This is a genomic window from Nitratireductor arenosus (assembly GCF_009742725.1).
In the GTDB taxonomy this organism is placed as follows: Bacteria; Pseudomonadota; Alphaproteobacteria; order Rhizobiales; family Rhizobiaceae; genus Mangrovimarina; species Mangrovimarina arenosa.
Genome location: NZ_WPHG01000001.1, coordinates 579,858 through 809,398, shown reverse-complemented (window position 1 = coordinate 809,398; position 229,541 = coordinate 579,858). Strand labels below are relative to the sequence as shown.

Annotated in this window: 203 protein-coding genes, 2 tRNA genes, 1 other RNA gene and 8 pseudogenes (2 of these 214 cut by a window edge); 118 read left to right on the top strand and 96 right to left on the bottom strand. The window is 63.7% G+C overall.

Features of this window, described 5'->3' with window-relative positions:
- From GN330_RS03850 to GN330_RS03825, 6 genes are all read left to right on the top strand, one after another.
- Positions 1-1,074, top strand: partial view of an AMP-binding protein gene (locus GN330_RS03850; protein WP_156711323.1) — the 3' portion only. The gene continues 834 nt to the left of window position 1, outside the view; only the last 1,074 of its 1,908 coding nucleotides appear in the window; its start codon lies off the left edge, out of view; the stop codon is at positions 1,072-1,074.
- 85 nt (positions 1,075-1,159) lie between these two features.
- Positions 1,160-1,948, top strand: coding sequence for an SDR family NAD(P)-dependent oxidoreductase (locus GN330_RS03845; protein WP_156711322.1), 789 nt, complete (start codon positions 1,160-1,162; stop codon positions 1,946-1,948).
- Positions 1,949-2,049: 101 nt separating this feature from the next.
- Positions 2,050-2,241, top strand: a complete 192-nt coding sequence (locus GN330_RS03840; protein ID WP_156711321.1) for a hypothetical protein — start codon at positions 2,050-2,052, stop codon at positions 2,239-2,241.
- A 36-nt stretch (positions 2,242-2,277) separates the two neighbouring features.
- On the top strand, positions 2,278-2,889 hold the full coding sequence (locus GN330_RS03835; protein ID WP_156711320.1) for a DJ-1/PfpI family protein: 612 nt from the start codon (positions 2,278-2,280) through the stop codon (positions 2,887-2,889).
- Between the two features lie 53 nt (positions 2,890-2,942).
- Positions 2,943-3,317 carry a VOC family protein gene (locus GN330_RS03830; protein ID WP_156711319.1) on the top strand — a complete coding sequence of 125 codons (375 nt, stop codon included), beginning with the start codon at positions 2,943-2,945 and terminating at the stop codon, positions 3,315-3,317.
- A 307-nt stretch (positions 3,318-3,624) separates the two neighbouring features.
- Positions 3,625-4,344 carry a helix-turn-helix transcriptional regulator gene (locus tag GN330_RS03825; protein WP_156711318.1) on the top strand — a complete coding sequence of 240 codons (720 nt, stop codon included), beginning with the start codon at positions 3,625-3,627 and terminating at the stop codon, positions 4,342-4,344.
- A 60-nt stretch (positions 4,345-4,404) separates the two neighbouring features.
- On the opposite strand, the gene GN330_RS03820 is transcribed toward GN330_RS03825, so the two are convergent.
- The 3 genes from GN330_RS03820 to GN330_RS03810 form a co-directional block, all read right to left on the bottom strand.
- Positions 4,405-5,595 carry a vWA domain-containing protein gene (locus GN330_RS03820; protein WP_156711935.1) on the bottom strand — a complete coding sequence of 397 codons (1,191 nt, stop codon included), beginning with the start codon at positions 5,593-5,595 and terminating at the stop codon, positions 4,405-4,407.
- Positions 5,596-5,706: 111 nt separating this feature from the next.
- Complete coding sequence (locus GN330_RS03815; RefSeq protein WP_343040233.1) at positions 5,707-6,150, bottom strand: GNAT family N-acetyltransferase; 444 nt, start codon at positions 6,148-6,150, stop codon at positions 5,707-5,709.
- Between the two features lie 100 nt (positions 6,151-6,250).
- On the bottom strand, positions 6,251-7,090 hold the full coding sequence (locus tag GN330_RS03810; protein WP_156711316.1) for an AAA family ATPase: 840 nt from the start codon (positions 7,088-7,090) through the stop codon (positions 6,251-6,253).
- A gap of 136 nt (positions 7,091-7,226) precedes the next feature.
- Here GN330_RS03810 and ssrS point away from each other — a divergent pair.
- The 4 genes from ssrS (at position 7,227) to rcdA (ending at position 11,115) form a co-directional block, all read left to right on the top strand.
- Positions 7,227-7,382: non-coding RNA, 6S RNA (ssrS, locus tag GN330_RS03805), on the top strand.
- A gap of 138 nt (positions 7,383-7,520) precedes the next feature.
- On the top strand, positions 7,521-8,105 hold the full coding sequence (locus GN330_RS03800; protein WP_156711315.1) for a 5-formyltetrahydrofolate cyclo-ligase: 585 nt from the start codon (positions 7,521-7,523) through the stop codon (positions 8,103-8,105).
- Between the two features lie 462 nt (positions 8,106-8,567).
- Positions 8,568-10,208, top strand: coding sequence for an acyl-CoA synthetase (locus GN330_RS03795; protein ID WP_343040230.1), 1,641 nt, complete (start codon positions 8,568-8,570; stop codon positions 10,206-10,208).
- A gap of 379 nt (positions 10,209-10,587) precedes the next feature.
- A complete protein-coding gene (gene rcdA, locus GN330_RS03790; RefSeq protein WP_156711314.1) occupies positions 10,588-11,115 on the top strand; it encodes a protease adaptor protein RcdA in 528 nt (175 codons plus the stop codon).
- 4 nt (positions 11,116-11,119) lie between these two features.
- Here the strand turns inward: rcdA and GN330_RS03785 are convergent, their stop codons facing one another.
- Positions 11,120-11,896 carry a sulfite exporter TauE/SafE family protein gene (locus GN330_RS03785; protein WP_246188488.1) on the bottom strand — a complete coding sequence of 259 codons (777 nt, stop codon included), beginning with the start codon at positions 11,894-11,896 and terminating at the stop codon, positions 11,120-11,122.
- 115 nt (positions 11,897-12,011) lie between these two features.
- On the opposite strand from GN330_RS03785, the gene ruvC reads away from it, so the two are divergent.
- From ruvC to GN330_RS03765, 4 genes are all read left to right on the top strand, one after another.
- A complete protein-coding gene (ruvC, locus tag GN330_RS03780; protein WP_156711313.1) occupies positions 12,012-12,536 on the top strand; it encodes a crossover junction endodeoxyribonuclease RuvC in 525 nt (174 codons plus the stop codon).
- A complete protein-coding gene (ruvA, locus tag GN330_RS03775) occupies positions 12,533-13,153 on the top strand; it encodes a Holliday junction branch migration protein RuvA (RefSeq protein WP_156711312.1) in 621 nt (206 codons plus the stop codon). Before ruvC ends, ruvA begins: the two co-directional genes overlap by 4 nt.
- Before the next feature lie 43 nt (positions 13,154-13,196).
- Complete coding sequence (gene ruvB, locus GN330_RS03770) at positions 13,197-14,234, top strand: Holliday junction branch migration DNA helicase RuvB (RefSeq protein WP_156711311.1); 1,038 nt, start codon at positions 13,197-13,199, stop codon at positions 14,232-14,234.
- A 72-nt stretch (positions 14,235-14,306) separates the two neighbouring features.
- On the top strand, positions 14,307-14,861 hold the full coding sequence (locus tag GN330_RS03765; protein WP_156711310.1) for a pyridoxamine 5'-phosphate oxidase family protein: 555 nt from the start codon (positions 14,307-14,309) through the stop codon (positions 14,859-14,861).
- 55 nt (positions 14,862-14,916) lie between these two features.
- Here the strand turns inward: GN330_RS03765 and GN330_RS03760 are convergent, their stop codons facing one another.
- Positions 14,917-16,170 (bottom strand): glycoside hydrolase family 5 protein, encoded by a 1,254-nt coding sequence (locus GN330_RS03760; RefSeq protein WP_156711932.1) that lies wholly within the window; start codon positions 16,168-16,170, stop codon positions 14,917-14,919.
- A gap of 61 nt (positions 16,171-16,231) precedes the next feature.
- Here GN330_RS03760 and ybgC point away from each other — a divergent pair, with 61 nt between their 5' ends.
- The 11 genes from ybgC (at position 16,232) to GN330_RS03705 (ending at position 28,903) form a co-directional block, all read left to right on the top strand.
- The gene (gene ybgC / locus GN330_RS03755; protein WP_156711309.1) at positions 16,232-16,696 is read left to right on the top strand and encodes a tol-pal system-associated acyl-CoA thioesterase; all 465 of its coding nucleotides are present in this window, start codon (positions 16,232-16,234) and stop codon (positions 16,694-16,696) included.
- A 240-nt stretch (positions 16,697-16,936) separates the two neighbouring features.
- Positions 16,937-17,647 carry a protein TolQ gene (gene tolQ / locus GN330_RS03750; protein WP_156711308.1) on the top strand — a complete coding sequence of 237 codons (711 nt, stop codon included), beginning with the start codon at positions 16,937-16,939 and terminating at the stop codon, positions 17,645-17,647.
- Between the two features lie 17 nt (positions 17,648-17,664).
- On the top strand, positions 17,665-18,120 hold the full coding sequence (gene tolR / locus GN330_RS03745) for a protein TolR (protein ID WP_156711307.1): 456 nt from the start codon (positions 17,665-17,667) through the stop codon (positions 18,118-18,120).
- Between the two features lie 32 nt (positions 18,121-18,152).
- A complete protein-coding gene (locus GN330_RS03740; protein WP_156711306.1) occupies positions 18,153-19,214 on the top strand; it encodes a cell envelope integrity TolA family protein in 1,062 nt (353 codons plus the stop codon).
- Between the two features lie 89 nt (positions 19,215-19,303).
- Positions 19,304-20,593, top strand: coding sequence for a Tol-Pal system beta propeller repeat protein TolB (gene tolB, locus GN330_RS03735; RefSeq protein WP_246188548.1), 1,290 nt, complete (start codon positions 19,304-19,306; stop codon positions 20,591-20,593).
- Between the two features lie 220 nt (positions 20,594-20,813).
- The gene (gene pal, locus GN330_RS03730) at positions 20,814-21,311 is read left to right on the top strand and encodes a peptidoglycan-associated lipoprotein Pal (RefSeq protein WP_156711304.1); all 498 of its coding nucleotides are present in this window, start codon (positions 20,814-20,816) and stop codon (positions 21,309-21,311) included.
- 230 nt (positions 21,312-21,541) lie between these two features.
- Entirely contained in the window at positions 21,542-22,378 is an 837-nt protein-coding gene (ybgF, locus tag GN330_RS03725) for a tol-pal system protein YbgF (protein WP_246188487.1), read from the top strand.
- A complete protein-coding gene (gene tilS, locus GN330_RS03720) occupies positions 22,372-23,706 on the top strand; it encodes a tRNA lysidine(34) synthetase TilS (protein ID WP_197435023.1) in 1,335 nt (444 codons plus the stop codon). The genes ybgF and tilS overlap by 7 nt, the downstream gene beginning before the upstream one ends.
- Positions 23,707-23,823: 117 nt before the next feature.
- Complete coding sequence (gene ftsH / locus GN330_RS03715) at positions 23,824-25,764, top strand: ATP-dependent zinc metalloprotease FtsH (RefSeq protein WP_156711302.1); 1,941 nt, start codon at positions 23,824-23,826, stop codon at positions 25,762-25,764.
- A gap of 206 nt (positions 25,765-25,970) precedes the next feature.
- The gene (locus GN330_RS03710) at positions 25,971-27,269 is read left to right on the top strand and encodes an adenylosuccinate synthase (RefSeq protein WP_156711301.1); all 1,299 of its coding nucleotides are present in this window, start codon (positions 25,971-25,973) and stop codon (positions 27,267-27,269) included.
- A 71-nt stretch (positions 27,270-27,340) separates the two neighbouring features.
- Positions 27,341-28,903: a hypothetical protein gene (locus GN330_RS03705; protein ID WP_156711300.1), complete on the top strand. Its 1,563-nt coding sequence runs from the start codon at positions 27,341-27,343 to the stop codon at positions 28,901-28,903.
- 40 nt (positions 28,904-28,943) lie between these two features.
- On the opposite strand, the gene rpoH is transcribed toward GN330_RS03705, so the two are convergent.
- Both rpoH and GN330_RS03695 read right to left on the bottom strand, forming a co-directional pair.
- Positions 28,944-29,855 carry an RNA polymerase sigma factor RpoH gene (gene rpoH, locus GN330_RS03700; RefSeq protein ID WP_156711299.1) on the bottom strand — a complete coding sequence of 304 codons (912 nt, stop codon included), beginning with the start codon at positions 29,853-29,855 and terminating at the stop codon, positions 28,944-28,946.
- A 175-nt stretch (positions 29,856-30,030) separates the two neighbouring features.
- Positions 30,031-31,044 carry an RluA family pseudouridine synthase gene (locus tag GN330_RS03695; RefSeq protein WP_156711930.1) on the bottom strand — a complete coding sequence of 338 codons (1,014 nt, stop codon included), beginning with the start codon at positions 31,042-31,044 and terminating at the stop codon, positions 30,031-30,033.
- 104 nt (positions 31,045-31,148) lie between these two features.
- Between GN330_RS03695 and GN330_RS03690 the strand changes: the two genes are divergently transcribed.
- The 3 genes from GN330_RS03690 (at position 31,149) to GN330_RS03680 (ending at position 32,000) form a co-directional block, all read left to right on the top strand.
- Entirely contained in the window at positions 31,149-31,544 is a 396-nt protein-coding gene (locus tag GN330_RS03690) for a fimbrial protein (protein WP_156711298.1), read from the top strand.
- Positions 31,545-31,551: 7 nt separating this feature from the next.
- On the top strand, positions 31,552-31,794 hold the full coding sequence (locus GN330_RS03685; RefSeq protein WP_197435022.1) for a VOC family protein: 243 nt from the start codon (positions 31,552-31,554) through the stop codon (positions 31,792-31,794).
- Positions 31,795-31,924: 130 nt separating this feature from the next.
- Positions 31,925-32,000, top strand: a tRNA-Glu gene (locus GN330_RS03680).
- A gap of 72 nt (positions 32,001-32,072) precedes the next feature.
- On the opposite strand, the gene GN330_RS03675 is transcribed toward GN330_RS03680, so the two are convergent.
- The 4 genes from GN330_RS03675 to GN330_RS03660 all read right to left on the bottom strand — a co-directional run bounded on the left by GN330_RS03675 (position 32,073) and on the right by GN330_RS03660 (position 35,492).
- A complete protein-coding gene (locus GN330_RS03675; protein WP_156711297.1) occupies positions 32,073-32,765 on the bottom strand; it encodes a hypothetical protein in 693 nt (230 codons plus the stop codon).
- The gene (locus GN330_RS03670; protein ID WP_156711296.1) at positions 32,762-33,328 is read right to left on the bottom strand and encodes a sigma-70 family RNA polymerase sigma factor; all 567 of its coding nucleotides are present in this window, start codon (positions 33,326-33,328) and stop codon (positions 32,762-32,764) included. The genes GN330_RS03675 and GN330_RS03670 overlap by 4 nt, the downstream gene beginning before the upstream one ends.
- A gap of 177 nt (positions 33,329-33,505) precedes the next feature.
- The gene (locus GN330_RS03665; protein ID WP_156711295.1) at positions 33,506-33,883 is read right to left on the bottom strand and encodes a hypothetical protein; all 378 of its coding nucleotides are present in this window, start codon (positions 33,881-33,883) and stop codon (positions 33,506-33,508) included.
- Positions 33,884-34,067: 184 nt separating this feature from the next.
- The gene (locus GN330_RS03660) at positions 34,068-35,492 is read right to left on the bottom strand and encodes a S8 family serine peptidase (protein WP_156711294.1); all 1,425 of its coding nucleotides are present in this window, start codon (positions 35,490-35,492) and stop codon (positions 34,068-34,070) included.
- Between the two features lie 134 nt (positions 35,493-35,626).
- On the opposite strand from GN330_RS03660, the gene GN330_RS03655 reads away from it, so the two are divergent.
- Positions 35,627-36,532 (top strand): DMT family transporter, encoded by a 906-nt coding sequence (locus tag GN330_RS03655; RefSeq protein WP_156711293.1) that lies wholly within the window; start codon positions 35,627-35,629, stop codon positions 36,530-36,532.
- A 13-nt stretch (positions 36,533-36,545) separates the two neighbouring features.
- Here the strand turns inward: GN330_RS03655 and serA are convergent, their stop codons facing one another.
- From serA to GN330_RS03620, 7 genes are all read right to left on the bottom strand, one after another.
- Positions 36,546-38,144, bottom strand: coding sequence for a phosphoglycerate dehydrogenase (gene serA, locus GN330_RS03650; RefSeq protein WP_156711292.1), 1,599 nt, complete (start codon positions 38,142-38,144; stop codon positions 36,546-36,548).
- Positions 38,145-38,268: 124 nt separating this feature from the next.
- Complete coding sequence (locus tag GN330_RS03645; protein WP_156711291.1) at positions 38,269-39,444, bottom strand: phosphoserine transaminase; 1,176 nt, start codon at positions 39,442-39,444, stop codon at positions 38,269-38,271.
- A 195-nt stretch (positions 39,445-39,639) separates the two neighbouring features.
- Entirely contained in the window at positions 39,640-40,512 is an 873-nt protein-coding gene (locus GN330_RS03640) for an outer membrane protein (protein ID WP_156711290.1), read from the bottom strand.
- 206 nt (positions 40,513-40,718) lie between these two features.
- Positions 40,719-41,549, bottom strand: a complete 831-nt coding sequence (locus tag GN330_RS03635; protein ID WP_156711289.1) for an outer membrane protein — start codon at positions 41,547-41,549, stop codon at positions 40,719-40,721.
- A gap of 276 nt (positions 41,550-41,825) precedes the next feature.
- Complete coding sequence (glmM, locus tag GN330_RS03630) at positions 41,826-43,178, bottom strand: phosphoglucosamine mutase (protein ID WP_156711288.1); 1,353 nt, start codon at positions 43,176-43,178, stop codon at positions 41,826-41,828.
- A gap of 144 nt (positions 43,179-43,322) precedes the next feature.
- Positions 43,323-44,429 carry an SO2930 family diheme c-type cytochrome gene (locus GN330_RS03625; RefSeq protein ID WP_197435021.1) on the bottom strand — a complete coding sequence of 369 codons (1,107 nt, stop codon included), beginning with the start codon at positions 44,427-44,429 and terminating at the stop codon, positions 43,323-43,325.
- An 11-nt stretch (positions 44,430-44,440) separates the two neighbouring features.
- Entirely contained in the window at positions 44,441-45,679 is a 1,239-nt protein-coding gene (locus GN330_RS03620) for a parallel beta-helix domain-containing protein (protein WP_156711287.1), read from the bottom strand.
- Between the two features lie 139 nt (positions 45,680-45,818).
- On the opposite strand from GN330_RS03620, the gene GN330_RS03615 reads away from it, so the two are divergent.
- Together GN330_RS03615 and GN330_RS03610 are read left to right on the top strand one after the other, a co-directional pair.
- Entirely contained in the window at positions 45,819-46,436 is a 618-nt protein-coding gene (locus tag GN330_RS03615; protein ID WP_197435020.1) for a TetR/AcrR family transcriptional regulator, read from the top strand.
- 92 nt (positions 46,437-46,528) lie between these two features.
- Positions 46,529-47,140, top strand: a complete 612-nt coding sequence (locus GN330_RS03610) for a LysE family translocator (RefSeq protein WP_156711285.1) — start codon at positions 46,529-46,531, stop codon at positions 47,138-47,140.
- Positions 47,141-47,270: 130 nt separating this feature from the next.
- Here GN330_RS03610 and GN330_RS03605 read toward each other — a convergent pair whose 3' ends face one another.
- Entirely contained in the window at positions 47,271-47,585 is a 315-nt protein-coding gene (locus tag GN330_RS03605) for a YciI family protein (protein ID WP_156711284.1), read from the bottom strand.
- Between the two features lie 111 nt (positions 47,586-47,696).
- Positions 47,697-48,272, bottom strand: coding sequence for a peroxidase-related enzyme (locus GN330_RS03600; protein ID WP_156711283.1), 576 nt, complete (start codon positions 48,270-48,272; stop codon positions 47,697-47,699).
- Between the two features lie 108 nt (positions 48,273-48,380).
- Here GN330_RS03600 and GN330_RS03595 point away from each other — a divergent pair, with 108 nt between their 5' ends.
- Together GN330_RS03595 and GN330_RS03590 are read left to right on the top strand one after the other, a co-directional pair.
- The gene (locus tag GN330_RS03595; RefSeq protein ID WP_156711282.1) at positions 48,381-53,165 is read left to right on the top strand and encodes an NAD-glutamate dehydrogenase; all 4,785 of its coding nucleotides are present in this window, start codon (positions 48,381-48,383) and stop codon (positions 53,163-53,165) included.
- A 34-nt stretch (positions 53,166-53,199) separates the two neighbouring features.
- Complete coding sequence (locus GN330_RS03590; RefSeq protein WP_156711281.1) at positions 53,200-54,597, top strand: MFS transporter; 1,398 nt, start codon at positions 53,200-53,202, stop codon at positions 54,595-54,597.
- 24 nt (positions 54,598-54,621) lie between these two features.
- Here the strand turns inward: GN330_RS03590 and purH are convergent, their stop codons facing one another.
- From purH to htpX, 4 genes are all read right to left on the bottom strand, one after another.
- Positions 54,622-56,238: a bifunctional phosphoribosylaminoimidazolecarboxamide formyltransferase/IMP cyclohydrolase gene (gene purH / locus GN330_RS03585; protein ID WP_156711280.1), complete on the bottom strand. Its 1,617-nt coding sequence runs from the start codon at positions 56,236-56,238 to the stop codon at positions 54,622-54,624.
- Between the two features lie 102 nt (positions 56,239-56,340).
- Complete coding sequence (locus GN330_RS03580) at positions 56,341-58,047, bottom strand: heparinase II/III family protein (protein ID WP_246188486.1); 1,707 nt, start codon at positions 58,045-58,047, stop codon at positions 56,341-56,343.
- Positions 58,048-58,129: 82 nt separating this feature from the next.
- On the bottom strand, positions 58,130-59,536 hold the full coding sequence (locus tag GN330_RS03575) for an RsmB/NOP family class I SAM-dependent RNA methyltransferase (protein WP_425487149.1): 1,407 nt from the start codon (positions 59,534-59,536) through the stop codon (positions 58,130-58,132).
- Positions 59,527-60,549: a zinc metalloprotease HtpX gene (htpX, locus tag GN330_RS03570; protein WP_156711277.1), complete on the bottom strand. Its 1,023-nt coding sequence runs from the start codon at positions 60,547-60,549 to the stop codon at positions 59,527-59,529. Before htpX ends, GN330_RS03575 begins: the two co-directional genes overlap by 10 nt.
- A 109-nt stretch (positions 60,550-60,658) precedes the next feature.
- Here htpX and GN330_RS03565 point away from each other — a divergent pair, with 109 nt between their 5' ends.
- The 3 genes from GN330_RS03565 (at position 60,659) to GN330_RS03555 (ending at position 63,084) form a co-directional block, all read left to right on the top strand.
- Entirely contained in the window at positions 60,659-60,889 is a 231-nt protein-coding gene (locus tag GN330_RS03565) for a DUF1674 domain-containing protein (RefSeq protein WP_156711276.1), read from the top strand.
- A 171-nt stretch (positions 60,890-61,060) separates the two neighbouring features.
- The gene (locus tag GN330_RS03560; protein WP_246188485.1) at positions 61,061-61,456 is read left to right on the top strand and encodes a thermonuclease family protein; all 396 of its coding nucleotides are present in this window, start codon (positions 61,061-61,063) and stop codon (positions 61,454-61,456) included.
- Between the two features lie 269 nt (positions 61,457-61,725).
- Positions 61,726-63,084, top strand: a complete 1,359-nt coding sequence (locus GN330_RS03555; RefSeq protein ID WP_156711274.1) for a vWA domain-containing protein — start codon at positions 61,726-61,728, stop codon at positions 63,082-63,084.
- Positions 63,085-63,531: 447 nt separating this feature from the next.
- Here the strand turns inward: GN330_RS03555 and GN330_RS03550 are convergent, their stop codons facing one another.
- The 4 genes from GN330_RS03550 to GN330_RS03535 all read right to left on the bottom strand — a co-directional run bounded on the left by GN330_RS03550 (position 63,532) and on the right by GN330_RS03535 (position 68,268).
- A complete protein-coding gene (locus GN330_RS03550; protein ID WP_156711273.1) occupies positions 63,532-63,888 on the bottom strand; it encodes a hypothetical protein in 357 nt (118 codons plus the stop codon).
- 155 nt (positions 63,889-64,043) lie between these two features.
- Positions 64,044-65,999 (bottom strand): acetate--CoA ligase, encoded by a 1,956-nt coding sequence (gene acs / locus GN330_RS03545; RefSeq protein ID WP_156711272.1) that lies wholly within the window; start codon positions 65,997-65,999, stop codon positions 64,044-64,046.
- A 107-nt stretch (positions 66,000-66,106) separates the two neighbouring features.
- The gene (locus GN330_RS03540) at positions 66,107-67,279 is read right to left on the bottom strand and encodes an acyltransferase family protein (protein ID WP_156711271.1); all 1,173 of its coding nucleotides are present in this window, start codon (positions 67,277-67,279) and stop codon (positions 66,107-66,109) included.
- Positions 67,279-68,268, bottom strand: a complete 990-nt coding sequence (locus tag GN330_RS03535; RefSeq protein WP_156711270.1) for a sterol desaturase family protein — start codon at positions 68,266-68,268, stop codon at positions 67,279-67,281. The genes GN330_RS03540 and GN330_RS03535 overlap by 1 nt, the downstream gene beginning before the upstream one ends.
- Before the next feature lie 240 nt (positions 68,269-68,508).
- Between GN330_RS03535 and GN330_RS03530 the strand changes: the two genes are divergently transcribed.
- Positions 68,509-68,781, top strand: coding sequence for an usg protein (locus GN330_RS03530; protein ID WP_156711269.1), 273 nt, complete (start codon positions 68,509-68,511; stop codon positions 68,779-68,781).
- Positions 68,782-68,821: 40 nt separating this feature from the next.
- Here the strand turns inward: GN330_RS03530 and GN330_RS03525 are convergent, their stop codons facing one another.
- Entirely contained in the window at positions 68,822-69,484 is a 663-nt protein-coding gene (locus tag GN330_RS03525) for a YggS family pyridoxal phosphate-dependent enzyme (RefSeq protein ID WP_156711268.1), read from the bottom strand.
- Positions 69,485-69,622: 138 nt separating this feature from the next.
- On the opposite strand from GN330_RS03525, the gene leuS reads away from it, so the two are divergent.
- The 3 genes from leuS to GN330_RS03510 all read left to right on the top strand — a co-directional run bounded on the left by leuS (position 69,623) and on the right by GN330_RS03510 (position 73,820).
- Positions 69,623-72,262 carry a leucine--tRNA ligase gene (gene leuS / locus GN330_RS03520; RefSeq protein WP_156711267.1) on the top strand — a complete coding sequence of 880 codons (2,640 nt, stop codon included), beginning with the start codon at positions 69,623-69,625 and terminating at the stop codon, positions 72,260-72,262.
- Positions 72,249-72,812: an LPS assembly lipoprotein LptE gene (lptE, locus tag GN330_RS03515; protein WP_246188484.1), complete on the top strand. Its 564-nt coding sequence runs from the start codon at positions 72,249-72,251 to the stop codon at positions 72,810-72,812. The genes leuS and lptE overlap by 14 nt, the downstream gene beginning before the upstream one ends.
- A gap of 90 nt (positions 72,813-72,902) precedes the next feature.
- Positions 72,903-73,820, top strand: a complete 918-nt coding sequence (locus tag GN330_RS03510) for a 1-acyl-sn-glycerol-3-phosphate acyltransferase (RefSeq protein ID WP_156711266.1) — start codon at positions 72,903-72,905, stop codon at positions 73,818-73,820.
- 145 nt (positions 73,821-73,965) lie between these two features.
- Here GN330_RS03510 and fsa read toward each other — a convergent pair whose 3' ends face one another.
- Entirely contained in the window at positions 73,966-74,619 is a 654-nt protein-coding gene (gene fsa / locus GN330_RS03505) for a fructose-6-phosphate aldolase (protein ID WP_156711265.1), read from the bottom strand.
- A gap of 93 nt (positions 74,620-74,712) precedes the next feature.
- On the opposite strand from fsa, the gene GN330_RS03500 reads away from it, so the two are divergent.
- The 12 genes from GN330_RS03500 to GN330_RS03445 all read left to right on the top strand — a co-directional run bounded on the left by GN330_RS03500 (position 74,713) and on the right by GN330_RS03445 (position 87,861).
- Positions 74,713-76,896, top strand: coding sequence for a primosomal protein N' (locus GN330_RS03500; RefSeq protein ID WP_156711264.1), 2,184 nt, complete (start codon positions 74,713-74,715; stop codon positions 76,894-76,896).
- Positions 76,897-76,973: 77 nt separating this feature from the next.
- Complete coding sequence (locus GN330_RS03495) at positions 76,974-77,318, top strand: ASCH domain-containing protein (protein ID WP_156711263.1); 345 nt, start codon at positions 76,974-76,976, stop codon at positions 77,316-77,318.
- Between the two features lie 88 nt (positions 77,319-77,406).
- Positions 77,407-77,859 carry a hypothetical protein gene (locus GN330_RS03490; protein WP_156711262.1) on the top strand — a complete coding sequence of 151 codons (453 nt, stop codon included), beginning with the start codon at positions 77,407-77,409 and terminating at the stop codon, positions 77,857-77,859.
- 64 nt (positions 77,860-77,923) lie between these two features.
- Positions 77,924-78,319, top strand: a complete 396-nt coding sequence (locus GN330_RS03485) for an AGROH133_08824 family phage infection protein (protein WP_156711261.1) — start codon at positions 77,924-77,926, stop codon at positions 78,317-78,319.
- A 220-nt stretch (positions 78,320-78,539) separates the two neighbouring features.
- Complete coding sequence (locus GN330_RS03480) at positions 78,540-79,100, top strand: F0F1 ATP synthase subunit delta (RefSeq protein ID WP_343040225.1); 561 nt, start codon at positions 78,540-78,542, stop codon at positions 79,098-79,100.
- The gene (gene atpA / locus GN330_RS03475; protein WP_156711260.1) at positions 79,100-80,629 is read left to right on the top strand and encodes a F0F1 ATP synthase subunit alpha; all 1,530 of its coding nucleotides are present in this window, start codon (positions 79,100-79,102) and stop codon (positions 80,627-80,629) included. Before GN330_RS03480 ends, atpA begins: the two co-directional genes overlap by 1 nt.
- A gap of 19 nt (positions 80,630-80,648) precedes the next feature.
- Positions 80,649-81,536: a F0F1 ATP synthase subunit gamma gene (locus tag GN330_RS03470; protein ID WP_156711259.1), complete on the top strand. Its 888-nt coding sequence runs from the start codon at positions 80,649-80,651 to the stop codon at positions 81,534-81,536.
- Positions 81,537-81,603: 67 nt separating this feature from the next.
- Positions 81,604-83,169 (top strand): F0F1 ATP synthase subunit beta, encoded by a 1,566-nt coding sequence (atpD, locus tag GN330_RS03465; protein ID WP_156711258.1) that lies wholly within the window; start codon positions 81,604-81,606, stop codon positions 83,167-83,169.
- A gap of 98 nt (positions 83,170-83,267) precedes the next feature.
- Positions 83,268-83,675, top strand: coding sequence for a F0F1 ATP synthase subunit epsilon (locus GN330_RS03460; RefSeq protein WP_156711257.1), 408 nt, complete (start codon positions 83,268-83,270; stop codon positions 83,673-83,675).
- Positions 83,676-83,992: 317 nt separating this feature from the next.
- Positions 83,993-86,509, top strand: a complete 2,517-nt coding sequence (locus GN330_RS03455; protein ID WP_156711256.1) for a heavy metal translocating P-type ATPase — start codon at positions 83,993-83,995, stop codon at positions 86,507-86,509.
- 73 nt (positions 86,510-86,582) lie between these two features.
- A complete protein-coding gene (cueR, locus tag GN330_RS03450; protein WP_156711255.1) occupies positions 86,583-86,981 on the top strand; it encodes a Cu(I)-responsive transcriptional regulator in 399 nt (132 codons plus the stop codon).
- A 94-nt stretch (positions 86,982-87,075) separates the two neighbouring features.
- Complete coding sequence (locus GN330_RS03445; RefSeq protein WP_343040224.1) at positions 87,076-87,861, top strand: formyl transferase; 786 nt, start codon at positions 87,076-87,078, stop codon at positions 87,859-87,861.
- A gap of 43 nt (positions 87,862-87,904) precedes the next feature.
- On the opposite strand, the gene GN330_RS03440 is transcribed toward GN330_RS03445, so the two are convergent.
- The 11 genes from GN330_RS03440 to obgE form a co-directional block, all read right to left on the bottom strand.
- Complete coding sequence (locus tag GN330_RS03440) at positions 87,905-88,429, bottom strand: RNA pyrophosphohydrolase (RefSeq protein ID WP_156711254.1); 525 nt, start codon at positions 88,427-88,429, stop codon at positions 87,905-87,907.
- Positions 88,430-88,438: 9 nt separating this feature from the next.
- Complete coding sequence (locus GN330_RS03435) at positions 88,439-89,593, bottom strand: divergent polysaccharide deacetylase family protein (protein ID WP_156711253.1); 1,155 nt, start codon at positions 89,591-89,593, stop codon at positions 88,439-88,441.
- An 88-nt stretch (positions 89,594-89,681) separates the two neighbouring features.
- Positions 89,682-91,007 (bottom strand): S41 family peptidase, encoded by a 1,326-nt coding sequence (locus GN330_RS03430; protein WP_156711252.1) that lies wholly within the window; start codon positions 91,005-91,007, stop codon positions 89,682-89,684.
- Positions 90,997-92,331 (bottom strand): murein hydrolase activator EnvC family protein, encoded by a 1,335-nt coding sequence (locus tag GN330_RS03425; protein WP_156711251.1) that lies wholly within the window; start codon positions 92,329-92,331, stop codon positions 90,997-90,999. Before GN330_RS03425 ends, GN330_RS03430 begins: the two co-directional genes overlap by 11 nt.
- 150 nt (positions 92,332-92,481) lie before the next feature.
- On the bottom strand, positions 92,482-92,964 hold the full coding sequence (gene rlmH, locus GN330_RS03420) for a 23S rRNA (pseudouridine(1915)-N(3))-methyltransferase RlmH (protein WP_156711250.1): 483 nt from the start codon (positions 92,962-92,964) through the stop codon (positions 92,482-92,484).
- 10 nt (positions 92,965-92,974) lie between these two features.
- Positions 92,975-93,349: a ribosome silencing factor gene (gene rsfS, locus GN330_RS03415; protein WP_156711249.1), complete on the bottom strand. Its 375-nt coding sequence runs from the start codon at positions 93,347-93,349 to the stop codon at positions 92,975-92,977.
- A 116-nt stretch (positions 93,350-93,465) separates the two neighbouring features.
- Positions 93,466-94,785, bottom strand: coding sequence for an MFS transporter (locus tag GN330_RS03410; protein WP_156711248.1), 1,320 nt, complete (start codon positions 94,783-94,785; stop codon positions 93,466-93,468).
- Between the two features lie 166 nt (positions 94,786-94,951).
- On the bottom strand, positions 94,952-95,533 hold the full coding sequence (locus GN330_RS03405; protein ID WP_156711926.1) for a nicotinate-nucleotide adenylyltransferase: 582 nt from the start codon (positions 95,531-95,533) through the stop codon (positions 94,952-94,954).
- 47 nt (positions 95,534-95,580) lie between these two features.
- Positions 95,581-96,867, bottom strand: coding sequence for a glutamate-5-semialdehyde dehydrogenase (locus tag GN330_RS03400; RefSeq protein ID WP_156711247.1), 1,287 nt, complete (start codon positions 96,865-96,867; stop codon positions 95,581-95,583).
- An 18-nt stretch (positions 96,868-96,885) separates the two neighbouring features.
- On the bottom strand, positions 96,886-98,037 hold the full coding sequence (gene proB, locus GN330_RS03395; protein ID WP_156711246.1) for a glutamate 5-kinase: 1,152 nt from the start codon (positions 98,035-98,037) through the stop codon (positions 96,886-96,888).
- On the bottom strand, positions 98,037-99,086 hold the full coding sequence (gene obgE / locus GN330_RS03390) for a GTPase ObgE (RefSeq protein WP_156711245.1): 1,050 nt from the start codon (positions 99,084-99,086) through the stop codon (positions 98,037-98,039). The genes proB and obgE overlap by 1 nt, the downstream gene beginning before the upstream one ends.
- A 133-nt stretch (positions 99,087-99,219) precedes the next feature.
- Here obgE and GN330_RS03385 point away from each other — a divergent pair, with 133 nt between their 5' ends.
- The gene (locus tag GN330_RS03385; RefSeq protein ID WP_156711244.1) at positions 99,220-100,089 is read left to right on the top strand and encodes an endonuclease/exonuclease/phosphatase family protein; all 870 of its coding nucleotides are present in this window, start codon (positions 99,220-99,222) and stop codon (positions 100,087-100,089) included.
- 148 nt (positions 100,090-100,237) lie between these two features.
- Here GN330_RS03385 and GN330_RS03380 read toward each other — a convergent pair whose 3' ends face one another.
- The 3 genes from GN330_RS03380 to GN330_RS03370 form a co-directional block, all read right to left on the bottom strand.
- Positions 100,238-100,825: a GNAT family N-acetyltransferase gene (locus tag GN330_RS03380; RefSeq protein WP_156711243.1), complete on the bottom strand. Its 588-nt coding sequence runs from the start codon at positions 100,823-100,825 to the stop codon at positions 100,238-100,240.
- Between the two features lie 117 nt (positions 100,826-100,942).
- Positions 100,943-101,212: a 50S ribosomal protein L27 gene (rpmA, locus tag GN330_RS03375; protein WP_156711242.1), complete on the bottom strand. Its 270-nt coding sequence runs from the start codon at positions 101,210-101,212 to the stop codon at positions 100,943-100,945.
- A 78-nt stretch (positions 101,213-101,290) separates the two neighbouring features.
- Complete coding sequence (locus GN330_RS03370; RefSeq protein ID WP_156711241.1) at positions 101,291-101,953, bottom strand: 50S ribosomal protein L21; 663 nt, start codon at positions 101,951-101,953, stop codon at positions 101,291-101,293.
- A gap of 249 nt (positions 101,954-102,202) precedes the next feature.
- Here GN330_RS03370 and GN330_RS03365 point away from each other — a divergent pair.
- Positions 102,203-102,292 (top strand) — tRNA-Ser (locus tag GN330_RS03365).
- 388 nt (positions 102,293-102,680) lie between these two features.
- Here the strand turns inward: GN330_RS03365 and GN330_RS03360 are convergent.
- From GN330_RS03360 to GN330_RS03340, 5 genes are all read right to left on the bottom strand, one after another.
- Positions 102,681-104,366, bottom strand: a complete 1,686-nt coding sequence (locus GN330_RS03360) for a recombinase family protein (RefSeq protein ID WP_156711240.1) — start codon at positions 104,364-104,366, stop codon at positions 102,681-102,683.
- The gene (locus GN330_RS03355) at positions 104,363-104,785 is read right to left on the bottom strand and encodes a DUF2924 domain-containing protein (RefSeq protein ID WP_197435019.1); all 423 of its coding nucleotides are present in this window, start codon (positions 104,783-104,785) and stop codon (positions 104,363-104,365) included. The genes GN330_RS03360 and GN330_RS03355 overlap by 4 nt, the downstream gene beginning before the upstream one ends.
- Positions 104,782-105,063, bottom strand: coding sequence for a DUF3489 domain-containing protein (locus tag GN330_RS03350; protein ID WP_156711239.1), 282 nt, complete (start codon positions 105,061-105,063; stop codon positions 104,782-104,784). Before GN330_RS03350 ends, GN330_RS03355 begins: the two co-directional genes overlap by 4 nt.
- 251 nt (positions 105,064-105,314) lie before the next feature.
- The gene (locus GN330_RS03345; protein WP_156711238.1) at positions 105,315-106,223 is read right to left on the bottom strand and encodes an ImmA/IrrE family metallo-endopeptidase; all 909 of its coding nucleotides are present in this window, start codon (positions 106,221-106,223) and stop codon (positions 105,315-105,317) included.
- A gap of 26 nt (positions 106,224-106,249) precedes the next feature.
- The gene (locus GN330_RS03340; protein ID WP_156711237.1) at positions 106,250-106,591 is read right to left on the bottom strand and encodes a helix-turn-helix domain-containing protein; all 342 of its coding nucleotides are present in this window, start codon (positions 106,589-106,591) and stop codon (positions 106,250-106,252) included.
- Positions 106,592-106,762: 171 nt separating this feature from the next.
- On the opposite strand from GN330_RS03340, the gene GN330_RS03335 reads away from it, so the two are divergent.
- Positions 106,763-108,079 (top strand): site-specific DNA-methyltransferase, encoded by a 1,317-nt coding sequence (locus tag GN330_RS03335; RefSeq protein WP_343040221.1) that lies wholly within the window; start codon positions 106,763-106,765, stop codon positions 108,077-108,079.
- Positions 108,079-109,035: a DUF5681 domain-containing protein gene (locus GN330_RS03330; protein WP_156711235.1), complete on the top strand. Its 957-nt coding sequence runs from the start codon at positions 108,079-108,081 to the stop codon at positions 109,033-109,035. The genes GN330_RS03335 and GN330_RS03330 overlap by 1 nt, the downstream gene beginning before the upstream one ends.
- 16 nt (positions 109,036-109,051) lie before the next feature.
- On the opposite strand, the gene GN330_RS03325 is transcribed toward GN330_RS03330, so the two are convergent.
- Together GN330_RS03325 and GN330_RS03320 are read right to left on the bottom strand one after the other, a co-directional pair.
- Positions 109,052-109,303 (bottom strand): DUF6552 family protein, encoded by a 252-nt coding sequence (locus GN330_RS03325; RefSeq protein ID WP_197435018.1) that lies wholly within the window; start codon positions 109,301-109,303, stop codon positions 109,052-109,054.
- The gene (locus tag GN330_RS03320) at positions 109,293-109,997 is read right to left on the bottom strand and encodes an SDR family oxidoreductase (protein ID WP_156711234.1); all 705 of its coding nucleotides are present in this window, start codon (positions 109,995-109,997) and stop codon (positions 109,293-109,295) included. The genes GN330_RS03325 and GN330_RS03320 overlap by 11 nt, the downstream gene beginning before the upstream one ends.
- Before the next feature lie 99 nt (positions 109,998-110,096).
- On the opposite strand from GN330_RS03320, the gene GN330_RS03315 reads away from it, so the two are divergent.
- Entirely contained in the window at positions 110,097-110,969 is an 873-nt protein-coding gene (locus GN330_RS03315; RefSeq protein WP_156711233.1) for a LysR substrate-binding domain-containing protein, read from the top strand.
- Positions 110,970-111,295: 326 nt separating this feature from the next.
- Here GN330_RS03315 and GN330_RS03310 read toward each other — a convergent pair whose 3' ends face one another.
- Positions 111,296-111,820 (bottom strand): TetR/AcrR family transcriptional regulator, encoded by a 525-nt coding sequence (locus GN330_RS03310; protein ID WP_156711232.1) that lies wholly within the window; start codon positions 111,818-111,820, stop codon positions 111,296-111,298.
- A 71-nt stretch (positions 111,821-111,891) separates the two neighbouring features.
- Here GN330_RS03310 and GN330_RS03305 point away from each other — a divergent pair, with 71 nt between their 5' ends.
- The 6 genes and pseudogenes from GN330_RS03305 (at position 111,892) to GN330_RS03285 (ending at position 118,484) form a co-directional block, all read left to right on the top strand.
- Positions 111,892-112,962 (top strand): alcohol dehydrogenase family protein, encoded by a 1,071-nt coding sequence (locus GN330_RS03305; RefSeq protein WP_156711231.1) that lies wholly within the window; start codon positions 111,892-111,894, stop codon positions 112,960-112,962.
- Positions 112,963-113,405: 443 nt separating this feature from the next.
- Entirely contained in the window at positions 113,406-113,594 is a 189-nt protein-coding gene (locus tag GN330_RS03300; protein WP_156711230.1) for a type II toxin-antitoxin system Phd/YefM family antitoxin, read from the top strand.
- A gap of 3 nt (positions 113,595-113,597) precedes the next feature.
- Entirely contained in the window at positions 113,598-114,431 is an 834-nt protein-coding gene (locus GN330_RS23380) for a site-specific DNA-methyltransferase (RefSeq protein WP_197435017.1), read from the top strand.
- Positions 114,432-114,488: 57 nt separating this feature from the next.
- Positions 114,489-115,151 (top strand): annotated as a pseudogene (locus GN330_RS23375) (DNA methyltransferase); the annotation flags it as partial.
- A gap of 11 nt (positions 115,152-115,162) precedes the next feature.
- Complete coding sequence (locus tag GN330_RS03290) at positions 115,163-117,790, top strand: DEAD/DEAH box helicase (protein WP_156711229.1); 2,628 nt, start codon at positions 115,163-115,165, stop codon at positions 117,788-117,790.
- A 202-nt stretch (positions 117,791-117,992) separates the two neighbouring features.
- Entirely contained in the window at positions 117,993-118,484 is a 492-nt protein-coding gene (locus tag GN330_RS03285) for a helix-turn-helix domain-containing protein (RefSeq protein ID WP_156711228.1), read from the top strand.
- 81 nt (positions 118,485-118,565) lie between these two features.
- On the opposite strand, the gene GN330_RS03280 is transcribed toward GN330_RS03285, so the two are convergent.
- On the bottom strand, positions 118,566-119,255 hold the full coding sequence (locus GN330_RS03280; protein ID WP_197435016.1) for an HNH endonuclease: 690 nt from the start codon (positions 119,253-119,255) through the stop codon (positions 118,566-118,568).
- 471 nt (positions 119,256-119,726) lie between these two features.
- Between GN330_RS03280 and GN330_RS24185 the strand changes: the two are divergent.
- Positions 119,727-120,092, top strand: a pseudogene (locus GN330_RS24185) (transposase family protein); the annotation flags it as partial.
- Positions 120,091-120,366 (top strand): annotated as a pseudogene (locus GN330_RS23665) (transposase); the annotation flags it as partial. The pseudogenes GN330_RS24185 and GN330_RS23665, both read left to right, overlap by 2 nt.
- A gap of 98 nt (positions 120,367-120,464) precedes the next feature.
- Here the strand turns inward: GN330_RS23665 and istB are convergent.
- The 4 genes and pseudogenes from istB to GN330_RS03255 form a co-directional block, all read right to left on the bottom strand.
- Positions 120,465-121,199 carry an IS21-like element helper ATPase IstB gene (gene istB, locus GN330_RS03270; protein WP_156711924.1) on the bottom strand — a complete coding sequence of 245 codons (735 nt, stop codon included), beginning with the start codon at positions 121,197-121,199 and terminating at the stop codon, positions 120,465-120,467.
- Positions 121,200-121,204: 5 nt separating this feature from the next.
- Positions 121,205-121,624: pseudogene (locus tag GN330_RS03265) on the bottom strand (IS21 family transposase); the annotation flags it as partial.
- A 118-nt stretch (positions 121,625-121,742) separates the two neighbouring features.
- Positions 121,743-121,904 (bottom strand): annotated as a pseudogene (locus GN330_RS23660) (transposase); the annotation flags it as partial.
- 39 nt (positions 121,905-121,943) lie between these two features.
- Positions 121,944-122,672 carry a helix-turn-helix transcriptional regulator gene (locus GN330_RS03255; protein WP_197435015.1) on the bottom strand — a complete coding sequence of 243 codons (729 nt, stop codon included), beginning with the start codon at positions 122,670-122,672 and terminating at the stop codon, positions 121,944-121,946.
- A 102-nt stretch (positions 122,673-122,774) separates the two neighbouring features.
- Here GN330_RS03255 and GN330_RS03250 point away from each other — a divergent pair, with 102 nt between their 5' ends.
- The 4 genes from GN330_RS03250 to GN330_RS03235 are packed head-to-tail and all read left to right on the top strand — an operon-like array spanning position 122,775 to position 131,214.
- Positions 122,775-123,035 carry a hypothetical protein gene (locus GN330_RS03250; protein WP_156711226.1) on the top strand — a complete coding sequence of 87 codons (261 nt, stop codon included), beginning with the start codon at positions 122,775-122,777 and terminating at the stop codon, positions 123,033-123,035.
- A 28-nt stretch (positions 123,036-123,063) separates the two neighbouring features.
- On the top strand, positions 123,064-126,354 hold the full coding sequence (locus GN330_RS03245; protein WP_343040217.1) for a TM0106 family RecB-like putative nuclease: 3,291 nt from the start codon (positions 123,064-123,066) through the stop codon (positions 126,352-126,354).
- Positions 126,351-126,683, top strand: a complete 333-nt coding sequence (locus tag GN330_RS03240; RefSeq protein ID WP_246188482.1) for a DUF4357 domain-containing protein — start codon at positions 126,351-126,353, stop codon at positions 126,681-126,683. Before GN330_RS03245 ends, GN330_RS03240 begins: the two co-directional genes overlap by 4 nt.
- A complete protein-coding gene (locus tag GN330_RS03235; protein ID WP_156711225.1) occupies positions 126,676-131,214 on the top strand; it encodes a sacsin N-terminal ATP-binding-like domain-containing protein in 4,539 nt (1,512 codons plus the stop codon). The genes GN330_RS03240 and GN330_RS03235 overlap by 8 nt, the downstream gene beginning before the upstream one ends.
- 240 nt (positions 131,215-131,454) lie before the next feature.
- On the opposite strand, the pseudogene GN330_RS23655 reads toward GN330_RS03235, so the two are convergent.
- From GN330_RS23655 to GN330_RS03170, 14 genes and pseudogenes are all read right to left on the bottom strand, one after another.
- Positions 131,455-131,685 (bottom strand): annotated as a pseudogene (locus GN330_RS23655) (integrase core domain-containing protein); the annotation flags it as partial.
- A gap of 123 nt (positions 131,686-131,808) precedes the next feature.
- Positions 131,809-131,970 (bottom strand): annotated as a pseudogene (locus tag GN330_RS23650) (transposase); the annotation flags it as partial.
- Between the two features lie 100 nt (positions 131,971-132,070).
- Positions 132,071-132,187, bottom strand: a pseudogene (locus GN330_RS03225) (ATP-binding protein); the annotation flags it as partial.
- Positions 132,188-132,287: 100 nt separating this feature from the next.
- Positions 132,288-133,037, bottom strand: coding sequence for an SDR family NAD(P)-dependent oxidoreductase (locus GN330_RS03220; RefSeq protein ID WP_156711223.1), 750 nt, complete (start codon positions 133,035-133,037; stop codon positions 132,288-132,290).
- Between the two features lie 47 nt (positions 133,038-133,084).
- Positions 133,085-133,948: an amidohydrolase family protein gene (locus GN330_RS03215; RefSeq protein WP_156711222.1), complete on the bottom strand. Its 864-nt coding sequence runs from the start codon at positions 133,946-133,948 to the stop codon at positions 133,085-133,087.
- The gene (locus GN330_RS03210) at positions 133,945-134,862 is read right to left on the bottom strand and encodes a dihydrodipicolinate synthase family protein (RefSeq protein ID WP_156711221.1); all 918 of its coding nucleotides are present in this window, start codon (positions 134,860-134,862) and stop codon (positions 133,945-133,947) included. The genes GN330_RS03215 and GN330_RS03210 overlap by 4 nt, the downstream gene beginning before the upstream one ends.
- Before the next feature lie 57 nt (positions 134,863-134,919).
- On the bottom strand, positions 134,920-135,942 hold the full coding sequence (locus GN330_RS03205) for a LacI family DNA-binding transcriptional regulator (RefSeq protein WP_156711220.1): 1,023 nt from the start codon (positions 135,940-135,942) through the stop codon (positions 134,920-134,922).
- 33 nt (positions 135,943-135,975) lie between these two features.
- Positions 135,976-136,482, bottom strand: coding sequence for a DUF3830 family protein (locus GN330_RS03200; RefSeq protein ID WP_156711219.1), 507 nt, complete (start codon positions 136,480-136,482; stop codon positions 135,976-135,978).
- 227 nt (positions 136,483-136,709) lie between these two features.
- Positions 136,710-137,045, bottom strand: a complete 336-nt coding sequence (locus GN330_RS03195) for a RidA family protein (protein WP_156711218.1) — start codon at positions 137,043-137,045, stop codon at positions 136,710-136,712.
- Positions 137,046-137,120: 75 nt separating this feature from the next.
- Positions 137,121-137,963, bottom strand: coding sequence for a fumarylacetoacetate hydrolase family protein (locus tag GN330_RS03190; RefSeq protein WP_156711217.1), 843 nt, complete (start codon positions 137,961-137,963; stop codon positions 137,121-137,123).
- A 95-nt stretch (positions 137,964-138,058) separates the two neighbouring features.
- The gene (locus GN330_RS03185) at positions 138,059-138,841 is read right to left on the bottom strand and encodes a substrate-binding periplasmic protein (RefSeq protein ID WP_156711216.1); all 783 of its coding nucleotides are present in this window, start codon (positions 138,839-138,841) and stop codon (positions 138,059-138,061) included.
- Positions 138,842-138,918: 77 nt separating this feature from the next.
- On the bottom strand, positions 138,919-139,692 hold the full coding sequence (locus GN330_RS03180; protein ID WP_156711215.1) for an amino acid ABC transporter ATP-binding protein: 774 nt from the start codon (positions 139,690-139,692) through the stop codon (positions 138,919-138,921).
- Between the two features lie 2 nt (positions 139,693-139,694).
- On the bottom strand, positions 139,695-140,360 hold the full coding sequence (locus tag GN330_RS03175; protein WP_156711214.1) for an amino acid ABC transporter permease: 666 nt from the start codon (positions 140,358-140,360) through the stop codon (positions 139,695-139,697).
- 12 nt (positions 140,361-140,372) lie between these two features.
- Complete coding sequence (locus GN330_RS03170) at positions 140,373-141,143, bottom strand: amino acid ABC transporter permease (RefSeq protein ID WP_197435014.1); 771 nt, start codon at positions 141,141-141,143, stop codon at positions 140,373-140,375.
- A 222-nt stretch (positions 141,144-141,365) separates the two neighbouring features.
- Here GN330_RS03170 and GN330_RS03165 point away from each other — a divergent pair, with 222 nt between their 5' ends.
- Positions 141,366-142,103, top strand: a complete 738-nt coding sequence (locus tag GN330_RS03165) for a maleate cis-trans isomerase family protein (protein ID WP_156711212.1) — start codon at positions 141,366-141,368, stop codon at positions 142,101-142,103.
- A 1,033-nt stretch (positions 142,104-143,136) separates the two neighbouring features.
- Here GN330_RS03165 and GN330_RS03155 read toward each other — a convergent pair.
- Positions 143,137-144,030: a LysR family transcriptional regulator gene (locus tag GN330_RS03155; protein ID WP_156711210.1), complete on the bottom strand. Its 894-nt coding sequence runs from the start codon at positions 144,028-144,030 to the stop codon at positions 143,137-143,139.
- 106 nt (positions 144,031-144,136) lie between these two features.
- On the opposite strand from GN330_RS03155, the gene GN330_RS03150 reads away from it, so the two are divergent.
- The 4 genes from GN330_RS03150 to GN330_RS03135 all read left to right on the top strand — a co-directional run bounded on the left by GN330_RS03150 (position 144,137) and on the right by GN330_RS03135 (position 148,475).
- Entirely contained in the window at positions 144,137-145,375 is a 1,239-nt protein-coding gene (locus tag GN330_RS03150) for an NAD(P)/FAD-dependent oxidoreductase (RefSeq protein WP_156711209.1), read from the top strand.
- Positions 145,317-146,417 (top strand): Bug family tripartite tricarboxylate transporter substrate binding protein, encoded by a 1,101-nt coding sequence (locus GN330_RS03145; RefSeq protein WP_197435013.1) that lies wholly within the window; start codon positions 145,317-145,319, stop codon positions 146,415-146,417. The genes GN330_RS03150 and GN330_RS03145 overlap by 59 nt, the downstream gene beginning before the upstream one ends.
- 79 nt (positions 146,418-146,496) lie before the next feature.
- The gene (locus GN330_RS03140; protein ID WP_156711208.1) at positions 146,497-146,979 is read left to right on the top strand and encodes a tripartite tricarboxylate transporter TctB family protein; all 483 of its coding nucleotides are present in this window, start codon (positions 146,497-146,499) and stop codon (positions 146,977-146,979) included.
- Positions 146,976-148,475 (top strand): tripartite tricarboxylate transporter permease, encoded by a 1,500-nt coding sequence (locus tag GN330_RS03135; RefSeq protein WP_156711207.1) that lies wholly within the window; start codon positions 146,976-146,978, stop codon positions 148,473-148,475. The genes GN330_RS03140 and GN330_RS03135 overlap by 4 nt, the downstream gene beginning before the upstream one ends.
- 299 nt (positions 148,476-148,774) lie before the next feature.
- On the opposite strand, the gene GN330_RS03130 is transcribed toward GN330_RS03135, so the two are convergent.
- Positions 148,775-149,689 (bottom strand): LysR family transcriptional regulator, encoded by a 915-nt coding sequence (locus GN330_RS03130; RefSeq protein WP_156711206.1) that lies wholly within the window; start codon positions 149,687-149,689, stop codon positions 148,775-148,777.
- Between the two features lie 99 nt (positions 149,690-149,788).
- Here GN330_RS03130 and GN330_RS03125 point away from each other — a divergent pair, with 99 nt between their 5' ends.
- The 8 genes from GN330_RS03125 (at position 149,789) to GN330_RS03090 (ending at position 156,229) form a co-directional block, all read left to right on the top strand.
- On the top strand, positions 149,789-150,112 hold the full coding sequence (locus GN330_RS03125) for a 2Fe-2S iron-sulfur cluster-binding protein (RefSeq protein WP_156711205.1): 324 nt from the start codon (positions 149,789-149,791) through the stop codon (positions 150,110-150,112).
- A gap of 66 nt (positions 150,113-150,178) precedes the next feature.
- Positions 150,179-150,595 (top strand): hypothetical protein, encoded by a 417-nt coding sequence (locus tag GN330_RS03120; RefSeq protein ID WP_156711204.1) that lies wholly within the window; start codon positions 150,179-150,181, stop codon positions 150,593-150,595.
- 293 nt (positions 150,596-150,888) lie between these two features.
- On the top strand, positions 150,889-151,326 hold the full coding sequence (locus GN330_RS03115; protein WP_156711203.1) for a RidA family protein: 438 nt from the start codon (positions 150,889-150,891) through the stop codon (positions 151,324-151,326).
- Between the two features lie 36 nt (positions 151,327-151,362).
- Positions 151,363-152,394: a TRAP transporter substrate-binding protein gene (locus GN330_RS03110; protein WP_156711202.1), complete on the top strand. Its 1,032-nt coding sequence runs from the start codon at positions 151,363-151,365 to the stop codon at positions 152,392-152,394.
- A 35-nt stretch (positions 152,395-152,429) separates the two neighbouring features.
- Positions 152,430-152,921: a TRAP transporter small permease gene (locus GN330_RS03105; RefSeq protein WP_197435012.1), complete on the top strand. Its 492-nt coding sequence runs from the start codon at positions 152,430-152,432 to the stop codon at positions 152,919-152,921.
- 13 nt (positions 152,922-152,934) lie between these two features.
- Complete coding sequence (locus GN330_RS03100) at positions 152,935-154,209, top strand: TRAP transporter large permease (RefSeq protein WP_156711200.1); 1,275 nt, start codon at positions 152,935-152,937, stop codon at positions 154,207-154,209.
- A gap of 130 nt (positions 154,210-154,339) precedes the next feature.
- A complete protein-coding gene (locus GN330_RS03095; RefSeq protein WP_197435011.1) occupies positions 154,340-155,233 on the top strand; it encodes an LLM class flavin-dependent oxidoreductase in 894 nt (297 codons plus the stop codon).
- Positions 155,234-155,248: 15 nt separating this feature from the next.
- Entirely contained in the window at positions 155,249-156,229 is a 981-nt protein-coding gene (locus GN330_RS03090) for an NADPH:quinone oxidoreductase family protein (RefSeq protein WP_156711198.1), read from the top strand.
- 25 nt (positions 156,230-156,254) lie between these two features.
- Here GN330_RS03090 and GN330_RS03085 read toward each other — a convergent pair whose 3' ends face one another.
- Complete coding sequence (locus GN330_RS03085) at positions 156,255-156,950, bottom strand: Crp/Fnr family transcriptional regulator (RefSeq protein WP_156711197.1); 696 nt, start codon at positions 156,948-156,950, stop codon at positions 156,255-156,257.
- A gap of 257 nt (positions 156,951-157,207) precedes the next feature.
- Here GN330_RS03085 and GN330_RS03080 point away from each other — a divergent pair, with 257 nt between their 5' ends.
- The 12 genes from GN330_RS03080 to GN330_RS03025 all read left to right on the top strand — a co-directional run bounded on the left by GN330_RS03080 (position 157,208) and on the right by GN330_RS03025 (position 172,509).
- Positions 157,208-157,948 (top strand): enoyl-CoA hydratase-related protein, encoded by a 741-nt coding sequence (locus GN330_RS03080; RefSeq protein WP_197435010.1) that lies wholly within the window; start codon positions 157,208-157,210, stop codon positions 157,946-157,948.
- Positions 157,949-157,950: 2 nt separating this feature from the next.
- Positions 157,951-159,144, top strand: a complete 1,194-nt coding sequence (locus GN330_RS03075; protein WP_197435009.1) for a CoA transferase — start codon at positions 157,951-157,953, stop codon at positions 159,142-159,144.
- A 49-nt stretch (positions 159,145-159,193) separates the two neighbouring features.
- Positions 159,194-159,781, top strand: a complete 588-nt coding sequence (locus GN330_RS03070) for a VOC family protein (RefSeq protein ID WP_246188479.1) — start codon at positions 159,194-159,196, stop codon at positions 159,779-159,781.
- Between the two features lie 34 nt (positions 159,782-159,815).
- On the top strand, positions 159,816-161,900 hold the full coding sequence (locus GN330_RS03065) for a hydantoinase/oxoprolinase family protein (RefSeq protein WP_197435008.1): 2,085 nt from the start codon (positions 159,816-159,818) through the stop codon (positions 161,898-161,900).
- Complete coding sequence (locus GN330_RS23645; RefSeq protein ID WP_281349376.1) at positions 161,897-163,588, top strand: hydantoinase B/oxoprolinase family protein; 1,692 nt, start codon at positions 161,897-161,899, stop codon at positions 163,586-163,588. The genes GN330_RS03065 and GN330_RS23645 overlap by 4 nt, the downstream gene beginning before the upstream one ends.
- A 52-nt stretch (positions 163,589-163,640) precedes the next feature.
- On the top strand, positions 163,641-165,566 hold the full coding sequence (locus GN330_RS03055) for an AMP-binding protein (RefSeq protein ID WP_156711192.1): 1,926 nt from the start codon (positions 163,641-163,643) through the stop codon (positions 165,564-165,566).
- Between the two features lie 44 nt (positions 165,567-165,610).
- Positions 165,611-166,018 carry a rhodanese-like domain-containing protein gene (locus GN330_RS03050; RefSeq protein ID WP_156711191.1) on the top strand — a complete coding sequence of 136 codons (408 nt, stop codon included), beginning with the start codon at positions 165,611-165,613 and terminating at the stop codon, positions 166,016-166,018.
- A 43-nt stretch (positions 166,019-166,061) separates the two neighbouring features.
- Complete coding sequence (gene npdG, locus GN330_RS03045; protein WP_156711190.1) at positions 166,062-166,754, top strand: NADPH-dependent F420 reductase; 693 nt, start codon at positions 166,062-166,064, stop codon at positions 166,752-166,754.
- A 7-nt stretch (positions 166,755-166,761) separates the two neighbouring features.
- Positions 166,762-167,520 carry a coenzyme F420-0:L-glutamate ligase gene (cofE, locus tag GN330_RS03040; protein WP_156711189.1) on the top strand — a complete coding sequence of 253 codons (759 nt, stop codon included), beginning with the start codon at positions 166,762-166,764 and terminating at the stop codon, positions 167,518-167,520.
- Positions 167,517-168,494, top strand: coding sequence for a 2-phospho-L-lactate transferase (cofD, locus tag GN330_RS03035; RefSeq protein WP_156711188.1), 978 nt, complete (start codon positions 167,517-167,519; stop codon positions 168,492-168,494). The genes cofE and cofD overlap by 4 nt, the downstream gene beginning before the upstream one ends.
- Positions 168,491-171,394, top strand: coding sequence for a 5-amino-6-(D-ribitylamino)uracil--L-tyrosine 4-hydroxyphenyl transferase CofH (gene cofH / locus GN330_RS03030; RefSeq protein ID WP_156711187.1), 2,904 nt, complete (start codon positions 168,491-168,493; stop codon positions 171,392-171,394). The genes cofD and cofH overlap by 4 nt, the downstream gene beginning before the upstream one ends.
- A 98-nt stretch (positions 171,395-171,492) precedes the next feature.
- The gene (locus tag GN330_RS03025) at positions 171,493-172,509 is read left to right on the top strand and encodes a fumarylacetoacetate hydrolase family protein (RefSeq protein ID WP_156711186.1); all 1,017 of its coding nucleotides are present in this window, start codon (positions 171,493-171,495) and stop codon (positions 172,507-172,509) included.
- A 49-nt stretch (positions 172,510-172,558) separates the two neighbouring features.
- Here the strand turns inward: GN330_RS03025 and GN330_RS03020 are convergent, their stop codons facing one another.
- Positions 172,559-174,952 carry a transketolase gene (locus GN330_RS03020; RefSeq protein WP_156711185.1) on the bottom strand — a complete coding sequence of 798 codons (2,394 nt, stop codon included), beginning with the start codon at positions 174,950-174,952 and terminating at the stop codon, positions 172,559-172,561.
- Positions 174,953-175,017: 65 nt separating this feature from the next.
- Positions 175,018-176,310 carry a 4-aminobutyrate--2-oxoglutarate transaminase gene (gene gabT, locus GN330_RS03015; RefSeq protein WP_156711919.1) on the bottom strand — a complete coding sequence of 431 codons (1,293 nt, stop codon included), beginning with the start codon at positions 176,308-176,310 and terminating at the stop codon, positions 175,018-175,020.
- A 915-nt stretch (positions 176,311-177,225) separates the two neighbouring features.
- Between gabT and GN330_RS03010 the strand changes: the two genes are divergently transcribed.
- The 7 genes from GN330_RS03010 to GN330_RS02980 all read left to right on the top strand — a co-directional run bounded on the left by GN330_RS03010 (position 177,226) and on the right by GN330_RS02980 (position 183,729).
- Positions 177,226-178,092, top strand: a complete 867-nt coding sequence (locus GN330_RS03010) for a branched-chain amino acid ABC transporter permease (RefSeq protein WP_156711184.1) — start codon at positions 177,226-177,228, stop codon at positions 178,090-178,092.
- A 65-nt stretch (positions 178,093-178,157) separates the two neighbouring features.
- The gene (locus tag GN330_RS03005; RefSeq protein WP_197435007.1) at positions 178,158-179,027 is read left to right on the top strand and encodes an ABC transporter permease subunit; all 870 of its coding nucleotides are present in this window, start codon (positions 178,158-178,160) and stop codon (positions 179,025-179,027) included.
- A 30-nt stretch (positions 179,028-179,057) separates the two neighbouring features.
- Positions 179,058-180,314, top strand: a complete 1,257-nt coding sequence (locus GN330_RS03000; RefSeq protein WP_156711182.1) for an ABC transporter substrate-binding protein — start codon at positions 179,058-179,060, stop codon at positions 180,312-180,314.
- A gap of 13 nt (positions 180,315-180,327) precedes the next feature.
- Complete coding sequence (locus GN330_RS02995) at positions 180,328-181,044, top strand: ABC transporter ATP-binding protein (RefSeq protein ID WP_156711181.1); 717 nt, start codon at positions 180,328-180,330, stop codon at positions 181,042-181,044.
- A complete protein-coding gene (locus GN330_RS02990; protein WP_197435006.1) occupies positions 181,022-181,756 on the top strand; it encodes an ABC transporter ATP-binding protein in 735 nt (244 codons plus the stop codon). The genes GN330_RS02995 and GN330_RS02990 overlap by 23 nt, the downstream gene beginning before the upstream one ends.
- On the top strand, positions 181,753-182,667 hold the full coding sequence (locus GN330_RS02985; RefSeq protein ID WP_156711179.1) for an NAD(P)-dependent oxidoreductase: 915 nt from the start codon (positions 181,753-181,755) through the stop codon (positions 182,665-182,667). Before GN330_RS02990 ends, GN330_RS02985 begins: the two co-directional genes overlap by 4 nt.
- 27 nt (positions 182,668-182,694) lie before the next feature.
- Complete coding sequence (locus GN330_RS02980; RefSeq protein ID WP_156711178.1) at positions 182,695-183,729, top strand: NAD(P)-dependent oxidoreductase; 1,035 nt, start codon at positions 182,695-182,697, stop codon at positions 183,727-183,729.
- 129 nt (positions 183,730-183,858) lie between these two features.
- On the opposite strand, the gene GN330_RS02975 is transcribed toward GN330_RS02980, so the two are convergent.
- From GN330_RS02975 to speB, 3 genes are all read right to left on the bottom strand, one after another.
- A complete protein-coding gene (locus GN330_RS02975) occupies positions 183,859-184,938 on the bottom strand; it encodes a helix-turn-helix domain-containing protein (RefSeq protein WP_246188477.1) in 1,080 nt (359 codons plus the stop codon).
- Positions 184,939-185,239: 301 nt separating this feature from the next.
- Entirely contained in the window at positions 185,240-186,028 is a 789-nt protein-coding gene (locus GN330_RS02970; protein WP_156711177.1) for a carbon-nitrogen hydrolase family protein, read from the bottom strand.
- A gap of 73 nt (positions 186,029-186,101) precedes the next feature.
- Positions 186,102-187,064, bottom strand: a complete 963-nt coding sequence (speB, locus tag GN330_RS02965; protein ID WP_197435005.1) for an agmatinase — start codon at positions 187,062-187,064, stop codon at positions 186,102-186,104.
- Between the two features lie 533 nt (positions 187,065-187,597).
- Here speB and GN330_RS02960 point away from each other — a divergent pair.
- A complete protein-coding gene (locus GN330_RS02960; protein ID WP_156711175.1) occupies positions 187,598-188,701 on the top strand; it encodes an FAD-dependent oxidoreductase in 1,104 nt (367 codons plus the stop codon).
- 1 nt (position 188,702) lies between these two features.
- On the opposite strand, the gene GN330_RS02955 is transcribed toward GN330_RS02960, so the two are convergent.
- The 8 genes from GN330_RS02955 to GN330_RS02920 all read right to left on the bottom strand — a co-directional run bounded on the left by GN330_RS02955 (position 188,703) and on the right by GN330_RS02920 (position 196,806).
- On the bottom strand, positions 188,703-189,200 hold the full coding sequence (locus GN330_RS02955; protein WP_156711174.1) for a RidA family protein: 498 nt from the start codon (positions 189,198-189,200) through the stop codon (positions 188,703-188,705).
- A 69-nt stretch (positions 189,201-189,269) separates the two neighbouring features.
- A complete protein-coding gene (locus tag GN330_RS02950; RefSeq protein WP_156711173.1) occupies positions 189,270-190,235 on the bottom strand; it encodes an ABC transporter ATP-binding protein in 966 nt (321 codons plus the stop codon).
- Entirely contained in the window at positions 190,232-191,224 is a 993-nt protein-coding gene (locus GN330_RS02945; RefSeq protein WP_156711172.1) for an ABC transporter ATP-binding protein, read from the bottom strand. Before GN330_RS02945 ends, GN330_RS02950 begins: the two co-directional genes overlap by 4 nt.
- Positions 191,221-192,357, bottom strand: a complete 1,137-nt coding sequence (locus tag GN330_RS02940; RefSeq protein WP_156711171.1) for an amidohydrolase family protein — start codon at positions 192,355-192,357, stop codon at positions 191,221-191,223. Before GN330_RS02940 ends, GN330_RS02945 begins: the two co-directional genes overlap by 4 nt.
- Positions 192,354-193,151, bottom strand: a complete 798-nt coding sequence (locus GN330_RS02935; protein ID WP_197435004.1) for an ABC transporter permease subunit — start codon at positions 193,149-193,151, stop codon at positions 192,354-192,356. Before GN330_RS02935 ends, GN330_RS02940 begins: the two co-directional genes overlap by 4 nt.
- A gap of 46 nt (positions 193,152-193,197) precedes the next feature.
- Positions 193,198-194,118, bottom strand: coding sequence for an ABC transporter permease (locus tag GN330_RS02930; RefSeq protein ID WP_156711169.1), 921 nt, complete (start codon positions 194,116-194,118; stop codon positions 193,198-193,200).
- A gap of 13 nt (positions 194,119-194,131) precedes the next feature.
- Positions 194,132-195,736 carry an ABC transporter substrate-binding protein gene (locus GN330_RS02925; protein WP_197435003.1) on the bottom strand — a complete coding sequence of 535 codons (1,605 nt, stop codon included), beginning with the start codon at positions 195,734-195,736 and terminating at the stop codon, positions 194,132-194,134.
- A gap of 56 nt (positions 195,737-195,792) precedes the next feature.
- Positions 195,793-196,806 (bottom strand): pyridoxal-phosphate dependent enzyme, encoded by a 1,014-nt coding sequence (locus tag GN330_RS02920; protein ID WP_156711167.1) that lies wholly within the window; start codon positions 196,804-196,806, stop codon positions 195,793-195,795.
- 149 nt (positions 196,807-196,955) lie between these two features.
- On the opposite strand from GN330_RS02920, the gene GN330_RS24070 reads away from it, so the two are divergent.
- From GN330_RS24070 to GN330_RS02890, 6 genes are all read left to right on the top strand, one after another.
- On the top strand, positions 196,956-197,750 hold the full coding sequence (locus GN330_RS24070; RefSeq protein WP_343040207.1) for an IclR family transcriptional regulator: 795 nt from the start codon (positions 196,956-196,958) through the stop codon (positions 197,748-197,750).
- A gap of 82 nt (positions 197,751-197,832) precedes the next feature.
- Complete coding sequence (locus GN330_RS02910) at positions 197,833-198,819, top strand: LysR substrate-binding domain-containing protein (RefSeq protein ID WP_156711166.1); 987 nt, start codon at positions 197,833-197,835, stop codon at positions 198,817-198,819.
- 120 nt (positions 198,820-198,939) lie between these two features.
- Positions 198,940-199,977, top strand: a complete 1,038-nt coding sequence (locus tag GN330_RS02905; protein WP_156711165.1) for a TAXI family TRAP transporter solute-binding subunit — start codon at positions 198,940-198,942, stop codon at positions 199,975-199,977.
- Between the two features lie 13 nt (positions 199,978-199,990).
- Positions 199,991-201,946 carry a TRAP transporter permease gene (locus GN330_RS02900; protein ID WP_156711164.1) on the top strand — a complete coding sequence of 652 codons (1,956 nt, stop codon included), beginning with the start codon at positions 199,991-199,993 and terminating at the stop codon, positions 201,944-201,946.
- A gap of 161 nt (positions 201,947-202,107) precedes the next feature.
- Positions 202,108-202,941 (top strand): alpha/beta hydrolase, encoded by an 834-nt coding sequence (locus tag GN330_RS02895; protein WP_156711163.1) that lies wholly within the window; start codon positions 202,108-202,110, stop codon positions 202,939-202,941.
- Positions 202,942-203,202: 261 nt separating this feature from the next.
- Positions 203,203-204,948, top strand: a complete 1,746-nt coding sequence (locus GN330_RS02890; protein ID WP_156711162.1) for an amidohydrolase — start codon at positions 203,203-203,205, stop codon at positions 204,946-204,948.
- 156 nt (positions 204,949-205,104) lie between these two features.
- On the opposite strand, the gene GN330_RS02885 is transcribed toward GN330_RS02890, so the two are convergent.
- From GN330_RS02885 to GN330_RS02860, 6 genes are all read right to left on the bottom strand, one after another.
- Positions 205,105-205,272: a Flp family type IVb pilin gene (locus GN330_RS02885; protein ID WP_246188475.1), complete on the bottom strand. Its 168-nt coding sequence runs from the start codon at positions 205,270-205,272 to the stop codon at positions 205,105-205,107.
- A 136-nt stretch (positions 205,273-205,408) separates the two neighbouring features.
- Positions 205,409-205,693 (bottom strand): hypothetical protein, encoded by a 285-nt coding sequence (locus tag GN330_RS02880; protein WP_156711160.1) that lies wholly within the window; start codon positions 205,691-205,693, stop codon positions 205,409-205,411.
- A gap of 155 nt (positions 205,694-205,848) precedes the next feature.
- Positions 205,849-206,268 carry an 8-oxo-dGTP diphosphatase MutT gene (gene mutT, locus GN330_RS02875; protein ID WP_156711159.1) on the bottom strand — a complete coding sequence of 140 codons (420 nt, stop codon included), beginning with the start codon at positions 206,266-206,268 and terminating at the stop codon, positions 205,849-205,851.
- Positions 206,265-207,041 carry a GNAT family N-acetyltransferase gene (locus GN330_RS02870; protein ID WP_343040206.1) on the bottom strand — a complete coding sequence of 259 codons (777 nt, stop codon included), beginning with the start codon at positions 207,039-207,041 and terminating at the stop codon, positions 206,265-206,267. Before GN330_RS02870 ends, mutT begins: the two co-directional genes overlap by 4 nt.
- 173 nt (positions 207,042-207,214) lie before the next feature.
- Complete coding sequence (gene argJ, locus GN330_RS02865; protein WP_156711158.1) at positions 207,215-208,456, bottom strand: bifunctional glutamate N-acetyltransferase/amino-acid acetyltransferase ArgJ; 1,242 nt, start codon at positions 208,454-208,456, stop codon at positions 207,215-207,217.
- A gap of 24 nt (positions 208,457-208,480) precedes the next feature.
- Positions 208,481-209,341, bottom strand: a complete 861-nt coding sequence (locus tag GN330_RS02860) for a peptidylprolyl isomerase (RefSeq protein ID WP_156711157.1) — start codon at positions 209,339-209,341, stop codon at positions 208,481-208,483.
- A 243-nt stretch (positions 209,342-209,584) separates the two neighbouring features.
- Here GN330_RS02860 and secA point away from each other — a divergent pair, with 243 nt between their 5' ends.
- The 8 genes from secA to phoB all read left to right on the top strand — a co-directional run bounded on the left by secA (position 209,585) and on the right by phoB (position 223,149).
- A complete protein-coding gene (gene secA, locus GN330_RS02855; protein WP_156711156.1) occupies positions 209,585-212,311 on the top strand; it encodes a preprotein translocase subunit SecA in 2,727 nt (908 codons plus the stop codon).
- 204 nt (positions 212,312-212,515) lie between these two features.
- A complete protein-coding gene (locus GN330_RS02850; RefSeq protein WP_343040204.1) occupies positions 212,516-216,241 on the top strand; it encodes a PAS domain-containing hybrid sensor histidine kinase/response regulator in 3,726 nt (1,241 codons plus the stop codon).
- 511 nt (positions 216,242-216,752) lie between these two features.
- Positions 216,753-217,757: a substrate-binding domain-containing protein gene (locus tag GN330_RS02845; RefSeq protein WP_156711155.1), complete on the top strand. Its 1,005-nt coding sequence runs from the start codon at positions 216,753-216,755 to the stop codon at positions 217,755-217,757.
- Positions 217,758-217,872: 115 nt separating this feature from the next.
- Positions 217,873-219,261 (top strand): phosphate ABC transporter permease subunit PstC, encoded by a 1,389-nt coding sequence (gene pstC / locus GN330_RS02840; RefSeq protein ID WP_156711154.1) that lies wholly within the window; start codon positions 217,873-217,875, stop codon positions 219,259-219,261.
- Positions 219,254-220,858, top strand: coding sequence for a phosphate ABC transporter permease PstA (gene pstA, locus GN330_RS02835; RefSeq protein WP_246188474.1), 1,605 nt, complete (start codon positions 219,254-219,256; stop codon positions 220,856-220,858). The genes pstC and pstA overlap by 8 nt, the downstream gene beginning before the upstream one ends.
- A gap of 13 nt (positions 220,859-220,871) precedes the next feature.
- Positions 220,872-221,687, top strand: a complete 816-nt coding sequence (gene pstB, locus GN330_RS02830) for a phosphate ABC transporter ATP-binding protein PstB (protein ID WP_156711153.1) — start codon at positions 220,872-220,874, stop codon at positions 221,685-221,687.
- A 40-nt stretch (positions 221,688-221,727) separates the two neighbouring features.
- Complete coding sequence (gene phoU, locus GN330_RS02825) at positions 221,728-222,441, top strand: phosphate signaling complex protein PhoU (RefSeq protein ID WP_156711152.1); 714 nt, start codon at positions 221,728-221,730, stop codon at positions 222,439-222,441.
- 18 nt (positions 222,442-222,459) lie between these two features.
- Positions 222,460-223,149, top strand: coding sequence for a phosphate regulon transcriptional regulator PhoB (gene phoB, locus GN330_RS02820; RefSeq protein WP_156711151.1), 690 nt, complete (start codon positions 222,460-222,462; stop codon positions 223,147-223,149).
- 18 nt (positions 223,150-223,167) lie between these two features.
- Here phoB and GN330_RS02815 read toward each other — a convergent pair whose 3' ends face one another.
- From GN330_RS02815 to GN330_RS02805, 3 genes are read right to left on the bottom strand one after another with little or no spacing between them, the layout of a single operon-like run.
- Positions 223,168-224,874, bottom strand: a complete 1,707-nt coding sequence (locus GN330_RS02815; RefSeq protein ID WP_156711150.1) for an FG-GAP repeat domain-containing protein — start codon at positions 224,872-224,874, stop codon at positions 223,168-223,170.
- Positions 224,871-226,310, bottom strand: coding sequence for a cytochrome c family protein (locus tag GN330_RS02810; RefSeq protein WP_156711149.1), 1,440 nt, complete (start codon positions 226,308-226,310; stop codon positions 224,871-224,873). Before GN330_RS02810 ends, GN330_RS02815 begins: the two co-directional genes overlap by 4 nt.
- The gene (locus tag GN330_RS02805; RefSeq protein WP_156711148.1) at positions 226,307-227,554 is read right to left on the bottom strand and encodes an ROK family transcriptional regulator; all 1,248 of its coding nucleotides are present in this window, start codon (positions 227,552-227,554) and stop codon (positions 226,307-226,309) included. Before GN330_RS02805 ends, GN330_RS02810 begins: the two co-directional genes overlap by 4 nt.
- A gap of 203 nt (positions 227,555-227,757) precedes the next feature.
- On the opposite strand from GN330_RS02805, the gene xylF reads away from it, so the two are divergent.
- Together xylF and GN330_RS02795 are read left to right on the top strand one after the other, a co-directional pair.
- Positions 227,758-228,798 carry a D-xylose ABC transporter substrate-binding protein gene (gene xylF / locus GN330_RS02800; protein WP_156711147.1) on the top strand — a complete coding sequence of 347 codons (1,041 nt, stop codon included), beginning with the start codon at positions 227,758-227,760 and terminating at the stop codon, positions 228,796-228,798.
- A 167-nt stretch (positions 228,799-228,965) separates the two neighbouring features.
- Positions 228,966-229,541 carry the 5' end (the start) of a sugar ABC transporter permease gene (locus GN330_RS02795; protein ID WP_156711146.1) on the top strand. Its footprint extends 735 nt past the window's final position, so only the first 576 of its 1,311 coding nucleotides appear in the window; it begins with the start codon at positions 228,966-228,968; its stop codon lies off the right edge, out of view.

Genomic DNA, 229,541 nt, shown 5'->3' with positions numbered 1-229,541 from the left:
GGGGAGGTGTTCTGGGCGGCCTCGGATGTCGGCTGGGTGGTCGGTCATTCCTACATCGTCTATGCACCGCTCCTGCATGGCTGCACGACGGTGCTCTTCGAAGGCAAGCCGGTGGGTACGCCGGACGCCGGCACGTTCTGGCGCGTCATCGCCGAGCATGGCGTCGTTGCGCTGTTTACCGCGCCGACCGCCTTCAGGGCGATCAAGGGACAGGATCCGAAGGGCGAACATGTCGGCAAATACGATCTGTCGAAGTTCCGCACGCTGTTTCTGGCCGGCGAACGAGCCGATCCCGAAACCATCAAATGGGCCGAGCAGAAGCTTGGCGTGCCGGTGATCGATCATTGGTGGCAGACCGAAACCGGGGCGCCGATCTCCAACAACCCGATCGGACTCGGGCAATTGCCGGTCAAATATGGGTCTCCGGCCGTGCCGATGCCGGGCTACGACATGCGCGTGCTCGACGATGCCGGCCACGAGTTGGAAGCCGGCACGCTCGGCAATGTGGTGGTCAAGCTGCCGCTGCCGCCCGGTTGCCTGCCGACGCTGTGGAACGCGGACGATCGTTTCAGAAGCGCCTATCTCGATGAGTTTCCCGGTTACTACAAGACGGCCGACGCCGGTTATATCGACGAGGATGGCTATCTGTTCATCATGGCGCGCACCGACGACATCATCAATGTCGCCGGTCACCGGCTGTCCACCGGCGGCATGGAGGAAGTGGTAGCCGAACATCCCGACGTCGCCGAATGCGCGGTGATCGGCATCGCGGATGCGATGAAGGGCCAAGTGCCGTGTGGTTTCGTCGTCCTCAACTCTGGTGTCGCGCGCGGGGCGGGCGATATCGAAAGCGAGGTCGTCAGGCTGGTGCGCGACAGGGTCGGTCCGGTCGCCGCGTTCAAGTCGGTGGTCGTCGTGAAGAGGCTGCCGAAGACACGTTCGGGCAAGATCCTGCGCGGCACGATGCAAAAGATTGCCGACAGGCAGGCCTGGATGATGCCGGCCACGATCGACGATCCCGCGATCCTCGACGAAATCACCGCAGCGCTCAACGAGCGTGGCATCGGCATTTGACTGGACGCGTCCGGTCGTGCGGGCCTCTGGCCGGGCGCGGTGTCGGCGATTATAAGGCCGGCTGACGAATTGCAAGGAGCGCATCATGCCGCTTGACGGGAAAATCGCGATCGTGACCGGCGCCGCCGGGGGAATCGGCTACGCCATCGCCGAGCGCTTCCTGCGTGAAAAGGCAAAAGTGGTGATCGCCGACATCGATCCCGAAAAGGGCGAAAAGGCGGAAAAGGACCTGTCGCCGCTCGGCGGGGTTCGCTTCGTGAAATCCGATGTCGGCAAGCGGCTCGACGTGCACAATCTGGTCGCCGCGGCGATCGACGGGTTCGGCGACATAGACATCCTGATCAATAATGCCGGCATCGCCCACGGCGCCGACTTCCTCGACCTCAGCGAAGAGGATTTCGATCGCGTGCTTGACGTGAATTTGAAAGGCTCCTTCCTCGTCGGACAGGCCGTCGCGCGCCACATGGTGGACAAGGTCAAGAGCGGCGGCGCTCCTGGCGCGATCGTCAACATGTCGTCCATCAACGCGGTGTTCGCGATCGCCAATCAGGTGCCTTATTCGGTATCCAAGGGCGGCGTGAACCAGCTTACCAAGGTGATGGCGTTGTCGCTTGCGCCCTACGGCATCCGCGTCAACGCGATCGGACCGGGTTCGATCATGACCGATATGCTTTCCAGCGTGAACGCCGATCCGGCGGCAAGGAACCGTATTTTGTCGCGCACGCCGCTCGGCCGGATCGGCGAGCCGTCCGAAATCGCTTCGGTCGCCGCCTTCCTGGTATCCGACGACGCCAGCTACATCACCGGGCAGACGCTCTACGCCGATGGCGGGCGGTTGCCGCTCAACTATACGGTGCCGGTCGCCTCCGACTGACCGGCCGTGCCGACCCGGCGGTCGCCTAGAGGATCCTGACGCTAGGCTGTCAGCAGCCCTGTGCGATCATACCTCCATCGAACACTCGACGGAGGCACGCCATGTCCATCTCCAACGCACTCGTCCACAGGGTCGGCCACTATGCGAACCGCTGGCGCGCCATGCGCGATCGTGCCCGCACGACGCGTCTGATCGCTGCATTGCCGCAGCATATCCGCAAGGATATCGGCTGGCTCGACATCCCGCTCGCCGATTTCATCCGCCACGACGGCGATGGACCGTCCCGGTTCTGACGGCAGGCGAAACCGGACGGTGCGGGTGAGGGCGGCATGAGCGGCGAAAAGACGATCGGCTTCGTGTTCGTCGAGCGCTTTGCCGACTGGGAGTACGGGCTGCTGGCGGCTTCGGCGGTCGAGTGGTTCGGCGCCAGCGCGGTCGCGATGAGCCCCGGCGGTAAGGCCGTGCGTTCGATCTCGGGCTTTCGCGTTTGCTGCGAGCGCGGGCTCGACCAAGCCGACGCGCAAGGACTCGACGCGCTCGTCATCGTCGGTTCGGACCGCTGGATGGACGCAGACGCTCCCGATCTCCGCGCGCTCATGACCGCCGTTGCCCGAGGAGACGGAGTGGTCGGCGGCATTTGTGGCGGCACGCTGGCTCTGGCGCGCGCCGGACTTTTCGAAGGCCACCGCCACACCAGCAATGGCCGGGTCTGGATCGCCGATCATCTGCCTCATTATCCCGGCGAGGAACTTTATCAGGATGTGCCGCTTGCGGTGGCGCATGGCAAAATCGTGTCGGCGCCCGGCGCGGCGCCGGCGAGTTTCGCGCTCGCCATGCTCGGGGCGCTCTATCCACAGGCCCATGAACAACTCGCCGCCATGCGGGCGATATTCGCACGCGAACATCTGCATGGCGACGATCACATGGCCCCGCTCTCCTGACATGATGTTGTCAGGAGGAACGTGGCATTCTCCCCCAACCGAAAGGAAAGACCATGACAAGCTTTGTCCCCGAAAACGCCGTGGTGTGGGCTGAAATCCCGGTTACAGACATGGATCGTGCCAAGGCTTTTTACGGCGCGGTTCTGGACAATATGCCGGCCGACCAGAACGACGGCCCCAACCCGGTGGCGGTATTCGTGTCGAAACAGCAGAGCGCGGTTGCCGGCCATCTCTATCCGGGCAAGCCCGCCGCCTCGGGCAGCGGAAACACGATCCATCTGGCTGCCGCGGCGCCGCTCGAGGACGCGCTCAAGCGTGTCGCCGACAATGGCGGTACGGTGGTGTCGCCGGTGATCGACATTCCGGCCGGCCGTTTCGCTTATTGTCTCGATCCCGACGGCAACAGCATCGGCATTTTTTGCGCCTAGGCAACAATCGAGGAATGGCGGCGGATCGCATGGGCGGTTTCGATCGAGTGGTCAGGATAGTCGCATGCGAGGCCGGTTCCCTAGGGTCGGTGATCGCGTCCGGCGCGCAGGTGACAGGACCGGCCGATCCCGGCTATCATCGGCCTGCCGTTGCCGGGATCGCGTATGACGCGCCGGAACGGGGGGCTCCGATCGGTAAGGTCGCGTCATTGCGGCGCGTGATCGAGATGAAGACGTTCGCGATGAGGCGGCCCGGCTCAGGGTTCTGTCCTATCGGCGGACGCTGCAGCCAAGAGGGCCTGCCCGCATGAGACGTGCCGACCGCCTGTTCCAGATCGTCCAACATTTGCGCGGTGGCCGGCTTGTCACCGCCCGCATGCTGGGAGAGTGGCTTGAAGTGTCCGAACGTACGATTTACCGCGACATCGCCGACCTGCAGTCGACCGGTGTGCCCATCGATGGCGAAGCTGGTGTCGGCTACATCATGCGGTCGGGCTATGAACTGCCGCCGCTGATGTTCACGCGCGACGAAATCGTGGCGCTTGTCGCCGGGGCGCGCATGGTGCGCGCCTTCGGCGGAGCGGCCATGGCGCGCTCGGCCGAGGAGGCTCTGGTCAAGATCGGCGCGGTGCTGCCCGATAATGAGCGCGAACGTATCGCACGCACCGAAATTCACGCACCGCTCTACGTGGTGAGCCAGAACGACCGCGAATCAATCGACGTGGTCGAGCGCGCGATCGAGGCGCGTTCGGTGCTGACGCTGGATTATCGCGACGAGGCCGGCCGCGGCACCATGCGCGACGTGCGTCCGCTCGGTCTGTGGTTCTGGGGCAAGGTATGGACGCTTGTCGCATGGTGCGAGATGCGCGGTGATTTCAGGGCTTTCCGCATCGACCGAATCGCGAGCCTTAACGCCGGCGGCCGCACTTTCAAGCCCGAGCGCGGCAAACAGCTTGCCGATTTCTACCGCACCATCGAGGTGCGCGAGGGGATGCCGCGCAGCATCGACGAGAAGAAGCCGGCCTGAGCGTTCCATGGACCTGAGCGTCGCATTGGAAGATCCCCGACGGGGGCCGCTGCCGGACGATCAGTGTTTGCGCGAGAGCTCCCTCGTCGCGGATTCCAACCCGGCGAGCGTCAGCGGATACATGCGCTCGGAAAAGATCTCGCGGATCATCTGGATCGAATGCGTGAAGCCCCAGTGCTTCTGCGTAACCGGGTTGATCCAGACGGCATTCGGCCATTGGTTGAGCACACGCTGCAACCACACGATCCCGGCTTCCTCGTTCCAATGCTCCACTGAGCCGCCCGGATAGGCGATTTCATAGGGGCTCATCGAGGCGTCGCCGACGAAGATCACCTTGTAGTCATGACCGTATTTGTTGAGCACGTCGTGGGTGGGCAACACTTGGGAATGACGGCGGCGATTGTCCTTCCACACGCCCTCGTAGAGGCAGTTGTGGAAGTAGAAATATTCGAGCTGGCGGAATTCGGCGCGCGCGGCCGAAAACAATTCCTCGACCACCTTGATGTGGTCGTCCATCGAACCGCCCGCGTCGAAAAACATCAACAGCTTGACCGCGTTGCGGCGTTCCGGCCGGGTCTGGACGTCGAGATAGCCGTGCTCGGCGGTGGCGTGGATCGTGCCGGGAAGGTCGAGTTCTTCGTCGGCGCCCTCGCGTACCCAGCGCCTGAGCCGCTTGAGCGCCACCTTGATGTTGCGCGTGCCGATCTCGACCGAATCGTCGAAATTCCTGAATTCGCGCTTGTCCCAGACCTTGACCGCGCGGCGGTGGCGCGATTCGTGCTGGCCGATCCTGACGCCCTCGGGATTGTAACCATAGGCGCCGAACGGCGACGTGCCGGCGGTGCCGATCCATTTCGAGCCGCCCTGGTGGCGGCCCGTCTGCTCCGCCAGCCGCTTTTTCAGCGTTTCCATCAGCTTGTCGAAGCCCCCCATCGCCTCGACCAGCTTCCTTTCCTCTTCTGTCAGATGCTTTTCGGCGAGCCTGTGCAGCCATTCCTCGGGGATGTTTGCGACATCGACCGCGCCTTCGCCCGAGACCGCCTCGACGCCCTTGAAGACATGTGAAAACACCTTGTCGAAGCGGTCGATATGGCGCTCGTCCTTCACCAGTGTCGCGCGGGCCAGGTAATAAAACCCTTCGACATCGTAGTCGACGAGACGGGCGTCCATGCCCTCCAGAAGGGTGAGATATTCGCGCAGCGAGACCGGCACGCGCGCGGCTTTCAATTCGAGGAAAAAGGGGATGAACATGGCGTGAAAATAGTGTGCCTTGACCGTGTTGTCAGCCCGCAAACGTGCCGAAGGCGCCTTCTTCGGACATGCCCGGTTCCGCGGGTGGCCGCCGTACGGGCAGGTCTCGTCTCAGCGCTGATATTTTATGAATGGGGTCTGCCTGGCGATGCGGTCGTAGAGTTTGCGTGCCGTCTCGTTGAAATCCTGCGTCATCCAGTAGACGGCGGCGGCGTCGCGCCGGTCGGCCTCGGCGTAGACCGCTTCGATTAGCGCTCGGCCGACGCCTTTGCCGCGCATATCCGGATCGGCGAAAAGGTCCTGCAGATAGCAGGTGTTCTTGTCGGACCAGCAGGTGCGGTGGAAAATGTAATGGACCAGCCCGACCGGCTTGCCGTCGCAAAGCGCGAGCAGGCCGTTGGGTTCGAATGCGCCGGGATCGAACAGGCGCTTCCAGGTCGCGGCATAGACCGCCTCTGGCACCGTGGTTTCATAAAAAGCGAGATAGGCGGTCCACAGACGCCGCCAGTCGGCATGGTCGGATTGTTGCAGCGGGCGAATGGCAATGTCTGTCACGGTCGATCTTCTCCCTGCCCGTTTTGCGGTAGTTTCCCGCCACCTGTCGGGGTGGGAAAGATCCAGCCGCGCGGCGATGCTTGCGCCTGTGCGGCCGGGCCTAACCCTGCCGGCGCGCCATGAAGGCCAGCCGTTCGAACAGATGCACGTCCTGCTCGTTTTTCAGCAAGGCGCCGTGCAGTTTCGGCAGCGCGTTTTTTGGGTCGGCGCGCAGATCGGCCGGGTCGACGTCGTCGGCGACCAGCAGCCTGATCCAGTCGAGCGCCTCGGAGGTCGACGGTTTTTTCTTCAGGCCGGGCACGTCGCGGATCTCGTAGAACTGGTTGAGCGCGGCGCGCACCAGGTTCTGCTTGATGCCCGGATAATGCACGTCGACGATCCGGGCCAGCGTCTCGGCCTCGGGGAAGCGGATATAGTGGAAAAAGCAGCGGCGCAGAAAGGCGTCGGGCAGCTCCTTCTCGTTGTTGGAAGTGATGACGACGATCGGCCGATGCCTAGCGCGCACGGTTTCGCCGGTCTCGTAGACGAAGAACTCCATACGATCGAGTTCCTGCAGCAGGTCGTTGGGAAACTCGATATCGGCCTTGTCGACCTCGTCGATCAACAGCACGACCTTCTTGTCGGCGGCGAAGGCCTCCCACAGCTTGCCGCGCTTGATGTAGTTGGCGATGTCGTTGAAGCGCGTGTCGCCGAGCTGGCTGTCGCGCAGGCGCGAGACGGCGTCGTATTCGTAAAGGCCCTGTTGTGCCTTGGTGGTCGATTTGACGTGCCACTCGATCAGGTCGAGGCCGAGGGCGGCCGCCATCTGGCGCGCCAGCTCGGTCTTGCCAGTGCCCGGCTCGCCCTTGACGAGCAGCGGCCGCTCGAGCGCAATCGCCGCGTTGACGGCCACCATCAGATCCTTGTCGGCGACATAGGCCGACGTACCTTCGAAACGCATATTGTCTTCCCGGATGATTGTTCAGGTTTGACGCAAACCGTACGGAGACATGGGTTTTGGCGCAAGGTCCGGTAATGAGGGAAATGCGATGCAACGGCTCTGGCGGAACCGGGGCCCGAGGCCTATATTCGCCCGTGACGGTCTGCGCCTCGCGGCAGGAGTAACATTCCCCGGGGCCTTATTGATCCCAAGGGAGCTGTCCCTGTTTGGACCCGTGGGTCCTTTCATACGGCGCCCACCTACTTTGTAGGCACCCGGGATCAACCTCTCCACCGGTGTGTGTGGATCGTCGCGACGCCCCAACGCTGCCGGCCAAGGCTGGCTACGTGCTGGTGCAAACTCTCCGGCCCTCCCCGACATGTCCCGGTACGCCTATCCGGTCTTGACCGTCGGCGGGCCGTCAGTTTGGCTGTGCCGGAGGTGGACGAGCATGGCTTCGCCACAGGAACAAAAGCAGGCTCTTCGAACGGCCGCGCTCGCGCGGCGCGATGCGCTCGACCCGGTCTATCGCGTGGAGGCATCGTTGCGCATCGCAGAACTCGGCGCGGCGCTCCCGGTCTCGGCCGGCGATGTCGTTGCCGGTTACTGGCCGATGCGCTCGGAAGTCGACGTGCGGCCGCTGATGTTCGGCTTGCGCGAAAGACATGCGCGGCTTTGCCTGCCGGTCGTTCTGGGCGAAACCACGATCGCATTTCGCGAATTGCTGCGCGGCGTACCGCTTATCGAGACAGGTTTCGGCACGATCGGGCCCGGCGCGGAGGCGGTGGTTCTGGATCCCACAGTCTTGCTCGTCCCGCTTGCCGCCTTCGATCGCCGCGGCCATCGGATCGGCTACGGCGCGGGCCATTACGATCGGGTGATCGCCCGGCTGCGGGAGAGCGGCGTCGCGTCGCGTCTGGTCGGAATCGCCTTCGACTGCCAACAGGTCGAGGCCGTACCGGACGAGCCTCACGATATCATCATCCCCGACATCCTGACCGAAACCGGCTTGCACACCGTGATGTCCTCTCCCTAGGCCTGGTGGACTGTTATGCATTGGCGCATGGTATGAGGCGAAATCATTCAGCTTCAGGAGCCCGGCCGAAAATGGAACTGCCCGTCGTGGAGGCTTTGCGGCGCAGACGTGGTCGATTTTGGTCCTGTCTATTCGAGACGCGGCGGATTTCGAAGTTGCGGTCTGGTTTATCAAGCTTGCCCGACGAAACGTTGGGGTCGCCGCTTCGCCAGCCAGCCGCCCGAAGGGCCGAGGCGGAAAGGTGTCTCAGCCGGGGGCGCGGCAGGCTTCTGATTTCGCCTGTCAAGCCGCGATCGGCCGACCTGGGACGTTCTCACCCTGGGCGGTTCGCGCCCGCCTCACGGTGTCTGTACCGCATCGCTGCGCGCTCCTCGCCAGACCACGAAATCCCGGCGGTCAAGCGATTCCATTTAACAATGAACGGCACTAATCTCTCGGCAACGACAAATCGGGGAGATCGACGTGCCAGGCATTTTCGAGACCGGCCTTGACCGCAACGCGGCCAATTTTCAGCCGCTGACGCCGCTTTCCTATCTGGAACGCGCGGCGATGACTTTTCCCGACCAGACCGCGATCATTCATGGTGCCGTGCGTACGAGCTACCGCGACTTCTTCGCCCGTTCGCGCCGGTTGGCCGCGGCGCTGGCGACGCACGGCATCGGCAAGGGCGACACTGTCTCGGTGATGTTGTCAAACACGCCGGCGATGCTGGAAGCCCATTTCGGCGTGCCGATGGTCAAGGCGGTGCTGCATTCGCTCAATACGAGGCTCGACGCCGCCATCGTCGCCTTCCAGCTCGACCATGCCGAAACCAAAGTGCTGATCGTCGACCGGGAATTCTCGTCGGTGGTGAAGGACGCGCTCGCCCGGACCGAGGTGAAGCCCCTGGTCATCGACTATGACGATCCCGAGCACGGCGCCGACGCGCCGCATCCCAAGGGTGAGTGCATCGGCGCGCTCGATTACGAGGCGTTCGTCGCTTCGGGCGACCCCGAGTTCGCCTGGTCGATGCCGGATGACGAATGGGACGCGATCTCGCTCAACTACACGTCCGGCACCACCGGCAATCCCAAGGGCGTGGTCTATCATCATCGCGGCGCGGCGCTGATGGCTTATGCCAACACCATCCATGCCGGCATGGGGCAACATCCGGTCTATCTGTGGACGCTGCCGATGTTTCACTGCAACGGCTGGTGCTTTCCCTGGACGCTGGCCGTTCAGGCGGGAACCCATGTGTGCCTGCGCTGGGTGCGTGCCGGGGCGATGTATGACGCGATCGCCGACCATGGCGTGACCCATCTGTGCGGGGCGCCGGTGGTGATGTCGAGCCTGCTCAATGCGCCCGACGCGGAAAAGCGCGCGTTTTCGCAAACAGTCACCTTCAACACCGCCGCCGCGCCGCCGCCCGAGGCGGTGCTGTCGGGCATGGCCGATGCGGGTTTCGTCGTCAACCATCTCTACGGGCTGACCGAGACCTACGGTCCGGCGGTCGTCAACGAATGGAAGCGGGAATGGGACGCGCTCGACAAGGGCGGGCGCACATCCAAAAAGGCCCGGCAGGGCGTGCGCTACGCCGCGCTGGAAAACCTGACCGTGATGGATCCGCAGACGATGGACAAGACGCCGGCCGATGGCGAGACGATCGGCGAGGTGATGTTTCGCGGCAATATCGTGATGAAGGGTTATCTGAAAAACAGGCAGGCGACCGACGAGGCGCTGGCCGGCGGCTGGTTCCATTCCGGCGATCTCGGCGTGATGCATCCGGACGGCTACATCCAGCTCAAGGACCGGTCGAAGGACATCATCATTTCCGGCGGCGAGAACATCTCCTCGATCGAGGTCGAGGATGCGCTCTACAAACACGCGGCCGTCGCGTCCTGCGGTGTCGTGGCCAGGGCGGACGACAAATGGGGCGAGACGCCGGTCGCCTATGTCGAATTGAAGCCGGGCAAGACGGCGAGCGAGGCGGAGATACTCGCGCATTGCCGGACGCTGCTCGCGCGCTTCAAATGCCCAAAAATGGTGGTTTTCGCCGAGATTCCGAAAACCTCGACCGGCAAGATCCAGAAATTCCGCCTGCGCGAGATGGCGAAGTCGTTGTGACGGGCAGCCGCGGCCCAAAGCCGCGCGCCGTTCAGGCGCCTGCGTCCAATATAGGACTTTCCCTTCTCCGTTAACCTGACGTTAAGCTTTATAGGTGTTTACTAAATTCATCCAGTTTTGCTGGATTCTTACCGAGCGGCTGGGTCTGCTCTGTTTGACGCCTCCCTGTTAAACTCCTGAGAGCCGCTTTACGCGGCTCTTTTTTTGTCCGATTTCGGGACTGGCGCGGGCTTCGGCGTTAACCCTTTGTTAAACATCGCCTTGCGTTCGCCGGGGAGAACGCGCAATTTCTGCCTCCGGGACCGTTAGGTCGCCGACCTGATCGGGCTATATGCATTGGCCACTGGTCGGAAGCAGTCGAGCGTACGGGGTGACATCCATGAGTAAAGCGGTAAGAGGCGACGAGAATACCATCAATCTCGCCGAACGCAGGCTGTTTTCGCCGTCGTTCAAGCCGCTTTACGACGAAGGCATGGGGCTCGTCGAAAAGACAGCGGAATATCTCGACGGGCCGGGCCGGGCCGAGGCCAAGAAGCTGTCGCGGCTGGCGGCCACGCTCTATGCCGCCGAATCGATGCGGCTGACGACACGGCTGATGCAGATCGCGTCCTGGCTATTGTTGCAGCGGGCGGCCAATTCCGGCGAGATGACGCGCGAACAGGTTGCCTCGGAAAAGTCGAAGGTCCGGCTCGATACTGCTTCGGCCCACGATCAGGCGGAAGGCTGGTGCGAACTGCCGGAGGATTTCCGCGCGCTGGTTTCGCATTCGCTTAATCTGCAGGGACGGGTGCGTCGGCTCGACGATGAAATTTATGGCGGCGGCGCCGACCCGCTCGCCGGTGCCGGCATGACCAATCCGGTTTCCGACCAGATCACGCTCCTGAACACCGCGTTCGCCCGCGGTTGATTGGTCAGTCCGCGACCGGCCGGCCGAGAGCGGCAAAAAGCGGATCGGCGGCCGGCAGCGCCAGCAGGGCGGCGGCTGCGATCAGGACGAAGGTCACGCGGCGGTAAATCTTGTCGTTTGCCAGGCCGAAGAGGCGCGAACCGATCAAGAGGCCGACGAAATAGGGGCCGGCGGCGGCGATGCTCAGCAACACCGCTTGACGCTCGAACAGGCCGGCCACCCAGATATTGGCGATCGAGAGGGCTTCCGTAAGGAAAAACAGGGCCATCAGATTGGCGCGCACGATCAAGCGCGGCAGGTGCGAGGCGAGCCAATAGATGATGACCGGCGGCCCGGGAATAGACGCGATTCCCGACAACAACCCGGCCACCGACCCGACCAGCAGCGACGTGACGGTGGTGCGCGGGCCGGCGTAGCGCCACCCCTTCACCAAGGCCGTCGCGCATAGCAGGATCGCCACGCAGATCAGCCAGCGTAGCATCGTGGGGTCGCCCCATTTCAAGATCTGGATCCCGACCGGCAACAGCAGGCTGAGCCCGGCCAGAACCGGCAAGACCTCGCGCCAGCGCGCGATCTTGAGCGCGGGGATCGTCACCGGGACGATCGGCAGCGTGTCGATCAGCACAACGATGACCAGCGCTGCCTTCGGCCCATAGAGCGCGGCAGCGACGGGCACTACGATCATGCCGGTGCCGAAGCCGGACATTCCGCGGGCAATGCCGCCGACAAGCACGGTGCCAAGCAGAATGGCGAGCGACAGGTCGAAGTCGGGGAGGGGCAAGTGGCGTTCCGGTGCTGTGGGTGTGGATGCGGGAATCGCAGCGAAGGCGGCAATTTCGTTTCTCGTTTGTTCACATTCGGCTGGCAATGGTCCTGCGTCAGATTAAGGTGGGGCCATGGCTAGCACGATTCGTATCATCGGTATCGATCCGGGGCTGCGCCGCACCGGCTGGGGGCTGGTCGAGGCGGCGGGCAACGCGCTGCGGTTCGTTGCCGCCGGCACCGTGCGCTCGGATGCCTCGGCGGCGCTCGCGGTTCGCCTTCGCCAGTTGCATGACGGGCTCACGGAGGTGATGCGTGCGCTCGAGCCGGACGAGGCAGCGGTGGAGCAGACTTTCGTCAACCGCGATGCCACGGCGACGCTGAAGCTCGGCCAGGCGCGTGGCGTGGCCATGCTTGTGCCGGCGCTTTCGGGCCTTTCGGTCGCCGAATATGCGCCGAACGCGGTCAAAAAGACGGTGATCGGGGTCGGTCACGGCGACAAGAAGCAGATCCACATGATGGTCAAGGTGTTGATGCCCAAGGCGACTTTCGACAGTGAGGACGCCGCCGACGCGCTCGCGATCGCAATTTGCCATGCCCATCATCGCCAAAGCGTGCCGGCGCGGCTGGCTGCAGCCTATGCGGGCGCGCGGGCATGATCGGCAAGCTCAAGGGAACGCTCGACGAGGTTGGCGAGGACTATTGCGTGGTCGACGTGCACGGCGTCGGTTACGTCGCCTTTTGCCCCGCCCGCGTGCTTGCCGGCCTGCCGGGGCCTGGCGAGGCGGTGACGCTCTATATCGAGACCTATGTGCGCGAGGACATGATCAGGCTCTACGGCTTCACCTCCGCGCTCGAGCGCGAATGGTTCCGGCTGCTGCAGAACAATGTCCAGGGCGTGGGGGCCAAAGTGGCGCTCGCCGTGTTGTCGACGCTGTCGGCGGCGGATTTGGCCAATGCGGTGGCGCTGCGCGATATCGCCATGGTCAGCCGCGCGCCGGGCGTCGGCAAGAAGGTCGCCGAACGCATCGTCACCGAACTGCGCGACAAGGCGCCGGCCCATGCCGGCGCGGCGTCGGGCACGATCGGACTGAAGCAGGAACTCGGCGAAGGCGTGGCGCCGGCGCCGGTCGCCGACGCCGTGTCGGCACTTACCAATCTCGGCTATGGTCGCGACGTGGCCGCAAGCGCCGTCGCCGCTGCGATGAAGGAGGCCGGCGAGGATGCCGATTCGGCCAGGCTGATCCGGCTCGGGCTGAAGGAGCTGGCGAGATGATCGTCGGCTTGCCGGGTTCCGGCCGGCGTGCGATGAGGTCTTCATGAACACCGCCCCCCGGCTGATTTCCTCCGACAAGCGTGGCGAGGACGTCGACGTCTCGCTGCGACCGCAATCGCTGGACGATTTCGTCGGCCAGGCGGCCGCGCGCGCCAACCTGAAAGTTTTCATCGAAGCGGCCAAGGCGCGTGGCGAGGCGCTCGACCACGTGCTTTTCGTCGGCCCGCCGGGGCTTGGCAAGACCACGCTGGCCCAGATCATGGCCAAGGAGCTGGGAGTGAATTTCCGCTCCACCTCCGGACCGGTGATCGCCAAGGCGGGCGATCTGGCGGCGCTGCTCACCAATCTCGAGGATCGCGACGTTCTGTTCATCGACGAGATCCACCGTCTGACGCCGGCGGTGGAGGAAATCCTCTATCCGGCGATGGAGGATTTCCAGCTCGACCTGATCATCGGCGAGGGGCCGGCGGCACGTTCGGTCAAGATTGATCTCGCGCGCTTCACGCTGGTGGCCGCCACCACGCGGCTCGGGCTGATCACCAATCCCCTGCGCGACCGTTTCGGCATTCCCGTGCGGCTCAATTTCTACGAGGTCGGGGAACTGGAGAAGATCGTGCATCGCGGGGCGCGCATCCTCAGCCTGCCGATGGCCGAGGAGGGCGCCACGGAAATCGCCCGCCGGGCGCGCGGCACGCCGCGAATCGCCGGGCGATTGCTGCGCCGGGTACGCGATTTCGCCTCCGTTGCCGGCGTCGAGGTGGTCGACCGCAAGATCGCCGACGAGGCGCTGTCGCGGCTGGAGGTCGACGCGCTCGGCCTCGACCAGCTCGACCGGCGTTATTTGACCATGATTGCGCGGAATTTCGGTGGCGGCCCGGTGGGGATCGAGACCATCGCCGCGGGGCTCTCGGAGCCGCGCGATGCCATCGAGGACATCATCGAGCCGTTCCTGATCCAGCAGGGCTTTATCCAGCGCACGCCTCGCGGGCGGCTGTTGACGGGCAATGCCTGGCGTCATCTCGGGCTCGAAGCGCCGCGCAACCTGGCCGAGATGCAGGGGCGGCTATTCGAAGAAGAGTGACGGCGATGTACTGACACAACGGTGTCAGTACGCAGGCACTAGCGTGGCGACTGATCCGAGATCCGAGTCGCCATGCCCGTTTCGACCAAGCTTAACGCCACCCTGCGCGCCTTTATCGAAAGGCAACCGCTGTTCTTCGTCGCCACGGCAGCACGCGACGGCAGGGTGAACGTCTCGCCGAAGGGCCTGGACAGTTTGCGCATCCTCGGCGACAGGCGGATCGTGTGGCTCAACCTTTCGGGAAGCGGCAACGAGACGGCGGCCCATCTCAGCGACACGCCACGGATGACGCTGATGTTCGCTGCGTTCGAGGATGCGCCGCTGATTCTGCGGGTCTATGGTCAGGCTGGGGTGGTGCATCCGCGCGACGACGCCTGGCGCGAGCATGTCGAACGTTTCTCGGAGATGGCCGGCAGCAGGCAGATTTTCGATCTGACGATCGACCTCGTTCAAACGTCGTGCGGGACCGGCGTGCCGCTGATGCGGTTTGCCGGACAAAGGGGCCCGGAGGAACTTTTGCCGTTTTACGAGGCGATGGGCACGGAAGGCGTGCGCGACTACTGGCGCCGCAAGAACCTGACCAGCATCGACGGCAGGCCGACGGGCCTGTTCGGTGCGGACGAATGAGGTCGACGGTGCAAGCAGCCCGTGCGGGATCGACGCGGCTGCCGGCAAGACGGATCTAAGGCTTCGGCAATCTTGCCACCGCCCGAAGTATCGCGCCCTCGGTCGGCTCTCCCTCGAAGGCCTCGACCACGCCGAAGGCGCCGCCATAGCCCCAGATAGACCAGGCGAAGCCGTTTTCTTCGGCAAGCCCGATCATGTCGCCGACATAGGCGGCCCGCCATTCGGCCGGCATGACGGCCTGGCTGTCGTATTCCTGGCGGATCATGCCGAACTCGCCGAGCAGGATGTCCTGCGGCGCGATGCCGTGCCGGCGCACCCAATCGGCGACCTGGACGAAGGGGGCGGCCATCACGGCGGCGAGTTCGTCGGCGGTGTCCAGCTTGGCGGTCTCCTCGTCGAGATAGGCCAGCATGCCGGCCTGGCGCGCCCAGGGCGCGTCGGCGCGAATCCGTGCGCGGACTTTTTCGAGCGCGGCGTCGAGTTCGGCGCGCGGCACGGCGTGCGGCGGGTAGGGCAGTCCGGTGACATAGCGGATGAAGTCGCCGGCCCAGCCCGCGCCCTGATGGGTCAACAGGAAGGGAGCGTATGAATGAAACGACCACAGCACATTGTCGTCGGGGATCGTTGCCGGGTCGAGCGCGGCGAGACCCTCGGCCGAGCCCCAGCATCCGCCCGAAAGTACCAGCGTCAGCCGCGTCGCGGAGGCGCGTGCGGCGGCAAACAGCCGCCCGAGCCGGTCGGGCCAGGCCGTCGTACCGGGCGCGCAGTCCACGATCGGCTCGTTCATCAGTTCGAAGGCGACCATGGACGGGTTTTCGCGCGCGAGCGTGCGTGCCATGCGCCGGACCGTCTCGACGTAACGCTCGAACAGCGCCGCATCGTCCATCACCTGGCTCATGCCGATGGCGCGGTTGCCGCCGGCGGGAAACAGATGCATGTCGACAATGACCTTCAGCCCGGCCGCCGTGACGGCGCGTACGGCGTCCGACACTTCGCCATAGAGCCGGTCGTGGAAACGGGCCGATTTGTCGGACAGGAAGGGCGAGGGATCGACCGGCATGCGCACGAAGTCGAAGCCGGCCTGTTTGAGGCGTGTCAGGGCGGCATGGTTGACGGTGCGGCGCCATTCGGGAAAGGGCAGCAGCGCGTCTTCTTCGCTCCAGCGGCTTTCGTCGGGCCAGGTGACCCAAATGTCGAGATTGAGGCCGCGCTGGGCCGAAAAGGTCGCCGCGTTCGTCCAACTGCTCGCGGCCAGCACAAGCACCAGACCGGCAAGGCCATGCTTGAACAATACGGCCAGGAATGCCATCGATTTGCGCGCGCGCCCCATGCGGGCTCCTTGCCAGACGGATCGGACGAAGGAAAGCGGGATGGCGGATCATGGTGAACGGCCGGCGGGCATTGCCGGGGAAATGACCGATGTCGGCCACCGGCTGCACGCCCGGGTCTATTATGCCGATACGGATTTTTCCGGCGTGGTCTACCACGCGCGTTATCTGGAATTCTTCGAGCGCGGACGGTCCGATTTCCTGCGGCTTGCCGGGGTGCATCATACCGAGCTTGCCGACGGCAAGCATGGCGAAAGGCTGGTCTGGGTGGTGCGCAAGATGGCGATCGAGTTCAAGGCGCCGGCGAAGATCGACGATATTCTGACCATCGACACCCGTACGGCCGAGATATCCGGCGCGCGGATTTTCATGGACCAGGAGCTGAAACGCGGCGACGACGTGCTGGTGACGGCAAGGGTGGAGGCGGCGATCGTGGGCGAAGGGGGGCGGCCGCGCCGCTTTCCCAAAGAATGGATCTCCGCCTTCATGCCGGGGCGCGAAGCCTGAGCCGACGGCCGATCCACGCGGAGATGGGGCGAATCCTAACCGCTCCTTAACCTTAACCCATCATGAATCGAACTGATCGGATCGTCACGTCCCGGCGCGCCTTGGTTTTACCAAGATTCCTACGGAAAAGGCCGCGACAGCGCGTGGGGTGATGTCGGGGAGACTGCGTTCGACCGGACCGGCGGGAGACAGGCGCGGGCCGGCCGCGTCCGGCGCCCCATTCTTAAGGACAGGATATCCATGGAATCTTCAGCTCTTCCCGAGCTTGCCACCAGCCTTTCTGTGTGGTCGCTCTTCTGGCAGGCGGGCTGGATCGTCAAGCTGGTGATGATCGGCCTGCTGGTGGCGTCGATCTGGACCTGGGCGATCATCATCGACAAGCTGATCGCCTATCGCCGCATGCGCGCGACGCTCGATCGCTTCGAGGAGAATTTCTGGTCGGGGCAGTCGCTCGAAGAACTCTATCGCTCCTTGTCGGAGCGCACGACCGCCGGGATGGGCGCGATCTTCGTCGCGGCCATGGCGGAGTGGAAGAAGAGTTTCGAAAAAGGGGCGCGTTCGCCGATCGGCCTGCAGACGCGGATCGACAAGGCGATGGACCTGGCGCTGACGCGCGAGATGGAAGGGCTGGAAGGAAGGCTCGGCTTCCTCGCCACGATCGGCTCGTCGGCGCCGTTTATCGGCCTGTTCGGTACGGTGGTCGGCATCATGACCTCTTTCCAGGCGATCGCCGGGTCGAAGTCGACAAGCCTCGCCGTTGTCGCGCCCGGCATCGCCGAGGCGCTGCTGGCCACCGCGATCGGCCTTCTGGCCGCCATTCCCGCGGTCGTCGCCTACAACAAGTTGTCCTCCGACGCGGGCAGGCTTGCCATGCGCATGGAAGGGTTCGCGGACGAGTTCTCCGCCATACTCTCGCGCCAAATCGATGAAAGAATTCCGCAGAAAGCCTGAACGGCAGGAGCAGCACCATGGCCATGTCGGTAGTGCAATCAGGTGGGCGCGGCGGACGCGGACACCGGCGCCGCGGTCGTCACCACGCCTTGATGTCGGAAATCAACGTCACGCCGTTCGTCGACGTGATGCTGGTGCTGTTGATCATCTTCATGGTCGCGGCGCCGCTGTTGACCGTCGGCGTGCCGATCGACCTGCCCGAAACCGAGGCCAATGCACTCAATGCGGATACGCAGCCGATCACGGTGTCGGTCAACGACAAGGGCCAGATCTATCTTCAGGAAACCGAGGTTCCGATCGACGAGGTCGTCGCCAAGCTCGAGGCGATCGCGCGCACCGGCTATGACGAGCGCATCTATGTGCGCGGCGACAAGGCCGCCGATTACGGCACGGTGATGAAGGTGATGGCCCGTATCTCGGCGGCCGGCTTCCGCAATCTCGGTCTGGTGACGCTGCAGGAACAGGACAGCTAGCCCATGTGTGGCGCTGTAGGTTCTGGCGGATCATGAGAACGGGCCTCGTCACTTCGACGGCGCTGCATGCCGTGTTGCTGGGTTTCGGCCTGGTGACGCTGTCGGCGCCGCGCGCCTATGAAGTTGCCGAGGAACAGGCGGTGATGGTCGACACCATTCCGGTCGAGGAATGGACCCGTCTGCAGACCGGCGACAAGGACGCGCCAGCCGAGGACAAGCCGGCGCCGTTGCCGACGGAGCGGCCTGACGTGGTCGAGAATGCCGAAAGGGTCGGCGAGAATTCCGTCGACACCGACGCACCACCCGTGCCGGAGGCCAAGCCGAAACCGGTCGAGACGGCCGCTCTGCCCGAACCGCAGCCGGAACCCGAACCTGAACCCGATCCGACGCCGGACCCGGCTCCGACCCAGCCCGACGAGGCCGCGCCGGCCCCGGTTCCGGCAACCGAAATCCGGCCCGAGCCGCAGCCGAAACAGGACGTCAAGCCCGACCCGGCGCCCGAGGCCATAGCGGCGGAGAGCCCCGAGGCGGATGCGGCCGAATTGCCGGACTCCGCGCCCGCGCCGCAGGCGCGGCCGACCCCGCCCGAGGCGCAGACGGCCAAGGCGCCGGATCGCAAGGACGCCGACAAGCCGAAGGCCGAACAGGCGCGCAAGCCGCAATCGGAGAGCACGGAAAACCTGCTCGACGACGTGGCGGCGCTGCTCAACAAGGAAAAACCGTCCGGCGGCGGTGCCAAGCGCTCGAACCGCGAAGCCTCGCTCGGCGCGGAAACCAAACGTCCGGCCGAAAAGTTGTCGCGCAGCGAAATGGACGCGCTGCGCCAGCGGCTGGGCGGATGCTGGTCGCTCCCGGCCGGTATCGTCGACTACGAACTGCTCAAGGTGTCGGTACGCTTCCGGCTCGACCGAGCGGGAAATCTCGACGGGCCGCCGGAACTGATCAAGGGTGGCGCCAGTTCTGGACCTGGCCGCACCGCTGCCGAATCGGCACTGCGGGCGGTGCAGAAATGCGCGCCGTTCAACCTGCCGAACGACAAATACGAGACATGGTCCGAAGTCATTGTTCACTTCGATCCAACCGATATGTTCTAGACTCTTTGCTGGCGTGACCGACATCGCAAGGGCGCCAGGCCACCGATCCTGATGAAGGGACCGACATGACAGCTATCTTCAAATCCGTGATGCTTGCCGTGACGCTGGCCGTCGCCGGCGTCCTGACGACGCAGCCGGCGCGCGCGCTGGTCGAGATCGACGTCAACAAGGGCGTGATCGAGCCGCTGCCGATCGCCATCACCGAATTCCTGTCCGGCGACACGCTCGGCAAGGAGATTTCCGACATCGTCGCGGCCGACCTTCAACGCTCCGGGCTGTTCGCGCCGATCGATCGTGGCGCCTTCATCGAGAAGATTTCCAACCCCGACGCTGCACCCCGTTTCGAGGACTGGAAGGTGATCAACGCCCAGGCGCTCGTCACCGGCCGCGTCACCCAGGAAAGCGACGGTCGCGTGCGGGCCGAATTCCGGCTCTGGGACACGTTCGCCGGCCAGCAACTGGTCGGCGAGCAGTTCTTCGCCTCCAAGGCCAATACGCGCCGGGTCGCCCATATCATCGCCGACGCGATCTACGAGCGCCTAACCGGGGAAAAGGGCTATTTCGACACCCGCATCGTCTTCATCGACGAGTCCGGCCCAAAGAACCAGCGCAAGAAAAGGCTGGCGATCATGGACCAGGACGGCGCCAATGCGCGCTATTTGTCCGACGGCCGGGCGATCGCGCTGACGCCGCGCTTTTCGCCCAACCGGCAGGAAATCACCTATATGTCGTACGAGAGCGGCCAACCGCAGGTCTACCTGCTGCAGATCGAGACCGGGCAGCGCGAACTGGTCGGCAATTTCCCGGGCATGACGTTTGCGCCGCGCTTCTCGCCCGACGGGCAAAAGGTGATCATGAGCCTGCTGCGCGACGACGGCAATTCCAACATCTACACGCTGGATCTGCGCAGCCGCACGACCACCAGGCTGACCGATTCGAGCGCGATCGACACCTCGCCGTCCTATTCGCCCGACGGCACGCAGATCGTGTTCACCTCCGACCGCGGCGGCCGGGCGCAGATCTATGTCATGAACGCCGACGGCTCCAATCAGCGCCGCATCTCGTTCGGCGACGGCTCCTATTCGACCCCGGTCTGGTCGCCGCGCGGCGATCTGGTCGCCTTCACCAAGCAGTCGGGCGGCGAATTCCAGATCGGCGTGATGCGCACCGACGGGTCCGGCGAACGGATCCTGTCGAGCGGCTTCAGCCAGGAAGGGCCGACCTGGGCCCCGAACGGCCGGGTGATCATGTTCTTCCGCCAGCCGGCCGGCTCGGCGGGGCCGCGGCTGTTTTCGATCGACCTGACTGGACGCAACGAGCAGCCGATCGCCAGCCCCAATTTCGCCTCCGATCCGGCCTGGTCGCCATTGCTGGAATGAGGGCGATCCGCGCGTATTTCGGCGTGGATGCGGCGATTTCTGGCGATTGGGTCGTGTTTCCGCCGTATTTCGCCATCATTGGCGCTGCCACGGGCCGTTGGACGGACGGCCATGCCCATCGGGTAACGAAGAATTAACCGCGTTTCTTGGCTGCCGATTAACCCCGACGTGGTTACTGGAGCGTCAAAGAAACCCATCCATTTGCGAAGGAGTGGCGGTCATGCGCCGTATCGCAGCGCTCACACGGAATCCGGCGGCCATCGCGCTTTTCATGGCGCTCGCCGTCGCGGGTTGCGCATCCAAGAAGGTTCCCAACAATCCGGCCGATCTCGGCCTTGGGTCGGCCACGCCCGGCTCGGCCCAAGACTTCACCGTCAATGTCGGTGACCGCATCTTCTTCGATACCGATTCCACGCTGATTAGGGCCGATGCCCAGGCGACGCTAGCCAAGCAAGCGCAATGGCTGAACCAGTACGGCTCTTTCGCCGTCACCGTCGAGGGCCATGCCGACGAGCGCGGCACGCGCGAATACAACCTCGCGCTCGGCGCTCGCCGCGCGGCGGCGGCACGCGACTTCCTGGTGGCGCGCGGCGTCGCGGCCAACCGTATCAAGACGATCACCTACGGCAAGGAGCGGCCGGTGGCGGTCTGCGACGACATTTCCTGCTGGTCGCAGAACCGTCGTGCGGTCACGGTGCTGAACGGCGCCGGAAGCTGACCCGGTCCGGGCCATAATCGATGATCGATCGCGAGGCCGTCGGCCATTCGGGATCGATCATCAAAATTTGGCCGAACTCGCGGGCACTGATATTGTTCGAACGGGCTTTCCGAGCCTGGCAATTCTGCCCCGAAGCGAGACATTGGATGAAACCGAATAGACTAATCTGGGCGGCGGCTATCATGCCGTTCCTATTGAGCGGACCCGCCAGCGCTGGCTCCCCGGCCGGCATGGCACGACCCGACTTCACTTTTGCCGCGACGCAGTGGACGGCTCCGGAACAGGGTCTCTTGCATCGGGTCCAGGCGACCGAGCCGCGCGTCGGCCAACTCGAGGAGCAGGTGCGCCAGCTTACCGGCAAGGTCGAGGAACTGACCTTCATGATCCTGCAGATGCAGGATCAGGTGCGCAAGATGCAGGAAGACAACGAGTTCCGCTTCCAGCAAATCGAGGAAAAGCGCTCCGATGCCGGCGCGACCTCGGCGGAACGACGGACGGCCGATGCAGACCCGCCCAAACACGCCGAACCGCCACGCACGCTGGGCACCATCACCTTCGACGCCGATGGCAATCCGACCGGCGGTGTTGCCGCCAAGGACGACGGGGCTCTGCCCGGAGTGGAGGTTCCAAGGGCCGATGGCGGCGATACCGACGACACCGTGGTGGCCGCCCTGCCGGACACCAACAATCCCGAAGAGCTGTACCGCAACGCCTATTCCTTCATTCTTTCGGGCGATTACCCGACGGCGGAGGCCGGCTTTCGCGAGCATATTGCGCGCTTTCCCAACGACGCCAAGGCACCGGACGCCCATTACTGGCTCGGAGAGGCGCTGCTCGGCATGGAGCAATATCGCAGTGCTGCGGAGGTGTTCTTGAACGCCAGCCGCGACTATACCGATTCGCGCAAGGCGCCGGACATGCTGCTGAAACTCGGCGTGTCGCTGGCGGCTTTGAACCAGCGCGATGTTGCCTGCGCGACCTATCTGGAGATCGGGAAGCGCTACCGCAATATCTCGCCGGCGCTGAAGGAACGGGTGAAGGCCGAACAGGCGCTCGCCGGTTGTTGAGCACGGCCGGCATCGATCCCGACCAACTCTTTTCCGATCTCGTCTTGCCTGCGGCCGGCCCGGTCGTGGTTGCCGTATCGGGTGGCGGCGATTCGCTCGCCTTGCTTGTGCTTCTCAACGACCATTTCAGTCGACACGCGCGCGATCGGGCAATCCTCGCCGTCACTGTCGATCACGGACTGCGCCCTGGAGCCGCCCGCGAAGCGCATCATGTCGGCGCGATATGCGCGCGGCTCGGCATTGCTCATCGCATCCTCGCCTGGCAGGGCGCTAAGCCCGATACCGGACTGATGGCGGCGGCACGCCAGGCGCGTTACGACCTTATCTTCCAGGCGGCGCGGGAGAGCGGAGCGGCGATGATCATGACCGCCCATACGCGCGACGACCAGGCGGAGACGGTCTTCATGCGCCGTGCGCGCGGGGCGGGCCGCGGCCTCGCCGGGATCGCGCCGGCGACGCTGTTGCGCGGCAGGGTATGGGTGATGCGCCCACTGCTCGACATAGCGCGCGCGACCTTGCGTGATATGCTGCGCGGGCGTGGTCTCGCCTGGGTCGACGATCCCAGCAATCAGGATCGCGCCTATGAACGGGTGCGGGCGCGCTCTTGTCTCGCCGCCGATCCCGGCTTGGCGGATGCGCTGGTATCGGCGGGCCGCGCGGCGCAGGGGGAGCGCGTCGCGCTCGGCTTGCGCGCCGCGGCGGTCGTGCGTGATCGTGCGCGAATGCCGGCGCCGGGCCTCGTTCGCCTCGACCCCGATGTCGCCCGGACCGACGACGCGTCCGCTGCCGGCCTTGCCTTGTCCGCCCTGGTTGCGGTGGTGGGAGGGCGTGCCCGACTGGTCGAGGACGGTCGGGCCGACAAACTGTTTGCCCGGCTTGCCGGCGGTCCGGTTCGCGCGACCCTCGCGGGCGCGGTGATCGATGCCCGCAAGACGGGTATCTTCCTTTATCGCGAACTACGCGCGGGCTGGACCGGCGCCGTGCCGGCTCGCGTCGGCGCGCTGTGGGACCAGCGTTACCGGATCGAAACGATCCCTGCCGGCGCGGTCGCGGTGGAAACGCGCGGCCGTGGACGCCCGGGCGGACCGGTGGTCGCCGACCCTGACTGCCCGGCCGCGTTGCAGCGCGCGGCGCTAGCGGGAGAGCCGGTTTTCATGGACGCGGACGGGCGCGACATCGATAACGGCGCGAGCGGATTTGCGCGCGTCGTGTCGCCCTTTGCCTGCTACCTGCCGGTGTTCGATTTCGAGCCGGCCGCCGCGCTCGGCGCGCTGTTCGGCTGCCCGCCTTTGCCGGCACCGCCATTGCGCGGTCACAATGCCGCATAAACTCCTTAACCGAGCCGGAGCCAATCGCTTGGCAACGGGGCAGCCCAACCCTATGTTAGGCCCAACACTGGGCGAGGCACACGCGTCGCCGCATCTGACGCGTACGGGACGCAACGTATGAATCCTAATTATCGCAATCTCGCGCTGTGGGCGATCATCGCCGTCCTGCTGATCGCGCTGTTCAATCTGTTTCAGACCCCGCAGCAGCGCGGCAGCTCACGCGAGATCGCCTATTCCGAGTTCATTCAGGAAGTGTCGTCAGGCCGTGTCAAATCGGTGACGATTGCGGGCGAGCGCATCACCGGCACCTACAATGATGGCGGCGGCGGCTTCCAGACTTATTCTCCCGGCGATCCGTCGCTGGTGACGCGTCTTGAAGAGCGTGGCGTGACCATTAATGCCCGTCCCGAATCCGACGGCACGAATACTTTGTTCGGCTATCTGATTTCCTGGCTGCCGATGATCCTGATCCTCGGTGTGTGGATATTCTTCATGCGCCAGATGCAGTCAGGATCCGGACGCGCGATGGGCTTCGGCAAATCGAAGGCCAAGCTTTTGACGGAGGCGCATGGCCGGGTGACCTTCGCCGATGTGGCGGGCGTCGACGAGGCCAAGGAAGATCTCGAGGAGATCGTGGAGTTCCTGCGCGATCCGCAGAAATTCCAGCGCCTCGGCGGCAAGATTCCGCGTGGCGTGTTGCTCGTCGGTCCCCCCGGAACCGGCAAGACCCTGCTCGCGCGCTCAGTTGCCGGCGAGGCCAATGTGCCCTTCTTCACCATTTCGGGCTCCGACTTCGTGGAAATGTTCGTCGGCGTTGGCGCCAGCCGCGTGCGCGACATGTTCGAGCAGGCCAAGAAGAACGCTCCCTGCATCATCTTCATCGACGAGATCGACGCGGTCGGCCGCCATCGCGGCGCCGGCCTGGGCGGCGGCAATGACGAGCGCGAGCAGACGCTCAACCAGCTTCTGGTCGAGATGGACGGTTTCGAGACCAACGAAGGCATCATCCTGATCGCGGCGACCAACCGGCCGGACGTTCTCGACCCCGCGCTGCTGCGCCCGGGCCGTTTCGACCGGCAGGTGGTGGTACCCAACCCGGACGTTTCCGGACGCGAGAAGATCCTGAAAGTACACGTGCGCAACGTGCCGCTTGCGCCTAATGTGGACCTCAAGGTCCTGGCGCGCGGCACGCCCGGCTTTTCCGGCGCCGATCTCGCCAACCTGGTCAACGAGGCGGCCTTGCTGGCCGCGCGGCGCAACAAGCGGCTTGTCACCATGGCCGAGTTCGAGGACGCCAAGGACAAGGTGATGATGGGCGCGGAGCGGCGCTCGCACGCCATGACCCAGGAGGAAAAGGAGCTCACCGCCTTTCACGAGGCCGGCCATGCGATCGTGGCGCTCAACGTGCCGGCGTCGGACCCGCTGCACAAGGCGACGATCATCCCGCGTGGCCGTGCCCTGGGCATGGTCATGCAGTTGCCCGAGGGCGACCGCTACTCGATGAGCTACAAATACATGATCTCCCGGCTGGCGATCATGATGGGCGGCCGCGTGGCCGAGGAAATCAAGTTCGGCAAGGAAAACATCACCTCGGGCGCCGCTTCCGACATCGACCAGGCAACCAAGCTGGCGCGCGCCATGGTCACGCGCTGGGGCTTTTCCGACAAGCTCGGCCAGGTCGCCTATGGCGAAAACCAGGAAGAGGTCTTCCTCGGCCATTCGGTGGCGCGCCAGCAGAACATGTCGCAGGAAACCCAGCAGCTCATCGACGCCGAGGTGCGGCGCCTGATCGACGAGGCTTACGATTCCGCGCGCAGCATCCTGACCAAGAAGAAGAAGGCCTGGATCGCGATCGCCGAGGGGCTTTTGGAATACGAAACGCTGTCAGGCGACGAGATCAAGCAATTGATCGCCGGCCAGAAACCGTCGCGCGACCAGGGCGACGATACGCCGCCGTCGCGCGGGTCGGCGGTGCCGAAGGCGGGCCATCGCAGCGAAGGCAAGAAGACGGGCGGCGACGAACCCGAAGGGGGCATGGAACCGCAGCCGCAGGGCTGACGCCTGCCCTGCAGGGGAGGCGCAGGTTTTCCCGGTCGTCGACTATCACTGAACCGGCAGCGGCCGTACCGAAGTCTCGGTGCGGCCGTATTGCGAGGCTGTTTTGTCGCCCGGCACGCGATAGCCATTCCATTCAGCCATGAAAGCGGCTAGAAGCGCGCCCGTCCGGCGGGTGCTCGCGCCCTAAATTCAAGAGAGGATTTAACATGGCCAATGTGGTGGTCGTCGGCTCGCAATGGGGCGACGAGGGCAAGGGCAAGATCGTCGACTGGCTCTCGGAGCGCGCCGACCTCGTCGTGCGTTTCCAGGGCGGGCACAATGCCGGCCACACGCTCGTCGTCGACAGCAAGGTCTACAAGCTGTCGCTGTTGCCTTCAGGGGTCGTACGGCCGGGCAAGCTGTCGGTCATCGGCAATGGCGTCGTGTTCGATCCGCACGCTTTTGTCGCCGAAATCGAACGTTTGCGCGAGCAGGGTGTCGATATCGGGCCGTCGCGCCTGAAAATTGCCGAAAACACGTCGCTAATCTTGTCTTTGCACAGGGAACTCGACGGTTATCGCGAAGATGCCGCCTCGGATTCCGGTACGAAAATCGGAACGACCCGCAGGGGCATCGGCCCGGCCTACGAGGACAAGGTCGGTCGTCGCGCCATCCGGGTCATGGATCTCGCCGATCCGGCGACGCTCGCACAAAAGGTCGATCGATTGCTGACCCACCACAACGCGCTCAGACGCGGCCTGGGGCATCCGCAAGCCGAGCCCGGCGTCATCCTGGCCGAGCTTCAGGAGGTTGCAGATAAGGTGCTGCCCTATATGGACCGGGTCTGGAAGATTCTCGACGATGCCCGCCGGGCCGGTGACCGCATCCTGTTCGAGGGCGCGCAGGGCAGCCTGCTCGACATCGACCACGGCACCTATCCGTTCGTGACCTCCTCCAACACCGTGGCCGGTCAGGCCGCCACCGGCTCGGGCACGGGTCCGGGTTCGATCGGCTATGTGCTGGGGATCACCAAGGCCTATACCACGCGGGTCGGGGAAGGACCTTTCCCAAGCGAACAGGACAATGAGGTTGGCGATTTCCTCGGTCAGCAGGGGCACGAATTCGGCACCGTGACCGGCCGCAAACGGCGCTGCGGCTGGTTCGACGCGTTGCTGGTGCGTCAGTCGGTGGCTGTGAACGGCATGGACGGCATCGCTTTGACCAAGCTCGACGTCCTCGACGGTCTCGATGAAATCAAAGTATGCACGGGTTATCGGCTCGACGGTCGTGAGATCGACTACCTGCCCGCCAGCCAGGGCGCGCAGGCGCGAGCCGAACCGATCTACGAGACGCTCGAGGGATGGAAAGACAGCACCAGGGGTGCCAGGAGCTGGAACGATTTGCCGGCCCAGGCGGTCAAATATGTGCGCTACGTGGAAGAGCTGATCGGCGCGCCGGTCGCGTTGCTTTCAACCAGTCCGGAGCGTGACGACACCATACTTGTGACGGACCCGTTTCAGGATTAGTTTGGCGCACCGGCGCGGGGCGGGGACATGGCCGGTTCGCCGCACGAAAAGGAAGGACAGGTCGGCGACGAATGGCAGATTTCGTAGCGGTTCTGAAAAAAACGATCGGGAATCTGGGCGAAACCACGCCCGAAATTCGCGAGAAGGTCTATCAGAAGGCTCGCGCGACGATTGGCGCCAAGCTGGCCGCCATGAATCCGCCGCCGCCTGAGGCCATCGCCGAGCGGCAACGCCAGCAACTCGAAAACGCCATTCGCGAGATCGAGCGGGAATTCCAGGCAAAGGCGCCGGCAGAACCTTCCGATCCACTCGCGGAACTGGACGCGCTTTTTGCCGACCTTTCCAAACCGAAGCCGGACAAGGCCAAATCCGAACCGGCGGCCGCCGTTACGCCGGCGGCGCCGATAGCCAGCCCCAGGCCCGGGGGTGTCAAGCCGGTCGCCGAGGGCGCACCCGCTACCCCGCCCGCCTCGCCGCCTGCGTCAAGCTCGGTTCAAGGGCCGGAGGTCGACGTCGATTTTCAGACGGCGGACAATGCGGATCAGCAGCCGCTGGCCGACCCCGAATTCGCACCGGAAGACGTGCCGCCGCCACCCGCTGACAGGGGTGCGCGGCCGTCATTCGGTCGATGGATCGCGGCCGCCGCGGTGGTGATTCTTGTCGGTGGCGCGGCCTACGCGATGTGGTTGAACAAGGACGGGTTCGCGGGTCTGTTCGGGGAAGGGCAAACCGAAATCGCGGCGCAGGACGCGGGTGAGGAGGCAGTTAGCGAGCCCGTCGCCGAAACGCAGGAACCGCAGCCGGAAGCCGAACCGGAGGAGGAAGCGGCAACGGCGCCGGATCCGGTCGCCCCGGCCGAAACCGCGGCCGAGGAACCGCAGAAATTCACCCAGCGTCTCAACACGGATGGTAGCGAAATCGACGAAGGCCCGGCCGGCGGGGAAACCTCTATCGGCGAGGGTACGTCGATGGCGGCGGCAACGCAGCCCGAGGGCGAGCCGTTGCCGGGCACCGGCGAGGCGGCCGCGGAAGCCGGCGACAATGGCGGCGAGCCGGGCGCGGCCGGCGAGGCGGGCATACCGGTGGCGCAGAAGGCGATCTTCTATGAGGAACGCACGGCCGTCGCGGAAGGAACCGCGGATTCGGGAACGGTGGTGTGGTCACTGGCGCAGGAATCGCCCGGCAACGATCTGCCGCCGGAGCCGGCGATCCGCGCCGAGGCGATTATTCCCGACAAGGATCTGAAGCTGCGCCTGACCATCCGTCGCAACGCCGACCAGACCCTTCCGGCAAGTCATATCGTGGAGCTGATTTTCCTGACGCCGGAGAATTTCGCCAGCGGTCCGATCGACAATGTGCTTAGGATGACGATGAAGGAGACCGAGCAGGCGGCCGGCAATCCGTTGCGCGGGATTCCGGCCAAGATCGCCGACGGGTTCTTCCTGGTTGCGCTCAACGATGCCGACACCGAGGTCGTGCAGAACATGCGCATGCTGCGCGACCAGAACTGGATCGACCTGCCGATCGTCTACAAATCGGGACGACGGGCGCTGGTCACCATGGAAAAGGGCCTGCCGGGCGAGAAGATCTTCGAGGAAGCGCTGAAGGCGTGGGAAGCCGCCTCCAGCGGTTAGATCTTGGAGCGTGGAACGCGTGCCGACCGCGGCCGTTCGATCAGGCTTCGGCACCGGCGTCGATGGTGCGGATTGCCTGATCCTTGCGTTTCGCCGCTGCCTTGACGGCCTCCTGTACCTTCTCGAAAGCACGTACCTCGATCTGACGCACGCGCTCGCGCGAGATGTCGAATTCGCCCGAAAGCTCTTCAAGCGTGAGCGGGTCTTCCGACAGCCGGCGGGCCTCGAAAATGCGCCTCTCGCGCTCGTTGAGGACGCCGAGCGCCTCGCCGAGCATGCCGCGCCGGTTTTCGAGTTCGTCCTGCTCGACCAGGATTTCCTCCTGCGAGCGGCTGGTGTCGACCAGCCAGTCCTGCCACTCGCCCGATTCGCCTTCCGTCGCGCGGATCGGCGCGTTGAGCGAGGCGTCGCCGGAGAGCCGGCGGTTCATCGAGATGACTTCTTCCTCGCTGACGTTGAGCCGGGTCGCGATCTCGCTGACCTGTTCGGGATTGAGGTCGCCGTCGTCGAGCGCCTGGATCTTGCTCTTGACCTTGCGCAGGTTGAAGAACAGTCGCTTCTGGTTGGCCGTGGTGCCCATTTTGACCAGGCTCCAGGAACGCAGGATATATTCCTGGATCGCCGCCTTGATCCACCACATCGCATAGGTGGCGAGGCGGAAACCGCGCTCCGGCTCGAATTTCTTCACGGCCTGCATGAGGCCGACATTGCCTTCAGAAATGACTTCGCCGATCGGCAGGCCGTAACCGCGATACCCCATCCCGATCTTGGCGACGAGCCGCAGATGGCTGGTGACGAGCCTATGCGCAGCCTCCGTGTCGCCATGCTCGTGATAACGCTTGGCGAGCATGTATTCTTCTTCCGGCTGCAGCATGGGAAATCGGCGGATTTCCTCGAGATAGCGGCTAAGCCCGCCTTCTCCCGATACGATACTGGGTAATGTCTGGGCCATAAAGCACCCTCCCTCCGATGGAATTTGCCCCCGAGAACCGGCGGGCCCGTAAGGCGCGGTCGCATAGAAGGCGCACCGCCACCATATAAGGAATATAGGTAGGATTCGGGCGATTTCACGGTCTCTTCCGACCGGAAACGCCAATCACTCTAAAGTGAACAAAAATTATCCACTTTTATGGCGCGCGCAAGCAAGCAGCCAGTTGGGCGAGGTCGTCCGGTAGGGCGGTCTCGAACCGCATGGTTTCGCCGCTTACCGGATGACGAAAGCCGAGCAGGCGCGCGTGCAGGGCCTGGCGCGGGAAGGCGCGCGCAAGATCGCGGGCCGGTTCGGGCAGGCGGTTTGCCTTGGTGCGCAGGGCGCGGCCATAATCCGGATCTCCGATCAGCGGGTGGCCGATATGCGCCAAATGAACCCGGATCTGGTGGGTGCGGCCGGTTTCCAGGCGGCAATCGAACAATGCGGCCACGTCGTCATTGCCGTCGGCCGCGCGATAGCGCTCGATCACCTTGTAGTGGGTGATGGCCTGGCGGGCGTCGGGCCGATCGGACGCAACCACCGCGCGGCGGGTGCGATCGGTTGACGAACGGCCGAGCGCGGCTTCGATCGTGCCCATGTCACGCTCGGGCGCCCCCCAGGCGAAGGCCGCGTAGGCGCGCTCGAGCGTGCCGTCGCGGCCGTGATCGGCAAAGCCTGCGGCCAGGCCGCGATGGGCGATGTCGGATTTGGCCACCACCATCACACCGCTGGTGTCCTTGTCGAGCCGGTGCACGATGCCGGGGCGGCGCACCCCGCCGACGCCCGAAAGGGTGTCGCCGCAATGATGGAGGAGCGCGTTGACCAACGTTCCGGTCCAGTTGCCGGCGGCCGGATGCACGACCATGCCGGCCGGTTTGTCGAGCACGATCAGATGATCGTCCTCGAACAAGATGTCGAGCGCGATGTTCTCGCCTTCGGGGTCGGCGGGTTCCGGTTCGGGCAGGATCAGCGTGACGTGATCATTGACGGCGAGCTTATGTTTGGGCTCCCGCACGATCAGGCCGCCGACCGTGACCGCGCCTGCCTTGATCAGGCCCTGGATGCGGTTACGCGACAACGCGCCGTCCAGCCGGCCGGCCAGCCATTGGTCGAGCCGACCGCCGGCCGCCTCGTCCTCGACGGTCAAGCTGCGCTCGTCGCCGGCGCGCATATCCGCGTGACTTTGCCTCACGTCGCCGCCTCTTTCCATCTAGTGGTGCCTCGGCTATCAGTGGCGCTCGTCAAGATCGACCGTCCGCTACGGAAACACCGTCCATGGAACGACCGCAATTTCCCACCGAGGAGGCCGATGAAAAGCCGCTCGATCCGGCTGCCGAAAAAGTGCGCCGTAAGCTGGTCCGATTCGTCGCCGTCAACCTAGGTATCCTGTTCGTGGCCGTTATGGCCGTGCTGGGGGCGGTTGTCTACAAGGTGAGCTTTTCCGGCAACGCGCCCCAAACCGCGGGCGACAGCCCGGTTCCCGCGCCCGCTGACACGCCGTTCGTGGAGGCCGAAATTGCGCTGCCGGCCGGCGCTCGGATCCTGTCGCAGTCGTTATCGGGCGAGCGGATCGCGCTGCACGTCGCCCTGCCGGACGGGCAGGTGGCGATTTTCGTCTACGATTTGCGCGGACGCCGGCTTTTGGGCCGCTACGATATCCGCGTACAGTGAGCGCCCGGTGCCGGCGCTGGGAGAAGATGGCGCCCGGGTTCTGTTGGCCAAGGCCACGGATGCGCGCCAGGCGACGCGGATCGGCGACCAGACGGGCGGGCGGGTGTTCCTGTTCCTCGAGACCGACGATTTCGACCGCGATTATCGCCGCATGCGCGCGGCCGGCGTCGCCTTTCGCGAGGCGCCACGGCGCGAAGATTATGGTGCGGTAGCCGTTTCGAAGACCTTTACGGCAATCTGTGGGATCTGATCGCGCCGCGCCGCGACTGATCCGGCAGGCCGTGCAACCGGCCCGCGCCGCGCCCGCGACAGAAATGTCGATTGGCCATTGCGCGATGTTGCATTTATTCGTGCGAAGGCCTATATCGGCGCGGTTCCGGGCTCCCATCGTCTAGTGGTCTAGGACGCCGCCCTCTCACGGCGGAAACAGGGGTTCGAGTCCCCTTGGGAGTACCATTTCCTTTTCATTTCATGGTCTTACGGTGCGGTTCGCCAATCAGGCGAATTTCGCGATGTCGCCGAGCTGTGTCATTCGCTCGGCAGTACCAGGGTAAAAACCTCGATCTCGGCGCGCAGCCGGGCCACCAGCTTGTCCGGGTCGGCGGCGTCGGCGAAGCGCAGCTTGAACAAACCGCCCGGAAGCGGGCCGTCGACGATGCGTCCGCCCGACCGGTCAAGGAAGGCGGCGAACGCGGTCATGTCGAGATCGGGCGCGAACTGGACGAGTACGGCCAGTCCAGCGGCTTGCGCGTCGTCGTCCTCCTCGCTGGCGACGGTGAAGCCGCTCCCGTCCGCGCCCGGGCCGAGCAGGGAGACGATGAGCCCGGCCTGAACCGCGATCAGAACGGCGGCGGCGAGCGCGGCCACGGCCAGCCGCGGTGGCGACAGAAGCTGCGACAGCCAGGCGCCGAACCGGGCCGCCGGTCCCGCGCCGGACGGACGGGCAGGTGCCGACTCGTGGGCTTCTGAGGGGTGTGGCGCGGCGTTGAGCGCGGCGTCGAAGCGCGCCGCCATCGAGGCGGGAACCGCGTCTTGCGCGATCAGCTCGAGCGCGGCATCGCGATCCTCGCGCACAAGAGCGAGGCTATTGGCCAGATCCGAGTCCGCTTCGAGGGCGATCTCGACGCGCCGCCGCTCGTCTTCCTCGAGCGTGCCGGCCGCGTACCACGGCAGCAGCAACTCCAGTTCCTCGCGCTCGTGGCGTGTCAGGGTCTTTGTCATGGCCAGCCTCTATCAAGCCCCGCTCGCGCCATCAGCGCCGAAAGGTTTTTGCGGGCGTAAAACATACGCGTCTTGACGGTTGCCTCGGCGATGCCGACGATGTCGCTGATCTCCCGGACGGATTTCTCCTGGTAATAGACCAGGTCGATTACCTCGCGGTGTTCGGCCGAAAGCTGCTCGATACAGGCACGCAACCTCTTGCCCTTGTCCGCCTTCTGGGCGGCGACTTCCGGCGTATCGCCCGGTTCCTCCCAGTTTTCCAGCGCGGCATCGGAATCGACCGTCTGCTTGCGGCGTCTCAGCGCCGAGAGTGCCTTGTAGCGAGCGATTGCGAGCAGCCAGGTCGAAACCTGGGCGCGACCCTCGAACGTGCTGCCGCCCTTCCACAGGTCGATGAAGACGTCGTTGACCAGATCCTCGGCCGTGGCGCCGTCGCGGGTCAGGCGCAGCAGATAGTGATAGAGGCGCTTGGAATGGCGCGCGTAAAGCACCTGCATGGCCGCGCGGTCGCCCGTGCCGATCCGGCTCAACAAGACCGTATCCGTTTCCTGCGCACCCTGCATCGGCGTGGCTGGCCCTCCCGACGGTCGGCGGCTGTCGCGACCGCATGAGCGTATCGGTGCAGCCTAGCCGATGTTTTGGTCCAGGTGAAACATGCGGCGCCTTCATGGCCGGTCTCCGATCTGTCGCGACGTCAGGCCCGCCGGGATCGGCGGGACTGACGCCGGTCTTGTCCGTATTCAGCGCGAAATATGGATACCGAAACCGCCGATACCGAAGGTGATGACGGTACGGGTGCCATTGCCATTGCCGATCGCGGTGATGCTGGTGCCGGTGCGTCGGTCGTAGGAACTGGCCCACGGCACGCTGCGGCGCTTGCCCTTGCGAACGATGGGCTTGCGGTGCGGAACGCGCTTCACGACCTTGCCACGCTTGTTGCGGTGGGTCTCCACGCGCGAACCGTCGCGGCGGCCGCGCGAGGTGACGGTCGAGCCGTCGGGATTGTGCATGCGGGCAAATGGCAACCCGGCGCCATCGCGGGCATAGGCTGCGCCGGGTGCGACAGCGGTGGCGATGAGACCGGAAACGATCGCGGTGGTGAGAAATTTGGTCAGCATGGTGTCCTCCAGGGTTTGCTTTTCGCCAGGCCCGAAAGCCATGTCCGTTGGTCGCAACGACGCGGCAAAAGGTTCACAATCCACGGAGAAAAACCGCGATATCCTTTAAGGATTTGAATTTTCTATAAAAATAATGCAGGCGCTGCGTGCGGCCATGAGGCCGGTTCCGGTGTGGCGGTGCGGTTCAGGACCCGAATTGGCTTATCGCGGTGCCGGCGTCGGGCAGGCCGGCGCCGTAGATAGGGTCGACGCCCGGGTCGCCGAGGTCGTGCGAGGACGCAGTTAGTGCGTCGAGAAGCTCGGTTGCCGACAGGCCCTTGGCGCGGCCGAGCAGCAGTGCGGCCAGGCCGCTGATATGGGCCGCGGCCAGCGAGGTGCCGGACGACACGACGTAGCGGCCGCCCGGTGCGATGCCGAGAATTTCCACACCGGGCGCGGCGAGCGCGACATAGTCGCCCCGATTGGCCTTCGCGAAGACTGCGTCGTTGCGGTCGGTCGCGGTTACCGCGATTACGCCGGCATAGGCGGCCGGGTAGAGCGGCGGCGCGTCGGGACCGGCATTGCCGGCGGCCGCAACCGCGATCATGCCGCGCTTCTCCATGCCGGCGACGCTGCGCGCGATCAGCGGATCCTTCGGGCCGGCAAAGCTCATATTGACCAGCCGCGCTCCCCATTGATGCGCACGGTCGATGGCCGCGGCGACCCGCCACGAACTGCTGTTGACCGCGCCGGAATGCGCGTCGACATCGAAGGCGGCAATGCCGAGCATCCTCACGTCCGGTGCGATGCCGCGCAACGTGCCGCGCGAGGCGATCAGTGCGGCGATGGTGCTGCCGTGCTGGTGCGGCTCCGGGGCATTGCCGGTAACGTCGGCGGTTTCCACCGAGGCCGCCTCCAGTTCGGGATGGGCGACGTCGATGGCCGAATCGATCACGGCAACCGGCACGTCCTTGCCGGTCGTGACGGCCTGGGCGGCCTCGATCGCCATCTTGGTGAGCGCGTATTGCGGGCCGCCGGACGCGGCGGCAGCAGCCTGGGCCAGCTCGTAGAGATAGTTGGGCTGGGCGTAGACCACCGTTGGATCGGCCTCCAGGGCGGCGATCACCGTTGTGACCGGCGAGCCGCCGACAATGGCGTAGCGATGAACGGTGATGCCGGCAAGCGCGAAGGTTCGACCCTCGATATGGCGCAGATTGAGGCGCCGCACCAGAGCGTCCATCGCCGGTTGCGCGGCGGCAAGCCGGTAACGCACGATCACTTCGTCGGCGACGAAGCGGGTTTCGCCTGTGGGCGGGCTACCGCTTGGCGCGGTTTCGCTGGGTACACGTGCCCGGGTCTTGCGCCGCGTCGGCTTGCGCGTGGCGCTGCGCGGCGTCGTCGCCTTCTTGCGCGTGGTTTTTGCCGGTTGGGCGGCTGCCGGGGCTTTTCTGGTTTCGACTTTTTTCGGCTTCGGTTCCGGCGTCGCCTGCTGCCGGGGATTGACGAGCAGCGCCCCGTCGCGGGCGGTGGCCGTCGAACTGTGCCAGAACACGAGAACGAGCCCGACGACGATGGCGAGCACAAACGCTAACGCGTGGCGGCGAAGGCCGGCTGGCGAGGTCTGAAGCATGCGACAAGCGTCCTGCTTCCTTGTTCGTTGCAAGCCTACTCCATCTTGGCCGCCGATAGAAGCGCCGCGGGGATGGATTTACATCGCAACGCGAACTGCGTAGGCCAAGGCCTGCCCTCCAGCGGACTTGGCCCATGCAGCGCAACGCCTATTTCCTGCTTTTGGCGACAACCCTTTTCTGGGGCGCCAATGCCGTCGCCGGCAAGCTGGCGGTGGGCCACGTGTCGCCGATGGTGCTGACGGCGCTGCGCTGGGCGGCGGCCTTTCTGGTACTTTTCTGCGTCGGTCACCGGCGGTTGCGGGTCGACTGGCTGTTGGTGCGGCGGCATCTCGCCGTGCTTTTCCTGCTCGGATTTTTTGGCTTCACCTTGTTCAACGTTGCGCTTTACACCGCCCTTGCCCATACGAGCGCGATCAATGTCAGCATCGAGCAGGGCGGCATTCCGATGTTCATTTTTCTGCTTAACTTCCTGGTCTTCCGCGTGCGCGTCGCACCGGGGCAAATGATCGGCTTCGCCGTTTCGGTCGCCGGTGTCGTTATTGTGGCGAGCCACGGCGCGCCGGCGCGGCTGCTGGCGCTGGAACTCAATATCGGCGATGCGCTGATGCTGGGCGCGGTGCTTGTTTATGCCGGCTACACGGTCGCGCTGCGCTTCCGGCCGGCGATCCACTGGCAGAGCTTCATAATGGTCCTGTCGGCCGCTGCCTTCTTGGGAACCCTGCCTTTCGTGGCCGCCGAACAGGCTTTCGGGGCGCTGGTCTGGCCCGACGGGAGAGGGTGGGCGTTGGTCGCCTTTATCGCGTTGTTTCCGTCGCTGCTTGCCCAGGTCTTTTACGTGCGCGGGGTCGAGCTGATCGGGGCGAACCGCGCCGGGCTGTTCGTCAACCTGGTGCCGATCTTCGGAACGGTGCTGTCGATCCTCGTGCTCGGCGAGGATCTGCGCCCCTATCACGCCTTGGCATTGGCGATGACGCTCGGCGGTATCTTCATCGCCGAGCGCTCGGGGCGGCGCCTGGCCCGTTCCCCGGCCGAGCCCTGAGGCGTGGCCGGCGTCAGCCGCCGTTGATGTCGAAATGCAGCGGCTTGGCCGAGTCGATCTTGGGGTTGGCGCGCAGCTCGGCCAGAACGGCGTCGGGGATCTGCGCGTCCAGATAAAGCAGCGCGATCGCGTCGCCGCCTGCCCGGTTGCGGCCGAGCTGGAAGTTGGCGATGTTGACCTCGCCCTTGCCCAACACCGATCCGAGCAGACCGATGATGCCGGGCGAGTCCTGGTTGGTCGTATAGAGCATGTGCTCGCCGACCTCGGCCTCCAGATTGATGCCCTTAATCTGGATGAAACGCGGCTTGCCATCGGAAAAACAGGTGCCGGCGATCGTGCGTGTCTTGGTCGGCGTCTTGACGGTGAGCTTGATATAACCGTCGAAGACGCCGGACTTGTCACGCCTGATCTCCGACAGGATGACGCCACGTTCCTTGGCCATGATCGGGGCCGAGACCATATTGACGTCGGCGACTTGTGGTCGGATCAGACCGGCCAACGCCGCGCTGACCAGCGCGCTGGTGTTCATGGACGCGGTCTGCCCGTCGAACAGGATCTCGACCTCCTTGATCGGATCCTCGGTCACCTGGCCGACAAAGGTGCCGAGCACTTCGGCCAGCTTGATGAACGGCTTGAGTCGCGGCGCTTCCTCCGCGGTGATGGAGGGCATGTTGATGGCGTTGGTGACGGCGCCCTTGACCAGATAATCCGACATCTGTTCGGCAACCTGCAGCGCGACGTTTTCCTGTGCCTCGCTGGTGGCGGCGCCGAGATGCGGGGTGCAGACCACGTTATCGAGGCCGAACAGCGCGTTTTCGGTGGCCGGTTCGGCCTCGAAGACGTCGATACCGGCACCGGCGACCTTGCCGGATTTCAGTGCCGTCACCAGGTCGGCCTCGACGATCAGCCCGCCGCGGGCGCAGTTGATGATGCGCACGCCGTCCTTCATCTTGGCGATAGACTGCGCGTTGATGATGTTGCGGGTCTTGTCGGTCAGCGGTGTATGCAGGGTGATGAAGTCGGAGCGGGCAAGCAGCTCGTCGAGATCCACCTTTTCGATGCCGAGTTCGACGGCGCGCTTCTCCGACAGGAACGGATCGAAGGCGATCACGTGCATTTTCAGGCCGACGCCGCGGGTCGCCACGATCGAGCCGATATTGCCGCAGCCGACGACGCCGAGCGTCTTGCCGGTGATTTCCACGCCCATGAAGCGGTTCTTTTCCCACTTTCCGGCCTGGGTGGAGGCATTGGCCTCGGGGATCTGGCGGGCGACGGCGAGCATTAGCGAGATCGCGTGCTCGGCCGTGGTGATGGAATTGCCGAAGGGCGTGTTCATGACGATGATGCCGCGGCGCGAGGCGGCGGGGATGTCGACATTGTCGACGCCGATGCCGGCGCGACCGACGACTTTGAGGTTCGTGGCGGCCGCGATCAGCTTGGCCGTAACCTTGGTCGCGGAACGGATGGCGAGGCCGTCATAGTCGCCGATGATCTCGAGGAGCCTGTCCTTGTCCTTGCCGATATCGGGCATGTAGTCGACCTCGACGCCGCGATCCTTGAAGATCTGGACGGCGGTCGGGGACAGCTTGTCGGAAACGAGCACTTTGGGCATGGGTTTTCCTTCCGGTTGGCCGGCTCTTCCTGCGGAAGAGGGATCGCGTGGCGACCCTGCGGCGCGGGTTCCGTGGTCGATGTGGAGGGCCGCCGCCGGCCGGGCCGGCGCGGCGGCAGCGCGGTCAGGCGGCTGCCTTGAGCGCGGCTTTCTGGGTGGCGAAGGCCCAGTCGAGCCAGGGCATCAGCGCCTCGAGATCGGCGGTCTCGACGGTCGCGCCGGCCCAGATTCTCAAACCCGGCGGCGCGTCGCGATAGGCGCCGATGTCGTAGGCGATACCTTGCGTGTCGAGCAGCGCGACCATGGCCTTGGCAAAGGCGGCTTGTTTGTCGGTGTCGAGCGCGGTCACCTCGGGGTCGACGATCGACAGGCAGACGGAGGTGTTCGACCGTGTCTCGGGCACGAGGGCCAGATGCGCGGCCCAGGCCGAACTTTCGACAAAGGTGTCGATGACGGCGAAATTGGCGTCGGCGCGGGCGACCAGGCCGTCGAGCCCGCCAACCGACTTCGCCCAGCCGAGCGCGTCCAGATAGTCGGCCACGCACAGCATGGAGGGTGTGTTGATGGTCTCGCCCTTGAAGATGCCGTCGATCAGCTTGCCGCCCTTGGTCAGGCGGAAAATCTTCGGCATCGGCCAGGCGGGCGTGTAGGTCTCCAGGCGTTCGACGGCGCGCGGCGACAGGATCAGCACGCCGTGGGCCGCCTCGCCGCCCAACGCCTTTTGCCAGGAGAAGGTGACGACATCGAGCTTCTCGAAATCGAGACGCTGGGCGAAAGCGGCCGAGGTCGCGTCGCAGATGGTCAGCCCCTTGCGGTCTGCGGGAATGAAGTCGCCGTTCGGAACGCGCACGCCCGATGTGGTGCCGTTCCAGGTGAAGACCACGTCGCGGTCGAAATCGATCCGCGAAAGCTCGGGCAATTCGCCGTAATCGGCCTCGATGCGGCGCACATCGTCGAGCCTGAGCTGCTTGACCACGTCGGTGATCCAGCCGGAGCCGAAGGATTCCCAGGCGACCATGTCGACGCCGCGCGCGCCGAGCAGCGACCACAACGCCATCTCGACCGCGCCGGTGTCGGAGGCCGGTACGATGCCGATCATGTGGTCAGCCGGCACCTGAAGCACGTCGCGCGTGAGCGTAATCGCCTGTTGCAGCGCCGCCTTGCCGGGTTTCGATCTGTGGGAGCGTCCCAAAGTGGAGACGTCGAGGGCGGCTGGTGACCAGCCGGGACGTTTCGCGCAGGGACCGGAGGAGAAATTGGGATTTTCCGGACGGAGTCCGGGCGTGGGGTATGTCGTCATCGCGTTCCTATCCTTCCAGATAGCTCGCCCCTCGGTGGGGAGGGGTGGCCCACGGACGGCGATAGAGCCACGAGACGGCGACGTCAACATAAAAGCGCGGGGCATATGCGGGGATTTTTTTGCGCGCGGCATTATAGACAACGAAAAACGGCGGGGTGACCCCGCCGTTTTCAAGATCATATTCGGCGTCCGGCGCTACCAGAGTTCGTAGCGCACGCCCACCCTGATTTCGTGGTTTTCAAGCCCGCCATCGGTGCCTTGCACGCCGACTGCGCCGGCGGTCGCGGTTGCCGCATCGAAGCCGAACATCGGGCCACCCTCGATCTTGGAGTAACGATAACCGACATCGAGTTTCAGCACGTCGGAAATGTCGTAGGCCATGCCGGCCATCAGCGCGTAGGTGAAGCGCCAGCTCTTTTCGCCGGGATGGGTGGTGCTCGACAGATAGGCCTGCGGCGGCGGACAGGCCGCGGCGCCGTCGACGCAATAGGTGTCGTTGTTGAGATCGGCCCAGCGCAGATAGGTATAGCCGACGCCGGCGCCCGCATAGGGCGTGAAGCCGGCATAGGTGCCGAGATCGACGTAACCGTTGGCCATCAAGGACATGCCGTTGTAGCGCGCGCTGTCTTCCGACCGGCAGGTCGTTCCGGCATAGGCAGGATTGGCGACGGGATCAAGGCACGGCACGGCGGCCACGGTGGTGCCTTCGAACTTGCCCTGGAAACCCTCGATCACGCCTTCGGCACGGAACCATTCATTGAACCGGTATCCTATGCCGCCGCCATAGGAAAAGCTGGTGTCGACCGAACCGGTGGCGAAAGTCGACTGGCCGTATGTGCCGGCGATAGCGTTGAATGTGCGGTAATCGAACGATCCGGGGGAACTGGTGGACACGGCATAGCCGATATCGCCGCGCAGATACCAGCCCGACCCGACCTCGACGGGCACGTATTCGGGCGCCTCCTCGACGAAGATCGGCGGGTCGTAGTCGGCGGCATGGACCACCGGCGCAAGCGCGACCAGCATGGTCGCTGCGCCGGCCAGCAGGATGGGTTTAAGCAGTTTCATGGGCCTCACTCCGGTTGCGCGGGGTCGACACCGTCCAGATGCGGCCGCCGGTTCGTGAAGCATTGTTAACTATAGTGGTTAAATGCCGGTTAAGCATAAGACGGATCGCGCATTGGTCTGCCGCCCACTTGCAGGCAGCCTGTTGGGCACGAAAAAACCGCCCGGCGCGGGCCGGGCGGTCTGGATGGTCGGTCTTTTGAAACGGTCTATTTGTAGACCGGCGGCTCGATCGGGATCGGCTCGTAGGCTGGCGGCGGCGGCGCGCAGCGGCTCGATCCGCCGAACTGGTAGCGCAGGCCGCCACGGACCTCGTGGACGTCGATGCCCTCGTCGAAGCCAGGACCGGCAACGGGCGCGTATTCGAACATCCGCCCGCCATTGACGCGGGTGAAGCGATAGCCGGCGTCGAGTAGGACGTTGTCGGTCAGGCAGTAAGAAGCACCGGCCATCAGTGCCCAGGCGAAACGCCATTCGTCGGTGCCCTCGTGCACCGTGGTGACGCCGCCGACCGTGTTGTTCAAATCATCCCACTTGATGCGGGCGCCGCCGATACCGGCGCCGACATAGGGCGTGACGCCGTTCCAGGTGCCGAATTCGGCATAGGCGTTGGCCAGAAGCACCAGCGCGGAGTAGGAGGACTCGTCCACCGATTGGCAAGGCAGGCCGCCGCAGAAACCCGACGTCTGGCCGGTGAATTTGGACTTCGCCCAGTAGTCGATGGTCAGGTCGGTGCGGAAATATTTGTTGGCCTGGTAGCCGACGCCGGCGCCGAAGGACCACGCGCCGCGCAGGTCGCCGAAATCGAAACCACCATAACCGGGCGGGCTGTAGGTGACGTAATCGGCATCCTTGAAGTTCGACCAGTGATAGTCGATGTCGCCGCGAATGTACCAGCCGCCGGAATCGACTTCCTCGTAGACGACAGGAGGCGGGGGCGCCTCTACCACCGGCGGATCGTAGAAATCGGCCGCGGAAGCCGCGGTGGCGCTGCCGAGAAGAAGCGCGCCGAAGAGCGTTAGCCTGGCAGGCTTTGTCATGAGGATCACCCTTAGCGTTTCCCGACAGCGTGAGGCCGGGTTCGATTGAACTCGACCGGGATAATGAATCGGAAAAGTTAAGGCCGGCTTAACCCTGCTTCTTTACCATGAAAGCATTGCATTCGAAGCATTGGCCTTGCTTGCCGATGTAGCCGGAAAGGTCAACTCGCTTCTTCGTGGTAGATACAGCTGCCGCGATCCCATGACGGTCGGCGCATAGCCAAGACGGGCCGGAACGGTTGGCCGGCTACGGTGGGCAAATGCGCGGACGCGGTTTTAGGCTGCGGTCTTGGTCTCGCCGATCACACCGACGATATCGTCGACGACGGTCTCAACCAGCGAGGGATCGTCGCCCTCCGCCATCACGCGGATCAGCGGCTCTGTTCCCGACGGCCGGATGACAAGGCGGCCGGTCGCGCCGAGCCTGTCCTCGGCGTCGCGGATCACCGCGCGGACCTGATCGGTTTCAAGCGGCTTGCCGCCGTTGAAGCGAACATTCTTGAGGATCTGCGGCACGGGTTCGAACTTGCGGCACACTTCGCTGGCCGGACGATCCGAGCGCTTGATGCAGGACAGGACCTGAAGCGCGGAAACCAGCCCGTCGCCGGTGGTGGAAAAGTCGGACAGGACGATGTGGCCCGACTGCTCGCCGCCGACATTGAAGCCGTGCGCGCGCATGTGCTCGACGACGTAGCGGTCGCCGACCTTGGTGCGGTGAAGCGAGAGGCCCTGGTCGGCGAGATGGCGCTCGAGGCCGAGGTTGGACATCACGGTCGCAACCAGCCCGCCGCCGGCCAGCCTGCCTGCCTGGTGCCAGGAGTCGGCGACCACCGCCATGATCTGGTCGCCGTCGACGGCGGCGCCGGTTTCGTCAACGATCAGGACCCGGTCGGCGTCGCCGTCGAGCGCGATGCCGATATCGGCTTTCAACTCCTTGACCTTTTCGCAAAGGCTTTCGGGATGGGTCGAGCCGCAGCCGGCATTGATGTTGACGCCGTTGGGCTCGTCGTGAATGGCGTAGACTTCGGCGCCGAGTTCCCAAAGGGCGGCCGGCGCGACCTTGTAGGCGGCGCCGTTGGCGCTGTCGATGACGATACGCATGCCGGCCAGCGAGACCGAACGCGGCAGGGTGCGCTTGGCGAATTCGATGTAACGATCGTGGACGCCGTCGATGCGCTTGGCCCGGCCAAGTCCGTCGGAGTGGGCCAGTTCGGCGGCCAGGTCGCGGTCCAGCATGCCCTCGATGCGCATTTCGATCTCGTCGGAGAGCTTGTAACCATCCGGCCCGAAGAGCTTGATGCCGTTGTCGTGAAAGGCGTTGTGCGAGGCCGAAATCATCACGCCGAGGTCCGCTCTGAGCGAGCGCGTGAGCATGGCCACGGCGGGCGTCGGCACGGGCCCGAGCAGGAAGACGTCCATGCCCGCGGCGCAGAAGCCGGCCACGAGGGCGTTTTCGATCATGTAGCCGGACAGGCGCGTATCCTTGCCGATCACCACGCGATGGCGATGATCGCCACGCTGGAATGACAGGCCCGCCGCCATGCCGACTTTCATGGCGACATCGGCGGTCATTGGAAAGGAATTGGCTTTGCCGCGGATACCGTCGGTACCGAAATAACGTCTCGACATGTCGTCGAAGTCCCCACCTCGAATAGATTCGCGCCCCAGCCTCCGTTTGCCATAGGCATTGCGAGTAAGGGAATCACATTATGTGAGAAAATGTAACCGAATATTGGCGGTCAAATCTATCGATAGGCTTTTATCGACAAAGAGTTAACGCAAATTCGCGATCCAGTCGCGCAGAAGCTCGACCGCCGCCTGGTCGTGGCGCGAGCGGCCCAGTTCCGGCATCATGATGCCGGGTTCGGTGCTTTCGGCGCGATAGATCAGGATCGATCCGTCGGGGTCGCCTGGACTGATGTCGAATTCGCGGCCGCCCGAGCCCCGGCCCGCGGCGACGGGGCGCTTGCCGATCCCTAACGCGACGGCGTCGGTTTCGCCATAGGTCAGAAACAGTCCCGAATTGCTCGCCGGGCCTTCTCGGCGATGGCAATGCGCGCAGTTAACGTCCAGCCAGGCGCGGGCGCGAGCGTCGAGCGGCGCGTTCTTGTCGCGCCAATCCGGCACGGCGGGCGCGACCGACGGCGCCGGCGCGCCGGCGAGAATCCCTTTTTTGCTCCAATAGACAAGTTGGTTCTCCGGGCCGTCCTGATAGGTGAAGACGCCGTTGAGATTGCGCGCCTTGGGGCCGAGCGGCGTGATTTCGCCGCCGAGCCCGTGACAGGCCTTGCACTGGTTCTTGTTGGGCACGGAATAGGTGAAGCGCAGCGGCTCCTCGGGCGTCTCACCGATGCCGGCGAGCGCGATTTCGACCTTGGCGCCGGCAATGTTCAACGCCGCGTCGGTCTGCTCGTCATTCCACAGATAGGCCCAGGCATGCCAGCCTTCATCCTGGCGGATGAGTAGCCTGGTTTCGACGAGACGGACAGCTTCGTCGGGCCGGCGCATATCGGCCGGAAATGCGAAAGTCTTGACCAGGACCGAGCCGACCGGGAAGTCGAAAGCTTCGTCGTCGTCGTAGCGGGCAGCCTTGCCTTCGGGGATGTAAACGAAGCGCGACTTCTGCGCATGATCGGAAAACAGCGGCGTGGTGATCGCGAAGGGGACCACGCCTGCGGCCGGTTTCTGGGCGGCCGGATCGGCGAAGAGGCCGGTCTGCGACAAGAGTTTCGGAGGCCGCTTGGCAGCAAGGGCGGCCCCGTCGACGGCTGCCGCCGGGCTGGCGATCATCGCGGCAAGCACGACAAAGGCCGCGCCGGCCGCGCGGCGGGCGGCGACAAGGCGTCGGCCGGGAGACAGAAGACGCAGCCAATACCGCATCGCCCGGCCGCTCAGCTTGCCTGGTCCTGCGGCAGTTCTACCGGTTTCGGCTCTGGCAGGGCGCCCTTGTAGTCGGAAATATCGGTGTCAGGCGCGGTCGACCATGGCAGAAGAAGCTGCGAGATCATCTTCAGATTGGCGAAGGTCGTGCCCTCGGCCTCGTCGACATAGACGCGGTTTTCGGCTGCGACCCAGGAAAAATACTCCGGGATGGTGGTGACGCCGTCCCACACGATGTCAGGAACCGGCGTGCCGGAGACGTCGGAAATCGTCTTGCCGACTTCGCCGTCAGGCGCGCCGCCTCCCTCGCCGTACTCGTTGCCGTGAACGTAAACGCCGCGCGGCACGAACATATAGGCGTCGTCGTCATACTCCTCCGGATAGGCGGCGATCAGCACATGGGCGGTCGCATTTCCGGAAAGCCGGTTTCCGAACACATGCACGTTGCGGTTGGCCATCACCATGATGCCCATTCCCTTGGGCACGATCGCGACGATGTTGCCCTCCGGCGCGAAATTCGGCGTGTCGTTGTCGACGACGTCGTTGTCAAACACGCGGATATCGTGCCCGCCCTGGACCGGCAGATTGGGCAGGTCGAAGATCAGGATACCGCCGGTATTGTGGGTGGCAACGTTCTTGTAGACATCGGCGCGAAAGGAATTCTCGATCTCGATGCCGGCGACGTTGTATTCGGCGCGGCTGTTGCGCACGACGATATCCTCGCTCTGGCCGACATAGATGCCGGCATCGGAGGCGCCGCGCACCAGCACGCCGTCGACGAGCACGTTTTTCGACGAAACCGGATAGACGCCGTAGGCGCCGTTTTCGGCCTTCGGCCCGCCCGTCCACTCGACACGCAGATTGCGGAAGGTGATCTGGTCGGATCCCTTGGATTTGACACCGTCGCCTTTGGTATCCTCGACGGCGAAGTCCTCCAGGACAACACGGTTGGAGGTCACCAGCAGGCCTTCGCCGGACCCGGTCTGACCCGTGAAGGAAAGAATGGTGCGGTCGGGGCCTTCGCCCCTGACGATCACGTCGTCGACGTCCAGCGACAGGCCGTCCGTAAGCGCGTAGCGTCCGGCCGCGATCGTGACCGTGTCGCCCGGCTCGGCCAGTATCAGCGCCTCGACGAGTCTTTCGTTGGCGTCCGTGCCGGGTTCGACGCGGATCTCGGCCGCGAAGGCGACCACCGGCAAGGCTAGGGCCAGCACGGCGCCGACAAGGGTTCTCAAGGCGGAATTTCGCATGCTCGTCCTCCCCAAAACATGCTTGACGATGCGTCTGAAAGCGTGTGGTGTCAATAAAAATGAAAATGTTTCACTTTCGTGGCGCTGGGTGTTTGAGATGGAACGCGGCAGGTTATTCGCGTCGGCTGGAAAGGGCTCGATGCCGCGCCAGCCGCGCGCGCGGCAGACCCGCGCGGCCTTGATCGAGGCGACCGAAATCCTGGTGGCGCGCGAGGGCGAGGCGGCGGTGACGACCTCGCGCGTGGCCGCGGCATGCGGTGTTGCGGTTGGCTCGGTCTACCGCTATTTCGCCGATCGCGACGCGCTGCTTCTGGCGGCTTACGACGATACGGTGGCACGGATCGTGGCGGCCTGCGCGGCGGCACTCGAAAGGCTCGACCCGACAACACCGGTGGACGTGGCGGCCCGCATGATGCTGGAGCATTATCTCACGGCGGCCGACGCCGTGCCCGCCCATGTCGGCCTGTTGCGTGTCATGCGTCGCCTGCGCCCGGTCGAGCACGACCAGGGTCAGGCCGAAAACCGCATCGTCGGCGACCTTCTCGGGCCTTTTCTCGCCCGCTTCGCGCCCGCGATACCAACACCCGACCCGCACGCGCTGGCGTTTCTCAACGCGCTGCTGGGTACGCTTGTCGATCTCTACCTGGTCGAGGACCGCGCCGATATCCGCCTGCGCCTGCGCGACGACATCGAAGCCCACATGGTTCTGGCGCTCGGCCGCATCCTGGCCGGTGCGCCCGACGAAGACGGGAACTGAGCGGCCAACGCGTCACGGCAGCCGGGCTTGCCGCAGTTGTCATTTCATGGCCAAATCCCGCTATCGTAAGCCCGAAGCGATTGGACGTTGAGATGGATTTCGCCTCGTTGTCGATCTTCGCCGGCGCGCTGCTGGTTGCGGCGGGTTCGCCCGGACCGAGCATCGCCGCCCTGGTGGCGCGGGTGATCGCGAGAGGTTTTCGGGACGTCCTGCCGTTTGTGCTTGCAATGTGGATCGGCGAGGCGATCTGGCTGTCGCTGGCGATTTTCGGCCTAGCGGTGCTTGCCCAGAGCTTCCATTTCGTCTTCGTGGTCATCAAATATGCCGGTATCGCCTATTTGTGCTGGCTGGCCTGGAAGATGTGGAGTGCGCCGGCCACGTTCCGCGCAGGCGAACTGCCACGCGAGGATGCGCCCTGGCGACTGTTTTTCGCCGGCATGGCGGTTACGCTCGGCAATCCGAAAATCATGATGTTTTATCTGGCGCTGCTGCCCACCATCGTCGACCTGGGTTCGGTCGGCTTCATCGGATGGGCCGAGCTGACGGCGACGATGGCGCTCGTCCTGATCACGATCGACTGCGCCTGGGTGCTGGCTGCCGCGCAGGCGCGCCGGCTGATGCGGAGCGAGCGGGCGATGCGGATCGCCAACCGGATAAGCGCCACGACAATGGCCGCGGCGGCGGCGGCGATCGCCACTCGGTAGCCCGGACGACGTTTCGTTGAACGTCATCACGATCCGGTCCTCATTGCCGGCCCGCGATTCCGAAGCCGTTTCCGTTTTAACGGATCGCGTTTTCGGGATTGCGAACCGACAACTGCTTGGCCGAAGGACGCTACATGTCCAACGTCTCGGCGACCTCGATGCTGCCGCCCGCGTCCAGAATCGGGCAGCCCTTGGCCTTGGCGAGCGCATCATCCATGTCGGCGGCGTTGACGAGGCTGTAGCCGCTGGTCGGGTTGGCGCCGCCGTCGTCGGCGACCTTGCCGCCGGGCATGACCGTTTTCGACATGCCGACCGGGTTGCCGCCGTCGACGATGGCATCGCCGAGCGATCCCATCCAATCCATCCAGGCCTGCATGACCTTCTTGCCCTCCTCCTCGGTCTCCGGCACGCTGCCGCCGTGATAGACATAAAGAAATTTCGGCATTGTTCCTCTCCCTGCGTGGCGTCGAATAGCCGATCACCGGCACCGGATGCTCTTCGCATTGTTTAACTAAAATACGAAATGACGTTTTCGCGAGCGATGCCCAATCCGTCGTCAACGGGCCGCGGCGTGGTATTCGGGATTTGGGCGCATGTCGACGGCGGCGGCGACCCGATTCGACATGTTGAAGAAGGCGGCGACGGAGGCGATGTCCCAGATGTCGCGGTCGTCAAAGCCGGCATCGCGCAGCGCCTGGCGGTCGGCTTCCTCGATCCTGTCGGGCGTTTCGGTCAGCTTGACGGCGAAGTCGAGCATCGCCTTGTGGCGCGGGTCGAGAGCGGCTGCGCGATAGTTCATCACCATCATCTCGCCGAGTTCGGGGTCGCCGGAGAGCTGGCGGACGGCGGCGCCGTGGGCGGTCAAGCAATAATAGCAATGGTTCACCGAGGAGACGGCGACGGCGATCATCTCGCGCTCAAGCTTGGACAGGGTCGAGTCCGCGAGCATGAGGTCGTTGTACATGTGGGTAAAAGCGCGCAGCTTTTTTTCGTCGAAGGCGTAGGACAAAAGCACGTTCGGGACGAGGCCGAGCTTCTCCCGGCATTTGTCGAAATAGGCGCGCGTCTCGGGGCTGAGATCCGTCGCCGGCGCGATGTCGAGGGCCGTCGGCCTTTTGCCGCTTTCCGTCATCTTCTTTTTACCGCCTTTCCGCATCTTGGCTGGGAGTTCAGGTCTCGTCGGGGTCGCAATCGCGATAACGTCTGATACGATAGCGGAAAATTCCCGCCGGAGGAAAGCATGACGGCAAGCAAGGGCAAGGCGAAGCCCGGAAGCGGCAAGGGCGACGCTCGACCGAAAGAGGCCCAAATTTCGGACTTCAAACAGCTTTTGCTGTCGCGCTCGCCGGCGGAGGATGCCGAAGCCTACGAGCCGGCCATGTTGTCGAAGGCGGCCGATCTGGTGCGGCAGGCGCTGACGCATCATCACAAGGGCGAAAGCGCGATCATGATCGCCCGCGACAGCGGAATCGAACGGGCCGGCCGGCCGGTGACGGCGATCACCGTCATCAACGACAATATGCCGTTTCTGTTCGATTCGGTGATGGGCGAGATCGGCGCCGGTGGTGTCGAGCCGCTGCTGGTCGCCCATCCCGTGATGCTGGTCGATCATGACGACAAGGGCGTGTGCGATATCCGGGGCGATCCGGGCGGCAAAGCGGAAGGCGATCGTGTCAGCGTCATCCACGTCCACGTTCCGCCGATCCCGCAGCTGGAGGCCGAGCAGCTTGAAATCCGGCTAAGGGAGGTGCTCAAGCAAGTCAGGGCGGCGGTGGTCGACTGGAAGCCGATGCTTGCCCGGCTTGAGCATACGATTTCGGACTACCGTTACATGCCGATCCCGCTCGACAAGGGCGCGGTCGGCGAGGCGATCGCCTTTCTGGAATGGCTGCGCGACGACAATTTCACCTTCCTGGGCATGCGCGAATACAGCTACACCGGCGAGGGCAAGTCCGGTATTCTGGAGCGCGCCGACAGTCGGGGCCTGGGCATCCTGTCCGATCCCGATCTGAAAATCCTGCGCGGCAGCAGTTCGACCTCGATAACCACGCCGGAGATCCGCGAGTTCCTGCATGGGCCGGAGCCGCTCATCGTCACCAAGGCCAATGCACGCTCGATCGTCCATCGTCGCGCCTATCTCGATTATATCGGAGTGAAAACCTTCGATGCCGATGGCAAGCTGACCGGCGAACTGCGGATGGTCGGTCTGTTCACCTCGACCGCCTATACGCGCTCGGTGTTCCGCATCCCCTATCTGCGTTCGAAAGCGGAGCGGGTGCTCGCCAAATCCGGCTTCGACAAGGGCGACCATTCCGGCAAGGCCCTGATCAACGTGCTGGAATCCTACCCGCGCGACGAACTGTTCCAGATCGACGCGGCGATTCTGCGCAAGCACGCGATGGCGGTTCTGGCGCTGGGTGAGCGGCCGCGGGTGCGCGCGCTGGTGCGCGTCGACCAGTTCGACCGCTTCGTCTCCGTGCTCGTCTACGTTCCACGCGACCGTTACGATTCGCGTGCCCGCGTGCGCATCGGCGATTATCTGAAGACGGTATTCGACGGCCGGCTGTCGGCCTATTACCCGGCATTTCCGGAAGGCGCGCTGGCGCGGGTCCATTTCATCGTCGGACGCTCGGGCGGCAAGACGCCCAAGGTGAGCGCCCAGTCGATCGAGGCCGAGATCCGCGATATCGTACGCACCTGGGACGATTCCCTGCGCGAGGCGGCCGCGCAGGCAGGCATCGAAGGCGCCCATACCGCGATCGCAACCCGCTTCCCCGAAGCCTATCGCACCAGCTTCAAGCCGGCCGAGGCATTGCGCGACGCCGGCCGCATCGCGTCACTTAACGCCGACAACCCGATTGCGATCGATTTTTACCGCCATGCCGACCAGACCCCGCAGCAGGTCGCGCTCAAGATCTACCATCACGGCGAGGCCGTCGCCCTGTCGCGGCGGGTGCCGCTTCTGGAAAATATGGGCTTCCGGGTTATTTCCGAGCGGACCTTCGAGGTCGATCTCGACAATGGCGCGGCCGTGTTCGTCCACGACATGGAACTGGAAAGCGCCTTCGGCAGGGCGCCGGCGCTCGAACAGGACGCAGACCGGTTCGAGACCGTGTTCCTGTCGGTCTGGCGTGGCTTGGCCGACAATGACGGCTATAACGGGCTGGTGCAGACGGCGGGGCTTACGTCGGGCGAAATCACCATCCTGCGCGCCTATGGCCGTTATTTGCAGCAGGCCGGCATCCCGCAAAGCCAGGATTTCATCGCATCGGTGCTCAACCGCTATCCGAAGATCGCCGCCGATCTCTACGGCCTGTTCCTGGCCCGGTTCGACCCCGGTCTCGGCGCGCAAGACGCGGCGCGGCTGCAGGAAGAACGCGTCGAAGCGGTGATGCGGGCACTGGAGGACGTCCCGGTGCTTGACGACGACACGATCGTGCGCCGTTTCCTGAACCTGATCCAGTCGACCCTGCGGACCAGCAAGTTCAAGCCGGAAGCTGACGGCGAAACGCGCTCGCTCGCCTTCAAGCTCGATTCGCGCCAACTGTCGAGCCTGCCCGAACCGCGCCCCTGGCGCGAGATTTTCGTTTACGGCCCCGAGGTCGAGGGCGTGCATCTGCGCTTCGGCCCGGTGGCGCGCGGCGGGCTGCGCTGGTCGGACCGGGCGCAGGACTACCGCACCGAGGTGTTGGGTCTGGTCAAGGCGCAGCAGGTCAAGAACGCCGTCATCGTGCCGGTCGGCGCCAAGGGCGGTTTTTATCCCAAGCGTCTGCCACAGGGCGGCACGCGCGACGCGGTTTTCGAGGCCGGCAAGCGCGCCTATGTCAATTTTATCTCAAGCCTGCTGTCGATCACCGACAATCTCGACGGCGACACGGTCGTGCCGCCGGAACATGTCGTGCGCCATGACGGCGACGATCCTTATTTCGTCGTTGCCGCCGACAAGGGCACGGCCACCTTCTCCGACACCGCCAACGCGATCAGCCAGGCGCACGATTTCTGGCTCGACGACGCCTTCGCCTCCGGCGGCTCGGCCGGCTACGACCACAAGAAGATGGGGATTACCGCGCGCGGCGCATGGGAGGCGGTGAAACGCCATTTCCGCGAGATGAATCGCGACATCCAGGCCGAGCCGTTCACCGTCGTGGGCGTGGGCGACATGTCGGGCGACGTGTTCGGCAACGGCATGTTGTTGTCGGAACATATCAAGCTGGTCGCAGCCTTCGACCATCGCGACATCTTCATCGATCCCGATCCGGATCCGGCGGCCTCGTTTGCCGAGCGCAAGCGCGTCTTCGAACTCGGGCGATCGAGCTGGAGGGATTACGACACGGACAAGATTTCGGACGGCGGCGGCGTCTTTTCGCGCTCGCAAAAGTCGATCACGCTGTCGCAGGCAGCCGCCGACGCGATCGGCCTGGGCAAGACCAAAGCCTCGCCGGCCGAAATCATGACCGCGATCCTGAAGGCCCCCGTCGACCTGCTGTGGTTCGGCGGGATCGGCACCTATGTGCGGGCGGCCGACGAATCGAACCAGGATGTGGGCGACCGGGCGAATGACGGCATTCGCGTTACCGGGCGCGAGGTCGGCGCCAAGGTCGTCGGCGAGGGCGCCAATCTCGGCATGACCCAACGCGCGCGTATCGAATACGGGCTCGTCGGCGGACGGTGCAATTCCGACGCGATCGACAATTCGGCGGGCGTGAACTCGTCCGACGTCGAGGTCAACATCAAGATCGCGCTGGCCGCGGCCATGCGCTCCGACAGCCTGACGCGCGGCGCGCGCAACACATTGCTCGCCGCCATGACCGACGAGGTGGCCGATCTCGTTCTGGCCAACAACTACCACCAGACGCTGGCGCTTTCGCTGGCCTCGCGGCGCGGGCTTTCCGATCTCGGCCATCAGGCCCGGTTCATGACCGCGCTCGAGGCACGGGGCCTGCTCGACCGGGCGGTGGAAACCCTGCCGGGAGAACAGGCGCTCACGGAGCGCACGGCGCGCGGCGAGCCGCTGACCCGGGCCGAGCTCGGCGTTCTGCTCGCCTATGCCAAGATCGTGCTGTTTGCCGACCTGACGCGGAGCGACCTCCCGGACGACCCGCATTTCGCTACCGATCTTCTGGCCTATTTTCCCGAGCGACTGGCCAAGAAATACAAAAACGAGATCCTGGCCCATCGGTTGCGGCGTGAGATCGTCGCCACCCAGCTCGCCAACGACGCGATCAACCGGGGCGGCCCGTCCTTCATCAGCCGGCTGCAGGACGTGACCGCCTGTTCGCCCGCCGAGGCGGTCGGCGCCTTCGCGGTGGTCCGCGACGGGTTCGAGCTCAATGCGACCTTCGCGGAGATCGACGCGCTCGACACCAAGGTGGACGGCCAGGAACAACTGCGCTTCTACCAGGCCGTCGGCCGCTTGATTCACACCGTGACCGCATGGATGCTGAAAAACGGGGACGGTACCCAGGGCGCGGGCGCGCGCATCGCCGAGCTGAAGAAGGCACGCCGGACACTCGAGCCGAGACTGGCCGAGCTGCTTCCCGACTTCATGCGAAACCGGCTCGAGGAACGTTGCCACGATTTCCGCGTCGCCGGCGCGCCCGACGCGCTGGCCGAGCGCCTGGCTTATTTCGGCATCGCCGAGATCGTCCCCGACATCGATCTGGTCGCCCAGCGGGCGGGCGCCGACGTCGATGCGGCGGCGCGCGCCTATCTTGGCCTCACCGAAACGTTCCGGGTCGCGCGGATCGAGGATGCGGCGCGTTCGGTGGCGCCGGTCGATTATTACGACGGGCTGGCCCTGTCGCGCGCCACCGATATGATCGGCGCGGCGCGGCGGGGCATGGCGGTCGCGGTCCTTGCCGCGCACGGATCGGCCGCGGATCCGGTGGCATCCTGGATCGAGGCGGGCGGCCCGCGGGTCGCGCGGGCGCGCGAAAGGCTGCAGGCCCTGACCGAGGCCGGCGACATTTCCCTGTCGCGGCTGACGGTCGCGGCCGGCATGATGGCGGATCTTTCCGGGCTTTGAGGCAACATGTCGCCGAGGGGGCGACGGAGGGGACATGGTCGACACGCAAGAGCGGCGCGCGCCGCGCCGCGGCATATGGAGCTGGATGCTGTTCGACTGGGCACAGCAGCCGTTCCACACGCTGATCATCACCTTCGTCTTCGCACCCTATTTTGCCTCCACGGTCGCCGGAGACGCGGCGCGCGGACAGGAGCTGTGGGGCTACGCGACCGGTGTCGGCGGACTGCTGATCGCACTGTCGTCGCCGATTCTGGGTGCGATCGCGGACGCGACCGGGCCGCGCAAGCCATGGATCCTGTTCTTCTCCGTGCTGGGCGTGATCGGCTGCTTCTTGCTGTGGCGGGCGGTGCCGGGCATGGAAGAGATCGGGCCGATCCTGTTCTTCATCGCCCTGGCGGTGTTTGGCATGGAATTCGCCGCCGTGTTCAACAACGCCATGATGCCCGATCTGGTGCCGCGCGCGGAATTGGGGCGCCTGTCCGGCTCGGCCTGGGGGCTGGGCTATCTCGGCGGCCTGAGCACGCTGGTCCTGGTGCTCGGCTTCATGTCGGCATCGCCGGAGAGCGGGCGCACCCTGCTCGGGTTTGAGCCGATCTTCGGCCTCGACCCGGCAATGCGCGAGGGTGATCGCGCGGCCGGCCCCTTCACCGCGCTCTGGTACATGGTCTTCGTGTTGCCGATGTTCCTGTTTACGCCCGACATCGCGCGCCGCACCTCGGCGCGCGGCGCGGTGAGGCGCGGCCTGTCGCAGCTCGGGCGCACGCTGCGCAGCCTGCCTTCGCAACGCAGCTATTTCAGCTTTCTGCTGTCGAGCATGTTTTATCGCGATGCGCTCAATGCGCTTTACACTTTCGGCGGTATCTATGCGGCCGGCGTGCTCGGCTGGTCGATCATCCAGATCGGCATATTCGGCATTCTGGCCAATCTGACCGGCGCGGCTGGCGCCTGGTTCGGCGGCCGCCTCGACCAGCGTTTCGGCCCGCGCTTCGTCGTCGCGATCGCGGCCGTGATCCTGACGGCGTGCTGCGTCCTGGTGATCTCCACCACGCAGACCGAGGTGTTGTTCGTCACGGTGGCGGCCGATGGCGGCAGTTCACTGCCCGACATCGTCTTTTATTGCGCCGGTGGACTGATCGGGGCCGCGGGCGGCGCCATCCAGGCCGCCTCGCGTACCCTGCTCGTCGACCAGGTCGAGCGCGAACGGGTGACGGAGGCGTTCGGGCTTTACGCGCTGTCGGGCAAGGCGACGACCTTCATCGGCCCGCTAACGATCGCGCTGGCGACCGGCTTCTTCGCTTCCGAGGCGCTGGGCCTTTCCAGCCAAGACGCGCAACGCCTCGGTGTCACGCCTGTCATCGCGCTGTTCCTGCTCGGGCTGTTTCTCCTGCCGATGGTCAAGAGCCGACATCAGGGCGAAGCCGACGAAGACTGAGCCGATCCTTGCGCCCTCCCGGCTTCAGTGGCGGAAGTGGCGTGTGCCGGTGAACACCATGGCGATGTCATGCGCGTCGGCGGCGGCGATCACCTCGGCGTCGCGCATCGAGCCGCCGGGCTGAATGACGGCCGTCGCCCCCGCCTCGATCGCGGCCAACAGCCCGTCGGCGAAGGGGAAGAAGGCATCCGAGGCGACCACCGCGCCACGGGTGAGCGGTTCTGTCATGCCGGCTGCGACGGCCGCATCCTCGGCCTTGCGCGCGGCGATGCGGGCGGAATCGACCCGGCTCATCTGGCCAGCGCCGACGCCGACAGTGGCGCCGTCGCGGACATAGACGATCGCGTTCGACTTGACGTGCTTGGCCACCTTGAAGGCGAATTTCAGGTCAGCGAGCTCGCGTGCGTCGGGCGCGCGCCGGGTCACCGTTTTCAAGTCGAGATCCTCGACCACGGCATTGTCGCGCGATTGCACGAGCAGGCCGCCGGCGACCGATTTGATGGTCAGGCCGCTCGCGCGCGGGTCGGGCAGCCCGTCGGTCAGGAGCAGCCGCAAGTTCTTCTTGGCCGCGATCAGGGCGAGCGCGTCGGCGTCGGCGCCGGGAGCGATGATCACTTCGGTGAAGGTCTTGACGATCTCGGACGCCGCCTCGGCGTCGAGCGCGCGATTGAGCGCGACGATGCCACCGAAGGCCGATACCGGATCGCAGGCCAGAGCCCTGCCGTAAGCCTCGCGCAGCGTTGCCGCCCGGGCCACGCCGCACGGGTTGGCGTGCTTGATGATCGCCACCGCCGCGCTTTCGGCCGGGTCGAACTCGCCGACCAGTTCGAAGGCGGCGTCGGTGTCGTTGAGGTTGTTGTAGGACAAGTGCTTGCCCTGGACCTGGCGGGCGGTGGCGACGCCGGCGCGCTTGTCGCCGGTGCGGTAGAATCCGGCCTCTTGATGCGGGTTTTCGCCATAACGCATCGCTTCGCCGAGCCGGCCGCCGAAGGCGCGCCAATGCGGGTCGGCGAGATCGAGCGTTTGAGCGAACCAGCCCGAGATCGCGGCGTCGTAGGCGGCGGTGCGTGCAAACGCCTTGGCGGCGAGTTCCTGGCGCAACAGATAGGGCAGGCAATTGCCGTTTTCAGCGAGCGAGGCGGCGACCCGGTCGTAATCGGCCGGCTCGGTCAGGACCGCGACATAGGCATGGTTCTTGGCCGCCGCACGCACCATTGCGGGCCCACCTATGTCGACATTTTCCACCGTGGTGGCGTAGTCGCCGCCGGCGTTGCGGACTTCCTCGAAGGGATAAAGGTTGATGACCACGAGGTCGAAGGGGCGGATGCCGTGCGCGTCCATCGCGGCGGCGTGCTGCGGATCATCGCGTATGGCGAGCAGTCCGCCATGAACCAGCGGATGCAGGGTTTTTACCCGCCCGTCCATAATTTCGGGGAAGCCGGTGACATTGGAAATGTCGGTCACGGCGAGCCCGGCTTCAGCGATCGCGGCCGCCGTGCCGCCGGTGGAGACGAGTTCGATCCCGGCCGCGGCCAATTTGCCGGCGAATGCAGCCAGCCCGGTCTTGTCGGAGACCGAGATCAGCGCCCGGCGCACCGGCACCAGATCGGGAGCGGGGATGTTCTTCGACGTCACGGCCATCGACCGGCGATCTCCTGTATCCAAGGGAAGGGGCGTGCGCGACCTATCACAGGCGCGGGGCAAAACAAATGCGCCTGGCGCGTGGCAAAGGCGCGCAAACCGCTACAGGCGTTCGAGTGTGGTGCGCGTCAGCCGCCATGCGACTTCGGGAACCTCTCCGACCGGGAAAGCGAGCACGATCTGGAGGTTGCGTCGCGGACCGCTGATGCCGGCGAAGAAGATCGATTCCTCCACGACGGGCTCAACGCCGTCGCACGAAAACACCCAGGACATGCCGTCGCGGGCGGCAAGCACCAACCGCCCGGCTTCGTCGCGCATCAACTCGATATCGGGATGGAGATGAAAGCGTATCGCCACGGCGTCGCGGTCGCCCGGCGCGGCTCCGTCGCGGCGGAAAAACCGATCGGTGCCGTCGAGCACGTCGCCGTCCCGCGTGAGCACGAGGGCGCGCTCATGCATGAGACCGAACGAGGGCACGTAACCGTCATGCGCGGCGACGAAGCCTTGCCGGCCCGCCGCGTCGGTGCGCTTCGAGGAGACGGTGGTCGGGCCGCTGATCACTGACGCGCCGATCAGGCGTGTCAGTCGCGGTGAGGTCGTGAAGCGGCACGAGGAGGTGTCGTTGAGCGTCGCGGTCGAATGGGCGGCGGTCGCGCGCGACAGCGGCCGAAACTCGTCGGGGCCATGCCGGTCGACACCGGCATTGACGATGAACATGCGTCGGCCGGAGGACAATTCGAAGGACAGGCTGCCGGCATGGGCGGGAATGGCGGCTTCAGGCGCGTCCGGCGCGCCGGTGTCGGCGATAACGGTCGTGTCGCTCATCGACAGCCGCTCGAAGCCCGAATGCGGTGCGTGCAGCAGCGGCTGGCCGGCTGTGTCGTCATGGCGCAGGATGGCGGCGATCCGATCGGGAATCGTCGCGCCCATGCCGTTGAAGCGCGCGAGACTGCCGTCGCGGTGGCGGAAGAAGCGCAGTGCCGGCAACATGCGGTCGACCGCACCCATCAGCGCTTGCGGGGGCGCTTCGGCCTGGTTGGCATAAGTCTGGCGCAGCGGCAGCAGGTCGGCGAGCAATTCCATCACCGCGGCCGGCTGGCGGGAGACGTGGCCGCCGTCGGGCAGGATCTGCCGGTCGAGTTCGCGCGCGAGGTTGCGCGTGGCGGTGCGCAGGGTTGCCGGCGAGGTCGGCAGGGACAGGGCGGCAAAGGCCAGAGCGATGCGCGCGCGCAACCTGTCTTCTCCGCCGCGCATATAGGGGGTGACGGTGCGCAGGTAGCGGATCTGGGTGGTAAGCGATTTCAGGAAATTGCGGTAGAACTGGAATTCCGCTCCCTGCAGAACCACCGTGGAATGCTGGAGCCAGGCGATCACCCGCTTGGCAGTCGTGGCCGGTTCCCAGGCCGGGCCGGTGATATGGGCGCCGTGCGTCTCGATCCAGTCCGACACCAGTGCGCGCCCATTCGCGGCTGCCAGATCGGTACCGGCCTCACGCAAATGGCGCAGCCAGCGGAATTCGTGCAGGGCCTGGCGCCATACCGGGCTGGCATTGTCGATCGCGAAAGGCGAGCGGCCGCCGGTCTCGACGATTCTGCCGGCAAGGGCGAAGCGGCCATGATAGATTTCGGAAGCGATCTGGGGATCGGCCAGCCGCAGGTCGGGCGGCGCGATCAGGACGCGCTCCGGGGTGCGTCCGGCATAACGCCAGCGATAGGCCGGCGCCGTGCGTAGCCGTTGGCGGGCGCGACGCCATACCTCTTGCGCAACAAGCCCCCACAGGCGCGGTGATTGACCTGCCGCCGTCACCAATAAACCCCTATCCCTCGAACTTTCCGCCCCTCTTCGAAGTGTATCCGATTCAAAAACCCGTGCGACAGCTAAAATCCCGCTGTCAACCGGTCCTTCGCAGCCGGCTGGCGAAAAACCCGTCCATTCCCGACCAACGCGCATCCTCGGCCGCCCAGTCGGCCGGCGTCGTGCGCAGATCGCCGTTTGCATCGACAAGACCATCCAAACCGTCGAATTCGGCGGGCCCGACCGGTTCGCGGCGAAAATCCGGCCGCGCAGCCAAAAAGTCGGCGACCAGCAATTCACCCTCTTCGGGGTTCAGCGAACAATTCGAAAAAACCAGGCGGCCGCCGGGCCGGACCAGACTGGAGGCCGCGTCGAGCAGGCGTCTTTGCGCGGCGGCGAGCTTGGCAATGTCCTCGGGCGACTTGGTCCAGGCGACGTCCGGGTGGCGGCGCAGCGTCCCGGTCGCCGAACAGGGCGCGTCGAGCAGCACGGCGCCGAACAGGCGATCGGGTTGCCATGTCGCCACGTCGGCCCGAACGATCTCGGCCTTCAGGCCAAGCCGTTCGAGATTGACGCCGAGCCGCCGCAGCCGGTTGGCGGAGCCGTCGACGGCGGTCACGCTCGCGCCGGCATTGGCGAGTTGCGCCGTCTTGCCGCCCGGCGCGGCGCAGAGATCGGCGACGTCGAGCCCGTCGACCGCGCCCAGCAACCGCGCCGGCAGGCTGGCAGCGGCGTCCTGAACCCACCACGCGCCCTCGGCGTAGCCGGCAAGGTCGGGTACCGGCGTGCCGGGCTGGACAAGGCGCACGGTGCCGTTGGGCATCAGGCGGCCGCCCAGTCTTTGCGCCCAGCCGCCGGGGTCGGTGCGCACGGTGAGGTCGAGCGGCGCCTCGATCCGGTGGGCGGCCATGATCTGGTCGGCGGTTTCGGGGCCGTAGGCGGCAATCAGGCGTTCGGCAAACCAGTCCGGCGCGTCGCGGGTCGTGGCCAGCACTTTCGGCAGTGCGCGCTCCTTGCGCGCGGCCAACGCCCGCAGCACCGCGTTGACCAGGCCGGCGAAGCGGCGCGTGCGCGGATCTGAGCCGGCATGGGCGACGGCGAGATTGACGGCGGCGCTGTCGGGTATGTCGAGAAACAGGATCTGCGCCGCGGCCACGTGCAGGATGTGGAGCAGCGTGCCGGCCTTTGCGGGCAGCGGGCGGTCGAGGCGGCTGTCGATCAGCGCGCCGATCGACAGCCGGTGTCTCAGCGCGGCGGCCAGTATCGCGCGCACGAGACTGCGGTCGCGCGGTTCAAGTGCGGTAAATTGCGGGTTGCCGTGCTCGGAATCGGTGAGGCCGTCGAGCGAGGTCCTGGCGTCGACCACGGCGGCGAGCAAGCGCGCCGCGGCGCGCCGGGCGGCAAGGCCGGGCATCTCCGTCGCCGGCGCGGCGCCGGCGACCGGTTTCGCCTTCGCTCCGGTTTTACCCCGCCGGCCGGCCGCTGCCCGTGCGGTCACGACCACGGCCCCTTCGGTCCGGTCGGGTTGCGGCCCCAGGGGTTTGGCCGGCTCTTCGGCTCCTCCGCCTTTGCCGGCGGTGATTTCTTGCCGGCACGGTCCCATGGTCCCGGAGACGCCCCGGTTTCGTTGCGAGCCTCATCCGGCGGGGCGGCGCGCGGCGTCGGATCGGCGGCGAACTCATCCGCCATCGCCTCCAGCGCGGCGATGCGGTTTGCGGTGTCGGGATGGGTGGAAAACAGATTGTCCATGCGTTCGCCCGACAGCGGGTTGATGATGAACATATGCGCCGTCGCCGGGTTGCGCTCGGCGTCCTGGTTGGGAATGCGGCCGGCGGCGCGGGCGATCTTGTCGAGGGCCGAGGCGAGCCACAGCGGCGCACCGCAGATCTCGGCGCCGAGCCGATCGGCCGAATATTCGCGGGTGCGGCTGATCGCCATCTGCACCAGCATGGCCGCCAGCGGCGCCACGATCATCGCTGCCAGTATGCCGACGAAGCCGAGTGGGTTGTTGTTGTCGCGATTGCCGCCGAAAAAGAAGGCGAAATTGCCCAGCATCGATATCGCGCCGGCAAGCGTGGCGGTAATTGTCATGATCAGCGTGTCGCGGTTCTTCACATGGGCGAGCTCGTGCGCCATCACGCCGGCGACCTCCTCGTAGGACAGCCGCTCCAGCAGCCCCGTGGTCGCGGCCACCGCCGCGTTTTGCGGATTGCGCCCGGTGGCGAAGGCGTTGGGCTGATCGCTCTTGATCAGATAGACCTTCGGCATCGGCAGGCCGGCATTGTGCGACAATCCGCGCACGATCTCGTAGAATTCGGGCGCGCTTGCCTCGTCGGCCTCGACGGCGTGGTGCATGCGCAGCACCATTTTGTCGGCGTTCCAATAGCTGAACAGGTTCATGCCGGCGGCCAAAACGAAGGCGATCATCATGCCGCCCGAGCCGCCGATCAGATAGCCGACGCCCATGAAGAGCGCCGTCATCGCGGCAAGCAGCATGGCTGTGCGGATCATGTTCATCGGACGCTCCAGACTGACAGGCCGTTTGCGATACTCGAAAACGGATTCGAACCGGTCTATATGATGGGTGGGTCGCCGGCCAACTTCAATATTTTCCGCGGAGGCGCGCATGACGGACAGCACCGGGCGAGACGACGCGCAGCAGCGCCGAATGGAGGCGGAAGACACTTCCAGGCCGCTGTCGCCGCAGGCCCGCCGGGCGCTGGCCGAGGCCGAGGCGCGACGCGCCGAATACAAGCAACGCGAAGCCGAACGCCCGTCCGAGATCGGCGGGCGCGGCGGGCTGGAACCTGGCCGCTACGGCGACTGGGAGGTCAAGGGCATCGCCACGGACTTCTGAGCGCTCGGCGGCATCACGCCGGCCAGTCGGGGTTTTTTGCACGACGGTTGCGCGCAGCCCTTGCGTTTGACGGGAATATAAGAATATATTCCTACAACCATGCTTGTCCCTGCCGCACCTCACAATCGTCTGCGCCTTCTCCTCCTCGTCGTGATTCAGTCGGCGACCGTCTTGACATGGGCGCCACAGCTCGCGGCCGGCGACATGTTTCGCGGCCCCGTCGAGGCGCGGGTGGTGAGAGTGATCGACGGCGACACACTTTCAGCCGAGGCGCTGTTGTGGCCGGGGAACCGGCTCGCGGTCACGGTGCGCCTGCGCGGCATCGACGCCCCGGAGCTTAAGAGCAGATGTTGGCGCGAACGCCGCGCCGCGCGCGTTGCCCGTGCCGCCCTCGAGGGGATAGTCGGACATGGGTGGGTCGCGATCTCCAACGTGTCGGGCGGTAAATATTACGGCCGGGTGCTGGCCGACGTGACCACCTTGGACGGCACCGCGCTCGCGCCGGCGTTGCTGGCGCTCTCCGTCGTGCGGCCTTATAGCGGCGGACGCCGGGACGGATGGTGTTGAGGCCGGGTGCCGCTGTTGTGATTTGTGTTCTTTCGGGACAGGGGGCGGCCGGCGGCGCCGGGATCGGACGACCAGGCCGGCACGGGTTTCCAGCCCGGTCTTTGTCCCGTATCGATGTTAACGGCGCGGTAACCCTGTTTTCCACCGAATGATAATGAAATCAGTATCTTGGCAAGATAGGCCGGGAACGGGCCGGTTTGCCCGTGCCTCTGGCAAGAAACCTGCATGGCTCTTCGCGACACGTCCATTCGTTGCAGAGGAAGACAGGCATGCGCGCCAGAACGGGATTTTGCAGTCGGCTGCGGGAATTCAGGTCCGACCGTTCGGGCAATTTCGCCCTGGCGACCGCCGCGGTAGCGTCGGCGTTGGTCGCCGGCGGCGGGTTTGCGATGAACCTGGCCCAAATTACGCTGACCCGCTCGAACCTGTCGAACGCGCTCGACTCAGCGGTGACCTCGACGGCGCGCGACCTCACCACCGGGAAGGTCGCGCCGGACGATGTCGATGCGCTGGTCCTTGCCTTCGTGAAGGCGAATGGTTCGACGGGCTTCGCCAATCAAGACCGGATCACGCTCGACAGGGTGACCATCGACAGGCAGGCGCGTACCGTTTCGGCGGTGGCCAGCACCGAGATCGATCTGGCCTTTCCCGTCTTCAAGGCATCGGCGTCGCGGCTGATCCAGGTGGAATCGACAGCACTCTATTCCGACCGCAAGATCGAGGTTGCGATGATGCTCGACATCACCGGCTCGATGAGCGGGAGAAAGCTGCGTGACCTCCAGGCAGCCGCAAGCAATGTCGTCGACACCTTCCTTTCCGGTCAGAACGCGACCGATCCGCGGGTGCGCCTCGCAATCGTGCCATATGCCGACGCGGTCAATACCGGCGTGCTGGCGCCGGTGGTGCATGTGGAAGCGGGGTTTACCACTGGCGAACCGCCGGTGCTGGAAGACAACGGGTTCGTCTCAGCCAGCCTGCGTAAAACGGGTCTGCTGCTGGACGGTTCGCGCCGGCCCGATTCCTGTGCGACCGAACGCAAGGGCGCGCAGCAATTCACCGATGCATCGCCGCGCAAGGCTATGGTCAATCGCGACTACCGGCTGGCCTTCTGCCCTTCGGCTGCATTGGAACCGCTGACCGCCGACGCGTCGCGACTGAAGGCGACGATCGGGGCGTTCCGTGCGAGCGGCCATACGGCGGGCCATATCGGCATCCAGTGGAGCTGGTATATGTTGTCACGCAAATGGGCGGATGTGCTGCCCGCCGGGTCGCGGCCACTTGCGTCCAATGCCAAGAAGGTCGGCAAATTCGCCATCCTGATGACCGACGGCGAGTTCAACACCGCCTTCGCCGGCGTGCCCAGGGGTGGGACCACAAAGGGCGGTCAGTCCCGCCGCTCGCGCAACCAGGCCGAAAGGCTCTGCGAGGAAATGAAAAAGCAGGGGATCGAGATCTTCACCGTCGGCTTTCAGTTGCGCGAACGCAATGCCAAGCAGGTCATGCAGGCCTGCGCCTCGCCCGACCGGGGTTCGATCCAGCACTATTTCGAGGCGGCGAGCGGCCAGGAACTCGACGCCGCCTTTCAGGAGATCGCCAGCAATATCGAACGGCTGGCGATCATCAAATAGAACCTTTGAAACGGAAAGGGCCGCCCGGCAAGGCGACCCTCCGTGTTTCCGTTCGTAGCGCGGTCGCTGGAGGTGATCGCAATCACCGGCCGCGCGTCACGCCCTGATCAGGAAGGCCGCTCCCCGACAAGGCAATCCGCCGAAACCACACTACGGCAAACGAAATCACTCGACATCGGATCACCTCCTTTCGTTTCGTTGAACACGGGCCGAATGTGGAGTTGAAAGTTCCCGAATGCAAGTCCTGCGCCGCACCGCGCTGATGACAAGTACTTCCGCCCAGGCGATGCCGCCGCAGGATATCTGTCCGCTCGCGCTGCCATGCAGGATGGCGGCGTCGCCCGGGCGGCTTCGGCCGCCGTGTGAATCAAGAATCGACGTGCAGGCGCGCGGCTTTCGATACAGCCCCGCTTCTGACTGCCGTGCCGACAGGGCTATCGCTACGATCTAAAGTGTACCACCTTCACGACTGTCATCGGGCGCGTCGTCGCACCGGCTTACGGCGCCGCAACGCCGTCGCTTTGCCTCCGTCTCGGCTGCCGCCGGCGTAATGCGGGTTCTCGCCGTGGCGACGGTTTGCAGGAGTTCGGGATTGTCGTAATTTTGAGAAATGCGCTGCCACATTCCCTTGTCGTCGAGGCGATAAACAAACTGGTCGCTGTCGGCAGCGAAGCCGTCGTCCTCGTACTTGACGTCAAATTTGTAGTACGCGTCCTGTGACAGATAGTACGTTACCCGCTGAGCGCATCCCGAAGCCAGGATCGCGAGCAGGACGACAGGAAACAGTTTCCCGAGCTTTCTCATTTTCTTGAACCGGCTTCGCCGCATTCGCTGTGCGAAATCGTTCAATATCACGGCGATATAGTTTGATGGCCATCAAATCGCCGTGAGAACCATCTTTTCGGTCATTTCCCCGTCTGCCACTATTGCTGGCGGGCACAATCACGCGACATAGGCAGCTATTCTTTCTTGTTCTGTCGTTTCTGGATCAGGTCGTCGACGACCGCCGGGTCGGCCAGCGTCGAGGTGTCGCCCAGCGCGCCGAAATCGTCCTCGGCGATCTTGCGCAGGATGCGGCGCATGATCTTGCCCGAACGCGTCTTGGGCAGGCCGGGGGCGAACTGGATCTTGTCGGGCGAGGCGATCGGGCCGATCTCCGAGCGCACATGCTTGACGAGCTCGGTGCGCAATTCTTCCGTTTCCGTCTGGCCCGCCATCAGCGTGACGTAGCAATAGATGCCCTGGCCCTTGACGTCGTGCGGATAGCCGACCACGGCGGCTTCGGACACTTTGTCGTGCGCGACCAGCGCCGATTCGACCTCGGCCGTGCCCATGCGGTGGCCCGACACGTTGATGACGTCGTCGACCCGGCCGGTGATCCAGTAATAGCCGTCCGCGTCGCGGCGGCAGCCATCGCCGGTGAAATATTTGCCCTTATAGGAGGAGAAATAGGTCTGCACGAAACGCTCATGATCGCCATAGACCGTGCGCATCTGGCCCGGCCAGGAATCGACGATGCACAGATTGCCGTCGGTCGCGCCCTCCAGCACATTGCCGTCACTGTCGACGAGCTGGGGCTGGATGCCGAAGAAGGGCCGGGTCGCCGAGCCGGCCTTGAGCTCGGTCGCACCTGGCAGAGGCGTGATCATGATGCCGCCGGTCTCGGTCTGCCACCACGTGTCGACGATCGGACATTTTTCCTCGCCGACGACCTTGTAATACCACTCCCAAGCTTCCGGATTGATCGGCTCGCCGACCGAGCCGAGCACGCGCAGCGATTTGCGGGATGTCTTCTTCACCAGGTCGTCGCCGGCGCCCATCAGGGCGCGGATCGCCGTCGGTGCGGTATAGAAGATGTTGACCTGGTGCTTGTCGACGACCTCCCAGAAGCGCGATGCGGTCGGGTAGTTCGGCACGCCCTCAAACATCAGCGTGGTCGCGCCGTTGGCGAGCGGTCCATAGACGATGTAGGAATGACCGGTGACCCAGCCGACATCGGCGGTGCACCAATAGATGTCGCCGTCATGGTAGTCGAAGACGTATTCATGCGTCATCGCGGCGTAGACGAGATAGCCGCCCGACGTGTGCAGGACGCCCTTGGGCTGGCCGGTCGAACCGGAGGTGTAGAGGATGAACAGAGGATCCTCTGCCTTCATCTTTTCCGGCTTGCACTCGGCTTTAACGGTGCGAACCTCGTCGTGATACCAGAGATCGCGGCCGTCCTGCCAGCCGGTCTTGCCGGCGGTGCGGCGCACCACCAGCACGGTCTTGACGTCGACCTTGTTCTTCGCAGCGATCGCAACCGCCTTGTCGGTATTTTCCTTCAGCGGAATGGTGCGGCCGCCGCGCAGGCCCTCGTCGGCGGTGATCACGAAAGTGGATTCGCAATCGACGATCCGACCGGCGAGCGCGTCGGGCGAAAAGCCGCCGAAGACGACTGAATGGACCGCGCCGATGCGGGTGCAGGCCAGCATCGCATAGGCGGCCTCGGGGATCATCGGCATATAGATGGTGACGCGGTCGCCCTTCCTGACGCCGTGTTTCTTCATCACATTGGCGAGCCGGCACACATGGTCGTGGAGCTCGCGATAGGTGATCTTCTTGTCGTCGTAGGGGTTATCGCCTTCCCAGATGATCGCGACCTGGTCGCCGCGCTTCTTCAGATGGCGGTCGATGCAATTGGCCGAGACGTTGAGGCGGCCATCCTCGAACCATTTGATTGCGACCTTGCCGGTGAAGGAGGTCTCCTTCACCTTGGTGAAGGGCTTCATCCAATCGATGCGTTTACCGTGCTTGGCCCAGAATTTGTCCGGATTCTTGATCGAGTCGCGGTACCATTTCAGATAGGTATCATTGTCGATGAGTGCATTCTTCTTCCAGGCGGCCTGAACGCGGTGAACATGAACCTCGGACATTATTTCCTCATTCCTCCAAACCGGGATCGGCAAGCCGTTGCGCTGCCGTGATTGTGCCTCGCGGGCGCGTCGGCGGCATTATTACCATTCGCCCGGCGGGCACAACATTAGACATTGGATTCGTTTCGCCAAACACGGATCTGCCGAGCGATGCCTGCCTGGCGGCGGCCGCTTCGGTGGACGTTGCGCGCCGCTTTCGCCAATGCCAGACACCGTCTTCGGAGACGTCCCAGGGGCCGCTCGAACAGCTGGGCGAAAACCAAACACACGATCAGCGTGGCGCAAAGCATGAGAAGCTGACGCCAGCCCTCGCTCGCTTCGCCGGGCAGTATCGCGTCGAAAAACTGCAGTGCCGGATAGTGCACGAGATAGAGCGAAAAACTGGCGCCGGCGAACCAGGTGACTACTGAAGACCGCCACGCGCCGCCATGACGGGCGCACCAGCCGGCGAAGCCGACAAGATGGGTGGCGAAAAGCGCTCCAATCAGAGAATTCCAGAGAAATTCGTCGGAGAAACCGAGGATTTTCGCGAGGCTGGCTCCGTCCAGACCCGCCATTCGCGTGGTGACGTTCGACAGATGCGCGGGTGCGTCGAAAATAAGACATAAGCCATAGACCAGTGGCGGCAGCACAATCATGGCAATGCCAAGCGCCGTCGACCGGGGATAAAGGCCGCGACGGATCGAGCGCCATACGAGAACGCCGAGCAGCCAGACCGGCAGCAGCAGCAGCACTTTCAGGCCAACGAGGATGGCAAGGGCGGCGAGCACGATGATGCGCGACGGGCCCGTCAGGAAAAACGCGGCCGCGAACAGGGCATAATAGGCGACTTCATAACTCAGCGACCAGTAGGGACCGTTGGTGCCCAGACGCGCGCCGGGGATCCACCATTCGCTGGAAAAGCTGAGGCCGTGCCAGAGCATGGCCGGCAATGATTGCCGCTCGTACCACCAGCCGTCATATCCCGCCGGATCGATCGCGGCGCCGAGCCGATCGAGCGCGAATGTAACCAGCAGCGCCGGCACGGCCACGGACAGGATGCGCGTGGCACGGTTGAAGAGATAGGCGGACGCGGTGCGATCCTTCACTGTGCCGGTATAGGCGATCACCAGGCCGGATAGAACGAAGAAGGCGACGACGGCATCGCTGCCGAGATTGAGTTCGCGAAGCCAGATGAAATCGCCGCCCGAAAAGCGTTCATAAGCGAAGTGTGAAAAGAGCACTGTCACCGCCGCGCAGAAGCGAACCATATCCAGATAGGTGGAAAAGGTCGGGTTCATCACTCCGCCGGCGGGTTGTCGACCACCGGCGCGGCGGAAAGCCGCGATCGCAGCGAATGCCAGCTTTGGGCGACCGGGTCGGTGAGCGCCCGCCGCAGCGACGGGTGCGGCTGCGGCACCGGCGTGCCGTCGCGCTCGGCGAGACCGAATTCAAGCTGCTCTTCCCGCGCGGGGATATAGAGCGTGCCGAACAGCCAGTCCCAGATGGCGAAAATTTCACCATAGTTCTTGTCGTGGTGAAGCACGGCTCGGCTGTGATGAATCTGGTGTTGAGCGGGCGAGATGAAGATGTGTTCCAGCACCGGGCCGTAGCTGATCCAGATATGGCTGTGACGGAAATTGGCGCCGATTGTGTTGAAGACGACGAAGATGATGTTCGCGCCGCCCAGCGATGCGATGCTGATTTCGGCCGAAATGGCCACGAGCAGGACGCCGGCGACCGCGCCGATGAGCATCGAACTGAACGCGTCCGAGATGAGGTCGTAGACGGGGTGTTTGCGATAGACCGTAACCGGGGTCAGAACTTCGGCGCTGTGATGGACGGAATGAAACGGCCATAGCACCGGATAGTCGTGATGGATCCGATGCACCCAGTAGGTGCAGAAATCGGACACCACCGCGAACAGAACAGTCGCAAGCGCGATCTGGCCAAAGCTCCAGCCGGTCGTGCCGGGTGAGACTTGCAGAAATGTGCCGAACGCGGCCACGGTCAGGGCGGCCGCCGCCGTGCGGATGATCACGAGATTCAGAACGCCGGCTACCGCAAGAATGTGTCCGATCGCAAACAGCTTGATATCGACCATATGCGAGGGATGCAGATAGATATGGCGCGGCACGAGCCAGGCGACGAAGCCGGGACCCGAGCGCCAGCCGAAACGCCAAAGATAGAGCGCGGCGGCGATCGCGATCGTCGAGCCCAGATAGATCGGCATCAAACGGAGCGTAAAGTCCCCAAACATGATGACGAGGATACTGGATAACCACTCCATGGCGGGCTCCGGGTTCGGTAAGTCCGGCCAAGGCTAGGCGGTGGACGTTAGGGAAGCCTTAAGGAGACGAGCCACCTCACGGCGGCCGACCGGCCGACTGTCAGCACTCGACCGGATTTGCTGCTAAGATATTGATATTAAACGATATAGCTCTTGCCTCCACGAGAATTTGAGGAAATCATTAACCAAAGCGGCGCACAATATGCTCGCGGAGGAGAACCGGAGTGCCAGGGGCTCGCCATGGATGACAAAACCGAACTGAAGCTGATGCTCGAGGGATACGGGCTGACGACGGCCCGCATCCTTTACCACATGCCCGACCACCCGCATCTTTTGCAGACTTATGTCTGGCAGGACTACGATATCGCGCCGCGTTTTCCGGTGCTCGGCGCCTTTCTCGACTTCTGGAAGCAAAAGCTCGACGGACCGCTGCACTCGATCGCCTATACGCACAAACGGCTGATCGCGCCGAGCGAATGGCGTAGCATCGAAGGCGAGCTCGTGCTGCACTGACGTCATCGGGAGCGGGCGGCAAAGGGCTCTGGTCGCGGTTTCAGCGTGTGCCGAAGATCGCCGATCCGACACGCACGCTGGTGGCGCCGAAGGCGATTGCCAGCCGGAAATCGGCCGACATGCCCATCGACAGGCGATCGAGCCCGGCTTCGCCCGCAAGCTTGTCCAAAAGCGCGAAATGCGGGCCGGGATTGTCTTCGACGGGCGGGATGCACATCAGGCCCTCGATGGCGAGCCCGTGCGTGTCGCGACAGCGGTGCACGAAGGCGACGGCCTCGCGCGGGTCGAGGCCGGCCTTTTGCGGCTCGGAGCCTGTGTTGACCTGGACATAAAGCCGTGGCCGCCGCTCCTGCCTGGCGATCTCCTTGGCCAGTTCGGCGGCGATCTTGTCGCGGTCGACGGTCTCGATCACGTCAAACAGCGCCACCGCGTCTCTGGCCTTGTTGGATTGCAGCGGGCCGATCAGGCGCAGCTCGATATCGGCGAACTCTGACTTCAGTGCCGGCCATTTGGCCTGCGCCTCCTGGACCCGGTTTTCGCCGAACACGCGCTGGCCGGCGTCGATCGCCGGGCGGATCGCGGCGGCGTCGAAGGTCTTGGAAACGGCCACCAGCGTCACCGACCCGGCGGGCCGGTCGTTTTCTTCCTCCGCACTGGCGATTTCGGCCCTGACGGCGGCAAGCCTGGTGATGACGTTGTCCATGTTATGCCCTTGAATTCGTAATCCCGACCCCGGCCGTTGCCGCATGCGGCGCCGTGCCGGAGTTGACGCCTTCACCAAACCGTGGTGAAGGTCCGCCCCGACATATTCCAGCATCCTGTCTTAAGTGAAATACCGGTCATGGCAACCGAGCGATACAATCCCCGCGTCTCAGAACCACGCTGGCAGAAAGTGTGGTCCGAGCGAAAGCTGTTCGAGACGAAAAACGACGATCCACGCCCGAAATACTACGTGCTGGAGATGTTCCCCTATCCGTCGGGCCGCATTCATATGGGGCATGTGCGCAACTACACGATGGGCGACGTGGTGGCGCGCTACAAGCGGGCGACGGGCCACAACGTGCTGCATCCGATGGGCTGGGACGCCTTCGGCCTGCCGGCCGAGAACGCGGCGCGCGACAACAAGGTCAATCCGCGCGACTGGACCTATGCCAATATCGAGACGATGAAGGGCCAGTTGAAGACGATGGGCCTGTCGCTCGACTGGGCGCGCGAGTTCGCCACCTGCGATCCGTCCTACTACAAGCATCAGCAAAAAATGTTCCTCGATTTCTGGAAGGCGGGTCTCGTCGAACGCAAATCGGCCAAGGTCAACTGGGATCCGGTCGACATGACGGTGCTCGCCAACGAGCAGGTGATCGAGGGGCGAGGCTGGCGCTCCGGCGCGCCGGTCGAGCAGCGCGACCTGACGCAATGGTTCTTCAAGATCTCGTCGATGAGCCAGGACCTGCTCGGCGGGCTCGACACGCTTGAGCGCTGGCCCGAAAAAGTCCGGTTGATGCAGCAGAACTGGATCGGCCGCTCCGAAGGCCTGCTGATCCGCTGGCCGCTCGCGGCGGAAACCGCGCCGCAGGGCGAAACCGAGCTGGAGGTCTATACGACGCGGCCGGACACGATTTTTGGCGCCTCGTTCATGGCGATTGCTGCCGACCATCCGCTGGCCAGGAAGGCGGCGGCGACAAATTCCGAACTGGCGGCGTTCTGCGAGGAATGCCGGCGCATGGGCACGTCGGTCGCCGCCCTGGAGACCGCCGAGAAAAAGGGCTTCGACACCGGCATCCGCGTCGTCCACCCTTTCGACGAGAGCTGGACGCTGCCGGTCTATGTCGCCAATTTCGTTTTGATGGATTACGGCACCGGCGCGATTTTCGGCTGCCCCTCGGGCGATCAGCGCGACCTCGACTTCGCCAACAAATACGGATTGCCGGTCGTGCCGGTGGTGATGCCGGAGGGCGCGGACGCGGCGACCTTCCAGATCATCGACGAGGCCTATGTCGACGACGGGGTGATGATCAATTCGCGCTTTCTCGACGGCATGAAGCCCGAGGCGGCCTTCGACAAGGTCGCGCAGCGGCTGGAGAAGATTCCCTCGGGCAATCGCCCGATGGCCGAACGCAAGGTGCAGTTCCGGCTGCGCGATTGGCTGATATCGCGCCAGCGCTACTGGGGATGTCCGATCCCGGTGATCCACTGCGCCGCCTGCGGCTCGTTGCCGGTCTCGGATGAACAATTGCCGATCGAGCTGCCCATGGACGTCAGTTTCGACAAGCCCGGCAACCCGCTCGACCATCATTCGGACTGGAAACACGTCGCCTGTCCGCAATGCGGCGGCGCGGCCGAGCGCGACACCGACACGATGGACACTTTCGTCGATTCGTCGTGGTATTTCGCCCGTTTTACCGATCCTTGGAATACGGAACGGCCGACGACGCTGGCCTATGTCGACGGCAAGGATGGCTGGCTGCCCGTCAACCAGTATATCGGCGGGGTCGAGCACGCGATCCTGCACCTGCTTTATTCGCGTTTCTTTGCCCGCGCGATGAAGGCGACCGGCCATCTGAACGCCGTCGAGGAGCCGTTCGAAGGCCTGTTCACGCAGGGCATGGTCGTGCACGAGACCTACAAGGGGTCCGGCGGTTTCGTGACGCCGGCCGAAATCAGGGTCGAGGATGGCGGCGGCACGCGCCAGGCGACACTGATCGCCACCGGCGAGAAGCTGGTCATCGGCCCGATCGAGAAAATGTCGAAGTCGAAGAAGAATGTCGTCGATCCCGATGACATTATCGCCAGCTACGGCGCCGACACGGCGCGCTGGTTCATGCTGTCCGACTCGCCGCCCGACCGCGACGTGATCTGGACGGAGGCTGGCGTGGAAGGTGCGCATCGCTTCGTGCAGCGTTTGTGGCGACTGGTGTCGGGCGCCGCGCCGCTGCTTGGCGACGTGCGGCCGGTGACCGCGCGCACCGGCGAGGCGGTGGCGGTTTCCAGGGCCGCGCACAAGACGGTCAAGGCCGTTGGCGAGGACATCGAAAAGCTTGCCTTCAACAAGGCTGTCGCCCGCCTCTACGAACTGACCAACGTCTTGCAGGCGCCGCTGGCGGCGGTCGCCGAGGGCAAGGCCGATCCGTCCGTCGCCGGTGCCGCGCGCGAGGCGCTCGAATTCCTCATCGTGATGATCGCACCGATGATGCCGCATCTGGCCGAGGAATGCTGGGTCGCGCTCGCTGGTTCCGAAGCCGGATTGGCCGGAGAACGCGCCTGGCCGGCCTATGACGCGGCGCTGGTGGTCGACGACCAATTCACCTATCCCGTGCAGATCAACGGCAAGAAGCGGGGCGATTTGACAATTGCCCGCGACGCGGATCAAGCTGCCGTCGAACGGGCGGCCCTCGATCTGGACGTCGTGACAAAGGCGCTTGACGGCAAGGCGCCGCGCAAGGTGATTGTGGTGCTGCGGAGAATCGTCAATGTCGTCGTTTGAGCTCATGCCCTCCAGTGACAGGCCCCTGCTGCGGCTCCTGCTTCTGGGGCCGCTGGTGGCGGTGCTGCTGGTGGCGTCCGCCTGCACCGTGCGGCCGCTCTACGGCGAAGCGTCCGGGTCGATCGGCGGTGGTGGCGGGCTCGGGTCGATCGCGGTCAACCCTGTCACCAGCCGCTATGCGCAGGAGGTGCGCAATCATCTGATCTTCGGCCTCAACGGCGGCGCCGGCCAGCCGGCGAACCCACGCTATCTGCTCGATCTCAACGTTACCTCGACCTTCCGCAATTCGGCTTCCGTCCAGGTGGCGCGCGAGAATGAACCGACGGCCGGCGCGGTGGTCATGTCGTCGCGCTACAAGTTGATCGACGCGGAGACCGGCAAGGCCGTTGCCAACGGAAGGCGCTCGGTCAACGCCTCCTTCGACAAGCCGCGACAGGAATTCGCCGCGGTGCGCGCCGAGCGCGACGCCGAAAACCGCGCCGCCCGGGAACTGGCGGAAATGCTTCGGGTCGCGCTTGCCCAGGATTTGGAGAACCTTCCGGCGGATTGAGCGTTCAGGACGTACAGGCGCCTATTGCGGGCGGGCGTCATTCTTGCGTCACAGAGTTTGGCCAAACAAGGTCGACCGGAGTGGATGACCATGGATACGCCGACGTCGCCGTCCTCTATCGCCAAGCTCATCGGGGGGCGCGCCCTCTACGGTCTCATGTCTGACGGCGACGCCCATATCATCGACCAACTCATCGAAGAGCGCACGGTCAACCTGTCCCGCAATCCGCTGTGGCCGGTGTTCAAGCCGCTTCTCTACCGCGCGTTTCACTATCGCGAGGCCGTGCGCATGGCCGACCGGATCGCGGCGATGGGCGGGCGCGAGGCTTTCGAACATATTAGCGGACTGCTGTCGCTGGACATCGACGTTGCTGGCCTCGAGAATCTTCCGTGTGAAGGCTCGGTCATCATCGCACCGAATCACCCCACCGGCATCGCCGACGGCGTCGCCATGTACGATGCGCTGAGGCGCCTTCGCGGCGACCTCGTCTTCTTTGCGAATCGGGACGCCTTGCGTGTCGCGCAGGGTTTCCGAGACGTCATCATCCCGGTCGAATGGCGTGCGGGCGAAAAATCGCACGCAAAGAGCCGGGATACGCTGGAAATGACAGCGCGCGCCTTCGCGGCCGAAAGGGCGGTGGTGCTGTTTCCCGCCGGCCGCATCGCCTACTGGCACGAGGGCCACCTCACCGAACGCCCCTGGCAGACCTCGGCGGTCGCGTTGGCGCGCCGCTTCGACACGCCGATCATGCCGGTCCACATAACCGCGCGCAATTCGGGACTGTTTTATTTTCTCGGAAAATACTCGACGGAACTGCGCGACATGACGCTGTTCCACGAGCTTTTGAACAAGAAGCGGTTTCACTTCTCGATCAGATTCGGCAAGCCGATACCGCCGGACGCGCTCGACGGCGATGCGACCGAGCTGACCGCGCGGCTCCAGGAGCATGCCGTGCATCGACTCGCGGCCGATCCCGAGGCCGCCTTCGACGCGCCCGTCACCGCGTAGACCGGGCCACGGCTGGTTGAGAAAGGGGTCCCGGCGGCATTCATCGCGCCAGGACCGTTCGCTGGCGCAAGGAAACTGGCTTCGCATAAGGGCACAGGCGCGATACCGGGCCGCAGCCCGGCGATCCACGCAGCCGGCGCGGGGATTACCCGATCTTCTGGCCGGTCTTGGCCCAGTCGGCCAGGAAGGCGTCCAGACCCTTGTCGGTCAGCGGATGCTTAACCAGGGCGCGCAGCGTCGCCGGCGGCACCGTGGCGACATCGGCGCCGATCAGGGCCGCCTGCTTGACGTGGTTGACCGTACGCACCGAGGCGGCGAGGATTTCGGTCTTGAAATCGTAATTGTCATAGATGGTGCGGATTTCCGAAATCAGCTCCATCCCGTCTACCCCCATGTCGTCGATGCGGCCGATGAAGGGTGAAATAAAGGTGGCGCCCGCCTTGGCGGCCAACAGCGCCTGGGTGGCCGCAAAACACAGGGTGACATTGACCTTGCGGCCGTCGGAGGTAATCGCCTTGCAGGCCCTCAGCCCGTCGAAGGTGAGCGGCACCTTGATGCAGATATTGTCGGCAATCTTCGACAGAATGTCGGCTTCCTTCATCATCGCAGTAAATTCGGTTGCCGTGACCTCGGCCGAAACCGGGCCGTCGACGATGTCGCAGATTTCCTTGGTGACTTCCTTGATGTCGCGACCGGCCTTCATGATCAGCGAAGGGTTGGTCGTGACGCCGTCGAGGAGACCCAATTCGTTCAGCTCGCGGATATCCTTCACGTCGGCGGTGTCGACAAAAAACTTCATGACCGTCTCCTTAGCGAATTTTCTGCGGCGGCCTGGCGCCGTCCGTCGTGTCGGGCTTTGATCTAGACGAAAGTCGGGGCAAGGTCACGCGCCATGAAACAAGATTCGCCCCGCCAGGCGGTCGTGCCGGTGCTCGTGCCGGTTCCGACGGAGACGCCCTATTCCTATGCGGTGCCCGACGATATGACCGTCGTGCCGGGCTCGATCGTTCGCGTGCCGCTGGGGCCGCGCGAAATCGCTGCCATCGTGTCGGATCAGCCGGCCGGCGCCGTCGACGCCAGGAAGCTGCGGCCGATCTCGGCGGTTTTTGATTGTCCGCCGCTGCCGGGCGAAAGCCTGCGGTTCATCGCCTGGATCGCACAATACACGATGACACCGCCCGGCATGGTGGCGCGCATGTTTTTGCGTGCGCCCGCCGCGCTCGATCCGGAACCGCCGGTTAACGGCATCGCCCGCACCGAATGCTTGCCCGACCGTATGACGGCGGCGCGCGGCCGCGTATTGGAGATCGCCGAGACCGGCTCCGGCTGGACCCGGCCCGGACTGGCGCGGGCCGCGGGCGTGTCGGCGAGCGTGATCGACGGGCTCAAGGCGCAAGGCGTCTTCGAAGACATCGTTTTGCCGCCGCAGCCGGTGGTGGCCGAACCGGATCCCGCCTTCAAGCAGCCGGATCTGTCTGCCGACCAGATCGGGGCCGGCCGGGTCTTGCGCGACATGGCCGAGAAGGGCGGCTTCGGCGTCTGCCTGCTCGACGGCGTGACGGGGTCTGGCAAGACGGAAGTCTATTTCGAGGCGGTCGCGGCGGCCATCCGTCAAGGCCGACAGGTGCTGATCCTGCTGCCGGAAATCGCGCTCACCCACGCCTTCCTGGAGCGGTTTCAGGATCGCTTCGGCGCCAAGCCGGCCGAATGGCATTCCGATCTGCCGCCGCGCATGCGCGAACGGGTTTGGCGGCAGGTGGCCGAAAACCAGGTCCGCGTGGTGGCCGGCGCGCGCTCGGCGCTTTTCCTGCCGTTTCGCGATCTCGGCCTGATCGTCGTCGACGAGGAGCACGACCCGTCCTACAAGCAGGAAGACCGGGTGTTCTACAGTGCCCGCGACATGGCGGTGGTGCGCGGTCATCTCGGCGGCCATCCGGTGGTGCTGGCCTCCGCCACGCCGTCGATCGAAAGCCGTTACAATGCCCAGCAGGGCCGCTACCGGCGCGTCGCGCTTCCCGCCCGCTTCGCCGAGGCCGCACTTCCCGAGCTCGGCACGGTCGACCTGCGCCGCAATCCGCCGGCGCGCGGCGGTTTCCTGTCGCCGGTGCTGATCGACGAAATCGCCAAGACCTGGCGGCGCGGCGAACAATCGCTGCTGTTCCTCAATCGCCGCGGCTATGCGCCGCTGACGCTGTGCCGGGTGTGCGGACACCGCTTCCAGTGCCCGGATTGTTCGAGCTGGCTGGTTGAGCATCGGTTTCGCGGTCAGCTTTTGTGCCATCAATGCGGTTACGCCGAACAGCGCCCCGAAGCCTGCCCTTCCTGCGGCGCGCTCGATCATCTCGTCGCCTGCGGGCCGGGGGTGGAGCGGATCGCGGAGGAAGTTGTGTCGCATTTTCCCGATGCGCGCTCGATCGTGCTGTCGTCCGACCTTGCCGGCGGCGTACGGCGGCTGCGGCTGGAACTGGAGGCGATCGAAAAGGGCGAGGCCGATATCGTGATCGGCACCCAGCTCGTCGCCAAGGGGCACAATTTCCCCAACCTGACGCTGGTCGGGGTCATCGACGCCGATCTGGGCCTTGCCAATGGCGATCCGCGCGCGGCCGAACGCACTTTTCAGCTCCTGTCCCAGGTTACCGGCAGGGCCGGGCGCACCGGCAAGAAGAGCCTCGGCCTCTTGCAGACCTACCAGCCCGACCATCCGGTGATGCGGGCGATCGTCTCTGGAGACTGGGAGACCTTTTACGAACGCGAGACGGCCGAGCGCGAGCGCGCCGGCCTGCCTCCCTTCGGCCGGCTTGCCGGCATTATCGTCAGCGCAGCAACCCGCGCGGAAGCGGAGGGGCATGCGCGCGCGCTGCGTCGCGTCGCGCCCGGAGACGCCGGGATCGTCGTGCTCGGCCCGGCGGAGGCGCCGCTGTCCCTCGTCGCGGGCCGCTACCGGTTCCGGCTCATGGTGCAGGGTGGACTGCGCGCCGATCTGCAGGCCTTCCTGCGGGCGATGGTCAAGGCGGGGCCGTCGCCGCGCGGTTCGGTCCGGGTTCAGATCGACATCGACCCGCAGAGTTTTTTGTAGGAACGGGCCGGCCATCGGACCTGCGAAATGTTGCCGACAGGCATAACCCGTCGCGACCGGAGCGGAGAAGACCCGGCATGCAGAAGCTCGAAGTCGTGGCGCGGTTGTTTCCGCAGATCGAAAGCGGTGCGAAACGCTCGACGATCCGCTGGCGCGAAACGCCGATCAGGCCGGGTCCGATGATTTATGCCTGCCAGGGCGCGCCGAAACGCACCTTGGTGGTCGAGGTGACCCGGGTGACCAGAATGCCGCTGCGCGCGGCCGCCGCCTTCGTCGGCAGAAAGGACGAATGGCCCGACCCGGTCATGCTCGCCGGCATGCGCGAGCACTATCCCGACATCGGGCTCGACGACGTGGTCGAGGTGATCGAGCATCTGCCGCCGTCGCAGCCGGCCGGGTGCAGGACGCGGAGCCGCGATTGACCGTAGAATGCGTTGCACCGGTGTCCGGCGACGGTTTGCATTGGCGATCGCTTCTGTCAAAGTCGCGCTGGAAACGGGGAGGATATCGATGAAGTTCCTGGCACGGGCGCTTGCCGGATCTGCCCTACTGGCCGCCGCGCCGGCGGCCGCGAACCAGCCGGTCGTGACCGATATTCATTGGCCCCATATCGACAGCTATTGCACGTTCTGGCGCAAGGATCACGGCTTCAATTTCAACGATCCCGAGAGCTGGCGCTTCGTCTTTTTCACGCAGAAAGACAGCCTGCACGAGCCCTATCCGGAAACCGGCTTCATCGCGCTCGGCCATCAATTGCGGCAGCTCGAACTGGTGTCGGCCACGAAAGTGGAGACCGGCGAGGAAAGACGCTATCGCAGTCTGGGAGCGTCCCAACACGATGTCGTCGTCACGATGACGGCCGGCGAGGCAGGGACCGAATCGACCGGTTATACAGGCACGATCGCAGTCGCGGGCCCCTACGGATCCGAGACGGTCGCCTTCCAGGGCGATTGCGGGGTGTGAATGTGGGGCGGTTGAGATGCTCGGCGGTGGGTCAAGTCCCGCCACGACATTCCGGGGGGATTTGATGGATTTCGCTTTTCCAATGCCGACCAGCAATGGCGAGTGGCTCGCCTGGAGTGCCGCGGCGATCACGGTTTTTTTCGGCCTCGTCCTTTTGTTCGCGCCGCGCCTGTCGTTCCGACTGCTGCGGCTTGAAACGGCGGCCGACCATCCCGAGGCGGTGTCGGAAGCCCGGGCCACCATGGCCGGCTTCTATCTTGGGGTCGGGCTGTGTGCGATCCTGCTTGCCCAGCCATTTATCTATATGACGCTCGGCCTATGTTGGCTGCTCACCGCCTTCGGCCGTATCATCTCCATGTTGTCGGACAGGGGCGGCACGGTCTTCAATTGGGTGCGCCTCGTCGTGGAGTTGGTACTGGCGGCCTTGCCGCTCGCCTTCGTATTCGGTTTCATGGTGTGATTGCCGACTGACGGCGCGGATGCGACAATAGTGCCGGAACGGCGATGTCTCGGGTTGTTGCGAGTCACGGAAGCGTGTGCTAGACGGCAAGCGACTTTCGACCGGGGGATATGGCGCGGATGCCGTAGCGGTCGGGATTTATCAATAAGGTCAAAGGTTTAGCCGGCTTCTCACGCTTGCGCAAAAAACTTGCGGCCTTCCCAGGAAGAGAAGACCGTTCGTGGCACAGTCTAACTCACCCGTTTCCAACGTCGCCGAGCGCTATGCGGGCTCGCTTTTCGATCTGGCGCTTGAGGCCGATGCGGTTTCGCACATCGAAAAGGAGTTGGGCGAATTCGAGGCGCTTCTTGCCGGCAGCGAGGATCTGCGCCGCCTGATCGAGAGTCCGGTCTTTTCGGCCGACGACCAGTTCAAGGCTGTTTCCGCCATCGTCGAGAAGGCCAAGGTCGGTGGGCTTTTCGCCAATTTCCTTCGGGTCGTCGCCAGAAACCGTCGGCTTTTCGCCGTTCCGGGCATGATCGAGGCGTTCCGCCGCATCGCCGCCGAGAATCGTGGCGAGGTGGCCGCCGATGTTACCTCGGCGCATGATCTGACAGCCGCGCAGCGCAAGGAGCTGGAAACGACGCTGAAAGGCGTCGCCGGCAAGGATGTGGTGGTCAATCTGACCGTCGATCCCTCGCTGCTCGGGGGGCTTGTCGTGAGGATCGGCTCGCGGCAGATCGATACATCGCTCAAAACCAAACTCAATTCGCTCAAGCTTGCACTGAAAGAGGTCGGCTGATGGATATCCGGGCCGCGGAAATCTCCGCAATTCTCAAGGACCAGATCAAGAATTTCGGCAAGGAGGCCGAAGTATCGGAGGTCGGTCAGGTGCTCTCCGTGGGTGACGGTATCGCTCGCGTCTACGGGCTCGACAATGTGCAGGCCGGCGAGATGGTCGAGTTCCCCGGCGGCATTCGCGGCATGGCGCTGAACCTGGAAAGCGACAATGTCGGCGTTGTGATCTTCGGCAACGACCGCGACATCAAGGAAGGCGACACCGTCAAGCGGACCGGCGCCATCGTTGACGTTCCGGTGGGCCCGGGCCTACTCGGTCGCGTCGTCGACGCACTCGGCAATCCGATCGACGGCAAGGGCCCGATCAAGGCGGCCGAACGTCGCCGCGTCGACGTCAAGGCGCCCGGCATCATTCCGCGCAAGTCGGTGCACGAGCCCATGTCGACCGGCCTGAAGGCCATCGACGCGCTGATCCCGGTCGGTCGTGGCCAGCGCGAGCTGATTATCGGCGATCGCCAGACAGGCAAGACCGCCATCGTTCTCGACACGTTCCTGAACCAGAAGCCGCTCAATGACGGCGACGACGAAAGCCAGAAGCTCTATTGCGTCTATGTCGCCGTCGGCCAGAAGCGCTCCACCGTGGCCCAGTTCGTCAAGGTGCTGGAAGAGCGCGGCGCGCTCGAATATTCGATCGTGATCGCGGCGACCGCGTCCGATCCGGCACCGATGCAGTTCCTGGCGCCGTTCGCCGGCTGTGCGATGGGCGAATATTTCCGCGACAATGGCAAGCATGCCGTGATCGCCTATGACGATCTGTCGAAACAGGCGGTCGCCTATCGCCAGATGTCGCTGCTGCTGCGCCGTCCGCCCGGCCGCGAAGCCTATCCGGGCGACGTCTTCTACCTGCATTCTCGCCTGCTCGAGCGCGCGGCCAAGATGAACGACGACAACGGCGCCGGTTCGCTGACCGCGCTGCCGATCATCGAGACCCAGGCCAACGACGTCTCGGCCTATATCCCGACCAACGTGATCTCGATCACCGACGGCCAGATCTTCCTGGAGACCAATCTGTTCTTCCAGGGCATCCGTCCGGCCGTGAATGTCGGCCTTTCGGTGTCGCGCGTTGGCTCCTCGGCCCAGATCAAGGCGATGAAGCAGGTTGCCGGCTCGATCAAGGGCGAGCTCGCCCAGTATCGCGAGATGGCCGCGTTCGCCCAGTTCGGTTCCGACCTCGACGCCGCGACGCAGCGCCTTCTCAACCGCGGCGCGCGCCTGACCGAGCTTCTGAAGCAGCCGCAGTTCTCTCCGCTCAAGACCGAAGAGCAGGTTGCGGTGATCTTCGCCGGTACGCAGGGTTATCTCGACAAGCTCGCGATCGCCGATGTCGGCCGGTTCGAGCAGGGCCTGCTGACCCATCTGCGCACCGAGGGCAAGAGCGTTCTGGACGCCATCCGCAAGGAAAAGGCGCTGTCGGACGATCTGCGCGACAAGCTGAAGGCGCAGATCGACGCCTTCGCGAAGAACTTCGCCTGAGGCTGACGGAACCCGCGTTATGGCGTCACTCAAGGACCTCCGCAACCGCATCGCCTCCGTGAAGGCGACGCAGAAAATCACCAAGGCGATGCAGATGGTCGCCGCGGCGAAGCTGCGTCGCGCGCAGGAGGCGGCCGAAGCAGCGCGGCCCTATTCCGAGCGCATGGCCGTCGTGCTCGCCAACATCGCCAATGCGGTGTCCGGCACCGACGCCCCGCCGCTGATGACGGGAACGGGCAAGGACGACGTGCATCTGCTCGTCGTGTGCACGGCCGAACGCGGCCTGTGCGGCTCCTTCAATTCGCAGATCGCGCGTCTGGCACGCGAGCACACGCGCAAGCTCCTGAGTGCGGGCAAGACCGTCAAGATCATTTGCGTGGGCAAGAAGGGCTACGACATCCTTCGCCGCGACTACGCAAACTTGATCATCGAGCGCGTCGATCTGCGCGAAGCCAAGCAGATCGGCTTCGCCCATGCCGACGGCGTCGCCAGGAAGGTGATCTCGCTGTTCGACGCCGGCGAGTTCGACGTCTGCACGCTGTTTTATTCGCAGTTCAAGTCGGTGATCAGCCAGATCCCGACCGCGCAGCAGCTCATTCCGGCCAAACCCGCGGCGGAGCCCGCGGCTGGTGACGCCGTGTCGAATGGCGGCGGGGTCTACGAATACGAGCCGGATGCGGGAGAACTGCTCAGCGATCTCATCCCGCGCAACATCGCGGTGCAGGTCTTTTCAGCCCTGTTGGAGAACGCGGCCGGCGAGATGGGCGCCAAGATGAGCGCGATGGACAATGCCACGCGCAATGCCGGCGACATGATCAACAAGCTGACGATTACCTACAACCGTCAGCGTCAGGCGCAGATTACCAAGGAACTGATCGAGATCATTTCGGGCGCAGAAGCGCTCTAGGCGCGCGGCGCCGCCCGAATGCGGCGGCGTGGCGTCTCGAACATAAGGATCGAAGAGGCACAAGAAGATGGCGAAAGCAGCGACCCCCAAGAAGACGACGGCCGCATCCGCCTCCAAGGCTGCGGCGAAGCCTGCCGCGGCACGGAAGCCGGCGGCCAAGACCGCCAGCACCAAGGCGGCAGCCACCAAGAAGGCCGCCGGTGCCGCGACCGGCCGTATCCATCAGGTCATCGGCGCGGTTGTCGACGTTTCCTTCGACGGCGAGCTGCCGGCGATCCTCAACGCGCTGGAATCCGAGAACCAGGGCAACCGGCTCGTGCTCGAGGTGGCGCAGCATCTGGGTGAAAACACCGTGCGCTGCATCGCCATGGACTCCACCGAGGGTTTGGTGCGCGGGCAGGCGGTGCGCGACACCGGTATTCCGATCGCGGTTCCGGTGGGCGATGCCACGCTTGGTCGCATCATGAACGTGGTCGGCGAGGCGATCGACGAGGCCGGCCCGGTCAAGGGGGACGGTACGCGTGCCATCCACCAGCCTGCGCCCGCCTATATCGACCAGTCGACGGAAGCCGAGATCCTGATCACCGGCATCAAGGTCGTCGATCTGCTCGCACCTTACGCCAAGGGCGGCAAGATCGGCCTGTTCGGCGGCGCCGGCGTGGGCAAAACGGTTCTGATCCAGGAGCTGATCAACAACGTCGCCAAGGCGCATGGCGGCTATTCGGTGTTCGCCGGTGTCGGCGAGCGTACCCGCGAGGGCAACGACCTCTATCACGAGATGATCGAATCGGGCGTCAACAAGGACCCGCACAAGAACAATGGCTCGACCGAAGGCTCCAAATGCGCGCTGGTGTTCGGCCAGATGAACGAACCGCCCGGCGCGCGCGCGCGCGTCGGCCTGACCGGGCTGACGGTCGCCGAGCATTTCCGCGATCAGGGCCAGGACGTGCTGTTCTTCGTCGACAATATCTTTCGCTTCACCCAGGCGGGCTCGGAAGTGTCGGCGCTGCTCGGCCGCATCCCCTCGGCGGTGGGCTACCAGCCGACGCTCGCCACCGACATGGGCGCGCTGCAGGAGCGCATCACCACCACCCAGAAGGGCTCGATCACCTCGGTGCAGGCAATCTACGTGCCGGCCGACGATTTGACCGACCCGGCGCCCGCGGCCTCGTTCGCCCACCTCGACGCCACGACCGTTCTGTCGCGCGCGATCTCGGAAAAGGGCATCTACCCGGCCGTCGATCCGCTCGACTCCACCTCGCGCATGCTCGATCCGCGGATCGTCGGCGACGAGCATTACGGTGTGGCGCGGCAGGTGCAGGAGATCCTCCAGCGCTACAAGTCGCTGCAGGACATCATCGCCATTCTGGGCATGGACGAGCTCTCGGAAGAGGACAAGCTGACGGTTGCGCGCGCGCGCAAGATCGAGCGCTTCCTGTCGCAGCCGTTCTTTGTGGCCGAGGTGTTCACCGGCAAGTCGGGCAAGTTTGTCGACCTTGCGGATACGATCAAGAGCTTCAAGGGACTGTGCGAGGGTGAATACGATCACCTTCCCGAGGCGGCCTTCTACATGGTCGGCACGATCGAGGAAGCTGTCGAACAGGGCAAGAAACTCGCCGCGGAAGCGGCGTAGGAAAGGGAGTGGCGCGACGCGGGCGGAGGAAAAGGACGTGACCGGCCGATTGGCCGAACAGCGTCCCGCCGCCTACGGTTCGCCATGTGCTGGGTTTTATGGCTGAAGCATTTAAGTTTGAACTCGTCTCCCCCGAGCGGCTTCTGGTTTCGGAAGACGTCGAATCTGTCGTCGTTCCGGGCGCGGATGGTGAAATGACGGTAATGGCCAAGCATGCACCGGTCATGACCACCGTCCAGCCGGGTGTGGTGACGGTCAAGACAGCGGCCGGCAAGTCCGATCGCTATGTGGTTTTCGGCGGTTTCGCCGACATTCTGCCGGAAGCCTGCACCTTGCTGGCCGAATCGGCGACCCATGTCGACGACATCGACCGCGAGGCGCTCACTCGCCGCATCCAGGATGCGCGCGAGGACGTGTCCGATGCCAAGAACGAGGAAGTCCGCACAAGGGCCGAGGCCTATCTGGCCCAACTCACCACGCTGGAGCGTGCGATCCTGCCGGCATAAGGCGGCGAGAGTGCCGGGCACGCGCCATTGAGTCATATGAGACGGTCGTCGGTTCTTCCGACGGCCGTTTTGTTTTTGGTGCAAGGCGAAGATGAACGACGACAACGGTTCCGGTTCTCACCGGTCGCGGTGATGTCAGGAACCACCGCCCGCAATCGGCGCAGGTTCTCGACGGCGTTGGGCGGCCAGGGGGGCGGACCGGTTGCGCCGCGGCTGACCCATGACACACGACGCCCGCGAAATGCTGCTTGACCTTCCGGTTTCTGGAAGGTTGAGAACTGGCCTTGGAAAATCCAAGCTGGCCGGGAGTCATCACCATGAGCCAACACAAGAAGAAATCGCCAGGCACGAAACAAGCTGCGTGTTGTGGCGGGCAAGCACAGGCGTCCGGCGCGAATAAGGGGATCGTGCGCGATCCGGTTTGCGGCATGCTGGTCGAGCCGGCCGCCGACACGCCGACTATCGAGCACGATGGCCACGTCTATCATTTCTGTTCGCAACGCTGCCGCGACACGTTCGAAGGCGCGCCGGAAGATCACATCAGCGCGACCGATCCGGTCTGCGGCATGGATGTCGACCGTGCGCGGGCGGAGTACTTCCACCGGCACGACGGCAACGGGTACTATTTCTGCTCGGCTCGCTGTCTGGAAAAGTTCCAGGCCGCGCCGCAAACCTATCTCGACGGGCGCGCCGAACCCGCGCCGATGCCCAAGGGAACACTCTATACCTGTCCGATGCACCCCGAGATCGTGCGTGAAGGGCCGGGGTCGTGCCCGAAATGCGGCATGGCGCTCGAGCCGATGGGCGTGCCGACAGGCGAGGAAGGCCCCAATCCCGAACTGGTCGACTTCACCCGCCGGCTTTGGGTCAGCGGCGCGCTTTCGGTGCCGCTCTTGATCATCGCGATGGGGCCGATGGTCGGTCTGCCGGTTCGCGAGTGGCTCGGCAGCCGCCTCGCGGTGTGGACCGAGCTCGTTCTGGCGACGCCGGTCGTGCTGTGGGCGGCGGTACCGTTCTTCGTGCGCGGCTACCAGTCGATCGTCAACCGCAGCCCGAATATGTGGACCCTGATTTCGATCGGTGTCGGCACGGCCTATCTCTACAGCGTCGTTGCGACGCTGTTTCCCGACCTGTTTCCGCACCAGTTCCGCAGCCATGGTGGCGCGGTACCGGTCTATTTCGAGGCTGCTGCCGTCATCGTCGCGCTGATTTTCGTCGGCCAGGTGTTGGAACTGAGGGCGCGCGAGCGCACCGGCTCGGCCATTCGCGCCCTGCTTGATCTGGCGCCGAAGACGGCGCGTCGCATCGACGTCGACGGCAACGAAGAGGACGTGTCGCTGGAGGTCGTGGTCGAGGGCGACCGGTTGCGGGTCCGACCCGGTGACAGCGTCCCTGTCGATGGCTCCGTGTTGAAGGGGCGCTCGTCGATCGACGAATCGATGATCACCGGAGAGGCGGTGCCGGTCGAGAAGGTCGAGGGCGACCAGGTCACCGCCGGCACACTCAACCGCAGCGGCACACTGGTAATCGAGGCGCATAGGGTCGGAGCCGATACGGTGTTGTCGCGGATCGTGGAGATGGTCGCCAAGGCCCAGCGTTCGCGCGCGCCGATCCAGGGCCTGGCCGACCGCGTTTCCTTCTATTTCGTCCCTGCCGTGGTGCTGGTTGCGGCGGTGGCGTTCGTGGTGTGGGCCCTGTTCGGTCCGCCGCCCAGCATGGTCTATGCTATTCTCGCCGCCGTGTCGGTGCTGATCATCGCCTGTCCATGCGCTCTTGGGCTGGCCACACCGATGTCGATCATGACGGCGACCGGGCGCGGCGCGCAAGCCGGCGTGCTGATCAAGGATGCCGAGGCGCTGGAACGGTTCGCCGCCGTCGATACGCTGATCGTCGACAAGACCGGCACGCTGACCGAGGGGCGGCCGAAACTCACCGACGTGATCGCGGCCGACGGCTTCGACGAGGACGACATATTGCGTCTGGCCGCGAGCGTGGAAAAAGGCTCGGAGCATCCGCTCGCTGAGGCGATCGTTGAGGGCGCGCGCCGGCGCGAACTTTCGCTTGCCGATACCACCGATTTCGACGCCGTTACAGGTAAGGGCGTGCACGGTGCGGTAGACGGCCGCAAAGTGGCGCTCGGCAACCGGGCGATGATGGAGGATCTGGGAATCGGCACCGCGGCGCTCGAGGCCAGGGCCGACGACCTGCGCGCCGACGGCAAGACGGCGATGTTCGTTGCCGTGGACGAGCGTCTTGGCGGGATCGTGGCGGTTGCCGACCCGATCAAGGAGACCACACCCGCCGCGATCCGCGCCCTGCACGAAAGTGGCCTCACCGTGATCATGGCGACGGGCGACAATGAGCGAACGGCCAGTGCCGTCGCCAGGACATTGGGTATAGACGATATCCGTGCCGGCTTGCTGCCGGAGCAGAAACAGGCGCTGATCGAGGAGCTGCGCGCCGGTGGCGCCAAGGTCGCCATGGCCGGCGACGGCGTCAACGATGCGCCGGCGCTGGCCGCCGCCGACGTCGGTATCGCCATGGGCACCGGTGCCGATGTCGCGGTGGAGAGCGCCGGCATCACGCTGGTCAAGGGCGACCTCAATGGCATTGTGCGCGCCCGCAAGCTGGCCAGGGCGACAATCCGCAACATTCGCGAGAACCTGTTCTTCGCCTTCGTCTACAATGCGCTCGGTGTTCCGGTGGCCGCCGGCATCCTCTACCCGCTGCTAGGCATGTTGTTGTCGCCGATGATCGCGGCGGCGGCGATGAGCCTGTCATCGGTTTCCGTCATCGGCAACGCGCTGCGGTTGCGCAGTCTCGACTTGAAATAGGATGGGCGATGGGCCAGATTGATGAGGCTTCCTGTCTTGGGAAGGTTTGCGCTGTTAAACGGGAACTGACGGTATGAATATCGGCATCGCTTCCGAACGGTCCGGCCTGCCGGCCAAGACGATCCGCTATTACGAGGATATCGGGCTCTTGAAGCCGGATCGCGGCGACAATGGCTATCGCGATTATTCGACCTCCGATGTGCACCGGCTGCGCTTCGTTCAGCGCGCGCGGGGATTGGGCTTTTCCGTCGCGGAGTGCCGGCAATTGCTGTCGCTTTACGACGATACCGGCCGCGAGAGCGCCGACGTCAAGACGATTGCGAGCGCGAAACTGGTCGAGATCGACCGCAAGATTGCCGAACTCAAAGGGTTGCGCGACGTGCTCAGCCATCTGGTGGCGCATTGCCACGGCGATCACCGGCCGGATTGCCCGATCATCGACGAACTGGCTGGAGCGCAAACGGCGTCATGACGGGCACGGTCGCGCGCGTCGTCGCACCTTCTCGCCTGGCGGCCGGGACACGACGCGTCGACGGGGTGCGGACGTGCGTGATGGGGTGGACCCTGTGAGCACCGCCCGCGAACAGGGGCCCGCCGGCGTGTGCGTGGTGACGGCTGGCGGGCCCTATCCCTGGATCATCGTCAATGCGCTCGCACGGCGATTCGGAGCGATCGACGTCATCGAGGAGGATGGCGAGCCACAGCTCGCCTTCCTGCGCCGTCGGGCGCGGAAGACCGGCTGGATTTCGCTCGCCGGCCAGTTTTGCACGATGGTTTTGATCCGGCTCGGCAAACGCCTGTCGGCGCGTCAGATCGCCGGCCTCGTGGCAGCGGAGAAGCTCGAAACCGAGCCCGGTCCCGAACAAAGGATCGTAGGCGTCGCGTCGGTCAACAGCGATCACTTCGTGCAGGAAATCGACCGGCTGAAGCCGCGCGTCGTGCTTCTGGCCGGTTGCCGCATCGTCAGACCGTCGGTTCTGGCACGGCTGTCCTGTCCGGTGCTCAACTATCACGCCGGCATCACCCCGGCCTATCGGGGCATGAATGGCGGCTATTGGGCGCTGGCTGCGGGCGATCGGGAGAATTTCGGCGCCACCGTGCATCTGATCGATGCCGGCGTCGACACCGGGATGATCGTGCGCCAGGTGCGCGGCTCGCCCCAACCTGGCGACACGATCATGACCTATGCGCACCGGCTGGCGGCGCTATCGCGCGCGATGTGCGTGGAGGCGGTGGATGATGCGCTTGAAGGCAGGCTAGCGCCGCGCGCGCCCGAGGGCCCGTCGCGGCAATGGTATCATCCCACCATCTGGTTCTATCTGTGGACGGGACTGACACGCGGCGTGTGGTAGCCGACCCTGGCCCGCCAAGGGCTGTGCGCGGCCGCGACCACCTTCAGGCGACGAGATGGCGGAAGGCGGCGATCACCGCGTCGTAGACGCCGCGCTTGAACGGCACGACCAGGCCGGGCAGGTCGTCGAGCGATTTCCAGGCCCAGGCGTCGAATTCCGGCTCGTGTCCGCCGGGCGGCGGGTTGATGCGGATTTCGCTGTCGGGGCCGTTGAAACGGAAGGCGAACCATTTTTGCGTCTGGCCGCGATATTTGCCCTTCAGCGCGACGCCGACGAGATGGTCGGGCAGGTCGTAGTCGATCCAGTCCGGCGCTTCGGCAAGCAGGCTGACCGTTTCCATGCCGGTCTCCTCGAACAGTTCGCGACGCGCGGCCACAAGCGGCTCCTCGCCCTTGTCGATCCCGCCTTGCGGCATCTGCCAGAGCTTGTCGGAACCGGTCATCTCGCCGTCGGGAACTTGGATGCGCCGGCCCACCCATGCATGGCCGTCCCGGTTCAACACGACGATGCCGACACAGCGCCGGTAGGGCAGCGTGGCATCGCGCGCCGCGGTCTTCTGCTTTGCCATTCTGCGGTGTTACCTTTTTTCCGGATCGGCGGCGAGTGCGGAGACTGGTACGATCTCGATGCCGCGTTTCTTGGCCTCCGCCACCCATGACGAGACGGTTTCGACCGTGACGTCGAAGGCCGAGCCGGTGCCGAGCGCGAAGCCGCGGGCGCGGGCGATGCGCTCCAGTTCGTCGAGCTTTTCCAGGATGGCGGCCCGGTCGCGGCGCTGGTCGATCGTCGTATCGCCCTCGGCATAGGGAACCCGGCTCTTGGCGGCCAGTTCTCCGGCGAGGCTGCGCGCGGACGAGCCGTCGTCGAGATAAAGCAGCCCGCGGGCGCCGAGATCGCGCATGACCGGGGCGAAGGCGGCTTCCTCGGCGGTGAAACGCGCGCCCATATAATTCATCACGCCGACATAGTTCGTCGTGCGACCCAGCACCTTGTGAAGGGTGTCAATATTCTGTTCGCTGGACGCCTCGGTCGTCAGCGTGTCGCGGCCGGGATTGACGCGCGGGTAATCGAATGGCTCGAGCGGCAATTGCATCAAGATTTCGTGCCCCTCGCGGCGCGCGGCCTGCATCCAACGGCCGATCGAGTTGCCCTGTGGCGCGAAGGCGAGGGTGACCTCGGGCGGCAGCCTGGCGATGGCCGTCTGCGTGCCGGTCTGCGACAGGGCCATGCCGCCGATCACGATCGCCACGCGCGCGCCGCGCGCGCCCGACCAGGGGCGGGCATAGACGTCGAACGGCCGGCGCCCGTCATCGGCCCGAACCGGCAGCGGGCCATGCTCGGACTGTTCCAGGAGAGCCCGATCGGGAAGATGCGCGACCCGCAGGTCCTGGCCGATGGCCGAAGGGTCGCGGATCACGATCACGTTGGATCCGGAGGTGTCCGGTCTTTCGGGAACGCGCACGATGGAGGGCGTCGGCGCGTCCGTTTCGTCCGCGACGGCCTCTTTGGCGGGCTGCTGGGGTGCGGGTAGTTCGGTTTCGATCGACACGACCTCGGCCGGGGGCTGACGCCATGGATCTGGCAGCAAGGCCACCCACAGCCCGGCACCCGCGACGATGCAGGTGGCCGCAGCGCCGGCGATCCGAGCCGAGCCGGGCGCGGGCCACAACCGGCGAGCCGGGCGCGCGCCGTGCTGACCGAGGGGACGTTCGATCTGCTTGTCGAGCGGCAAGCGCGAGGCCTTTCAGGCAGGAATGATCCGGAGTGGTCGGGGTAGGGACAGCGCGGCGCCGGACGGTCGAACCGCCGGCGCCGGACGCTTATTGATTGAGGACCGCCTGGTCCGGATTGGGCGGGAACGCCGGATCGGTCTTGTTGCCGCGCAAAAGGTCGAGCGCGAAGCCGAGCTGGACATCGTCCTTGGCTTCCGGCGGCACATAGGCGGCCGAGCCCGACCCTTCCTCGCTTTCCTCGTCACCCTTGATGTGGCCACGCAGGTCCGATTCGCCGCGCGTGACGTCGCGCCCGAGCAATTCGTCCGGCAGCGGTTGCTCGACACGGATGTCGGGGGTGATGCCCTTGCCCTGGATCGATTTTCCCGCCGGCGTGTAATAGAGCGCGGTGGTCAGGCGCAGGGCGCCGTTCTCGGCCAGCGGAATGATGGTCTGCACCGACCCCTTGCCGAACGAACGCGTGCCGAGCACGGTTGCGCGGCGATGGTCCTGAAGGGCGCCGGCGACGATCTCCGAGGCACTCGCCGAGCCGCCATTGACCATCACGATCAACGGCTTGCCGCCAGTCAGGTCGCCGGCACGCGCGTCGAAGCGGATAACGTCCTTGGGATCGCGACCGCGGGTGGAGACGATCTCGCCGCGATCGAGGAACGCGTCCGAAACGCTCACCGCCTGATCGAGCAGGCCACCGGGATTGAGCCGCAGGTCGAGCACGAAGCCCTTCAACTTGTCGGCCGGAACCTCGCTTTCAATGTCGGTGATGGCCGCTTGCAGGTCGTCAAAGGTCTTTTCGGTGAAGGAGGCGATCTTCACATAACCGACATCGCCCTCGACGCGATATTTGACCGCCTTGACCTTGATGACGGCGCGCACGATCGTGATCTTGATCGGCTCGACCGCGCCGTCGCGCAGGATCGTCAACTCGATCGGCGTGTTGACGGCGCCGCGCATGCGTTCGACCGCGTCCGACAGGTTCAAGCCACGCACGTCCTCGCCGTCGATCTCGGCGATCAGGTCGCCGGCAAGAACGCCGGCGCGGGCGGCTGGCGTGTCATCGATCGGCGTGATCACCTTGACCAGTTCGTTTTCCATCGTGACCTCGATGCCGAGGCCGCCGAACTCGCCCTTGGTCTGCACCCGCATGTCCTTGGCGGCATCCGGATTGAGATAGGATGAATGCGGATCGAGCGAAGTGAGCATGCCATTGATGGCGCTCTCAACGAGATTCTTGTCCTCGGGCGGGGTCACGTATTGCGCGCGCACGCGCTCGAAGATGTCGCCAAAGACCGCGAGATGGCGATAGGTTTCCGAACTGGCGGCGATCGCGGAAGAGCCTGCGGGGCCGTAAACGACGCTCATCGCGGAGGCGCCCATCAGGGCGCCGGCAAGAAGAAGCGACAACTTACGAATCATCTTTCGTCCTTCCAGAATCCCGGTCCGCCCACCATGGGCCCGGGTCGACGGGTTTGCCATCCTTGCGGAACTCCACATAAAGTTCCGGACTATTATTCGCACTTCCCAGCGTCACCGCGCTGGCGATCCTCGCTTCGCCCATGGCGCCGACCGGTTCTCCCGACAGTACCGTCTGGCCCAAAGATACGTTCGTCGTCGCCAAACCCGCCAACACGACATGATAACCGTCGCCGACATCGAGGATCAAGAGTTGGCCGTAAGAACGAAACGGGCCCGCGTACAAAATACTGCCATCGGCAGGTGCTGTGACGATAGAGCCGGATTGTGTTTGAAGCGTGTCGCCAGCCATGTGCCCGCCCAGTCCGTCGCCCTCTCCAAACCGTCGCAGGAAAGTGCCCGATACCGGCAGCGCGACCGTTCCTTCAAGGCTTTCAAAGGGTAGGCCCGTGACCAGCCGGTTGGCCTCGGGCACCGGACGACCCGCGGCTTCCGCCTCGCGGCGCTTGCGCTCCTCCTCGGCCAGCCGGGCCGCGCGTGCCGCTTTCTGGACGCCGGTGATCTCGGCCTCGATCGAGGCGATCAATTCTTTGAGACTGCCCGCCTTGGCGGCCAGCGCGACCGCCTTCTTGCGCTCTTCCTCCAGGGTTGATTCGCCTTCCCGCAAGAGCCGGCTCTTTTCCTCCAGCAGGAGCGCCAGCCGTTTTTTTTCCGCCGCCTGGTCCTGCACGGTGGCAAACAGACGCTCGCGTTCGTCTGCGATCGCGCGACGCAACGCGGCCAGTTCCTTGAGGTCACCGAGGAGGATATCGGTCTCGGCCCTGAGTTCGGGCACGACCGCGCCAAGTATGATCGCGCTGCGTACCGATGACAGCGCATCTTCGGGCCTGACCAGGATGGCCGGCGGCGGGTTGAGTCCCATGCGCTGGAGCGCCCCCAAAACCTCCGCGAGAACGCCGCGGCGGGCATGAAGCGAGGCTTTCAACACGCCTTCCTGCTGTTTCAGCGCCTCCAGTCGTGCCTCGATGGCGACGATGTCATTGGAAAGCTTCTTTTCGGTCTTCGCCGCCTGGATCAGCGCGGTGGTGATCGCGGCGCTGTCCTTGCGCATTGCCGCGACCTCGCCCGTCAGCGATCCGAGGCGTTCCTCGGACAACGACATCTGGCGCAGGATCGTTTGATATTCGGAGGCGGTATCGGTTCGCTTTTCCTCGAGCGTGGCCGTATCCTGGGCGAATAGCGGGGCCGGAAACAAAACCGCCAGGGCAAGAGCGGTGAGCAGGGCCGGCGCGCGCGCCCCATTCCTGTCCCTGCGGTTTTTCGTCATGACTTCGCCCTGATCCTACCGGCGCCTCGCGGGTTCCGACCCTAGAAACGGCGGGTTAAGGAAGCATCAACCATACCGCATCGCATCGTGGATGCGCGCAAGGTTGGCCGGTATTTGTCTGAAATTGTGGCGCCGGGCAGAAAACGATCGTCAGACGCGATGATAAGGGTGTCCGGCCAGGATGGTCGCGCAGCGATAAAGCTGCTCGGCGATCATGACGCGCGCCAACTGATGTGGCCATGTGAGCTTGCCCATGCACAGCACGAGGCCGGCGGTGCCGCGCAGCGCATCGTCATGACCGTCGGGACCGCCGAGCGCGACCACGAGCCTGCGGCAGCCATCGTCGCGGGTCTTCGCGATCCAGCGCGCCAGGTCTTCCGATCCCTGCGACTTGCCCCGTTCGTCGAGAAGCAGCAATACCGAACCGGGCTCGAGCAGCGCGCTGAGCCGCGCGGCTTCCTCGCGCTTGCGCTCGGTCGGGCCGGTTGCCCGGCTTTCGACGGTCTCGGCGAGCCCAGCCCACTCCAGGCCGACCGGAGGGCCGATCTTGGCGAAGCGGCCGAAAAAACGGTCGGCAAGCTCCGCTTCGGGGCCGGCCTTCATCCGGCCCACGGCATGAACGGCAATCCGCATCGCCTTTGGTTCAGTGAACCGTTTCGTCCTCGAGATCGGGAGCCTGCCACATCTTTTCGATGTTGTAGAACTCGCGGACCTCGGGTCGGAAGACATGGACGATGATGTCGCCGGCGTCGATCAGAACCCAATCGGAACTCGCGAGGCCTTCGACCCGGGCATTGCCCAGTCCGGCCTCCTTGAGCGCCTTGATCAGATGTTCCGACACCGCACCGACATGACGGTTAGACCGGCCCGAGGCGATCACCATGTGGTCGCCCAGGCTCGATTTCCCCTGGATGTCGATGGAGACGATGTTTTCCGCCTTAGAATCTTCCAGAGATTCAAGGACGATTTTCAAGGCCTGAGATTCACCCTGTCGGGTCATTCCGGCCGGCGAAGGCATGATCTCAGCCTTCTTGCCCAGTGCTGTTCTCAGTGTCTTTCCTTTCACGACAAGAACAACTCAGCCACGCGCGATTCACGTGACATGCGAAAGATAGGCATGGACCCTTAACACTTTCAAGACTGGCCGGTCGGCTCGTTCGTTTCCCCGGAGACGGTTTCGTCGGACGCATAGGCGAATTCGGCCGCCGGCGGCGCCTGCGCCGACAGGGGCGCGAAGTCTCCGCTTTCGGCCGCAGGCACGGCTTCGGCCTGGGTCAGGCGCCAGATCACGAAGACGCAGAACATGGCGGCGATCGCGATCGCGATGGTGATGAAGGCTCCGGTTCCGACGAAGGCGGTCAGCGCCGTGGCGATGCCCGGAATGACGAAACCGGAGAGCGACCATGTGAACAGCATGGTGCTCGACAAGAGCACCAGATCGTCCTTTTCCGCGCGATCATTGGCATGCGCGGAGGAAATCGAATAGATCGATTCGGTCGCGCCGCTCCACACCATGTAGACCAGGATCATCCAGGCAAGCTCCGACCTGTCCGCACCGGTCGCCAGCGCGCCGGCGCCGATTACGATCACGGAGGCGGCGACGAGCACATAGCGCCGATCCGTGCGGTCGGACATCCAGCCGAGCGGCAATTGCACCAGCATTGTGCCGAGCGGCATGGCCAGCAACAGCAGGGCGACCTGATCCTTGGAGAATCCGATCGCGGTGGCGTGGATGGGGGCGAAGCCGGCGACCATCATCGAAAGGCCGCCCACCGCGAGCATGCCGGCCAGCCCGACCGGCGATATCTGCCAGGCGCGCCTCAGCGCGATCGAGGCGATCGGTGGCGGCGGCGGCGTGCGCAGCCGGGTCAGGCCGACGGGGATGATCGACAGGGCGCCGAAGGCGATCGCCACCACCGGCGCGGCGTTGCTCATGATGTCGATGAAGGTCAGCAGGTAGGAGCCGGCACCCAGTCCGACGATGTAGCTGACGTAGAAGATGGCGATCACGCGGCCGCGAACATGGTTTTCGACAACGTCGTTGAGCCAGCTCTGGGCGACGATGAAGAGCCCCGATATGGCAAAACCGTAAAGCGCGCGGGCAGGAATCCACAAAGCCGGGTCGACCTTCACGCTGACCGCGACGCTCGACAGGATGATTAGGGCGGAAAAGATCATGTAGGCGCGGGCGTGGCCGACGCGATTGACCATGCGCCCGGTCAGGAAGCAACCGGCCATGCCGCCGGCCGACAGGCCGGTCAGGATCAGACCAGCCCAGGTGGGCGGAAATCCTTCAGCGGCGAGCCGAACCGGCACGAAGGCGAACATCAGCCCGTTGCCGACCGCAACAAGTGCCGTCGACAGGATCACACTGGCGATCGCGATCGCCGGCGCGGACTGCGCCGGATCGGCCGGGGACACGCTGGTTGCGGCGGTGCTCGAAGCGAGGCTCATCCCGCCGATGATGTCCCTTTCGCGCCCGACGGAACACGACGAAAACGGCACGATCTGTCTTGAACTGGACGGGCGACGGCCGTGGGTCGCGCGTATACACCGAAGGCGAAGCCGGCTCGGCTTGTCCGGGACGAAGCGCGGTCTTTTTTTGCGCCCGGGATCGGCGCTAACCCGCGTTGCGGATCGCGGTGGAGGACAGCGAGGAGCGCGGCCCGTGGATGAACGTCCAGGCCGGGGCCGGCGTGCGGGCGAGCAGCGAGGCTTCGTCCTCGTCGATCCGAGCGCGGTTGAAGGCCTTGGCGGTCACCGAAGACAGGAAGGACAGCGTTGCGCCGGGCCTGTCGATGACGGCGATCGGCATGATCGCCATGATGTCGCGCCACCGCTGCCAGCGATGGAAGCCCGCTAGGCTGTCGGCACCCATGATCCAGACGAAATCGACGCCGGGATTGCGGCGCACCGCCAGCTCCAGCGTGTCGGCTGTGTAGCGGATGCGGTGCGCGGCCTCGAAGGCGGTCACCTTGACGCGCGGGTCCGGCGTGATCGCCTCGGATTGCTCGAGCCGCTGCGACAGCGGCGCGAGCTGGGTCGCGTCCTTGAGGGGATTGCCCGGCGTGACCAGCCACCAGAGCTGGTCGAGGCGTAGCCGCCGCAGCGAGATCTCGGCGACCAGGGCGTGGCCGGCATGCGGTGGGTTGAACGAGCCGCCGAAAATACCAACCGCCATGCCGCGCTCGACATGGGGCATGCGCAGGTAGGGCGCGGGGATGCCCGCGAGGCGCTGGCTGGCGCCGTTCAAGGCCGGATCTGGCCGGAACCGCGGACGCGGTACTTGAACGACGTCAGCTGTTCGACGCCGACCGGGCCGCGCGCATGCATCTTGCCGGTCGCGATGCCGATCTCCGCGCCCATGCCGAACTCGCCGCCATCGGCAAACTGGGTCGAGGCGTTGTGGAGCAGGATCGCAGAATCGATCTCGTTGAAGAAGCGCTCGACCACGACCGGGTCCTCCGCCACGATCGCCTCGGTGTGATGCGAGGAAAGGGTCTCGATATGGTCGATCGCGCCCTGAATGCCCTCGACCAGCTTCACCGAGATGATGGCGTCGAGATATTCGGTCGTCCAGTCGTCGTCGCTCGCCGGCGTTGCGGCGGGATAGTAGCCGCGCACCGCGCTATCGGCGCGGATTTCGCAGCCCGCCCCGGCGAGCGCGGTCAGGACCGGCACGAGATGGCTGTCGGCCGCGGCGCGATCGACGAGCAAGGTCTCCGTGGCGCCGCATATCCCGGTGCGGCGCATCTTGGCGTTAACGGCGATCTCGCGCGCCATGTCCGGATCGGCCGAGACGTCGATATAGAGATGGCACAAGCCCTCCAGATGGGCGAAGACCGGTACCTTGGCTTCCTCCTGCACCCGGCCGACCAGGCTCTTGCCGCCGCGTGGCACGATGACGTCGATCGCGCCGCTGAGTCCCTTCAGCATCGCGCCGACGGCGGCGCGGTCGGTGACCGGAACGAGCTGGATCGCGGTTTCGGGCAGGCCGGCGACTTTCAACCCCGCCGCCAGGCAGGCGTGGATCGCGGCCGAGGAATTGGCGGAGTCCGAGCCGCCGCGCAGGATCACGGCGTTGCCGGCCTTCAGGCACAGCGCTCCGGCGTCGGCGGTGACGTTGGGGCGGCTTTCGAAAATCACCCCGATCACGCCAAGCGGGGTGCGCACGCGCTCGATTTCGAGCCCGTTGGGGCGCGTCCACGCAGCAATGACGTCGCCCACCGGATCCGCCAGGGCGGCGATGGCGCGCACGCCCGCGGCGATGGCGCGAATACGCTCGGACGACAAAGCGAGGCGATCCATAGAGGCGACCGAGAGACCGTTTTCGGTGCCGCTGGCGACGTCGACGGCGTTGGCGGCCAGGATCTTGCGCTCGCTGGCCACGATCGCGTCGGCCATGGCGTGGAGGGCGACGTTCTTGACCCTCTCCGGGGCGGTCGCCAGCGGTCGCGCCGCCGCGCGGGCGGCACGGCCCATCTCGTTCATGAGAGCGACGACGTCGATCCGGGTCTCGTCATTCGTCTTGAGCATAGTCTCAACTCCCAGCACTCAGCCGCTGGCCTCTCTCCTGGCCGAGGAGGGCGGCGGCGCCACCACAAGGTCGTCGCGGTGGATCATGGCGGCGCGCGCCTCGTAGCCCAGGACGCGGGCGATGTCGGCGCTTTTCAGCCCTGCAATCCTTACGGCATCGGCGGCGTCATAGGCAACCAGGCCGCGTGCGACTTCGCTGCCGTCGGGCGCGAGCACGGCCACGGTGTCGCCGCGCGCGAAACCGCCTTCGACCGTGCGCACGCCGGCCGGCAGCAGCGACTTGCCGGAACGCAGCGCTCCGACCGCGCCGTCGTCGACCACTACCCTGCCGGCCGGTTCGAGCTGGCCGGCGATCCAGGTCTTGTAGCCGCGCACCGGCGTCCGGCTCGGCGCGAAGAAGGTCGACGGCTCGCCCCGGTCGATCGCCGACAGCGGCGACAATTTCGTGCCGGAGGCGATGATCATGGCAGTGCCGGCCCGCGTGGCGATCTTGCCGGCGTCGAGCTTGGTGCGCATGCCGCCGCGCGAGAGTTCCGAGGCTGCCTCGCCGGCCATCGCCTCGATCTCCGGCGTGATCGCGTTCACCACGGGCACGAAACGGGCGGCTGGATCGCACGCGGGCGGGGCGGTGTAAAGACCGTCAATGTCCGACAGCAGAACAAGGAGGTCCGATTGCATCATCGTCGCCACGCGAGCGGCCAGCCGGTCGTTGTCGCCATAGCGGATTTCAGTGGTGGCGACGGTGTCGTTTTCGTTGATGACCGGCACGGCCTTGAGCTTGAACAGGGTCGAGATGGTGGCGCGGGCGTTGAGATAACGGCGGCGTTCCTCGGTGTCGCCAAGTGTCACCAAAACCTGTCCCGACACGAGCCCCAGGCGATCGAGTTCCTCCGACCAGGCGCCGGCGAGCGCGATCTGGCCGACGGCGGCGGCGGCCTGGCTTTCCTCCAGCTTGAGCGCCCGGCGGCCTAGGCCGAGCAGGTTGCGGCCGAGCGCGATGGCGCCGGAGGAGACGACGCAGATTTCCGCCCCGGCGGCCGAGAGGCCGGCTACGTCCGCGCACAGCGAGGCGAGCCAGTCGCGCTTGAGCCCACGCTCGCGGTCTACGAGCAGGGCGGAGCCGACCTTGACCGTTATGCGGCGGTAGGCGGAAAGCGGTTGCCGGGCCATCATCGTTCCGTGCGCTGCCAGCGCGGATCGGGCGTCTCGTCGGTCTGCGCGTCGGCCGCGCGAGTTTCCTCGACCACGGCCATCAGCGCGCGCAGGGTCTGCTCGACGCCTTCGCGCGTGGCCGACGACAAGAGCAGCGGCGTATGCCCGGCGGCCGCCTCGAGGGCGGCGACCTTCTCGGCGCGTTCGTCCGCGTCGAGCGTGTCGACCTGCGCCAGCGCGACGATCTCGGGTTTTTCGCCGAGGCCGTGGCCGTAGGCCTCGAGCTCGCCGCGCACGGTGCGGTAGGCGGCGGCAGGGTCGTCCTCGCGCGCGGACACCAGATGCAGGATGACCCGGGTGCGTTCGACATGGCCGAGGAAGCGGTCGCCAATCCCCGCGCCCTGATGCGCGCCCTCGATCAGGCCGGGGATGTCGGCGATGACGAATTCGCGTGCGTCGACCCGCGCCACGCCGAGGCCCGGGTGGAGCGTGGTGAAGGGGTAGTCGGCGATCTTCGGCTTGGCCGCGGTAACGGTCGACAGGAAGGTCGACTTGCCGGCATTGGGCAGGCCGACCAGTCCGGCATCGGCGATCAGCTTCAGCCGCAGCCAGATCGTCCTTTCCTGGCCTTCGAGGCCGGGATTGGCGCGGCGCGGCGCCTGGTTGGTTGAACTCTTGAAATGGGTGTTGCCGAAACCGCCATTGCCGCCGGCGGCAAGCCTCACGCGCTGGCCGACCTCGGTCAGGTCGCAGATCAGGGTCTCGTTATCGTCTTCGAACACCTGGGTGCCGACCGGCACCTTCAACACGGCGTCCGCGCCCTTGCCGCCGGTGCGGTTGCGGCCCATGCCGTGCATGCCGGTCTTGGCCTTGAAATGCTGCTGGTAGCGATAGTCGATCAGCGTGTTCAGCCCGTCGACCGCCTCGACCCACACATCGCCGCCGCGGCCGCCGTCGCCGCCGTCGGGTCCGCCGAATTCGAGATATTTCTCGCGCCGGAAGGAAACCGATCCGGCACCGCCGTCGCCCGAACGGATATAGACCTTGGCCTGGTCGAGAAATTTCATCGGATTGACAACTTGCCGTTCTATCTGCTTGAGCCGCTACGTTCGCGCATGCGGGCGCGAGAGCGATATCGGAAATGAGGGTTTACCGCAATCTCCGTGCGGTAGACCGCTGGGCAGGGGCGGGCTCGAGACCATGCAATGCGTCACCTACAATATCCAGTACGGCATCGGCCTTGATGGCCGCTACGATCTTTCCCGCATCGCCGATGCCGTGCGCGGCGCCGATCTGATCGCGCTGCAGGAAGTCTCGCGCAACAATCCCGACAATGCCGGCCGCGACATGGTGGCCGAACTGGCAGAGCTTCTGCCCGACTATTTTTCCGTCTTCGGCGCGCCCTTTCAGGGCGATATGGGGTCTGCCGTGGAGAACGGGCGCGCGGTCACCCGCATGTTCGAGTTTGGCAATATGGTGTTGTCGAAAACGCCGATCCTGTCCTCGCGCAACCTTTTGTTGCCGCGCCAGCGCAGTTTCGACCGGCTCAATTTGCAGCGTGGCGCGTTGGAGGCGATGGTCGTAACGCCGTTTGGGCCGCTGCGTTTCTATTCGGTCCATCTCGACCATACCAGTCCGGCCGAACGCATCGACCAGATCGGCTATCTGGTCGACAAGGCGCTCGCCTACGGCATCGAAGGCGGGGCGTTGACCGGCACGTCCGAACGCGGCTTTCCGGAGCCGCCGCATCCCGAAGCGTTCGTGCTGATGGGCGATTTCAACCTTGTGCCCGGCTCGCCCGAATATATCGCCATGACCGGCCATCCCGACGTCGAGTTCGGGGTGACGCGGCGCAGCCGCCTGCCGGTCGACGCCGCGGTGCTGGTCGACCCCGACCATGCCGGGCGCGTGACCTGGCTCGACCCGAAACGGCTCGACGATAAGAACGCGCGGCGCTGCCTCGACTATTGTTTCGTCTATGCCGGTCTCGCCGCCAGGGTGAAGCGCTGCTTCGTCGACACCCAGGCGGTCGGCTCCGACCATCGCCCGGTCTGGATGGAGTTGGGGTGAGGCGGTTCACCGCCCGTCGCCAGGACGGGCGGCACTCGGCGTCGGCTTAGAGCCGGTCTGCTTTTCACGGAATCGCAGACCAGCTCTAACTTATTGTCTTAACGCGTTTCCGAACGGAGAACCGGCTTCCACTTCGCCTGGAAACGCTCTAGCTCTGCGCCCAGGTGCGCAGGCTCACCCAGGTCTTGCGGTCGAGCCGGTAGCGTTCCACCGGAACCTGCCCTGCCGAGAGCGAGTTCAGCATGCCCTGGCCGGCATACTGGAAGCCGCATTTGTGGATTACGCGGCGCGACCCGTCATTGATGACGCGGCAAGAGGCGTGCAGCGTGTCGATCGCGGTCGCGCGGAAGGCGAGGTCCACCAGCGCGTGCGCGGCCTCGGTGGCGTAGCCGCGGCCCCAATAGGGCTCGCCGATCCAATAGCCGATCTCCAGCCCGCGCGGCGTGACGTTCAGTCCCGCGCAGCCGATGAAGGCGCCGTTTTCGGAATTGGTGATGGCGTAGGTGCAGCCGGGACCGCAATTATGGGCGGTGGCGATGAAGGCCTTGGCTTCCATCTCGCCATAAGGGTGCGGCATGCGCCCGAGCATCTCGGCGATGCGGCGATTGTCGGCGAGTTCCATCAGTTCCGGCAAGTCGTCGCGGTGCGGCGGACGCAGCACCAGCCTGCCGGTCACCAGCACCGGGCAATCGATCCGCAGACTTTCGTCTTCGACGTCTTCCTTTTCGGCAACCATGTTTTGTCCTCCGGCAATGAAAAAGGGGAGATGGCGCCCCATCTCCCCTGATCCTATCGCTGGACTGTCCAGACACCGGTTCCCGAGAGGGGCGCCGGTGTCTTGAAGCGGACCCGGCTATTCCGCAGCTTCCATAATCGGATTCACCGATACGTAGGTTCGGCCATTGGCTTTCTTGCGGAAGGACACCGCACCGGCCTCGAGCGCAAACAGAGTATGGTCCTTGCCCATGCCCACACGCTCGCCCGGATGCCACTTGGTGCCGCGCTGACGCACGATGATGTTGCCGGAGACAACTTTCTCGCCGCCGAATTTCTTCACGCCAAGGCGCTTGGATTCCGAATCGCGACCGTTACGCGACGAACCGCCAGCTTTCTTGTGTGCCATCTTCTGCTCCTTCGCGCCGCAGGGGCGCCTTCAACCTTATGGACGCATTCGCGCCGCTTTTCAAACCTTCGGCCCGGGTCAGCCCTTGGCCAGTTCCTTGGCCTGGTCGCGCCAGTCCTTGATCTGGTCGGCGCTGAACGGCATCGCTTCGTCGATGCGCGCCACGTCCTTGTCGGACAGCGCGGCGATCTGGGCGAAGGTGGTGATGCCCTGCTCGTGCAGCTGGCCGGCCGCGACCGGGCCGATGCCCTTGATCGTGGTCAGCTCGTCCTTGTCACCGGCGGGAGCGGTGAAAAGCGGGGCGGCCGCTACCTCGGTCTTGGCTTCGGTCTTTTTCGGAGCCGCATCCTTCTTGGCGGCGGGCTTGTCCTCGGCCTTCTTCGGCGCGGCGTCCTTCTTGGCCGCCGGTTTCTTCGACGGCTTGGCGCCCCCGGTCAGGATCTCGGAGATGCGCACCGTTGTCAGAAGCTGCCGGTGGCCGCGCGTGCGGCGCGAGTTCTGACGGCGGCGCTTCTTGAAGGCGATCACCTTCTTGCCACGGCCCTGCTCGACCACTTCCGCCGCCACCGAGGCACCGTCGATGAAGGGTGCGCCCAATGTGACGTCCTCGCCCTCGCCGACGACAAGCACGTGCGGGAATTCGACGATGTCGCCGGCTTCGCCTGCGACCTTTTCGACCTTCAGGAGGTCGTCCGCGGCAACGCGATACTGCTTGCCACCGGTTTTGATGACTGCGAACATTTCTTGCCTTTCGCTGTTCGGACCGGCTCGTTGAGCGGATACGTTCCGCCCGGCCGTCTTCTTTTCAGTCTGTTTCGGGTTCAAATGACAAACGGCGCGGAGAGTTTCCACGCCGGAAGCCACGCGTCGTTACCGGAACGGGTGTTTCAAGTCAAGCTAGCGCTGTGTTTTTCGGCGCAACGGGCCTTGTTTCGGTCGGCGACCTTCGCTATCTGTGCGCCGCGCCGGCAACGGCTGACCATGATCCGCGGAGAGGTGGCAGAGTGGTCGAATGCACCGCACTCGAAATGCGGCATACTCGCAAGGGTATCGGGGGTTCGAATCCCCCCCTCTCCGCCACCGACCCCAGTCTCTTTTCTTCTTTCAATTAGCGTCCCGAATTCACACGCCTTTTCCGTCGGTTGTGCCGGCAGGGCGCTAGCGGAGAGGCACCGATTTCAGCCGATTGGCCCTGATCTGGCGGCGCGTCTCTGAGCGGGCGTTTGGGCGGTTCGGTTTTGCGGATTTTGCCAAGAACAGGGAATTTACAGGGAATTTGTTCGCTTTCGAGCGGACTTGGGCCGAATCCGCCCTGGAACCGGCTGTCGTATCAGGAGGTTACGGTCGATTTCCCTGCTTGGACCGAACAGGGAATTGGCAATGCGCGATCAGGGAATTCCACCGTTCGTAACAGGGAACGTGTTCTTGCCGAACAGGCAATTGGCGTCCGGAACCAAAGCCGAAGTGATCAAGCCTTGAAGTCGAACGTTCTGGCCTGCTCGGACCAGTCGAGGGGCAAGCCGGTCCGGACGATCTTCTCCAGTGTCAGCGTTGCGGGCTGGGTCCCGTCCATGATGGCCTGCTGGATGGCGGGCGACAGGAAGGCCAGCCGCAACCGAGTCCGGATGAAGGCCTGCGTGCAGTGTTGCGTGCGGGCGATGTGCGACAGGGTCTGACCGGCGTGCAGGGCATCGAGCCAGCGATGGGCATGGGCAAGAGCCTTGGTCAGGACCGGGTCCGGTTCGGGGTGCCAGTCGCCGGCAACGATACGGGTCTCGATGCCGCGCCGCTTGCGGTGGAACGAGGTGGTGAGGGTCAGGAGACCGGGTTCGAGCGCATCGGGTGTTGTGTCCAGATCGGCGGCAAGGGCTGCTCTATCCAGATCGACGGTCAGGGAGCCGGGGACAATGACGGCCCTTTCGACCAGTGCAGCTGTTGCTGAAGGATCGGCGCGCACCCTGTCGATGATCGCCATCATCTTCGCGGCGCTTGTTCCAATTGCGGCCACGTCCGATGACTGGACGATGCGATGGCGCGCTGCCGCTCGTTCCAGATGATCGGTGATCATCCTGACCAGCATTGCATCCACCTGGGCTGCCGGCAGGCGCCAGCCGGTGCCATGCTCGCAGGGTCCATCGCGCAGCAGGCGGCGTGAGACATAGTAGCTGATGCGCCTTTCGCCCTTTCTAGCATGGGTCGGGGTCAGCCGGTCGCCGGTCTCGTCATGGAGTTTGCCGAGGAACAGAGTGGATGCGACGTCGGCTTGATCGCCGTTCTTTCGCGGTCGTCCTCGCGGGCGCCGGCTGGCCTCCTGCAGAAGTGTCTGGACTGCGTCCCACAGGTCTTTCGTGATGATCGCCTCGTGTAGGCCGGGGTGGATCTGGTCCTTGTGGCGGATATGGCCGACATAGACCGGGTTGGTCAGGATCTTGTGGATTTGCCCGCGCGAGAGGGTTGTTCCACCCGATCTGCGGCCATTGGCAAAGCGCCTGACCTTTGATCGGATGCCGGCGGTCTGTGCCGCGATCTCCACCTGCCGCAGGCAGCCATGGTGCCGGTAAAGGTCGAACAACGATCGCACATCGTCGGCCTCGGCTGGATTGATCACCAGCGTGCGGGCCCTGGGGTCGGGGTGGGGATCATAGCCAAGCGGTGGCATCCCACCCATCCACAGGCCCTTCTTCTTGGAGGCGGCGATCTTGTCGCGAATGCGTTCAGCTGTGACCTCGCGTTCGAACTGGGCAAAGGACAACAGCACGTTCAGCGTCAGCCGGCCCATAGAGGTCGCCGTATTGAAGGCCTGGGTGACCGAGACGAACGAACAGCCCGAACGATCAAAGCGCTCGACCAGCCGGGCGAAGTCGGCGAGCGACCGTGTCAGCCGGTCGATCTTGTAGACCACCACCATGCGCACCTTGCCTGCATCGATGTCGGCCAGAAGCCGTTGCAGCGCCGGCCGGTTGAGTGTCCCGCCCGACAGGCCGCCATCATCGTAGCGGGCAGCAACGGGCTTCCATCCCTCCTGCTTCTGGCTGGCGATGAAGGCGGCGCATGCCTCATGCTGCGCATCGAGCGCGTTGAAGCCCTGATGAAGGCCCTCATCGGAGGATTTGCGGGTGTAGATCGCGCAGGGGATGATGGGACGGGCGCTCATCGCGTCTTCTCACCAGCTGTCAGCCCGAAGAAGCGCGGGCCGGACCAGCGTGCCCCGGTGATGGCACGGGCAATCGCCGACAGCGACCGATAGGTCACCCCGTTCCAGACATGGCCATCGGCGGTCACATCGACCCGATGGGCGACCCCGTTCCATTCCCGGACCAGTCTGGCACCGGGCTTCAGGCCCAGGGCAGGCTTGCCGCGTGCCGTGCCATCCTGATCGCCGGCGCATTGCTCGATTTTCTTCCGCAACGACCGGCTCAGACCGCCCTGTGTCTTCGCCTGCATCTCGAAGGCAAGCACGTGCCGCATCAGTGGCTTGGACAGATGAGGCGGTGGTGCACCGCCCACAATCGCCTGCCACCGTGCGACCAGTTGTGTCCGATCGAGCCCTTCGAGCGTATCGACCGGGCTCACGCGCCTGATCCGGCGTCAGCGTCGATACGGTAGACCGCCTTGCCGTCCTTGCCCGCCTTGCGCGCGATCGGATGACCCGCCTTGCGCAGCCGGCTCAGCGCGGCCCTGACCGTATGGGGCTGCCAGCCCGTCAGGGTGCACAGATCGGCGATGCTGGCACCCCTGGCGCTGTTCAGCCGCTTGATCATCCGATCGCCCTTGCCGGGTGTTTGCCCCGCGTTGCCGGTGGCCGGTGCTGCCGCGGTTGATCGGATGGCCGCCTTGCCTGCCTTGCTCATGGTGTTCGTCCTCTGATGGTCGGGCCGGCACCATGCCAAGCCCTTGCACCGAGACGAGCCCGGGACCGATGCCGGGCGTGGCCACCACTGACGCTCGTTAGCGCAGAGAAGTCCAGTCGGAATGTCGGGGGAACCCTGGTTCTCCTCCCGATGGGTTCGCAGGTTCCGCGCAGCCGGTCGCGCTTCAGCCGAGCCCCGCCGTCTTGGCGCGGGATCGACGATTTGGCTTGCGGCGCGCGGCCCGGGCCCGTTCAGCGCCGGTCAAACCGCGTATAGCGCTCGAAGGCATCTTCCATGTCATGCGCTTCGTCCGGATCGTCGCTCTCAAGGTGCAGCAGCGTCATGGCAAAGCCGGAGGCCTGATGCAGCGTCTGCATGGTCAGGGAGGCGCCGGACGGTTTGGCGTTGATCCAGTCATCCGCATCAGCCTCGATCGGCGCGCTGATCGCTTCGCCGGGCTGGGGCGTTGGCAGGACCGGCATCGGATCCCCGGTGCGCAGGCCGATGCGCGGGAAGATGGCCGAACTGATTCCATAGCGGCATCGGCCCTTGTGGCTGAACACGATCGCAATGGCTGCCTCGTGCTGCTCGGCATAACGACGCGCCATCGTCTCGCGGCTGCAATCGAGTGTGTCGACCAGGTCCAGCACCGCGTCAATATCCGGTCCCCGGTCGAGAAAGGGACGCATCCGGCTGACTGGCATCAGCAGCTCGGCCGCGAACCGGTTGGCCTGACGTTCCTGGACCTGGTGCCGGGTAAGGCCCGGCTTGGAAGCCGATCCCGCCTGCCGGAGGTCGGCCTTGGTGCAGGCAAACCCGTCTCCTGATGTCGGTGTGTGCCAAAGGTTCAGATAGTGGCCAAGTTCATGGGCGATGGTGAAGCGCTGGCGGCGGTGGTTGGAGGCGCTGTTGACCAGGATGGAGCCAACGCTCCGCTCGGCGGTGGTAACCAGCGCCCCCTCAAGGTTTTCGGTCGCTTCTTTCCGGATCTCGATGATGTCCAGCGCCGCCGCGATGGCCTCGACCGGTACCGGACCCATCGTGTGACCCTGCTTCCCAACCTGCGCATGGATGGCCGCGGCCAGCCGAACAGGGTTGCCTCCGCCAGCCTCCTCAATGGTCATGCGGGAAAGGGCGAGTGTCTGTTCGATGCCGGTCATGCCAATGCGCACTCCGATCCATTACCTCAGGTCTGGCCGTCGTTTGCGGCAACGCGGCTTTGCAGCAGCGACTTGAGCATCGAATCAAGGATCTGCCGCTCCCGTGGGTCGAGATCGCTGGCCTGGCGGAACATGCGCTGCAGGTCGACATCGGCGTCAGGGGCTTCGATCGCCTCGCCCACAAGGAAGCTGACCGAGACCTCAAAGTGATCGGCAAGCCTTGTGACCAATGCCATGGACGGGTTGTCCGTGCGCCCCTTCTCCAACTCCCAGATATGGGCCTTGGACACGCCAACGGCGTCCGCAACCTGCTGCAGCGATTCGCGCTTGTTCATGCGCAACTCGGTGATGCGTCTGCCCAATGCCATGTCGGTTCCTCCTGTCTCGCGGCCATGCCCCATGCGCCGGGGGGTTTGCGTTATCCCCAGGCGATGTTCATCTGATCTGACGAGATCATGGCACAGGACTTGCCGTTGGCAATCGTTTTCTGCATCTTACGGAATCGAGAGGCAGCGATTCAACCTCATGGAGCCAAACCCGTGACCGACCTTCACATTCAATACCGGCCGATCGACGCACTGCGGCCCTATCCAAAGAACGCGCGCACCCATTCCAAAAAGCAGATCCGCCAGATCGCCGCGTCGATCACCGAGTTCGGGTTTACGAACCCGGTGCTCGTCGATGATGACGGCACGATCTTGGCCGGCCATGGCCGCGTGGAGGCCGCACGACAGCTGGGCATGGCAACGGTCCCGTGCGTGCAACTATCCTCGATGACGAAGGCACAAAAGCGCGCCTATGTGCTGGCCGACAACAAGCTGGCCCTCAATGCGGGCTGGAACGAGGAGCTCCTGGCCGAGGAACTCGGCGCGCTGATGGACGAGGACATCAGCTTTGATGTCGAGTTGACCGGCTTTTCGATTGCCGAGATCGACAGCCTGATCGAAGCGCCCCGGCCCGAAGAGCCGGGCGATCCCGACGATGACCGTCTTCCGGACCAGGCCGATGTTCCGGCCCGGTGCCGGCCGGGCGATATCTGGCAGTTGGGTCCGCATCGATTGGCCTGCGGTGATGCACGGGACGAAGCCGTGATTGCCGCGCTCATGGCCGGCGAACGGGCGCGCATGGTGTTCACCGACCCACCCTACAACGTGCCCGTCGACGGCCATGTCGGCGGTCTGGGCAAGACCAGACATCGCGAGTTCGCCATGGCGTCCGGCGAGATGTCGTCGGATGCCTTCACGACCTTCCTGACCGATGCACTGCGACCGCTGGCCGATCACGCGGTCGACGGATCGATCCACTTTGTCTGCATGGACTGGCGGCACATGGGCGAACTGATGGCGGCCGGCGGCGCGGTCTATGACGAGCTCAAGAACCTGATCGTATGGGTCAAGGACAATGGCGGCATGGGCAGCTTCTACCGCTCCCGCCACGAGCTGATCTTCGCCTTCAAGAAGGGCACGGCCCCGCATACCAACAGTTTTGAGCTGGGTCAGCATGGCCGCTACCGCACCAATGTCTGGCAATATCGCGGCGTCAACACGTTCGGGGCCGGACGGATGGATGAGCTTTCCATGCATCCAACGGTCAAGCCCGTGCAGATGATCGCCGATGCCATCCGGGACGTCTCGGCCCGAGGCGAGATCGTGCTCGACACGTTCGGCGGGTCGGGATCGACCCTGATCTCGGCCCACAAGACCGGCCGGCGCGCGCGCCTTTGCGAGATCGACCCGGTCTATTGCAACCGGATCATCGCACGCTGGGAGCGGTTTGCCAACGATGAGGCAGCGCAGCTGGCCTGCGGGACCGGGCATGCGGACACCGAGCGGGCCGCAACCGAAAGGGCAGCGTGATGGACAAGAATGTCGATCCGAACGAACAACGCAAGGAGCAGGCGGTGCACCCCGGGCCAACCGGCTATGCGGTCGGCTATCGCAAGCCGCCCCGCAATACGCGGTTCAAGAAGGGCCAGTCCGGAAATCCGAAGGGGCGACCAAAAGGGTCAAGAAACAAGCCGCCCGAGGCGACCCGCACGCTGCGCCAGCTTCTCGTCCATGAGGCCTATCGTGACGTCACCATCCAGGACAGGGACGGGCCGGTTTCGATGAGTGTGGCACAAGCGGCCATCCGGTCCATGGGCATCAAGGCCGCCAAGGGCTCTGTGACGGCGCAGAAGCTGTTCCTGAGTTCGCTTTCGGCCGTCGAGCAGGAAAAGGCCCGCGAGCAGGAAGAGCTGTTTGCTGCCGTCTCCGACTACAAGAGGCAGAAGCTGTCATACATCGAAGACTGCAAGCGGGCGGGCCGCGAGCCTGGTGAGCTACTCCCCCATCCGGACGATATCGAACTGGACATGCGTTCTGGCCGGGTCATCTTCCACGGCCCGATCGACGAAACCGACAAGACGGTCTGGGACGAACTCTGGGCACGCAAGGGGGAACTCGAGTACGAGTTGGTGTATCTCTACGAGCAATTCGAAATCAAGCAGGCCAGCGAAGACCCTGATGCGCCCGAGGTTCTCGTCAACGACATCGTTTCCCTGTTCTGGCAACTCGACATGACCGATCAGGCCATCATGATGCGGTGGCATCTGCCTGCTGAGCGCATGGCCGGCGATTTTCTCCGTCGCAGGGTGCTGCAAGACCGTGTCGATAACCACATCTGGCCCAGGCAGCCCCGCCTGTGGCAGGCCACCGAGATCAGTTGGGATCAAAGATTGCATCTGAAACATCTGGCCGAAAAACGGAAGTCGGCCCTAACGGACGCTTCGGAGCCCGATGACGGCAATGGCGCTGCAGAGAAAAGCGATTGAGCGAGGTCCCTGAACCCTAGGCGCTCGTCATGCCCGCTATCATGGCGCCGAGGGCGACAATGTGGATCAGCATGATCGCGCGGTCGTTCCAGAGCACGCCCACGGCGAACCACCCCAAGACGCCCGCAAGGAACAGGTAAAGGTTCCACGGCGTCCAGCCGAAGCCGGTCGCCGTGTAGCCCATGATCTGGATGATCGACGCGGCCCACTTGACTACGAAGGCCACGCGCGCCTGACCGAGAGCCGTGAGGGCGATGTCAGACGGCACGGGTCAGTCCTCCGTCGATGCGCAGGTTCTGTCCCGTCATGTAGCCTCCCTCGTCGGAGGCGAGCCAGGAAATCAGCGACGCGACCTCTGCGGCCCGACCGTAGCGGCCCATCGGGATGCGCGCGCGCCTGTTTTCGGCCTCCGGTAGGCTGTCGATGAAGCCGGGCAGAACGTTGTTCATTCGGACGTTCTCCGCTGCGTGCTTGTCCGCATAGAGCTTGGCGAAGGAGGCGAGCCCCGCGCGGAACACACCCGAAGTCGGGAACAGCGGGTCGGGCTCGAAGGCGGCGAAGGTCGAGAAGTTGATGATCGCTCCACCGCCCTGCTGTTGCATGATCGGCGTCACAAGCCGTGCGGGCCGGATCGCGTTCAGGAGGTAGACCTCCATGCCGTCGTGCCAGTCCTCGTCGGAAATCTCGAGGACGGGTCCCTTCGGCCCGTGCCCCGCGGAATTGACCAGCACGTCGATGCGCCCCCAGCGCTCCATTGCGCCGTCGACCAGCGCGGTCAGGTCGGCGACCGACCGGTTCGAGCCGGTGACGCCGAAGCCGCCGAGCTCCGTGCCGAGCGCCTCGCCCTTGCCGGAGGAGGAAAGAATGCCGACACGAAATCCGTCCTGAGCGAGGCGCCGCGCCGCGTCGGCGCCCATGCCGCTCCCGCCGGCCGTGATCAGCGCAACTTTTTCTGCTGTCATGATGCTTTTCCTTTCGTGCGTTGTCCGCAAAATAGGCGATACCGCCCGAACGCACGAACCAGAATTGACGCGGGATGACAGTAGAAATACTACTGGCGGATGACCGACCTTCCGCCTCTCAACGGGCTACGCGCCTTCGAAGCCGCCGGACGGCACCTCAATTTCCGCGCCGCTGCGGACGAACTCGGTGTGACCCAAGGCGCTGTCGCGCAACAGGTTCGGGGGCTGGAGGACCATGTCGGCATGCCGCTCTTCGAGCGGCTGCCGAAGGGCCTTGCTTTCACTGCAGCGGGGCGAGGCTATCATGTTCGTGTCGCCGAGGCCTTCGCGACCTTGCGCGAGGCGTCCGCGGTGCTACAGCCCGAAGCAGCCAAGGTACTGATCAGCGTCACGCCGACCTTTGCCGCGAAATGGCTGATCCCGCATCTGCCGGACTTCACGGCAAAGCATCCGGACATCGACCTTAGGATTCTCGCGACAGAGAAGGTGTCGAGCTTCCATGCCGATGGCATTGATCTGGCAGTCCGCCTCGGCGAACCGCCCTTTGGCGCTGCGCTTGAGGCTCATCTCCTGTTCCGTCACGAGATCGTCGCGGTGGCAGCGCCGGGGCTGCTTGCCGACCGCACAGTCCCGGTGGATGAGGCCGCGCTCGCTGCGATTCCCAAGCTGCATGATACGCACGATCTCTGGCCCTCCTTCCTCAGGCAGTGCGGCGTCAAGCAGAGCCGCGGTAGGGACATCCGCCTCAGCCAAACGGCGTTGGCCATCGACGCGGCGTTAGCGGGACAGGGCGTGGCGCTGGCGAGCCGCTTTCTCGTTGCGGCCGATCTCGAGGCTGGACGGCTGATGCAGGTCGTTCCGCAGATCCTTGCCGGAGCGGGGGATTTCTTCCTTCTCGCTCGCCGGGGCACGAAACGATCGGAGGCCGCAGCCACGACCTTCGGATGGCTGGTCGAGGCGTCGGCCACATGAACCGCGCGGAGCTGCCTTCCGATCCAGGCTTCCGCAAATGCAGATTTGACACGAGCGCAGATGAGGTCTCTTGCCAGAGCACCAGATCGCTGGGGTGCTGGCGCAGGACCAGTTGCGGGGAAATCGTTCTGCCCCATACCCATGTCCACTTTGACATCGAAATGTTCGTCTTTCGATAGCGCAAGCCGGCAAAGGGAGCTTTTGCAGCTGATCTATGGGATGCGTTCGAGAGGTCGTCCCGACATGCTGATCGACAGCAATGCTTATACGAGGCTGGCGGCCTACAAGGACAGGCTCTTACTGGCCCACTCCATGCAATAGGCTGATCATGGCATTTCTGCCGCAAGCGCCGACGCCAGGCGCTTGGCAGCCGTGACCGCCTCTGCCCTGTGCAGCGGCCACGACTGGGTCAATCCTTCCAGGACGAGCAGGAGAGCGACTTCCTGATCGGCAAGGCCCGTGGCGTCCGCGGCCCGCAGCGCCACCTCTTGCTTGTGACGCCCGAGCAGTGCGCGCACCGACGCGTTGCCGGGATCCGCCGCCACCGCCGCGTGGAACAGGCAGCCATGGGCGGCCTCGGTCCGCATCCAGGCGCCGACACGGTCCATCAACGTGGAACGGGCCTCGCTCGGATCGTCCGGCAAATCGTTCAAAACTTGCGCCAGATAGCGTTGATGACGATGCTCCAGCGCGGCCATCACCATGTTGGCCCTGGAGGGCATGTACTTGTACAACGTGCGCAGGCTGACCCCGGCGGCATCCCGCAGGGTCTCGACGTTCGGCTCGGCAAAGCCATGGGTGGCAAATGCCCGCTCCAGGCCGGCGGCGATCTTCTCTTGGGTTGTTGTCATGCTTGACCGGGTAAAGGGATTGCTCTACCTGCGCAAGTAGAGGAAACGCTCTACCGAACGAAAGGTCCGCCATGACACCGCCCGGTACGATGAAAGCCGTGCTGCTGACAGGTCACGGCGACCTTGACCGGCTTGAATACCGCGAAGACGTTCCTGTCCCGCAGCCGGGCTCTGGCGAGGTTCTGATCCGCGTGCGCGCCTCGGCCGTGAACAACACCGATGTCAACACGCGCACGGGCTGGTATTCCAAGGCGGTGTGTGGCGACACCAACGCCGCTGCGCGTGAGGGCTATGACGGGGCATCCGACGCCGACGGCGCATGGTCTGGCGCGCTGTCCTTTCCGCGCATCCAGGGGGCCGATTGCTGTGGCGAGATCGTCGCCGTGGGGCGGGGTGTCGACCCGGCCCGCACCGGCCAGCGCGTGCTGGTATGCCCGATGCATCGCCCCCAGAGTAGCGACGACCCGCATGCGCTTTTCACCTTTGGTTCCGAGCGCGACGGTGCCTTTGCCCAGTTCACCACCATCGATGCCGAACATGCCGTCGCGGTGGACAGCGCACTCTCGGACATTGAGCTGGCTTCCTTTCCCTGCGCGTTCTCCACTTCCGAGGGCATGATCCAGCGCGCGGGCCTCGGGGCCGAACGGGTCCTGATCACCGGTGCTTCCGGTGGTGTGGGGTCAGCCGTGATCCAGCTGGCGAAACGGCGCGGGGCGCATGTGACCGCGGTCATCAGTCCGTCGAAGGCGGGGGCCGTGGGTGACCTCGGCGCCGACGCCACGCTGGCCCGCGACGACGCACTGCCAGTAGATGCCTTCGACGTGGTGCTCGACCTTGTTGGTGGGCCACGCTGGCCGGCGCTTTTGGAGGCGCTGTCGGTGCGGGGGCGCTATGTGACCTCCGGCGCGATCGCGGGCCCGATCGTTGAACTGGATCTTCGCACGCTTTATCTCAAGGATCAGACCCTGATCGGCAGCACCCGGCAAGATGCGCGCGTCTTCACCGACCTAGTGGGATACATCGAACGCGGGGAGATCCGCCCGGTCGTGGCCGAAAGCTATCCCTTGTCGGATATCCGCATCGCACAGGAGGCGTTCCTGAAAAAAGGCCACATCGGAAAGATCAGCCTGCATGTTCCGTAGCGGTCGACGCAGAGTCGTTCTCGCACGAAAATGATGTTCCGTACGCTGCTTAGGGGGGTGGAGAAGGTTGAATATCAGGCCCACCCCCTCCGCCACTTGCCCTCGCGAAAGCGTTCTCCCGATCCGGCTGCGGCCGGATTTTTTCTTTTTTTCGGGGGTTATGCGGGTGGGGCTGTTAACCGGCCCCGCTGCAAGGAGGCCCCGAAGCGGTCTCTGAGGGCCGATATTCTCTGGACCTGTTGACTGCGCAGTTTGGTAAAAAGCTTTCAAGCATCTGTTCTATAAGTCATTCTTCCCTTGCGGCCGCACGGACTCCGATCCCGGTTCCATCCGGTCGAAATGCCACTGGCGTCGAACTTCCTGATTTAGCGACCGCATTTCCGCGGGTCGTTGACCTCATCGCCGCATTGTGACCATTCTGACCACAAATCAGGGAGGGGCCCATGAAGGCCGTGTCTGCCCGTGAGGCCAAGCATCACTTCGGCCAGTTGATCGACGAGGCACGGGCCGAGCCCGTGGTCGTCGAGAAGCACGGGCGCCCGGTAGTCGTCGTCCTTGCGGTCGAGGAGTACCAGCGGCTGACCGGACGGACCGTAAAACCCTCCGGCAAGAAACGAGAGGACGAGCGGTAGCGCATGCCGATATTGAACTGGCTGACACGGGACGAGGACATCCGCACGGCACAGCACGTGCCCTATCGCCTGCTGGAGGAAGTCCCGGATCTGTCGGCGGGCGACGGTGGCGCGGGCAACATGCTGATCCAGGGCGACAACCTGGAAGCGCTGAAGGCCCTGCTCCCCTTCTATGCCGGTCGGGTGAAATGCATCTATATCGACCCGCCCTACAACACGCGCTCTGCCTTCGAGCACTACGACGACAACCTCGAGCACACGCAATGGCTGGCCATGATGTGGCCCCGGCTGGAACTGCTGCGCGATCTTCTGGCCGAGGATGGCTCGATCTGGGTGTCCATCGACGATCACGAGGGGCACTACCTCAAGGTCATCATGGACGAGGTGTTCGGGCGTTCACGGTTCATCGCAAATAATGTTTGGCAGAAGCGATATTCGCGAGAGAACCGTGGCTCTATCGGAGATGCGCATGAATACGTGACCGTCTACGCTCAGGAGCCTGAACTTTTCAAGAAGGTCAGGAACCGCGTGCCGCTCAACGAGGAACAGGCAAAGATCTACAAGAACCCGGACAATCGCAGCGAAACCGACCCGAGGAAGCGCTGGCGCGGGTTGCCAATGACGGCTCAAGGCTACCGACCCAACCAGATGTATGAAATCGTTGCGCCCTCGGGTCGCGTTCATCGACCGCCAGAGGGAAGATGTTGGTCGATGATCGAACCAGAATTTCTCAAGTTGAAGGCGGCCAACCGGATTTATTGGGGGAAGAATGGGGACTCCCAGCCGAGCGTCATTCGCTTTCTTTCAGAAGTGGAAGGGCTGGTGCCTTGGACTTGATGGCCGCATTCTGATGCCGGCCATACCGACGAGTCGAAGAAGGAGGCCAACGAACTTTTCGGATCAGATGTGAGCTTTGGAACTCCGAAGCCCGAACGACTTATCGAGCGAATCCTTCAAATTGCGACCAATCCCGGCGACCTCGTTCTCGACTCCTTCCTCGGCTCTGGCACGACAGCGGCTGTCGCTCACAAGATGGGCCGTCGCTACATCGGCATCGAGATGGGGGACCACGCCCGCACCCACTGCGCGCCGCGCCTCCAGAAGGTGATCGACGGCGAACAGGGCGGAATATCGGGAAGTGCAGGCTGGAAAAGCGGTGGCGGTTTCCGCTTCTACCGGCTCGGCCCACCTGTCTTTGACGAGGAAGGCCACATTCGGCAGGACATCCGCTTCCCGGTGCTGGCGGCGCATGTCTGGTTTTCGGAGACCGACCGACCGTGGGATGGCAGTGGCGACAGCCCGCTGCTCGGTATCGAGGACGGCCGCGCCCATGCGCTGCTCTACAACGGCATCCTTGGCGACAAGAGGCCGGGCGGCGGCAACGTGCTGACCCGCGCGACCCTCGCCCTGATCCGCGAGGATATCGCCAAGCTGGCGCCGGGCTTCGACGGCCCGCTTACGGTGTATGGCGAAAGATCCCGACTGACGCCCGCGACGCTCGACCGCGAGCGCATCACCTTCAAGCAGACGCCCTACGACGTCAAAGCGCGGGCCTGAGGGGGCATCTGATGAAACTGAAGCAATACCAGACCGATACTCTCTCCGTTCTCCGCCGGTTCTTCGAGGAGGCGCGCGTGGCGGGCCCGAAGGGCGCGTACGAGGCGATCACCAGGGAGCCGGACCAGGCCAAGCGGCTCGGCCGATATGGCGGCACCTACACGCCGCTCGCCGAGCTGCCGGCCGTTCCCTATGTCTGCCTGCGCCTGCCCACCGGGGGCGGCAAGACTATCCTCGGCGCCCACTCTATCGGCATCGCGCGCGACGCCTGGGTGGAGAAGGACTATCCGATGGTCCTGTGGCTGGTGCCGTCGAACACGATCCGGCTTCAGACGGCCGAGGCGCTGAAGAACGCCCGCCACCCCTATCGGCAGGCGCTGGATGAGGCCTTCGACGGCCGGGTGCGCGTGTTCGACATCGCGGACTTCACGCATATCCGCCCGCACGACATCCGCGACCATTGCTGCATCGTCGTGGGCACGATCCAGACGCTGCGGGTCTCGAACACCGAGGGCCGCAAGGTCTATTCCCACAACGAGAACATGGAGCCGCACTTCACGGCGCTGCCCAAGACCTTGCCGGGGCTGGAAGCGCTGGAAGGCGGCGGCGTGAAGTTCTCCTTCGCCAATCTGATGCATGTCCACCGGCCGCTGATGATCGTGGACGAAGCGCACAACGCGGTCACCGGCCTGACGCGCGAAATGCAGGCGCGGGTCAATCCGTCGGCGATCATCGAGTTCACGGCGACGCCGCGGCTCAACTCGAACATCCTGCACAGTGTCACGGCGCAGGAGCTGAAGCTCGAGGAGATGATCAAGCTGCCGATCATGCTGTCCGAGCACGACACCTGGCAGAACGCTGTGAACGGGGCGATCGCGTCGCGGGCGTCGCTGGCTGAGGAAGCCGAGAAGGACACGGCGTATATCCGACCCATCGTCCTGTTCCAGGCGCAGCCCAAGAACCAGGAGGTGACAGTCGAGGTGCTGAAGAAGCACCTGATGGAGGTCGAGCAGATCCCCGAGCACAATATCGCCGTGGCTACCGGCGACCAGCGCGAACTGGACGGCATCAACCTGTTCGATCCGAAATGCCCGATCGAATACGTCATCACCGTCGAGGCGCTGAAGGAGGGCTGGGATTGTTCGTTCGCCTATGCGTTCTGCTCGGTCTCGCGGATCCAGAGCGCGGTGGACGTCGAGCAGTTGCTGGGGCGCGTCCTGCGGATGCCTTATGCCAAGCGCCGCAAGGCCGAGGATTTGAACCGCGCCTATGCGTTCCTGTCTGAGCCGTCGTTCGGCGAGGCGGCGCGGTCGCTGGCCGACAAGCTGGTGGCCATGGGTTTCGAGGAGGATGAGGCGCTCGACAACATCGAACCGGCGCAAACTTCGCTCGATGCCGATACCGGCCTGTTCGGCCCGCGCGACAAGCCGAAGCCGACTTTCAAGCACACGGTGACGGCGACACCCGAGGTGGTTGCCGAACTGAAGAAGCGCGAAGGGGTGAGCGTTCGCGAAACTGACGATGGGAAGGTCGAGATCGCCGTGACGGGGCGTGTTGACGGCGGCCTCGAAAGGGTGATCGCCGAGGCCCTCCCCGAGACCGAACGAACTGGGTTCTCGGCGGCCGTCACCAAGTATCGCGTCGAAGTGAAGGACCAGCTGTCGCCTGCAGAACAGGGCGAGGCGTTCGAGGTCCCGCGCCTGGTGTCCGAGATCCAGGGCGAGTTCGAGTTCGCGGACACCGACGTGTTCATGGAATTCCACGACTGGTCGCTGCTCGACCACTCGTCGAAACTGGGCGAAGGCGAGTTCGCGATCCGGGAGACGGCGCGCAGCTTCGAGATCGACCTCGATGGCAGCCGCATCACCTACCAGTTCGCCGACGAAGAAGAGCAGCTGGCGCTAGACGTCGATGTCGAAGGGTGGACACCGGAGGCGCTGGTGCTCTGGCTCGACCGGCAGGTGCGCCAGCCGGAAATCCATCAGAGCGAACTGCTCCGCTGGCTGCGCGATCTGGTCGCCCACCTGATCACTACGCGCGGCATGCACATCGCGGCGCTGATGCGGTGCAAGTTCATCCTCGCCCGCAAGGTCCGCGAGAAGCTCGCCGCCATCCGCCAGCAGGAACGCGATGGCGTCTACCAGCGGTATCTCTTCGCTCCAGAAGCCAAGGTCGAGGTCTCCTTCGACCAGGCTTTCGAGTTCAAAGACGGGATGTACTGGGATCAGCGCCGGTATCGTGGGCGCTGGAAACCTCGCAAGCACTTCCTTGGGCCGGACCATGTGCCTGCCTTCGACGGAGCCGAGAACGGTGAAGAATTCCAGTGCGCGCAAGCCATCGACAGCTTGCCGGGTCTCAAGTTCTGGATACGCAACGTCGCTCGCCACCCCAACTCGTTCTGGTTGCCCACGGCCACAGACAAGTTCTATCCGGATTTCGTGGCTCAGTTGGAGGACGGCCGGCTGCTCGTCGTAGAGTACAAGGGAGCTCACATCGCCGATGGCCCCGACACCGCCGAAAAGCGGACCGTCGGCCAGCTGTGGGAGAGGAAGAGCGGCGGCAAGTGCTTGTTCGTTGTGGTCGAAAAGACCGTCGACGGCCGGGACATGCGGACTCAGATGGTGGTGAAGACCCAATAATAGGGATATCGGATCTATTCGAGAACCAACAAATCGGGATAAAATCTAAGCAGGTGACGATATCTGTTAAGATGTTCGACCGTATCGGACCGTGAAATGTCTTCACCAAGTGGACTGAAGGGCAAATTGTTCACAAGCTTCTCGGCACCCGCTGCGGGAAGGAGGCGATCAAGCAGGCCGCGCTCCCTCGATGTGAGTGCAGTTGCGCCAGGCGGCGCAGGGCTCGGACATCACGATCCTCGCACCGGAATTGCCAGCGGAGACTGCGCGACGACACTACGATGCAGGCTTTCATTTGATCGAAACCCTCGAGGTGCTGAAGCCTGCCTCCAACGTCCTCGGCGCTGCAATCGACGACGCCGCTCTGGTGCCGGTCCCGCTGGCGCCCGCGCTTCGCGTTCGGAGAGCGACGGCCGAGGTTCAATGGGACGGTCGCTCCGTAATTCTGTCGCGTCAGATTTTTCCCGTGTTCGAGCGCCTGCTGGAAAAGGCACTGTCGCGCGATCAGGTCGCCTCCGGATCCTATCTCGAAGGCACGACGGTGCGCGAGGCCAAGGATCTGATCCGCGAGCTGCGCGACGCGTTCAAGGCTGCCGGATTCACCGATGGCGAGAGCAAAGCCCTGATCACGACGGTGCGCAATCGGGGTTATCGGCTCGGCGTCCCCGCTTCAGAAATTGTGGTCGACGCCTGAAAAGACAACCAGCAGCGTATCGCGCGCTTCCTTCCTTGCGTCCACTTTCGTCAGCTGGAGCCGGGTCGGTCCGGCTCGCATTTAGCCAATCATGGCCACTCGCTTCCGCAGTGCCGCCGCCAGATCCGATACGCCGTCGATCTGGGCGATGACCGGCTCGAGATTCAAACCGTGATACTGGCCGTATTCCTTACACACGTCATCAGCGACCAAGAGTTTCCACGAGGTGGGCTCGATCGTGATGGCGCCAGCGTCGAACAGTCTATGTAGGTCCGCGCGTAGAGGAATGCCGTTCCACCCATCGTCGCCGCCGCCGCTGGACACAGGCAGAACGTGCGCGGCTTCCAAGGCCATCAGTGTCTCGCATCCAGTCACGAGGCAGCGCGCGCCGAACATCTTAAAAACCGCGCGACGAAAGCGGGCTTGGCCCGGGCGCTCCCAAACTTCCGCGAGGCGGCGCTGACGCTCAGTCGCGCTTTCAGCCTCGTCCTCGGGGCTGTCGATCAGCTGGAACCCCAATCTCTCGAAGTATTTCCGGAAAACGTTTGTGATGGGATTATCGGTCATAGGGTTGCCAGCAATCTCGTTTGCTAGACGCCCCAGCGGTTTCACTGGGTAAGCCGCGCCTTCGTGCATCAGAAAACCCGTGCTCGACTTGCGCTTCTGACCGTTGGGCTTGGGATAGCTTTCATATAGCCATTCCTGACCGTTAGTTTTCGCCAGGCGGATTGCTTCCAAGGCTTGCTTCCGGTCAAAAGTCAGGTCGGTCATCGTCGAGCACGCCTCCATCGCAGTAGAACGTTCACTCAAGCTATCGCGGCATTCACATGTCGCGCAATCGCCTGCTTCGCTCGGTCTTGGCGCAGTCGAAGCGGCGGTGATCTATCAACTGTAGGAGATCTCAACAGCATGGCACTCAAGCGTGTTCTTGTATGTTCAGGCTCTGCAATAGTCACAAAGCGGTCAGCGCCATCCCCTTGTCTGCCCAAGCGGCAACCGAAATGGCCAGACCCACCAAACCCCCACCTTATTCCCACCCCGTTCCCACCTGCGCGCCGACCGCATCCGGCACCTTGGGCTCATCAAAAACGGTGACCGAGGCGCACAGCGATGCAGATCGAACTTCCCCCTGTCAATCGGCTCGGAATGGGGACCCTGGATCGGCGTGCAATCGGGGCTCTGACTCAAATCTGATGATTTCACATGGCGGACTGACGCGGTTTCACGAAGGGAATCAGCGCCATGGCGAACATCATGCGTTTGTCGTCCCTGATCCCGGCTGGATTGGTTGTCGAGAGTGCCGCCGAGGACAATGGGATGATGGTCGTTTCTGCACGGTCGGCTGCCGAGCGTCGGCCGTGCCCGCTCTGCGGTCGTATCTCCGGCCGCGTCCACAGCCGATACGTCAGGATCATCGCCGATCTTCCGTGTTCCGGCAGGAAAGTCCGGCTTCGACTTACGACACGACGTTTCGTTTGCGAGGTGACATTCTGCCGGCGACGCATCTTCGCGGAGCGGTTTGAGGACAATGTGGTTGCAGAGCGTTCCAGACGCACGTCGCGTCTCGAATGTCTCGTACATCATCTCGGGCTGGCGCTGGGTGGCAGAGGCCCGATGTCTGATCGACAGGTTCCAGACGATGATCCGGACGAAGGCTGCGAGCGACCTCGACGCATGGACCACCGAAGCCAGCAAGAGCCTGGTCGCGTCTTTCGCCAACGGCATCAGGCGCGACCGCGCAGCCGTCCATGCCGCCATAACGGAGCCGTGGTCGAACGGACTAACGGAGGGGCAGATCACACGGCTGAAGCTGGTGAAGCGCCAGATGTATGGTCGTGGGAAGCTCGATCTCCTGCAAGCAAGGCTGATCGGCGCCGCTTGATCATCGAGATTGCGTCAGACCCCAATCGGGCCCCCCTCGTAGGGCTCGACGGTGAGCGCCCGACCGGGTGGAGCTGGTCGGGGTTGAGCTCCCTGGCTTTAGCTTTGAGATCGGTTCTTGAAGCGCCAGGACTCGTTGCCGGTTTCGATGATCTCGCAGTGATGGGTGAGGCGGTCGAGCAGCGCCGTCGTCATCTTGGCGTCGCCGAAGACGGCGGGCCATTCGCCGAACGCAAGGTTGGTTGTGACGATGATCGAGGTGCGTTCGTAGAGCCGGCTGATCAAGTGGAAGAGCAACTGTCCGCCGGCCTGCGCGAAGGGCAGATAGCCGAGTTCGTCGAGGACGGCGAAGTCGAGCCGGGTGAGGTAGTCGGCGATGCGCCCCTGCTTGCCGGCGCGATGTTCGGTCTCGAGGCGGTTGACCAGATCGACGACGTTGAAGAAGCGGCCGCGTGCTCCACTACGGATGAGTGCGCGGGCGATCGCGATGGCCAGGTGCGACTTGCCCGTGCCGGTGCCGCCGATGAGCACGGCGTTGCGCTGGTCGGCGACGAAGGCGCCGGTGGCGAGGTCGCGCACGAGCGTCTCGTTGACGGGCGTGTCGGCGAAGTCGAAGTCCTCGATGTCCTTGGCCAGCGGCAGCTTGGCGACGGTGAGTTGGTATTTGATCGAACGCGCCTGCTTCTCGGCGATCTCGGCCGACAGCAGATCGCCGACGACCCTCGGCGGCTCGTGCTGGCGCTTGATGGCGGTGGCCATGATCTCGTCGTAGGCGCTGCGCATGCCGTAGAGCTTCAGCGTTCCCATCAGGTCCAGAACCTGGGTGCGTTCCATCAGCTTGCCCTCCTGAGACTGTCGTAGCGAGCGCAGTCGGCCTGCGGCTCGTGTCGCAGACGCAGCGCGTCGGGTGTGAGGATCGTGACGGCCGGCGCCGGATCGCGGCGTCGGGCCAGGATGTTGAGTATGACAGCGGACGAGCAGACGTTCTCGGCAAGCGCCTGCTGGCACGCAGTCTCGACGGCATCGAGCCCATCCGACAGCACCGCTGTCAGGATCGCCACCATCTGCCGGTCGCCGTCGTCGGCTGCCTTCAGCCGGCGCCTGACCCGATCCATCGCCGGCGGCAGTTCCCAGCCCTGGAACGGCGCACCGTTGCGCAGCGCGCCGGGCTTGCGCGCCAGCACCGGCACATAATGCCATGGATCGTAGACCGTCTGATTGCGGCCGAAGCAGCGGGCATGTAGTCCCGTTTTTCGGCCGCGGTGCGCTTTTTAGAGCCCCCTTTAAGAACTCCAGTTCCAGGGCCTGTTTGCCGACGAGCCGTTCAAGCGCAGCAATCCGAGCCTCGTATTCCTGGATCAGATCAGCGGCCTGGGCATCCTCATCGAAGGCACCTTCCTCGTATTTGCGAACCCACACACGGATCAGCTGGCGCTGTATATCGTGGCGCTTCGCCAAGCCATGAAGCGTCTCGCCGGAAAGGTACTCCTGCGCGACCTGCCGCTTAAATTCGATACTGTGCGTGCGATATCTTGCCATGGTTCTCTCTTCGAAAACTCGACAAGACTGGTCAATTCATCAATCCGATCTGTCCACCCTCAGGGGCGCACTCCAGTTCGCCAGGGCGAATCCCGGCGCGAAGGCAAAGCTTTCATCCAGCACCTCGGCGGCATGGATCCTGTCCATGCGGAAGTTCAGGATTGTTTCGCTGCGCGATGGCTGCCGCGCCACGAGATAGCTGCGGTGACCCAGCAGCAAGCCATGCGGTTCGATCACCCGTGGCGCGGCGTCCGCTGATCCATAAGTAACGCGCAACTTAAATGGGCCTCGAAGCGCCTCGATCGCAGCATCCGTCACGTCGGGCCGCAGGGCCACAGTCGGACCGGGACGAGTGACCTGGCCGAGACCAGCTAGTACCGCCTCGGCATCTGCCTCCGACCTCGTTGCATCACGGGGTGCCAGCCGGGCCAGCAGTCCGTCGCGCAAATCCTCGAGGGCGCGGGCATGGCGCGCTCGAGCCTGGTCTCGAGCGTGGCGCGCTGCAATCTCCAGTGCCTCAATCGCGGTTTCCTGCCGCGGTTGCAGCTTCTCGGGCAGCGGCGCGTCCATTCGCCAATACCGTCGGCGGTCTTCGCCGTCCGTGATCTTGACGTTGGCGAAAGTGGCGTCCAGCGCCTCGGTCATTCGTTGGGCCGTCCGATGCGAAACGCCGAATTCCGAGCAGATATCTTCGAGGCAGACGCCGCCACGCCGAGAGGCGGCTAACTGAGCAAGCCGGAGCAAATCCTGAGCCTTGGCGAATGACATTTGACCTCTATGCCAGAAATTGTCACCGTCATAAGCTATAAATCAACTTGCGGCCTGTCGAGGCGATTCCTGCGGTGTAGTTGCGGTTACAAGGATACTAAAATGTCGGGACAAGTGATCATGATTGAACGTGCTGCTCCGAGGGATGGAATTATTGAAGAACCGGAATGGAGCCCGAAAGGGTATTGCCTCGGCGACCCGAAATTCGGCGCTGAAAAGCATCACGCGAAGAACGCAGTGTTCGTGAAGACGCTCGATGAGGCAGCAGAGCTCGTATCGAAAGGTTTTTCGCTGCGGATGGTGGGCCCGGGGAAGCGAGCTTCACTCGTTTCACCCAAGAGTCTACGCATCGTTCGCAACTAGCAGCGACTGCCGACAAGAGGGTCTTCGGGTGCGCATAGCCGGTAGCAATATCCTCCTCTCTGCTTCCGATCTCATGCGCTTCATGGGGTGCGTTCACGCCGCTGCACTGGATCTGGCGCACTTGCGCGGAGCCGGTCCGAAGCCGCGGGAAGACAGCGAAGACGCAGAATTACTGCAGAAGATGGGCGACGCCCATGAAGCAGCGCATCTCGCCCGGCTCAATGCGGCCGGCCGACATGTGGTGGAGATCGCGAGGGGCAACCTTACCACCGACGCGGAGAGCACGCGCGCCGCGCTTGCCTCAGGCCCAGATGTGGTGTTTCAGGGCGCTTTTCTCTCAGGCAGTTGGGGCGGCTGGTCGGATTTCCTGGAGCGCGTCGATCGACCCTCCGCGCTTGGACCATTCAGCTACGAGGTAGCTGACACCAAGCTCAAGCGCCGTCCACACCCAAAGCATGTGCTGCAACTGGTGCTCTATTCCGATCTGCTGACTGAGGTTCAGGGCGCGGCACCTGAGTTCGCCCATGTCGAATTGGCGGACGGCACCCGTGCGTCCCTGCGCATTTCGGACTACGCGGCCTATGCCCGAATGGCGCGGGCACGGCTAGAAGGTTTCGTGGCCGATCCGCTGCCCGCCCGTCCGATCCCCTGCGCAGATTGTGGTCTTTGCCGCTGGGGCGACCATTGCGCCGACGTTTGGAAGGCCGAGGACAGCCTGTTCAACGTCGCCGACATCAGTCGGGGGCAGGTGAAGAAGCTAGAAGCTGCGGGCATCCAAACCATGGAATCCCTCGCCAGTCTCGATCACCCGATCCGCGGCATGGCGGAAAATACACACCTCCGCCTAGTGACTCAGGCCCGCCTGCAACACGCCCGCAAGACCGGCTTCCCCGCGATCGAACTGCGCGCACCGGAGCCCGGCAAAGGGTTCGACCTGCTGCCCGAGCCCCAGAACGGCGACCTGTTCTATGACATCGAAGGTGATCCCCATTTCGAAGGTGGCTTGGAGTACCTGCATGGCGTCTGGTTCGATGGCGAGTTCCGGGCGTTCTGGGCGCACGACCATGCTGCCGAAGCGCGCGCGCTCGCTGATCTGCTGGAGTTCTTCCGTGCGCGTCTCGCGGCCTATCCCAACGCGCGCATTTATCATTCCGCGTCCTACGAAATCACAGCGCTTCGACGGTTGACCACGAAATACGGGGTCGGCGAGGCATTCCTCGACCGTCTTCTGCGTGAGAGGCGGTTCGTCGATCTGTTCGCTGTCGTGCGAGGCGCGCTGATCGGCTCGGAATCCAACTATTCCATCAAGTCGATGGAGGTCTTTTATGGCCGCAAGCGCGAGGGTGAGGTGAAGACGGCCGGCGGCTCGGTTGTCGCCTATGAGAACTGGCGGGAGACGGGCGAGCAGCACATCCTCGACGAGATCAAGGACTACAACCGCATCGACTGCATCTCAACCGAGGAGTTGCGCGACTGGCTCGTCCGCATCCGACCCAGCGGCCCATGGCCGTCGCTCAGTCAGGACGCGGGTGAAAAGGAGGCCGAGGAGGATGCCGACACTCAAGCGCTGCGTTCGGCCCTCGCAGCATCCGGCCTGCCGCAGGACCGGCAGGAGCTGCTGTTTAATCGCGGCCTCTTCCACAAGCGCGAAGCGAAGCCCGCGCAATGGGCAGTGTTCGACTCGGCGTCCAAGGACGAGGATGAGCTGATCGACGATCTTGACGCGCTGGCCGGGCTGGAGGCGATGGGCCCGCTGGAGCCGGTCAAGCGGTCCTTCGCACGCAGTTACCGCTTTCCGCCGCAGGAAACCAAGCTGCGCGTCGGCAAGAAGGCGACGGTGCCGGTCTCCGATAGCCCGCCCGTCTCGATCAGTATCGAGGCGATGGACCGCAAGGCGCGGCAGATCACAGTCAAGGCCGGGCCGGGAAAGGACCATCTCTTGGGCGACCGCCTGAACTTGCATCCGGATTGGCCGCTGGACCCCAAGCCAATCCCCGGCGCGCTGCGTGACGTGATCGCTGACCAGTGCGGCCCACGCTCCTACCGGGCGGTCGATGACCTTCTGACTCGCACGCCGCCCCGCCTGACGAGCGGCCCGCTGGGGCCTATTGCCGATCCGGTCGCGGGCACCATCGCCGCGGTGGGCGCCATGGATGAAACCGTCCTGCCCATCCAGGGGCCGCCCGGCACCGGCAAGACCTATGTCACCGCCCGGGCGATCCTGTCACTCTTGCGCAAGGGTGCGCGTGTGGGTGTCACGTCGAACAGCCATGAGGCGATCCGCAATGTGCTGATGGGCTGCCTCGCCGCGCTGGAGGATGAGGACCTGCCAATTGCGCTGGACTTCGTCCACAAGACCTCGGGCGAGGATGATGGTTATCCCGAGGGTTGCCCGATCCGCCGCACTATCAGCAATGACGACGCGGCAGGCGGCATGCATGTTGTTGGTGCGACCGCTTGGTTCTTTTCCCGCGATGAGAACGTGCAGACCTTCGACTGGCTCTTCGTCGACGAGGCGGGGCAAGTTGGCCTCGCGAACATGGTTGCCATGGGGCGGGCGGCCCGGAACATCGTGCTGGTCGGCGACCCGCGCCAACTGCCCCAGGTGATCCAGGGCGCGCATCCGGACCCTGCGAACTCCTCCTGCCTCGACTGGATGCTCGGCGATCATGCGACGGTGCCTCCGGATCGCGGCATCTTCTTGCCTGTCTCGCGGCGGATGCACCCGGATGTCTGCCGTTTCATTTCCGATCAGGTTTATGAGGGACGGCTAACCAGCCACCTAGACACCGCGCGCCAGTCTGTGACTGGCACGTCGTTCCCGGCAGCGGGTGCGTTCTGGGTGCCGGTCCCGCATGAGGGCAACCCCCAAATCTCGCCGGAGGAAGTCTCAGCCATTCGGGCTGCGGCCGATGAGCTGCTGACAGGCGCCTGGACGGACAAGGACGGCACGATGCGCTCCATGCGGCAGTCGGATATCATCGTGGTCGCACCCTACAATGCGCAGGTGAATGCGCTCAGGGACGCACTGCCCGAAGGCATCCGCGTCGGCACCGTGGACAAGTTTCAAGGCCAGGAGGCGCCGGTCTGCCTTGTGTCGATGACCGCCTCACCGGCCGAGGAAACGCCACGCGGCATGGACTTCCTGTTCTCGCTCAACCGGATCAACGTCGCCGTGTCCCGTGCGAAGGGCCTCGCGCTGGTCTTCGGCGCTCCGCGCCTGCGCGAGGCGAAATGCGAGACAGTCGAGCAGATGCGACTGGCAAACACGCTCTGTGCTCTGCCAGTATTCGCACAGAATGAAAGAGGGAGTGCATGAGCGAGAACGATTGGTTTGCCATGCGTTCGCATAAGGCTCAAGCACATGGCCGCCCCGAGGCCAACGGCTTCCTTGTCCGCAAAGACTCGACGGCAATGCGGGACGGCTCCCCTCGTGTGAAGCGAGATCGCGAGGAGCGTGACCGTCTGGTTCGGCAGGGGGTCCTCGTCTCGGACAGCGACCCGGACTTGTATCGCTTTTCCCGCGACCACGTCTTTGGGAGCTCCAGTGTGGCCGGGGGCATCGTCAAAGATGGAAATTGCAGTGGTCCCCAAAGCTGGCGCAAGCCCGGCGATGGAAAAACGCTGAGGGAGGCGAAGCATGGATAGCGCTTTGCCTGCTTCTGATCTGTCAGAAAACATGCAGGGCCGGCAGGCCGCGGAGAGGTTGTGCGACTCATGGCCCGAGAACGATTGGGTGCCGCAAGACCCTAGCCTCGAGTGGACACAGGGTGCGATAGCCGAATTCGCGGAGATTATACGTCGACAGCCCCCGATCTTTCGCGCGAGCCAGAAGGGAGCCGAGGTCGGCGCGAGCATGTTAAGCCCCCGACCATTTCAGGGGCTATCCGAGGCTCTCCAAAACGCCGACGATCTTGGTGCGTCCGAGCTTAGGATTGTGCTCCGGCACACGCCTCGCCGAGAGCTGCTGATCATACACGATGGAAAGCCCGTCTCCCTGGCTCATGTGGGAGCGATGGTTCTGCCTTGGCTCTCAACGAAGGCCACAGACGATAAGGCTTCAGGGCGGTTCGGAATCGGCCAGAAGACCCTCAAATCGCTTGGCGGGCCTCTCGGGATGCATTGCGCCCCCTTCCATTTCGTGATGCTTGACGAGGCGCCTGAGGTTGTCGAACCGGCCGCGTTCGTTGACGGCGTGTATGATCCGCACCGTCGAGAGACGATGCTGGTCGTTCCACTTCTTCCCGAGGTCGATATCGCGGACATCCCCAGCGCAGTGGGAAGCCTGGGGGTGGATAGCCTAAAGTTTCTGCGCCACGTTCGGCGGCTCAGTTATGTCGATTTGGATGTACCCGGATCGCTTCGCTGCTACGCCATCCATGTCGAGCCAGCCCAAGATGTCGAGGCCGTGCTGAACGCCGTCACTTGTTCAGTCTCTCGTGATGGCCTCGTCATCGAGGAACCCGCTGAGCTTGCCGGCGTGAGGTTTGATCGCTACTGGACCGACCTGCCGGTGACTGGCAACCAATCGCGGCAGAACAAGGCGACGGGCGAGACGACACCACTGGGGATCTGCGTCTCCGACGACATGGACCGCGGCGGCGCCCTGCATGACCGGATCCCGCTTCCGATCGAGATTGACTCGCCTATCAGCCTGAACGCGCAGTTCGACCCTGATGGCGCACGCTCTACGATCCTTCCCACCGCGTGGAACAAGAAGCGCCTCGCGGATCTTGGGCACCTGCTTGGCATCGTGGCGCTTGATGCCTTTGAACGCGAAAGGCCAACGGCCTGGAATCACATCCCGCTGACGACGGAGAGCCTGGAAGCCGGTGACTGGATTCAGTCTGCCTTCGCAAAGGATGTGGTCGCAACCTGTCACAAGCGGCTGAGAGAGAACCTTCACCTGCCGACGAGGACGGGGAAAGCTGACCTCTCGCACATCGTGTACGAGCACGCGAGACTCGAGGGTCTGCTGACACCAGATGACCTTGAACTGCTCGCGCCAGGCCGAATGGCACTCGACCCTGGGTGCCGAGACGAAGATGGGCGGTGGCGCCTGGTCTTGGATGATCTCGAGGATACACAAGCCCTTGACCCTGCCGACTCTCTGGAACTGTTCGATCACCCAAACGCAATTGCGGACCGCGAACCCTCCTGGTTCATTTCAATAGCAGCTCTCGCGCTTGAGGAAGGGCTTTGGGGCGAGTTTCTGAAAAAGGACGCCTTCCTTCTCGTCGACGGCACTATTGTGGGATGTCCGCCTAGGGGCGGCCCACGAATTCTTGTCCTTCACGACAACCCGCAGAGCCTAGCGAGACGTCTAGGGCTCGCATTGCCACTGCATCAGGCCTACCAGGCCGAAACCCCAGATGCAAAAAAGGTCATCGCCAAACTCAGAGAGATGAAAATTCTCCGAGAGGCTTGCGATCAACCGGCGGAAGCTCTGCAACTCCTGGCACGGTCCAATGAAGATGCCGTGGAGCCCGTGCGGCTCGAAAATGACGATCTGATTGCGCTTCGGGATGCTTGGGCGCACCTTTCGCGGGACGAACAGCGGACCATGGGAGCAAAGATTGGCTCCAACATCGAACTGCGGACGATCACATACGGGCCAAGCTCTCAGCGACCTGAAAGAGCGTGGGCCCGCCCTCACGAGGCGTATCTTCCAGCACAAATTGATCGCGAGACTGATAGCTTCGCGAAGGCAGCTGGCCGAACGCCCGGACTAGTATGGGTGGACCCTGAGTATGCCAAGTTACTCAAGCATGAACGGGGTCGCAGCGAAGCAGGGGCACAGAGATTTCTCTCGGCACTTGGCGTTGCGCGTGATCCGCGCCTCATCGTACCCCTCAACGAGAAAGTACGCTGGTCGCGCGACACACGGCCCGCCAGTGCTGTCGCCGGCGTTAGCCGCCCCGAAGCGCAACTTAGGGCGATCAGGGCTGGTGGGTATGGTGAGCACTACCTACTAGACGACCGCTGGTCACCTGATTTGGAAGCGGTCGTTGAGGATATTCATTCTAGCCCGGCCCGTTTTAGAAGGCGGCGGGGGCTGGCTCTACTGGCTGTTCTTAGTCGTGGGTGGGAACGGCGCTATTCAGAATACCAAGTTTCGAAGTGCGTTGTCGGCTACAATGGATATTGGACCAGCCCTCGCGAAGTCCAAGCGACTTGGCTGGCGCGTCTTTCAGCAGCAGTGTGGCTGCCCAACGGCAACGGTGCCCTTCGGGCGCCAAGCCAGCTTGCGCTGCCCACAGAAGCTAACCGTCTCACATACGGAACTGACAAGGGAGCTTACCTTGCAAAATACGATCAGAAGGTCATTCGGCTTGATCTGCTGAAGGCCTTGGGCATCAGGCTCGGCCCGTCCGGCGATGATCTGATTGAGCGTTTGCAGGATTTGCGAGAAAAGCCGCTGACGCAGGCAACCACCGACCAAGTTCATACGATTTACCAGCTTCTTGCAGCCGACCTCCGTTCGAACACAGTAGATCTGAAGGCTGGCCGTGCCCTGACACCCCAGCGCCTGAGAAATGCATTTCGCGCATCGCCAGGGCAGGACGGACTGCTTCTTGCCGATGGCCGATGGCATTCTCCCGAAGCCGTACTTCGTGGTCCGCGGATATTTGGCGAGTACCGTGTATTCGCACCTCATATTGCCGGCTTGGAGCCCCTTTGGATGTCGCTGGCAATTCCAGAACCATCCGCAAAGGATTGCGTCGAAGTACTTCGCGAGATCACACGAAAGGCTACGCTCTCGCCATCAGACCGTGGCGTCATGGTGCTGGCATTCCGGTCACTAGCCACTCTCATAACGGGCGCTACGCCTCAATTGCGGTCAACTCTCCGGCGTTTGCCGCTCTGGACGGGGAATGAGTGGGCGACATCACGCCCGATGTACGTGCTCGACGGAGAGGCGATAGCACAGGCCGAAATCCCCGATTTGACAGCCTGGCGCCTTGGCGTGAGCAGCTTCACCGATGTTCAACCATTGTTTGAATTCCTCGATGTCACCCACCTTCGTCTGGAAAGCTTCCGGCCGAAGTCCCTGAGCACCGCTGGAATTTTGGAAGGAGAGAACAAGCGCAAGCTCTTTGCCGAAGCTGTCGCGCTGTTGGCCGACGAACTCATTCGCACTGACATAGGTCTCCATGAAAAGCTAAAATGCTCATGGGAAGAATTGATGCGTGCGCGCCTAGTCATTGATCCTTCTCTGGAAATCACTGCTGAGCTAGAGGGGCATCCTGCAATCTGTATCCCAGCCCGCGCTCATATGATGTCTGAACCCATGACCATGATCGTGCGCACGTTGGAGGACGCAGGTTCATCAGATGCCGGTGGGCAAGCTGTAGCTTCTTTGTTCGACGGTGACAGGCAGAAGCTCGCTTGGGCATGGGCTTCAGTATGGCAGAAAGCGAACCAGGGCTGGGGTGCAAGCCAGATCCTTCTCCCGTCCACAAAACCAGATGCCGCCGGTAACGCCACGAGACTAGCTGCCCTCCAGGCTCAGGCAAGCGAACGGAACGAAAGCCAGAAGAAGACGTCGAAGACCTCCCGCAGCAAGCCTGCGGCCCAGAACCAAACGCCTGTGCAGGTACGGAAGCTCCGGGACATCGAAGATCTTGAGCCTACACAGGGCTCAATCGTCAATGAAGGCGCCAGTGGTAGCGGGGTGATCTTCGTCAAATCGCGCACCAAAGGTCAGGCGGGTCGCACCTTTCCATCCGGTTCCGGTAGCAATGCGGGCAGCGCGAAGTCCGCCGTTCGAACGGTTCTGCCGCCTGTCAGTGATCGTGAACAACTGGCCTTGGAAGCAGTGAGGCGGGCGCTTCGGCTCGACCCCGAGCAGATACGAGATGTTCGCTCGAGGCGGGGAATCGGCGTCGATGCGATCGACGAGTTGCGCCAGTGCTATGAGATCAAGATGAGTTCAGGCTCGGCGTACCCAACAGACATCACTCTGCTACCCAGCGAGGTAGAAGCGGCACAGAACGACCCTGATTTCTTCCTCGCCGTGGTTGCTGGTCTCGAGGAGGGCGACGGTTGCCTCAAGGTTCGCTTCATCTTCAACCCCCTTGAGCAACTCGCGGCTAAAATCCGTGGGGAGGTGACGCTTACAGGCATCGATAAAGCCGAGGCTCTGGAATACGAGTTTCCTGTTGCCAATGTCGAATAGAAAATCAGAGAAGGTTGGACCTCAGGCCCATCCCCTCCGCTACTTGCCCCTGCGAAAGCGTTCTCCCGGTCCGGCTGCGACCGGATTTTTCCGTTGTTTTTGAAGGTTATGCGGGCGGGGCTGATAACCGGGCTACGCCCCGAAGGACGCGTATGCGTTCTCTTCGGGCCGATATTCTCCTGTGTTTCGGCGTGGAATAAGGACCCTGTTTTGGAGTGCGCCCCTGAGGGTGGACACTGATCAGGCTGCTGTTTTGCCAGTCTGCCGGATGTGTTGATCCTCAAATTGCTTCGGGCTCAGATAGCCGAGCGCCGAATGGAGCCTGCGCTTGTTGTAGACCTCCTCGATGAAGTGGGGAAGGTGTTCGACGACATCCTCGAACGTCTCGAAGGCCATGGGATAGACACCCTCGACCTTCAGCGTCTTCATGAAGCTCTCGGCCTTGGCGTTGTCGTATGTAGTCCCGTTTTTCGGCCGCGGTGCGCTTTTTAGAGCCCCCTTTAAGAACTCCAGTTCCAGGGCCTGTTTGCCGACGAGCCGTTCAAGCGCAGCAATCCGAGCCTCGTATTCCTGGATCAGATCAGCGGCCTGGGCATCCTCATCGAAGGCACCTTCCTCGTATTTGCGAACCCACACACGGATCAGCTGGCGCTGTATATCGTGGCGCTTCGCCAAGCCATGAAGCGTCTCGCCGGAAAGGTACTCCTGCGCGACCTGCCGCTTAAATTCGATACTGTGCGTGCGATATCTTGCCATGGTTCTCTCTTCGAAAACTCGACAAGACTGGTCAATTCATCAATCCGATCTGTCCACCCTCAGGGGCGCACTCCAAAGGCGGGTCACTTCTCAGCGGAAATCAACAGTGGGTGAGCCGGTCGAGTAGCGCGGTTGTCATTTTGGCGTCGCCGAAGACGGCGGGCCATTCTCCGAAGGCCAGGTTGGTGGTGACGATGATCGAGGTGCGCTCGTAGAGCGGGCGGGTCGTGCCAGTCAACGGGCTGGGGACGCTGCTTGCGGATTTCGGGCAAATGCCGGCCGCGTAGACGCGGCAGGCACCGCACGAGGATCCGCCCTCAATAGGTGGCGCGACCGCCCGAGATGTCGAAGACCGCGCCGGTGCTGAAGGAGCAGTCGCCGGAGGAGAGCCACAGACACATATTGGCCGCTTCCTCGACGGTGCCGAAGCGGCCCATCGGCACTTTCGACAACATATAGTCTATGTGCTGCTGCGTCATCTGGTCGAAGATTTCCGTCTTGATGACCGCCGGCGTGACGGCGTTTACGCGTATTCCTGTGCCGGTCAGTTCCTTGCCGAGTGACTTCGTCAGGCCCAGGACGCCGGCCTTCGAGGCGCTGTAGGCGGCCGCGTTGGGATTGCCTTCCTTACCGGCAATCGAGGCGATGTTGACGATCCGGCCGTAATCGGCCTTCAGCATGGCCGGCAAAACCGCCTGACAGCACAGAAACGTGCCGTTCAGATTGACGTCGATCACCCGCCGCCAGGCGTCGGCGTCGTATTGGGCGACGGTGTCGTTGGAACCGGTGATGCCGGCCGAATTAACCAAAACGTCGACACGTCCGGTTTGCGCCAGCAGGTCCGCCACGGCCGCCTCGATCTCAGGCTTGGCTGTGATATCGAGCGCCGCCGCGCTGACCCTGTCTGTCCCGATCGCCTCGGCCGCCCGGTGCACGCGCTCGTGGTTGTTGTCCCACAGACAGACCCATGCGCCGGCGGAGTGGAAGCGCCGCGCGAGTTCGAGCCCGATGCCACCGGCCCCGCCGGTGATGATCACGCTCTGTCCGGTGAAGTCGTATTCGACCATCGTCATCTCCAAAAATACTTGTGCGGCAAGGCTCGTCCGCGGCGGGTTCAAATGGGGGCGTGCCACCATTTTTCGAACGGGTTGCTGTACAGGATCGTGTCGATGACCTCGGCACTGACTGACGGCACGCGCGGGCTGTCGTGATCCTGCGAACAGACCAACAGCCCGTCGACCGCCTCGTCAAAGGTCGAGAACGGGAAATCCGTACCAAAAAACACCTTGTCGGCGATCGAATAGTCTTGGATCTCGGCCAGGCATTTCTGCAAAATCCACGGCCTGTAGCACAGGCCGGTGATTTCGCCGTAGACGTTCGGGTTCTTGCGTACGATCACCGCCGCCTCGGCCGTCCAGGGATGGCCCATATGCGCCATGATGATCTTGAGGTCGGGATAGGCGAGCGCGACCGGATCGACATGCAGCGGGCGCCCTAACTCGATACGGGATTTCGGCGGAAAGGTCGTGCCCATGTGCAGCGTCAGCGGCACGTCATTGGCCTGGCAATAGGCATAGACCGGCTGCATGCGCGGATCGTCGAGCCCGACGCCATTGTAGATCGGGCCGAACTTGACACCCTTGAACTTGAGCTGCTCGACCGAGTGCCTGAGCTGTTCCATATAGCCCGGGCGGCGCGGATCGACATAGGCGAAACCGACGAATTTTTCGGGATATTTCGCGACCGCGGCAGCGGTGGTTTCCTCCGCGCCCTGGATGCCGATACTGTCGCCATATTGCGGGCTGAACACGATGACGCGCTCGAAACGCGCCAGTTCGCGCGCCAGCGTGTCAGCGTCGCTTGCCGGCGGCAGGCCACCCGGACGCACGCGCGCGAGCTGTTCGTGGTAGACTGGCAGATATTGTTCGGGATCCCATACATTGACGTGGCAATCGTAGAGGGGGCGCTTGGTAGTCATGCCGCTTCTCCCGCTTGTGCCAGCACGGTCTGCGCCCAGACACGCACCCGTTCGCGCCCGAAAGCGCTTGCCGTGCTATGCGGCGCACGGCTTTTCCCGCTCAACGCGCTTACACGCTCCGCGATCAGGGGCTTGCCGTAGACCAGCAGCGTATCGATCGATTCCATGATCATGTGCCACAGTGGCAGCACCTGCTTGTACAGCGCGACGGCGCGCGCCTTGTCGCCGGCGTCGCCGGAAACGTAGAGCCGGTAGATGGCAGACGAAATGTCCCCGGTTTCGGCCCCGGGTATGAAGCCGGCGCACCCCGCCTCGATGCAGTCGATCATGCCGACGCCGGCCTGGCCGTTGAAAACGTCGAACGCACCTTGCGTGCGCTCGATGAAATCGCCGACACCCAGTGCCGACATTTCCGTCTTCATCATCGTTAGATTCGGGTGCTGGGCTTGCATTTCGACAAGGCTCGCGACCGAAAAGCCCTGCCCGAGATATTCCGGCGCGATCTGGATGCCAAGCGGCAGGTCGATGCCATCGGCGACCGTACCGAAAAACCGCATATGCTCGGTTTCGGAAACGTCGCGCACAGCTGCCGGCTGCAAGATCAGCCAACTTGCCCCGCACTGCTCGGCCAGCCGACCGAACGCGATCTGGTCGCGTGCCGTCCGCTCGGCAACCGTCACGGCCAGCGGTACGCGCCCGGCGATCGTCTCGCCGGCGCATTCGACAACGCGCGCGCGCTCGCCGGCCGAAAGTTTGTGCACCTCGCCGGCCAGTCCCAAGATGGTGATCCCGTCCGCGTTCCAGCCGATAAGGGCCTCGATCTGCGCGCGCAGCGCGGCAAGGTCGAGCTCACCATCCTCGTCGAAGAAGGTGTAGGCCATCGGGTAGACACCCTTGAAATTCGTTCTCGACACAGTTTTCACCAGCCTTTCGATCTAAGCCGCGCGGTCGAACCGCAATACGGCGCGTGTTTAGGTTGTTTGGCCCTGAACCAGTTCCACCGGCAGCACGATGTCGCGGTCCTCGAACTCGCCGTCGTCGATGCGGCGGGTCAATGCGGTCGCGGCCGTGCGGCCCAGTTGCTCGGCAGGAGAGATGACGGTCGTCACCTTGGGAGAGAAATAGCGCCAGAAATTGAACCGGTTGAACCCGGTCAGCATGATCTGGTCCGGCAATGTCAGGCCGCGTTGTTCCAGGACGGTGTGGGCGGCTATCGCCATCTGGTCGTTTGCGGCCAGAATGGCGTCCGGCTTGCCGCCCTGGTCGAGATAATTGGTCAGCGCCGCCTGCACGTCGGCGTCCTTTTCGCTTTCCGACACCAGCACGCGCATCTCCACGCCCGGTCTCGCATGGAGCGCTTCCCTGACACCGCCGACACGCTCGCTGATCGCCGGCCACTCGACCTGCGGCACGACCACCAGCACCGACCTGGCACCGCGCGAGACCACGTGTTCGGCCAGCAGGCGGCCGCCGCCGCGATCGTCCTGGCGGATCGAACAGATGTCCGGCTCGGCGCGCTGGACGCCCTCCTGGAACAGAACGATTGGCTGACGCAGGCTCTTCAGAAGTTCGCGCAGATTGTATTTCGTCGGCTGGCTGCCCGACAAAAGCAGACACAGCCCGTCAGTCTCCATGCGCCGAAACGCCTTGGCTTCGCTCAGCTCGTCCGTGAACACGCCCTGTATGGTCAGCGAATAGCCCTGCTCCGCCAACTGGGCGCACAACCCATCCGCCAGCGCGGCAATGAACGGATCGCCGAGGAATTTGCGCTCGTCGTAAAGCACGATGAAGCCGATCGAGAACATGCGCGAGGACCGCAGGGCGCGCGCGGTGGCGCTCGGCCGGTAGCCGAGTTCGTCGATCGCCGCCTTGACACGCCGCTTGGTTTCCTCACCGACCAAGTGATCGCGACCGTTGATGACGTTGGACACGGTCATCACTGAGACGTCCACGGCCGCCGCGATCTCCTTCATGGTCAGCTTCTTCTTGCTCATGACAGCGCCTTTACGCCCTCTCCTGCGGACCGGTCACCCGGCCTCGATCCACATCTGCCTGCCGACGGCTCCCTTGAACCACACGTCCCGGCACGCGGCGGCCATGGCGTCGATGTCGTCAAGGCTTTCGGCCGTGGCGATGATCGTACCGGGAATCGGCCCGTGCGGCCCCGACAGAAGACTGTTTCCGGATTCGTAGAAATAGGCCAGGTCGAGCGCCAGCTCGCCGTCGGCGACGCCCGGGATCCCCGGCGGCAGAGGCACGCCTTGCGGAAGCGGCAAGTACACCAGGTCGCCGCGCGAGGGATATACCGACAGGCTTTCGGCGGCCGGAACGGGGTCCGGCATCTTGCACAGCGTATAGATCTCGTTGTTGGCGTATTTGGCGTGCCATACCTGATGCCGGACCGGCAGCAGGTCGAGCACGGCCTTGCAGGTCGCCGGCGCAGAGTCCCAGCGCAGCCTGAGCCGGATGGACAAATCCACTCCGGAAAGACCGATGCGCACATGCGTCGGACGATCGCTACCCGTGATTGTCATATGTGATCCCCGTAAAATCGCGACATCTTCATCTAGCTTATAACTTTAACGATAAATATACGTATAATCAAGCAGTTCGCACCGAAATCCAGCACCAGGAAGTCGGCCGACCCGAGACTGAAAGGCCCGAAAAATCCAGGCGCCCGCCACCGGCGGCCGCAGAACGCGCGCCGACAACGACACCGTTGTGACGCGGCCTTCTTCCATCCGGCGATACCGGGCGGCGCTCAAACCGGCCTGTAGGCGATCGCTTCGATCTCGACCTTGGCGTCCACGACCAACGGGGAGACCAACGTCGAGCGCGCCGGCGGCGCATCCTTGAAATATTCGGCGTAGACCTTGTTAAAGGCGCCGAAATCGCGTGCGTCGTCGAGCCAGACCGTGACCTTGACGATGTCTTCGGCCGTGCATCCGGCATCCTTCAGCGAGGCCAGCAGACGATCGAGCGTCAAACGCGTCTGCGGGACGATGCCTCCGTCAAGCACGTAACCGTCCTTGTCGAGGGCGGCCTGCCCCGAGGCGAACACGAAGTCGCCGGCCCGCACGGCGCCGGAAATGGGCAAAGGGGTTTCCAAAGAATGACGTGTAATCACGGTTCTCGATCCTGTTTGTGTGTTGGTTGAACAATGTCGCGAGGGTCAGGCCGTGACACGCTGCCGCTGTTCCCCGAGCCCCTCGATGCCCAGCCGCATCACGTCGCCGGCGCGCAGGAAGCGTTGCGGCGTCATCCCGAGGCCGACGCCCGGCGGCGTGCCGGTGGAAATGACATCGCCCGGCTGCAGGCTCATGAAGTGGCTGACATAGCTGACCAGTTCGGCCACGCCGAAAATCATCGTCGCGGTGCTGCCGTCCTGAACCCGTTCGCCGTTCAGTTCGAGCCACATCGCTAGAGCCTGGGGATCGCCGACCTCGTCTGCGGTCACCAACCAGGGGCCGAGCGGACCGAACGTGTCGGCGCTCTTGCCTTTGACCCATTGTCCGCCGCGCTCGATCTGGAAGGCGCGCTCGGACAGATCGTTGACGACGCAATAGCCGGCGACGTGGTCAAGCGCGCTTTGCAGCGGCACCGATTTGGCCGGACGGCCGATCACCACGCCGAGCTCGACCTCCCAGTCGGATTTGAGCGAGCCCTGGGGCAACACGACATCGTCGTTCGGACCGACAATGGCGCTGGTCGCCTTCATGAACAGGATCGGCTCGTCGGGAATGGCCATGCCGGATTCGGCGGCATGGTCGGAATAGTTCAAGCCGATGCACACCATCTTGCCCACCCCACCGACACAGGGCCCCAGCCGCGGGTTGCCCGCGACCACCGGCAGCGCCCCGCCGGCAGCGATCTCAGCTATCCGGGCAAGCGTGTCGGGCAACAGGGTTTCGCCGGCAATGTCGGCAACGACCCCTGACAGGTCGCGAAGTCGGCCGTCATTGTCGAGCAGTCCGGGGCGTTCCTCGCCCTGCGGGCCAAAGCGCAGCAGCCTCATTGGTAAAATCTTTCATATTATGCGGTTTCGAGGGGATGGCCCGACCTGCCAGCGGCGGGCCAGTCGGGGCATCCGGCTTCAGGAGGCCGATGCGCTCATTGGGCGAATTCGTCGTGCCATTTCTGCTTCAGGCCCTGCTGGTCGGTGTTGATCTGCCAGATGTTCACCAATTGCTGGAAGCCGTATTCGCCCATCGGCAGGGCGTAGGAATATCCTTGTGGATTGAGCGGATTGTCGGGCTCGATGATGGTCAGGTTCATCGCCTCGTTGGCGCCGACGACCGAGCGCAGCGTGGACGTGTCGGTCAGGAAAGCATCGACGCGTCGGCTGGCGGCCTCGATTCCCAATGTGGAAATCTTGTCGGTCACCAGCGCCTGGATCTTGGCGTTCTTGAAAAACCGGCTCGCAAAGGCTTCGTCGGCCGAACCGGAGATCACCGCCACCGTCTTGTCGGCCTGATCCAGGTCGGCATAGCTCGCAATGCCGGAATCGCCGCGTACGGCCACGCCCATGGTTTCGTAACCGGTCGGTTCAGTGAACAGCACGCGCATCGCGCGTTCGGCCGAACGGAAGATGGGCGCCATCGCGATATCGCATTTATCGGCTTCCAGCGACGGGATCAGCGTGGCCCAGGTCGCATCGACATGCTCGATCCCGACACCCATCGTCTCGGCGAGATGGGCGGCGGCGCGAATGTCGGAGCCGACCCATTCGCCGCTCGCCGGATCCTTGACGCCCCAGGGTGCCGCTTCGGCATGACACACGCGCAAGGTGCCGTTGTCGACGATTTTCTGGATCTTGTCGTCCGCGGCGAAGGCGGCGGTTGCGTAAAGCAACGCCGCTGCCGTCGCCGTGACGAGGCTAAAGGTCTGTCTCATGGTGTTTTCTCCCTTTTACCGTGAGCTGATATGTTTGACGTCCACAATCGCCGGAACCGCCCGCAAGCGGCGCCCAGCTAAAGAACCTTCGACAGAAAGGCCGCGTGCCGCTCATCCTTGGGCGAGGCGAAAAACGTTTCTGGATCGGCGTCGACGGACAGGACGCCGTCGGCCATGAAAAAGACCCGGTGGGCGACTTCACGCGCGAATCCCATTTCGTGGGTCACGACGAGCATGGTCATGCCGCTGGCGGCCAGGTCGCGGATCACCTCGAGCACCTCCTTGACCATTTCGGGGTCGAGCGCCGAGGTCGGCTCGTCGAAGAGCATGATTTTCGGCTCCATCGCCAGGGCCCGGGCAATGGCGACGCGCTGTTGCTGGCCGCCGGAGAGCTGGCCGGGATATTTGTCGACCTGATTGCCGATCCCCACCCGATCGAGCAGTCTTTCGGCCCGCGCGTTGGCTTCGTCGCGCGAAACCTTCAGCGCCGCGGTCGGACCGAGCGTGATGTTTTCGCGCACCGTCAAATGCATGAACAGATTGAAGCTCTGGAACACCATGCCGACAGAACGGCGCAACTGCTCGGTCTCCTTGCGCCAGCCCGGAAGCGTGTAGTCCAGGATCCGGATGCGGCCCTCGTTGATCGGCTCCAGACCGTTCAAGGTGCGAATGAAGGTCGACTTGCCGCCGCCGGAGGGGCCGACGATGCAGGTCACGTCCTTCTCGCGGATTTCCGTCGAAATCCCGCGCAGGACCTCGAACGAGCCATAGCTCTTGCGGATGTTCTCGACGCTGATGACGACGGGCGTTTCGGCCGCGGCGCTGCTGGTTTCCACTCGGCTTCCTTCCATCATTAGTGTCCCGCCTTGCCCGCGAGTTTCTGGTTGGTGCGGCGCACATAAAGGCTCAGCGGGAAAATCGTCACGAAGTACAAAACCGCGATCGCGGACAGAAATTCGACGTAAGCAAAGGTCTTGGAGCCCAGGACCGAAGCCTGGTAGGCCATTTCCGCAACGCCGATCGCCGAAAGCAGGCTGGTTGCCTTGATCAGTTCGGAGAGAAAGCTAATCAGCGCCGGCATCATGCGGCGAATGGCCGGCGGCATGATGATGCGCATCCAGATGACCCGGACCGGAATGCCGAGCGCCAAGGCGGCCTGCACCTGCCCGCGGCTGGCGGAATTAATGCCGGCGCGGAATATCTCGGCCAGATAGGCCGACGCGAACAGGCTGAGCGCCAGGATGCCGCTGGCTTCCGCCGTCAGACGAAAGGAAAACAGCAGCGGCAGGCAGGAATAGACCCAGAAGATCAGGACGACTTCGGGAATGGTGCGGAAGAAATCGATATAGGCGACGGCAAACCGATACGGCCAGCCCCGGCCTTCCAGCTTCATGAAACAGGCGACAAGCCCCAGGACCGTACCGATCGCAAGGGACGCGGCGCAAATACGCAACGTCACGAGCAAGCCCTGCAGGATGAGAGGGTAGTTGTTTACCAGGTGCTGGATTTCAAAATTCATCACACCCTCCGCTCATTTTGCCGCGCGTTCGAGACGCAGGGTGAGTTGGCTCAGGATGTAGCCGAGAACGAAATAGATCACGGCAGCCGCGGTAAACAGCTCGATCGGCTTGTAGACCGCATTGCTGATCCTGTTGGTGATCGTCATCAGTTCGCTGACCTGCAACACCGACAGGATGGAGGACGCCTTGAAGAAGCTGATCGTGAGATTGACCAGCGCCGGGATCATGGATTTCAGGGCCGGCGGCAGGATCACCCGCCCCCACGTCGTGCGTGCCGGCAGCCCCAGGGCGTAGGCGGCCTCCCACTGCCCTTTTGGGACGGATTCGATGCCGCCCCGCACGATCTCGGAGAAATAGGCGCTGGCCTGCAGGGCGATCGCGATCGTTCCGCTTTGCAACGCCGTCGTGTTCCAGCCGGTAAAGACCGGCAGCGCGAAGTGAATCCAGATCAATTGAACCAGGATCGGCGTGTTGCGGAACAATTCGACATAGGCAACGACGACCCAGCGCACCAGCGCCAGCCGCGATTGCGACAGCGCGGCGAGCACGGTGCCCGCCGTAAGGCCGCACAGGCCGGCGATGGCGGTCAGGTAAAGCGTCACCATCAGCCCCTTGGCGAGCGCAAGCCGGTAGTCCCACACCACCGAAAAGTCCAGCGAGGCGAGAAGCTGCCAATTGACGTATTTCCAGGCAGCGACGCCGATCAGCGCGAGCGTGGCCATGACGGCGACCAAGCCCCAAGGTGAGCGCTTCTCCTCGACCTGCTCCTCCAGTGCGAACATCATGCCTCCCGTTCACGGTCAGGTATTTGGCCTTGATTGAGGCTTTATTTAACGTTAAATGTAGTTGCAAACCCGCTCCCCGTCAAGAGAGCTTCGAAACCTTTGGCGGCGCGCGGACCGCGCCAAAGACAGGGCGTAAAATGGGTCCCTCTTGGAACCCGAACGCAGCCCCGGCGCACGGAGCAACCAACCGGCCGACCCCGGCCTTCGGAGGACATACGGATGAATGAGTGCGTGCGGATCGGGATGATCATCCCCAGCGGCGGCCCCGAGGCCGACTACTACGCGTTCGAGCAGGTGGCCGACGCGGGCGTGAAGCTCTATTTCACCATTTCGCGGATTGGCGGCGCGCACGGCAACGACCACGATCTGGACGCCTTGCGCGAGACGGGTCAACTCGCCTGGATCACCGAGGCCGCCCAACGCCTGCGCGGCTTCGATCTCGACGCCATCACCTGGGCCTGCACCAGCGGCAGCTTCATGTCGGGAAGCGCGTTCGCCGCCCGCCAGGCCGAAGCGATCGGCCAGGCGGTGGAGGCGCCGGCGACCAGCACGTCCCTATCCTTCGTGGACGCCATGCGTGGTCTCGGCCTGCACAAAGCCAGCGTTCTGGCCACCTATCCAGAGCCCACAGCGCGCGCGTTCTGCTCGTTTCTCGGCGAGGCCGGACTGTCGGTCGACGCACTCACCTGTCTCGACATCCCTACCGGTTGGGATGTTCCCGCCCTCCCCACCGAGACCATCGTCGAAAAGGCCGTCGAAGCGTTTTCGCCCGGTTCCGACACGCTGCTCATTCCCGACACCGCAATGCCCAGCCTGCATTTCATCGAAACGCTCGAGGATAGGCTCAATGTGCCGGTGCTAACGGCCAATGCAGTGACGCTGTGGGGAGCATTGGAACTGACCGGACGCGGGCCCTCGGTGTCTGGGTACGGGACCCTGCTCGGCCAGGCAATTTAACGGCCGCGATCCGCGTAGGCTGTCAACGGCAGAGTAGAAGTCGGCCATTGGGCGGCGCAATAGTAGGCCAGTTGACGCTGCAAGCGGGGAACATCGTGAGGGCGTATAGGCCTTGGACGACGTCTTCTCGACGGTGGCCTGGGCAGATATAAATAGATGCCGCAACCGGATAGCCCCGTTCCGTGATCTGCGCCACAGCATCACGCTTGAACTCATCAGTGGAATTGCCGGTCCCCATCATGGCTTCCTTGCCTCAAAATTGGGGAAGAAGGCGTCTACAAATCTAGGGGCTATTCAAGGGTTGCTGGCGAGCGCACGTTCTTCCACGAGCTCATTTGGGACGGATAGCAGCCGTCTATGACTCAGTGTACAATCATTTCAATCAGGAACGTCATCTCTACAGCCGATCAAACTTCAAGCGGAAGCGCACCGCCGCTCTGGCCGTGTGGCGTCAACTTCTGGCTGCATAGGGCAGGGCACGTTCGGCAAACGGAGACCGGTTTGCGTTTGTCTGACACCTCCGCCATCTGCTTTTGGTCCATTCCGAGGACATGGCTTAACTTTCTCCGGGGCGAATGGGTTTGCTGCGGGTTCGGCCCTGTTATCGTCATTGTCGAAGAATCCGATGTCATAGTCGAGGAATGAGACGAGCCAGATCTGGTTCTCGACTTCTCTTAGGCCGATGATTTGTCCGGCGAAGACCTGGCTGAGATTGATCTTGTTGCGCTTATGGCAGATGCGGCCGCAGCTTTTTCGCACGGAAACGACAGAGGTTCGCCTTCATGGCCAGGCCACGAAGTTCCGGCAGATACTCAAACGATTTCATCTGACGATGGACAGTTCTGGCGGCGATGGCCGACCGGAGTTTGAAGAGCAGTGACCGGACCCTGGCGCAGGACGTATCGCTGGCCAGGCGATGAAGACCCAAACCGTCGACCACGCCGTGATCACGTCAGTTCGCCTTCGTGAAACCGTACGGATCAACATTAGCGAGACTCGGCCTCGTGAGTATTCGCTCTGATGAGTACCCTCCCTAAGAAGAGTTTCCGATTTTGTTATTCAGGAACGAAATAAATGCGTTGGCGGCCGGAGATCGAGAATGGTTCTTTCTCGAATAGATGTAGAAGGCGCGCATGATGCGCCCGGCCTCGATTCGAGCGAATCTGACTGCAAACTGGTCCGCAAAACTTCGCGCATACTGCGGCGCGGCCGTAACCCCCAATCCGAGACCGACAAATGACAGCGCCGTCGTTAGATAGCGGACGTTGGTTGTGCGGGCGTCGGGGATGGGCAGTTTCGCCCAGATCGTGCGTTCCAGGTAAAGCGTGAAGTCGTCTGAATATTGTATCCAGTTTTCGCCGCGCAGATCCTTCCATGTCAGGCAATCCGCATCGCCCAGCGGGGAGTTTCTCGGCAGGGCGACCTGGATCGGTTCCTCCCACAACGGCTCCGCCGCGATTTCTGCCGGAGCGGGGCGTTGCGGGCCTATTCCGATCTCGGCCTCGTTGTCTTGGACGGCCGAGACGATGCGGTCGCCGGTCGTGTCCATGACATGCAGGCCGATATCCGGAAAGGCAGCCATGAATTCGGCTGCGAGGGGCGGAAGCCAAGAGCAGGCAAGCATCTGCGGAACGGCGATCCGAAGCGTGCCCCGACGTAGCGCCTTCAGGTCCGCCGCACCCTCATGAACCTGCCGGAGATCCTCCAGCATGCGCTCGGTGATGGGAAGCATCTGGCGTCCGACCTCTGTGAGCTGGGCGCTGCGCTGGACGCGGTTGAAGAGTGCCAGGCCATATTCGGCCTCGAGTTGACGCACGAGCATGCTGACGGCGGATTGGGTGAGCTTCATGTTGCTGGCGGCAAGCGTGAAGCTCTGTGTCTTCGCGACCTCGTAAAAGGCGCGCAACTGACGCAGGGTGATGTTCATCAGGTTATCTTATGTTTCTAGAATCAAAATTCATTTGTCTGATATTACTCATCCAAATACGATGCACAACAAGAGGGTGATCAAGAATTAGCATTGGGCGGACGGCTTGCATTTCGCAATTTTGGGAACGGGGGTTGTCGGCGCATGCGCCGGGGCATGGTTGCAGCGAGACGGCCACAAGATCACCTACATTGATCCGCGCGAGGCAGGCGAGGCATGCTCGTTCGGCAATGCCGGGTCGCTCTCGCCGAGTGCCTGCCTGCCTGTCGGCATGCCGGGAATGTGGCGCAATATCCCCAAATGGTTGCTCGATCCGGACGGCCCGCTGGTCATTCGCGCGCACTATCTTCCGCGCGTGCTGCCGTGGCTGCTTCGTTTCATGCGAGCCTCGAACGAGAAGGAAGTCGCGCGCATCGCCGGCGCCCTGCGCAATCTCCTGCGGCCGGTATTCGATGCCTACGAACCGTTGCTTCAGCGCGCGGGCGCAATGTCGCTGATCAGACGAAACGGCTGTCTCTACGTCTATTCGTCGCGCGAATCCGCCCAACGGTGGAAATGGGGAATGGACCTCAGGCGCAGTCTCGGTGTCGAGATGCAAGAGGTCGACAGCGAGGAACTTGGCGCGCTTGAACCGGAACTAAAGGGCATCTTTCGGTTCGGACAGTTCGCACCGGATAACGGATCGACGCCCGACCCATCGGCGCTCGTAAAGGCGATCTACGGCCAGTCGATCAAGGATGGTGCGATCCACATGCGTGCCGCCGCGACCGGTTTCCAGTTGCGCGACAGCGTTGTTGGCTCGGTGTTGCTCGACGACGGCGAGAAACTGGACGTGGACGGTGTGGTCATCGCCGCCGGAGCTTGGTCGAGTGCCCTCGCGCGCAGGCTCGGAGCCCGCGTGCCGCTCGAGAGCCAGCGCGGATATCATGTAACCGTGAAAGATCCGAATATCCGACTGAACCGAAACGTGATGGCGGTCGAGCACAATATAATGGTCAATCCGATGGAGGCCGGTCTTAGGCTCGCCGGCACGGTGGAGTTCGCCGGGCTCGACGCGGAACCGCGCTATCGCCGTTCGGAGGCACTGTTCCGCAAGGGGCAGGACCTCTTTCCGGGTTTGAAGGGTTCGGAAAACTCCTACTGGATGGGGCATCGCCCCTGCTTGCCCGACAGCCTGCCCGTAATCGGCCGCGCGCCAGCCGCGGAGAACGCGTTTTTTGGTTTCGGGCACGGACATGTCGGCATGTGCGGCGGCGCGACAACCGGACGCGAAATCTCCCACCTCGTTGCCGGTCGCGATACGGAAATCGATCTGGAGCCCTTCAGTCCGACCCGTTTTCAATAGCAACAAGAAGTCGAAATCAACAGAGGAAGGCAGAATCATGAAAACGAGAATCGATCGGAGATCACTCCTCGGCGCAGCCCTCGCAATCGCCGCGGCAACCGGCCTGTCGGCCGGCCTTGCTTCGCCGGCCGTTGCCGCCGACGGTTATCCCGAAAAGCCGGTTACGCTGGTTGTCCCGTTCCCGCCGGGTGGTTCGACCGATCTTCTCGCCCGCCAGATCGGTGAGGCAATCTCCGGTCCCCTCGGCCAGCCGGTCGTCGTGGAGAACCGCGGCGGCGCAGGCGGCACGGTCGGCGCGAATTATGTCGCGACCTCCGACCCCGACGGCCACACGCTTCTGATGGGCGTCACGGGCTCCAACGCAATCAGCGCCGCGCTACGTGACGATCTGCCCTATGACCCGGTGACCGACTTCGACCCTGTCTCGATCGTTATCGCATCCCCGCTGGTACTTGTTGTCAATTCGGAAAGCAAATTCAACAGCGTCGCGGACGTGATCGCCTATGCGAAGGAAAATCCGGAGACCTTCACGCACGGAACACCCGGTGTCGGCACATCAATGCACATGACCGGTGAGCTTTTCGGACTGGAAACAGGCACCAAACTCCTGCACGTGCCCTACAAGGGCAGTGCGCAGGCCCTGCAGGATCTGCTTGGCGGGCAACTCGACGCCATGTTCGGCGACATCCTCGTGACCTCCGAACACATCAAGACGGGCCGTCTGCGGGCGCTCGGCGTCACCTCGACGCAGCGCCATTACATGCTGCCGGATGTGCCGACGATCGAAGAGGCCGGTATCGACGGCTACGCCGCCTTCTCCTGGCAGGGCATCTTCGCTCCGGCTGGCACGCCGCCGGAAGTCCTCGGCACGCTTTACGCCGAAATCGCCAAGGCGCTCGAATCGGACAAGCTGCAGGCCTTTTTCAAGGAGAAAGGCTTCCTCATCGAGAGCATGCCACCGGCAGAGTCGAAAGAGTTCATCGCGAACGAAGTCAAAAAATGGAAAGGTGTTGTCAAGGCCGCTGGGATCGGACCGAAGTGACACACGGCCGTCGGGCTGAACCAAAAAGAATAGACGGGCTGTCCGCAAGGGCAGCCCGCCAAAGGCGGGACGGACGCGCATGACAGTTCACACACCCCTGAGGGACTATTCGGCCGCGGCGGTTGTGGCGGCGTTCGGGGCCGGTCTTGCCGCGATGGCATCGACCTATCCGCTTGGTAAGATGTTGCGGCCGGGGCCGGGATTCTTTCCGCTGGTGATAGGTTGTCTGATCGCCGTGCTCGGAATCGTGATTGCGCTGGAAAGCTGGTACGGCTCGCGGCAGGCGGATGAAGGGCCCGCGGATGAAGGCGCTCCGGGTCCGGACGCCTTCGGGTGGCGTGCCGTGCTGTCAGTCACGATCGGTATGGTCGCTTTCGCGGCACTGGTGGATCGCACCGGTTACGTCGCGGCTACTTTCGCGCTGGTGTTCATCTCGTCACTGGGCGAAATCCGCCGCAACTGGTGGGCCGTCGGCGGCATCGCCACCTTCATGGCGGTATTCGGCTCCTTGCTCTTCATTTGGGGGCTCGGGCTGCCGGTCAATGTTTTCGGGCCCCGATGAGTGATTTCTACGCCCATATCGCGCTTGGCGTTGCCAAAGCGCTGAGCGTCGAGGGACTATTTTTCTGCTTTGTCGGTGTGACGGTGGGCACGATCGTCGGCGTCCTGCCGGGAATCGGCCCGCTTGCGGCGATTTCGCTCGCGCTGCCGATGACATATTATCTCGACCCGACCGCCGCCCTCATCATGCTCGCCGGCATCTTTTACGGTGCGCAGTATGGCGGATCGACCGCCTCAATTTTGCTGAACCTGCCGGGAACGGCGACCGCGGCGATCACCTGCCTCGACGGCTATCCGCTCGCCAAGCAGGGCAAGGCGCCGCTGGCTCTCTTCGTTACCGCGATAAACTCCTTCGTCGGCTCTTCTTTTGCGATCGTTCTGGTGATGGGGTTTGCACCCATCATCGCGGAATTGGCGCTGGAATTCTCTTCGGCTGAATATTTCTCAGTCATGCTGCTGGGTCTGATCGCCGCTTCAACGATGACTGTCGGCTCGCCGTTCAAGGGGCTTGCGATGGTCGTGTTCGGGATCGCCCTTGGACTTGTCGGAACGGACGTGAATACTGGCATGTTCCGCTTCAATTTCGGCATTCTGGAACTCGCAGACGGGTTCAGTCTCGTGGCGCTCGCGATGGGCCTGTTCGGCGTCGCGGAAATCATCGCGAATATCGGCGGTGAGCAGGGCAAGCCGATGGCAGTGGGCCGGATCGGTTTTCGTGAGATGTGGCCCAAGCGAAATGAGTGGAAACGTATCTGGGCGCCGACCTTGCGGGGCTCGGTGATCGGATCGTTTGTCGGAGCGCTTCCCGGTACGGGTCCGGGGATTGCGTCGCTCATGGCCTATGCGTCTGAGAAGCGTCTTTCGAAGACGCCGGAAGAGTTCGGTAAGGGCGCGCTCGAAGGTATCTCGGCACCGGAAGCGGCAAACAATGCTTCGGTCCAGGCGGCGTTCATCCCGACGCTCAGCCTTGGCATACCCGGCGATGCCGTCGTCGCTGTGTTGCTCGGTGCGATGATCCTGCACGGCATCACGCCAGGGCCGAATCTGATCAATGACCAGCCCGAGATGTTCTGGGGTCTGATTATCAGCTTCTGGATCGGGAACCTGATGCTCCTCGTGCTAAACATCCCGCTGATCGGTCTTTGGGTCAGGCTTTTGTCGATTCCTTATCACCTGCTTTATCCGGCGATCCTGGTTTTCATATGTGTCGGCGTCTATTCGTCCGACAACAACGTCTTCGACATATTCGTCGTACTCGGCTTCGGCCTTGTCGGCTACCTGATGCGCATCTTTGATTATCCGGCGATGCCAGTGCTGCTCGGGTTCATCCTGGGGCCGTTGATGGAGGAACACTTCCGCCGCGCCTTGCTGCTCGGGCGTGGCGACATCACGACCTTCATCGACCGTCCGATAAGCCTGGCATTCCTGGTGGTCAGTGCCGCGTTCCTTGCCGCGGCATTTCTGCCGGGGCTTCGCAAGCGTTTCGCTGGAAACTGAAGGCGGTCTATTCCACAGCGCCGTGGCGTAGGCCGGCCACGAAACGTCGTCCGGGGGGGTCGAGAGCGGCGATGCCGAAAAGCCAGATACGGGGTTGTAAGTGATCGTCTCCTCGCCATTCGCAACGCAGGCATTCGGCTTTATTCCGGTGGCTGGTTTCCCGTCGCATCCCGCTCTATCAGAAAGTCCTTCCATTTACTCCGGGCAAGTCCATCCTTGGGAGGGACGAATCGCGAGATGGATGGAGCCGATGGCTCGGGTCGGTTGACGCGAAAGCGTATAGGCGCATTCGATGGGCCTTAGGGCCTGGGAGCAATGTCACCGGCGAGACGGCTTTCGTTCGAAAGCAGTTCAAGAAATTTGAGTGCAGGCGGGGAGAGTGTATGGCCGTGGCGTTTGTAGACATACAATACGCTGCTGATTTGCGGTTCGACCAAGGGAACAAAGCGCACTTGAAAATCCTTGTGGAGCGCGTCCGCGTATTTTGGCGCGGTGGTAACCCCGCCGCCTTGACCGGCCAGGGCGAGAGCGGTGGTCAAGCGTTCGACGATGGTCGCGTCATCGGGTAGGCGTGGTATATCCAGCTGGCCGAGCGCGGCCTGGATCTGCTTGCTGAAAGTGCTTGGATAATAGATCCATTTTTCGTCACGCAATTCACTCCATTTAATCGAATTGCGTCGGGCGGCGCGATGCGACGTTGCGCAGACAAGGCAGATCGGCACGCTACATAAAAATGTGCGTTCGACGCTCGGATCGCTCGACCGTTCGGGACCGATTCCCAATTCGACCGCGCCGCGTGCCACTTCCACGGGGATGTTGGTCAAAGGGGTATCCAGCAACTTGATCGCAATCGCGGGATGTGTGTCGTTGAGGATGGTCAGTATTGGCGGCATCAGCGTGCAAGCCATGACTTCCGGCACAGCCATACGTAGAGACCCGCTTTGCAACTGCTGGATTTCGGAAGCGCGCAACGCGATTAGATCCAGTTCGTCCATCATGCGCTGGGCGATCGGGACCAGTTGCAGTCCCATTTCCGTTAAGATCAGACGTTTTCGCTCACGACTGAACAGATCAAGACCAATCTCGGTTTCCAGCTGACGTATTATCATGCTTACAGCCGACTGGCTCAGATGGAGACGGTGAGCAGCACGTGTGAAGCTGCCGCTCTCGACGGTGGCTAAAAAAGCGCGGAGTTGTCGCAGGCTTACGTTCATAAGGCCGTCTTATGATGTGAGTGAAAGTTCGCGTTTGACGTTGCTGCAATATAAATTAATTTTGTCACTGTCTTTCATATTGAGGTGAGGCAGTAGAATATGCCGTTGGTAACGTTTATAAATAGCATGAATACCTCAAATACTATAGATGTTCCTGTTGGCGAGACATTGATGCGTGCGGCTGTAAACAGCAACATCGATGGTATATTGGGGGAGTGCGGTGGCGCATGCTGCTGTGCGACCTGCCATGTCTATCTTGATTCGACTTCGGCTCCCGATGTGCCGCGCGTCGGGGAGATGGAGCAACAAATGTTGGATCACGTTGCCGAGCCGCGTCGGGATGACAGTCGGCTTGCATGTCAGCTCGTCGTCGATTCTTCGATGGAAGGATTGCGCGTGACGATTCCGCAGACACAACTTTGAACATCTGAAAACCCAATCACAACTTGCGGGACGAATGCGTCCTCACTTCAGGAGGAGGAATATTCTATGAGACAGAAATCATTTAGCATCGGGCCGGAAGATAGCCCGTGGGAGCCTGCGGATTATAACATCACATGGACGGACGGGAATGAATATGGTCGCTTTCGCCGTGTTCTGCGGCGTGACGACCATGGCCTTACGATCATCGCACGCTTCATCGCTCCGGAAGGCAAGGCTTGGAAAATCGTTGGCCGCGCACCGGAACTGGGTGAAGAAGTATACCTGCTCAAGGGGGCCTACTATGATACTCAGGGCAGAATCGTCGCGCCAGAGGGGTCCTTCATGTTTAACGCACCCGGCGCTTTGCATGGCGGCATATCCACCGACATGACGGCACTAATTCATTGGTGCAGCGGCAAGCCCGACGATATCGTGTCGACCGAGTTGATCGATTTTGTGGCACGGGCCGACGCAGCTCCCTGACCTGGATTGGGTATCGATAGATTCTATTCAGCGCCGATATGTTCCCCGACGCGCGTGTGAGCATGTCGGCGTTTTTGCGGCCGTTGCGGTACAGTTCTTCTTCTGTCCGGCGGCCGTGGCCGTCACTTTCTCGACACTGCCTCGGGCCGCCAGGCGATCAGACGGTGCCTGGCCATAGGGCGTCTACCTTTTGCAGGTAAGAATTTGATACCCTTTGTAAGGTGCTAAACAGAACGGTTCCCGCGGTACCCACTAACCTGTCCTGAATCTCAACAGACTCAGGACAGAGACGAATGCGGCGTTCATCGGTTTCGTTGGCGAAAAATCCCAATCGCAATATTCCAGGGATCATCGGCACCGCCATACCGGCCGCCTTTTGCGATGTTGTGCGCGTGGAGCTGCCCACCCATGCCGTGCTTTACATTTCGGGCAAGCTTGCGACCGATGCCGAGGGCAACATCGTCAGTGCGAGCTTCGAGGAGCAGTGCGACAAAACCCTGCAGAACATTCGTGAAGTCCTGACGTATCAGGGCGCGACGATGGACAACATCGTGCGCACGCTGATTTTCGTGACCGACTTGAGTGATGAGAATCTACGCATCCTCCACGAAGTCCGCGGCAGGTATTTTTCCCGCGACGCTTTCCCGGCGAGCACACTCGTGGAATGCACGAAACTTGTCCGCCCGGGTGGCAAGATCGAGATCGAGGCCGAGGCGATCATCCCGGCCTGATTCCACAAAACCGCAGAAAGCTGAGAAGGGGAACCAATGAAAACGCTCAAGGCAATTCTGACACTAGGAACGGCTCTCTTCGCATCGTCGACCCATTCCGCATCCGCGCAGGAATACGAACTCAAGCTGTCCAGTATGCTGCCCGCGGTCACGACGCATCACAAACAGGTTCTTGTTCCCTGGGTCGAGATGTTGGAGGAGAAATCCGGCGGCAGGCTCAAGATAGCACTGTTTCCCGGCTCATCGCTCTGCAAGCCGACGGAACAGTATGGCTGCGTGGAAGCAGGGCTAGCCGACATTGCGTACGGTATTCCGGGCTGGTCGCCTGGCAGGTTTCCACGCACAAGCGTTGCTGAACTACCGTTCTTGTTCAAGTCGGCAGAAACGGGCTCCAGCCTGCTCGCGGAGCTCTGGGATGATTACGTCTCCAAGGATTATCCGCGCGTTCAGGTTCTGGCCATGAACACGCAGCCGGCCGGCCACATCAGCACCAAGACCAAGCCTGTCGGCAAGATGGAAGACCTCAAGGGTCTCCAGATCCGTACCCCGACGGCCGTCGTCGGCGAGATGGTTCAGGCGCTCGGGGCCCAGCAGGTCGGCATGGCATCATCGGAAATCTACCAGGCGATGCAGCTTGGCACGCTCGACGGTCTGGTGCTGAACTATGAAGGGCTTCTTGCGTTCAAGTTGGATGAAGTGACGAAGTACCACACGGAAGTCTCCGCCTACTCCACGACATTCGCTCTCTTCATGAACAAAAAAAGCCTGTCGGGGCTGCCCGAGGATCTTCAGGCCCTCATTCTTGAGAGCACGTCGCCCGCCTCCGGCTACTGGGCGGAGATCGGGGCCAAATGGGATGGAAACGACCAGAACGCACGTTCGGCGCTTGTCGAGAAGGGGCATGAAATCATCACCCTGTCGGCCGAAGAGCGGGCCAGGTGGCAGGAGAAAACCGCGGCAATCTATGACGAATGGGTCAAGTCGGCCGAAGAGCGTGGCGTCGACGATGCGGCCGCGCTTCTCGATGCCGCACGCGGTATCGTCGCGGAAAGCGGCGAACACAAGTGAGTTCGACCCGGATTGCGCGGCGCGTCGAGACAATCTTGCGTCTCGTCGCGCTGCTATCCGGGTTGGTGTTGGTGCTGACCGGGGTCGCGACCGTCATCAATGCGATCCTGCGTTCGTTCTTCGCCTCCGGCATTCCGGCAATGGTCGAGATGTCGGGTCCGATACTGGCAGCTTGCATCTTTCTCGCGTTGCCATACGCGACCTTGTCGGGCACGCACGTCAAGGTCGTCCTGCTGACCGATCGGTTGCCAGGGCAAGTCAACCGGTTCTTCAAGATTGTCGGCGCGCTCGCCGTATCTGCAATGTGCGCGGCCGTGGGCTACTGGATGTATTTTCTGACCTTGGATGCGGCCGAAATCGGGATGACAACCTTGTCCTCGCCGATCCTGGTGGCGCCTTTCATGGCCGTGGGAACGCTCGGTGCTTGGCTGGCCGCCCTGGCGGGTTTCATGCTTGCCGTTAGGGAGGCGCGAACTCACCCGGAAGACGCAGCCAGCACGCCATCAGAGGAAACCACCTTTGAGTAGCATCGTTGTAGCTTTGAGCGGCTTTGCGGCGATGTTGCTGCTCATGCTCCTGCGGGTTCCGATCGCGGCGGCGATGGCCATCACGGGTGTGATCGGGACCGCGATGATTGCCGATTGGGACGCGGCGTTCTACGTGCTCAGGAGCGCGCCGTTCGAGCGGGCCAGCTCCTATACATTCTTGACCATTCCGCTGTTTTTGTTGATGGGCTACACAGCCGCCCGGTCGGGCCTCAGCCGCGACCTGTTCCGTGTCGCCAATGTCTGGTTCGGGCACTGGCGCGGCGGTCTCGCGATCTCGGCCGTTTTTTCCAGCGCGCTGTTCGGCGCGATATCCGGTTCTTCGCTGGCGACGGTGGCAGCCGTCTGCACAATCGTTCTGCCGGAGATGCGGCGATACGCCTATTCCAATCCCCTTGCCTTGGGATCGATCGCGGCCGGCGGAACGCTCGGGATCATGATTCCGCCGTCGATCATATTCATCTTGTTCGCGATCATAACCGAGACATCGCCCGCGGCGCTGCTTCTGGCCGGCATCGTTCCCGGCATCATTGGCCTAATCCTGTTCATGATCGTCATCATGATCTGGGTAAGGCTCCGCCCGGGAGATGCACCGGCCGGTGAACGCCACGGCTGGAAAGAGCGGTTCCGCAGTCTGCTGGACATCTGGCAAATTGTCATCCTGTTCGCAGCCGTTATCGGCAGCCTCTATGCCGGCGTGGCGACCCCGACCGAGGCCGCCGCATTTGGCGCGATCGGTACCATCTTGCTCGGCATGGTGCGTCGAAGCCTGTCCATCGCCGACTTCAAGTCGGCCGTCTTCTATACAACCGCGACAACGGCCATGATCTTTCTCATCATCATCGGCGCCGATCTGTTTTCGTTCTTCATTGCATTGACACAGATGCCGATGGAGGTCGCACAATGGTTCTCCCAATCCGGGCTGTCGACGGCCTCGCTGCTGGTCGGTATTTTCGTGATCTATCTCCTGCTGGGAGCAGTAATGGACGAAATCTCCATGCTGCTGCTCACTCTTCCGGTATTTTTCCCCCTGGTCACCTCGCTGCAGGTCGATCCGATCTGGTTCGGTGTGATGGTCGTTCTCGTCTGCCAGATCGGCATGCTGACGCCGCCAGTGGGCATGAACGCCTACATTGTAAGCGGTTTCGCCAAGGACGTGCCCATCCAGACGATCTTTGCCGGCGTGCTGCCGTTTGTCGCGGCGCTGATCGTGCTCGCCGCCATTCTCAGTATCTGGCCGGGGCTGCCTTCCCTGATTCTGCCTGGTTGATAGCCGTCCGCGAGCAATTCGGGGCGATGTGCGTGCCCCACGCAATCACAAGCCGCACAGAAGTCGGAGCACAATTATGTCGGTTCAAGTTGGCCTGCCGATTCCGCAATCCTCGCCCCAGGCGCTCGATATGGCCCGCCTGCGCCAATATCTCGTCAAAGCGGACGAAACGGGTTTCGACAGTCTGTGGGTGACGGAACAGCTCTTCGGCGAAGGACCGCGCCTGTCCGCTTTGCCGCTGTTGACGTTCGCGGCCGCGCTTACCTCCCGGGTGACGCTCGCGACCGGCATTCTTCAGGCCGCTCTGCGCAGCCCTGTTTTGCTGGCGAAATCCATTACCACTCTCGACCATCTGTCGGGAGGGCGTGTCCTGCTTGGCGTGGCCGCCGGTAGCGATCCGCAAGCCTATCGCGCCTGTGGCCTTTCGACCGAGAAGATCGGCGGCCAACTCGAAGATTGCATCAAGCTGATGAAACGCTTCTGGACGGAGGATTCCGTCACCGACCATTCTCCGCGATGGGAGGTGGAGGATGGCAGCCTCAATCCCAAACCCGTCCGGAAACCGCACCCTCCGATCTGGTTCGGCGGATCGAGCCCGCTCGCGATCAAGCGGGCCGCGAGGCTCGGTTCGGGCTGGCTGTCGCCCGGCGCGTCTTCTACCGGGCGCTATTTGGAGGAGCTTGCGATGGTGCGTGATATCGCGGCGCAGGCGGGCCATACGCCGGAGAGCTTCCGGGTCGGCAAGCGTGTCTACATGGCCGTCGATACTTCGCCGGACAACGCTCGAGACAAGTTGCGGGAGTGGTATGGTCGCACCTATAGCGGGCGCGACCCCACCGACGTCGACAAGGTGGCCGTTTGGGGAACGCCGGAAACCATTCTTGAGCAATTGGGACCGCTTCTCGACAGCGGCCCGGATGTCGTCGTGCTCAATCCCGTCTTCAACGAGCTTGAACAGCTCGACGTGATCGCCGCCGAGATTGCCCCGAAAGTGCGTGCCTCCGGGCCTCGGCCAACAGAGTGACAGGAAGAAAACATCATGAAGGCGCTTGTTTGCCGCGACTATGCCGGCGTTTCGGCTCTCAGGATCGAAGACATTCCGGAGCCGGAACTGTCCGGAGGCTCGATGATACGGGTGCGCATCCGCGCCGCCGCGGTGAATTTTCCGGACAGCCTGATCGTTGCGGGCAAGTATCAGGTGAAACCGCCGCTACCGTTCACGCCCGGTATGGAACTGGCCGGCGACGTGATCGAGGTAGGCGCCGATGTGAGCGACTTCGCTGCGGGGGACCGCGTCTGCGCGGTTGTCACCTGGGGCGCGTTCGCCCAGGAGATCGTGCTCGACGCGAGCCGCGCGGTGAAACTGCCGGAAAAAATGTCTTATGAACAGGGTGCTGCCTTCCCGCTCACCTACATGACCGCGTGGCACGCTCTCGTGAATCGAGGGCAAATGAAGCCTGGTGACAATGTTCTGGTGCTCGGGGCCTCGGGCGGCGTCGGCATGGCGGCGCTCGACCTGTGTAGACATTTCGGGAGCCATGCGATCGCTGGCGCATCCAGCGAGGAAAAGCTTGCCGCCTGCGCGAGCATGGGAGCCGGCACGCTTGTCAATTACAAAGAAGCGTCCTTGCGCGAGACGCTGAAGGAAAAATTCGGATCAGCCGGCATCGACATCGTTCTCGATATGGTGGGTGGAGACCTCGCCGAGCCAGCGTTCCGGTCTCTGGGGTACGGAGGACGCCATCTGGTCGTCGGTTTCGCGCAGGGAAGCATCCCCAGACTTCCCCTGAACTTGGCGCTTTTGAACGAGCGCAACATTCTCGGTGTCTATTGGGGCAGCTACGCGGAGCGCAATGCGGGAGCCCGTACGCAAGTCGGTGCGCTTCTCACCGATCTCATCGTGCGTGGCTCGCTTAGGCCCCATGTCTCGGACACCGGGACGCTGGATTCGGCAGTGGAACTTCTACTTCGGTTTCAGGAACGGTCGGTCATCGGCAAGGTTGTTCTCACGATCAACTGAGCCGGATCGGCCAACAACAAGCGGATCAGCCGAAAAGTTCTTCCTGACCGGCTTCCGCCAGCGCGGAAAGACTTGGGATTTCGATCAGCATGCGGCCGATCTTCAGATAACCCTTATCTTCCAGGTCGCGGATTGTCAGTGATATCCAAGGCCTGGAGGCGCGGACCATGTTCGCTATGTCTTCATGGCTGAGGCCGCGAATGAATGCGCTGTCCGGCCCGCTCTGGGCGCCTGGCAATCGCCCCAGTGTCAGCAATGTTTCGATCAGTCGTCCCCGCACCGGTGCGGTGGCAAATACGGCGATGCGGGACACCGATACCGCGGCCGTGCGCGCCAGCAGCGACGCCATCTGGTAGCCGAACTTCGGTATGTCGGCCATCAACACTTCGAGGTCGCGCATCGACAGCCGGTCCATCTTCGTCTTGTCGATGGCTTCACAGGACAGGACGCGAGGCATTCCCGCCAGACCGCTGATCAACCCGAGAACATAGCCGGCTCCCCAGATTCCGGTCGTCACCTGATGTCCGTCGCTGGTCACCGTGAAAGTCTTGACCCGTCCACTGCATACAATCATCAGGTTGGAGCTGCCCTCACCCAGGCCGAAAATCTGCTGCTTCGGCTCGAATGTGAGGCGATGCAGTTTTGACCGGACCCTGGCGCGCTCCTGGGGATCGAGTGAACCGAGCGCGTCCTCGAAATCCGGTATGGGGCTCGCATTCAAAATTCGGCACCTCGCATCGCGCCGTTGGCAGATCCGCGGGCTTCATACTCCATGGTTCTGCCGTTTGTCATGAACATTGCGGAAGACCGGTCGTCCATATTGCGTATCTGCATCGTTTCGGTGACGCGTCGTACCAACGCCAAAAAGGATGCGACACTCTTGTCCGCGCCACTGTTAAGTGAATGACAGACGCTTCACCGCCTGTGCCTATAGTCCCCAATGTCGCATGGCAAACGAGAATCGAAAGGGCGCCGCCAGTGGAAGAACGCAAGCCATTCGTTGTAATCCGGCGCCAAGCTGCTGTCGCGACGGTCACGCTGAGCAGGCCGGAAAAGCGCAACGCGCTGGGCGAGGAAATGCTTGCCGAGTTCAATGACGCGCTCGCATCGTTTGGTGACGATACCGAAACGCGGGTGATCGTCCTTTCCGCCGAGCCGCCGGTTTTTTCGGCTGGAGCCGAGACCAACGTGAAGGCGGGCAGTTCGGATGCCGACCGTCGACAGGCGTTCGCGGGCAGGAAGAGCCAGTTCCGCAGGCTGTTCGAACGCGCCACCACCGCGTTGGAGTCGCTCGAACAGGTCACTGTTGCAAAGATCGGCGGTCATGCCGTGGGTGCGGGCTGGGGACTGACCCTTGCGTGCGACTTTCGTGTGGCCAGCGATGCCGCTCAGTTCTGGATCCCGGAGGTCGAGCTCGGCGTGCTTCTCGGGGTGGGAACGACAACGCGTCTCGTTCGCCTCGTCGGGCCCGCCAAGGCCAAGGAAATCATCCTGCTTGCCCGCCGCCACAGCGCCGCTTCGTTGGTCGAGCAAGGGCTGTTGACGGAGGTTGCCTCGCCGGAGGACCTGGACGCGCGCACCGACGCGCTCGTTGAAGCGCTGGTTGACAAGCCGTTCCTTCCCCTGGCCCAGATGAAGTCGCGTATCGACCACATCGCGCGCGTGGGTACGCCGGAATCAGCATCCGTCATCGAGACCATCCTGTCGCGGGGAGACTGATCGTGTTTCTCGAAGGCATCCGCGTCCTCGACCTTTCGCGCATCCTGGCCGGCCCGCTTGTCGGCGCGGTGATGGCCGAAATGGGGGCCGACGTGATCAAGGTCGAACGGCCGGGCCGTGGCGATGACATGCGCTGGCTGCGCGGCAATACCGGGCTGACGGCTTCCTTCACGTCATTCAACCGGGGCAAGCGCGGCATCGCCGTCGACATGGGCAAGCCGGAAGGGCGGGATATCATTCTGGCTCTCGCCAAAAAGTCGGACGTCATCATCGAGAATTTCCTGCCCGGCGCGACGGCCAAACTCGGTGTCGATTATCAATCCGTCAAGGCGGTCAAGCCGGACATCGTCTATGCCTCCATCACCGGTTTCGGCCAGACGGGGCCCTATGCACGTCGCGGCGGATACAATTCGGTCGCACTTGGCATGAGCGGCTTCATGGCGCTGACCGGCATGCCCGACCATCCGCCGACGAGGCCAGGCGGCTCGCTGGCCGATGTCGCCGCAGCCAATACGGCGCTCGGCGCCATCAATGCCGCGCTTTTACGCCGGGAACGTCAGGGCGAGGGCGCCTATATCGACGTCAACCTGCTTGCTTCCGCGCTCGGCCTGCTTCCCGACCCGGTCGCCAATTATTACGAATCTGGAAAACCGCCCAAACGTCTCGGCAACCGCTCGCCGAGCGTCACGCCTGGCGAGGTCTACGAGACGAGCGACGGGCTGGTGACGATCGTCCTGACCAGTCCCGCGCAGTGGCGCAAGCTCTGCGAGGAATTGGGTGATATGGAGATGTTCGAGGATAGCCGCTTCAAAACGAACGGCGATCGGTTACGCAATTTCGACGCGTTTCGCGCCCGCATGGACGCCCATATCGCCGAGGCCACGACCGCCGAATGGGTGGAGCGGCTCAGCCGGCTCGCGATCGCGGTTGGTCCGGTCTACGAATTTCCGCAGGTGTTCGAAGACCCGCAGGTCGTCCATCTCGAACTGGTAAAGACGGTCGAACAGCCGGGTTTGGGCGAGGTGAAGATGCTCGGCCTTCCATTCCGCTCGATGCCGGAAACCGGGGTCAAGAACAGTATTGCACCGAGGCTTGGCGAACATACCCACGAGGTATTGCGCGACCTGCTTGGCATGGATGCGCAAGCGCTCGACCGCCTCGGGGCCACGCGGACGATCGAGCAGTACACGCGCTGATACCCCGCCCGTCTTGAAAACGCTCGCATAGAGACGAAGGAGTGAGAAAATGACCGTCGAATCGATTGCCCGCACGCCCGTTTGCTACACGATGAGCGACAAGTTTCCGCGCCTCATGGGTCTCAATCACGTCGCCTATCGCTGCCGTGATTCCGAGGAGACGCGGCACTTCTACGAAGATATTCTCAACATGCCGCTGATCGGCATTGTGTGGCACGACCACGTGCCGTCGACGGGCGAGTATTGCCCCTATTTCCACCTTTTCTTCGAAATGGCGGACGGCGGCTGCATCGCGTTTTTCGACCTTTTTGACGGTCTGGGTGTTACCAATCCCGACGACACGCCCGGCTGGGTCAATCATTTGGCGCTGACCGTCGAGAGCGAGCAGGCGCTCATCGACGCCAAGGAACGTCTCGTGGCGAACGGCGTCGACGTGATCGGTCCGACGACCCATGCCAGCTCAAAGGCCATCTATTTCCGCGATCCGAACGGCATCCGCCTCGAATTGGCCTATCCGACCGCAAGCAAGGAGCAGCTCCTGACACGGGCGGACGAGGCGCGCAAAATCCTCAAGCAGCGCGACGAGATCTATGCGGGCATCGTCAAGCGGCGCGAGAAGGGCATTTACCACGAATAGTCCGGCACTGTTTGATTTAAAGGGAAATCGCCGGATGCGGTTCAGTATTGGTATCGACGTGGGCGGTACGTTCACGGATCTTTCGGTCCTCGATCACGAGGCCGTCAACGACCAGCTCAAGATATTCAAGGCGCTGTCGACGCTGCCGGACCCGGCCGTGGGCGTGTTCGACGTGCTGGATAGCGCGGCGCGGAGCCTCGCGATATCGGTCGAGGCGCTTTTGTCGCAGACCGGATTCCTCGGCCTGGGGTCCACGGTCGCCACCAATGTGATGGTCGAGGGCCGCGGCGCGAAGGTTGCCTTGATCGCGACCGAAGGCTTTCGCGACAGTCTCGCCATCCGCAGAGGTATTCGCCAGGACGTCTGGGATATCGGTAAACCGCATCCGACCGAACTCGTCCCGCGCTGGCTGCGTTTCACGCTCGCCGAACGCATCGGCGCTTCCGGCGAGGTCATCAAGGCACCGTGCCCGGCTGATGTCGAGCGTCTGGTCGACGACATTGAGGCCGCGGGGGTCGAAGCCGTGGCCGTGTGCCTCTACAATTCTTATCTGAACGATACGCACGAGGCGGCGGTCGCGCAGGCCCTGCGTCGGCGTCTGCCCGAGATATTCATCTCGGTTTCCAGCGAACTCATGCCGGTTATCGGCGAGTATGAGCGCACTTCGACCGCTGTGGTGAACGCTTATGTCGGTCCGAAGACGGTCCACTATCTGCGCCGACTATGCGAGGGCCTTACCGGCCGCGGCCTTCCCTGCGAACCGCTGATCATGCAGTCCAATGGCGGTCTGGTGAATGTCGCCATGCTGTCGACGGCGCCGGTGAGGGCCGTCCTGTCCGGCCCGGCCGCTGGCGCGTCCGCGGCGCTCGGATGGGCCGAAACAAGCAACAACGACAATGTCGTCTTCTTCGACATGGGCGGTACGAGTATCGACATACTCGTCACCCAGAACAAGAAGGTCGGTTCCAAGGCGGTTACCGATATCGAGGGTTACCACATGGCCGTGCCTTCGATCGATATTCGCACGATCGGCACCGGCGGCGGCACCATAGCTCGCATCGACAAGGGCGGTCTGCTGCGCGTCGGTCCGGACAGCGCCGGCAGCACACCCGGGCCGGTCAGCTATCGCAAAGGCGGCCAGCTGCCGACCGTCACGGACGCCAATCTCGTGCTCGGCCGGCTTGGCATCGATACCTTCCTGAGTGGCAGCATGGTGCTGGACATCGAGGGCGCGCGCGCGGCGATAGATGCCAGGCTTGCAACGCCGCTCGGTATCGGCCTCGAGCAGGCGGCGCTGTCGGTGGTGCATATCGCGAACAACAACATGGCGAATTCCCTGACGATCCTCGCGGCCGAAAGCGGCCTCGACCTGCGCGACTATACGCTTGTGGCAGCAGGCGGAGCGTCGGGCCTGCACGTCAGTGCCGTGTGCCGGATGCTCGGCATGGCCGGGATCTATGTTCCAAGGCAGGCATCGGTCGCCTGCTCGGTCGGCATGATGCAGTCCGATGTGCTCCAGGATCAGGTCATCAGCGTCATCAGGCCGTTGGGGGAGGTGGATATCGACGGCCTGCAGAACGCGGTCGAGGACATCGTCGCGAGGTCTCGCGAGCAGCTGACCCGCACGGGACTTCCGGAAGACAGGCAGTCGGCGGAAGCCGTTGCCGAGCTTCGCTACGTTGGCCAAGTATGGAGCATTCCGGTTCCGGTCGCGCTACCCGTCACGTGCGCGTCGCTCGCGGCGGCCGCTGAGATATTCCATGCGCAGCATCAGGAACTCTACCATCACCAGCATCCCGACGGCCCGCTCGAGTTGGTCAGTCTGCAGGTCAATTCAATCGGCAAGTTGACGAAACTCGAATGGCCGAGACGCGAGGGTTTCTCCGACGCGGCGGCGGGCCCCCACAAGAACAGGACGGCGTGGTTCGAATGGTCGAGGACGCCAGTCGAGATCGACGTCTGGAAGGGCGACGATCTGGTACCCGGCCAGACGATCGCCGGGCCCGCCGTCATAGAGGAAGCAACGACGTCGATACTCCTGGATCGCGGCGACACCGCCACCGTGGACGGGTTCGGAAACTATGCGATCAAGCAGTCCAAGAAAGGCTCGGCGGCATGATCAACGTTGCGCAGAAAACCGATATCGATCCCGTCTCGCTGTCGGTCTTCGAAAACAAGCTCAACTTCATCTCACGCGAGATGGGGATCGTCATGCTGCGGTCTTCCCGCAGCCCGATCTTCAACCAGTCGCACGACTTCTCGTGTTACCTGACCGATGCTGCGGGCCACCTCATTTCGCAGGCCGACGGCGTGCCGATCCACACAGGCGGGGGCGGGTTCGCGGTCGAGCGCCTGATCGAGTATTGGGGCAACGATATCCGCGACGGCGATGTCTTCCTTCTGAACGACCCCTACGTAGCCGGGGGTAATCACCTGCCGGACTTCACGGTGATCATGCCGGTGTTCCACGACGGGCAGCTTCTCGCTTTCGCCTGTTCGCGCGCGCACCAGGTCGACATCGGCGGCGGTGTCGCCGGCACCTACAACCCGCTCGCCCGCGAAATCTTCCAAGAGGGCATTCGCATTCCGCCGGTCAAGATCTACGACAGGGACGAGTTCAAACACGACGTGGTCAACCTCGTCACGCTCAACACCCGTTTTCCCGAGATGGTCGCGGCGGATCTGCAATCCATGGTTGGAGCGGTCAAGGTGGGCGGCACGCGCATCCGCGAAATGGCAGACCAGTTTGGCGTCGCCGAGTTCGGCAATTTCTGCGTCGGGGTGCTCGATTATGCCGAGCGTATTGTTCGCAAAGAGGTCGAAGCCATTCCCGACGGCGTCTATCGCGGCCGGGATTTCATGACCAATGACGGCATCAGCAAACGCGAGATCGATATCTGCGTAGAAATAACGGTCGAAGGCAGCGACATCAAGGTCGACTTCACCGGCACGAGTCCGCAGATCGAATCCTACAAGAACAGTTCCTACACCAATACCTGCTCGGCGGTGTATCTGGCCTTCGCGACCTTGCTGGGCGGGCGCATTCCACTGAACAGCGGCAGCTACCGGATGATCACGGTCAAGGCGCCGTTGGGAAGCCTCGTGAATCCGGTCGCGCCCGCGCCAGTGACGTTCTGCACGCATCACCCGACCTATGAGATCGTCCATGCCTGCTGGCGGGCGTTTGAAGACGTTATGCCGAACCTGGTGTCGGCCGGCTGGGGCAAACCGTGCCATCCGGTCACTTTCGGGCGGCGACCGGACACCAACGAACTGTTCGTCATGTTCCACATGGCAGCGCAGCCGGGCGGCGGCGCGATGGCGGTGCGCGATGGCTTCGACCAGATAGGCCAGCTCCAGAGCCTTGGCGCGATCACCATTCCGAATCTCGAACTCTACGAGCAGATCTATCCGGTGCGCTTCCTGCGCCACGAGTTCCGGTGCGACAGCGCCGGCGCGGGAGAGTATCGCGGCGGTGCCGGGGTGGAGTATTCGGTACAGTTCCTGACGCCGACCCGTCACAACCTCCGTGGCGAGGGCGTGGGCGCGCAGACCGGCTTCGGGGTCGTCCATGGCACAAGCGGCGCGCGTGGCGAGGTCGTAGCGCAAGCGGGCGACGGAGAGATCGGCGCGCTGGAGGATTTCGGTGTTGCCGAACTCGCGCCCGGTGTTCTGACAGTACGATCTTCGGGCGGCGGAGGCTGGGGCGATCCGAAGAGGCGCAGCCGCGAATTGGTGGAGGCGGATATCAGGGCCGGCATCATCTCACAGGAAGTTGCACATGCGGTCTACGGCTACGACGGGTAACGTCCGGGCTGGTCGCCGTCATTCGCATCATCCCATCAGGTAACCAAAACATATGCCCAACTACATGCAGACATACCGGAAATGGCAGGCCGACCCGGAAGCCTTCTGGGCCGTTGCAGCTCGCGAGATCGACTGGGTCGAGCCGGCGTCGCGGGTGTTCGATCCCGGACAAGGCATCTACGGCCGCTGGTTTGTCGGAGCCACCTGCAACACTTGCTGGAACTGCGTCGACCGGCATGTGGCCAGCGGACGTGGTGACCAAACGGCGGTTATCCACGACAGTCCGGTCACGGGCATGAAGACGAGCTTCACCTTCACGCAAGTGCAGGCCCATGTCGGCGCGCTGGCGCATGTGCTGCGTGCCAAGGGTGTTACCAGGGGCGACCGGGTCATCATCTACATGCCGATGGTCGCGGAAGCGATCTTCGCGATGCTGGCCTGCGCCCGTCTCGGCGCCGTTCACTCGACCGTCTTCGGTGGCTTCGCGGCGCCGGAACTCGCGACGCGGATCGACGACGCCCGGCCGAAGGCGATCATCTCGGCGTCCTGCGGCATAGAGCGCTCGCGCGTGATCGACTACAAGGCGCTTCTCGACGAGGCGCTCGATCTGGCGGTTTCCTCGCCGGATTTCTGCCTGATCCTGCAGCGCGATGCGCAGGTCTGCGACCTGACGCCGGGGCGCGATGCCGATTATGCGGATCTCGTCGGAACCGCGCTGGCGCAAGGCCACATGGCGGAGTGTGTGCCAGTCGCCGCCACCGATCCGCTTTATATCCTCTATACATCCGGTACGACCGGCCAGCCGAAGGGCGTGGTCCGCGACAATGGCGGTCACATGGTCGCTCTGAAATGGAGTATGCGCTACCACTACGGCGTAGAGCCGGGAGACGTGTTTTGGGCTGCGTCCGATATCGGCTGGGTCGTCGGTCATTCCTATATCTGCTACGCGCCGCTGCTTCACGGCTGCACCACCGTTGTCTATGAAGGCAAGCCGGTCGGCACGCCTGATGCCGGCGCTTTCTGGCGGGTGATCCAGGAACACAAGGTCGCGGCACTCTTCGCCGCGCCGACCGCCATTCGCGCGGTGAAGAAGGAAGACCCGGACGGCCATCTGGTCCGTCGGTACGACTTTTCGAATTTCCGCACCCTTTTCCTTGCCGGAGAGCGCGCCGACACGGCCGTCATCGAATGGGCGGGGCGGCATATTGGCCGTCCGGTCGTCAATCACTGGTGGCAAACGGAGACAGGCTGGCCGATGACGGGCAATCCCGTCGGTCTCGGCATCCTGCCGGACAAGGCCGGTTCGACCGGCGTGCCGATGCCGGGCTATGACATTCGCGTCCTCGACGATGCGGGCGTGCAGGTGGCTCCGGGGATCCTCGGCAACATCGTCTGCAAGCTTCCGTTGCCGCCATCTTCCCTGCCGACACTGTGGAATGCCGACGACAGGTTCACCAACTCGTATCTCTCGCAGTTTCCGGGCTATTACGCCACATCGGATGCCGGCGTGATGGACGAGGACGGCTATGTCCACATCATGGCTCGGACGGATGACGTCATCAACGTTGCCGGCCACCGGCTGTCGACCGGCGCCATGGAAGAGGTGATCGCGAGCCATCCCGACGTTGCCGAATGCGCTGTGGTAGGCGTTGCCGACGAGCTGAAGACGGAACTCCCGCTTGGCCTCTATGTTGTCCGGGACGGAGCGCGGACTGACACCGACCAGATCGAGAAGGAGTTGGTTGCCCTGGTTAGGGAGCGGATCGGCGCTGTCGCCGCGCTCAGGAGCGCGGTGAAGGTCGATCGCCTTCCCAAGACACGCTCGGGCAAGATCCTGCGGGGCATTATCCGCGCGATGGCCAATGGCGAGGAATGGAAGGTGCCGGCCGTCATCGAGGATCCAGCAGCGCTCCCGGAAATCAACGACGCCCTCGGCGCGCGCGGCATGATCCGGAGCGCCACCGTTTCGACCGATTGAACAAGGGCGGCAACCGGCTGGCCCGACAGTCTGGAGTGTGAAGTATGTTGAAGAAAACGTCAGCGCAGATGGTGGCCAGCGCACGTGATCGTATCGAGGAGATATCCGCACAGCATGCGATCCGGCTCGCCAGCGATCCCAACGTAGTGATTGTCGATATTCGCGACATTCGCGAGCGTCAGCGGTCCGGCTATATCGAAAACAGCATGCACGCGCCCCGCGGCATGCTCGAATTCTGGGTCGACCCGGAGAGCCCATACGCCAAGCCGGACTTCCAGCAGGACAAGAAGTTCATCTTCCATTGCGCTTCCGGATGGCGTTCGGCGCTGGCGGTCGCGACGCTCCAGGACATGGGCTTCGAAGCCGCTCATATCAGGGAAGGGTTCACCGGCTGGGTCGAGGCTGGGGGGCCCGTCAAGAAGGACGAAGACAAGAACCGCCAACCTGCCTGACGACTGCCAAAGGCCGCGCGAGCAAGACGAATTGGGGCTAACCATGCAAGACAATGAGTTTCCGGTGAACGTTGTCGCTGTCCTCGGCGGCGGTGGCGACCTTGGCGGCGGTCTCGCCTATCGGCTGGTGCGGGCGGGCTACGAAGTCGTGATCGGGTCGCGGGACGCCGAGCGTGCGCGGTCGGCCGTAGAGGCTCTACGCCAGCGCTGCGCGAACATGGGCCAATCCGACGTGAAGTGCCATGGGACAGACAATGTCGATGCGGCCGCACGCGGCGACATGGTCGTTCTCGCCGTTCCCTACGCCTCGCAGAGGGAGACGCTGGACGCCGTCGCGACCGTTGTCGCCGGCAAGATCGTGGTCTGCGCGACGGTGCCGCTGATGCCGCCGAAGGTCGCTCGCGTGCAACTCCCGGCCGGTGGTTCGGCCGGAAAGGAAGCGCAGGACCAACTCGGCGAAGGCGTCCATGTTGTCTCCGCCTTTCAGAACGTGGCCGCCGCCCATCTTCGCGAGGATGGGCCGGTCGATTGCGATGTGCTGGTGACCGGCAACAGTGTCGCGGCCCGCAGTGCCGTCATCAACGTCGCCGGACGCTGCGGCATCGTGGGCCACCACGCCGGGCCGATAGACAACGCCGCCGCAGCCGAGGCGTTGACGTCGGTGCTCATCGGATTAAACAAGCGTTACAAGACGCATACGGGAATCCGGGTTACCGGTCTTTCGTCTGCGAATTGAGCTTTCCATGAAACCGATCACCTTGCTCCCTCTGCTTGGCCTGCCCGACATACAGCCGGGTGACGACCTCGCCGGGATATTCCGTGGCGCTGCGCATGAACGCGGCATCGCATGGGAGGATGGCGACGTTCTGGTGATTGCCCAGAAGATCGTCTCGAAGGCGGAAGACCGTTTCGTCTCGCTTGAAGAGATCGAGCCCTCGGTACGGGCGATCGAACTGGCCGCCGCGTGCGGGAAGGACTCCCGGCTTGTCGAACTGGTGCTGCGCGAAAGTACGGATGTGCTGCGCGTGGTTCCCGGTGTCCTGATCGTCCGGCATCGCCTTGGCCATGTCATGGCCAATGCGGGCATCGATCAGTCCAATGTCGGTCGCGGGCAGACGGATGTGCTTCTCCTGCCCTCCGACCCGGACCGGTCGGCGGCGACCCTTCGCGCCGCGCTGCGTGCCGGCACGGGAGCGGATATCGCCGTCGTTATCGCCGACAGCTTCGGCAGGCCGTGGCGCATGGGCACCTGCGGTGTGGCGATCGGCGCGTCGGGACTGACCGCGCTCAGCCGGCAGAGCGGCTCCAACGACCGATACGGTCGGGTATTGCAGCATACTGAAGTCGCGGTTGCCGATGAGTTCGCCGCCGCCGGCTCGTTGCTGATGGGGCAGGCGGCCGAAGGGGTTCCGGCCGCCCTCGTCAAGGGCGCGCAACGTTTTTGCGGAGAAGGTGACACAAGCCAGATTATCCGGCCGCTGGAACAGGACCTTTTCAGATGAACACCGGGCGCCAAGGTCGCAGGTTTGTCGCGCTCTGCGGCGGGGTGGGCGGCGCGAAACTCGCCTTCGGCCTAGCCCGTGTTTTGGGGCCGGACCAACTATTGGTGGTCGTCAATACAGGTGACGATTTCGAGCATCTCGGTCTGCCGATCTGCCCTGATCTCGACACGGTGCTCTATACGCTGGCCGGCCAGAACAACCCCGCGCTGGGCTGGGGGCGAGCCGATGAGAGCTGGACCGCCTACAAGGAAATGCAGCGTCTGGGTGGCGCGGACTGGTTCCAACTCGGCGACAAGGATATCGGCCTGCACCTCGCGCGACGGCATCTTTTCGATAGCGGAAAGACGTTGAGCGCGGTGATGAAGGTTCTGGCGGAGCGGCTTGGCGTGACGACGCCGATCGTGCCGATGTCGGATGAACCGGTGCGCACGATGGTGCATACCGATCAGGGCAAGCTGGCCTTTCAGGAATATTTCGTCGGCCACAAGTGCGCGCCGGCGGTTAGGGCGATCGAGTTTGCGGGCGCTGCGAACGCAACGCCTTCGCCGGATTTCGCCGCCGCGCTGGGCGATCCGGATCTCGCGGGCTTTATCATCTGTCCCTCCAACCCCTTCCTCAGCATCGACCCCATCCTTGCCATTCCCGGCGTCAGGCATGCGCTGTCGAGGACCAATGCTCCCGTCGTGGCGGTGACGCCGCTGATCGGCGGGCAGGCCGTGAAGGGTCCGGCCGCCAAAATACTCCAGGAACTGGAACTGCCGGTCACGCCGATGAGCGTCGCGGCGCGCTATGACGGGTTCCTTGACGGCTTCATTCTCGATCGGCGTGACGCTGAACTGTCGGGGGCGTTTCCCGCGTCCGTGCGGGTCGGTGTCGAGCAGACGCTGATGGTGTCCGATGATGACAAGACCGCGCTTGCCGATGCTGCGATCGCCTTCGTCAGGAGGATCAGAAAGGGCGCTTCCCCGTCATGAATTGGTTTGTCGTTCCGGTTAAGCCGCTTGGCAAAGCCAAATCGAGACTTGGCTCTCTCGTCGACGATGGGAGGCGGGTCGCCGCCGCCCGGGCGATGCTCGGCCATGTGCTCGACGTACTTGGCGCAAGCCCGCGTTGTACGGGCATCCTCGTCGTCACCCCAGACGGAGACGTGGCGCGACAGGCACGCGCCCGTGGGGCCGAGGTTTTGACAACTGCCGGAGATCGCGACCTCAATTCAGCCGTCACGGCCGGCTGCGACCACCTGTTCCGGAACGGCGAGACGCGCGCCATTGTTCTTCACGGCGACCTGCCTCTAATACAGCCCGACGATATTGCGGCCTTGACGGACAGCCCGCCCGGAGAGCTCACGCTGGCGCGCTGCAAGGACCTACGTGGCACGAACGCGGTGGTGACCGACTTGCCTGTGCGCTTTGCCTTCAGCTTCGGCGAAGGCAGCCATGCCGCCCACGTCGCCGCGGGACGGTCGGCCGGATTGACGGTGCGCACGATCGACAGACCAGGTCTTGCCTGCGATGTCGACGTGCCTGGAGACCTTGTCTATCTGGAGTCTTTGGGCACTTTCGCCGCGCCCTCGTCCGGCGGGCTGCCGGGCGGTCGCCTCGCGCCCGACCAGGCGCGCGCGCTGGTGGGGAAGTCGGCGGGCGAATTGTCGCCACGGGCGCTGCAATATACTCTCGAGGGGTTCGGCCGCACCGTGACCTATTCGCCGAAGGTTTTTCTGCCGCTGACGCAGTTGTGCCGCGACGTTTGCCACTATTGCACTTTCGCCAAGCGGCCGAAACAGCTCGCAGGCGCCTATATGCGTGTCGGGGAGGTCGTTGAGATTGCCCGACAAGGCGCGGCGATGGGATGCAAGGAAGCGCTGTTCACGCTTGGCGAGCGGCCCGAGGATCGCTACCGTGACGCGCGCGCCGCGCTCGATGCGATGCAGTGCGGTTCCACGCTTGACTATCTTGAGCGGGCCGCTCGGGCGGTTCTGGAGAAAACAGGTCTCCTGCCGCATCTCAATCCCGGCTGCATGAGCCGCGACGAGATGCTGCGCCTGCGGCCTGTCGCGGCATCCATGGGCCTGATGCTTGAAAGCGGCAGCGAGGCGCTTTGTAAAAAGGGCGGAGCCCATTTCGGATCGCCGGACAAGGAGCCGCGCCGGCGTTTCGAAACGATCCGCATCGCGGGCGAGCTCGCGATACCGTTCACCACGGGCCTGCTTGTCGGCATCGGCGAAACCCGCGCCGACCGTGTCAATGATCTCCTGGCGCTCAGGGATATCCACGACGAGTACGGCCACATTCAGGAAATCATCATTCAGAATTTTCGTGCCAAGCCGGGGACCCTCATGGCCGGCGCACCGGATGCTTCGCTTGAAGAACTGGTGTGGACTGTTGCCGCGGCGCGCCTGATCTTCGGGGCCGGAATGAGCATACAGGCACCGCCGAATCTCAGCCCTTCGGACCACGCCGCGCTCCTGGATGCGGGCATCAACGACTGGGGCGGCGTCTCTCCGCTCACCAGCGATTTCGTCAATCCCGAAGCGCCTTGGCCAAGTCTCGAAGCGCTGCGCGCTAGTACGGAAAGCGGCGGGCGCCATCTCGTCCAACGCTTGACGATCTACCCCTCTTTCGCGCGCGATCTCGATCGCTGGGCGGACCCCGCCATGCAGGATCCCATCCGTCGCAAGATCGACGGCGAAGGGTTTGCGATCGAACAGGCTTGGCGGCCGGGTTCCGCCATTGAATTTCCAACGATCGTCGCGAGCCGGGCGCCCGTCGAAGCAGGCTTCCGGGCCATCGTCGCGCGCGGCGAAGCTGGGGAAAAGCTGGACATTCCCGACATCGAGCGCCTCTTCCAAGCGCGCGGGCGCGCGTTCGGCCTCGTCTGCGATGCCGCCGACAGGGTTCGCCACAGGATCTGCGGCGACGAGGCGACCTATGTCGTCAACCGAAACATCAACTACACCAATATCTGCGCCTACAAATGCCAGTTCTGCGCCTTCTCGAAAGGCAAGACGCACGACAATCTGCGTGGAAAACCGTACGTGCTCGATCTTCAAGAGATCGTCCGGCGCGCGCGTGAGGCACGGGAGCGTGGCGCGACCGAGGTCTGCCTGCAGGGCGGTATTCATCCCGCCTACACTGGCGAGACCTATATCGGGATCAGCGCCTCCATCCGTGACTCGCTGCCGGACATGCATATTCACGCGTTCTCGCCGCTTGAAGTGTGGCACGGCGCATCGACCCTGGGGTTGTCGTTGCGCGACTTTCTGAAGCGCCTGCAGGCGTCGGGACTGGCCACGCTTCCCGGTACGGCGGCCGAAATCCTTTCCGACGACGTTCGTGCTGTGCTTTGCCCGGACAAGATCCGCACGGACGAATGGATCGAGGTGATGAGGACGGCGCACGAGATCGGACTGCGATCGACGGCCACGATCATGTTCGGGCATGTCGATCGCTACCGGCACTGGGCGCGGCATCTGACCATTATTCGCGGTATCCAGAAGGAGACCGGCGGTTTCACGGAATTCGTACCGCTGCCTTTCGTTGCCGAATACTCGCCGATCGCGCTGCGCAAATCGTCGCGTTCGGGTCCCGACGCGCGTGAATCGATCCTCATGCATGCTGTCGCCCGGCTGGTTTTCGGGGACCTTCTCCCCAACGTGCAGGGGTCGTGGGTCAAGTTGGGACCGGACGGGCTTGGTCATGCCCTTGCCGCGGGCGTCAACGATCTGGGCGGAACGCTGATGGACGAGACCATCACCCGCTCGGCCGGCGGGGCGAACGGTTCGGAGATGTCGCCCGAGCGCCTGTGTGAGCTGGCACGCAGGGCGGGTCGCGGGGCACGCCAGCGCACGACCCTGTACGAGCGGGCGGCGGCCTGAAATCAGGTTTTGCGACCGGACCGGAGCTGTCTGCCGCGAGGCTTGGGCGGTCGCGTGGAGCGGACCTTTTCTGGCCGCGCCGATCAGGGAGAGAACGAATGAAGCTTGCGACGCTCAAAAACGGCGCCCGCGACGGCAGGCTGGTGGTGGTGTCACGAGACCTAACCCGCTGCGCGGATGCGGGTTTCCTCGCTCCGACGCTGCAGGTTGCGCTCGATGATTGGCGGCGGGTTCAACCGCATCTGAAATTGTTGGCGAAAGCCCTGGAAGCGGGCACGGCGCCGTCCTGGAGCTTCGACGAGACCGCGACGCTTTCGCCGCTGCCGCGCGCCTATCAGTGGTTGGACGGGTCCGCTTATGTCAATCACGTCGAATTGGTGCGCAAGGCACGCGATGCGGAGATGCCGCAATCGTTCCGGACCGATCCACTGATGTATCAGGGCGGGTCCGACAGCTTCCTTGGTCCGCGTGACCCCATTGTGATGGCGGACGAGGACTGGGGGATCGATATGGAAGGCGAAGTCGCCGTTGTCGTGGACGATGTAGCCGCCGGCGCGAGTGTCGGGGAAGCGCGGCGCGCTATCCGCCTGGTCATGCTTGCCAACGACGTGTCGCTGCGCGGGCTGATCCCCAATGAACTGTCCAAGGGTTTCGGGTTTGTCCACGCGAAGCCGTCATCGGCTTTCTCGCCGGTCGCCGTCACACCGGACGAATTGGGGCAGGCATGGGATGGCGGGAAGGTGCATCTCGAGTTGATGGTCGATTACAATGGGGCGCCGTTCGGGCGAGCCAATGCGGGGGTCGACATGACGTTTGATTTCCCGACGCTGATCGCCCATGCCGCGCGAACCCGGGCGCTTGCCGCCGGCACGATCGTGGGTTCGGGGACCGTTTCGAACAAGTTCGAAGGCGGGCCGGGAAAAACCATCGGCGAAGGCGGGGTGGGATATTCCTGCATTGCGGAACTGCGCATGGTCGAGACCATCCGAGAGGGTGCGCCGCGCACGCCGTTCATGCGAGCCGGCGACAAGGTCAGTATAGAGATGAGAGACCGGTGCGGTCAGTCGATCTTCGGAGTGATCGAACAGCAGGTGCAGGTGCGGCCCCATTCGTAGAACTCGACCGGGGCTGGTTCGCTGTGCCTATTAACGCATCGCGGCTGTCTCACACGGCCCGCAAATGTCGCAGCGGACGCCCTGCAACGACGGCCTGCGCCGCCCGCATGATGCCGTCGGCGTCGATGCCGAAATGCTTGTGAAGATCGGCGATCGTGCCCGTCTGGCCGAAATGTTCGACACCCAGGGAACGCGTGCGATGGCCATGGACAGAGCCGAGCCAGGCCAAGGTCGCCGGGTGACCGTCGATCACCGTGACGATACCGCAATGCGAGGGGATATTGGCAAGCAGCCGCTCCACATGGCTTCTCGCGTGGCTCAAGCCTGCTTCGCGGGCGCGTTGCGCCGCGGTCCAGCCGGCGTTCAGCCGGTCGGCGGACGTAATCGCCAGCAGCCCGATGTCGCGGCGGTCTTCGCTCATCATGCCGACGGCCTCGATCGCTTCGGGGGCTATCGCGCCGGCATAAGCCACCACCGCTTGCGCGTTGGGACCCGGCTTGCGCATCCAATAGGCCCCGTTGATCATATCCCGGGCGAGATCGCCGTCGATTTCTCGGCGCGGCTGGTCGATCGAGCGCGTGGACAAACGCAGATAGACCGATCCGCCGGTCAGGTCGCGCAGCCAGTTTGTTTCGTCGGGTGGCGCGACGCCGGAGCGCTGAATATATTCGAAGGACCATCGCAGGATCGTTGCAAGCTCATCGACGAAGGCCGGCTCGAAGCTGGCAAGCCCGTCCTGGGCCATACCGATCAGCGGCGTGGCGATCGACTGATGGGCGCCGCCTTCGGGCGCGAGCGTCACGCCCGAAGGGGTCGCTGCCAGAATGAAACGTGCATCCTGGTAGCAGGCGTAGTTCAACGCATCGAGGCCGCGCTCGATGAACGGGTCATAAAGCGTGCCCACCGGCAGCAGTCGCTCGCCGAAGATGGAATGCGACAGACCGAGCGCGGAAAGCATGATGAAGAGGTTCATCTCGGCGATGCCGAGTTCGATGTGCTGGCCGCGTGGCGAGAATGTCCAGTTGAAGGTCGAGGGTATGCGCTCGGCCTTGAACGTGTCGGCCATCTCTTCGCGGGCGAAGAGGCCGCGGCGGTTCACCCATGCGCCGAGATTGGTGGACACGGTGACATCGGGCGACGTTGTCACGACCCGATCGGAGAACGGATCCTCGCCCTTCGAAATCTCGTGCATCAGCATGCCGAAACCCTGCTGCGTCGACATCGACGGTTGCAAGGCGATCTCCAGCCTGTCGGGAACCGCGATCGCCGGCGCGGTGTGGTTTCGGCGGCCGTCCCTGGCGAAAGGCACCGCGGCGATAAAATCCTTCAGAGCCTTTTCGGGGATATCCAGCCCCTCGAAAGGCTCCCATTCGCGTCCGGAGCGGACCCGCATTTGCTCACGCAGGGCTTCGGTCTGGGTTGGCGTCATCAAACCGGCGTGGTTGTCCTTGTGGCCGGCCAACGGCAGCCCGAATCCCTTGATCGTGTATGCTATGAAGCAAGTCGGTCGATCATGCCCACGAGCTTGTTCAAAGGCTTCGAGCAGGGAAGGTAGGTCATGGCCACCGAGATTCGCCATCAGATCGGCAAGCTCGGCATCGCTGCGTTTCTCGATCAATCGCGAAACCGGGCCCTGATCGCCGAGCTCGTCGAGCAGGCGCTTGCGCCACGCCGCGCCGCCCTGGAAGGTCAGCGCCGAATAGAGCTGGTTTGGACAGGCGTCGATCCATTCGCGTAGCTTGTCGCCGCCCGGTTCGGCAAAGGCGGCCTGCTGAAGCATACCGTGTTTGAGGATAACGACATCCCAGCCGAAATTGCGGAAGATCGATTCGAAACGCGCCCAGAGCCCCTCGCGCACCACGGCATCCAGGCTCTGGCGATTGTAGTCGACCACCCACCAGGTGTTGCGCAGGCCGTGCTTCCAGCCTTCCAGCAGGGCCTCGAAGATGTTGCCTTCGTCCATCTCCGCGTCGCCGACAAGCGCAACCATCTTGCCTTCGGCCCTCTCGGCGCCGAACCCGTGCGCGGCGACGTAGTCCTGCGCCAGCGAGGAGAACAGCGTCTGCGCGACGCCAAGACCAACCGAGCCGGTCGAGAAATCGACGTCGTCGATATCCTTGGTGCGCGACGGGTATGACTGCGCTCCCCCGTAGCCGCGAAAGTTCTTCAGCTTTTCAAGGGTCTGATTGCCGAGCAGATATTGAATGGCATGAAAGACCGGACTGGCGTGAGGCTTTACCGCGACCCTGTCTTCCGGCCGCAGCGCCGCGAAGTAGAGCGCGGTCATGATCGTGGACAGCGACGCGGACGACGCCTGATGGCCGCCGACCTTAAGACTGTCGTCATTGTCGCGAAGGTGATTGGCGTTGTGGATAGTCCAGGTCGCGAGCCAGCGGACCTTACGCTCCAGCGCGGACAAAAATTCGAGCGACGGCTTGTCCATCGTTGAAACATCCCAGTTTGGTGTGGTTGAGGCTTGCCGGTGCAGGGCGGGTAGTCAAGCGGGGCTTATCCAATCGCCGAACAGGCAGCCTCCACGGATTGTTCAAGCATGTTCCAGCCTTCGTCCAACGTCGCATCGTCGATGGTCAGCGGCGGCAGCAACCTGATGACGTTTTGCCGCGTTCCGCAAGACAGAAGAATCAAACCGTTTCGTTCGGCGGCGGCAACGATATTCGCCGTCAAAAGCGCGTCCGCGTCCTTCGACGTGCGATCCGTCACCAGCTCGAAAGCGACCATCGCCCCAAGCCCCCGCACGTCGCCGATCCTCCCCATGCCCTGTCGCGCGGCGAGATCGTTCAGACGCGTCTTGAGGGTCGATCCGATGGACGTGGCGCGATCGCACAGGCGCTCGTCCTCGATCACATCGAGAACGGCGTTCGCCGCCGCCACGGCCAAGGGGTTTCCGGCATAGGTTCCACCGAGGCCACCCGTATGCGCGGCGGACATGATCTCGGCCCTGCCGACCACGGCTGAGAGCGGGAAGCCTCCGGCAAGGCCTTTCGCCATCGTCACGATGTCGGCTTCAATGCCCGAATGCTCGATACCGAACATACGCCCGGTCCGGGCCATGCCGGACTGTACCTCGTCGGCGATGAGCAGAATGCCGTAAAGGTCGGCCAATGCGCGTAGCGCCTTCAGGAAATCGGGCGGCGCGACGTTGAAACCGCCTTCGCCCTGAACAGGCTCGACAATGATCGCGGCTATCCGCTCCGGATCGACGTCGGCAGCGAACAATGTATCAAGCGCGCGCAACGCGTCCTCGACGGACACTCCCATATAATGGTTTGGAAACGGCGCATGATAGATTTCCGCCGGAAAAGGGCCGAAATTCTTCTTGTAGGGGGCGACTTTTCCGGTAAGGGCCATGCCCAGAAGTGTCCGGCCGTGAAATGCGCCGCTGAACGCCACGATTCCGGACCGTTTGGTGTATGCGCGGGCGATCTTGACGGCGTTCTCGACGGCCTCCGCCCCGGTCGTGACCAGCATGGTTCGATTGTCGGGACCGGTCGGCGCGATGGCATTCAGCCGCTCGGCCAAATTGATGTAGCTTTCATAAGGCGCTACGTGAAAGCAGGTATGAGTAAACCGGGACGCCTGTTCGCTCACCGCCTTCATAATTTTCGGATGACGGTGGCCGGTGTTGTTGACCGCGATCCCCGCGGCGAAATCGATGTAGCGCTTGCCGTCTACATCCCAAAGCTCCGCGTTTTCAGCGCGATCGGCGAAAATCGCGCGGGTGCCGACGCCCGGTGCTATCGCCGCTTCCTGCCTTGTTTTGAGTAGGTTCGCTGCCGACATTGTCATCTCACTCTGGTTTTGGTTGGGCCCGTTTTTCAACGGCGCCGTGCGGATTGGCTCGCGGCTACTGCCTGGTTTTTTCAGAACCCTCATCCGGGCGGCATTCGAAGCACTCCAGTCCAGGAACCAGGATGCGCATGCCAGGCGTTCAGGCAGGCTTGCTGCCAGCCTTTCGCCGACGGCGAGTGCACGGGCCAACATCGGGCAAAATCACCGCACGCGGATGTCCCAGTGGAAGGTCAGGTCCTCGGGACATCTGTCGTCAGACCAGAGTTGATTTGGGGTGGCTTCGCCACGCCTCTTAGCCCCGGAAAATCGCTGCCATATGTGTTTGAAGACAGCGGTGGCGATCTCCACAAGCGGATGGAGAGGGTGGAGCCTGTTTCGATCTGCATGGGCAAGCAAGTTTTGCATATGGCGGTCCTCCCGGTCCCGGCGATTGTAGCGTTTGGCCACTTGCCGCTATCAACTAGTGTGGCCTTGGTCGCGCTTCATCAATGATGACCATTGTCATCCTCGGAAGTACGCCCGGGGTCACGAATGCCCGAAGCCGGTCGCGAGAGTGCGTCGCGACCGTATTGCCCCGCCACCGTGGGCGCGGATCGCTTCGCGGGACGCGAAGCCGTATCAATCCAATCCGACGATGTCGGTCTTCAGGTGACAGAAGTCACAATTGTGACTGTCGATGTCTCGCCCTAGCGTGTTCAACGACCGACCCGTACCCAATCCGAGGCCCTCCTTGAAAGAGAACCCGCCAATCCCTTCAGCCCGGCACGAAATGCCACGCTTTATGAGCGCAGCGGCAATATTGTGCCCGGTGGGTTGCGCCGCTACGCAGCGGGCGCGGCGAAGCATGTTTTCCAAGCAGCGTTTCGCAGCAGGGGTCGAAACCGTCCCGGTCCCGGGGAGGCAATCTTGATCGATTGGCAAACACTCAGTTTCCAGATCGTCAACGGCGTCGTCTGGGCGATGTTTTTGGGGCTGATCGCGCTGGGTCTCAACGCGATCTTCGGTCTGCTCGGCCTCTTGAACATGGCTCATGGAGCAGTCTACGCCGTGGGAGCGGTGATTGCCTGGTATACGGTGAGCCAGCTTGACAGTTTCTGGCCGGCGCTGGTGATCGCGCCGCTGTTTGCCGCCGCCGTCAGCGTGCCGGTGTACCGGTTCATATTGCGGCCGACGATCGGCAAGGACATGATGGTGGGCCTGGTGGCCACTTCCGGCCTGCTTTTCATCATCAGCGATCTGTTGCTCGCCACATTCGGCGGCTCGCCTCGCCTTGTGCCGCCGCCTGTTTCGGGCGCGGTCGGTATTTTGGGCTTTTATTACCCGACTTATCGTCTGGTCGCGGCCGCGATGGCGGTCGCCGTGCTGGCGACCTTCTGGGCCTTCCTTCGGCTGACCGCGATCGGACTTTGGATTCGTTGCGTGGCGCAATCCCCGACGTTGGCGATGGCTTCGGGAGTGCCGGTCGAGCGCGTGTATCTGGTCATCGTGGTACTGAGCGCGGCGCTGGCGGCGCTCGCGGGCGTCTTGATCGCCCCGATGACGATGGTGAGCCACCAGATGGGACTGGCCGTGCTCGGCCCGGCATTCATCGTCGTCGTCGTCGGCGGCCTCGGTAATCTGGCCGGTGCCGTCGCGGCGGCGGTGATCATGGGCGTGGCCCGAGGCGTCCTGTCTGTCTTCCTTCCGCCGACCTACGCCGAAGTTGGGGCGATCGTCATGTTCCTTCCGCTGCTGCTCATTCGGCCGAATGGTATTTTCGGGGGGCGGGCATGAGAGACAGGGCAGGTATCCTGATATCGCTCGCCGTCCTCTTGGTGCTTTGCGCCGCCGCGCCCATCGTGGGCGAATTCTGGAGCGGTGTCTTTGCCCGCTGCGTCACCTGGATGTTCCTCGCCATAAGCTTCACACTTGCCTATTCCTACGCCAACATACCAAGCGTCGCCCAGGCGACCGTGTTCGGTGCGGGCGCCTACGCCGCGATCTGGCTTGCCCCGTCGCTACAAGGCAATGTGGCTTTGATGCTGTTGGCAGGCACCGCCGCCGGTGGACTTGTGGCGGCGGTGTTCGGGCTGCTGCTGTTGCGGATGTCGCATTCCGGCGCGGCTATCGGAGCGATCATCTTCGCCGTTACCGGGTCTATCCTGGGCAACGCGGCGGTGACTTTCACCGGAGGGGCGGATGGTTTGCCGCTGCCGGCGCTGAACTTCCACTTCCTTGGATTGGTCATTACCGCCGGACCCAACAACACCATGTTGGTGATGAGTACGGCGTTGTTGGCAGCCTTGCTCATCGGGTTCTGGTACGTCTCGGGCACGAGTACCTGGCGCATCGTCCGTGCCGTGCAGCAAAATCCGGTGCGCGCCCAGGTTCTGGGATACAACGCGGCGCTGTTCCGTCTCGTGGTGTTCGCGGTGGCGGGATGCGTCGCGGGCCTCGGCGGGGCGCTTTATGCGCTGATATCGCGCCATGTCGCCATCGACGTCGTCAGCCTCTCAATGTCCTTGAAATCGATCCTTTGGGCGGCGGTGGGCGGCGTGACGTCAGTCTATGGCGGTCCGATAGGCGTCCTCGTCGTCCAACTGGTTTCCGAGGTGCTCGCCCGTTGGACGGTGCGTGTCGACCTGATCATCGGCGTGATGCTCGTCCTCATCGCGCTCTGGCTTCCGCAAGGGATCATGGGCCTGCTCCGGCGCTCGGAGCGGAACTGAAATGCAACAACCAAAACAAGGGGAATCAAGATGACCACAAAGATATCCAGGCGCGGGATTCTTGCCGCTTCGGTGGCGGCGACAGCGGCGGCGGCGTTGCCGCGAATTGTCGGCAAGTCGTTCGCAGCGGGCACTTCGGGCGACCCGATCGTCATTGGTCATCAATGCGAATTGACGGGTTGGGATGCGGCGACCGGGTTTTGGCGTAACAAAGCCGCGACCGGACTGTGCGACTGGCTCAACGCCAATGGCGGCATTGCCGGCCGGCCGATCAAGCTGGTTACCGTCGACACCAAGTCCGATGTCGACGCAGGCGTCAATCAGCTGCGCAACTTGCTGCTGGAAGAGGAGGTGGATTTCGTTCTGGGTTCGGAAATCTCCTCGATCGCGATCGCTAGCAACAAGATCGCGAATGAGAACAAGAGACTGTATCTGACGATGAGCTCGTCCGAGGCGACGACGTCCAAGGACAACGCGGTTCCCTATCAATTCCGCCTGACGACCAATTCGGCGGCTACAGCGGCCGGGGCTGCGCGGAAATATGTCGAATCCGTAGGCTCGCGCTGGGTGACGTTTTTCGCCGACATCAAATGGGGCCAATCGGAGCGCGACTGGTGGGCGAAGGGCGTCGCCGCGTCCGGCGGCGAAGTTGGCAACGCTATCGCGCTGCCGGTCGACGCGCCGGATCTGCTTCCTTTCGTCATGCAGATCGACCGGAACGCCGACGGTATCTTCATCCCCGTCTTGAACGCGTTGCAGGCAATCCAGCTGCTGCGCAACTCGGGCTACGATCAGAAGATCGTGCTAGCGGGGCAGAGCTTCTCCCTGTTCGATTACAGGGAGCTCGGCGAGTTCGGCGACGGTGTTTTCGGGATCGAGACCGCGCCGGTCGCGCTGAACGATATGAATTCGCCCGACATGGCCAACATCTATAAAGCCCTCGGCATAGACGAAAATGGCGTCGAATCCGCGAGCGGCAAAGTGGTGGGAAGCTCGATGCTGCTCGGCATCGCGCAAAGCCTCGGGTTTCTGAAGGCCAATGTCGAGCAGAGCGGTTGGAAGACCAAGGCAGACACCGCGGCGCTGATCAAGCACGCCGAATCGGTTCCGTCCTATTCGAAGGGACCGCTCTTTCCGCTGGGCGACGTGACGATGCGGGCACAGGATCATCAGGCGTTCATGGACATATACCTCTTGCAGATGCAGGCGGGGGCGCTCGTCAAGTATGGTGTCGCGCCGAAAGACATCACGATCTACGACGCCGACGTCGACTTGACGCAGGGCTGAAATCTTGCAGCCGATGGACAACGAGGTCTTCAGAGTGGAGGGGGTCAGCAAGATGTTTGGCGCCTTCCAGGCTCTGAACGATGTTTCCCTGGGAGTTCGCCACGGAGAGGTCTTGGCGATCATCGGACCGAACGGTGCCGGGAAGACGACGTTCGTCAACATAGTGAGCGGCGTCTTCGGTCCGAGCAGAGGGCGGGTCCTGCTGGAGGGGGCCGATATCACGGCGTTTTCCCCCCAGCGGCGAACACGGCTCGGCTTGTCGCGGACGTTTCAGATCACCAGCCTGTTCGGCGGCATGACGGTCGCCGAACATATGCAACTGGCAGTCAGGGGTGGCGACACGCTCGGTCATGAGCGCGCCGAATTGCTCGAAGAAATGGGATTGGCGGGGAGCGCGCCGCGACCGGTCGACACGCTTTCGCACGGTGATCAGCGGATCCTGGAAATGGCGATGGCCATGGCCACCAAGCCGAAAGTATTGCTGCTCGACGAACCCACGGCGGGCATGAGCGTCGCTGAAACCGACACGATGATCCGGCTGATATGCGACCGCCTGCGCGGCAAAGTCGGCGTCATCATCATCGAGCACGACATGAGCGTTGTGACACAAACCAGCGACAGGGTCACTGTGCTTGCGGCCGGAGCCGTCGCCGCTTCCGGGTCGCCGGAAGCGGTTCTTCGCGATCCTCTCGTTAAGGAATTGTATCTTGGAAGCGCTGCAGGTCACTAACCTTAAGGCGTATTACGGCAAGGCGCAGGTGCTGCAAGGTCTGAACCTTCGCGCCGAGGCGGGCGCCGTGACAGCCATTCTGGGGCGCAATGGCGCAGGAAAGACCACTTTCCTCAAATCGTTGATGCGTTTGGGGCCGAGGGTCGACGGCGAGATCGCCATTCTGGGCAAGTCGACATCCGGCATGTCGGCCGATGCGATCGCTCGGCTCGGCGTCGCCTACATGCCGCAGGACGTCAGGGTCTTCGCGCGCCTATCGGTTCTGGAGAACATTCAGGTGGCCGCCAGGACGGTGCCAAACCCGCGGCCGCTGAGCGAAATATTGGACGTGCTGCCGGAAATCGAACCGAAGCTGGAACAGCCCGCCGGGACCTTGAGCGGCGGTCAGCAGCAATTGGTCGGGATCGCGAGAAGCCTGTCCATGCGCTGCCGATTGCTTTTGATGGATGAGCCCACGGAAGGGCTGATGCCGAGGCTGGTGACGCAGGTCGGCGCGATTTTGCGACGTCTGGCCACAGAGGGGGTCGCCGTCGTCATTGTCGAGCAGAATGTCGGGCTGATCCTCGAAATCGGCCACGCCATTCACATTGTCGAGAAGGGCGTCATCAAATGGCAGGGTACGGCGGAAGACGTAATTTCAGCCAAAGTGATCGATCGGTACATGGGCGTCAACGTTCTTGACGAGCCCGAAGGAAAGGCAGGTACACTATGAAAGTCGCATTCCTGGGCGCTGGCCTGATGGGCGAACCAATGGCCGGACATCTGCTGAGTGCCGGTCACGAAGTATTCGTCGTGGCGCACCGAAACCGCGAGCCTATAGAACGTCTCGTCGAGCAGGGGGCCGTCGAGGTTGAATCGGTGGCAGCGGCGGCGGCTTCGAGCGATCTCGCGCTTATGATCCTGCCGACATCGCGCGAGGTCGAGAAGGTGCTGTTCGGCGAGAACGGCGTTGCTGCGGGGATGGGCCCGGATTACCTCGCCGTTGATATGGGTACTTGCTATCCGGCCGACACAAGACGGTTGGCCGAGCGCTTCGCGCGGTCTGGCGGACGCCTGATCGACGCGCCCGTTACAGGCGGTGTCGATGGTGCCCGCGACGCGACCCTGTCGATCATGGGGGGCGGAGATGTCGGAGCCTTCGATGAGATACGGCCTCTCCTTTCGGCGTTTTCCAGCAACCTCTACCATTTTGGCGATATTGGAGCCGGCCACGCGGCCAAGCTGGTTCAAAACATGATCGGCTTCATCGAAGTGGCGGCGGTGGCCGAAGGGCTCGCGTTGGCACAGGCGTTGAAGCTCGACGCGCCGACCTTCTTCCACATGCTCACCAATTCGCACTCCAACAGCCCCATCATCCAGTGGATGGTGCCCAAGGTTTTCGCCGGCCAGTTCGAGCCCGAGGCGAGGTTGGACATTGCCTATAAGGACATGAGCCAGGCGGTGAAGCTGGGTCGCGAGATGACCAGTCTCCCCCTCAACATCGCCAATGCCGCGACGGAAGTTTTCCAGCTCAGCCGTTCTTTCGGGTTCGGAGGTCAGGATAGCACCGCCGTGGTTCGAGGGTTGGAGAAGTTGTTGGGCGAAGAAATCCGCGTGAGCCCCAGCGCGACCCCGAGCGTGTGATCGCTGAAGCGCACAGGTGCCGATTCAATGACCGATCTAGAACGCAGCGAGCCCATGGCGCGCGTGAGGATGCTCGACGAGGCGCTCGTGTCCTCGAGAATGGACGCCTTTCCGGTGCTTCTCGCGGAGGAACTTCCGGTGGAAGCCATTCGCGCGTTCCAAAATATGTTTCCGAACCTGAGCATCCTGCCAACACAGGAACAGACGCTCGGCGGTGTGCTTGAGGCCGCCAAGGGTGTCCGAGCGGTTGTCACCACCGTCAAGTATCGGCTGGACAGGCAGTTTTTTCAGGCGCTACCGGACAGTGTGCAGATCATCGCGCTCTATTCGGCCGGCCATGACCATGTGGACATCGAGGCCGCGCGCGAGCGCGGCGTGGCCGTCGTCAAACCCTGCAACGTACTGGCCGACTCCGTTGCCGACCTGACTATCGCGCTCTTGCTGGCGACGACGCGCCGCCTCCTGGAAGGTGTCGACCTGGTGCGAAGCGGCGGGTGGTCGGGCTGGTCGCCCACCTTGCTTCTCGGCAGGGAATTGCGCGGCCAGGTTCTGGGCATTTATGGAATGGGAAATATCGGCCGCGAGGTTTCAACGCGGGCCCAGGCGTTCGGCATGAACATCGCCTATAAGAACCGAACCCCGCTTCCCCGGGATATCGAAGGGGGTGCGCGGTTCGTTGCCGACGACAAGGAGTTCCTCGCAGGTTGCGACGTGCTGCTTTTGTCGGCCGCCTGCACTGCGATGACACGCAACTATCTAAACGCCGAGCGCATCTCCTGGCTGAAGCCGGGAGCTGTTGTGTTGAATGTCTCTCGGGGAGAGTTGGTCGACGACGATGCGCTCATCGCGGCCCTGTTGGCGGGCGAGGTCGCCGGCGCCGGTTTGGATGTTTTTCAGAACGAGCCTGCATTGGACGCGCGATATCTGACGATACCCAGCGTGGTGGCCTTGCCTCATATCGGCAGCGCAACGCTGGAGGCGCGCACGGCGATGGCGGACTCGCTGGTGGACGGGATCGAGAGAATTCTTCTCGGCCAAACGGTCGCACAGCAATTGGCCTGACCGACCGTCGCAACAGATTGGGCAGCCTGGTTCCGGATCGGGCCGCGGTGTTGGCGAGGCCGCGTCGTGGGCGCTCCCTTTTGCACCCGGTCTTTCGAGCGCGGGTATTTTTGCTTGGACGATGATGACCTAACCGACGGGTGAGTTCTCCAGGGAAAGCAGGGTGGAGAGAAACAGGTGGAAGAGTTCTCTTTCGCTGGTGATATCCAGCTTGTAATACAGCCGCCAGCGATGGTTCTTGACGGTGCCGACCGAAACGCCGAGCTGTTTGGCGATTGCCGCGTTCGGTAATCCAACGAACGACAGTCGAACGATCTCGGCTTCGCGCGGGGTCAGATCCTGCTGGTTGCAAAACGTATCCAGAACGGCTTCTCCCGATATGGGGAGAGGCCCCGGCGATCGTCGCTCAACGACGATGAGTTGGCCGCCGGGCGCCAAGGAAAAATCGTCAGGCAACCGATCCCAATGCACGACCTGCTGGTTATCGAGCTGGAGGAAGGCCGGGCCGGCGGTGGCGATCTGCTCGGCAATTTGAGGGAGTATCTCGGCCGAATTGGGGGTTAGCGACCACGCCTCGTTGGCGTAGGCAATTTCGCCACGCCGGTCGAGCACCAGGAGGGGGTTGTTGAAACTTTCGTCGATTGTCTTGCGATTGACTGTCCTGGCTTCAATGAACAGGCGATCCATGTGAAGTTTGTGCAGCGCCTCCAGAGTCGGAAGCAAGGCGTTGGCGATCTCAAAGTCGCGCGGTTCGAAGCGGACCCGGTGCCGCTCGCAGCAAAACGCGATGGTGACGCCGCCATAGGCCGGCAGTATAAGCGCGAGCTCATCGAAAATCGACATTTTTACCAGCTCGGCAAGGTAGCTCTCGTCGATCTCGGTTGTGAGCGCCCGCAAACTGACTACCGTCGGCTCACTGTTGGTTCGTGCCAGCTTGTGGAGCGGATCGACCCGATAGAGGCCGGCCAGGTAATAGGCGACGCCTTCCTCGGTCAAAGCCTCGTTGACGATGAAAGCCGGCCTGTCGAAAGCCGAATAGCGCATGACCAGTCGCTTGCCGCAGCGCAGGACATTGCTCAGCAGGAGCGATGCCTTGTTGTAGAAACCGTCCGTTCCCACCGCGGCGATCACGTGTGCGAGCTCGGTGAGAAAATCGGGTTTGTCCGTCAGATTGCTGGACCGAAGGGCGCTTTTCGTCTGGCTTTTCATTATCGGCCTGGTTCCTGAATTCGCTCAGGCGGTGTTTGCCCTTGGAATGGCTCTTGAGCAACATAAGCGGATAAAACGAACCGTTTGCGCGCCTGATAGATTCCAGAAACCGACGCGGTCGCATCCGGGCGGTTTTCTCGGGCCGAGGCGGTCAAGCCGCCGTGCCGCTGACGTCTCTGTCGGGGACGTCACGGTGGCGCACACGCGCCATGTCAACGTTTCGTCGTATCACCAGCATGACTTCTCCTCCCGTCGTGACATGCGTTTTGTGAAACTGCGCGCGACTTCTCGCAAACGCGTTCTAGCTGCGTGCGTGCAGAACATCCTCTCGAAGGTCGGCGAGCTGGGTGCTCGGTGGCGGGGCCTCGCCAACGTCAGAGCGCGGCATCGAGCAGCACAGGAGAGCAGTTCCGCATGCTCCGGCTCGGGCCAGGTCGTGCCCTTCCGGTCCGACAATGCAACTCATGCCCGTATAGACGAGATCTCGCTCGCTACCCGACAGGTTGGCGTAGATGATGCTCGTGCCGTTTTCGAGTGCGCGTGCACGCACCAGTGTCGTGGGAACCTCGGTGAATGGCAACATGTTGGCTGTGGGCACGCATATCAGATCGGCGCCTGTCTTGACGAGCGCCCTGGCCATTTCGGGAAACTCGATATCGTAGCAGATGGCGAGTCCCACACGCCATCCGCACATTGCCACCACGCGGACGTCGCCGCCGGCATCGAAGGTCCGTTGTTCCTCCGCGCCGAACAGGTGGATTTTCCGGTAGGATCCGGCTGGCTTTCCGGAATCATCGATAGCCACGGCGGTATTGAAGACCTGCTTGCCGGTGCGTTCGGCCATTCCGAATACGATTCCAATCCGGTTCGTCCGCGCTATCTCGCAGATGGCCGAGACAGACGGGCCATCTACGGCTTCAGCGAGGTCGTGAAGCGCTGCCCGACCAATATTGTAGCCGGTCAGGAAAAGCTCCGGAAACGTAATCATCCCGGCGCCGGCCGCGGCCGCGGCGCGCGCGGCGCGCTCGATCGTGGTAATATTCGCTGGCTTTGATCCGGCGGTCGGCAACCCCTGATGCAATGCGAGCATGGTGCGGCCCTTTGCTGCAGCGCTCGCGCATGACGCCCCGGCTGAGACGTCGTACGCCTTGTTGACCTGGCCGCTACGAGACGGTGCCCGCCAGGGCTTCCAAAACGATCCTGACCGCGAGCCGGCTGGTGATACCGTCGTGGTCGTAGGGCGGGGACACCTCGACGATATCCATGCCGCCAAGCCCGCCTCTGCTCAATTCCGACACCAGCGCGATCGCCTCGCGGGAGGTAAGCCCTCCCGCGGCGGGAACGCCGGTGCCGGGCGCATAGGCGCCGTCGATGGCGTCAATGTCGAACGTCAGATACACGCTGTCCGTCCCCGCGCCCGCTATCGCACGAGCCTCTTTCGCGACAGCCAGCGGACCTTTGTCCAGCACCATTTCGAGAGGCATCAGCGAAATTCCTTTTTGCCTCGCATAGTCGAATTCCGCCTTCGGGTTGAGCCACCCGTTGGTGCCGATAATTACGATCTTCGCAGGGTCGAAACCGGCGTCGACGGCGCGGGCGATGGGACATGCGTGATTGAGTTCCTCGCCTCCGACATCGACGGCCGTATCGAAATGGCTGTCGATCAGGATCAGGCCGGGGTTGGCGTAGCGCTTCTTGAAGGCGCGCGCGCAGGCGATGGTTATGGAATGGTCGCCGCCGAACGTCACTGGCATCGCGCCGCCATTCAGAACTTCGAGGATCATCCGCTCGGCTCGTTCCATGGTCCTAACCGCCGCGCCTGGGATTACGGCCACGTCGCCGCAATCGGCGAATTTGTAGTGATCGGCGAGGTTCAGATCGAGATTGGCATTGTAAAAGCCGAATTGGTCGCTCGCTTCGCGAAGCGCGCGCGGGCCATAGTTGGTTCCGGTACGGCTGATGCACATAGCATCCCAGGGAAACCCGATGAACGCGGCCGTGATCCCCTGTTGCCTCACCGTTTCCGCATCCGCCCGCACGCTCGGCAGACGCATGAAGGTTCCGCCGGAGCCGGCATGCAGCAAACCTGCAAACGCGTTCGCGTCTTCGATCTTGGCCTCGGACATAGGGGTCTCCTTCATCGTCTTGCTGCCTTGCTCGACCACTCGGGCCGAACCGAGCCTTTGCGATTTCGGACAGGCTGGCAATGGTGGCTCGCGTCACCAGCGCCAGCGGCAAACCGCGGTGACATCGCGTGGTGTTCGAAATCCGGCGTGGGCGAACGAAGCCAACAAGAGAGCACCGGCCTTGCTTGCGGTTTGAGTTGCAACGCTTTTCGGCCGCGACGTCGACCCGGCCCCGGAACGGAAACCGGGCTTATGTTCGAGATGCCGAACCGCGTCGCGGGCTACCCTTCGAGCGCCGGGATGACGACGGTCATCATTGCCCCAAAAATCGAACTCGCCAGAATGTCCACGCGTAGCCGAATTGCATAGCGATCCGGGCTGTTTGGGAGGAGCCGACGGTGGCGTCGCCGGCAAACGCGCCCGGCGGGCGAAAACGCGGACGGTGTAGGCGGCCTGAAATATGCGGCTTCGCGGTCTGGTCCTCGGCATTCTATAGGTGTCGCCAACGCGAAACGATTGGGAGAACTCATTTCATGACAAAGCGCGCGCTCGTGTGCGGAGCCGGTATCAGCGGACTGTCCGCGGGGATATGCCTCTCCCGGATGGGGTGGGACGTCACGGTCTTCGAGAGGGACAGCGAATTGCGCACAGCGGGCGCGGGCCTGAATCTGTGGCCAAACGGGGTGCGAGTCCTGACGGCACTGGGTCTGGGTCGCCGGTACGCGGAAATTGCGTCCAGCCTGGATTATTATCGAACGTTCTCGTCAAGCGGAGAAGTCATCGCCGTTGACGATCTGAGAGACTGGAACGAGCGCTACGGGGCGTCATTGTCTGGTGTCTACAGAAGGGATTTGAGCAAGATACTCGTTGACGCGCTCGGCCCCGATCGTCTTCGTCTCGGCTGGCAAGTCACCGGTGTCGAACAGGGCGATACCGTCGTCTGCCGGTTTGCCAACGGCGAAATCGCCGAAGGAGATCTTCTGGTCGGTGCCGATGGGATCAACTCCGTCGTGCGCACCTCCATCTTCGGCCAGCACACATTCAGTTCGGATGGGTTCGTGCGGTGGCGGGGGCTTTTCGATCTCGCGGACGTCGATGTCGACCCGTTGTCGGAAGCCGAAGTGTGGGGACAGGACGGTCATTTCGGTTATCTTCCAATCGGAAACGGGCGCGCTTACTGGTTCGCCGCCGCGGACGGCATCACCCAGGATACCGAAGCGGTCGTGGCGCATTTCAATGGTTGGAAGGGCAGCCCGGTTCCCGGTCTGATTGACGCAACGGAGCGCTCCTCGATCATCCGCAGCGAGCTCCAGGACTTCGTGCGACCCCTGCCGCACTGGTCCAAAGGGCGCGTCACATTGGCGGGGGATGCCGCGCATCCGATGCTTCCCGGAATGGCGCAGGGCGCCAATCAGGCGCTCGAGGACATCCAGGCGCTTGGGACCGCGCTTGATTCATACGACGATGTCGAAGCGGCGCTGCAGGTCTATGAGCAGGTGCGCATCCCGCTGGTCGCGCCAATCGTGCAGTATTCCCGCTCTCTGTTCGACTTTGACGACCAGAACGAGTTGACAAGCGGCCATCGAAATCCGCTTTTCGATCGGTACAATCGATTTGTGGAGCGACGGGATGTCTGATTCAAGGCCGCTCGACCGCGACCACCAATTCGATCTCGACAGTAATGTTTCCCGGCAGCGAACCCAATCCGACTGCTGATCGCGCATGCTGGCCTTTTTCGCCGAACGTCGTGACAAGCAGGTCGGAACACCCGTTGATGACGTCGGGATGGCGGGCAAAATCCGGCGTCGCGTTCACCATGCCCAGGAGCTTGACCACGCGCTTGACGCGGTGAAGCTCCCCGAGCGCGGCGCGTATCACCGACAGCAGATTGATGCCGGTCAGCCGTGCATGCGCGTAGGCCTGTTCGACCGAAACATCGGCGCCCACTTTGCCGGTATGCAGGCTCCCGTCGGCCTCGCGCGGCCCCTGGCCGGACAGGAACAGAAGCTCGCCCTCGCGCACATGCGTCAGGAAATTGGCGATCGGCGGCGGCGGCGGCGGCAGAACGATCCCCATCCGCGCAAGCCGCTCCTCGGGGGAGCGACCGGCCGCCGGGTCGGAACATGCGAGGTTCATTGAAAACTCCATAAGTCGGGGAACTCCAAGGCCCGGCGGCCGTGTCTGCGTCGTCGGCGCGAGGGTTGATCAATCAGCATGGTGGCACGCGGCCTCGGCGCCGGATGCGACGCGGCGCAGAAGCGGCCGCTCGCGGTGGCAGACGTCGGTCGCGATCGGACAGCGCGGATGAAACGCGCAGCCGGAGGGTGGGTCGAGCGGACTGGGCACCTCGCCGCGCGGCACCTTGAGGGCGCGGTGACGGCGCGACGGATCGGGCCTGGGCACGGCGTCCATCAGCGTGCGTGTATAGGGGTGGCTGGGCTGGTGATAGACGCGCGCGGTATCGCCGATTTCGACGATGCGGCCCAGATACATCACCGCGACCCGGTCGCTGATGTGCTGCACGACCCCGAGGTCGTGCGCGACGAACAGATAGGCGAGGCCGAATTCGCGCTGGATGTCCGACATCAGATTGACCACTTGCGCCTGGATCGACACGTCCAGGGCGGAGACGGGTTCGTCGGCGACGATCAGAGCGGGATTGAGCGCCAGCGCGCGTGCGATCGCCAGCCGCTGGCGCTGTCCGCCGGAGAATTTCGACGGCACATTGCGCATCTGGTCCGGCCGCAATCCGACCTTCTCGAACAGGTCGGCGACCCGCTCCCGCCGCCGCGCGGCGCCGCGCATCCCGTTGACCAGCAGCGGCTCCGCGACGATGTCTTGCGCGCGCTGTCGTGGATCGAGCGAACCGTTCGGATCCTGGAAGATCATCTGCACGCGCCGGCGCAGCGGGCGCATTCGACGATGGGAAATGTGGGTGATGTCGGTGCCTTCCAGCAGGATTTTCCCGTCGCTCGGCTCGAGCAGCCTGACGATCATCTTGCCGACGGTCGACTTGCCGCAGCCCGATTCGCCGACCAGGCCGAGCGTCTCGCCCGGCGCTATGGAAAAGGTGACGTCGTCGACGGCGTGAACGGTACGCGTCTTGCCAGCGAGCCCGCCGGCAATGGTGAAGCGCTTGGCGAGGTTGCATACTTCAAGCAGGTTCGTCATCCCGCGCCTCCCATCGGATACCAGCATGCCGCGCGGTGTTTGGGCGCCATGTCGGCCAGCTCCGGCCGCTCGCTTTCGCATCGCTGGCGGGCTCGCGGGCAGCGCGGCGCAAAGGCGCAGCCCTTGGGCAGGGCCCACAGCGCGGGCACGGTGCCTGGAATTTCGGTAAGGCGGTCGCGTTCGGTGGCGCTGCCGGCTTCGGCGACATGCGGGATCGAACCGAGCAGGCCGTGCGTGTAGGGGTGCTGGGGTTCGGCGAACAATTTTTCGGTCGTCGTCTCCTCGACAATCCTGCCGGCATACATGACAGCCACCCGGTCGGCCGTTTCGGCGACGACGGCCAGATCGTGGGTGATCAGAATGGTCGCGGCGCCGACGGCGGCCTGCAGGTCGCGGAACGTTTCCAGAATCTGGGCCTGGGTGGTCACGTCCAGCGCCGTGGTCGGCTCGTCGGCGATCAGCACATCCGGATCGCAGGCCAGTGCGAGCGCGATCACCACGCGTTGGCGCATGCCGCCCGACATTTGATGCGGGTAGTCGTCGAAGCGCCGCTTCGGATCGGGTATGCGCACCTGTTCGAAGATCTCTTCCACGCGCCGTCTGGCGGCGGCGGCGTCGAGCCCCTTGTGCAGGCGCAGGGCCTCGGCGACCTGCGGGCCGACGCGCATCGACGGATTGAGCGATGTCATCGGTTCCTGGAAGATCAGGCCGATGCGATTTCCCCTTATCGAGCGCAGGCTGGCCTCGCTCGCCGCGGCAAGGTCGAGTTCGTCGAACAGGATGCGGCCCTTGCTGATCCGCGCGACCGGTTCGGGCAAAAGCCGCATGATCGCAAGGGCGGTCATGCTCTTGCCCGAGCCGGATTCTCCCACCAGCGCAAGCACTTCGCCGCGCGCGACGGTGAAGGACAGATCGCTTACGGCATCGAATATGCGGTCCCGGGCAGACAGTTCCACGGTCAGGTCCTGGATCGAGAGAAGCGGCGTCATCCGGTGCCGTCCCGCCCGGCGAGCGCCGGGATGAGCGCGACCGCGTTGTCGCGCAGGATGGCGCGTCGATCCCTGTCCGAAAGATAGTCGGCGTAACGGGTGAAGTAGGTCAGCGACTGCGCATAGGTGCAGTAGCGGTCGACATTGGGCGCGTCGGAGCCCCACAGGAAGCGCTCCGCGCCGAAGCGCTCGACCAATTGGCGGATATGAAGGTGCGCGCGCGGGTAGGGATAGTCCTGCCGCCCGCCCCAGGCGATCGGGTAGAGAATTTCGGCGGAAACCGGCGCCTGGGAAAGCAGTGTGTCGATCACGGCGGGAAGCGTGAGACGATCCTGGTCGTCGGCATAAAGCGATGTCGGCACGCCGTGAACCAGAACATGGCGAATGCCGGGAAAGCGCTCGACGATGCGTTCCAGATGGCGCATCTCGTCGTCATAGGTGCCAACCGGCGAGTTTGCCGACTGGACCCAGAACACCGGCAGGCCGCTCTGCTCGATGAAGCGCCAGAAGGGGTCGTAGACGGCGTCGGAGTGCATCGGCCGGTAGCCGCTGCGAAACAGCCCCGTTGTGGTGAAATAGACGCCTGCCATCTTCAGCCGACCGATCTCGTCGGCAAGGCGCTGCAGTTCCTCGTCGGTATAGGCGAAGGCCTCCTCGACCTGGGCAAGACCGACAAAGCGGCCGGGATGGGCGCCTGCCGCGGCGGCAAAGTCCTCGGCCAGATTGCCGTAAATATGGTCGTTTTGGAGAATCGCGGTCGCGACCCCGGCATTGTCCATGAACGCCAGAAGTTTTTCGGCGCTCATCGACAGATCGTCCATCCACGGTGGCAGGAACTGAACGTAAAAATCCTCGCCTCCGCTCGTCCATTCGAAGCGGCCGAACCGCCCTGCCCGGAAGGCGCAGTCGTGTCGGCCCGCAGGTGACGGGTTGGCCGGATCCCACAGCATGCGCTCGGTGGCGACGGAACCGTCGCGGGTTCGGCGGTAGGGTTGGTTTCCATGCATGTGCATGGCGCGCTGCTGGTGCAGCCGGTGCGTTTCCACGTCCGGAAAACCGGCGGCGCCGGCGGCCGGCGGGAAGATATGGGCGTGGCTATCGATGATGCCGAAATCCATTGTGGAGACCGTCATGAGCTGGAACCTGGATCGAAGACGTCGCGCAAACCATCGCCGAAGGCGTTGAAGGCGAGAACGAGGAGGGAGATGGCGATGCCGGGCGCGATCACGAGGTGCGGCGCCATGGTCAGATATTCCCGGCTGGCGCCGAGCATGGTTCCCCATTCGGGCGCGGGCGGCTGCACGCCGAGCCCGAGGAAACCCAGCGCCGAGCCGATCAGCACCGCCTGGCCCGCATTGAGGCTGAGCTCGATGATGATGACAGTCGCCGCGTTGGGCAGGATGTGGCGCAGGAGGATGCGCGTATGGCTCATGCCCACGGTGATTGCGGCGGCGACGAAATCCTCCTCGGCGAGTTCGATCACCCGGCCCCGGACGAGCCGTGCCAGCGGCGGGATGAAGCTCGCGGTGATGGCGATGGTGAGGCCGGTTGCGCTGGAGCCGGCGACCGAGGCGATCGCGATCGCCAGCACGATGTTGGGCACGGTCAGCAGGAGGTCGATGATCCCGGTGACCACGCGGTCGGTCACGCCGCCGAAATAGCCGGCAATGGCGCCCAGCGCGACCCCGCCAATGCCGGCGAAAAACACCGAAGCGAGCGCGATCGACAGCGTAAAGCGCGTGCCGACGATAATGCGCGAAAGGATGTCGCGGCCGACATTGTCCGTGCCGAGAAGGTGGGCCGCCGAGGGTGGCTCGAGCATCGAGAACAGATCCTGAGCATTGGGATCGTGCGGCGCCACGGCCTCGCCGAAAAGTGCCAGCAGCGCGAAGAGTGCCAGCAGACTCGCGCCCAGCCAAAGGAACACGTTGACGCCTCGTCGCCGCCGCCTTGCCGGCCGTGCCGGCGTCACCTCATGCATAACGCAGCCTCGGATTGACGAAGCGGTAGATGATTTCGACGGCGATGTTGATGACGAGGAAGGATACGACGAAGATCAGCGCGATCGCCTGAACGAGCGTGTAGTCGCGCACCGAGACCGCCGTCAGCATCAGGTCGCCGATGCCCGGCCATGCGCAGAGCCTTTCGATGACCACCGACCCGCCGAGAAGATATCCCGTTTGAAGGCCGATCACGGTAACCGTTGGGATCATCACATTGCGCAACACGTGTCCGCGCAGCACGCCGTCATGGGAAAGACCCTTGGCGCGTGCGGTGCGTACGTAGTCCTTGCGCAGTTCCTCGATCACGACGCCCCGCGTCATCCTGGCCACCAGCGCGATCAGCCGTGCGGCGAGCGCGAGCGTGGGAATGACCAGCGATGCGGGTCCCGCTGCTCCGAAACTGGGCAGCAGCCCGAGATTGACCGACAGGAAGGCGATCAGCAGCATGCCGAGCCAGAAATTCGGCACTGCGAGCAGGCCCACGACGGTGAACGAGATCAGATAGTCCGGCCATCGATTGCGGAAAGCGGCGGCGATGACGCCGGCGGGTATTCCCGCGACGATGGTCAGCACGATGGCGGATACCGTCAGGGCTACGGTGGCCGGTAGCCGATCGACGATATGCGGAAGCGGGTTGCCGCGGAAGGTGGTGGAATAGCCGAAATCCCCCACGGCGAGGCCAGCGAGATGCTTGAGATATTGTTCCGGCAAGGGGCGGTCGAGGCCGAGCCTGATGCGCACCGCCTCGATCTCTTCCTGGGTAGCGGTGGCCCCGGCGACGAAAGCCGCTTCGTCGCCGGGCACCGACTTGAAGATGATGAACAGGATCGTCACGACTCCCAGCACCACCAGGGGAATCATCGCAAAACGCTTGACGAGGAACCTGAACATTGTGCCGCCGGTGTTATGCCTTGGAGGCGTTGCGCAATGTCGTGAAGACGATCGGCAGCACGCCCAGGCCGGAGACGGACTTGCCGGCGGCCGACACGTTCTCGTTGATCTGCAGCCACAGATAGGGCGCGTCTTCCCAGATCAGGGCCTGAGCCTCACCGAGCGCGTCGAGACGCGCGGATTCCTCGGGCGCGCTGCTGGCGGTCTCCAGAAGCGTGTCGACCTTTTCGTTGCGGTAGCGGGCGATGTTCCAGACATCCGGCTTGCCGTTATCGTCGGCGTTCGACCTGAACAGCGAGGCCAGGTGATAGGTCCCGGACGCGTTGGACGGATTGAAGCCGAACATCGCCATATCCCAGGCGAGGTTGGCCTTGTCCTGGCGCAGGTGATCCCAGTAGGCGCCCTTCTCGATCTTGTTGATCGCGGCGTCGACGCCGACCTGTCGCAGCGAGGCCGCGACGATTTCCGCCACTGCGACGTCGCCCGGGAACAGACCGTCGGGCGCGAAGAAGGACAGGCTGAGCTTCTCGCCGTCCTTTTCCAGGATGCCGTCGGCGCCCGCGCTATAGCCGGCATCGGCGAGCAGGGCTTTGGCCTTGGCCTGATCGAACACGGTTTCGCCCACCGTCCTGTGGCCGATGGCGTCGAAGGCCAGCGGCGAATCGGGCGCCTTGGCGAAGCCGAAGAAGACCCGCTCGGCGATCGTCGCCACGGGAACGGCGAGATTGAGCGCCTTGCGCACCTTCACGTCCTGCAAAGCGGGCCGGGTGAGATTGAAGGCGAGACCGATCGGGCGCAGACCCGGGCGGCGTGCGATCTCGATGTCGGCATTGCCGGTAAGCTGGCCGACCAGATGCACCGGCACGGCGTCGATGACATCGACGGCTCCGGTGGTCAGTGCGTTGATGCGTGTCGCCGGTTCGGCGATGAACCGGAAGACGATTCCGGCCGCGCCCGGTGTTTCGCCCCAGTATCCGTCATAGGCCCTGAGCACCAGTTCTTGTCCAGCGTTGAAGGTCTCCACCATGTAGGGGCCTGCGCCGACGGGGTTCTGGGCAAAGCCGTCCTCGCCGAATTTCTCGATCGCGGCCGGCGAGACGATCGCCCCCGACCCATGGGCGAGCGTGTTCGGCAATTGCGCGAAAGGAGCGGACATGCGGATGACGATCGTGGTGTCATCGACCATGTCGACACCCGAGATCGGGTCCCAGAGCGGCCTGTTGGTGGTGTTGATCTCCTTGTTCATCATCCGCTCGATGTTGAACTTGATGGCGGCGGCGTCGCATGGGGTGCCGTCATGGAAGGTGATGCCGGTGCGAAGCTTCAGTTCGCAGGATTTAAGGTCGTCGCTCATCCGGAAGGATTCCGCGAGCTGCGGCACGATCGTCATGTCCGCATCGAAATCGAGCAGCCGGTCGAAAAGCACGAGAGCCGCCTCGTAACCGCCGGGATAGCCCGTGAATGCCCCGTGCGCCGGATCGAGCGTGAGCACGGCGGTGCTTTGACCGAAGGTGATGACGCCCTGGCCTGCCTGGGCAAGGGCCCGGATCGCCGTTGCCGGCAGAGCCGACAGGAACATGGCGCCCGCTGCGCCGGTGAGAAGTGTTCTGCGTTGCATGAGTATTCCCCTTTTCTTCGTTGACATTGCCGGGTGCGGACTTTGCGCGTCGCGCGTCAAAGCCATAATTCGTTCCAGGTGAAGATCGCCGGCGTGCCGCCGGTGTGGACGAAGACCACCACGTCGTCGTTTGCGAAGCGGCCCTCGCGCACATGCGCGACGAGGCCCGCGGCCGCCTTGCCGGTATAGATGGGGTCGAGAATGATGCCTTCGGTTCGAGCAAACAGGCGCACGGCCTCGTTGCCGGCCTCGCTCGGGATCCCGTAACCCTCGCCGACGAAATCGTCGAAATTGACCACATCCTTTTCGTCGACCGTCACACCCAGGCCGATCGCAGCGCTGGTCTCGTTGGCGATGGTGGCGGTGCGCGAGGGAATGTGGAACTCGTCCGTGGCGGTCACGCCATGCATGGCGAAGCGCAGGTCGAGCAGTTTCTGGGCCAGAATCATGCCCGCCTGGCCTTTGCCGCTCGACGACATGTAGAGGCAGGCGGGCGCTCGCCCTAATTCGTCGAGCTGCTCGACGATCTCCAACGTCACCTCCAGATAGGCGACGGCCGAGGCGATATCGAACATCGGGTTGTCGTTGAGGATGTGCGGGCGTCCGCCGCCCGCGCGCACATCCGCGGCCAGACGATCGAGCATGGCCCGCTGCTGCGTGACGTCGGCGGCGAAATGAACCTCGGCGCCCAACAGATAGTCGACCAGAAGATTGCCCTGGATCGTGTCGGGCCGGCGCCCCTCCAGCACGAGAATGGTGCGCAATCCCAGCTTGTTGCAAGCGCCGACGGTCTGGCGCGCGGAATTCGACTGCAGGTCGAGGCCGACGATGACGGTATCGGGCTCGTCTTTCATCGCATGGGCGAGCCGGAACTCGAGGTTGCGCAGCTTATTGCCGCCGAGCGCCACACCGGTAAGATCGTCACGTTTGACGAAGATGCGCGGACCGCCGAGCACGCGGGAAAGGTTTCTGGCTTCCTCAAGCGGGGTTTTCTTTAGCGCGATATCGAGGCGCGGCAGCGTCGCGATAGACTGACGGATGCGCGCGTGGATTTCGGACAAACCACTCATCTCAACCTCACCGAAATCCCCTTGCCAGCACCACCCGTTTCTCGTTGGGAAGGTGGCGGATGGCGCATCGCTTACGATCAAATTTGTCTTATATACAAGACAGTTGTCTTGTGTTAAGGACAGAATAGCATTGACGGAGAAATACGCAAGTGGAGCAGGATGTGAGGATTGAAGCGGAAGGGCGCGCGCCGCGCACGAAGCCCGCGACGCGGCGAGAACGCAGCGTCGATCGCATCGTGCAAATTCTGGAGTTTCTGCATGGTCACGGCGAAGGCATCCGCATCGGGGCCCTGGCGAAGGCTTTGGACGCGCCGCGGTCGTCGATCTACACCGTGGTCAACGACCTGACAGAGGCGGGCCTGCTCGAGGTCTCCCCGGACGACGCGCGAATCTTTTTCGGCAAGCGGATGTATCTCTACGGTCTGAATTATATCCGCGAGAATTCGCTCGCCAAGCGCGCGCGCGCGGAAGTCGACCGCCTGGCGAAGGAAACCGGCGAGACCTGCGAGTTCTGCATGCTGCAGACCGGTCGCTACACCATTATGCATATGTGTCCGGGCACCCGCCCATTCCGCATCAGCTCCGCCGTCGGTCTTCAGATCCCGATCCCGTGGACTGCGTCGGGGCGGCTCCTGCTTGCCGGACACGACCGCACGGAGATCGAAGCATTGATCGCGCCGGAAGATCTGGTGCTGCCCGACGGACGCCACATCATGATCGACGATTTCATCGAGGCTATCGCGCAGGCCCGGCAAGACGGCTATTGCCTGACGAAGGGATTGGTGGACGCGTACACGCAGTGTCTCGCCGCCCCGATCTACGGCGCCGAGGACCATGTCGAAGCCACGATCTGTCTGGTGTTGCCGATAGATTTGTCCGACGATCAAACTGCGGGTCTTCGCGATCGGCTCCTGCGCAGCGGGCAGTCACTGTCCGCGCGCTAAGGCCTGTGGATAGTTGGGGTTCCAGGGGCGCACGCCAGACCGTCCGGGGTGGCAGTCGCGATTACGCGACAATGGAGGGAGCTTGAGCAAACGTTCCGACGATCTTTTGGGCGCCATGCAGCAGATGAGGTTCCGGCATCTGCGGGCGCTGATGAAGTTGCAGGAATCGCGCAGTATCGCGGCTGCGGCGCAACTCATGGGCATCAGCCAGCCAGCGCTGACAAAGATGCTGCGCGAAATCGAGGGCATGGTCGGCCAGCAGCTTTTTACGCGCAGCAGCCGCGGCATCAGCGCGACAAAGGCGGGTGAACTCCTGTGCTGGCATGCTCGCCGCCTGCATGCCGTCCTGCGCGAAACGGCCGAGGACATGCACGCGGTTGACGACGGCAGCGGCGGTCATGTCGTTGTTGGCTCGATGTTGACCGCGTCCTCGATCCTCATTCCGGCGACGATCGCGCGGCTCAAGGCGGATATGCCGGGTGTCACGATCACCATCCTCGAAGGCATCAACGAGCGTCATCTGCCGGGGCTGTTGGTCGGCGAAATCGATATGATCGTCGGCCGGGTGCCGGAGACCTCATTCCATCAGCAATTGCTGCAGGAACCGCTGTTCGAGGAGCGTATTCAGCTTTTTGTACGCAAAGGCCACCCGCTGGCGGCTTGCCACAGCACGACCCTGGCCGAGCTGGCCGAGTTGGCTTGGGTGCTGCCACCAACCGAGACGGCTTTGCGTCGGCGGATCGAGGAGGAGTTCCACCGCCGCAGCTTACGCATGCCGCGCGATCTGGTGGAGACGGTTTCTCTCCTTACGGTGCGAGCGCTGCTTCTGCAGGGGGACCGTATCGCCGCCCTGCCACACCATGTGCTCGACCTGGAATACCAGGTCGGTTTGGTGCGCCCGCTGCCTCTGGACCTTGCCGCGACGGACAGCCGTGTCGGCGTGATTCTGCGCCGGGACGCCAGCCTATTGCCGGCGGCGGCCAAATTTCTGGCCTGTTTGCGAACCGAGGCGCAGCGTCTCAATATGTCCGCCGATGGGGATATCGTCGGCAATAATGAAGAGTTATAGCAGCGCCCCGATTTTCGACCTTCCTGTTGGTGGTCAGCCTGCCTAGGCTTCCCCACGGCGCTCACACCGGACTTGTCCGTAAGCTTGAGTGTCGAATGACAAGAGAAAAGGGGAGCATTGATGACATCGTTCCGTATGGTCGCATTCGGCCTCGTGGCCACCACACAGGCCTTCATGTTTGGCGGACAAGCCGCCGCGCAATCGCTTCCACCACGCGTCGTGGTGGGCGCGCAGCAGGTCGGCACCCTGCAGCACACGGTCGCCTCGGCCCTCGCCAAAGTAGCCACCGACGCGATCGACACGACGCTGGTCGTTCAGCCTTATGCCGGCGCTACCGCTCTTCTGCCGGTGCTCGACGGTGGCGAGCTTGATTTCGGAGTTTCGCCCAGCGTCGACTACGCGCTCAGCTATCGCGGCGCGGACAAGCTGAAAATCGACGGGCGTAATCCCTATCCACATGGTCCCAAGCTGCGGCTGGTCATGGGCGGATCGCCGCTGATCGCATCGCTGATCGTGCGGGACGATTCGGAAATCAGATCGGCCAATGATCTGGCTGGCCGCAAGGTTGCCGGCGACTTTCCCGCGCAGCTCGGTGCCTATGTCAACATGTTCGCCCAGTTGCGCAGCGCGGATCTGTCTTGGGACGACGTGACCGTGGTGCCGTTCTCCGCCATCAATGACAGCCTCGACGCGGTGATGCAGGGCACGATCGACGCGACTGTCTTCGGCGTCGGCGCGCCCAAGGTGCGCGAGGCCGATGCCTCTGTCGGAGTGCGTTTTATCAGTTCGGATTGTTCGGACGAAGGTAAGCAGCGCATTGTCGATACCGTGCCCGGATATTACACGATCGACATCAAGGGCGGTAAGCAGGCAGCCATTGACGAGGACATCTGCACGACGGCCTACCAGCTCTATCTCGTGACGCATGAGGCGGCCGACCCGGCCATGGTCCGGGCGGTGCTGAAGGCGATCTGGGACAATGTCGACCAGTTGCCGCAATATCACCCCTCATTGCGCAACTGGAACCAGGCTTCGGCGGTGCCGACCGAACCGACGCTGCCCTTCCACCCGGCCGCCATCGAATTCTACCGTGAGGTCGGGGCCTGGTCCGAGGCGATGGACGCACAACAAGAAGCGCTCCTCAAACTGGGTCAGTGACGCGGCGGTGGCGATGATTGGACAGCGCGTGGTCGAGGAGCCGCCCGAGCCGCCCAGCCGATTCAGGGAATTGGCTGGGTGGTCCCGGCATGCGGTATCGGCCGGCTTCATCATCCTCAGCCTGCTCGGCCTTACCTGGGGGGTGAACGCGCCGGGCCTGCTCGGCCTCACCTTCTTTCCCGAGCAATATTTGTCGGTATTTCTCGGGCTCTCCACGGCACTGGTCTTCCTGCTGGCCAAGTGGCGGGAAGACGCATCCGACATCGTGCCCTGGTACGATGTCGGATGCACGCTGGGCGCCATCGGCTTCGGCGGCTATTGTGCGATTGTCTTTCCCACCATCGCCTACAGCCTCAGCGTCGTGACCTGGGACAAGGTGCTGTTCGGGGCGTTGGCGATCGCGCTCATCCTGGAAGCCACACGACGGCTTTTCGGTTGGACGCTGGTCCTGCTCGCGGTGGTACTGTGCCTCTACGCGCGCTTTGGCTATGTCCTTCCCGGTCTGCTCTATACACGCGGCGTCAGCTGGGAACGGCTTGCAACCTATCTCTTCCTCGATTCGAACGGAATTTTCGGGATCGCGTTGTCGGTGACGGCGACCGTGGTCGCCAGTTTCATCTTTTTCGGGCGCGCCTTGCAGGCGGTTGGCGGCGGCGCGTTCTTCACCGACATCTCGCTTGCGCTGATGGGGCGCTACCGCGGCGGACCGGCCAAGGTCGCGGTCACTTCATCGGCGGCGTTTGGCATGATGTCGGGCAGCGTGGTGTCCAACGTCGTGGTCAGCGGCTCGATTACAATCCCGCTGATGACACGGCATGGCTATAGCCGCGATTTCGCGGCGGCAACGGAGGCCGCCGGATCGACCGGCGGACAGATCATGCCTCCGGTGATGGGAATCGCAGCCTTCATCATGGCCGAGAATCTTGGCGTCAATTACGGCCAGATCGCGCTGGCGGCCTTGATTCCGGCGCTTCTCTATTTCGTCGCCCTTTTCCTGCAGGTCGACCTGGAAGCGCGCCGCTTCAATCTTCCGGCCTTGCCCGAAAACGAGATCAGGCGGCTGTCGGTGGTGCTTCGGCAGGGTTGGCCGTACCTGCTGCCGCTTGCCACCCTGATCTACACGCTGGTCTTTGCCCATTGGAACGCCGGCCGGGCCGGGGTCGCTGCGGCGGTGACGGCGCTCGCGGTCGGCATCGTCAAGCATCCGCAGATGCGCAGCCTCTCCGTCTTGCTGACATTGTTGCGAGATTGCGGACGCCTGCTGGTCGACATCGCCGTCGTCAGCGCACTGGCGGGAATCGTCATCGGGGCGCTCAACCTGTCGGGACTCAGCTTCACCCTATCCATGGTGTTGAGCGGTCTTGCGCAATATGGGCTGTTCCTGCTTCTGGTCGTAACCGCCTTGGCATGCATCGTGTTCGGCATGGGCATGCCGACCACTGTGATCTATGTCATGTTGTCGGTGATGGTGGCGCCGGCGCTGATCGAGGTGGGGGTGGCGCCGATCTCGGCGCATCTGTTCATCTTCTATTTCGGCATGCTTTCCATGCTCACGCCGCCGGTGTGCATGGCATCCATCACCGCGGCGGCACTCGCCCGGGCCTCGTTCTGGAAGACCGCCTTCACCGGTATGCGACTGGGCGTGGCCGCCTATATCGTGCCGTTCTTCTTCGTCTATCATCCGCAACTGCTGCTGCATGATATCAACGCCTTCATTCTTCTCGAGCTCCTGGCGACCGGCGGCGGCATCATGATGGTCGCAATCGGGGCGGCCGGCTTTCTGCGGCGTGAACTCGGGTTTGGCCTCCGGGTCGGATTCGTTCTGTCGGGACTATGCCTCGCCTCGCCCACCACGACACCCCTGGCGCTCGCGATAACAATTGGCGGCCTTGCGGCTGGAGCGTTCGTTGTCGCGCTTGCGCTTGTCCCGACCGGCAAGCTGCGGCTGTTGCGCGGCGGGGCGGATTGATGCCGTACCGGCGCGCCTTGCGGAAGGAGCCGCCGGCTTTCCGGCCGCTGTCGTCGCCGTTTCCAAAATTTCTCGCCGTAGCCGAGACGGACAGGCGTGCCCTTGGTTGTCCACGACTGGCCGCCCGCGGCGGTTGCCTACTTGAAGGATGAGCTGAACTGATGGGTGAGGGAGCCGTTTTCGCCGGAATGACTCGCGAGGAATTGAACAGCCAGTACGACCAGCGCACGCTCGTTCCGGATACCGGGCCGCTGTTCGACATGTGGCGCCAGGAAAGCGAGGCGACCGCAAGTCGGGTTGGCGCTCCCCGGCGGCTCGCCTATGGCGACAGGGAGGACCAGTTCATCGATTTCTTTGCCACGCGCCAGCCCGCCAGCGGCGTGCATATCCACTATCATGGCGGAGCATGGCGGGCGTTGGAAAGCAGGGATGTCTGGTGGCTGGCTGAACCCTGGCTCGCCGCCGGCTTTCACTTCGCCGCGGTGAATTTCGGCCTGGTGCCGCAGGTCACCATCGCCGAACAGGCGCGGGACGCTGCCCTTGCCCTGCAACGGCTGCCTGGTCTGGTGGCGGTTGCGACGCCGGTTCCCGGTGCGGAACTGGTCGTGTCGGGCCATTCCTCGGGCGCGCATCTCGCGGCGATGGCAGCGCTGACGAGCGTCGATCACGACCGGCCGCTGTCGTGGGAGCCGGGCCATGTCATCCTCGCCAGTGGCCTTTACGATCTCGAGCCGGTGCAGCTTTCGTCCCGGAACGCCTATCTGCAACTCGATCGGGACGCTGCGCTGCGGCTCAGTCCGGTCCAGCATGTGCGCCATGTCGACGCCAGGGTATCCATCCTGTGGTCGCGAAATGAACTCGAGGAATTCCGCCGGCAATCGTGGAGCATGGCGGCCGCGCTGCGCGAGCGCCATGTCGAACTGGTCGCGGTGCAAAGCGACGCGTCGACCCATTTCGATACGTGGGCTCGGATCGTGCCCGACCTTCTTCGATAGCAGTGGACGGACTACCGAGATTGGTTGGTGATGGCATCACCCAATATCTGGACAAGAGTCCAATGAGCCTTCCATCGCCAACGGCTGCTCGGTCCTTGTTTACGCCTTCCAACGTCTTGGGAGAATTTCCATCGGCGCTCTTGGCGGTCAGCCTTGGAGGGCAGATCATCGGGTCGGACTTCGGCAAATCTCGGACGTGAGAGAAGCTGCGGTGGTTACTACTAGGCCCTTGACCGACAGTCGGCAAAAAAGAGAGCAAGCATGACAAATTCGGATGGCCTCGCCACGCTCGCACTGACGGGCGGCAAGGTGCTCACGGTAAACGAGTGCGATGAGGTCGCCGAGGCGGTGGCGATACGGGGTGACCGTATCGTTGCAGTCGGCAGCGACGCTGCGATCAGTGCCTATATCGGCCCCGATACCACGCGGATCGATCTGGCCGGGCGCACGGTCGTGCCCGGATTGATCGACGGGCACGCGCATATGGACCGCGAGGGGCTCAAATCGGTTCTACCGTCGTTGGCCGGTGTGGGCAGCATCGACGACATATTGCAACGCATAGCCGCCGAGGTCGGGAAAGCCGAACCCGGCGACTGGATCGTCATGAATCCGATTGGCGAGCCGCCGGAATTTGGCGGCTATCCGGAGGCGCTCGCGGAAGGCAGATACCCGACACGGACCGAACTCGACAGCGTCTCGCCCGACAACCCAGTATTCATCCGTCCGATCTGGGGCTACTGGCGCAAGACCTTTCCCGTCGTTTCGATCGCCAATTCGGCAGCGCTCGAACGCGCCGGCATCGGCCGCGAAACCACGGCGCCGGTTCCATCGGTTCAGATCGACCGGGACCCTCTCACCGGCAAGCCGACGGGCGTGTTTCGCGAGTGGAATAAAATGCCGGTCGTCGAATTCGCCCTGATGGGATGCGCGCCGTCCTTCGATGTGACGACCAGGACCAACGCGCTTTTCGAAAGCATGCGGGTCTACAATTCCCTCGGCACGACGAGCGTGGTTGAGGGACATGGCGTGGCCGCCGACGTTCTGGCGGCCTATCAGGCATTGGCGGGACAAGGGCGGCAGACGGTGCGCGCGACCCTGTCGTTCAGCCCGGCCTGGGACGGGGTCAGCGGTGCCGACGTGACGCAACTGATCGCATCGTGGGGGCGGTGGCTTGCCGGAACCGGGCTTGGCGACGATTGGCTGCGCGTGCAAGGCATTTATAGCGAGGCGGACGATAGCCGCGAACGTGCGCTGCGCGCCGCCGGGTCACCCCAAACCGGCTGGGCGGGCTTCAATTTCGACGCCTCGTTGCCGCGCGAGAAGCTCAAGCCGCTTCTCGTTGAATGCGCCCGCTATGGAATCCGCGTCACGGGTATATTGCCCCATATGCTGGATCTGTTCCGCGAGGTGGATGCCGAGGTGCCGATTTCGGGCCAGCGCTGGGTGTTCGGCCACGTAACCCATCTGGCGGCCGACGACATCGCCGCGATCCTTGATCTCGGTCTGGTGATTACCACCCACACCAGCAGCTTTCTCTACAAGGGCGGGCTTGGCCTGCTCGATAGTGTGGGGGCGGAGCGAGAAAACGAAATCGTGCCGCTGCGTGCGCTCGTGGAAGCGGGCGTACCGGTGTCGTTCGGTTCCGACAACGTGCCGCCCAGCCTGTTTCATTCGTTCTGGCACGCCGTTGCCCGCCGGGAGCGCAGCACCGGCCGCGTCATCGGCCCGCAGCAGGCCCTCACGCGGGCTCAGGCACTGCGTTGCATGACGATGGGCGGCGCATTTCTGGCACTAGAGGAGCGGAACAAGGGGTCCCTTGAACCGGGGAAACTGGCGGATCTGGCCGTGTTGACATGTGATCCGCTGACCTGTCCGGAGGATGATCTGCGTCACATCAGGGCCGATTTGACGGTTGTGGGCGGTAAGGTCGTCCATGCCTCCGCGCCAAACAGCGGAGCGGCCGGGGTGGGGATATCGTCCAAGCCGGGGGCCGTTGTCGGCGTTTGATGTCGCTTCTCAAACCGCAATCACCAAACCTTGATCCTTCGCACCCTGGACGGCGTCGCGCGCGTCACACGATGCTGATACCGCATCGCCACGCGCTCCTCGCCAGGTCATGAAGTCCCAGCGGTCAAATGGACCCATTAAAAGAGATGAATGGCGTTAATCGAGCGTCTGCTGGAGCTTGCCGGCGGGGTCGGCGAACAAGGTTTCGATTTCGCCAGCCACCATGGCCACCGAGGCAATGATGGTCATCGACAACACGGCCACGATAATACCGTATTCGACGACCGTCGCACCGGATTCATCCCTCCAAAACCGCAAAAGCATGGTCCGGCACCTTTCCTTTGCCATGAAACTACCCGCAAAGCCGTGAGAAAGCCTTAACAAGGGCGGTTAACCGCAGCTTATCTGCGTCGGAAGCCGGATGACGCTCGATCCCGAGGCGGATACGGGGGAACCGTAGTCAGCAATCGCCGATCTGGCGGCCATCACCGCTGATGATACAGGCCGCGCCCGGAACCGTTTGGAGGACGCTCTTGCGCACGGTGTAGGTCCTGCCCGAGCGGATCGAGCCCGTGCTGGTCATGTCCACGCCGTAGAAGCTGTCGGCGGTAACGACACCGCCGGAAAACCGCTTTTCGGCAAGCGGAGCCACGATGAGGCCGAGCATCACCGCGCCCGCCCCGAACAAAAGCGCCAAGCGTACCGCACTCAACCCGGTCCCGCTCAGGAGAGAAGCCGTGTCCATGTCATCTGCCCGCCATTCCCGTTCTGATCGCATCGGTCCATCCCCGGCAGTCACGTCGCAAAACCGGCACCGGCCGGCCGTTCCGGTTAAAAATGTCATGCGTGGCTAAACGATCCATTAACGCTGTTTGCGCGAGTGGCGCGCGGGCGTGTCGATCACAACAGGTCGATCAGATGCGCGATCAGAGGCTCGTCGGCGGGCGGCATAGGGTAGTCGCGCAGCGCGCGGGGCCGAACCCATTTGATCGCCTGGCCCTCGCGCCCGGTCGCCGTGCCGTCGAACCTGCGGCATACGAACAGCGGCATCAGCAGGTGAAAGGTCTCGTAGGCGTGACTGGCGAAGGTCAGCGGCGCAAGGCAAGAGGCCCAGGTCGTGAGGCCGAGTTCTTCCTCCAGTTCCCGGATCAGAGCCGTTTCCGGCGTTTCGCCGGCCTCGACCTTGCCGCCGGGAAATTCCCATAGGCCGGCCAGCGCCTTGCCCGCGGGTCGCTGCGCGATCAGGATGCGCCCATCCGCATCGACCAGCGCGCAGGCGGCGACCAGGACAACCGGATTGGCGGGTTGGCGAGACGTCATGAACCGGGCGGGCGCCGATAGTGGTAGCGATAGGCCTCGCGAAAGCCGAGCGCGCGATAAAGGCCGAGCGCGTGGGCGTTGCCGGCCTCGACCTGCAGCCATGCCTCGCGCGCGCCGCGCTGGCGGGCCCATTTCAACGCGGCCTGCACCACACGCCGGCCATAACCGCGGCCTCGTTTTTCCAGCAGCGTTGCGACTTCGAACAGGCCGGCCAGGTCGCTGTCGAGAACGCAGATCGCGGTCGCCACGGGCTGATTTTCGCCTTCGAGCACGAACAATCCGGTCTCGGGCTCGATCGAGCCGATCACTTCCGACAATCCCGGACGCAGGGCCGGGTCGAGGGCATGGATGTCCAGTGCCGCGCCGACGAAACGTCCCACATCCTGCAGCGGAATCTGGTCGATGGCGCCCTTCAATCCGGCTTCTTCCAAGGGTGCGTGCATGACGATCGATTCGCCGAAGCGGGTCCAGCCCTCCTGGTCGAGGTGATGGGCCAGGGCGTGGCCGGCCAGCGGCGACATGCGAAAGGTCAGGGGCCGGCCGTAGCCGTCGAAACGCCGCCGCACACGCGCCAGCCTTTCATTGAGCCTGCCGTCGTCGCGCGGATCGAGCGGATTTACGGAATTGAGACGTTTTGCCGGAAGGCCTGCCGTCAACCGGACCAGCCACGTGCCGTCATAGATGACGAAACTCGCCGGCCAGGCGCGAAAACCCGCCGCCTCGTAGCGCCGGACCTTGGCCAGATCGGCCCTGTTTTCGATACTCGTCCGCACGTGGTGCCCCCGCTTAGAGCCGTCGGTCTTTAAATGGGAGCGTCAGACCTTGGTCTTTCGCGCCCTGGACAGCGTCGCGCGCGGCCCATGGTGCTAACACCGCATCGCCACGCGCTTCTAGCCAAACCACGAAATCCCGCCGGTCAAACGATTCCATTTAAAGATCAACGGCTCTAGCTACGGTAGTCGCCATTGATGGCGACATATTCCTTCGTCAGGTCGCAGGTCCATACGGTGGCTCGGCCACGACCGATACCGATGTCGACGCCGATCGCGATGCGTTCGCCCTCCATATAGCGCGACACGGCGTCCTCCGAATAGGACGGGTCGCGCTCGCCCGCGAAGGCGACGCGGTGTTCGCCGAAGCTGATCGCCAGGCGGTCGCGGTCGGCGGGCTCGCCGGCTTTGCCCACAGCCATGACAACACGGCCCCAATTTGCGTCCTCGCCCGCAACCGCGGTCTTGACCAAGGGCGAATTGGCGATCGACAGCGCGATGCGCTTTGCCGAACGGGCCGACCGCGCGCCCGAAACGGTGATTTCGATTTCCTTGCGTGCGCCCTCGCCGTCGCGGACGACCTGGAGGGCGAGATTCTTCAGGATCCGGTTCAGCGCGCGCCGGAACGGCACCAGCCGACGGTCGGCGGCATCGTCTATGCGTGGCGCACCCCGCCGTTCGGCGGCACCCGTCGCAAACAACATCAGCGTGTCGCTGGTCGAGGTGTCGCTGTCGACGGTGATCGAATTGAACGACCGGCCGACGCCTTGGCGCAGCAGCGTCTGCAGCACGGTGGCGTCGATCGGCGCGTCGGTGACGACGAAGGACAGCATGGTGGCCATGTCGGGCGCGACCATGCCCGCGCCCTTGGCGATGCCGTTGATCGTGATGTCGGCGCCGTCGAGCTTCACCGTGGCGGTAGCATATTTGGGATAGGTGTCCGTCGTCATGATCGCCTTGCCGGCTTCGGACCAGCGGTCCGGCTCGGCGTCGGCGACGAGATGGTCGAGGAGATGGGTGAAACGGCCGGTTTCAAGCGGCTCGCCGATGACGCCCGTCGACGCCAGAAAGACGTCGCCGGTTTCGCAGCCGGCGGCCCGCGCGGCCGCTTCCGCGGTCAGGTGCGTCGCCTCCTGACCCCTGCGCCCGGTGAAGGCGTTGGCGTTGCCGGAATTGACCACCAGGATACGGGCCGCGCCCGTTGTCAGATTGGCGCGGCAGAAATCGACCGGCGCGGACGGGCATTTCGAGCGCGTGAAAACCCCGGCCGCCTGCGTGCCGGGCTCGAACACCATGACCATCAGGTCGGTGCGGCCCTTATATTTTATGCCGGCGGCCGCGGTGGCGATCCTCGCGCCGTCGAGGGCCGGCAGCACGGGGGTCTTCTTCGGGGCCAGAGGGGAAATGGCGGTCGACATGGCTTTGTCTCGACGAACCGTTGCCTATTCGCTTCGGTCGAGCGTATCGACCGCCTCCTTTAGGGTCGGATCGGAAATGTCGATTTCGGCCTTTTCACGCAGATCTTTAACGGCGCCGAAATAGGCCTCGCGCAAGAGCAGCGAGCGCAATTGCTCCTTGACCTTGTCGAAGGCCGGCGGCTGTTGCGCGCGCTTGTCCTCGACCTTGATCACATGGAAGCCGAACTGGGTCTCGACCGGTTCCTTGGAAAATTCACCGACCTCGATCGCAAAGGCCGCCTTTTCGAAGGCGGGCACCATCTGGCCGGGGCCGAAATAACCGAGGTCGCCGCCTTGCGCGGCGGCACCGTCGGTCGACTTCTCCTTGGCGATCGCCTCGAAATCGCCACCGGTTTCGAGCTGGGCGATGATCGCCTCGGCTTCTTCCCTGGTCTTGACGAGGATGTGGCGGGCCCGGATTTCGTTGGCGGGCGGCGTGTTGGCGATCTCCCGGTCATAACGTTCGCGCACCGCGTCCTCGCCAACCTTGGCGGCGACATTCTCCTCGACGAAGGCGCTGTGCAGGGCCCGGTCGCGCAGGAACGCCATGCGGCGCTTGAACGCGTCGTCGTCGGCGAGCCCGCCGGCCTCGGCCGCGGCGGCAAGCAGCCGGATCTCGATAATGGCAGAAAGCGCGGCGGCGCGGCGCTTCTCGGGCGGCAACTGGTTGAATTGCGGATCAAGGTCGCTTTCGGCGATGGTGAGATCGCCTTCGGTGATGGCGGCGCCGTCGACGGTCGCGACTACGTCCGTTTCCGCCGCAAAACCGGCCGTTGCGGCGCAGATTGAAAGCGCCAATGCTGCTCCGCAGGCAAGCAGGGGACGGAAGGCGTAGGATACGGGCATGAATGTCTCCAGAAAACAGCGCGCAGGATGGCGCCAATATGGGCGTCAATACGGCGAAAATCCGCGTGCCGCCGCTCCCCGGCGTCAAGTTGACATCACGGTGGGCCCCTCTTATCTGTCCTTCGGCTTCGCGTCCATAACCGTTTTCCGGGCGCTTTTTACATCCTTGATCCGCTCAAATCGCGATCGCAAGCAGGTTTCGGCCGGTTCAACCGGGAAATAATTGATCGAAAGGACCATCTGATGGTCAGCCTCGGTGTCCTCGCCCGCAAGATATTCGGGTCCTCCAACGACCGCCGCATTAAGGGGCTTCGACCGCGCGTCGAGGCGATCAATGCGCTCGAGTCTGAAATGGAAGCGCTGACGGACGAGCAACTGAAAGCCAAGACGGCCGAGTTCCGCGAGAAAGTCGCGGCTGGAGCCTCGCTCGACGACATGCTGGTGCCGGCCTTCGCGACCGTGCGCGAAGCCGCCAAGCGCGCGCTGGGGCTGCGGCCGTTCGACGTCCAGCTCGTCGGCGGCATGGTTTTGCACGACGGCTCGATCGCCGAGATGAAGACGGGCGAGGGCAAGACGCTGGTTGCCACGTTGCCGGTTTATCTGAACGCGCTTGAGGGCAAGGGCGTGCACGTGGTGACGGTGAACGACTATCTCGCCCGCCGCGACGCGGAATGGATGAGCAAGGTCTACGGTTTCCTCGGCCTGACCACGGGCGTGATCGTGCACGGCCTTTCCGACGAGGAGCGTCGTGAGGCTTATGGCTGCGACGTCACCTACGGCACCAACAACGAACTCGGCTTCGATTATCTGCGCGACAATATGAAATATGAGCGCGCGCAGATGGTGCAACGGGTTCACAACTACGCGATCGTCGACGAGGTCGATTCCATCCTGATCGATGAAGCGCGCACGCCGTTGATCATTTCCGGTCCGCTCGACGACCGCTCGGAGCTCTATAACCAGGTCGACACCTTCATTCCGGGGCTGGATGAGGCCGATTACGAGATCGACGAGAAGCAGCGCACCGCCACTTTCACTGAGCAGGGCACGGAAAAGGTGGAAAACCTGTTGCGTGAGGCAGGCATGTTGAAGGGGGAGACGCTCTACGATGTGGAGAACGTCGCCGTCGTGCACCACATCAACAACGCGCTTAAGGCGCACCGGCTGTTTCAGCGCGACAAGGACTACATCGTGCGCGATGGCGAGGTTGTCATCATCGACGAATTCACCGGTCGCATGATGCCGGGCCGGCGCTTTTCGGAAGGCCTGCACCAAGCGCTCGAGGCCAAGGAACATGTGCAGGTCCAACCCGAAAACCAGACTCTGGCCTCGATCACCTTCCAGAACTACTTCCGAATGTACAACAAGCTCGCCGGCATGACCGGCACCGCCTCGACCGAAGCCGAGGAGTTCGGCAATATCTATGGGCTAGGCGTTTCGGAAATCCCGACCAACCTTCCGGTCGCGCGCCTCGACGAGGACGATGAGGTCTACCGCACCGCGGAGGAAAAATTCCGCGCCATCGTGCGTGAAATCCGCGAGGCCAACGGGCGCAACCAGCCGATCCTGGTCGGCACGACCTCGATCGAGAAATCCGAATATCTGGCCGAGCTGATGCGCAAGGAAGGCTTGCCGGGTTTCGAGGTTCTCAACGCCCGCCATCATGAGCGCGAGGCGCAGATCATCGCCCAGGCCGGCAAGCCGGGCGCGATCACGATCGCCACCAATATGGCGGGGCGCGGCACCGATATCCAACTTGGCGGCAACGCCGAATTGCGGATCCAGGAGGAACTCGGCGACATGCCGGACGGCTCCGAGCGGGACGCGCGGGAAAAGGCGATCCGCGAGGACGTTTTGAGGCTGAAGGGCGAGGCGCTTGCCGCCGGCGGGCTCTATGTTTTGGCCACCGAACGCCATGAAAGCCGTCGCATCGACAACCAGCTGCGCGGCCGCTCCGGCCGTCAGGGCGACCCGGGGCGTTCGAAGTTCTTCCTGTCGTTGCAGGACGATCTGATGCGCATCTTCGGATCCGAGCGCATGGACGGCATGCTTAAGAAGCTTGGCCTGAAGGAAGACGAGGCAATCATCCATCCCTGGATCAACAAGGCGTTGGAGAAAGCCCAGAAAAAGGTCGAGGCGCGCAATTTCGATATCCGCAAGAACCTGCTGAAGTTCGACGACGTGATGAACGACCAGCGCAAGGTTGTGTTCGAGCAGCGGCTGGAATTGATGGACGGGGAGAACCTGTCCGACACGGTCGCCGAGATGCGCCAGGACGTGATCGACGACCTGGTCGCCAAGCACATCCCCGAAAACGCCTATGCCGAGCAATGGGACGTCGATGGTCTCAAACAGGGCGTAGCCGCCTATCTCAACCTCGACTTGCCGGTCGAGGACTGGGCCATGGAGGAGGGGATCGAAGAGGAGGCGATCCGCCTACGTCTCACCGAGGCGACGGAAAAGGCGGCCGCGGATCGCGCGGAGCGCTTCGGCCCGGAAGTCATGACCTATGTCGAAAAATCCATCCTGCTGCAGACGGTCGACCATCTGTGGCGTGAACACCTGGTCAATCTCGACCATCTGCGTTCGGTGATCGGCTTCCGCGGCTATGCGCAACGCGATCCGCTCAACGAGTACAAATCCGAGGCGTTCGAACTCTTCCAGGGCATGCTCGGCAGTCTGCGCCAGGCGGTGACGGCGCAGCTCATGCGCGTCGAACTGGTTCGCGAGGCGGCGGACGCGCCGCCACCTGAGGCGCCGGAGGCGGAGGGCCACCATCTCGACGCCAGTACCGGCGAAGACGATTTCGGCGACGATGGCGATACGCTTGCGCTGCAGTCTTCACGCGTTGTGGCGCCGGAGGATCGCGATCCGCAAGACCCGTCGAGTTGGGGCAAGGTGGGCCGCAACGAGGCCTGCCCGTGCGGATCGGGCAAGAAATTCAAGCACTGCCACGGCGCTTTCGCGTGACGGAGAAGCGGGTCGATTACCTGCACGATGTCGCTACCGACGTGCAACAGGGTTAGCGGAACGTTAAGCCTTGTCGCTCATCCTTAACCGGCAAGAGGTGCCGAAAAGGACGCCGCCAGGGTGGAGAAGGGCGACAACAGTCCCGGTAAAGGCCGGAAGAGGGCGAAGCCGCGCGCTACCAGGCGCGACCCGGACAGTCTCGTCGTGCCCGCCGCAACCGATATCTCCGCCACCGCCGAGCTTTTCGCCCTGACATGCGACTGGACGTGGGAAACCGACGCGGCTCACCGCTATACCGATATCGGCGAAAACTGCCTCACCCTCATCGGGATCAAACGAACGGGCATAGTCGGTTATTCGCGCCTGACGTCGCTCGACCGCGACGCGGTGTCGGCCGAGGTCGCTGCCAGCCACCGCGAGACGCTCGCTGCGCGGCGGCCCTTCCGTGAGTTTTTGCAGCGGATTCGCGCGCCCGGCGCGCTGTGCCGCTGGGTGTCGCTGTCGGGCGTGCCGAAATTTGACGCCAACGGCGGTTTCGCCGGCTATCGCGGCACCGCGCGCGACGTGACCGCATTGATCGAAACCGTGGCGCCGGGCGGCATCGCCGCTGACGCGGATTCGGCACCCGCGGCCGCGCAGACGAGCGCGGAACGCCTGATGGCGGCTCTCAACGTCATGGAGGACGCTTTCGTCTATTATGACGGCGAGGATCGCATCGTTCTCTACAACGACGCCCTGCTCAACCTGTATCGCGGCATGGAAGATGTCATTCGCCCGGGGCTGTCGATCGGCGAATTCATCGATGTCGGCCTCGAACGCCGGGTCTGGTCGACCGACGGACTTGAAGCGGCCGCGTGGCGCGAGGCCTATTTCCAACAACGCACGAAAGACCCCCTTGCGGCCGTGACGCTGCGGCTTTCGGACGGCCGCTGGCTTATGCATCGTGAACTGCCCACGAATGACGGTGGGCGCATGGGCATCTGCACCGACATCACGCCGTTGAAGCAGCGCGAGGCCGATCTCGCCGAGGCACTCGAGCGGGCGCAACTGGCGAATGCGGCGATCAACAGCATCGAGGACGCGGTTTTCGTCAAGGATGCCGAGTTGCGGTTCGTTTTCGTCAACGAGGCCTTCGCAAGACTGAATGGCACGACCGTTCCGGCGATACTCGGCAAGCGCGCCGTCGACATTGTCGGTACGGCCGACGCGGCGCAGTTTGAGGAGAGCGAGCGTCGGGTGCTCGCCAGTGGACAGATCTACGAGATCGAGGAGGATTTCGAACACGCCGGCGCCGTGCGTTCGCATCTGGTGCGCAAGACCCGCCTGCAAACCGCGACCGGGACCGTCTATGTCGCCGGCCTCGTTTTCGATGTCACCGATATTCGGCGGCGCGAGCGCGAGGCCGATGAGGCGCGCACCCTTCTGGCGCGTGTCATCGAGACCCTGCCGGCCGGCGTCATCATTTACGACAAAGACGACCGGCTGGTGCTATCCAACCAGCGCATCAAGGATTCGCTACCGGCCTTGCTGCCGTTCACCGACCCGGGGCAGTCGCTGCGGCTTGCGATCGAAACCGCGCACGATGCCGGCTATTTCCGCCATTCCGGCGATCCAGAGGTGGATGCCCTTTACGACACGGATCGCGAGACCTGGGTCGAGCAGACACTCAAGCGCTATCATGTCGAGCATTCGGTATCCGAACGCCGAAATCCCGACGGCCGCTGGTTTCGGGTCTACGATACGCGCACCGAAGACGGGCTGTTCGTCGGTGTTCGGGTCGATATCACCGACATGAAGCAACGCGAGGCGTCTCTGCAGGAAACGACGCGCGAGAACGAGCTTTTCCGCACGCTGATCGACAATGTGCCGGTTGCCATCTACGCCAAGCATCCGGATTTGCGCATCGCCTATGTCAATCAGGGCTGGTGCGACCTGACCGGCCTTTCCAAGGACGCCGCCACCGGGCGCACCGATGTGGAGGTGTTCGGGTCCGACGGTGAAGCCTATATGGCGGCCGACCGGGTGGTCCTGAACACCGGCGAGATGCGGGTTGTCGAGGAAACCGGCACCGGTCCCGACGGAGCGCCGAGCTACCGAATCGCCCGTAAGAGCACGATGATCGCCTCCGATGGTTCGCTCTATTTGATCGGTTCGACCACGGATGTCACGGAACTCAAGAAGCGTGAAGAGGAACTGCGCGCGGCCGAGCAGCGCGCAGTGCTTGCCGACCGGGCCAAATCCGAATTCCTGGCCAATATGAGCCATGAGATCCGGACCCCGATGAACGGGGTGCTCGGCATGGCCGAATTGCTGGCGAAAAGCGATCTCGACCAGAAACAGACAACCTTCACCGACATCATCTTGAAGTCGGGCAACGCGCTTTTGACGATCATCAACGATATTCTCGACTTTTCCAAGATCGACGCCGGTCAGCTTGTCCTCGACCCGGTGCCTTTCAATCTCGCCGAGGCGGTCGAGGACGTTGCCACGCTGATGTCGACGCGGGCGAAGGAAAAGGATCTGGAGTTGATCGTGCGGGTCGATCCCGATTTGCCGCGTACGGTGAGTGGCGATGTCGGTCGTCTGCGCCAGGCTGTTACCAACCTGCTTGGCAACGCTGTGAAATTCACCGATTCCGGACACGTTCTGGCCGACGTGTCCGGCAGGATGCGCGAGGGGCGGGTTTCACTGCGCTTCGAAATATCCGATACCGGCATTGGGATACCGCGGGAAAAGCTGCCGACGGTCTTCGAAAAATTCAGCCAGGTCGATACCAGCTCGACGCGTCGGCATGAAGGGACCGGGTTGGGACTGGCGATCACGGCGCGGCTGGTGGCGCTGATGGGCGGCGAGATCGGTGTCGAAAGTGTGGTTGGTAAGGGATCGGCATTCTGGTTCACCGTCGAATTGCCCGTCGCCGACGAAAGCGCGCGCAAGAAACCCGTTGCAGTCGACGTCTCCGGCGCGCGCGTGCTCGTGGTGGATGACAACGAGGTCAACCGTGCCATTCTGCTCGAACAGATGAATTCCTGGCACTTCGACGCCTGCGCGGCCGAGAACGGTGGCGAGGGACTGGCGGTCCTGCAAGCCGCGGCCGAACTGGGTGTCGGGGTCGAATGCGTGGTCCTCGACTATCAGATGCCGGGCATGAGCGGGCTTGAGGTGGCGGCGGCGATCCGCAACACCGCCGACATCGCCGGGACGGCGATCATTCTTCTGACATCCGTCGATCATGCCCTGACGAGCGCGGAATTCGCCGAGTACGGTATCGACGCGCAACTCACCAAACCCGTGCGCTCCTCGGCCTTGCTGGATGTTCTGGTCGAACAGATACAGCATATGCGCGGGCGAAATGGCGCTTTGTCCACGGCACGCGCCACGCCGGCTGACGATCCTGGCCGCACCGTGCCACCCGAGAGCCGCGGCCCCGGGCTATCGCCGCCGTCGTCGCGTCAGTGCGCTGTCGTTCGGTCGTCGGGCGGGGACACGTCCGGCGAAAACAAGGCGCGTACGGCGCGCGCGCAACCGTCTCGACTTGATATTCTCGTGGCTGAGGACAACGAGGTCAACCAGCTCGTGTTCGCGCAGATCCTAGGCGAAACGCCGTTCACCTACGAGATTGTCCGCAACGGCAGGCTGGCGGTCGAGGCACATGCCGAAATGCAGCCGGCAATGATCCTTATGGATGTCTCCATGCCGGAGATGAACGGCCTCGAGGCGACCGAGGCGATCCGCAGTGCCGAGGAGGGAGGAGCTGTCCGCACGCCGATCGTCGGAGTGACCGCGCATGCGCTCAAGGACGATCGCGCGCGCTGCATCGCGGCCGGCATGGACGACTATCTGCCCAAGCCCATCAGCCCGAACGCGCTGCTGGCCAAGGTCTACAAATGGCACGAAACCGCGGCCCTGCGTCGCGACCGGGGTATTTGACGCCCGGTTTGCGTTTGCCTGCGATAAATGAAACCATGGTGCGATCACGCCATAGCGGACCCCCTATGGTTAACCGCTACGATCATCCCCATATTCAGGCCGGATATGGTTTCCGGGCAGGATGAGCGGCGGCGGATCGAACACGGCAATCGCAAGCTCCAACCGATCCGGTTCCCACCAAGTCCGCCGTATGTGCTCCAGACGGTGCACGCAATGCTCACCTGCCCGGCTTTTTATTTCGAAGTCTGAAAACCGGGACGCCTCACAAAATTCTCCCGCAGCCGCGCCGGCTCCCTCCGGTGCGGGCGGGAATGATGCGCGAATCCAAGCCCCTGATATAGGCGGATCATCGGCAACGTCGCCGCCTCGCCGGCGTTGCGGCCGCGCGGCGCCTGCTGACGACGTAATCGGCGCGACACAAAACCGTCATCGAACTGTAACACAGGCCGGCTACTCGGACCCCGTCGCCGCTCGGGTGCGGCGAAGAGAATTCCGAACAGGAGTAGGCCTCATGAAGAAAGTTCTCCTCACGGCGTCGGCAGCGGCCCTCGCCGTTGCCGCCTCCGCCGGTGTGGCGGCCGCGCGCGACCAGATCCAGATCGTTGGCTCGTCGACGGTATTTCCGTTCACCACGGCCGTTGCCGAAAAGCTCGGCCAGAGCGGCGCGTTCAAGACGCCGGTCGTGGAATCGACCGGCACCGGCGGCGGCATGAAGCTGTTTTGCGCCGGCGTCGGCGAAGGCACGCCTGACTTCACCAACGCCTCGCGCGCCATCAAGGACAAGGAACTTGCGAGCTGCAAGGAAGCCGGCGTAACACCGGTGCAGATCAAGGTCGGTTTCGACGGGATAGTGCTCGCCAATTCCAAGGCCGGCACGACGGTGGAACTGACCAAGGAACAGATTTTCAAGGCTCTGGCCAAGAATGTCGAGGTCGACGGCAAGGTCGTTGCCAATCCCTATATGACGTGGGCCGACATCGATTCGGCGCTGCCGGCCGACAAGATCGAAGTGCTGGGCCCGCCACCCACATCCGGCACGCGCGACGCGTTCGTCGAACTGGTGATGGAAGAGGCCTGCCAGGAAGCGGTCGAGGCGGCCAATGAGAAGGCCTGCGCGGAAATCCGCGAGGACGGCGTCTATGTGGAAGCCGGCGAGAACGACAATCTGATCGTGCAGAAGCTGGAAGCCAACCCGAAGGCGTTCGGCGTTTTCGGTTTCTCCTTCCTGGACCAGAACGCCGACAAGCTGCAGGGCGCGACGGTCGAGGGCGTCGAGCCGACCTTCGAAAATATCGCGTCGGGCGACTATGGCGTGTCGCGCTCGTTGTTCATCTACGCCAAGAAGGAACATGTCGGCGTCATTCCTGGCATGGAAGAGTTCATCGCCGAATACACCTCCGAGGCGGCCTGGGGCCCCGAGGGCTATCTCGCCGACAAGGGTCTGATTCCGCTGCCGGAGGCCGACCGTGCCACACAGGCCGACGAAGCCAAGGCGCTTAAGGGCATGGGTTCCTGACATCATTCGGTATGGCGCGGGCGGTCATCGGCCGGCCGCGCCATACGAAACCCGCAAGACCGGTGCGTGAGAGCGCCTGGGACTTCGAGACACTGTTTGGGGTGGGTCGTCGCCGATGGTTAATTATCTCGTCCTGTTGATGGTTGCCCTCGCTGTCGCGGCCTATTTCGTCGGCCGCTCGCGGGCTGTCGCATCCGTCGGTGGCGAGGTGTCGCGACTTCATTCCCTTCCCGGCCAGCACGGGCTGTTTCTGGCCATGATCGCCGCCGGACCGGCGCTGCTGGCTGTGCTGATCTGGCGCATCGCTACGCCGGGCATCGAAGATTCCATCGTGCAGGCACGCTTCGCTGCGGAGCTGGCCGAATTCGGCGTACCCCAGCTCCAGGCTTTCCTGCGCGATGCGCGGGCGATCGCGTTTGGCGGCATCGTTTCGTTTCCCGACGAAACCAAGGAAGCCGCGGCCGTGGTCTTTCGCTCACTCCACCAGACCAGCATCGGGCTCATCACCGCCCTGGCGCTGATCCTGGCGGCCGGCGGCAGCCTTTTCGGCTATTCGCGGATCGCGCCGGCCTATCGCGCCCGCCACGTCGTCGAACGGGTGGTGAAGTGGTTTCTCATTCTGTGCTCGATGATCGCCATCCTGACGACGATCGGGATCGTGCTGTCGTTGATCTTCGAATCGATCCTGTTTTTTTCGGAAATTCCGATCTTCAATTTCCTGTTCGGCCTGCACTGGTCCCCGCAGAGCGCCTTTACCGGCGCCGGCGGCGAGGTGGGCGACGTCAACACCGAAATCTTCGGCGCCGTGCCGCTGCTGGCGGGCACGTTGCTGATCACCTTCATCGCCATGCTGATCGCCGCGCCGGTCGGGCTGATGGCGGCGATCTACCTGTCCGACTACGCCACCCAGCGCGTGCGGGCGGTGGCGAAGCCTGTACTGGAGATCCTGGCCGGCATTCCCACCGTCGTCTACGGCTTCTTCGCCGCGCTGACGGTCGCTCCTTTCTTCCGTGGCGTCGGCGAGAGCATAGGCCTTGACGTCGCCTCCGAATCCGCGCTCGCCGCCGGCGTGGTCATGGGCATCATGATCATCCCGTTCGTGTCGTCGCTGTCGGATGACGTCATCAACGCGGTGCCGCAATCCTTGCGCGACGGCTCGGCCGGGCTGGGTGCGACGCGCTCGGAGACGATCCGGCGCGTGGTGCTGCCGGCGGCACTGCCGGGCATCGTGTCGGCGCTGCTTTTGGCCGTCAGCCGGGCGGTCGGCGAAACCATGATCGTGGTGATGGCGGCGGGGCTGGCGGCAAATCTCACCTTCAATCCGCTCGAGGCGGTGACGACCGTGACGGTTCAGATCGTGACGCTGCTGGTCGGCGACCAGGAATTCGACAGCGCCAAGACGCGCGCGGCGTTCGCGCTCGGCCTGCTCTTGTTCGTCATCACGCTGGCTCTCAATGTGATCGCGCTGCGCGTGGTCCAGAAATATCGTGAGCAATATGACTGATACCACCCTATCGACCGGGCCTGCCTCGCCCGACGGCCTCCATACCGGCGATGCCGCGAAGATGCGCCTGCGCGCGCGCTACGCTGCCGAGGCGCGTTTCAAGTGGTTGGGCGCTGGCGCGGTGGCGCTGGCGGGCTTTTTCCTGCTTTTGCTGCTTTCGACCATCGTCACCAAGGCGCTGCCGGCCTTCCAGCAGCACTACGTCATGCTGGAGGTCGATCTGTCGGCGGACAAGATCGACCCGGCGGACCCGCGCGCGGCAAACTTTCTCGGCCTTGTTCATGACGGGCTGGGCAACGAATTCCCGCAGGTCTCCGGCCGGCAGGAGCGGCGGCTTCTGCGCGGGCTCGTCTCGACGGGGGCGGGCGTGGTGCTGCGCGAGGAGATCGAGGCGGACCCGGCCATGCTCGGGGGGACGCACCGGATCGCCGTGCCGCTCGACGATTTTGCCGATCTTTATCTGAAAGGCCTGCTGGCGAAATCCGGGCCGTCGCAGCGGATCGCAGATGTAAGGGTTTCGGGGGCGGGCGACGAGGTCGCGCTCGGCTTTGCCGACGACGCCATCATGGCAATGGCGCGCGGCGCGGGTGCGGTGGAAGGCGAGGGCGGCGGTCTGCGCCTGACCAGCGGATCGCAATCCTTCCTGCTCAGGATCGCCGGCGGCACGGTCAAGATCACCGAGTTGTCGTCGAGGGAGGCGGGTGGCGCCGTCGGCAAAGGTACGGTGCTGGAGCTGTTGGAGCGCAGTGTGGAGACGCCGGCCGACGCCACGCTCCGCACCATCGAGACGGCGGAGGCCGATCGCAAGATCACGGACCGCGAAATCGTCTGGCTCGACCGGCTTGCCGGCGCGGGAAAGATCGAGAACCGCTGGAATACGCTGTTTTTCTTCACCGGCGCCAGTCGCGAACCGGAACTCGCCGGCATCTGGGGCGCGGTGGTCGGCTCGGCACTGACGATGGTCGTCACCTTGGCGCTGTCCTTTCCGATCGGGGTTGCCGCGGCGATCTATCTTGAGGAATTCGCGACCAGGAACCGGCTTACCAATCTCATCGAGGTCAATATCAACAACCTTGCCGCGGTCCCGTCGATCGTCTTCGGCCTGCTCGGTCTGGCGGTGTTTCTCAACTGGTTCAGCCTGCCGCGATCGGCCCCGCTTGTCGGCGGCATGGTGCTTGCCCTGATGACGCTGCCCACGATCATCATCGCCGCGCGCGCGGCGCTAAGGGCGGTGCCGCCGTCGATCCGCGAGGCGGCGCTAGGGATCGGGGCCTCCAAAGTCCAGACCGTCTTTCATCACGTCTTGCCGCTGGCCATGCCCGGCATCATGACCGGGACGATCATCGGCATGGCCCAGGCGCTGGGCGAAACGGCGCCGCTCCTGATGATCGGCATGGTCGCCTTCATCGTCGACATACCCGGCGGGTTCACCGACGCGGCGACCGTACTGCCGGTGCAGATTTTCATGTGGGCCGATTTTCCGGAACCCGCCTTTCAGCAAAAGACGTCCGCCGCGATTTTGATCCTGCTCGGATTTCTTGTGATCATGAACGCCATCGCCGTCGTGCTGCGCAAGCGCTTCGAGCGGCGGTGGTAACGGAGTGAGGACGATGAACATGCTGACCGAAGCCGGTGTTGAACAGCAAATCGCCGACCAGGCGGACATCGCGGCCATCAAGATGCGCGGCAAGGGCGTGACCGTTCACTACGGCGACAAGCAGGCGTTGTTCGGGGTCGATCTCGACGTTCCCGAAAAGCAGGTGACGGCGCTGATCGGCCCGTCCGGCTGCGGCAAGTCCACCTTTCTGCGCTGTCTCAACCGCATGAACGACACGATCGCGATCTGCCGCGTCGGCGGCGATATTACGCTCGACGGCGAGGACATCTACGACCCCAGAATCGACGTCGTCGAACTGCGCGCCCGCGTCGGCATGGTGTTTCAGAAACCGAACCCGTTTCCCAAGTCGATCTACGAAAACGTCGCCTACGGCCCGCGCATTCACGGCCTGACCAGGAACAAGGCGGAGCTCGACCAGGTGGTGGAATCGAGCCTGCGCAAGGCTGCGCTCTGGGACGAGGTCAAGGACAGGCTGCAAGAACCGGGCACCGGGCTTTCCGGCGGCCAGCAGCAGCGCCTGTGCATCGCCCGCGCCATCGCCGTGTCGCCCGAGGTTATCCTGATGGACGAACCGTGTTCGGCGCTCGATCCGATCGCCACGGCCAAGGTCGAGGAGCTGATCGACGAACTCAGGCAGAACTACACGATCGTGATCGTGACCCATTCCATGCAGCAGGCCGCCCGCGTCTCGCAGCGCACGGCGATGTTCCATCTCGGCTATCTGGTCGAGGAAGGGGCCACCGACAAGATGTTCACCAACCCCGACGACAAGCGCACCCAGGACTACATCACCGGCCGGTTCGGCTGACCCGGCGCTTGCGCGTTTTTTTGAATGCAAGGATGAACCGATGGGCGAACATATTGTCACTTCTTTCGGCGAGGAGTTGGAGGGCGTCGACCGTCTGATCCGCGAGATGGGCGACCTGGCCGGGACGATGGTCGCCGACGCCACGCGGGCGCTGTTGTCGTCGGACAATCCGCTGGCGCAGCGGGTCGTGTCCGACGATACGATCATGGACGCCAAACAGCGCGAGCTCGATGAGCGGGCGATCACGCTGATCGCCCGGCGCCAGCCGATGGCGCAGGATCTGCGCGCAGTGATCGGCGCGATCCGCATGGCGGGCGACCTGGAACGGATCGGCGATCTTGCCAAGAACATTGCCAAGCGTGTCGGGGCTGTCGGCCAGACGACCACGCCGAAAAGCCTGTCGCAGTCGATCGAATCGATGGCGGAGATGGTGCATGCCCAGACTTCGGGCATCGTCGACCGCTATGTCGCGCGCGACGCCGCGGCGCTCAAGGATCTCAGGGCCGGGGACGAGAAGATCGACATCAAATACACCGCCATCTTCCGCGAATTGCTGACCTATATGATGGAAGACCCGCGCAACATCACCGCCTGCACGCATCTTTTGTTCTGTGCCAAGAACCTCGAGCGCATCGGCGATCATGCGACCAATATCGCCGAGAACGCCTATTATGTGATGACCGGCGAACAACTCCCCATCAACCGGCCGAAGCTCGACGAAACAGCCGTTTCGGGCGCGGCTTCCGAATCCTGACGGGGTGCTGACTTGGCGATGAACGCTGCGAAGATCATGGTCGTAGAGGACGAGGAGCCGCTATGCGTGCTGCTCAAATACAATCTTGAGGCGGAGGGCTATCAGGTCGAGGTGATCACCCGCGGCGACGAGGCGGAACTGCGCCTGCAGGAAAGCGTGCCCGATCTTCTGGTGCTCGACTGGATGGTCCCGGCGGTATCGGGCATCGAACTGTGCCGGCGGCTGCGCATGCGGCCCGAGACCGAGCGCCTGCCGGTGATCATGCTGACGGCGCGGGGCGAGGAAAGCGACCGCGTGCGCGGCCTGTCGACCGGCGCCGACGACTATCTCGTCAAGCCGTTCTCGACGCCGGAGTTCATCGCGCGCGTGCGCGCGTTGCTGCGACGCGCCAAGCCCGAAGTGCTGTCGAGCGTCTTGAAGGTCGGCGACATCATGCTCGACCGTGAGGCGCACCGCGTCTATCGCGGCAAGAGCGAGATCCGTCTCGGCCCGACGGAGTTCCGGCTGCTGGAATTCTTGATGCAGCATCCCGGCCGCGTGTTCTCGCGCAGCCAGTTGCTCGACAATGTGTGGGGCGAGACGATCTATATCGACGAACGCACCGTCGACGTGCATGTCGGTCGGTTGCGCAAGGCGGTCAATGTCGGCCGGCTGCCCGATGTCATCCGCACCATTCGCGGGGCGGGTTACGCGATCAAGGACGGTTAGAACCGATGGATCGCGGCGTTATTGTGCGCCGCTGGCTTTCCAGCTGTCGGGGTCCGGTGTCTCGGGCGGATACCAGTAGCGCGCCGCGTCGGTTTCGCGCGCAATCAGCACAAAATTGTTGGCGAACACCCGGTAGGGCGCGCTCCATTCGCCGTCCGGCCACTTGATGCGCACCTGGGCGCGTTCGGCGGTGCCCAGCCCGACATGGACGAAACCGGCATGGCCGGAGGCGTGGCCGCCGCCGACTTGTACCGTGCGGTTATAGGTATTGTTGCCGGCCTTGACCGAAATGAGCGCGCCAACAGCGTGGCGGTTGGGTGCCGGCTGGCTGAGCTCCACGGCCAGGAAATTGCCCATCGGCCTTGTGCCGAACGCCGTCCTGGCGCCGCGATTGCGAAACAGCGACAGGTTCTGCTCGCGGTTGACGACGGCCAAGTCCAGCATGCCGTCCGCGTTAAAGTCGGTCACGATCGCGCCGCGCCCCTTGGTCGGCCGGTCGATGCCGGCAAGGTGACCGGCCTCCACGAAGGTGCCGTCCCATTGACCGAGCAGCAGATTGTCGGGATCGACCGCGGCGAAATCGGGCATGCGCTCGACATTGCCCTTGGCGATAAAGAGATCGAGCAGGCCGTCATTGTTGAGGTCGGCGAACTCGGAATGCCAGCCGGTCGACGGTTTCAGGTCGTCGCTGGCGTAGGGGCGGTGCGCGGTCGCGCCCTTTTCGAAGGCGATGTCGACATAGGCGGGCTCGTCCTCGGCGGCCTCTTCGGAGAGTTTTTGCAGCTTGGTGTCGCCCATCGAGGTCAGCGCGTATTCGGGAAAGCCGTCGCCGTCGAGGTCGCCCTCGGCGATGCCCATGCCCCAGATCGTCAGGTGCTGCCAGCCTTCGGACTTGCGATAGGCACGCGGCGGCCGGCCGGGCTCGACGCGCCAGAGCTGTTCCTGGCCGCCGCGATAATAATGCCGGTCATTGGTGATGCGCAGCGCCGGCGTTCCCGAGCGGTTCCAGTCGGTGAACAGCATCGACAGCGCGCAATAGCCCGGCCTGAGCGCGCTGGCGGCGGCATAGTCTGGCCGGGGGCCGGCGCCGGGCCGGTAGAGCCGGTTGTCGTGGCAGGTGCCCCAGGGCGAGCCGGGCGCGTTGCGGTCGACATAATTGCCGAAGGCGAGCGTGGGAAAGCGCCGGCCGGCCTCCCAGCTTGCCGCGAAGGCCGTCGTCCAGGCGCGCCCCCCATCGAAGGCGAAGGCGCGATTGGCCTTTTCGAAAGCGCAGTCCGGTCCGCCCTTCAGGATCAGGTTCTCGCCGAGCCGCAGTAAGACGAGATCTTGGTGGCCGTCGTCGTCGACATCGAGCGGATAGGCGCCGAGCACCTTGTCGAGATCGTCCGGGTCGAGGCCGAGCGGGACCTCGTCGAAACGTAGCGCGCCGCCGGCCGTGCTGCGGTTGCGGTAGAGCCGGGCCGGCTCGCGCCCGCCGGCCACGAACAAATCGGGCAGGCGATCGCCGTCGCAGTCGAGGGCAGCCGCGCCGCCGCCGACGAAGAATTCCCACGGGCCGCGATAGGCGTGGACGAGCCCCGCCGCGCGCGCCTGCTCCTCCATCACCGGCACGTCGCCCGACGGATCGGGCAGCGCTTCATCGGCGGCGAGCGGCGTCGACAAAAGCGTCGCGGCGGCCGCGATCCAGCACGCAAGACGCGGGAGGGCGCGCGAGCAGGCGGTCATGGCGTTACCCGCTCCGGCTCGATCACCAGGGTCTTCAGAAAGGCGATCAGGGCGCTGCGCTCGGTTTCGGCTAGCGCGAGGTAATTGTCGCGCGCCCGGCGTGCGTCGCCGCCATGGGCGCGGATCACGCTGTCGAGCGAAGGCAGGTCGTTGCGATGGCCGTAAGGATCGGTCGAGCCGACGCCCCACAGCTCGGCCGTCATGAAGACGTTGCGTTCCACGAAACGCTGGGCGAGCAGCTCGTTGCCGAGCACGGCGACCTGGCGGTCGGCGATCCGGTGGCGCTTCAGGTCCCCGAACAGCGGGACCATGACCTCGCCCTTGGCGTTGCGCGGCAGGCGTTTGGTCCATTCGAGCAGGGCAAGGTCGTAGATCGCGCCTTTCTCGACATCGCCCGCGCGCAGCGTGCCGGCCATGTCGTGGGGGCCGGGATCGGCGAATTCGAGCGAGGCCAGCGGCAGGAACGGCTTGTGGCAGGTCTCGCAGCCGATGGCGGCGAAAGTCGTCTCTCCGCGGGCGGCGGCCGCGCGCCATGCGGCCTCGTCGGGCACGGCGCGCACCGGTGCCGGCAGGCCGGCCTGCCAGGCGACGAGCGCCGACACGTCGCCGGCGCTGATCTCGTCGTCATGGCCGTCGCCGTCATGGTCGCGCTCGCCGGTCCAGCGTGCGCCGAAACGCTCTTGCGGCTGCATGCCGTGATGGTGGTTGAGCGCGTTGACGGTGAATTGGCGCAGCGACGTCATGACGCCCTTCTGGCTGAACGGCCTGACCGTCAGATCCGCGTCGACGCCGGTGATGCCCGCCATGTCGAGCACGCCGTCTGGATGGGCGGTGATCGTGCCGTAATCGATGCCCTTGGCGGCAAGCGCGCGGGTCGCCGGCGCGCCGGTTGCCCGCGCCTCGGCCAGCGCGGCCTTGCGGATCGTCTTCAGCTCGGCGGTGATCTCGCGCCCCAGAAGCTCGATCAGCCCGGCGCCGAACAAATGGTTGGTGCCGCGTTCGTTGGAGAATTGCGGATCGGTGGAATCGAAGTCGAAACTCTCGAAACCTTCCGAGACGAATACATTGGCGACGAAATCGCCGGCGCCGCCGGCAAGCGGCTGGTTGTGGCAGGACGAGCAGGCGTTGGAATCCATGCCCGACGTCCGGCTGAACGCGGTTTCGGGCGGCCGCTTGCGTTTGGTGGGGATGATGGCCTGGGTGGCGAGTGGCCGGCCGACGCCGTCAAGCGCGGTGAAACGGCCGGTGAACAGGTGCTCGCCCGCCGCGCGCAATTCGGCGAGCGCGTCGCGGTCGAGTCGCCCGCCGAGCCGCGACTGATCGACGTGACGGGTGACGACGCGTTCGGCCCAGGGCTCCGCGCCGGCCGCCGGGCGTACGGCAAGAAAGCCGGCGACCACGGCAGCGGCGAGGATATTGATAGCGTGGCGTTTCATGCGACCGCCCGACCCGAACCGGCCACGGGCGAGACAGCGCCGCGTGCGAAGATTTCCCGATCGACGAAGGTCAGTGCGCGCATGGCGCAGCCGGCGCGGATCAGCGGCATCTCGTCAGGGTCGGTGTGGAAGCTTGGGATGGGATGGTGCTGGCCGCCGGCGGTTTTTGCCAGCGCCTCCAGCAACGGTCCCTCGATCAGGTCGAAGGCGAGGGCGCCCTGGCCGACGATCGCCACCGGCGCCGGGTCGAGGATGGCAAACAGGCTGCCGAGGCCGAAGCCGATCGCCCGGCCGGCCGCATGGAAGGCCCGGCGTTCCGGCCCGTCGGCGGCGCGCGCCGCGGCCGCCAGCGCGGCCATGTCGGCGTCGGCGATATCGGCGGCGGGCGGCGTGTCATCGCCCAGATTGCGCGCCGCGCGCCAGATCGCATAATTGCCCGCATAGGCCTCAATGCAGCCGCGCCGTCCGCAGCGGCACAGCGCTCCATCGGGAACGTGGTTCATGTGGCCGAACTCGCCGCCGGAGGATTTGGTGCCGGTGAATAGTTCGCCGCGCACCATCATCCCCATGCCGAGGCCGTGCGACAGCAGGACGGCGATGAAGTTTTCGCCGTAATGCCCGGGGTCCTTCGCCTTGAGCGCAACGGCGATCATGTTGCAGTCGTTTTCCACGGTAACGGGAATGCCGAAGGCGCCTTCGAGCGCGTCACCGAGCGGAATGTCGATCTCGCGCGTGATCGGCGACCATAACAGCGTGCGCGCGCCGGCATCGGTGATACCTTGGAAGGCGACCGCGATCCGCGGCACGCGCATGTCGCGATAGGTGGCCTCGTCGACCAAGGTGCCGACCATGGCACGGACGCTGGCTGCGATCTCGTCACCCGACATGGCCAGCGTGTCGAGGCGGGACTGTTCGCTGACAATGACATCGCCCGCGTAATCGATCAGGGCGGCCGACAGCGCGTTGAGCGACAACACGACGGCAATCACCGCCGCCGCATCGGGGTTGAGGCCGAGCGCGACTTGGGGCCGGCCGCGTCGCGTCGCCGTCGCGTCGCCGTCGCGGAGTTCGCGCAGGATGCCGTCCGACAGGAGGTCGGAGGTGATGGCGGAGACGGTGGAAGGGCTCAGGCCGGTGCGGGCCGTGATCTCGGTGCGCGAGAGTTTCTCGCTGCGCCGGAGCACCGAAAGCACCAGGCGCCGGTTCTGCCGGCGTACATCGTCCGAACGTGCGATCGCCGTCATGCGGCGTCTTCCTCCCTAGAGCGTCCCGGCAGCTTTGCAGGAATTGTATGTTGCATTGCAACACGTTAGGGCGCCCGAAAATCATCTTGACACAGCTTTCCGGGTGAGTCACTATTTTTTTCGAGCCTCGAATTAATAGAGGCGGCGGCCGGTCCGCTCGCACCGCTCCGGCCATTGAGTGCACGATGTACCGGGAGGAAAACATGAACAGACTGGCTCTGGCGCTGAGCTGCGCCGTATTCGCCCTGCCGATTTCCGGCGCCGCCTTCGCCAAGGACAAGACCATCGGCGTGTCCTGGTCGAATTTTCAGGAAGAACGCTGGAAAACCGACGAAGCGGCCATGAAGGCGGCGATCGAGGCGGCCGGCGACACCTATATCTCGGCCGATGCGCAATCGTCCGCCGCCAAACAGCTGACCGACGTCGAAGCGCTAATCGCGCAAGGCGCCAATGCACTGATCATCCTGGCGCAGGACGCCTCCGCCATCGGCCCGGCGGTCGAAAAGGCGGTCGCGGAAGGCATCCCGGTTGTGGGCTACGACCGCCTGATCGAAAATCCGGAAGCCTTCTATCTGACCTTCGACAATAAGGAAGTCGGTCGCATGCAGGCCCGAGAGGTCTTCAAGGTGAAGCCCGAAGGCAACTACGCCTTCATCAAGGGCTCTTCGTCGGACCCGAACGCGGATTTCCTGTTCTCCGGCCAGATGGAAGTGCTGAAGGAGGCGATCGACGCCGGCAAGATCAAGAATGTCGGCGAAGCCTATACCGACGGCTGGCTGCCGGCCAACGCGCAGAAGAACATGGAGCAGATCCTGACCGCCAACGACAACGCGGTCGACGCGGTGGTGGCTTCCAACGACGGGACGGCCGGTGGCGTCGTCGCGGCGCTCGACGCGCAGGGTTTGGCCGGCTCGGTGCCGGTGTCCGGTCAGGACGGCGACCATGCCGCCCTGAACCGCGTGGCCCTGGGCACGCAAACCGTCTCGGTGTGGAAAGACGCGCGCGAGCTCGGCAAGGCCGCAGCCGAAATCGCCTCGATGATGGCCGAAGGCACCGCGATGGCGGACATCCCCGACGCGCAAAAATGGTCCGGCGGACCGAACGGCGTCGAGATGAACGCCGTCTTCCTGGCGCCGATTCCGATCACCACGGACACGCTCAATCTCGTCATCGACGCGGGTTGGGTGGAAAAAGATGTGGTCTGTCAAGGCGTTCCCGCCGGTCAGGCCGAGGTTTGCGGCTGACACGGCTGCTTACCCGCGCGCCGCGGTATGACGCACATCGCGGCGCGTGCTCCAAGGCACGACCGGACCGGACGGAATGGTTCAATCCGACCCGGCTTTGCTTTAGTCTCCAGAACATAGCACCGCGCAGACGGTGACGGCCCCGAGGACAAAGGGGGGAGGAAACGATGTCGGAAGCGACTTCGGCGGTACCGGCCGATCGGGCACGCACGACCGCGGCCGGTCCGGTGGCGAGCTTTTTGAAGGCGACCGAACTCGATACGCGCATGCTCGGCATGATCGGCGCGCTGGTGCTGATCTGGGCCGGCTTTCATCTCCTGTCGGGCGGCCTGTTCCTGACGCCGCGCAATCTTTGGAACCTGTCGGTCCAATCGTCGTCGATCGCGGTGATGGCGACCGGGATGGTGCTGGTGATCGTCACCCGCAATATCGACCTGTCGGTCGGTTCGATCCTTGGATTCGTCGGCATGGTGATGGGCGTCGTACAGGCGGAGCTGCTGCCGCAAAGCCTCGATTTCGGCAATCCCTGGATCTGGGTGATCGCGCTCGTCGTCGGTATCGGCGTCGGCGCGATGATCGGCGGCCTGCAGGGCTACGTCATCGCCTATCTGGGGGTTCCGGCCTTCATCGTCACGCTCGGCGGTCTGCTTGTCTGGCGCGGCGCGGCCTGGTGGGTCACGAGCGGACGCACCGTCGCGCCGATGGACGCCACGTTCCGGCTGATGGGCGGCGGTCCGGCCGGT

Excerpts from the sequence above, each read along its gene's own strand:
- GN330_RS03410 (WP_156711248.1), bottom strand. The coding sequence starts at position 94,785 with ATGAGCCTCGCTTCGAGCACCGCCGCAACCAGCGTGTCCCCGGCCGAT.
- GN330_RS03565 (WP_156711276.1), top strand. The coding sequence starts at position 60,659 with ATGACGGACAGCACCGGGCGAGACGACGCGCAGCAGCGCCGAATGGAG.
- GN330_RS03625 (WP_197435021.1), bottom strand. The coding sequence starts at position 44,429 with ATGCGGTATTGGCTGCGTCTTCTGTCTCCCGGCCGACGCCTTGTCGCC.
- cofD (WP_156711188.1), top strand. The coding sequence starts at position 167,517 with ATGAACACCGGGCGCCAAGGTCGCAGGTTTGTCGCGCTCTGCGGCGGG.
- GN330_RS03760 (WP_156711932.1), bottom strand. The coding sequence starts at position 16,170 with ATGGCATTCCTGGCCGTATTGTTCAAGCATGGCCTTGCCGGTCTGGTG.
- GN330_RS02950 (WP_156711173.1), bottom strand. The coding sequence starts at position 190,235 with ATGACGAACCTGCTTGAAGTATGCAACCTCGCCAAGCGCTTCACCATT.
- GN330_RS03525 (WP_156711268.1), bottom strand. The coding sequence starts at position 69,484 with ATGGACAACGTCATCACCAGGCTTGCCGCCGTCAGGGCCGAAATCGCC.
- GN330_RS03825 (WP_156711318.1), top strand. The coding sequence starts at position 3,625 with ATGAGACGTGCCGACCGCCTGTTCCAGATCGTCCAACATTTGCGCGGT.
- glmM (WP_156711288.1), bottom strand. The coding sequence starts at position 43,178 with ATGTCGAGACGTTATTTCGGTACCGACGGTATCCGCGGCAAAGCCAAT.
- acs (WP_156711272.1), bottom strand. The coding sequence starts at position 65,999 with ATGTCCGAGGTTCATGTTCACCGCGTTCAGGCCGCCTGGAAGAAGAAT.
- GN330_RS03470 (WP_156711259.1), top strand. The coding sequence starts at position 80,649 with ATGGCGTCACTCAAGGACCTCCGCAACCGCATCGCCTCCGTGAAGGCG.
- GN330_RS03820 (WP_156711935.1), bottom strand. The coding sequence starts at position 5,595 with ATGTTCATCCCCTTTTTCCTCGAATTGAAAGCCGCGCGCGTGCCGGTC.
- GN330_RS02815 (WP_156711150.1), bottom strand. The coding sequence starts at position 224,874 with ATGACCGCCTGCTCGCGCGCCCTCCCGCGTCTTGCGTGCTGGATCGCG.
- GN330_RS03025 (WP_156711186.1), top strand. The coding sequence starts at position 171,493 with ATGAAGCTTGCGACGCTCAAAAACGGCGCCCGCGACGGCAGGCTGGTG.
- GN330_RS03140 (WP_156711208.1), top strand. The coding sequence starts at position 146,497 with ATGACAGTTCACACACCCCTGAGGGACTATTCGGCCGCGGCGGTTGTG.
- GN330_RS02925 (WP_197435003.1), bottom strand. The coding sequence starts at position 195,736 with ATGCAACGCAGAACACTTCTCACCGGCGCAGCGGGCGCCATGTTCCTG.
- npdG (WP_156711190.1), top strand. The coding sequence starts at position 166,062 with ATGCAAGACAATGAGTTTCCGGTGAACGTTGTCGCTGTCCTCGGCGGC.
- pstA (WP_246188474.1), top strand. The coding sequence starts at position 219,254 with ATGACTGATACCACCCTATCGACCGGGCCTGCCTCGCCCGACGGCCTC.
- cofE (WP_156711189.1), top strand. The coding sequence starts at position 166,762 with ATGAAACCGATCACCTTGCTCCCTCTGCTTGGCCTGCCCGACATACAG.
- GN330_RS03000 (WP_156711182.1), top strand. The coding sequence starts at position 179,058 with ATGACCACAAAGATATCCAGGCGCGGGATTCTTGCCGCTTCGGTGGCG.
- GN330_RS02960 (WP_156711175.1), top strand. The coding sequence starts at position 187,598 with ATGACAAAGCGCGCGCTCGTGTGCGGAGCCGGTATCAGCGGACTGTCC.
- tolR (WP_156711307.1), top strand. The coding sequence starts at position 17,665 with ATGGCCATGTCGGTAGTGCAATCAGGTGGGCGCGGCGGACGCGGACAC.
- xylF (WP_156711147.1), top strand. The coding sequence starts at position 227,758 with ATGAACAGACTGGCTCTGGCGCTGAGCTGCGCCGTATTCGCCCTGCCG.
- GN330_RS02955 (WP_156711174.1), bottom strand. The coding sequence starts at position 189,200 with ATGAACCTCGCATGTTCCGACCCGGCGGCCGGTCGCTCCCCCGAGGAG.
- GN330_RS02940 (WP_156711171.1), bottom strand. The coding sequence starts at position 192,357 with ATGACGGTCTCCACAATGGATTTCGGCATCATCGATAGCCACGCCCAT.
- GN330_RS03425 (WP_156711251.1), bottom strand. The coding sequence starts at position 92,331 with ATGACGAAAAACCGCAGGGACAGGAATGGGGCGCGCGCGCCGGCCCTG.
- GN330_RS03810 (WP_156711316.1), bottom strand. The coding sequence starts at position 7,090 with ATGCGTTTCGAAGGTACGTCGGCCTATGTCGCCGACAAGGATCTGATG.
- ybgC (WP_156711309.1), top strand. The coding sequence starts at position 16,232 with ATGGCGGATCATGGTGAACGGCCGGCGGGCATTGCCGGGGAAATGACC.
- GN330_RS03290 (WP_156711229.1), top strand. The coding sequence starts at position 115,163 with ATGAAACTGAAGCAATACCAGACCGATACTCTCTCCGTTCTCCGCCGG.
- GN330_RS03215 (WP_156711222.1), bottom strand. The coding sequence starts at position 133,948 with ATGACTACCAAGCGCCCCCTCTACGATTGCCACGTCAATGTATGGGAT.
- GN330_RS03130 (WP_156711206.1), bottom strand. The coding sequence starts at position 149,689 with ATGAACGTAAGCCTGCGACAACTCCGCGCTTTTTTAGCCACCGTCGAG.
- pstB (WP_156711153.1), top strand. The coding sequence starts at position 220,872 with ATGAACATGCTGACCGAAGCCGGTGTTGAACAGCAAATCGCCGACCAG.
- GN330_RS03705 (WP_156711300.1), top strand. The coding sequence starts at position 27,341 with ATGGCAGATTTCGTAGCGGTTCTGAAAAAAACGATCGGGAATCTGGGC.
- ybgF (WP_246188487.1), top strand. The coding sequence starts at position 21,542 with ATGGCACGACCCGACTTCACTTTTGCCGCGACGCAGTGGACGGCTCCG.
- GN330_RS03300 (WP_156711230.1), top strand. The coding sequence starts at position 113,406 with ATGAAGGCCGTGTCTGCCCGTGAGGCCAAGCATCACTTCGGCCAGTTG.
- obgE (WP_156711245.1), bottom strand. The coding sequence starts at position 99,086 with ATGAAATTTCTCGACCAGGCCAAGGTCTATATCCGTTCGGGCGACGGC.
- GN330_RS03440 (WP_156711254.1), bottom strand. The coding sequence starts at position 88,429 with ATGGCAAAGCAGAAGACCGCGGCGCGCGATGCCACGCTGCCCTACCGG.
- lptE (WP_246188484.1), top strand. The coding sequence starts at position 72,249 with ATGTCGTCGTTTGAGCTCATGCCCTCCAGTGACAGGCCCCTGCTGCGG.
- htpX (WP_156711277.1), bottom strand. The coding sequence starts at position 60,549 with ATGAACATGATCCGCACAGCCATGCTGCTTGCCGCGATGACGGCGCTC.
- GN330_RS03665 (WP_156711295.1), bottom strand. The coding sequence starts at position 33,883 with ATGCTGACCAAATTTCTCACCACCGCGATCGTTTCCGGTCTCATCGCC.
- secA (WP_156711156.1), top strand. The coding sequence starts at position 209,585 with ATGGTCAGCCTCGGTGTCCTCGCCCGCAAGATATTCGGGTCCTCCAAC.
- GN330_RS03305 (WP_156711231.1), top strand. The coding sequence starts at position 111,892 with ATGACACCGCCCGGTACGATGAAAGCCGTGCTGCTGACAGGTCACGGC.
- GN330_RS02995 (WP_156711181.1), top strand. The coding sequence starts at position 180,328 with ATGGACAACGAGGTCTTCAGAGTGGAGGGGGTCAGCAAGATGTTTGGC.
- GN330_RS03135 (WP_156711207.1), top strand. The coding sequence starts at position 146,976 with ATGAGTGATTTCTACGCCCATATCGCGCTTGGCGTTGCCAAAGCGCTG.
- GN330_RS03340 (WP_156711237.1), bottom strand. The coding sequence starts at position 106,591 with ATGGCATTGGGCAGACGCATCACCGAGTTGCGCATGAACAAGCGCGAA.
- GN330_RS03455 (WP_156711256.1), top strand. The coding sequence starts at position 83,993 with ATGAGCCAACACAAGAAGAAATCGCCAGGCACGAAACAAGCTGCGTGT.
- leuS (WP_156711267.1), top strand. The coding sequence starts at position 69,623 with ATGGCAACCGAGCGATACAATCCCCGCGTCTCAGAACCACGCTGGCAG.
- GN330_RS02945 (WP_156711172.1), bottom strand. The coding sequence starts at position 191,224 with ATGACGCCGCTTCTCTCGATCCAGGACCTGACCGTGGAACTGTCTGCC.
- proB (WP_156711246.1), bottom strand. The coding sequence starts at position 98,037 with ATGGCCCGGCAACCGCTTTCCGCCTACCGCCGCATAACGGTCAAGGTC.
- GN330_RS03345 (WP_156711238.1), bottom strand. The coding sequence starts at position 106,223 with ATGACCGGCATCGAACAGACACTCGCCCTTTCCCGCATGACCATTGAG.
- GN330_RS03550 (WP_156711273.1), bottom strand. The coding sequence starts at position 63,888 with ATGAGAAAGCTCGGGAAACTGTTTCCTGTCGTCCTGCTCGCGATCCTG.
- GN330_RS02895 (WP_156711163.1), top strand. The coding sequence starts at position 202,108 with ATGGGTGAGGGAGCCGTTTTCGCCGGAATGACTCGCGAGGAATTGAAC.
- ftsH (WP_156711302.1), top strand. The coding sequence starts at position 23,824 with ATGAATCCTAATTATCGCAATCTCGCGCTGTGGGCGATCATCGCCGTC.
- purH (WP_156711280.1), bottom strand. The coding sequence starts at position 56,238 with ATGGCCGTGACGTCGAAGAACATCCCCGCTCCCGATCTGGTGCCGGTG.
- GN330_RS03350 (WP_156711239.1), bottom strand. The coding sequence starts at position 105,063 with ATGAGCAAGGCAGGCAAGGCGGCCATCCGATCAACCGCGGCAGCACCG.
- GN330_RS02845 (WP_156711155.1), top strand. The coding sequence starts at position 216,753 with ATGAAGAAAGTTCTCCTCACGGCGTCGGCAGCGGCCCTCGCCGTTGCC.
- GN330_RS03530 (WP_156711269.1), top strand. The coding sequence starts at position 68,509 with ATGGATGACAAAACCGAACTGAAGCTGATGCTCGAGGGATACGGGCTG.
- GN330_RS03490 (WP_156711262.1), top strand. The coding sequence starts at position 77,407 with ATGAAGTTCCTGGCACGGGCGCTTGCCGGATCTGCCCTACTGGCCGCC.
- GN330_RS03830 (WP_156711319.1), top strand. The coding sequence starts at position 2,943 with ATGACAAGCTTTGTCCCCGAAAACGCCGTGGTGTGGGCTGAAATCCCG.
- GN330_RS03540 (WP_156711271.1), bottom strand. The coding sequence starts at position 67,279 with ATGAACCCGACCTTTTCCACCTATCTGGATATGGTTCGCTTCTGCGCG.
- GN330_RS03155 (WP_156711210.1), bottom strand. The coding sequence starts at position 144,030 with ATGAACATCACCCTGCGTCAGTTGCGCGCCTTTTACGAGGTCGCGAAG.
- GN330_RS03055 (WP_156711192.1), top strand. The coding sequence starts at position 163,641 with ATGCCCAACTACATGCAGACATACCGGAAATGGCAGGCCGACCCGGAA.
- pstC (WP_156711154.1), top strand. The coding sequence starts at position 217,873 with ATGGTTAATTATCTCGTCCTGTTGATGGTTGCCCTCGCTGTCGCGGCC.
- GN330_RS03640 (WP_156711290.1), bottom strand. The coding sequence starts at position 40,512 with ATGAAACTGCTTAAACCCATCCTGCTGGCCGGCGCAGCGACCATGCTG.
- GN330_RS03235 (WP_156711225.1), top strand. The coding sequence starts at position 126,676 with ATGGATAGCGCTTTGCCTGCTTCTGATCTGTCAGAAAACATGCAGGGC.
- GN330_RS03330 (WP_156711235.1), top strand. The coding sequence starts at position 108,079 with ATGGACAAGAATGTCGATCCGAACGAACAACGCAAGGAGCAGGCGGTG.
- GN330_RS03185 (WP_156711216.1), bottom strand. The coding sequence starts at position 138,841 with ATGAGACAGACCTTTAGCCTCGTCACGGCGACGGCAGCGGCGTTGCTT.
- GN330_RS02975 (WP_246188477.1), bottom strand. The coding sequence starts at position 184,938 with ATGAAAAGCCAGACGAAAAGCGCCCTTCGGTCCAGCAATCTGACGGAC.
- GN330_RS03360 (WP_156711240.1), bottom strand. The coding sequence starts at position 104,366 with ATGAGCGCCCGTCCCATCATCCCCTGCGCGATCTACACCCGCAAATCC.
- GN330_RS03165 (WP_156711212.1), top strand. The coding sequence starts at position 141,366 with ATGAATGAGTGCGTGCGGATCGGGATGATCATCCCCAGCGGCGGCCCC.
- GN330_RS03635 (WP_156711289.1), bottom strand. The coding sequence starts at position 41,549 with ATGACAAAGCCTGCCAGGCTAACGCTCTTCGGCGCGCTTCTTCTCGGC.
- GN330_RS03320 (WP_156711234.1), bottom strand. The coding sequence starts at position 109,997 with ATGACAGCAGAAAAAGTTGCGCTGATCACGGCCGGCGGGAGCGGCATG.
- GN330_RS03400 (WP_156711247.1), bottom strand. The coding sequence starts at position 96,867 with ATGCTCAAGACGAATGACGAGACCCGGATCGACGTCGTCGCTCTCATG.
- GN330_RS02885 (WP_246188475.1), bottom strand. The coding sequence starts at position 205,272 with ATGCTTTTGCGGTTTTGGAGGGATGAATCCGGTGCGACGGTCGTCGAA.
- GN330_RS03845 (WP_156711322.1), top strand. The coding sequence starts at position 1,160 with ATGCCGCTTGACGGGAAAATCGCGATCGTGACCGGCGCCGCCGGGGGA.
- rpoH (WP_156711299.1), bottom strand. The coding sequence starts at position 29,855 with ATGGCCCAGACATTACCCAGTATCGTATCGGGAGAAGGCGGGCTTAGC.
- GN330_RS03555 (WP_156711274.1), top strand. The coding sequence starts at position 61,726 with ATGCGCGCCAGAACGGGATTTTGCAGTCGGCTGCGGGAATTCAGGTCC.
- GN330_RS02980 (WP_156711178.1), top strand. The coding sequence starts at position 182,695 with ATGACCGATCTAGAACGCAGCGAGCCCATGGCGCGCGTGAGGATGCTC.
- GN330_RS03240 (WP_246188482.1), top strand. The coding sequence starts at position 126,351 with ATGAGCGAGAACGATTGGTTTGCCATGCGTTCGCATAAGGCTCAAGCA.
- atpA (WP_156711260.1), top strand. The coding sequence starts at position 79,100 with ATGGATATCCGGGCCGCGGAAATCTCCGCAATTCTCAAGGACCAGATC.
- GN330_RS03065 (WP_197435008.1), top strand. The coding sequence starts at position 159,816 with ATGCGGTTCAGTATTGGTATCGACGTGGGCGGTACGTTCACGGATCTT.
- GN330_RS03695 (WP_156711930.1), bottom strand. The coding sequence starts at position 31,044 with ATGCGCGCCGGCGACGAGCGCAGCTTGACCGTCGAGGACGAGGCGGCC.
- GN330_RS03170 (WP_197435014.1), bottom strand. The coding sequence starts at position 141,143 with ATGTTCGCACTGGAGGAGCAGGTCGAGGAGAAGCGCTCACCTTGGGGC.
- GN330_RS03610 (WP_156711285.1), top strand. The coding sequence starts at position 46,529 with ATGGATTTCGCCTCGTTGTCGATCTTCGCCGGCGCGCTGCTGGTTGCG.
- gabT (WP_156711919.1), bottom strand. The coding sequence starts at position 176,310 with ATGTCGGCAGCGAACCTACTCAAAACAAGGCAGGAAGCGGCGATAGCA.
- GN330_RS03070 (WP_246188479.1), top strand. The coding sequence starts at position 159,194 with ATGACCGTCGAATCGATTGCCCGCACGCCCGTTTGCTACACGATGAGC.
- GN330_RS02905 (WP_156711165.1), top strand. The coding sequence starts at position 198,940 with ATGACATCGTTCCGTATGGTCGCATTCGGCCTCGTGGCCACCACACAG.
- ruvA (WP_156711312.1), top strand. The coding sequence starts at position 12,533 with ATGATCGGCAAGCTCAAGGGAACGCTCGACGAGGTTGGCGAGGACTAT.
- GN330_RS03315 (WP_156711233.1), top strand. The coding sequence starts at position 110,097 with ATGACCGACCTTCCGCCTCTCAACGGGCTACGCGCCTTCGAAGCCGCC.
- GN330_RS03190 (WP_156711217.1), bottom strand. The coding sequence starts at position 137,963 with ATGAGGCTGCTGCGCTTTGGCCCGCAGGGCGAGGAACGCCCCGGACTG.
- GN330_RS03600 (WP_156711283.1), bottom strand. The coding sequence starts at position 48,272 with ATGACGGAAAGCGGCAAAAGGCCGACGGCCCTCGACATCGCGCCGGCG.
- GN330_RS03800 (WP_156711315.1), top strand. The coding sequence starts at position 7,521 with ATGGCTTCGCCACAGGAACAAAAGCAGGCTCTTCGAACGGCCGCGCTC.
- GN330_RS02920 (WP_156711167.1), bottom strand. The coding sequence starts at position 196,806 with ATGAGTGGTTTGTCCGAAATCCACGCGCGCATCCGTCAGTCTATCGCG.
- GN330_RS03595 (WP_156711282.1), top strand. The coding sequence starts at position 48,381 with ATGACGGCAAGCAAGGGCAAGGCGAAGCCCGGAAGCGGCAAGGGCGAC.
- GN330_RS03500 (WP_156711264.1), top strand. The coding sequence starts at position 74,713 with ATGAAACAAGATTCGCCCCGCCAGGCGGTCGTGCCGGTGCTCGTGCCG.
- GN330_RS03115 (WP_156711203.1), top strand. The coding sequence starts at position 150,889 with ATGCGGCGTTCATCGGTTTCGTTGGCGAAAAATCCCAATCGCAATATT.
- GN330_RS03180 (WP_156711215.1), bottom strand. The coding sequence starts at position 139,692 with ATGGAAGGAAGCCGAGTGGAAACCAGCAGCGCCGCGGCCGAAACGCCC.
- GN330_RS03840 (WP_156711321.1), top strand. The coding sequence starts at position 2,050 with ATGTCCATCTCCAACGCACTCGTCCACAGGGTCGGCCACTATGCGAAC.
- atpD (WP_156711258.1), top strand. The coding sequence starts at position 81,604 with ATGGCGAAAGCAGCGACCCCCAAGAAGACGACGGCCGCATCCGCCTCC.
- GN330_RS03535 (WP_156711270.1), bottom strand. The coding sequence starts at position 68,268 with ATGGAGTGGTTATCCAGTATCCTCGTCATCATGTTTGGGGACTTTACG.
- rcdA (WP_156711314.1), top strand. The coding sequence starts at position 10,588 with ATGAGTAAAGCGGTAAGAGGCGACGAGAATACCATCAATCTCGCCGAA.
- GN330_RS03205 (WP_156711220.1), bottom strand. The coding sequence starts at position 135,942 with ATGAGCAAGAAGAAGCTGACCATGAAGGAGATCGCGGCGGCCGTGGAC.
- GN330_RS03095 (WP_197435011.1), top strand. The coding sequence starts at position 154,340 with ATGGCCCGCCTGCGCCAATATCTCGTCAAAGCGGACGAAACGGGTTTC.
- GN330_RS03110 (WP_156711202.1), top strand. The coding sequence starts at position 151,363 with ATGAAAACGCTCAAGGCAATTCTGACACTAGGAACGGCTCTCTTCGCA.
- GN330_RS03495 (WP_156711263.1), top strand. The coding sequence starts at position 76,974 with ATGCAGAAGCTCGAAGTCGTGGCGCGGTTGTTTCCGCAGATCGAAAGC.
- GN330_RS03255 (WP_197435015.1), bottom strand. The coding sequence starts at position 122,672 with ATGTCATTCGCCAAGGCTCAGGATTTGCTCCGGCTTGCTCAGTTAGCC.
- GN330_RS02900 (WP_156711164.1), top strand. The coding sequence starts at position 199,991 with ATGATTGGACAGCGCGTGGTCGAGGAGCCGCCCGAGCCGCCCAGCCGA.
- GN330_RS02930 (WP_156711169.1), bottom strand. The coding sequence starts at position 194,118 with ATGTTCAGGTTCCTCGTCAAGCGTTTTGCGATGATTCCCCTGGTGGTG.
- GN330_RS03655 (WP_156711293.1), top strand. The coding sequence starts at position 35,627 with ATGCAGCGCAACGCCTATTTCCTGCTTTTGGCGACAACCCTTTTCTGG.
- GN330_RS03740 (WP_156711306.1), top strand. The coding sequence starts at position 18,153 with ATGAGAACGGGCCTCGTCACTTCGACGGCGCTGCATGCCGTGTTGCTG.
- GN330_RS03250 (WP_156711226.1), top strand. The coding sequence starts at position 122,775 with ATGTCGGGACAAGTGATCATGATTGAACGTGCTGCTCCGAGGGATGGA.
- GN330_RS03620 (WP_156711287.1), bottom strand. The coding sequence starts at position 45,679 with ATGCGAAATTCCGCCTTGAGAACCCTTGTCGGCGCCGTGCTGGCCCTA.
- GN330_RS03645 (WP_156711291.1), bottom strand. The coding sequence starts at position 39,444 with ATGACGACATACCCCACGCCCGGACTCCGTCCGGAAAATCCCAATTTC.
- cueR (WP_156711255.1), top strand. The coding sequence starts at position 86,583 with ATGAATATCGGCATCGCTTCCGAACGGTCCGGCCTGCCGGCCAAGACG.
- GN330_RS03090 (WP_156711198.1), top strand. The coding sequence starts at position 155,249 with ATGAAGGCGCTTGTTTGCCGCGACTATGCCGGCGTTTCGGCTCTCAGG.
- serA (WP_156711292.1), bottom strand. The coding sequence starts at position 38,144 with ATGCCCAAAGTGCTCGTTTCCGACAAGCTGTCCCCGACCGCCGTCCAG.
- GN330_RS02805 (WP_156711148.1), bottom strand. The coding sequence starts at position 227,554 with ATGACGGCGATCGCACGTTCGGACGATGTACGCCGGCAGAACCGGCGC.
- rlmH (WP_156711250.1), bottom strand. The coding sequence starts at position 92,964 with ATGCGGATTGCCGTTCATGCCGTGGGCCGGATGAAGGCCGGCCCCGAA.
- GN330_RS03660 (WP_156711294.1), bottom strand. The coding sequence starts at position 35,492 with ATGCTTCAGACCTCGCCAGCCGGCCTTCGCCGCCACGCGTTAGCGTTT.
- cofH (WP_156711187.1), top strand. The coding sequence starts at position 168,491 with ATGAATTGGTTTGTCGTTCCGGTTAAGCCGCTTGGCAAAGCCAAATCG.
- GN330_RS03605 (WP_156711284.1), bottom strand. The coding sequence starts at position 47,585 with ATGCCGAAATTTCTTTATGTCTATCACGGCGGCAGCGTGCCGGAGACC.
- pal (WP_156711304.1), top strand. The coding sequence starts at position 20,814 with ATGCGCCGTATCGCAGCGCTCACACGGAATCCGGCGGCCATCGCGCTT.
- GN330_RS03460 (WP_156711257.1), top strand. The coding sequence starts at position 83,268 with ATGGCTGAAGCATTTAAGTTTGAACTCGTCTCCCCCGAGCGGCTTCTG.
- GN330_RS02890 (WP_156711162.1), top strand. The coding sequence starts at position 203,203 with ATGACAAATTCGGATGGCCTCGCCACGCTCGCACTGACGGGCGGCAAG.
- GN330_RS23645 (WP_281349376.1), top strand. The coding sequence starts at position 161,897 with ATGATCAACGTTGCGCAGAAAACCGATATCGATCCCGTCTCGCTGTCG.
- GN330_RS03590 (WP_156711281.1), top strand. The coding sequence starts at position 53,200 with ATGGTCGACACGCAAGAGCGGCGCGCGCCGCGCCGCGGCATATGGAGC.
- ruvC (WP_156711313.1), top strand. The coding sequence starts at position 12,012 with ATGGCTAGCACGATTCGTATCATCGGTATCGATCCGGGGCTGCGCCGC.
- GN330_RS03380 (WP_156711243.1), bottom strand. The coding sequence starts at position 100,825 with ATGGTTGCCGAAAAGGAAGACGTCGAAGACGAAAGTCTGCGGATCGAT.
- tolB (WP_246188548.1), top strand. The coding sequence starts at position 19,304 with ATGCTTGCCGTGACGCTGGCCGTCGCCGGCGTCCTGACGACGCAGCCG.
- GN330_RS03710 (WP_156711301.1), top strand. The coding sequence starts at position 25,971 with ATGGCCAATGTGGTGGTCGTCGGCTCGCAATGGGGCGACGAGGGCAAG.
- GN330_RS03280 (WP_197435016.1), bottom strand. The coding sequence starts at position 119,255 with ATGACCGACCTGACTTTTGACCGGAAGCAAGCCTTGGAAGCAATCCGC.
- GN330_RS03510 (WP_156711266.1), top strand. The coding sequence starts at position 72,903 with ATGGATACGCCGACGTCGCCGTCCTCTATCGCCAAGCTCATCGGGGGG.
- tolQ (WP_156711308.1), top strand. The coding sequence starts at position 16,937 with ATGGAATCTTCAGCTCTTCCCGAGCTTGCCACCAGCCTTTCTGTGTGG.
- GN330_RS03310 (WP_156711232.1), bottom strand. The coding sequence starts at position 111,820 with ATGACAACAACCCAAGAGAAGATCGCCGCCGGCCTGGAGCGGGCATTT.
- rsfS (WP_156711249.1), bottom strand. The coding sequence starts at position 93,349 with ATGCCTTCGCCGGCCGGAATGACCCGACAGGGTGAATCTCAGGCCTTG.
- GN330_RS03020 (WP_156711185.1), bottom strand. The coding sequence starts at position 174,952 with ATGGACAAGCCGTCGCTCGAATTTTTGTCCGCGCTGGAGCGTAAGGTC.
- rpmA (WP_156711242.1), bottom strand. The coding sequence starts at position 101,212 with ATGGCACACAAGAAAGCTGGCGGTTCGTCGCGTAACGGTCGCGATTCG.
- GN330_RS02880 (WP_156711160.1), bottom strand. The coding sequence starts at position 205,693 with ATGGACACGGCTTCTCTCCTGAGCGGGACCGGGTTGAGTGCGGTACGC.
- GN330_RS03615 (WP_197435020.1), top strand. The coding sequence starts at position 45,819 with ATGCCGCGCCAGCCGCGCGCGCGGCAGACCCGCGCGGCCTTGATCGAG.
- GN330_RS03690 (WP_156711298.1), top strand. The coding sequence starts at position 31,149 with ATGGAACGACCGCAATTTCCCACCGAGGAGGCCGATGAAAAGCCGCTC.
- GN330_RS03430 (WP_156711252.1), bottom strand. The coding sequence starts at position 91,007 with ATGATTCGTAAGTTGTCGCTTCTTCTTGCCGGCGCCCTGATGGGCGCC.
- argJ (WP_156711158.1), bottom strand. The coding sequence starts at position 208,456 with ATGTCGACCGCCATTTCCCCTCTGGCCCCGAAGAAGACCCCCGTGCTG.
- GN330_RS03125 (WP_156711205.1), top strand. The coding sequence starts at position 149,789 with ATGCCGTTGGTAACGTTTATAAATAGCATGAATACCTCAAATACTATA.
- GN330_RS03220 (WP_156711223.1), bottom strand. The coding sequence starts at position 133,037 with ATGGTCGAATACGACTTCACCGGACAGAGCGTGATCATCACCGGCGGG.
- GN330_RS03175 (WP_156711214.1), bottom strand. The coding sequence starts at position 140,360 with ATGAATTTTGAAATCCAGCACCTGGTAAACAACTACCCTCTCATCCTG.
- GN330_RS02970 (WP_156711177.1), bottom strand. The coding sequence starts at position 186,028 with ATGCTCGCATTGCATCAGGGGTTGCCGACCGCCGGATCAAAGCCAGCG.
- GN330_RS03200 (WP_156711219.1), bottom strand. The coding sequence starts at position 136,482 with ATGACAATCACGGGTAGCGATCGTCCGACGCATGTGCGCATCGGTCTT.
- istB (WP_156711924.1), bottom strand. The coding sequence starts at position 121,199 with ATGGAACGCACCCAGGTTCTGGACCTGATGGGAACGCTGAAGCTCTAC.
- phoB (WP_156711151.1), top strand. The coding sequence starts at position 222,460 with ATGAACGCTGCGAAGATCATGGTCGTAGAGGACGAGGAGCCGCTATGC.
- speB (WP_197435005.1), bottom strand. The coding sequence starts at position 187,064 with ATGTCCGAGGCCAAGATCGAAGACGCGAACGCGTTTGCAGGTTTGCTG.
- mutT (WP_156711159.1), bottom strand. The coding sequence starts at position 206,268 with ATGACGTCTCGCCAACCCGCCAATCCGGTTGTCCTGGTCGCCGCCTGC.
- GN330_RS03120 (WP_156711204.1), top strand. The coding sequence starts at position 150,179 with ATGAGACAGAAATCATTTAGCATCGGGCCGGAAGATAGCCCGTGGGAG.
- GN330_RS02860 (WP_156711157.1), bottom strand. The coding sequence starts at position 209,341 with ATGCCCGTATCCTACGCCTTCCGTCCCCTGCTTGCCTGCGGAGCAGCA.
- GN330_RS03670 (WP_156711296.1), bottom strand. The coding sequence starts at position 33,328 with ATGCAGGGTGCGCAGGAAACGGATACGGTCTTGTTGAGCCGGATCGGC.
- GN330_RS03370 (WP_156711241.1), bottom strand. The coding sequence starts at position 101,953 with ATGTTCGCAGTCATCAAAACCGGTGGCAAGCAGTATCGCGTTGCCGCG.
- GN330_RS03765 (WP_156711310.1), top strand. The coding sequence starts at position 14,307 with ATGCCCGTTTCGACCAAGCTTAACGCCACCCTGCGCGCCTTTATCGAA.
- GN330_RS02810 (WP_156711149.1), bottom strand. The coding sequence starts at position 226,310 with ATGAAACGCCACGCTATCAATATCCTCGCCGCTGCCGTGGTCGCCGGC.
- GN330_RS03485 (WP_156711261.1), top strand. The coding sequence starts at position 77,924 with ATGGATTTCGCTTTTCCAATGCCGACCAGCAATGGCGAGTGGCTCGCC.
- GN330_RS02985 (WP_156711179.1), top strand. The coding sequence starts at position 181,753 with ATGAAAGTCGCATTCCTGGGCGCTGGCCTGATGGGCGAACCAATGGCC.
- GN330_RS03050 (WP_156711191.1), top strand. The coding sequence starts at position 165,611 with ATGTTGAAGAAAACGTCAGCGCAGATGGTGGCCAGCGCACGTGATCGT.
- phoU (WP_156711152.1), top strand. The coding sequence starts at position 221,728 with ATGGGCGAACATATTGTCACTTCTTTCGGCGAGGAGTTGGAGGGCGTC.
- GN330_RS03675 (WP_156711297.1), bottom strand. The coding sequence starts at position 32,765 with ATGACAAAGACCCTGACACGCCACGAGCGCGAGGAACTGGAGTTGCTG.
- GN330_RS03405 (WP_156711926.1), bottom strand. The coding sequence starts at position 95,533 with ATGCCCCATGTCGAGCGCGGCATGGCGGTTGGTATTTTCGGCGGCTCG.
- fsa (WP_156711265.1), bottom strand. The coding sequence starts at position 74,619 with ATGAAGTTTTTTGTCGACACCGCCGACGTGAAGGATATCCGCGAGCTG.
- GN330_RS03385 (WP_156711244.1), top strand. The coding sequence starts at position 99,220 with ATGCAATGCGTCACCTACAATATCCAGTACGGCATCGGCCTTGATGGC.
- GN330_RS03835 (WP_156711320.1), top strand. The coding sequence starts at position 2,278 with ATGAGCGGCGAAAAGACGATCGGCTTCGTGTTCGTCGAGCGCTTTGCC.
- GN330_RS23380 (WP_197435017.1), top strand. The coding sequence starts at position 113,598 with ATGCCGATATTGAACTGGCTGACACGGGACGAGGACATCCGCACGGCA.
- ruvB (WP_156711311.1), top strand. The coding sequence starts at position 13,197 with ATGAACACCGCCCCCCGGCTGATTTCCTCCGACAAGCGTGGCGAGGAC.